Source organism: Streptomyces sp. NPDC127595, from assembly GCF_042671685.1.
GTDB lineage: Bacteria > Actinomycetota > Actinomycetes > Streptomycetales > Streptomycetaceae > Streptomyces.
Window position 1 is genome coordinate 229,730 of the sequence record NZ_JBHXWK010000004.1, and the last position, 230,095, is coordinate 459,824.

General features: G+C 69.8%; 192 protein-coding genes, 3 pseudogenes and 1 riboswitch (2 of these 196 cut by a window edge). Of the genes and pseudogenes, 74 read left to right on the plus strand and 121 right to left on the minus strand.

Annotated elements, in window-relative coordinates:
- Together pruA and ACFVKT_RS15230 are read right to left on the minus strand one after the other, a co-directional pair.
- A protein-coding gene (pruA, locus tag ACFVKT_RS15225) for an L-glutamate gamma-semialdehyde dehydrogenase (RefSeq protein WP_385731457.1) crosses the window boundary here: on the minus strand, window positions 1–782 show its 5' portion. Its footprint begins 850 nt before the window's first position; the window shows 782 of its 1,632 coding nt (coding positions 1–782); its start codon is at window positions 780–782; the stop codon falls past the left edge of the window.
- A 31-nt stretch (window positions 783–813) separates the two neighbouring features.
- Window positions 814–1,740, minus strand: a complete 927-nt coding sequence (locus ACFVKT_RS15230; RefSeq protein WP_385731460.1) for a proline dehydrogenase family protein — start codon at window positions 1,738–1,740, stop codon at window positions 814–816.
- Window positions 1,741–1,904: 164 nt separating this feature from the next.
- Here ACFVKT_RS15230 and ACFVKT_RS15235 point away from each other — a divergent pair, with 164 nt between their 5' ends.
- On the plus strand, window positions 1,905–3,092 hold the full coding sequence (locus ACFVKT_RS15235; RefSeq protein ID WP_385731462.1) for a PucR family transcriptional regulator: 1,188 nt from the start codon (window positions 1,905–1,907) through the stop codon (window positions 3,090–3,092).
- A gap of 39 nt (window positions 3,093–3,131) precedes the next feature.
- Here the strand turns inward: ACFVKT_RS15235 and ACFVKT_RS15240 are convergent, their stop codons facing one another.
- The 7 genes from ACFVKT_RS15240 to ACFVKT_RS15270 form a co-directional block, all read right to left on the minus strand.
- Window positions 3,132–4,106 (minus strand): alpha/beta hydrolase fold domain-containing protein, encoded by a 975-nt coding sequence (locus tag ACFVKT_RS15240; protein WP_385731464.1) that lies wholly within the window; start codon window positions 4,104–4,106, stop codon window positions 3,132–3,134.
- Between the two features lie 23 nt (window positions 4,107–4,129).
- Window positions 4,130–5,047, minus strand: a complete 918-nt coding sequence (locus tag ACFVKT_RS15245; RefSeq protein ID WP_385731466.1) for a carbohydrate ABC transporter permease — start codon at window positions 5,045–5,047, stop codon at window positions 4,130–4,132.
- The gene (locus tag ACFVKT_RS15250; protein WP_385731468.1) at window positions 5,044–5,976 is read right to left on the minus strand and encodes a carbohydrate ABC transporter permease; all 933 of its coding nucleotides are present in this window, start codon (window positions 5,974–5,976) and stop codon (window positions 5,044–5,046) included. The genes ACFVKT_RS15245 and ACFVKT_RS15250 overlap by 4 nt, the downstream gene beginning before the upstream one ends.
- Window positions 5,973–7,373, minus strand: a complete 1,401-nt coding sequence (locus tag ACFVKT_RS15255) for an ABC transporter substrate-binding protein (protein ID WP_385731470.1) — start codon at window positions 7,371–7,373, stop codon at window positions 5,973–5,975. Before ACFVKT_RS15255 ends, ACFVKT_RS15250 begins: the two co-directional genes overlap by 4 nt.
- 102 nt (window positions 7,374–7,475) lie before the next feature.
- On the minus strand, window positions 7,476–8,573 hold the full coding sequence (locus ACFVKT_RS15260) for an enolase C-terminal domain-like protein (protein WP_385731472.1): 1,098 nt from the start codon (window positions 8,571–8,573) through the stop codon (window positions 7,476–7,478).
- 55 nt (window positions 8,574–8,628) lie between these two features.
- Window positions 8,629–11,973 carry a discoidin domain-containing protein gene (locus ACFVKT_RS15265; RefSeq protein ID WP_385731474.1) on the minus strand — a complete coding sequence of 1,115 codons (3,345 nt, stop codon included), beginning with the start codon at window positions 11,971–11,973 and terminating at the stop codon, window positions 8,629–8,631.
- A gap of 95 nt (window positions 11,974–12,068) precedes the next feature.
- Entirely contained in the window at window positions 12,069–12,917 is an 849-nt protein-coding gene (locus tag ACFVKT_RS15270; RefSeq protein ID WP_385731476.1) for a FadR/GntR family transcriptional regulator, read from the minus strand.
- Between the two features lie 298 nt (window positions 12,918–13,215).
- Here ACFVKT_RS15270 and ACFVKT_RS15275 point away from each other — a divergent pair, with 298 nt between their 5' ends.
- The 4 genes from ACFVKT_RS15275 to ACFVKT_RS15290 are packed head-to-tail and all read left to right on the plus strand — an operon-like array spanning window position 13,216 to window position 16,196.
- The gene (locus ACFVKT_RS15275; protein WP_385731478.1) at window positions 13,216–13,980 is read left to right on the plus strand and encodes an SDR family NAD(P)-dependent oxidoreductase; all 765 of its coding nucleotides are present in this window, start codon (window positions 13,216–13,218) and stop codon (window positions 13,978–13,980) included.
- A gap of 5 nt (window positions 13,981–13,985) precedes the next feature.
- A complete protein-coding gene (locus ACFVKT_RS15280; protein ID WP_385731480.1) occupies window positions 13,986–14,309 on the plus strand; it encodes an L-rhamnose mutarotase in 324 nt (107 codons plus the stop codon).
- Between the two features lie 55 nt (window positions 14,310–14,364).
- Window positions 14,365–15,234 carry an amidohydrolase family protein gene (locus tag ACFVKT_RS15285; protein ID WP_385731482.1) on the plus strand — a complete coding sequence of 290 codons (870 nt, stop codon included), beginning with the start codon at window positions 14,365–14,367 and terminating at the stop codon, window positions 15,232–15,234.
- The gene (locus tag ACFVKT_RS15290; RefSeq protein WP_385731484.1) at window positions 15,231–16,196 is read left to right on the plus strand and encodes an aldo/keto reductase; all 966 of its coding nucleotides are present in this window, start codon (window positions 15,231–15,233) and stop codon (window positions 16,194–16,196) included. The genes ACFVKT_RS15285 and ACFVKT_RS15290 overlap by 4 nt, the downstream gene beginning before the upstream one ends.
- A gap of 9 nt (window positions 16,197–16,205) precedes the next feature.
- Here the strand turns inward: ACFVKT_RS15290 and ACFVKT_RS15295 are convergent, their stop codons facing one another.
- Window positions 16,206–16,796 carry a TetR/AcrR family transcriptional regulator gene (locus tag ACFVKT_RS15295; protein WP_385731486.1) on the minus strand — a complete coding sequence of 197 codons (591 nt, stop codon included), beginning with the start codon at window positions 16,794–16,796 and terminating at the stop codon, window positions 16,206–16,208.
- 109 nt (window positions 16,797–16,905) lie between these two features.
- Here ACFVKT_RS15295 and ACFVKT_RS15300 point away from each other — a divergent pair, with 109 nt between their 5' ends.
- A complete protein-coding gene (locus tag ACFVKT_RS15300; protein ID WP_385731488.1) occupies window positions 16,906–18,447 on the plus strand; it encodes an MFS transporter in 1,542 nt (513 codons plus the stop codon).
- A gap of 317 nt (window positions 18,448–18,764) precedes the next feature.
- The gene (locus ACFVKT_RS15305; protein ID WP_385731490.1) at window positions 18,765–21,740 is read left to right on the plus strand and encodes an AAA family ATPase; all 2,976 of its coding nucleotides are present in this window, start codon (window positions 18,765–18,767) and stop codon (window positions 21,738–21,740) included.
- 350 nt (window positions 21,741–22,090) lie between these two features.
- On the opposite strand, the gene serA is transcribed toward ACFVKT_RS15305, so the two are convergent.
- The 6 genes from serA to ACFVKT_RS15335 all read right to left on the minus strand — a co-directional run bounded on the left by serA (window position 22,091) and on the right by ACFVKT_RS15335 (window position 32,201).
- Window positions 22,091–23,689 carry a phosphoglycerate dehydrogenase gene (gene serA / locus ACFVKT_RS15310; protein WP_385731492.1) on the minus strand — a complete coding sequence of 533 codons (1,599 nt, stop codon included), beginning with the start codon at window positions 23,687–23,689 and terminating at the stop codon, window positions 22,091–22,093.
- A gap of 306 nt (window positions 23,690–23,995) precedes the next feature.
- Entirely contained in the window at window positions 23,996–24,997 is a 1,002-nt protein-coding gene (ilvC, locus tag ACFVKT_RS15315; protein WP_385731494.1) for a ketol-acid reductoisomerase, read from the minus strand.
- A gap of 115 nt (window positions 24,998–25,112) precedes the next feature.
- Entirely contained in the window at window positions 25,113–25,640 is a 528-nt protein-coding gene (gene ilvN, locus ACFVKT_RS15320; protein ID WP_384384248.1) for an acetolactate synthase small subunit, read from the minus strand.
- A gap of 20 nt (window positions 25,641–25,660) precedes the next feature.
- On the minus strand, window positions 25,661–27,517 hold the full coding sequence (locus ACFVKT_RS15325; RefSeq protein ID WP_385731496.1) for an acetolactate synthase large subunit: 1,857 nt from the start codon (window positions 27,515–27,517) through the stop codon (window positions 25,661–25,663).
- 228 nt (window positions 27,518–27,745) lie between these two features.
- On the minus strand, window positions 27,746–30,724 hold the full coding sequence (locus ACFVKT_RS15330) for a putative bifunctional diguanylate cyclase/phosphodiesterase (RefSeq protein ID WP_385731499.1): 2,979 nt from the start codon (window positions 30,722–30,724) through the stop codon (window positions 27,746–27,748).
- A gap of 526 nt (window positions 30,725–31,250) precedes the next feature.
- The gene (locus tag ACFVKT_RS15335) at window positions 31,251–32,201 is read right to left on the minus strand and encodes a 2-hydroxyacid dehydrogenase (RefSeq protein WP_385731501.1); all 951 of its coding nucleotides are present in this window, start codon (window positions 32,199–32,201) and stop codon (window positions 31,251–31,253) included.
- A 76-nt stretch (window positions 32,202–32,277) separates the two neighbouring features.
- On the opposite strand from ACFVKT_RS15335, the gene ACFVKT_RS15340 reads away from it, so the two are divergent.
- Together ACFVKT_RS15340 and ACFVKT_RS15345 are read left to right on the plus strand one after the other, a co-directional pair.
- Window positions 32,278–33,285 carry an aldo/keto reductase gene (locus ACFVKT_RS15340; RefSeq protein WP_385731503.1) on the plus strand — a complete coding sequence of 336 codons (1,008 nt, stop codon included), beginning with the start codon at window positions 32,278–32,280 and terminating at the stop codon, window positions 33,283–33,285.
- 352 nt (window positions 33,286–33,637) lie between these two features.
- A complete protein-coding gene (locus tag ACFVKT_RS15345; RefSeq protein WP_385731505.1) occupies window positions 33,638–34,822 on the plus strand; it encodes a PQQ-dependent sugar dehydrogenase in 1,185 nt (394 codons plus the stop codon).
- A 79-nt stretch (window positions 34,823–34,901) separates the two neighbouring features.
- On the opposite strand, the gene ACFVKT_RS15350 is transcribed toward ACFVKT_RS15345, so the two are convergent.
- From ACFVKT_RS15350 to ACFVKT_RS15420, 15 genes are all read right to left on the minus strand, one after another.
- Window positions 34,902–35,228, minus strand: coding sequence for a DUF6191 domain-containing protein (locus tag ACFVKT_RS15350; RefSeq protein ID WP_385732116.1), 327 nt, complete (start codon window positions 35,226–35,228; stop codon window positions 34,902–34,904).
- 47 nt (window positions 35,229–35,275) lie between these two features.
- Window positions 35,276–38,329: an AAA family ATPase gene (locus ACFVKT_RS15355; RefSeq protein ID WP_385731507.1), complete on the minus strand. Its 3,054-nt coding sequence runs from the start codon at window positions 38,327–38,329 to the stop codon at window positions 35,276–35,278.
- 356 nt (window positions 38,330–38,685) lie between these two features.
- The gene (locus tag ACFVKT_RS15360; protein WP_385731509.1) at window positions 38,686–38,880 is read right to left on the minus strand and encodes a hypothetical protein; all 195 of its coding nucleotides are present in this window, start codon (window positions 38,878–38,880) and stop codon (window positions 38,686–38,688) included.
- Window positions 38,881–39,073: 193 nt separating this feature from the next.
- On the minus strand, window positions 39,074–39,691 hold the full coding sequence (locus ACFVKT_RS15365; RefSeq protein WP_385731511.1) for a hypothetical protein: 618 nt from the start codon (window positions 39,689–39,691) through the stop codon (window positions 39,074–39,076).
- Window positions 39,692–39,755: 64 nt separating this feature from the next.
- A complete protein-coding gene (locus tag ACFVKT_RS15370; protein ID WP_385731513.1) occupies window positions 39,756–40,322 on the minus strand; it encodes a GNAT family N-acetyltransferase in 567 nt (188 codons plus the stop codon).
- Window positions 40,300–40,434 carry a hypothetical protein gene (locus ACFVKT_RS15375; RefSeq protein WP_385732155.1) on the minus strand — a complete coding sequence of 45 codons (135 nt, stop codon included), beginning with the start codon at window positions 40,432–40,434 and terminating at the stop codon, window positions 40,300–40,302. The genes ACFVKT_RS15370 and ACFVKT_RS15375 overlap by 23 nt, the downstream gene beginning before the upstream one ends.
- Before the next feature lie 160 nt (window positions 40,435–40,594).
- Window positions 40,595–42,112, minus strand: a complete 1,518-nt coding sequence (gene gatB, locus ACFVKT_RS15380) for an Asp-tRNA(Asn)/Glu-tRNA(Gln) amidotransferase subunit GatB (protein ID WP_385731515.1) — start codon at window positions 42,110–42,112, stop codon at window positions 40,595–40,597.
- Window positions 42,113–42,128: 16 nt separating this feature from the next.
- Window positions 42,129–42,362: a hypothetical protein gene (locus ACFVKT_RS15385; protein WP_384384477.1), complete on the minus strand. Its 234-nt coding sequence runs from the start codon at window positions 42,360–42,362 to the stop codon at window positions 42,129–42,131.
- Between the two features lie 5 nt (window positions 42,363–42,367).
- A complete protein-coding gene (gene gatA, locus ACFVKT_RS15390; protein ID WP_385731517.1) occupies window positions 42,368–43,873 on the minus strand; it encodes an Asp-tRNA(Asn)/Glu-tRNA(Gln) amidotransferase subunit GatA in 1,506 nt (501 codons plus the stop codon).
- A 5-nt stretch (window positions 43,874–43,878) separates the two neighbouring features.
- Window positions 43,879–44,175 carry an Asp-tRNA(Asn)/Glu-tRNA(Gln) amidotransferase subunit GatC gene (gene gatC, locus ACFVKT_RS15395; RefSeq protein ID WP_015036350.1) on the minus strand — a complete coding sequence of 99 codons (297 nt, stop codon included), beginning with the start codon at window positions 44,173–44,175 and terminating at the stop codon, window positions 43,879–43,881.
- Between the two features lie 355 nt (window positions 44,176–44,530).
- Window positions 44,531–46,747, minus strand: coding sequence for a putative bifunctional diguanylate cyclase/phosphodiesterase (locus tag ACFVKT_RS15400; RefSeq protein WP_385731519.1), 2,217 nt, complete (start codon window positions 46,745–46,747; stop codon window positions 44,531–44,533).
- A 260-nt stretch (window positions 46,748–47,007) separates the two neighbouring features.
- The gene (gene ligA, locus ACFVKT_RS15405) at window positions 47,008–49,200 is read right to left on the minus strand and encodes an NAD-dependent DNA ligase LigA (RefSeq protein WP_385731521.1); all 2,193 of its coding nucleotides are present in this window, start codon (window positions 49,198–49,200) and stop codon (window positions 47,008–47,010) included.
- Window positions 49,201–49,215: 15 nt separating this feature from the next.
- Window positions 49,216–50,223, minus strand: coding sequence for a methionine synthase (locus tag ACFVKT_RS15410; protein ID WP_385731523.1), 1,008 nt, complete (start codon window positions 50,221–50,223; stop codon window positions 49,216–49,218).
- 31 nt (window positions 50,224–50,254) lie between these two features.
- Entirely contained in the window at window positions 50,255–50,953 is a 699-nt protein-coding gene (locus tag ACFVKT_RS15415; RefSeq protein ID WP_385731525.1) for an SDR family oxidoreductase, read from the minus strand.
- Between the two features lie 7 nt (window positions 50,954–50,960).
- Window positions 50,961–51,500 carry a TIGR00730 family Rossman fold protein gene (locus ACFVKT_RS15420; RefSeq protein WP_385731527.1) on the minus strand — a complete coding sequence of 180 codons (540 nt, stop codon included), beginning with the start codon at window positions 51,498–51,500 and terminating at the stop codon, window positions 50,961–50,963.
- Between the two features lie 51 nt (window positions 51,501–51,551).
- Here ACFVKT_RS15420 and ACFVKT_RS15425 point away from each other — a divergent pair, with 51 nt between their 5' ends.
- On the plus strand, window positions 51,552–51,875 hold the full coding sequence (locus ACFVKT_RS15425; RefSeq protein ID WP_385731529.1) for a DUF427 domain-containing protein: 324 nt from the start codon (window positions 51,552–51,554) through the stop codon (window positions 51,873–51,875).
- A gap of 13 nt (window positions 51,876–51,888) precedes the next feature.
- Here ACFVKT_RS15425 and mnmA read toward each other — a convergent pair whose 3' ends face one another.
- On the minus strand, window positions 51,889–53,016 hold the full coding sequence (mnmA, locus tag ACFVKT_RS15430; RefSeq protein WP_385731531.1) for a tRNA 2-thiouridine(34) synthase MnmA: 1,128 nt from the start codon (window positions 53,014–53,016) through the stop codon (window positions 51,889–51,891).
- 60 nt (window positions 53,017–53,076) lie between these two features.
- Here mnmA and ACFVKT_RS15435 point away from each other — a divergent pair, with 60 nt between their 5' ends.
- Window positions 53,077–53,829 (plus strand): N-acetylmuramoyl-L-alanine amidase, encoded by a 753-nt coding sequence (locus ACFVKT_RS15435; protein ID WP_385731533.1) that lies wholly within the window; start codon window positions 53,077–53,079, stop codon window positions 53,827–53,829.
- On the opposite strand, the gene ACFVKT_RS15440 is transcribed toward ACFVKT_RS15435, so the two are convergent.
- The 3 genes from ACFVKT_RS15440 to ACFVKT_RS15450 form a co-directional block, all read right to left on the minus strand.
- The gene (locus tag ACFVKT_RS15440) at window positions 53,822–54,991 is read right to left on the minus strand and encodes a cysteine desulfurase family protein (RefSeq protein ID WP_385731535.1); all 1,170 of its coding nucleotides are present in this window, start codon (window positions 54,989–54,991) and stop codon (window positions 53,822–53,824) included. The two genes, ACFVKT_RS15435 and ACFVKT_RS15440, sit on opposite strands and share 8 nt — an antisense overlap.
- A gap of 102 nt (window positions 54,992–55,093) precedes the next feature.
- Window positions 55,094–55,432: a DUF4190 domain-containing protein gene (locus tag ACFVKT_RS15445; protein WP_385731537.1), complete on the minus strand. Its 339-nt coding sequence runs from the start codon at window positions 55,430–55,432 to the stop codon at window positions 55,094–55,096.
- A gap of 46 nt (window positions 55,433–55,478) precedes the next feature.
- Window positions 55,479–55,646 (minus strand): hypothetical protein, encoded by a 168-nt coding sequence (locus tag ACFVKT_RS15450; RefSeq protein WP_385731539.1) that lies wholly within the window; start codon window positions 55,644–55,646, stop codon window positions 55,479–55,481.
- Between the two features lie 138 nt (window positions 55,647–55,784).
- Between ACFVKT_RS15450 and ACFVKT_RS15455 the strand changes: the two genes are divergently transcribed.
- Window positions 55,785–56,411 carry a TetR family transcriptional regulator gene (locus ACFVKT_RS15455; RefSeq protein WP_385731541.1) on the plus strand — a complete coding sequence of 209 codons (627 nt, stop codon included), beginning with the start codon at window positions 55,785–55,787 and terminating at the stop codon, window positions 56,409–56,411.
- A 171-nt stretch (window positions 56,412–56,582) separates the two neighbouring features.
- Here ACFVKT_RS15455 and ACFVKT_RS15460 read toward each other — a convergent pair whose 3' ends face one another.
- From ACFVKT_RS15460 to ACFVKT_RS15510, 11 genes are all read right to left on the minus strand, one after another.
- Window positions 56,583–56,915 (minus strand): hypothetical protein, encoded by a 333-nt coding sequence (locus ACFVKT_RS15460; protein ID WP_385731543.1) that lies wholly within the window; start codon window positions 56,913–56,915, stop codon window positions 56,583–56,585.
- A gap of 319 nt (window positions 56,916–57,234) precedes the next feature.
- On the minus strand, window positions 57,235–58,095 hold the full coding sequence (locus tag ACFVKT_RS15465) for a thioesterase family protein (RefSeq protein ID WP_385731545.1): 861 nt from the start codon (window positions 58,093–58,095) through the stop codon (window positions 57,235–57,237).
- A gap of 157 nt (window positions 58,096–58,252) precedes the next feature.
- Window positions 58,253–58,918: a trimeric intracellular cation channel family protein gene (locus ACFVKT_RS15470; RefSeq protein WP_385731547.1), complete on the minus strand. Its 666-nt coding sequence runs from the start codon at window positions 58,916–58,918 to the stop codon at window positions 58,253–58,255.
- Window positions 58,919–58,996: 78 nt separating this feature from the next.
- Window positions 58,997–60,277: an ABC transporter ATP-binding protein gene (locus ACFVKT_RS15475; protein ID WP_385731549.1), complete on the minus strand. Its 1,281-nt coding sequence runs from the start codon at window positions 60,275–60,277 to the stop codon at window positions 58,997–58,999.
- Window positions 60,274–61,371: an ABC transporter ATP-binding protein gene (locus ACFVKT_RS15480; protein WP_385731551.1), complete on the minus strand. Its 1,098-nt coding sequence runs from the start codon at window positions 61,369–61,371 to the stop codon at window positions 60,274–60,276. The genes ACFVKT_RS15475 and ACFVKT_RS15480 overlap by 4 nt, the downstream gene beginning before the upstream one ends.
- Entirely contained in the window at window positions 61,368–62,375 is a 1,008-nt protein-coding gene (locus ACFVKT_RS15485) for an ABC transporter permease (RefSeq protein WP_385731553.1), read from the minus strand. Before ACFVKT_RS15485 ends, ACFVKT_RS15480 begins: the two co-directional genes overlap by 4 nt.
- A 69-nt stretch (window positions 62,376–62,444) precedes the next feature.
- A complete protein-coding gene (locus ACFVKT_RS15490) occupies window positions 62,445–64,193 on the minus strand; it encodes an ABC transporter substrate-binding protein (RefSeq protein ID WP_385731555.1) in 1,749 nt (582 codons plus the stop codon).
- A gap of 57 nt (window positions 64,194–64,250) precedes the next feature.
- Complete coding sequence (locus tag ACFVKT_RS15495; protein ID WP_385731557.1) at window positions 64,251–65,249, minus strand: ABC transporter permease; 999 nt, start codon at window positions 65,247–65,249, stop codon at window positions 64,251–64,253.
- A gap of 449 nt (window positions 65,250–65,698) precedes the next feature.
- Window positions 65,699–66,493 (minus strand): enhanced serine sensitivity protein SseB C-terminal domain-containing protein, encoded by a 795-nt coding sequence (locus tag ACFVKT_RS15500; RefSeq protein WP_365429258.1) that lies wholly within the window; start codon window positions 66,491–66,493, stop codon window positions 65,699–65,701.
- Between the two features lie 168 nt (window positions 66,494–66,661).
- Window positions 66,662–67,465 (minus strand): enhanced serine sensitivity protein SseB, encoded by an 804-nt coding sequence (locus tag ACFVKT_RS15505; RefSeq protein ID WP_385731559.1) that lies wholly within the window; start codon window positions 67,463–67,465, stop codon window positions 66,662–66,664.
- A gap of 348 nt (window positions 67,466–67,813) precedes the next feature.
- Window positions 67,814–68,488: an AAA family ATPase gene (locus ACFVKT_RS15510; RefSeq protein WP_385732119.1), complete on the minus strand. Its 675-nt coding sequence runs from the start codon at window positions 68,486–68,488 to the stop codon at window positions 67,814–67,816.
- A gap of 234 nt (window positions 68,489–68,722) precedes the next feature.
- Window positions 68,723–68,820: riboswitch (glycine riboswitch) on the plus strand.
- A gap of 147 nt (window positions 68,821–68,967) precedes the next feature.
- Here ACFVKT_RS15510 and gcvT point away from each other — a divergent pair.
- From gcvT to ACFVKT_RS15535, 5 genes and pseudogenes are all read left to right on the plus strand, one after another.
- Window positions 68,968–70,086, plus strand: a complete 1,119-nt coding sequence (gcvT, locus tag ACFVKT_RS15515) for a glycine cleavage system aminomethyltransferase GcvT (protein WP_385731561.1) — start codon at window positions 68,968–68,970, stop codon at window positions 70,084–70,086.
- Window positions 70,087–70,210: 124 nt separating this feature from the next.
- On the plus strand, window positions 70,211–70,588 hold the full coding sequence (gcvH, locus tag ACFVKT_RS15520; RefSeq protein WP_385731563.1) for a glycine cleavage system protein GcvH: 378 nt from the start codon (window positions 70,211–70,213) through the stop codon (window positions 70,586–70,588).
- 14 nt (window positions 70,589–70,602) lie between these two features.
- Complete coding sequence (glyA, locus tag ACFVKT_RS15525; RefSeq protein ID WP_385731566.1) at window positions 70,603–71,862, plus strand: serine hydroxymethyltransferase; 1,260 nt, start codon at window positions 70,603–70,605, stop codon at window positions 71,860–71,862.
- Window positions 71,863–72,004: 142 nt separating this feature from the next.
- Window positions 72,005–73,372 carry an L-serine ammonia-lyase gene (locus tag ACFVKT_RS15530; RefSeq protein WP_385731568.1) on the plus strand — a complete coding sequence of 456 codons (1,368 nt, stop codon included), beginning with the start codon at window positions 72,005–72,007 and terminating at the stop codon, window positions 73,370–73,372.
- A gap of 261 nt (window positions 73,373–73,633) precedes the next feature.
- Window positions 73,634–73,813: pseudogene (locus ACFVKT_RS15535) on the plus strand (DNA-binding protein); the annotation flags it as partial.
- Between the two features lie 83 nt (window positions 73,814–73,896).
- On the opposite strand, the gene ACFVKT_RS15540 reads toward ACFVKT_RS15535, so the two are convergent.
- Both ACFVKT_RS15540 and ACFVKT_RS15545 read right to left on the minus strand, forming a co-directional pair.
- Window positions 73,897–74,781, minus strand: a complete 885-nt coding sequence (locus tag ACFVKT_RS15540; protein ID WP_385731570.1) for a class I SAM-dependent methyltransferase — start codon at window positions 74,779–74,781, stop codon at window positions 73,897–73,899.
- Between the two features lie 220 nt (window positions 74,782–75,001).
- A complete protein-coding gene (locus ACFVKT_RS15545) occupies window positions 75,002–75,643 on the minus strand; it encodes a nucleotidyltransferase domain-containing protein (RefSeq protein WP_385731571.1) in 642 nt (213 codons plus the stop codon).
- A gap of 691 nt (window positions 75,644–76,334) precedes the next feature.
- On the opposite strand from ACFVKT_RS15545, the gene ACFVKT_RS15550 reads away from it, so the two are divergent.
- The 4 genes from ACFVKT_RS15550 (at window position 76,335) to ACFVKT_RS15565 (ending at window position 82,163) form a co-directional block, all read left to right on the plus strand.
- The gene (locus tag ACFVKT_RS15550) at window positions 76,335–77,318 is read left to right on the plus strand and encodes an ABC transporter permease (protein WP_385731572.1); all 984 of its coding nucleotides are present in this window, start codon (window positions 76,335–76,337) and stop codon (window positions 77,316–77,318) included.
- A 1-nt stretch (window position 77,319) separates the two neighbouring features.
- Window positions 77,320–78,273 (plus strand): ABC transporter permease, encoded by a 954-nt coding sequence (locus tag ACFVKT_RS15555; RefSeq protein WP_385731573.1) that lies wholly within the window; start codon window positions 77,320–77,322, stop codon window positions 78,271–78,273.
- Window positions 78,270–80,363, plus strand: coding sequence for a dipeptide ABC transporter ATP-binding protein (locus ACFVKT_RS15560; protein WP_385731575.1), 2,094 nt, complete (start codon window positions 78,270–78,272; stop codon window positions 80,361–80,363). The genes ACFVKT_RS15555 and ACFVKT_RS15560 overlap by 4 nt, the downstream gene beginning before the upstream one ends.
- A gap of 117 nt (window positions 80,364–80,480) precedes the next feature.
- Entirely contained in the window at window positions 80,481–82,163 is a 1,683-nt protein-coding gene (locus ACFVKT_RS15565) for an ABC transporter family substrate-binding protein (RefSeq protein ID WP_385731577.1), read from the plus strand.
- 42 nt (window positions 82,164–82,205) lie between these two features.
- Here ACFVKT_RS15565 and ACFVKT_RS15570 read toward each other — a convergent pair whose 3' ends face one another.
- From ACFVKT_RS15570 to ACFVKT_RS15600, 7 genes are all read right to left on the minus strand, one after another.
- Window positions 82,206–83,105, minus strand: a complete 900-nt coding sequence (locus tag ACFVKT_RS15570; RefSeq protein WP_385731578.1) for an NAD-dependent epimerase/dehydratase family protein — start codon at window positions 83,103–83,105, stop codon at window positions 82,206–82,208.
- Between the two features lie 4 nt (window positions 83,106–83,109).
- On the minus strand, window positions 83,110–83,823 hold the full coding sequence (locus ACFVKT_RS15575; protein ID WP_385731580.1) for an NDP-sugar synthase: 714 nt from the start codon (window positions 83,821–83,823) through the stop codon (window positions 83,110–83,112).
- Window positions 83,824–83,926: 103 nt separating this feature from the next.
- Entirely contained in the window at window positions 83,927–84,928 is a 1,002-nt protein-coding gene (locus tag ACFVKT_RS15580) for an SDR family NAD(P)-dependent oxidoreductase (RefSeq protein WP_385731582.1), read from the minus strand.
- A 155-nt stretch (window positions 84,929–85,083) separates the two neighbouring features.
- Window positions 85,084–86,433 (minus strand): hypothetical protein, encoded by a 1,350-nt coding sequence (locus tag ACFVKT_RS15585; RefSeq protein WP_385731584.1) that lies wholly within the window; start codon window positions 86,431–86,433, stop codon window positions 85,084–85,086.
- Window positions 86,430–87,998, minus strand: coding sequence for a GT4 family glycosyltransferase PelF (pelF, locus tag ACFVKT_RS15590; protein ID WP_385731586.1), 1,569 nt, complete (start codon window positions 87,996–87,998; stop codon window positions 86,430–86,432). Before pelF ends, ACFVKT_RS15585 begins: the two co-directional genes overlap by 4 nt.
- 115 nt (window positions 87,999–88,113) lie before the next feature.
- Entirely contained in the window at window positions 88,114–90,291 is a 2,178-nt protein-coding gene (locus tag ACFVKT_RS15595; protein ID WP_385731589.1) for a hypothetical protein, read from the minus strand.
- Window positions 90,292–90,820: 529 nt separating this feature from the next.
- Window positions 90,821–91,609: an MBL fold metallo-hydrolase gene (locus ACFVKT_RS15600; protein WP_385731591.1), complete on the minus strand. Its 789-nt coding sequence runs from the start codon at window positions 91,607–91,609 to the stop codon at window positions 90,821–90,823.
- A gap of 94 nt (window positions 91,610–91,703) precedes the next feature.
- On the opposite strand from ACFVKT_RS15600, the gene ACFVKT_RS15605 reads away from it, so the two are divergent.
- Window positions 91,704–92,315: an ABATE domain-containing protein gene (locus tag ACFVKT_RS15605; RefSeq protein ID WP_385731595.1), complete on the plus strand. Its 612-nt coding sequence runs from the start codon at window positions 91,704–91,706 to the stop codon at window positions 92,313–92,315.
- Between the two features lie 102 nt (window positions 92,316–92,417).
- Here the strand turns inward: ACFVKT_RS15605 and ACFVKT_RS15610 are convergent, their stop codons facing one another.
- The 15 genes from ACFVKT_RS15610 to ACFVKT_RS15680 form a co-directional block, all read right to left on the minus strand.
- Window positions 92,418–93,083, minus strand: coding sequence for a 4'-phosphopantetheinyl transferase family protein (locus ACFVKT_RS15610; RefSeq protein ID WP_385731597.1), 666 nt, complete (start codon window positions 93,081–93,083; stop codon window positions 92,418–92,420).
- Window positions 93,084–93,439: 356 nt separating this feature from the next.
- Entirely contained in the window at window positions 93,440–94,723 is a 1,284-nt protein-coding gene (locus ACFVKT_RS15615) for an MFS transporter (protein WP_385731599.1), read from the minus strand.
- Between the two features lie 34 nt (window positions 94,724–94,757).
- Window positions 94,758–95,909, minus strand: coding sequence for a polysaccharide deacetylase family protein (locus ACFVKT_RS15620; protein WP_385731601.1), 1,152 nt, complete (start codon window positions 95,907–95,909; stop codon window positions 94,758–94,760).
- Complete coding sequence (locus ACFVKT_RS15625; protein WP_385731602.1) at window positions 95,909–97,279, minus strand: condensation domain-containing protein; 1,371 nt, start codon at window positions 97,277–97,279, stop codon at window positions 95,909–95,911. Before ACFVKT_RS15625 ends, ACFVKT_RS15620 begins: the two co-directional genes overlap by 1 nt.
- A gap of 280 nt (window positions 97,280–97,559) precedes the next feature.
- Window positions 97,560–98,378: a hypothetical protein gene (locus ACFVKT_RS15630; RefSeq protein WP_385731604.1), complete on the minus strand. Its 819-nt coding sequence runs from the start codon at window positions 98,376–98,378 to the stop codon at window positions 97,560–97,562.
- Window positions 98,379–98,498: 120 nt separating this feature from the next.
- Window positions 98,499–98,765, minus strand: a complete 267-nt coding sequence (locus ACFVKT_RS15635) for an acyl carrier protein (protein ID WP_385731606.1) — start codon at window positions 98,763–98,765, stop codon at window positions 98,499–98,501.
- Complete coding sequence (locus ACFVKT_RS15640; RefSeq protein WP_385731608.1) at window positions 98,762–99,742, minus strand: 3-oxoacyl-ACP synthase III family protein; 981 nt, start codon at window positions 99,740–99,742, stop codon at window positions 98,762–98,764. Before ACFVKT_RS15640 ends, ACFVKT_RS15635 begins: the two co-directional genes overlap by 4 nt.
- Entirely contained in the window at window positions 99,742–100,566 is an 825-nt protein-coding gene (locus ACFVKT_RS15645) for a class I SAM-dependent methyltransferase (RefSeq protein WP_385731610.1), read from the minus strand. The genes ACFVKT_RS15640 and ACFVKT_RS15645 overlap by 1 nt, the downstream gene beginning before the upstream one ends.
- A gap of 21 nt (window positions 100,567–100,587) precedes the next feature.
- Window positions 100,588–100,821 (minus strand): acyl carrier protein, encoded by a 234-nt coding sequence (locus ACFVKT_RS15650; protein WP_365429316.1) that lies wholly within the window; start codon window positions 100,819–100,821, stop codon window positions 100,588–100,590.
- Between the two features lie 15 nt (window positions 100,822–100,836).
- Window positions 100,837–101,310 (minus strand): holo-ACP synthase, encoded by a 474-nt coding sequence (locus tag ACFVKT_RS15655; protein ID WP_385731612.1) that lies wholly within the window; start codon window positions 101,308–101,310, stop codon window positions 100,837–100,839.
- Window positions 101,307–102,191: a hypothetical protein gene (locus ACFVKT_RS15660; protein ID WP_385731614.1), complete on the minus strand. Its 885-nt coding sequence runs from the start codon at window positions 102,189–102,191 to the stop codon at window positions 101,307–101,309. Before ACFVKT_RS15660 ends, ACFVKT_RS15655 begins: the two co-directional genes overlap by 4 nt.
- Complete coding sequence (locus ACFVKT_RS15665) at window positions 102,188–103,072, minus strand: diiron oxygenase (RefSeq protein WP_385731616.1); 885 nt, start codon at window positions 103,070–103,072, stop codon at window positions 102,188–102,190. The genes ACFVKT_RS15660 and ACFVKT_RS15665 overlap by 4 nt, the downstream gene beginning before the upstream one ends.
- 99 nt (window positions 103,073–103,171) lie before the next feature.
- Window positions 103,172–103,822 carry a pyridoxamine 5'-phosphate oxidase family protein gene (locus ACFVKT_RS15670; protein WP_385731618.1) on the minus strand — a complete coding sequence of 217 codons (651 nt, stop codon included), beginning with the start codon at window positions 103,820–103,822 and terminating at the stop codon, window positions 103,172–103,174.
- 380 nt (window positions 103,823–104,202) lie between these two features.
- A complete protein-coding gene (locus ACFVKT_RS15675) occupies window positions 104,203–105,231 on the minus strand; it encodes a LuxR C-terminal-related transcriptional regulator (protein ID WP_385731620.1) in 1,029 nt (342 codons plus the stop codon).
- Between the two features lie 448 nt (window positions 105,232–105,679).
- A complete protein-coding gene (locus ACFVKT_RS15680) occupies window positions 105,680–110,029 on the minus strand; it encodes a BTAD domain-containing putative transcriptional regulator (RefSeq protein WP_385731622.1) in 4,350 nt (1,449 codons plus the stop codon).
- Between ACFVKT_RS15680 and ACFVKT_RS15685 the strand changes: the two genes are divergently transcribed.
- Window positions 110,028–110,603 carry an ALF repeat-containing protein gene (locus ACFVKT_RS15685; RefSeq protein ID WP_385731624.1) on the plus strand — a complete coding sequence of 192 codons (576 nt, stop codon included), beginning with the start codon at window positions 110,028–110,030 and terminating at the stop codon, window positions 110,601–110,603. The genes ACFVKT_RS15680 and ACFVKT_RS15685 overlap by 2 nt on opposite strands.
- Window positions 110,604–110,730: 127 nt before the next feature.
- Window positions 110,731–111,288: a glycoside hydrolase family 25 protein gene (locus ACFVKT_RS15690; protein ID WP_385731626.1), complete on the plus strand. Its 558-nt coding sequence runs from the start codon at window positions 110,731–110,733 to the stop codon at window positions 111,286–111,288.
- A gap of 27 nt (window positions 111,289–111,315) precedes the next feature.
- Here ACFVKT_RS15690 and ACFVKT_RS15695 read toward each other — a convergent pair whose 3' ends face one another.
- The 3 genes from ACFVKT_RS15695 to ACFVKT_RS15705 all read right to left on the minus strand — a co-directional run bounded on the left by ACFVKT_RS15695 (window position 111,316) and on the right by ACFVKT_RS15705 (window position 113,311).
- Window positions 111,316–111,978 (minus strand): NADPH-dependent F420 reductase, encoded by a 663-nt coding sequence (locus tag ACFVKT_RS15695; RefSeq protein ID WP_385731628.1) that lies wholly within the window; start codon window positions 111,976–111,978, stop codon window positions 111,316–111,318.
- Between the two features lie 157 nt (window positions 111,979–112,135).
- On the minus strand, window positions 112,136–112,348 hold the full coding sequence (locus ACFVKT_RS15700) for an EF-hand domain-containing protein (RefSeq protein ID WP_385731630.1): 213 nt from the start codon (window positions 112,346–112,348) through the stop codon (window positions 112,136–112,138).
- A gap of 48 nt (window positions 112,349–112,396) precedes the next feature.
- Complete coding sequence (locus tag ACFVKT_RS15705; RefSeq protein ID WP_385731632.1) at window positions 112,397–113,311, minus strand: MerR family transcriptional regulator; 915 nt, start codon at window positions 113,309–113,311, stop codon at window positions 112,397–112,399.
- A 57-nt stretch (window positions 113,312–113,368) separates the two neighbouring features.
- Between ACFVKT_RS15705 and ACFVKT_RS15710 the strand changes: the two genes are divergently transcribed.
- The gene (locus ACFVKT_RS15710; RefSeq protein WP_385731634.1) at window positions 113,369–114,007 is read left to right on the plus strand and encodes a GNAT family N-acetyltransferase; all 639 of its coding nucleotides are present in this window, start codon (window positions 113,369–113,371) and stop codon (window positions 114,005–114,007) included.
- A gap of 177 nt (window positions 114,008–114,184) precedes the next feature.
- Here the strand turns inward: ACFVKT_RS15710 and ACFVKT_RS15715 are convergent, their stop codons facing one another.
- The 6 genes from ACFVKT_RS15715 to ACFVKT_RS15740 form a co-directional block, all read right to left on the minus strand.
- On the minus strand, window positions 114,185–115,369 hold the full coding sequence (locus ACFVKT_RS15715; protein WP_385731635.1) for a YncE family protein: 1,185 nt from the start codon (window positions 115,367–115,369) through the stop codon (window positions 114,185–114,187).
- Window positions 115,369–116,202: a polysaccharide deacetylase family protein gene (locus ACFVKT_RS15720; RefSeq protein WP_385732121.1), complete on the minus strand. Its 834-nt coding sequence runs from the start codon at window positions 116,200–116,202 to the stop codon at window positions 115,369–115,371. The genes ACFVKT_RS15715 and ACFVKT_RS15720 overlap by 1 nt, the downstream gene beginning before the upstream one ends.
- A gap of 406 nt (window positions 116,203–116,608) precedes the next feature.
- Window positions 116,609–117,217, minus strand: a complete 609-nt coding sequence (locus ACFVKT_RS15725) for an ATP-binding protein (RefSeq protein ID WP_385732123.1) — start codon at window positions 117,215–117,217, stop codon at window positions 116,609–116,611.
- A gap of 205 nt (window positions 117,218–117,422) precedes the next feature.
- Complete coding sequence (locus ACFVKT_RS15730; RefSeq protein ID WP_385731637.1) at window positions 117,423–118,190, minus strand: enoyl-CoA hydratase/isomerase family protein; 768 nt, start codon at window positions 118,188–118,190, stop codon at window positions 117,423–117,425.
- A gap of 129 nt (window positions 118,191–118,319) precedes the next feature.
- The gene (locus ACFVKT_RS15735) at window positions 118,320–119,570 is read right to left on the minus strand and encodes an Ig-like domain-containing protein (protein WP_385731639.1); all 1,251 of its coding nucleotides are present in this window, start codon (window positions 119,568–119,570) and stop codon (window positions 118,320–118,322) included.
- Window positions 119,571–119,761: 191 nt separating this feature from the next.
- Window positions 119,762–120,994 (minus strand): Ig-like domain-containing protein, encoded by a 1,233-nt coding sequence (locus ACFVKT_RS15740; protein WP_385731641.1) that lies wholly within the window; start codon window positions 120,992–120,994, stop codon window positions 119,762–119,764.
- Window positions 120,995–121,147: 153 nt separating this feature from the next.
- Here ACFVKT_RS15740 and glgX point away from each other — a divergent pair, with 153 nt between their 5' ends.
- The gene (gene glgX, locus ACFVKT_RS15745; protein ID WP_385731643.1) at window positions 121,148–123,403 is read left to right on the plus strand and encodes a glycogen debranching protein GlgX; all 2,256 of its coding nucleotides are present in this window, start codon (window positions 121,148–121,150) and stop codon (window positions 123,401–123,403) included.
- Between the two features lie 14 nt (window positions 123,404–123,417).
- On the opposite strand, the gene ACFVKT_RS15750 is transcribed toward glgX, so the two are convergent.
- From ACFVKT_RS15750 to ACFVKT_RS15765, 4 genes are read right to left on the minus strand one after another with little or no spacing between them, the layout of a single operon-like run.
- On the minus strand, window positions 123,418–124,077 hold the full coding sequence (locus ACFVKT_RS15750) for a response regulator (protein WP_385731645.1): 660 nt from the start codon (window positions 124,075–124,077) through the stop codon (window positions 123,418–123,420).
- Window positions 124,067–125,332 carry a sensor histidine kinase gene (locus tag ACFVKT_RS15755; RefSeq protein WP_385731647.1) on the minus strand — a complete coding sequence of 422 codons (1,266 nt, stop codon included), beginning with the start codon at window positions 125,330–125,332 and terminating at the stop codon, window positions 124,067–124,069. Before ACFVKT_RS15755 ends, ACFVKT_RS15750 begins: the two co-directional genes overlap by 11 nt.
- Before the next feature lie 35 nt (window positions 125,333–125,367).
- On the minus strand, window positions 125,368–126,117 hold the full coding sequence (locus ACFVKT_RS15760) for an ABC transporter permease (RefSeq protein WP_385731649.1): 750 nt from the start codon (window positions 126,115–126,117) through the stop codon (window positions 125,368–125,370).
- Window positions 126,114–127,055, minus strand: coding sequence for an ATP-binding cassette domain-containing protein (locus tag ACFVKT_RS15765; RefSeq protein WP_385731652.1), 942 nt, complete (start codon window positions 127,053–127,055; stop codon window positions 126,114–126,116). Before ACFVKT_RS15765 ends, ACFVKT_RS15760 begins: the two co-directional genes overlap by 4 nt.
- 185 nt (window positions 127,056–127,240) lie before the next feature.
- Between ACFVKT_RS15765 and ACFVKT_RS15770 the strand changes: the two genes are divergently transcribed.
- The 4 genes from ACFVKT_RS15770 to ACFVKT_RS15785 are packed head-to-tail and all read left to right on the plus strand — an operon-like array spanning window position 127,241 to window position 134,689.
- Window positions 127,241–129,091, plus strand: coding sequence for an ABC transporter ATP-binding protein (locus ACFVKT_RS15770; protein ID WP_385731654.1), 1,851 nt, complete (start codon window positions 127,241–127,243; stop codon window positions 129,089–129,091).
- Window positions 129,088–130,980, plus strand: a complete 1,893-nt coding sequence (locus ACFVKT_RS15775) for an ABC transporter ATP-binding protein (RefSeq protein ID WP_385731656.1) — start codon at window positions 129,088–129,090, stop codon at window positions 130,978–130,980. Before ACFVKT_RS15770 ends, ACFVKT_RS15775 begins: the two co-directional genes overlap by 4 nt.
- Window positions 130,981–131,027: 47 nt before the next feature.
- Window positions 131,028–132,935, plus strand: a complete 1,908-nt coding sequence (locus ACFVKT_RS15780) for an ABC transporter ATP-binding protein (RefSeq protein ID WP_385731658.1) — start codon at window positions 131,028–131,030, stop codon at window positions 132,933–132,935.
- Window positions 132,932–134,689 (plus strand): ABC transporter ATP-binding protein, encoded by a 1,758-nt coding sequence (locus ACFVKT_RS15785; RefSeq protein WP_385731660.1) that lies wholly within the window; start codon window positions 132,932–132,934, stop codon window positions 134,687–134,689. Before ACFVKT_RS15780 ends, ACFVKT_RS15785 begins: the two co-directional genes overlap by 4 nt.
- Before the next feature lie 109 nt (window positions 134,690–134,798).
- Here the strand turns inward: ACFVKT_RS15785 and ACFVKT_RS15790 are convergent, their stop codons facing one another.
- Window positions 134,799–135,431, minus strand: a complete 633-nt coding sequence (locus tag ACFVKT_RS15790) for a TetR/AcrR family transcriptional regulator (protein ID WP_385731662.1) — start codon at window positions 135,429–135,431, stop codon at window positions 134,799–134,801.
- A gap of 91 nt (window positions 135,432–135,522) precedes the next feature.
- On the opposite strand from ACFVKT_RS15790, the gene ACFVKT_RS15795 reads away from it, so the two are divergent.
- From ACFVKT_RS15795 to ACFVKT_RS15810, 4 genes are all read left to right on the plus strand, one after another.
- Window positions 135,523–135,918, plus strand: a complete 396-nt coding sequence (locus ACFVKT_RS15795) for a Dabb family protein (RefSeq protein ID WP_385731664.1) — start codon at window positions 135,523–135,525, stop codon at window positions 135,916–135,918.
- A 502-nt stretch (window positions 135,919–136,420) separates the two neighbouring features.
- Window positions 136,421–138,484: a M4 family metallopeptidase gene (locus tag ACFVKT_RS15800; RefSeq protein ID WP_385731666.1), complete on the plus strand. Its 2,064-nt coding sequence runs from the start codon at window positions 136,421–136,423 to the stop codon at window positions 138,482–138,484.
- 285 nt (window positions 138,485–138,769) lie between these two features.
- Window positions 138,770–140,428, plus strand: a complete 1,659-nt coding sequence (locus ACFVKT_RS15805; protein WP_385731668.1) for a M4 family metallopeptidase — start codon at window positions 138,770–138,772, stop codon at window positions 140,426–140,428.
- 68 nt (window positions 140,429–140,496) lie between these two features.
- Complete coding sequence (locus ACFVKT_RS15810; RefSeq protein ID WP_385731670.1) at window positions 140,497–141,003, plus strand: DUF1990 family protein; 507 nt, start codon at window positions 140,497–140,499, stop codon at window positions 141,001–141,003.
- Between the two features lie 77 nt (window positions 141,004–141,080).
- On the opposite strand, the gene glgP is transcribed toward ACFVKT_RS15810, so the two are convergent.
- Window positions 141,081–143,705 (minus strand): alpha-glucan family phosphorylase, encoded by a 2,625-nt coding sequence (gene glgP, locus ACFVKT_RS15815; protein ID WP_385731672.1) that lies wholly within the window; start codon window positions 143,703–143,705, stop codon window positions 141,081–141,083.
- Window positions 143,706–144,088: 383 nt separating this feature from the next.
- On the opposite strand from glgP, the gene ACFVKT_RS15820 reads away from it, so the two are divergent.
- From ACFVKT_RS15820 to glgB, 5 genes are all read left to right on the plus strand, one after another.
- On the plus strand, window positions 144,089–145,312 hold the full coding sequence (locus ACFVKT_RS15820) for a S8 family peptidase (RefSeq protein WP_385731675.1): 1,224 nt from the start codon (window positions 144,089–144,091) through the stop codon (window positions 145,310–145,312).
- A gap of 195 nt (window positions 145,313–145,507) precedes the next feature.
- Window positions 145,508–147,847 (plus strand): alpha-1,4-glucan--maltose-1-phosphate maltosyltransferase, encoded by a 2,340-nt coding sequence (locus tag ACFVKT_RS15825; protein ID WP_385731677.1) that lies wholly within the window; start codon window positions 145,508–145,510, stop codon window positions 147,845–147,847.
- The gene (treS, locus tag ACFVKT_RS15830; protein WP_385731679.1) at window positions 147,844–149,544 is read left to right on the plus strand and encodes a maltose alpha-D-glucosyltransferase; all 1,701 of its coding nucleotides are present in this window, start codon (window positions 147,844–147,846) and stop codon (window positions 149,542–149,544) included. Before ACFVKT_RS15825 ends, treS begins: the two co-directional genes overlap by 4 nt.
- 148 nt (window positions 149,545–149,692) lie before the next feature.
- Window positions 149,693–151,132, plus strand: a complete 1,440-nt coding sequence (locus ACFVKT_RS15835) for a phosphotransferase (RefSeq protein WP_385731681.1) — start codon at window positions 149,693–149,695, stop codon at window positions 151,130–151,132.
- A 41-nt stretch (window positions 151,133–151,173) separates the two neighbouring features.
- The gene (glgB, locus tag ACFVKT_RS15840) at window positions 151,174–153,588 is read left to right on the plus strand and encodes a 1,4-alpha-glucan branching enzyme (RefSeq protein ID WP_385731683.1); all 2,415 of its coding nucleotides are present in this window, start codon (window positions 151,174–151,176) and stop codon (window positions 153,586–153,588) included.
- 229 nt (window positions 153,589–153,817) lie between these two features.
- Here the strand turns inward: glgB and ACFVKT_RS15845 are convergent, their stop codons facing one another.
- The 3 genes from ACFVKT_RS15845 to ACFVKT_RS15855 all read right to left on the minus strand — a co-directional run bounded on the left by ACFVKT_RS15845 (window position 153,818) and on the right by ACFVKT_RS15855 (window position 157,044).
- Complete coding sequence (locus ACFVKT_RS15845; RefSeq protein WP_385731686.1) at window positions 153,818–156,103, minus strand: HelD family protein; 2,286 nt, start codon at window positions 156,101–156,103, stop codon at window positions 153,818–153,820.
- 183 nt (window positions 156,104–156,286) lie between these two features.
- Window positions 156,287–156,619 (minus strand): thioredoxin family protein, encoded by a 333-nt coding sequence (locus tag ACFVKT_RS15850; protein ID WP_385731688.1) that lies wholly within the window; start codon window positions 156,617–156,619, stop codon window positions 156,287–156,289.
- Window positions 156,616–157,044 (minus strand): MerR family transcriptional regulator, encoded by a 429-nt coding sequence (locus tag ACFVKT_RS15855; RefSeq protein WP_385731689.1) that lies wholly within the window; start codon window positions 157,042–157,044, stop codon window positions 156,616–156,618. The genes ACFVKT_RS15850 and ACFVKT_RS15855 overlap by 4 nt, the downstream gene beginning before the upstream one ends.
- Window positions 157,045–157,238: 194 nt before the next feature.
- Here ACFVKT_RS15855 and ACFVKT_RS15860 point away from each other — a divergent pair, with 194 nt between their 5' ends.
- Window positions 157,239–157,712, plus strand: coding sequence for a carboxymuconolactone decarboxylase family protein (locus ACFVKT_RS15860; RefSeq protein WP_385731691.1), 474 nt, complete (start codon window positions 157,239–157,241; stop codon window positions 157,710–157,712).
- Window positions 157,713–157,855: 143 nt separating this feature from the next.
- The gene (locus tag ACFVKT_RS15865) at window positions 157,856–158,491 is read left to right on the plus strand and encodes a TetR/AcrR family transcriptional regulator (protein WP_385731694.1); all 636 of its coding nucleotides are present in this window, start codon (window positions 157,856–157,858) and stop codon (window positions 158,489–158,491) included.
- A gap of 542 nt (window positions 158,492–159,033) precedes the next feature.
- On the opposite strand, the gene ACFVKT_RS15870 is transcribed toward ACFVKT_RS15865, so the two are convergent.
- Window positions 159,034–160,455, minus strand: a complete 1,422-nt coding sequence (locus ACFVKT_RS15870) for a cation:dicarboxylate symporter family transporter (RefSeq protein ID WP_385732125.1) — start codon at window positions 160,453–160,455, stop codon at window positions 159,034–159,036.
- A gap of 235 nt (window positions 160,456–160,690) precedes the next feature.
- On the opposite strand from ACFVKT_RS15870, the pseudogene ACFVKT_RS15875 reads away from it, so the two are divergent.
- A pseudogene (locus tag ACFVKT_RS15875) lies at window positions 160,691–162,377 on the plus strand (ATP-binding protein); the annotation flags it as partial.
- Between the two features lie 742 nt (window positions 162,378–163,119).
- On the plus strand, window positions 163,120–163,800 hold the full coding sequence (locus ACFVKT_RS15880) for a response regulator (protein WP_385731696.1): 681 nt from the start codon (window positions 163,120–163,122) through the stop codon (window positions 163,798–163,800).
- Between the two features lie 3 nt (window positions 163,801–163,803).
- Here the strand turns inward: ACFVKT_RS15880 and ACFVKT_RS15885 are convergent, their stop codons facing one another.
- Window positions 163,804–164,160: a hypothetical protein gene (locus ACFVKT_RS15885; protein WP_385731698.1), complete on the minus strand. Its 357-nt coding sequence runs from the start codon at window positions 164,158–164,160 to the stop codon at window positions 163,804–163,806.
- 336 nt (window positions 164,161–164,496) lie between these two features.
- On the opposite strand from ACFVKT_RS15885, the gene ACFVKT_RS15890 reads away from it, so the two are divergent.
- The 3 genes and pseudogenes from ACFVKT_RS15890 (at window position 164,497) to ACFVKT_RS15900 (ending at window position 167,645) form a co-directional block, all read left to right on the plus strand.
- Window positions 164,497–165,861 (plus strand): extracellular solute-binding protein, encoded by a 1,365-nt coding sequence (locus tag ACFVKT_RS15890; protein WP_385731700.1) that lies wholly within the window; start codon window positions 164,497–164,499, stop codon window positions 165,859–165,861.
- Window positions 165,858–166,786 (plus strand): annotated as a pseudogene (locus tag ACFVKT_RS15895) (carbohydrate ABC transporter permease). The gene ACFVKT_RS15890 and the pseudogene ACFVKT_RS15895 overlap by 4 nt, the downstream one beginning before the upstream one ends.
- A gap of 1 nt (window position 166,787) precedes the next feature.
- Window positions 166,788–167,645: a carbohydrate ABC transporter permease gene (locus ACFVKT_RS15900; RefSeq protein WP_385731702.1), complete on the plus strand. Its 858-nt coding sequence runs from the start codon at window positions 166,788–166,790 to the stop codon at window positions 167,643–167,645.
- A 224-nt stretch (window positions 167,646–167,869) separates the two neighbouring features.
- Here the strand turns inward: ACFVKT_RS15900 and ACFVKT_RS15905 are convergent, their stop codons facing one another.
- A complete protein-coding gene (locus ACFVKT_RS15905) occupies window positions 167,870–168,361 on the minus strand; it encodes a CGNR zinc finger domain-containing protein (RefSeq protein WP_385731704.1) in 492 nt (163 codons plus the stop codon).
- A 64-nt stretch (window positions 168,362–168,425) separates the two neighbouring features.
- Here ACFVKT_RS15905 and ACFVKT_RS15910 point away from each other — a divergent pair, with 64 nt between their 5' ends.
- Window positions 168,426–169,106 (plus strand): hypothetical protein, encoded by a 681-nt coding sequence (locus ACFVKT_RS15910; protein WP_385731706.1) that lies wholly within the window; start codon window positions 168,426–168,428, stop codon window positions 169,104–169,106.
- Between the two features lie 144 nt (window positions 169,107–169,250).
- On the opposite strand, the gene ACFVKT_RS15915 is transcribed toward ACFVKT_RS15910, so the two are convergent.
- Window positions 169,251–169,589, minus strand: a complete 339-nt coding sequence (locus ACFVKT_RS15915; protein ID WP_384390157.1) for a PRC-barrel domain containing protein — start codon at window positions 169,587–169,589, stop codon at window positions 169,251–169,253.
- Window positions 169,590–169,815: 226 nt separating this feature from the next.
- Window positions 169,816–169,989, minus strand: a complete 174-nt coding sequence (locus ACFVKT_RS15920) for a hydrophobic protein (protein ID WP_384390141.1) — start codon at window positions 169,987–169,989, stop codon at window positions 169,816–169,818.
- A 185-nt stretch (window positions 169,990–170,174) separates the two neighbouring features.
- Between ACFVKT_RS15920 and ACFVKT_RS15925 the strand changes: the two genes are divergently transcribed.
- From ACFVKT_RS15925 to ACFVKT_RS15940, 4 genes are all read left to right on the plus strand, one after another.
- Window positions 170,175–171,359 carry a phosphatidylserine/phosphatidylglycerophosphate/cardiolipin synthase family protein gene (locus ACFVKT_RS15925; protein ID WP_385732127.1) on the plus strand — a complete coding sequence of 395 codons (1,185 nt, stop codon included), beginning with the start codon at window positions 170,175–170,177 and terminating at the stop codon, window positions 171,357–171,359.
- Between the two features lie 170 nt (window positions 171,360–171,529).
- Window positions 171,530–171,772 (plus strand): DUF6411 family protein, encoded by a 243-nt coding sequence (locus ACFVKT_RS15930; protein ID WP_385731709.1) that lies wholly within the window; start codon window positions 171,530–171,532, stop codon window positions 171,770–171,772.
- Between the two features lie 6 nt (window positions 171,773–171,778).
- A complete protein-coding gene (gene ppk2 / locus ACFVKT_RS15935; protein ID WP_385731711.1) occupies window positions 171,779–172,765 on the plus strand; it encodes a polyphosphate kinase 2 in 987 nt (328 codons plus the stop codon).
- A gap of 190 nt (window positions 172,766–172,955) precedes the next feature.
- Window positions 172,956–173,585, plus strand: a complete 630-nt coding sequence (locus ACFVKT_RS15940; protein WP_385732129.1) for a helix-turn-helix domain-containing protein — start codon at window positions 172,956–172,958, stop codon at window positions 173,583–173,585.
- 30 nt (window positions 173,586–173,615) lie between these two features.
- Here the strand turns inward: ACFVKT_RS15940 and ACFVKT_RS15945 are convergent, their stop codons facing one another.
- Window positions 173,616–174,644, minus strand: coding sequence for an ATP-dependent 6-phosphofructokinase (locus ACFVKT_RS15945; protein ID WP_385731713.1), 1,029 nt, complete (start codon window positions 174,642–174,644; stop codon window positions 173,616–173,618).
- A gap of 303 nt (window positions 174,645–174,947) precedes the next feature.
- On the opposite strand from ACFVKT_RS15945, the gene pta reads away from it, so the two are divergent.
- From pta to pyk, 3 genes are all read left to right on the plus strand, one after another.
- Entirely contained in the window at window positions 174,948–177,038 is a 2,091-nt protein-coding gene (gene pta, locus ACFVKT_RS15950) for a phosphate acetyltransferase (protein ID WP_385731716.1), read from the plus strand.
- Window positions 177,035–178,246, plus strand: coding sequence for an acetate kinase (locus ACFVKT_RS15955; RefSeq protein WP_385731718.1), 1,212 nt, complete (start codon window positions 177,035–177,037; stop codon window positions 178,244–178,246). Before pta ends, ACFVKT_RS15955 begins: the two co-directional genes overlap by 4 nt.
- Before the next feature lie 253 nt (window positions 178,247–178,499).
- Window positions 178,500–179,933: a pyruvate kinase gene (gene pyk, locus ACFVKT_RS15960; RefSeq protein ID WP_385731720.1), complete on the plus strand. Its 1,434-nt coding sequence runs from the start codon at window positions 178,500–178,502 to the stop codon at window positions 179,931–179,933.
- Between the two features lie 90 nt (window positions 179,934–180,023).
- Here the strand turns inward: pyk and ACFVKT_RS15965 are convergent, their stop codons facing one another.
- The 4 genes from ACFVKT_RS15965 to ACFVKT_RS15980 form a co-directional block, all read right to left on the minus strand.
- Window positions 180,024–181,322 (minus strand): hypothetical protein, encoded by a 1,299-nt coding sequence (locus ACFVKT_RS15965; protein ID WP_385731722.1) that lies wholly within the window; start codon window positions 181,320–181,322, stop codon window positions 180,024–180,026.
- Window positions 181,312–181,905: a DUF6114 domain-containing protein gene (locus ACFVKT_RS15970; protein WP_385731724.1), complete on the minus strand. Its 594-nt coding sequence runs from the start codon at window positions 181,903–181,905 to the stop codon at window positions 181,312–181,314. The genes ACFVKT_RS15965 and ACFVKT_RS15970 overlap by 11 nt, the downstream gene beginning before the upstream one ends.
- 188 nt (window positions 181,906–182,093) lie before the next feature.
- Complete coding sequence (locus tag ACFVKT_RS15975; RefSeq protein ID WP_385731726.1) at window positions 182,094–182,738, minus strand: DUF6230 family protein; 645 nt, start codon at window positions 182,736–182,738, stop codon at window positions 182,094–182,096.
- 646 nt (window positions 182,739–183,384) lie between these two features.
- Window positions 183,385–184,371, minus strand: a complete 987-nt coding sequence (locus tag ACFVKT_RS15980; protein ID WP_385731728.1) for a tetratricopeptide repeat protein — start codon at window positions 184,369–184,371, stop codon at window positions 183,385–183,387.
- 275 nt (window positions 184,372–184,646) lie between these two features.
- Here ACFVKT_RS15980 and ACFVKT_RS15985 point away from each other — a divergent pair, with 275 nt between their 5' ends.
- The gene (locus ACFVKT_RS15985) at window positions 184,647–185,273 is read left to right on the plus strand and encodes a TetR/AcrR family transcriptional regulator (protein WP_385731730.1); all 627 of its coding nucleotides are present in this window, start codon (window positions 184,647–184,649) and stop codon (window positions 185,271–185,273) included.
- 27 nt (window positions 185,274–185,300) lie between these two features.
- Here the strand turns inward: ACFVKT_RS15985 and ACFVKT_RS15990 are convergent, their stop codons facing one another.
- The 4 genes from ACFVKT_RS15990 to ACFVKT_RS16005 all read right to left on the minus strand — a co-directional run bounded on the left by ACFVKT_RS15990 (window position 185,301) and on the right by ACFVKT_RS16005 (window position 189,097).
- Window positions 185,301–186,083: a hypothetical protein gene (locus tag ACFVKT_RS15990; protein ID WP_385731732.1), complete on the minus strand. Its 783-nt coding sequence runs from the start codon at window positions 186,081–186,083 to the stop codon at window positions 185,301–185,303.
- Between the two features lie 281 nt (window positions 186,084–186,364).
- Window positions 186,365–188,065 (minus strand): methylmalonyl-CoA mutase, encoded by a 1,701-nt coding sequence (locus ACFVKT_RS15995; RefSeq protein WP_385731733.1) that lies wholly within the window; start codon window positions 188,063–188,065, stop codon window positions 186,365–186,367.
- An 83-nt stretch (window positions 188,066–188,148) separates the two neighbouring features.
- A complete protein-coding gene (locus ACFVKT_RS16000; protein ID WP_385731735.1) occupies window positions 188,149–188,487 on the minus strand; it encodes a DUF3817 domain-containing protein in 339 nt (112 codons plus the stop codon).
- 100 nt (window positions 188,488–188,587) lie between these two features.
- Window positions 188,588–189,097: a MarR family winged helix-turn-helix transcriptional regulator gene (locus ACFVKT_RS16005; RefSeq protein WP_385731737.1), complete on the minus strand. Its 510-nt coding sequence runs from the start codon at window positions 189,095–189,097 to the stop codon at window positions 188,588–188,590.
- 224 nt (window positions 189,098–189,321) lie between these two features.
- On the opposite strand from ACFVKT_RS16005, the gene ACFVKT_RS16010 reads away from it, so the two are divergent.
- Window positions 189,322–190,320: a glycoside hydrolase family 6 protein gene (locus ACFVKT_RS16010; protein WP_385731739.1), complete on the plus strand. Its 999-nt coding sequence runs from the start codon at window positions 189,322–189,324 to the stop codon at window positions 190,318–190,320.
- A 15-nt stretch (window positions 190,321–190,335) separates the two neighbouring features.
- Here the strand turns inward: ACFVKT_RS16010 and ACFVKT_RS16015 are convergent, their stop codons facing one another.
- From ACFVKT_RS16015 to ACFVKT_RS16030, 4 genes are all read right to left on the minus strand, one after another.
- Entirely contained in the window at window positions 190,336–192,291 is a 1,956-nt protein-coding gene (locus ACFVKT_RS16015) for a galactose oxidase-like domain-containing protein (RefSeq protein ID WP_385731741.1), read from the minus strand.
- A gap of 3 nt (window positions 192,292–192,294) precedes the next feature.
- Window positions 192,295–194,082, minus strand: a complete 1,788-nt coding sequence (locus ACFVKT_RS16020; RefSeq protein ID WP_385731743.1) for a glycosyltransferase family 2 protein — start codon at window positions 194,080–194,082, stop codon at window positions 192,295–192,297.
- 239 nt (window positions 194,083–194,321) lie between these two features.
- Window positions 194,322–194,615: an MTH1187 family thiamine-binding protein gene (locus ACFVKT_RS16025; protein WP_365440933.1), complete on the minus strand. Its 294-nt coding sequence runs from the start codon at window positions 194,613–194,615 to the stop codon at window positions 194,322–194,324.
- Entirely contained in the window at window positions 194,612–194,959 is a 348-nt protein-coding gene (locus tag ACFVKT_RS16030) for a DUF3817 domain-containing protein (RefSeq protein WP_385731745.1), read from the minus strand. The genes ACFVKT_RS16025 and ACFVKT_RS16030 overlap by 4 nt, the downstream gene beginning before the upstream one ends.
- Before the next feature lie 225 nt (window positions 194,960–195,184).
- Here ACFVKT_RS16030 and ACFVKT_RS16035 point away from each other — a divergent pair, with 225 nt between their 5' ends.
- The 4 genes from ACFVKT_RS16035 (at window position 195,185) to ACFVKT_RS16050 (ending at window position 197,831) form a co-directional block, all read left to right on the plus strand.
- Window positions 195,185–195,817, plus strand: coding sequence for an AIM24 family protein (locus ACFVKT_RS16035; protein ID WP_384390143.1), 633 nt, complete (start codon window positions 195,185–195,187; stop codon window positions 195,815–195,817).
- Window position 195,818: 1 nt separating this feature from the next.
- Entirely contained in the window at window positions 195,819–196,469 is a 651-nt protein-coding gene (locus tag ACFVKT_RS16040) for an AIM24 family protein (protein ID WP_385731747.1), read from the plus strand.
- Window positions 196,466–197,263 carry an AIM24 family protein gene (locus tag ACFVKT_RS16045; protein ID WP_385731749.1) on the plus strand — a complete coding sequence of 266 codons (798 nt, stop codon included), beginning with the start codon at window positions 196,466–196,468 and terminating at the stop codon, window positions 197,261–197,263. The genes ACFVKT_RS16040 and ACFVKT_RS16045 overlap by 4 nt, the downstream gene beginning before the upstream one ends.
- 91 nt (window positions 197,264–197,354) lie before the next feature.
- On the plus strand, window positions 197,355–197,831 hold the full coding sequence (locus ACFVKT_RS16050) for a MarR family winged helix-turn-helix transcriptional regulator (protein ID WP_385731751.1): 477 nt from the start codon (window positions 197,355–197,357) through the stop codon (window positions 197,829–197,831).
- 99 nt (window positions 197,832–197,930) lie between these two features.
- Here ACFVKT_RS16050 and ACFVKT_RS16055 read toward each other — a convergent pair whose 3' ends face one another.
- The 3 genes from ACFVKT_RS16055 to ACFVKT_RS16065 form a co-directional block, all read right to left on the minus strand.
- On the minus strand, window positions 197,931–199,190 hold the full coding sequence (locus ACFVKT_RS16055) for an MFS transporter (RefSeq protein WP_385731753.1): 1,260 nt from the start codon (window positions 199,188–199,190) through the stop codon (window positions 197,931–197,933).
- Window positions 199,191–199,601: 411 nt separating this feature from the next.
- The gene (gene meaB / locus ACFVKT_RS16060; RefSeq protein ID WP_385731755.1) at window positions 199,602–200,558 is read right to left on the minus strand and encodes a methylmalonyl Co-A mutase-associated GTPase MeaB; all 957 of its coding nucleotides are present in this window, start codon (window positions 200,556–200,558) and stop codon (window positions 199,602–199,604) included.
- Window positions 200,559–200,596: 38 nt separating this feature from the next.
- Window positions 200,597–201,799, minus strand: coding sequence for an acetyl-CoA C-acetyltransferase (locus ACFVKT_RS16065; RefSeq protein ID WP_385731757.1), 1,203 nt, complete (start codon window positions 201,797–201,799; stop codon window positions 200,597–200,599).
- 146 nt (window positions 201,800–201,945) lie between these two features.
- Here ACFVKT_RS16065 and mce point away from each other — a divergent pair, with 146 nt between their 5' ends.
- The 5 genes from mce to ACFVKT_RS16090 all read left to right on the plus strand — a co-directional run bounded on the left by mce (window position 201,946) and on the right by ACFVKT_RS16090 (window position 209,823).
- Window positions 201,946–202,386 carry a methylmalonyl-CoA epimerase gene (gene mce / locus ACFVKT_RS16070; RefSeq protein ID WP_385731759.1) on the plus strand — a complete coding sequence of 147 codons (441 nt, stop codon included), beginning with the start codon at window positions 201,946–201,948 and terminating at the stop codon, window positions 202,384–202,386.
- A gap of 242 nt (window positions 202,387–202,628) precedes the next feature.
- Window positions 202,629–206,477, plus strand: a complete 3,849-nt coding sequence (gene scy, locus ACFVKT_RS16075) for a polarized growth protein Scy (protein ID WP_385731761.1) — start codon at window positions 202,629–202,631, stop codon at window positions 206,475–206,477.
- A 382-nt stretch (window positions 206,478–206,859) separates the two neighbouring features.
- Window positions 206,860–207,795, plus strand: coding sequence for a cellulose-binding protein (locus ACFVKT_RS16080; protein WP_384390060.1), 936 nt, complete (start codon window positions 206,860–206,862; stop codon window positions 207,793–207,795).
- Window positions 207,796–208,046: 251 nt separating this feature from the next.
- Window positions 208,047–209,051: an ABC transporter ATP-binding protein gene (locus ACFVKT_RS16085; protein ID WP_385731763.1), complete on the plus strand. Its 1,005-nt coding sequence runs from the start codon at window positions 208,047–208,049 to the stop codon at window positions 209,049–209,051.
- Between the two features lies 1 nt (window position 209,052).
- Window positions 209,053–209,823 carry an ABC transporter permease gene (locus tag ACFVKT_RS16090; RefSeq protein WP_385731765.1) on the plus strand — a complete coding sequence of 257 codons (771 nt, stop codon included), beginning with the start codon at window positions 209,053–209,055 and terminating at the stop codon, window positions 209,821–209,823.
- On the opposite strand, the gene ACFVKT_RS16095 is transcribed toward ACFVKT_RS16090, so the two are convergent.
- On the minus strand, window positions 209,804–210,946 hold the full coding sequence (locus ACFVKT_RS16095) for a hypothetical protein (protein ID WP_385731767.1): 1,143 nt from the start codon (window positions 210,944–210,946) through the stop codon (window positions 209,804–209,806). The two genes, ACFVKT_RS16090 and ACFVKT_RS16095, sit on opposite strands and share 20 nt — an antisense overlap.
- Window positions 210,947–211,123: 177 nt before the next feature.
- Here ACFVKT_RS16095 and ACFVKT_RS16100 point away from each other — a divergent pair, with 177 nt between their 5' ends.
- From ACFVKT_RS16100 to ACFVKT_RS16110, 3 genes are all read left to right on the plus strand, one after another.
- Window positions 211,124–212,008: a hypothetical protein gene (locus ACFVKT_RS16100; protein WP_385732131.1), complete on the plus strand. Its 885-nt coding sequence runs from the start codon at window positions 211,124–211,126 to the stop codon at window positions 212,006–212,008.
- Between the two features lie 265 nt (window positions 212,009–212,273).
- Window positions 212,274–213,509, plus strand: a complete 1,236-nt coding sequence (locus ACFVKT_RS16105; RefSeq protein ID WP_385731769.1) for an ABC transporter ATP-binding protein — start codon at window positions 212,274–212,276, stop codon at window positions 213,507–213,509.
- Window positions 213,506–214,345: an ABC transporter permease gene (locus tag ACFVKT_RS16110; protein WP_385731771.1), complete on the plus strand. Its 840-nt coding sequence runs from the start codon at window positions 213,506–213,508 to the stop codon at window positions 214,343–214,345. Before ACFVKT_RS16105 ends, ACFVKT_RS16110 begins: the two co-directional genes overlap by 4 nt.
- 18 nt (window positions 214,346–214,363) lie before the next feature.
- On the opposite strand, the gene ACFVKT_RS16115 is transcribed toward ACFVKT_RS16110, so the two are convergent.
- Window positions 214,364–214,696, minus strand: coding sequence for an ATP/GTP-binding protein (locus ACFVKT_RS16115; protein WP_385731773.1), 333 nt, complete (start codon window positions 214,694–214,696; stop codon window positions 214,364–214,366).
- A gap of 222 nt (window positions 214,697–214,918) precedes the next feature.
- Here ACFVKT_RS16115 and ACFVKT_RS16120 point away from each other — a divergent pair, with 222 nt between their 5' ends.
- Entirely contained in the window at window positions 214,919–215,947 is a 1,029-nt protein-coding gene (locus tag ACFVKT_RS16120; RefSeq protein ID WP_385731775.1) for an LLM class flavin-dependent oxidoreductase, read from the plus strand.
- Between the two features lie 132 nt (window positions 215,948–216,079).
- On the opposite strand, the gene ACFVKT_RS16125 is transcribed toward ACFVKT_RS16120, so the two are convergent.
- On the minus strand, window positions 216,080–216,472 hold the full coding sequence (locus ACFVKT_RS16125) for an SCO5389 family protein (protein ID WP_385731777.1): 393 nt from the start codon (window positions 216,470–216,472) through the stop codon (window positions 216,080–216,082).
- Between the two features lie 243 nt (window positions 216,473–216,715).
- On the opposite strand from ACFVKT_RS16125, the gene nucS reads away from it, so the two are divergent.
- Window positions 216,716–217,387, plus strand: coding sequence for an endonuclease NucS (nucS, locus tag ACFVKT_RS16130; protein WP_385731779.1), 672 nt, complete (start codon window positions 216,716–216,718; stop codon window positions 217,385–217,387).
- Between the two features lie 67 nt (window positions 217,388–217,454).
- On the opposite strand, the gene ACFVKT_RS16135 is transcribed toward nucS, so the two are convergent.
- The 3 genes from ACFVKT_RS16135 to ACFVKT_RS16145 form a co-directional block, all read right to left on the minus strand.
- A complete protein-coding gene (locus tag ACFVKT_RS16135) occupies window positions 217,455–219,956 on the minus strand; it encodes an ATP-binding protein (protein WP_385731781.1) in 2,502 nt (833 codons plus the stop codon).
- A 250-nt stretch (window positions 219,957–220,206) separates the two neighbouring features.
- Window positions 220,207–220,530 (minus strand): STAS domain-containing protein, encoded by a 324-nt coding sequence (locus ACFVKT_RS16140; RefSeq protein WP_020136551.1) that lies wholly within the window; start codon window positions 220,528–220,530, stop codon window positions 220,207–220,209.
- Window positions 220,531–220,706: 176 nt separating this feature from the next.
- A complete protein-coding gene (locus ACFVKT_RS16145) occupies window positions 220,707–221,555 on the minus strand; it encodes a 3-hydroxyacyl-CoA dehydrogenase family protein (RefSeq protein WP_385731784.1) in 849 nt (282 codons plus the stop codon).
- A gap of 231 nt (window positions 221,556–221,786) precedes the next feature.
- On the opposite strand from ACFVKT_RS16145, the gene ACFVKT_RS16150 reads away from it, so the two are divergent.
- Entirely contained in the window at window positions 221,787–222,359 is a 573-nt protein-coding gene (locus ACFVKT_RS16150; protein ID WP_385731786.1) for a cob(I)yrinic acid a,c-diamide adenosyltransferase, read from the plus strand.
- A gap of 24 nt (window positions 222,360–222,383) precedes the next feature.
- Here ACFVKT_RS16150 and ACFVKT_RS16155 read toward each other — a convergent pair whose 3' ends face one another.
- Entirely contained in the window at window positions 222,384–222,653 is a 270-nt protein-coding gene (locus tag ACFVKT_RS16155) for a type II toxin-antitoxin system RelE/ParE family toxin (protein ID WP_385731788.1), read from the minus strand.
- On the minus strand, window positions 222,650–222,925 hold the full coding sequence (locus ACFVKT_RS16160; protein WP_385731790.1) for a type II toxin-antitoxin system Phd/YefM family antitoxin: 276 nt from the start codon (window positions 222,923–222,925) through the stop codon (window positions 222,650–222,652). Before ACFVKT_RS16160 ends, ACFVKT_RS16155 begins: the two co-directional genes overlap by 4 nt.
- 128 nt (window positions 222,926–223,053) lie before the next feature.
- On the opposite strand from ACFVKT_RS16160, the gene ACFVKT_RS16165 reads away from it, so the two are divergent.
- The 3 genes from ACFVKT_RS16165 (at window position 223,054) to ACFVKT_RS16175 (ending at window position 226,847) form a co-directional block, all read left to right on the plus strand.
- Window positions 223,054–224,259 carry a sensor histidine kinase gene (locus ACFVKT_RS16165; RefSeq protein WP_385731793.1) on the plus strand — a complete coding sequence of 402 codons (1,206 nt, stop codon included), beginning with the start codon at window positions 223,054–223,056 and terminating at the stop codon, window positions 224,257–224,259.
- Window positions 224,256–224,897: a response regulator gene (locus ACFVKT_RS16170; RefSeq protein WP_385731796.1), complete on the plus strand. Its 642-nt coding sequence runs from the start codon at window positions 224,256–224,258 to the stop codon at window positions 224,895–224,897. Before ACFVKT_RS16165 ends, ACFVKT_RS16170 begins: the two co-directional genes overlap by 4 nt.
- Window positions 224,898–225,002: 105 nt before the next feature.
- Window positions 225,003–226,847 carry a glycosyl hydrolase family 18 protein gene (locus ACFVKT_RS16175; RefSeq protein ID WP_385731798.1) on the plus strand — a complete coding sequence of 615 codons (1,845 nt, stop codon included), beginning with the start codon at window positions 225,003–225,005 and terminating at the stop codon, window positions 226,845–226,847.
- A 21-nt stretch (window positions 226,848–226,868) separates the two neighbouring features.
- Here the strand turns inward: ACFVKT_RS16175 and ACFVKT_RS16180 are convergent, their stop codons facing one another.
- From ACFVKT_RS16180 to ACFVKT_RS16195, 4 genes are all read right to left on the minus strand, one after another.
- Window positions 226,869–227,315: a DUF2550 domain-containing protein gene (locus ACFVKT_RS16180; RefSeq protein WP_384382707.1), complete on the minus strand. Its 447-nt coding sequence runs from the start codon at window positions 227,313–227,315 to the stop codon at window positions 226,869–226,871.
- Between the two features lie 138 nt (window positions 227,316–227,453).
- Entirely contained in the window at window positions 227,454–227,828 is a 375-nt protein-coding gene (locus ACFVKT_RS16185) for a F0F1 ATP synthase subunit epsilon (RefSeq protein ID WP_385731800.1), read from the minus strand.
- Between the two features lie 142 nt (window positions 227,829–227,970).
- Entirely contained in the window at window positions 227,971–229,407 is a 1,437-nt protein-coding gene (gene atpD / locus ACFVKT_RS16190; RefSeq protein WP_385731802.1) for a F0F1 ATP synthase subunit beta, read from the minus strand.
- Window positions 229,407–230,095, minus strand: the 3' portion of a protein-coding gene (locus tag ACFVKT_RS16195) for a F0F1 ATP synthase subunit gamma (protein ID WP_385731803.1). 226 nt of this gene lie beyond the right edge of the window; 689 of the gene's 915 nt are visible here — the last part of the coding sequence; its start codon lies off the right edge, out of view — the gene reads right to left on this strand; the stop codon is at window positions 229,407–229,409. The genes atpD and ACFVKT_RS16195 overlap by 1 nt, the downstream gene beginning before the upstream one ends.

A 230,095-nucleotide genomic window follows, 5' to 3' on the forward strand; every position in this document is an offset into this window, starting at 1 on the left:
CCGGCGAGGTCGCGGTGGTTGAGGGCGACCTCGGAGACCGCGATGCCGTCACCGGTGACGAGGTTGATGACGCCCTTGGGGAGACCGGCCTCCTCCAGGAGCTGCATCAGCAGCACGGCGGCGTGCGTCTGGGTCGGCGACGGCTTCCAGACGACCACATTGCCCATGAGCGCGGGCGCGGTGGGCAGGTTGCCCGCGATCGCCGAGAAGTTGAACGGCGTGATCGCGTAGACGAAGCCTTCGAGCGGGCGGTGGTCGAGGCGGTTCCAGACACCCGGGGAGTTCGCCGGGGGCTGCTCGGCGAGCAGGTCACGGGCGTACTTGACGTTGAAGCGCCAGAAGTCGACCAGCTCGCAGGGACAGTCGATCTCGGCCTGCTGGGCGGTCTTGGACTGGCCGAGCATGGTGGAGGCGGCGAGCGTCTCGCGCCAGGGGCCCGACAGCAGCTCGGCGGCGCGCAGGATGATCGCGGCGCGGTCGTCGAAGGACATCGCGCGCCAGGCCGGGGCGGCGGCGAGGGCCGCGTCGATCGCGTCCTGGGCGTCCGCCTGCGTGGCACCCCGGCCGGTGCCGAGCACGGCCTTGTGGTTGTGCGGCTGGACGACCTGGAAGACCTCGCCGCCACCGAGGCGCTTCTCGCCGCCGATGGTCATCGGGAGGTCGATCGGGTTCTCGGCCAGCTCCTTGAGCTTGGCCTCCAGGCGGGCGCGCTCGGGCGAACCGGGGGCGTAGCCGTGCACCGGCTCGTTGACGGGGGTGGGGACCTGGGTTACAGCGTCCATGGTGTCCGTGACTCCTTAACTGAGCGGTGGGTCAGCCCTTGGTGAGGATCGAGCGAGCGAAGAACAGCAGGTTGGCCGGCTTCTCCGCGAGGCGGCGCATGAAGTAGCCGTACCAGTCGGTGCCGTACGCGGTGTACACGCGCATGCGGTGGCCCTCGGCGGCGAGCCGCAGGTGCTCCTCACCGCGGATGCCGTACAGCATCTGGAACTCGTACTCGTCGAGCTTGCGGCCGGCCTTGCGGGCCAGTTCCTGGGCGATGGAGATGAGGCGCGGGTCGTGGGACCCGATCATCGGGTACCCGTCGCCCTCCATCAGGATGCGCAGGACCCGGACGTACGCCTTGTCGACCTCGGCCTTCTGCTGGTAGGCGACCTCGGCGGGCTCCTTGTAGGCGCCCTTCACGAGCCGTACCCGGCTGCCACTCCCGGCGAGGCGGCGGGCGTCGGCCTCGGTGCGGAACAGATAGGCCTGGATGACGCAGCCGGTCTGCGGGAAGTCCTTCCGGAGCTCCTCGTGGATGGCGAACATCGAGTCGAGGGTGGTGTGGTCCTCGGCGTCCAGCGTGACGGTGGTGCCGATGGCGGCGGCGGCCTCGACGACCGGGCGGACGTTGGCGAGGGCCAGCTCGTGCCCGCCCTCAAGGGCCTGCCCGAACATCGACAGCTTCACGGACATCTCGGCCCGGGTGCCGAGGTCCAGCGCCTTAAGGTGCTCGACGAGATCCAGGTACGCGTCCCGGGCGGCGTACGCCTGCTCACGGGTGGTGATGTCCTCCCCGACGACATCCAGGGTGACCGCGAGACCCTTCGCGACGGCGTCCTGGACGACCGGAATCACCTGGTCGACCGACTCGCCTGCGATGAAGCGGGCGACCACCTGCTTGGTGCCGGGGGCCGCCGACACGAAGCGGCGCATCCTGTCGCTGCGCGACGCGGCGAGAATCACGGGACCCAGCACGGGGCACCTCCACAACAAAGCCAGCAGGAGGCCGAATCCCGACGATTCGGGTACGGCACGGGGAACCACCGTGAAACCTAAGGATCCCCCCGATCGTCTGCCATCGACAGCTGTCACGCATCCGTGCCCCGGATCTCAGACAGATGTATGAAGCCCTTGGGAAAATGCGGGAGAATGCCCGAGTGACGGCTGAATACAGGGGTGACTACCAGGAGCTGGTCGACGAGATCTCGGCGCTCCTCGGCATGCCGGCGACCCTGGAGAACCGGGACTTCGAGCTGATCGCCTTCGCCGCGTACGACAGCGAGGGCGAGCTCGACCCCTCCGCCCTCGACCCCGTGCGCGCCCGCTCGATCCTCACGCGCCGCTCCACCGCCGCCGTCCGCACCTGGTTCGAGGGCTTCGGCATCACCCGGGCCACCGCCCCGGTCCGTATTCCGCCCACCCCGGAGGCGGGGGTGTACCGGGGGCGGATCTGTCTCCCCGTACGCCATCGGGGCGTCGTCCGTGGCTACGTCTGGCTGCTCGACGACGACCCGGGACCGACGGCGGACCAGCTGACCGCCGCCATGGAGGTCGCCGCCCGTATCGGCGCCCTGCTCGCCGACGAGGCGCAGGCCGGCGCCGACCTCACCCGCGAACTCCGCGCCGTCCTCACCGCCGAGCGCGGCTGGCAGCGCGACATGGCCGTCGCCGAACTGCGCACGGCCCTCGGCGCCCGCGGTGACGGCCTGCACACGGTGGTGTGCGTGGCCCCCTGGCCCTCGGCCGACCCGGACGAAGCCCCTTCGGTCCGTACGGTCCCGGGGGCGACCGCGCTGTGCACGGTGCCGTGGGGTGCGGCGGGGCAGAGCCTTGCGCTGCTCGTACGGCTGCGGTCGCCCGAGGTGATGACCCCGGCGCTGACGGCGGCGGCGCGGTTCGTGCGGGAGGCCGCGGCGGACGCGGGGGCCGGTGTCGCCGGAGCCCGTACCGGTCTGGCCGAACTGGGAGCCGCCTGGCAGGAGGCGTCGGCCGCCGCGCGGGCCGTACTGGCCGAGCCGCGTCTCGGGCCGGTCGCCGAGTGGGCGTCGATCGGGCCCTTCCGGCTCCTGACGTCCCTTCCTCCGGACGCGGCCCACGATCCCGTCGTACGCACCCTGTTGGAGCCCGCCCACCGCGAACTCGCCCGCACCGCCGAGGTGTTCCTCGACTGTGCGGGCCAGGCCGGACGCACGGCGGCCGAGTTGGGCATCCACCGCCAGACGCTGTACTACCGCCTGTCCCGCGTCGAACAGCTCACCGGCCTCGACCTGGACGACGGCGAGGACCGGCTGTTGCTGCACATGGCCTTGAAGGGGGCGCGGCTCTGACGCCGTCCGGAGCGACAGGGCTGAGGCGAGCGCGGCGATTCACGGACGCAGGTGGTGCTCCAGGAAGGCGACGCTGCGGGCGACCAGGGGGGCGACGTCGGCGTTGAGGAAGATGTGCTCGGCGTCCGGTACGGGGACGAGTTCCGCGTGGTTTCCGGCGGCCCTCAGGAGTTCCGCCAGGCGCTCGCTGTGCTCGAAGGGCACGAGTGTGTCGCGGGTGCCGTGCATCAGGAGGAACGGCGGTGCCGGTGAACCGGCGTAGCTGAGCGGGCTGGCGGCCTCGGCGAGGCGCGTGGCGTCGGCCGGGTTGCCGCCCAGGAGGGTCACGACGGGGGCCGCGGGCAGCAGCGACCCCAGGTCGGTGACGCCGTACCAGTCCACGACCGCGGTCACCGTGGTGGCGCCCTCCGCGATCCCCTCGGCGCCTTCGAGCCCGGCGTCGTCTCCGACCGCGCCTTCGAGCCCGGCGTCGTCTCCGTCCGCACCTTCGAGCCCAGCGTCGTCTCCGTCCGCACCTTCGAGCGCGCCGGTCAGCCCGGCCAGCGCGGCGAGGTGGCCGCCGGCCGACTCGCCCCACACGCCGATCCGCGTGCCGTCGATTCCGAGGGTCCCCGCGTAATGGCGCAGGTAGCGGATGGCGGCCTTGACGTCGTGCAGTTGGGCGGGGAAGGGGGCCTCGCGGGCGTGCCGGTAGTCGATGGTGGCGACGGCCAGGCCGGCCCGCAGCAGGGAGCCGAAGAGGAGGTCCGCGCTCACGGTCGGCGGTGGGTGACGCCGGTCCCCCTCCATCCAGGCGCCGCCGTGGATCCACACCACCACCGCGGGAGGTTCGGCCGCCGGGGGCACGAGGAGGTCCAACAGCCGTGCCCGGTAACCGGAGTTGGTGGCGTAGCTCAGCCCGTCGTACCGGCGGACGTCGTCGGCCCCGGTGACGGGAGGGGTCGGCGGCAGTTGGACCGCTGGTACGGCGAGCTCGGGCGGCGGCCACGTGATGTGGCCGGGTCCGGATGTCAACGCTGCTCCAGGTGTCGTCGGGTTCATTCCTTGGTCGAGCCGGCGAGCATCCCGGAGACCAGCGTGCGCTGGGAGAAGAGGAAGAGCACCAGGACGGGCAGGATCGCGACCACGATCGCCAGGGCCAGTTCCGGGATGGTGATGTTCAGGCCCGCACCGGCCACCGGGTTGAACGACGGGGTGGAGGTGAGGAGTTGGTTCAGGCCGACCTGGATCGGGAACTGCTCGCTCTTGGGCAGCACGAGGTAGGGCAGGAAGAAGTTGTTCCAGTTGCCCACGAAGCTGAAGAACGCGACGAGACCGACCACCGGCTTGGCCAGCGGCAGCGCGATGCGGGTGAACAGCTGCCATTCGTTGCAGCCGTCGATCCGCGCGGCCGACAGCAGGTCCCTGGGCAGGCTGCTGCCGAAGTAGATGTAGACCAGATACACGCCGAACGGGTAGAAGGAGAAGGGCAGGATCACCGACCAGATGGTGCCGATCAGTTGGAACTTGTTGAGCTCCAGGAAGATCGGCAGTACCAGGGTGGCATTCGGCATGATCATCGTGACCAGGGTGATGGTCAGCAGCGTCTTGCGCCCCCGGAACTCCGTCAGTGCCAGCGCGTAACCGGCCGGGATGCTGACGGCCAGCGTCAGGATCAGCGAACCCCCGGAATAGATCGCCGAGTTGCGCAGCCAGGTGAGCATCGCGCCGTCCTGGAAGCTGAACAGGTGCTGCCAGGCGGCGCCGATCTGGTGGAACGACCCGAAGGAGAGCGGGTTGTCCTGCACCACCTGGCCCGCGGTCTTCGACGGCGCGAGCAGCAGCCAGATCACCGGCAGCACGAAGAACACCAGCAGCAGGGCCAGCAGGACGCCGACGATCAGGAAGGAGACGAGCCGGGAGGGCTGAAGGCGTCGGCCCGCGGCTGTCGGCGAGGAGAGAGTGGATTGCGTCATTTCTCATCCAACTTGAACAGGTTCGAGCGGGCGACCAGCAGTCCGGCGGCCAGGAGTCCCAGCGCCAGCAGGAAGACGGAGATGGCGGCGGCACCGTTGAAGTCGCCCTGCTGGAAGGCGTAGACGTAGGCCAGCTGGTTGGGCGACCAGGTGGGGCTCACCCGGCCGAGGCTGGCGGTCTGGAGCAGCTGGGGCTCGACGAAGAGCTGGGTGCCGGTCGCGAACGCCATGATGGTCATGTAGACGATCCACTGCCGGATCATCGGGATCTGGATGTGCCAGGCAGTGCGCCAGGGCCCCGCGCCGTCCATCCGGGCGGCTTCCAGCACCTCGTCGGGGATGTTGTTGAGGGCCCCGTACATCACGACCATCCAGCCGCCGGCGCCGGTCCAGAAGGCGATCAGCATGAGGATCAGCGGCAGGTTGCCGGGCGTGAGGACGGCCGCGAAGCTGTGCATGCCCATGCTGTTGAGCAGCCAGGACACCGGGCTGACGTCCGGGTCCAGCATGAACAGCCAGACCAGGACGCTGGCGACCCCGGCGAGGGCGCCGGGGATGTAGTAGAGGAAGCGGAAGAGCGCCGACGTACCGGGCCGCACCCGGCTGCGCAGGACCACCGCGACCAGCACGACCAGGACGACCAGGGTCACCAGCCACAGCAGCAGGTAGATCAGCATGTGGGTGAAGGCCGGGACGAAACGGTAGTCCTGGGCGACCTTCACGAACTGGTTGAGCCCGGTGAACTGGCCCTGGTCGTTGGTGAGCGCCAGGTAGAACGAATAGCCGGTGGGGAAGACGCCGAAGGCGAGCAGCAGCACCGCGTATCCGGCGACGAAGAAGTAACCCGTGAGGCCGGGGCCCCTCCGCCGCGGCTTGGCGCCGCGGCGGAGGGGGGAGACGGCTACACGCTCGGTCTCCAGCAAGGTCATTGGTTGGTCACCTTGTAACCTTCGGCCTTCGCCTCGTTACTGATCTCCGTCTGCCAGGCCTCCAGGGTCGAGGTCAGGCTCTTGCCGGCGGTCAGGGCAGGCAGGACGATGCTGGACCAGGCGGTGGCGTCCGAGAACTTGGTGTTCGACCAGCCGGTCCACACCTCGTTCGCGGCCTCCTTGAAGGGCCCGCTCACGTCGTTGGCGAAGTACTCGCTGTTGGTCGGGTTGGCCAGCCACGCCTCGGCGGCCTTGGTGTAGGCCGGGTAGGTGGGCGCGGATGCCTGGTTCTCGTCGGAGGTGGTCAGCCAGGTGACCAGATCCGTGGACGCCTTGAGGTTGGCGCTGTGCGAGGACACCATCCACACACCGCCGCCGACGTTGCCGGTCGCGGTGGTGGTCTCGCCGTCCCACTTCAGCGGGGGCGCCGCCGCGATCTGCTTGGCCGGGGTCTCGAAGGCGGTCTTGAACAGGTACTGGCCGTACCAGGACGGGCCGTACGCCATCAGGACCTTGCTGCCGCTGTCCTTGGCGAAGCCCTGGCTGAAGAAGCCCTTGGTGGTGACGGCCTTGGCGTCGATCAGCCCGTCGAGCAGGCTCGCCATCTTGGTGCAGTTCGGGTCCTGGAGGTCGGTGCGCAGGGTGTCGGGCTTCGTCAGCTCGAACGCCGGGCACTGGCCGGACCAGAAGTACGACTCATGGGAGTTGGTGTCGCCGACCGAGCCGACGAGGTAACCGGGGTGGTCCTTGGCGACCTGCTTGCCGAGGGCCTCGTACTGCTCCCAGGTGGTGGGGACGTCGTAACCCCACTTGTCCATGAGGTCCTTGTTGTACCAGAGGACGACCTGCGCGATGTCGTTGCGCAGGCAGTAGGTGTGGTCGTTGAACTGGCAGGGGCTGAGGGAGCCCTTGGCGAAGCCGTCCAGCGTGCTCTGCGGGACGAGGTCGCTGTCCAGGGGCGCGGCGAACGGCTGTGCGTCGGCCGTCGTGGGCTCGGAGGCCCAGGTCACGTCGGTGGGCGAGCCGAACACCACGTCCGGCCAGCCGCTGCCGGTCCGGTCGAAGAGCTGCACCTTCGACTGGAGGTAGGTGGAGCCGTCGGCGCCGCCGTCGTACGTGACGATGTCCATCTTCACGTCCGGGTGCGCCTTCTGGTACGCCTCCACCGACGGCAGCCGGGTCGAGTCGGCCCACACGGTGATCTGCGAACCCTCCTTCTGGGTGGCCGGCTTGAAGGCCGCCGCCGAGGGGGAGGAACCGGTGGACGTGTCGGCGCTCGCGCAGCCGGTCAGGACGGCCGCGGTGGCCAGGGAGAGCACGGCAGCGGCGGTGCGCAGCACGGGGCGGCGTCGGCCGGCTGTGGAAGATCCGACTCTCGGAGATCCGGAAGACCTCATTGTCTTGCCTTTCTGGTTTCTTGCATGGGACGGGTAACGCGCCTGATGGGGGGCGCCGGCTGCGGTGACGGCCTCCATGGAGGGGGGACCGTCACCGCCCGGTCAGCGCGGCTGCTCGACGAAGGGCAGCAGTTCGCTGCCGTAGCCGAAGTCGAGCGGAAGGGCTATGCCAGGCCCCGTGGGGGCGTGCACCAGGCCCTGTTCATCCACATGGCGCTCGCGGACGACGGTCGTCGCGGTCACCAGGGACTCGTAGTAGGTGGTGTTGGAGATGGCCATGCACAGGTGGTGGTTCGGGATGTCCGAACCGTGCACCTCGGCCCGCAGCCGGTAGGCGTCGGCGAGGTGTGCGGTGCGCATGGCACCGGTGATACCGCCCCGGAGGGTGGTACCGGCCCGTACGCCGAAGGTGGCGGCACCGGCCTTGATGAAGTCCGCGGAGTTCATATGGGCTCCGTCGGAGGTCTCTGCCACCAGCAGCGGTACGTCCACGGCCGCCGCCAGCGCCTGGTACGCGGAGATGCTGAACTCGCGCATCGGCTCCTCGTACCAGAGGTAGTCGGCTTCCGAGAGCGCCCGCCCCAGGCGGATCGCGTCGGGCAGGTCGAATCCGGCCGACCCGTCGTACATGAGGGGGACGGAAGGTCCGACGTGGTCGCGCAGTGCCAGGCACAGCTCGGCGTCACGGCGGGCGTCGCCCCAGGCGTGCAGCTTGATGCCGACGTAACCCAGTTCCAGGCACTGGTCCGCCACGTCGAGGAACTCCGCGATGGTGGAGAACGTCGAGGTGGAGGCGTACGCCGGGATGGACTCCCGGAAACCGCCGAGCAGTTGCCAGACCGGCTGGCCGTAGTACCGGCCGGCGAGGTCCCACAGAGCGGTGTCGATGAGGCCCAGGGTGGGGAGCGGGAGTTCGTGGATACGGTCCAGCTCCCACACCCGGTGCCACAGCCACTCCCGCTGGAACGGGTCGGCTCCGACCAGTTCGTCGCGGAAGACGATGTCGACCAGGTTCCGCAGGGTGTCGAAGGCGCCTGGCCGCTGGAACACGGCCACTCCCTCGGCTCCCTCGTCGGTGCCGATGTGCAGGACCGCGCCGTCGCCCACCGGAGCGCTGCCGCTCAGTCCGTCCCGCCACTTGAAGGGAGGGCTGGCCGCCGGAACGTCGATCCGGTGTACTTCGACATGGGTGATCTTCATCGTGGCTTTCGTTTTCTGTGGGAACGCGGAGTCCCGGGGAGGGGGGCTCGTACGGTCAGAACTCGCCGTACGCCTGGAGCTCGTAGATGGAGCCGCCGTTGCCGCTGGATCCGGTGACGGTCAGCCGCAGGTAGCGGGCGGTGACGGGCTGGTCGGTGAAGGAGTAGTTGGTCGCCGAGGTGGTGTTCTCGGCGGTGTGGTCGTCGAGCGTCGACCAGGTGGTGGCGTCGGTCGAGTACTCCAGGCGGTACTTGTAGCCGCGGGGCAGCTCGAAGGTGGTCACCACGCTGGAGATGCTGGTGTCCTTGCCCAGGTCCACCTGGATCCAGGACGGGTCGGGCAGGCCGAGACCCTGCGCCCAGCGGGTGGACAGGTCACCGTCCACCGCCTTCTGCGGGAAGTTCTGCTCCGAGTCGGACGAAGCGGTGACCGTCTTGTTCAGCGCCAGGTCGTTGTCGGCCGGAGTGGTGACGACGGCCGCCTCACTCGGCTCCGAGGTGTTGAGTACGGCGTCACGGGCGACGACGGTGAAGGAGTACTCCTTCTCCGGGGTCAGGCCGGAGACCCGCAGGGTGGTGTCACCGGTGACGGCGATCCGCTTGCCGTCCTGGTAGACGACATAGCTGGTCACGCCGGTGTCATCGGTCGCGGCCGGCCAGCTCAGGTCGACCGCGCTGGGCAGCAGCGGTGTGACCTGGGGCTGTCCGGGGGCGGCGGGCGCCGTGTGGTCGGAGCTGGTGGCGGGTGTGCCGTAGACCTGGAAGTCGTAGACGCTGCCGCCGTTGCCGCTGGTCCCGGTGACCGTCAGTCGCACGAAGCGGCCGGTGACCGGCTGGTCGGTGTGCGAGTAGTTGGTCGACGCCGTGGTGTTCGCGGAGGTGTGGTCCTCCAGCGTCTTCCAGTTGACCTCGTCCGAGGAGACCTCGACGCGGTACTTGTAGCCGCTGGCCTTCTCGAAGGTGGTGATCGCGCCGCTCACGTCGTACTGGGCACCGAGGTCCACCTGGATCCAGGACGGGTCGGGCAGGCCGAGACCCTGCGCCCAGCGGGTGGACAGGTCACCGTCCACCGCCTTCTCGGGGAAGTTCTGCTCCGAGTCCGACGACGCGGTGACCGGCTTCTTCAGCGCCAGGTCGCTGCCGGAGGGCATGGTGACCTGTCGCTCCGCGCTCGCCGCGGACTGGTTGCCGGCCGCGTCACGGGCGGTGATCTTGAAGGTGTAGGTCTGTCCCGCGGTCAGGCCGGAGAGCCGCACCGAGGTCTTGCCGGTGGCGCTGACGAGCTTGCCGTCGCGGTAGACCGAGTAGCCGGTGACGCCCGTGTTGTCGGTGGACGCCGTCCAGTTGAGGTCCGCCACCGTCGGGAAGTCGGTGGTCGCGGCCGGGGTGCCGGGGGCGGTGGGCGCCTGGGTGTCGGTGACGGCCGGGCCCGGGTCGAGGTGCTTGTAGGCCGGCTGGAGACCGGCGTTGTTCACGATCGAGGCCGGCAGCTGGGCGCAGGAGTCGACGGTGACATTGCCGCTGATGTTGCTGTTCGTGCTGTTGAACTGGGCGCTGTAGTTGGGCTGGGTGGTGAAGTTGCCGGTGGCGTTGATGTCGATGCCGTGGTTCAGCAGTAGCCACTGGTACGCCACGTCGCAGAAGGCGTTGCCCGTGTTCTGCCAGTAGCGGCTGCCCTCGTCGTGGTAGACGGCACCGTAGGCGTGCGTCGGAACGCCGTGGATGTAGTTGCCGGACACCGTGCCACCGGGGTTGGCGCTGAGGGTGTAGATGGCGCCACCGTCGGCCTGCGACTTCATGATGTCGTAGATCTCGTTGTCGGTGACGATGTTGTCGCGGCTGGTCGTCGGGGTGTCCCAGACCGGCACGCCCAGGTTGTCGTCCGGGTAGTTGGTGTCGCCGCCCGCGTCGGTCAGACCCCAGCCCCAGCCCACGGAGATACCGCTGTAGGGCAGGTCGTAGACCTTGTTGTGGGTGATCACCGTGTGGTCGGTGTAGCCAGCCAGGATGCCGAGGGAGCCGTTGTACTGGTCGGCGACCTTGGTGACAACGTTATTGTCCACCAGGGTGTCCTTGGTGATGTCCCGGGTGTCGTCGGGGTGGGCGTCGATCACCTCGACTCCGCCGATCTGGATACCGGTGGCGGCGATCTGCCGGAACACGTTGCCCGTGATGTCGGTGCCCTGGGTGCCTGTGTTCAGATTCAGGCCGACCGCGCCGAGGTGGGTGAAGGTGTTGCCCTCGAAGCTGACGTCGTGGCCGTAGCTCACGTTGACCGCACCGGGCGTCTTCTGCCACTCCAGGCGGGTGGAGTTGAAGTCGGGGTTGTCGTCACCAACCATCCGGAAGCCCGCCTGGCCCTCGATCAGGCCGTCGGAGGAACTCGGGGCGAGCCAGGTGGAGTAGGAGAAGGTGATGCCTTCGAAGGACACGCCGGTGACGGGCTTGGCCCTGGTGCCGTTCAGGTCGACCAGGTCCTGTACGACCGGGACCGTGACGGTCGCCTTGGACAGGTTCTGGCCGTCCTTGGGCATGTAGTAGATCTCGTCCGTGCTCTGGTCGAGGTACCACTCACCCGGGGTGTCGAGCAGCTCGCGGGCGTTCTCCAGCCAGGTGGGGTTCTGGATCTCCTGGCCCTGCTGCAGGTTGGCGTTGTGCCAGCAGGGCTGCTCCATCGTCATCGTGTTGCCGGAGATCGACTCCACACCGCAGCGCTGCAGCTTCCAGCCCCAGCTGCTCACGACCTCCAGGTCCTTGGGCTGCTTGTAGGCGCTGATGGCGCTGTCGGTGAACGTGTAGCCGGTGGACGTCTTGCTGAAGCCCGACGGGTCCTTGGTGCTGCGCGCCCGGGTCTCCAGCTCCCCGTTCACATAGAGCTGGCGGGTGTCGAGGTCGCCCACCTTGGCCTTGTAGACCTTGCCGGTCGAGTCGGCCGGGGTCCAGCCGGTGATCTGCTTGCCTCCGCTGATCACGGGCGTGGCGCCGGGGGCGGCCTCGTAGATGATCCGGGAGCCGTCCTTGCCCGAGTCCTGGGCGGTGAGGCTGAAGGTGCGGCTCAGCTGGTACGTGCCGGACTTCAGCAGCACATGGACATCGCCGCTGACCTTCTTCTTGGCCTCACGCACATAGTCCCGTGCGTGTTCCAGTGTCTTGAACGGGTGCGCGGAGGTGCCGGTTCCGGAGTCCTTCCCGGTCGGCGAGACATAGACGTTCAGGTCCTTCGAAGGGGCTGCCTGGGCCGACCCGGCGGCCAGCGGCGCCGTGATCGTGGCCAGGGACAGGGCGGCTACCAGCACTCTTCGGAGCGGCACAATTATTCTTCCGCGGGCAGCCGGTGAAGGCTGCCCTGGCAGTGCAGACGGTGCAGACACGGAAATCCAATCGCCTGAATGAGATGACATCTGGGGAGACCCGGTCGTCCTCCGGGTCCCTCCGGCGTTGGCGGCTCGCGAGAGCGGGTCGCCCCGCTCACGAACCGTGACGGCGTGATGCGGCCTTACGACGCGGACGCGTCCGGCGACCGCGGTGCGTCCGCGGTACCGGTGCTCCTCGACGGCTGCACCGGCGTACCGGAGGTGCCTCGGCTGTCCAGGTTGAACAGCCGGTCGCGGATCTTTCTTTCGAACTGGCTCTGCGTGGTGGCGATGTGCGCCACCATCAGCTCCGCCGCGAGATCGGCCTCCCCCGCGGCGACCGCCTCAGCAATGGCGAGGTGCTGTCCGGCCGCCACTTCCAGCGACCCCGGTGCGTCGCCGTGGAACAGCAGGACGTCTGACTGTGAGGCGAGGCGCCGTACGCCGGCGACACTCGACCTCAGGAACACGTTGTGCGAGGCGACACCGACCGCGTCATGGAACGCGGTGTCGGCCTCGGCGAAGGCGTAACCGTCGTTGGCCTTGCCCGCCACCATCGACTTCTCGGCGCACTCCCGGATGGTCCGGACCTCGATCGGCGTGGCGAGGGAGGCGGCACGGCGCGCCGTCTCCGACTCGATCACCGTCCGGTAGTCCAGGAGCATCAGGACGTCTTCCATGCTCGTCGGCCGGAAGTGCGAGAGCTGGTCGTCCACCAGCCCGCCGGCCGAGTCGGCGACGAAGATTCCCGCGCCACGGCGGACACTCAGCCGGCCGATGGCGGCCAGGACCTTCACCGCCTCGCGGGTGACATTGCGGGTGGCGCCAAGGATCTGCGCCAGGCCCTGCTCGGTGGGCAGCCGGTCCCCTGAGCGCAGGTTCTGCTCGGCGATGTAGTTCAGCAGCTGCTCGGCGACCAGTTCGTAACCGGGCCGGTAGCGGCCTGACGAATCGTCATTTCCGTCACCAGGCACCTGCGTTGGAACTCCCACTGCCTTGTCCCCCTCCAGCACGTTCGGATTAATCAGGTTCATCGGTGGGGGCAACTATGACATCGGTGTTACGCGTTGAGAAGAGTGAGGGAGAAGTTCGTTCAATCGTCCTAAACAAAGCGGACTTAACGCCTCAATTGCCGCATCTCTTGGGAAGTATTGCGTAACAAGGGATCGCATCCTTATGGTCCTGGATGCCAGATGAAGCAGATCCTTCTTCGTGGGGAACGTTCCTTCTTCGCGGGGATCGTTCTCTCCTCGCGGGGATCGTTCTTTACGCACAGCACGAGAGGTCACGATGAGACTGGGCGCTTTCGCAGGACTCGGTGCCCTGGTCACCGGCGGTGCCTCCGGCATCGGCCTGGCCACCGCCCGGCTGCTCGCCGCCGAGGGTGCGCGGGTGGCCGTACTCGATCTGACCGAGGCGACGACGCCCCGCTTCGCCGCACACGTCCGGGCCGACATCGGCGACGACGCGTCGGTCGTGACCGCCGTCCAGGAGGCCGTCTCGGTCCTCGGCGGCCTTGACGTGCTGGTCAACAACGCCGGCATCGGCGCACAGGGCGGCATCGAGGACAACACCGACGCCGAGTGGCACCGCGTGCTGGACATCAACGTCCTCGGTCTTGTGCGGGTCACCCGGGCCGCGCTGCCCGCCCTGCGCGCGTCCGCCCACGGGTCGATCGTCAACATCAGCTCGATCGCGGCGACCGCCGGCCTGCCCCAACGGGCCCTGTACTCGGCGAGCAAGGGCGCGGTGCTCTCGCTGACCCGGGCGATGGCCGCCGACCTGCTGCCGGAGGGCATCCGGGTCAACGCCGTCAACCCCGGCACCGCCGACACCCCCTGGGTCAACCGGCTGCTGGACCGGGCGGAGGACCCGGAGGCCGAACACGCGGCGCTCGCGGCCAGGCAGCCGCACGGCCGTCTGGTCAGCGCCGACGAAGTCGCCGCCGCCGTGGCCTACTTGGCGTCCCCGGCGGCCGGCTCCACCACGGGCAGCTCGCTGGCCGTGGACGGCGGAATGGACGGACTGCGGCTCCGGCCGCGGAAGGAGGACTGATCGCCATGCAGCGCTTCGCCGCCGTGGTCCGGCTGCGGCCCGAGAAGGAGTCGGAGTACCGCGCCCTGCACGCCGCCGCGTGGCCGGGCGTACTCGCGGCCCTCAAGCAGGCCAACATCGGCAACTACTCCATCTTCCTGCGGGACGGCCTGCTGTTCAGCTACCTGGAGTACACGGGGACCGACTACGCCGCCGACACCGCGCTGATCGCCGCCGACCCGGTCACCCGCGAGTGGTGGACACGGACCGACCCGTGCCAACAGCCGGTGGACAGCGCGGCCGAGGGGCAGTTGTGGGCCCCGGCCGAGGAGATCTTCCACCTCGACTGAGGGCGCCTCGGCCCATTTCACCCTCCGTCCGTCCACCGACCCAAGGAACCGAACGGTGCGCATCGACGCCCATCACCACCTGTGGGACCTCGCGGTACGCGACCAGCCCTGGACCCGCGAACTGCCCACCCTGCGCCGGACCTTCACCGCCGCGGACCTGCGACCCGCTCTCGACCGGAACGGCGTGGACGCCACGGTCGTCGTCCAGACCATCGCCGTACCGGAGGAGACCCCGGAACTCCTCGCGCTGGCAGCGCGGGACCCGCACATCCGGGCGGTCGTGGGCTGGACGAGCCTCACCGAGCCGGGGATCGCCGACCGCCTCGCGGAACTGCGCGAGGGACCCGGCGGCTCCGCGCTCGTCGGCATCCGGCACGGCATCCAGGACGAGGCCGACCCGGACTGGGCGGCGCGTCCCGAGGTCCGTCGCGGGATCGAGGCGGTCGGCGCCTCGGGCCTGGTGTACGACCTGCTCGTACGCCCGGACCAACTCGCCGCGGCCGTGCGGACCGTACGCGAACTGCCCGACGTCCGCTTCGTCCTGGACCATGCGGGCAACCCGGTCATCGGCACGGACACCCTGGAGCCGTGGACCGCCCTGCTCACCGAGCTGGCCGACTGCCCGAACGTCGCCGTGAAGCTGTCGGGCCTGGTCACCCGTACCGGCCCCGCTCCCGCCGACGACCTGCGCCCCTACGCGGACGTCCTGCTCCACACCATCGGCCCCCACCACCTCATGTACGGCTCGGACTGGCCGGTCTGCCTGCTCGCGGCCGGCTACGACGACGTCCTGGCCGTCGCCGAGACGCTCACCGACCAACTGAGCCCCGCCGAACGGGAGTCGGTCTTCGGTACGACGGCCGCGCGCTGGTACGGCATCGAGACCACGCCCGTTGCCGAAACCCCGGCCGGGACCACGGCATGACGGACGCCGGCCGACTCGGTCGTACGAGTGTCCGCGTCAGCCCGCTGGGGTTCGGCGCCGCCCCCATCGGCAACCTCTACACCCCTCTCGACGAGAACCAGGCACTGGCCGCAGTAGACGCCGCCTGGGACGCCGGCGTGCGCTACTACGACACGGCCCCGCACTACGGCCTCGGCCTCTCCGAACGACGGCTCGGCGCGGCTCTCGCCCATCGGCCGCGCGCGGAGTTCACGGTCTCCACCAAGGTCGGCCGCCTCCTGGAACCGCACCCCACGCCCACCGGTTCCGACCTGGCCGCCGGGGGCTTCGCCGTACCTGACACGCTGATCCGGCGCCCCGACTACTCGCGCTACGGCGTGCTGCGCAGCCTGGAGAGCAGCCTGACCCGGCTCGGCCTCGACCGGGTGGACATCGTGTACGTCCATGACCCCGACGACCACTTGGACGCCGCCCTCGGCCAGGCGCTGCCCGCCCTGGCCGACTTGCGCGACCAGGGCGTCATCGGCGCGGTCGGCGTCGGCATGAACGCGGTCGCCCCGCTGCTGCGGGTCGTCGCCGAGGCCGACGTGGACGCCGTGATGGTGGCCGGCCGGTGGACGCTGGCCGACCGCACCGCCCGCCCGCTGCTGGACGCGTGCGCGGAGCGCGGGGTCTCGGTGGTCTCGGCGGCGCCGTTCAACTCGGGTCTGCTCAGCCGCCCCAGCCCGCCCGACGACGCCTTCTTCGACTACGGCCCCGCGCCGGAGGCGATGCTGCGGCGCGCCCGGCACCTCGCCGAGGTCTGCGCCCGCCACGGCACGGTCCTGCCGCACGCCGCCGTCCGCTTCCCGCTCCGGGACCCGGTCGTGGCCGGTGTGGTGGCGGGCTTCCGCTCCCCCGCGGAGGTCGCGTCCGCCGCACGGTGGGCCGCCACGGACCTGAGCGAGGCCGCGTGGCGGGACCTCGACGCGGTCACCGGCTGAAGTTCCGCCCTAGGGACTGGACTTCGCCGACGCCTCGATGACTCGGCGGAGCCCCGTGGTGAGCCGCTCGGCATCGGTGGCCGTGTCCGGGTCGAAGGTCCACTGCGCGATGAGCCCCATCATCAGGGTCGTATAGAACTGCCCGACCGTGTCGACCTCCTCCTCGGTGACGTCCTCCTCCCGCCCGCCAATGAACAGCGGGACGAGCCCCCGTGACCCCTCACGCTGGGCACGCGCCAAGTGGTCGCGGACCTCGGGCAGTTGGTCACCCATGGCCACGATTTCCATGCTCAGTCGCCACATCGAGTGGGGCTCACGCATAGTGCTGATGATGTTCGACCAGACCTCCTGGAACCGTTCGAGGGAGCCCGGTTTTGAACTCTCGCTGACGCCCGCGCCTGGGTCGAAGGCGTCGGACAGCCCCTCCACCAGGGAGACATACGCGTCCGCCAGGAGCTTGTCCTTCGATCCGTAGTGGTAGCCGATCGAGGCGAGGTTCGTCCCCGATTCCTTCACGATGTCGCGCGCGGTCGTCCGCACGAAGCCCTTCTCCAGCAGGCAGCGCTTGGCGCCTTCGAGCAGATCCTCACGGTGTCCCATGCGGGCCAGCGTACCCCGATCCATACATTCGTCCCATACACCCGTCCCATACTGTCGTCTTACACATCCGTACTAGACAAGCGTTTAAGACGCTCGTACAGTCCCTGTCATGACGAACCCCAAGTGCACGACCAACACGCCCGCTTCCCGTGCGGGACGCCGCGAATGGACCGCCCTCGGCGTGCTGATGCTTCCGCTGCTCCTGGTCTCGATGGACGTCTCGGTCCTCTACTTCGCGATCCCGTCGATCAGCGCGGACCTGGAGCCGAGCGGCACCCAGCAACTGTGGATCTTCGACATCTACGCGTTCGTGCTGGCCGGGCTGCTGATGACGATGGGTTCGCTCGGCGACCGCATCGGCAGCCGCAGGCTCCTTCTGTTCGGCGCCGCCGCCTTCGGCACGGCCTCGCTCGTGGCCGCGTACGCGAACAGTGCCGAGACCCTGATCGCGGCCCGCGCGGTCCTCGGCATCGGCGGTGCGACGCTGATGCCGTCCACGATGGCGCTGGTCCGCACCATGTTCACGGACCCCGGCCAGCGGGCGAAGGCGATCGGCCTGTGGTCCGGCGTCATGACCGGCGGTATCGCGCTGGGCTCGGTGATGAGCGGCGTCCTCGTCGAGTACTTCTGGTGGGGCTCGGTCTTCCTGGTCAACCTGCCCGCGATGGCGCTGCTGCTGGTCCTCGGCCCGATCCTGCTGCCCGAGTCCAGGAACCCGGAGCCGGGCCGCTTCGACCTCCTCAGCGTCCCCCTCTCCCTGGCCGCCGTACTGCCCGTGATCTACGGCCTGAAGGAACTGACGGCCGAGGGCTGGCACACCGAGTACGTCCTCTCGGTCACCGTCGGCCTGTTCTTCGGCTACCTCTTCGTCCAGCGCCAGCGCACCGCGAAGTCCCCGCTGATCTCCCCGGCCCTCTTCCGCGGGCGCGGATTCACCCCCGCTGTCGTCCTCAACCTCATCTCGGCGTTCGGGATCATGGGGTCGGCGTACTTCACGACCCAGTACATCCAGTCGGTGCTCGACAAGAGCGCGCTGGAGGCCGCGCTCTGGGCCCTGCTCCCCTCGGTGCTCATCGGCGTCGCGGCACCGGTCACGACACAGCTCGTGCAGAACGGCGTCGACCGTGCCTACGTCGTCACCGCCGGCTTCGTCGTCGCCGCCTGCGGCTACGGTCTGCTCGCCCTCGCCGGGACCGACTCGATGTGGCTGGTCCTCGCCGGCGCCGGCGTCCTCGCATCCGGGATCGTCACCGTGATGTCCCAGATGATGGACCTCGCCCTCGGCACCGTCCCCGCCGGCAACGCGGGCGCCGCCTCCTCCCTGCTGGAAACCGGCACGGAGTTCGGCGGCGCCCTGGGCATGGCCGTCCTGGGCTCCATCGGCACGGCCTTCTACCGCGACAAGATCCCGTCCGACGCACCGGCCGCGGCCCACGAGACCCTGGGGGGCGCGCTGGCGGTGGCCCAGCAGCTGCCGGGTGACACAGGCCAGGCCCTGGCTGCCTCCGCCCGGGAGGCGTTCACCGGCGGCATGCAGGCGGCGGCGATCGCCGGGGCGGTGCTGCTGCTCGGGGCGGCGGGGCTGGCCGCGGCGACGCTGCGGCGGGTGCGGGTGCGGGTGCGGGAGCCGGAGGAGGCGCTGGCCGCCTGAGGTGGTGGTGTTTTTTCGCCCCCTCCGCCCCTACCCGTCCCTTTTCCCTGGGGCTCCGCCCCAGACCCCGCCAGGGGGCGCCGCCCCCTGGACCCCCGCTCCTCAAACGCCCGCTCCTCAAACGCCGGAGGGGCTGATTCTTTCCCCGGCAGGAGCTAGAAATCTTCAGCCCGTCCGGCGTTTGAGGACGAGCGCGTTCAGCGCGACAGCGGGGGTCTGGGGGCGGCAGCCCCCAGGAAGCAAGGGACGGGTAGGGGCGGAGGGGGCGAAGAAAACCCGAAAGCCCCCTGTCAGTCCCCCATGCCAGGATGGGTCCCGTGGCACAGACATTCGGTACGCCGTTCATCGGCCGGGCAGACGAACTCGCCCGGCTCACCGACGTGCTGACCCGCGCCAGGAACGGCGACCCCCACGCCGTACTGGTAGCGGGCGACGCAGGCGTCGGCAAAACCCGCACGGTGACAGAAGCCGCCACCCACGCCGCCGAAACCGGCATGACCGTCCTCACCGGCCACTGCGTGGACCTCGGCGACGTCGGCCTGCCGTACCTCCCGTTCACGGAGATCCTCGGCGTACTGGCCGCGGACGACCGGTTCACCGAGGCGCTCGCGGCCCACCCCGCGGTCAACCCCCTCCTGGGCACCGGAGGCGACGACGCCCACGACAGCGGCAACCGTCTCCGCCTCTTCGAGGGCATGGCCTCCCTGCTCTCCGCCGCCGCCGACATCAGCCCCCTCCTGCTGATCCTCGAAGACCTCCACTGGGCGGACCAGTCCTCGCGCGACCTGCTGCGCTTCCTGCTCAGCCGCGGCCTCCTGCAGAGCCCGGCCTCCGGCGCCCCACCGCACCCCCTGGCGATCTTCGCCTCGTACCGCGCGGACGACCTGCACCGCCGCCACCCCCTGCGTCCGCTGCTCGCCGAGCTGGTCCGGCTGCCCGCCGTCGACCGGCTGGAACTGCGGCCGCTGGCCGACGCCGAAGTGGCCCGGCTCGTACGAGGACTGCGGGCGGCCCCGCTGTCCGACACGACCGTCCGCCGTATCGTCGACCGCGCCGAGGGCAACGCCTTCTACGCGGAGGAACTGCTCGCCGCCACCGCCGACCCGCTCCCCGGCGACACCGGCCCGGCGTCCGGCGCCATGCCCAGCGGCCTGGCCGACCTCCTCCTGATCCGTATCGAGCAACTCTCCGACACCGCACAGCAGGTGCTGCGCACGGCGGCCGTCGCCGGGCGCCGCGTCGAGCACGAGCTGCTGCGTGACGCCGTACAACTGCCTGAGGAAGAGCTGGAGTCGGCGCTCCGCGAGGCCGTCGGCCGGCAACTGCTGGTCCCCGGCGAGGACGCCACGTACTCCTTCCGGCATGCGTTGACCCGCGAGGCGGTGTACGCCGATCTGCTGCCAGGGGAGCGGGTCCGGCTGCACCGTACGTTCGCCAAACTCCTTGCGGGCCAAGGGCATTCGGCCAAGAGCGCGGCGGAGCGCGCCCATCACTCGCGGGAGAGCCACGACCTCGCCGACGCGCTCGTCGCCTCGCTCGAAGCCGCCGACCACGCCCAGCGGGTCGGCGCGCCCGCCGAGGAGCTGCGCCATCTGGAGACAGCGCTCGAACTGTGGCCGGCGGTGGACTCCGCCGCCCGCCCCGAGGCCGTCGCCGGACCGGTGACCCTCACCCTGCGCGCCTCCGCGGCCGCCGCGCACGCCGGGGAGTCGCACCGCGCGGTCTCCCTCACCCGCTCCGCTCTCGCCAGAGCCGGTTCGGACGCGGATTCCGAACTCGCCGCGCGCGTCCGCTACACCCTGGCGGGCAATCTGATGCGCGTCGACAGCCTGAAGGCCGCGTTCACGTACAGCAGCGAGGCGCTGGCCATGATCCCGGCCGAGCCTCCGTCGCACACCTGGGTGTGGGCGGCGGCCACCCATGTCATGGCGGCGCGCTATATGGGGCAGGACCAGGACGCCGAGCGCGTCGGACGGCAGGCGCTGCGCATCGCGGAGGAGCTCCGACTGCCGGACGCCCAGGCCGACTTGATGATCTCCCTGGTCGGTCTGGAAGGGCACAACCGGCGCACCGCCGAGAGCCGGGACCGGCTGCGCCTGGCGCGCGACCTCGCCCACCGCGCGGGCAACGTCACCATCGAGATGCGCGCGCATTTCAACCTCGCCATCGGCGCCTACGAATCCGGCGACCTGGACGAATGCCTCGGCCGGCTCTCCGAGGGACTGGAGCGCGCGAACCGCTCCGGCCTCATCTCCGCGCCGTACGCCCTGGAGCTGCGCTACCTCCAGTCGCTCGTCCTCTATACCCTTGGCCGCTGGGACGAGTGCGCCCGAGCGGCCGCCGCCGACTCCGAACGGCTGCCCGCGGCGGGCGGGTTCGCGACCGGTCCCGCGCTGTACGTCGCTCTCGCCCGCGGCGACGAGCACGCCACCGAGCGTGCCCTCGCCCTGCTCGACGGACCGTTCGACTGGATGGCCACGCTCGTCGCGGGCATCGTGCTGACCGATGCCGCGGCCCTGCGGGGTGACGCCGAGGGAGCCGTCGCGAGCGTGCGCGAGAACCTCGTCAGGCTCGCCGACGGCTCGGGCTCCGAGCGGCCCGACATCGGTGTGCGGCTCGCCGCACTGGCCCTGTCCGCCGTCGCGGACGCGGCCGTCGAGCTGCGCCTCACCGGCGACGAGGCGGGGGCCCGCCGCTGGACCGACACCGCCACCGAGCTGGTGGAGGTGGCCAGGACCACGGCCGCGAAGGGTGAGGACGGCTCCGAGCAGGGGCCCGAGGGGCTGGCCTGGCTGGCCCGCGCCGAGGCGGAGTGGCTGCGCGCGCACTCCGGTCCCGACGTCGCCGTGTGGGAGAAGGCGGTCGCCGCGTTCGGCTACGGCGACCCGTACGAACTGGCCCGCTGCGAGCGGCGCCTCGCCGAGGCCCTGCTGTCGGCGGACCGCCGCGAGGAAGCCGCCGAGCACGCACGCGCGGCCCGCGACACCGCCGTCAGCCTCGGCGCCCTGCCGCTCCTCGATGCGGTGGACACCCTCATCCGGCGCGGTCGCCTCGCCGATTCACCGTCCGCCGCCGACCGCATCGCCGTACTGACCGCCCGCGAGAGCGACGTCCTGCGCCTCCTCGCCCTCGGCCGCACCAACCGCCAGATCGGCGAGGAACTGTTCATCAGCGGCAAGACGGCGAGCGTCCACGTCTCCAACATCCTCGCCAAACTTGGCGCCGCCGGCCGCACGGAGGCGGTGGCGATCGCCTACCGAGAGGGCCTGATCGTGTCCGAGCCGACCGGCTGAGGTGCGGTTGGGCAGCGCCCCAAAGGGGCGCGGGGAACGGCGCGACCAGCCACGACGCACCCGCAGACGACACCGGAATTCCAGCGGACCCCATACGCGAAACGCCGGACGGGCTGAGCCACTCAGCCCGTCCGGCGTCTGGGTTTTCAGCCCGCCCGGCGTTCGGGTTCTCAGCCCGCCCGGCGTTCGGGTTCTCAGCCCGCCCGGCGTCTGGGTTTTCAGCCCGTCCGGCGTTCGGGTTCTCAGCCCGTCCGGCGTCTGGGTTCTCAGCCCGTCCGGCGTTTGAGGACGAGGCCGTCCAGGCCGAAGCGGGGGCCTGGGGGCGGCAGCCCCCAGAGGGACGGGCAGCCTCAGACGAGGTTGACCGACCGAGCCGACGTCGCCCCGATCTCGTCCGCGACCTCCGTCAGCACGTTCAGCGGAACCGTGTCGTCCACGGTGAGGACCGCGAGGGCCTCCCCGCCGGCGGCCGCGCGCGCCACCTGCATGCCGGCGATGTTGATGCCCGCCTCGCCGAAGATCCGGCCGACGGTGCCGACGACACCGGGACGGTCCTCGTAGCCAAGCACGACCATGTGGTCGGCGAGCGCGAGGTCCACGTCGTACTCACCGACGGCGACGATCTTCTGGAGGTGCTTGGGACCGGCCAGCGTGCCGGAGACCGAGACCTCCTGGCCGTCGCTGAGCGTGCCGCGCACGGTGACGACATTGCGGTGGTCCGGGGACTCCGAGCTGGTGGTCAGCCGGACCTCGACGCCGCGCTCCTGCGCGAACAGCGGGGCGTTGACGTACGACACGGTCTCGTCGACCACGTCCTCGAACACGCCCTTCAGAGCGCTGAGTTCGAGCACCTTGACGTCATGCTGGGTGATCTCGCCGTACACCTCGACGTCGAGACGGACCGCGACCTCGCCCGCGAGGGCGGTGAAGATGCGGCCGAGGTTCTCGGCGAGCGGCAGGCCCGGCTTGACGTCCTCGGCGATGACGCCGCCCTGGACGTTCACCGCGTCCGGGACGAGTTCACCGGCGAGCGCGAGGCGCACCGAGCGGGCGACGGAGACGCCGGCCTTCTCCTGCGCCTCGTCGGTGGAGGCGCCGAGGTGCGGGGTGCAGACGACCTCGTCGAGCTCGAAGAGCGGGGAGTCCGTGCAGGGCTCCTTCGAGTACACGTCGAGGCCGGCGCCCGCGACGCGGCCCTCCTTGAGTGCGGAGTACAGCGCGACCTCGTCGACGATCCCGCCACGGGCGGCGTTGACGATGCGCACCGACGGCTTGACCTTGTGCAGCGCCTCGTCGCCGATGAGACCGAGGGTCTCGGGGGTCTTGGGCAGGTGCACGGTGATGAAGTCGGAGACTTCGAGGAGCTCGTCCAGCGTCAGGACCTTCACGCCCATCTGCGCGGCCCGGGCAGGCTGGACGTAGGGGTCGTAGGCGACGACCTTCATGCCGAACGCCGACATGCGCTGGGCGACGAGGGCACCGATGCGGCCGAGGCCGACGACACCGAGGGTCTTCTCGGCGAGCTCGACGCCCGTGTACTTGCTGCGCTTCCACTCGCCGTTCTTCAGCGCCGTGTTGGCCTGCGGAATGTGGCGCGCGGTGGCCAGGAGCAGACCGCAGGCGAGCTCGGCGGCGGTCACGATGTTCGAGGTGGGGGCGTTGACGACCATCACGCCGGCCTTGGTGGCGGCGGAGACGTCGACGTTGTCCAGGCCGACGCCGGCTCGTGCGACGACCTTCAGCTTCTTCGCGGCCGCGACGGCCTCCGCGTCGACCTTCGTGGCCGAGCGGATCAGGATCGCGTCGACATCGGCGATGGCGGGCAGCAGCTCGGCGCGGTCCGCACCGTTGCACTGCCGGATCTCGAAGTCGGGGCCCAGCGCGTCGACGGTCGCGGGCGACAGCTCTTCAGCGATGAGTACGACGGGTTTCGATGACGCAGTGCTCACGTGAGTCCTCACAGGTCCAATGCGGACGGCCGTCCCGACGGCCGCAGGCGGTGGAGGGTTGTCAGCGGATCCGGAGAAGTGCACTTCCCCGGCGTCGCTTAGCCGCGTGGAAGACGCACGACGCTGTGGGCCTGACGCGTTGTTGATGTGCAGCAGTGTAGTGGCGCCGACCGGGCCGCCTTACGCCTCTGCGGAAGGATCACCCGTCCGTGGCTGGACGGGATGGACAAGGCCGTGTTTCCAAGCGTTACCGGGGGTTCACGGAAGGGGTCGGGGCGGTTCGCCCCGACCCCTTCCGCGTACGGCTTACGCCTCGTCGTCGTTGACCCACGACATGAGCTTGCGGAGCTCCTTGCCGGTGGTCTCCAGGAGCGACTTCTCGTCCTGGCTCTTGTACTCGCTGTACTTCTTCAGACCGCCGTGGTACTCGGCCATCCACTCACGGGCGAAGGTCCCGTCCTGGATCTCGGCGAGGACCTTCTTCATCTCGGCCTTGGTGGCGTCCGTGATGATGCGCGGGCCGGTGACGTAGTCGCCCCACTCCGCGGTCTCGGAGACGGACCAGCGCATCTTCTCCAGGCCGCCCTCGTACATCAGGTCGACGATGAGCTTCAGCTCGTGGAGGCACTCGAAGTACGCGATCTCCGGCTGGTAGCCGGCCTCGGTCAGCGTCTCGAAGCCCGCCTTGACCAGCGCCGCGGTGCCACCGCAGAGGACGGCCTGCTCACCGAACAGGTCGGTCTCGGTCTCCTCGGTGAAGGTCGTCTTGATGACGCCGGCGCGGGTGCCGCCGATGCCCTTCGCGTACGACAGCGTCAGCGGGAAGGCCTTGCCGGTGGCGTCCTGCTCGACGGCCGCGATACACGGAACGCCGCGGCCCTCCTCGTACTGGCGGCGGACCAGGTGGCCCGGGCCCTTGGGGGCGACCATGCAGACGTCGATGCCGGCCGGCGGCTTGATGAAGTCGAAGCGGATGTTCAGGCCGTGGCCGAAGAACAGCGCGTCGCCCTCCTTGAGGTTGTCCTTGATGGACTCCTCGTAGACCTGCGCCTGGATCGGGTCCGGCACCAGGATCATGATGACGTCGGCCTCGGCGGCGGCCTCGGCGGGGGTCACCACGCGCAGGCCCTGCTCCTCGGCCTTGGCCTTGGACTTGGAGCCCTCGTGCAGACCGACGCGGACGTCGACACCCGAGTCGCGCAGCGACAGCGCGTGGGCGTGGCCCTGGCTGCCGTAGCCGATGACCGCGACCTTGCGGCCCTGGATGATGGACAGGTCGGCGTCGTCGTCGTAGAACAGCTCGGCCACTGGGGTTCTCCTTGGTGTGCGGTGTTGCGTCCCACCGTACGGCGGGCGGGGGAAGGGAAGTTTTCGGGTCTCGGTATACGGGCGGCCGACGACCGTCGGCCGCCCGTTTCAAGCCTCAGGCAGATCGGTCGAGGGCGCGCAGCGACCGGTCGGTGATCGAGCGCGCGCCGCGGCCGATCGCGATCGTGCCGGACTGGACGAGCTCCTTGATGCCGAACGGCTCCAGCATCTTGAGCATGGCCTCCAGCTTGTCGCTGCCGCCGGTGGCCTCGATGGTGACGGCCTCCGGGGAGACGTCGACGGTCTTGGCGCGGAAGAGCTGGACGATCTCGACGATCTGGGAGCGCGTCTCGTTGTCGGCGCGCACCTTCACCAGAACGAGTTCGCGCCCCACGGCGGAGGCGGGCTCCAGCTCGACGATCTTCAGGACGTTGACGAGCTTGTTGAGCTGCTTGGTGACCTGTTCGAGGGGCAGTGCCTCGATCACGTTCACCACGATCGTGATGCGGGAGATCTCCGGGTGCTCGGTGACGCCGACGGCGAGCGAGTCGATGTTGAAGCCGCGGCGCGAGAACAGGGCGGTGATCCTGGCGAGGACACCGGGCTTGTTCTCGACGAGGACGGAGAGGGTGTGCTTGCTCATGGGTCTGACTCGGCTCTCTCTCAGTCGTCTTCGTTGTCGCCGAAGTCGGGGCGGACGTCCCGGGCGAACATGACCTCGTCGTTGGACGTGCCGGCGGCGACCATCGGCCACACCATCGCGTCCTCGTGGACGATGAAGTCGACCACGACCGGACGGTCGTTGATCGAGTTCGCCTCCTCGATCACCTTGTCGAGGTCGTCCGGGGACTCGCAGCGGATCGCGTAACAGCCCATGGCCTCCGACAGTTTGACGAAGTCGGGGACGCGGGTGCCGGCGCTCGGCTGCTTGCCGTCCGCGTCCGGGCCGCTGTGCAGCACGGTGTTGGAGTAGCGCTGGTTGTAGAAGAGGGTCTGCCACTGGCGGACCATCCCGAGAGCGCCGTTGTTGATGATGGCGACCTTGATCGGGATGTTGTTCAGGGCGCAGGTGGTGAGCTCCTGGTTGGTCATCTGGAAGCAGCCGTCGCCGTCGATCGCCCAGACCGTACGGTCCGGCCGGCCGGCCTTGGCGCCCATCGCGGCCGGGACCGCGTAGCCCATCGTTCCGGCGCCGCCGGAGTTCAGCCAGGTCGCGGGCTTCTCGTACTGGACGTAGTGCGCTGCCCACATCTGGTGCTGGCCGACGCCCGCCGCGAAGATCGTGCCCTCCGGGGCGAGTTGGCCGATGCGCTCGATGACCTGCTGCGGGGCGAGCGAGCCGTTGTCGGGCTGCTCGTAGCCGAGCGGGTATGTCTCGCGCCAGCGGTTGAGGTCCTTCCACCAGGCGCTGTAGTCGCCGGTGTGGCCCTCGCTGTGTTCCTTCTGCACGGCCTGGATCAGGTCGGCGATGACCTCGCGGGCGTCACCGACGATCGGCACGTCGGCGGCGCGGTTCTTGCCGATCTCCGCGGGGTCGATATCGGCGTGGACGATCTTGGCGTACGGGGCGAAGCTGTCCAGCTTGCCGGTGACGCGGTCGTCGAAGCGGGCTCCGAGGGCGACGATCAGGTCGGCCTTCTGCAGCGCGGTGACGGCGGTGACCGCACCGTGCATGCCCGGCATTCCCACGTGCAGCTCGTGACTGTCGGGGAATGCGCCGAGCGCCATCAGTGTGGTGGTGACGGGCGCTCCGGTGAGTTCTGCGAGGACCTTCAGTTCGGCGGTGGCGTTCGCCTTGAGGACGCCGCCGCCGACGTAGAGGACGGGCCGCTTCGCGGCAATGACCAGCTTCGCGGCCTCGCGGATCTGCTTGGCGTGCGGCTTGGTCACCGGGCGGTAGCCGGGCAGATCGCTCTGCGGCGGCCACGAGAACGTCGTCTGTGCCTGCAGCACGTCCTTCGGGATGTCGACGAGGACCGGGCCCGGGCGGCCGGTGGAGGCGATGTGGAACGCCTCGGCGATCGCCTTCGGGATGTCCTCGGGCCTGGTGACCAGGAAGCTGTGCTTGGTGATCGGCATCGTGATGCCGACGATGTCCGCCTCCTGGAAGGCGTCCGTGCCGATGGCCTTGGTGACGACCTGGCCGGTGATGGCGACCAGCGGGACGGAGTCCATCATGGCGTCCGCGATCGGCGTCACCAGGTTCGTCGCGCCCGGACCCGACGTGGCCATGCAGACACCGACCTTGCCGGTGGCCTGCGCGTAACCGGTGGCAGCGTGACCTGCGCCCTGCTCGTGACGGACGAGCACGTGGCGCACGCGCTTGGAGTCCATCAGCGGGTCGTAGGCCGGAAGGATGGTCCCGCCGGGAATGCCGAATACCGTGTCGGCCCCGACTTCCTCAAGAGAACGGATGAGGGACTTCGCACCCGTCACCTGCTCGGGCGCGGACTGCTGTCCTCCGGATCGGGGCCGCGGCTGCGGATGGTGGGCCCCGGTGGCCTGCTCGGTCATCGGCATTCTCTTCTCGATGCTGAGGGTTTTTGCGAAGTTTGTACGGTGTACGACTGGTGTCTGTGCAACAAAAAACCCCTCGTGCCGTGAGGCAAGCGAGGGGAGCGCGCCGGTGCGGTCGCTGGGTATTCCGGTTCAATCGATCCGGTGGGTCCCAGCTCAGCCGACGCGCTTTCCAAGTACGAGAATTCGGGTGCGCATGGCATTGACCCTCCCCCTGGCACGCACCGACTGTCAAGTGGGTGGGACGGGAGTCTCATTATGTGAGCGCAGGACCGTACCGCCTCCATAGACAGCGGGCACCCCACCGGCGTACACCCCGCCCGCGAACACGGGCTCCACGGGTCCGTGCGGTACGGGGTAGTGGCCCATGGTCAGCGCTCTGCGCAGCCGGTACTCGTCCAGCGGCGCGGAGAACGCCATGCCCTGCCCATGGGTGCAGCCCATCGCGCGCAGGGCGATGACCTGCTCCGGAAGGTCCACGCCGTCGGCCACGGACTGCAGCCCGAGGTCGGTGGCGATCCGCAGCAGCCCACTGGTGATCTTGTGCAGCCGCGCGGACTCGACGACGCCCTCGACCAGGTCCCTGTCCAGCTTCAGTACGTCCACAGGGAGCCGTCTCAGCGCCGTGATGGCGGCATGACCGCTGCCGAAGGCGTCCAGGGCGATCCGGACGCCCAGCCGCCGCAGCGCGTTCAGCCGGCGCTCCAGCTCGTCCAGGGAGACCCGGGGGTCGGTGTCGGCCAGCTCGATGATCAGGGCGCCGGAGGGGAGCCCATACCGGGTCAGCAGGGCCTCCACGGAGCCGAGAGGCCCGGAGCGGTCCAGCAGCCGTCGGGCGTTCATCCGGACGGTGACCGGCAGCATGACGCCGGTGCCGGCGCGCTCGGCGGCCTGCTCGACGGCCTCCTGCAGCATCCAGCGGCCAAGCTCGGCGGTCCTGTCGCTGTCCTCGGCGACGCGCAGGAACTCCGCGGGCGTGAACAGGACGCCCTGGGAGGAGCGCCAGCGCGCCTGGGCGGTGACCGCCGCGATCCGGCCGTTGTCGAGCGAGACCACCGGCTGGTGCAGCAGTGTGAACTCGCCCTCCTGGAGGGCGGAGCGCAGCCTTGTCGCCAGCTCCGCCTTGCGTACGACGTCCTGCTGCATCTGGGGCGCGTACAGCTCGACGCGGCCCTTGCCCGTCGCCTTGGCCCGGTACATGGCGAGGTCGGCGTTTCTCAGCAGTTCGCCCGCGCCCAGACCCGGTTCGGCGAAGCCGACGCCGATGGACGCGGCGACCCGGACATCGTTGCCGTCGATGGTGTACGGCTGCGAGAGCGTGAGCCTCAGGCGGTCGGCGAGCTCGAGGATCTGGTGCTCGCGGGCGGTGCGGTCACGGGTGCCGTCGCCGACGATCAGCGCCGCGAACTCGTCGCCGCCTAGGCGGGCGGCGGTGTCGCCTTGCCGCACGGAGTCCTGGAGCCTGCGGGCGGCGTGGACGAGGAGTTCGTCGCCGGCCTGGTGCCCGATCGTGTCGTTGACCGCCTTGAAGCCGTCTAGGTCGATGAACAGGACGGCGGTGCCGCGGTCGGAGGAGCGACGGCCGGAGAGCGCCTGCTGGACGCGCCGGGTGAACAGGGCGCGGTTGGGCAGGTCGGTGAGCGGGTCGTGCTCGGCGTTGTGCTGTAACTGCGCCTGCAGACGCACCCGTTCGGTCACGTCACGGCTGTTGAAGATGAGGCCGCCGTGGTGCCGGTTGACCGTCGACTCCACGTTCAGCCAGCCGCCGTCGCCCGACCTGAAGCGGCACTCGATACGGGTCGTGGGCTCCTCGATGTGACTCGCGGCAAGGAAGCGGCGCACTTCGTGGACCACACAGCCGAGGTCCTCGGGGTGGATGAGCGAGGCGAGTTCGGAACCGACAAGATCGTCGGCGTCCCGTCCGTAGACCCCGGCGGCGGCCGGACTGACGTATCTCAGAATGCCGTTCGGAGCTGCGATCATGATGACGTCGCTGGAGCCCTGCACCAGGGAGCGGAAGTGGTTCTCCTTCTGGGCCAGTTCCTGGGTGAGGGTGATGTTGTCGAGGAGCATGATGCCCTGGCGGACGACGAGGGCGAGCACGACGAGACCGGCGGTGATGAGCACCACACGATCCACGTTGTGACCGTTCAGAACGTTGTAGAGGATCCCCAAGGTGCAGACGGCGGCCGCCAGATAGGGCGTGAGCGCGGCCAGGGATCCGGCGATGGGACGGGTGGCCTGATATCGACTGTGCTCCACGCTCTGCCCCGCGCTGTGGACTGCGCCGTGGAGGGGCCCGTGCACCTGTCCTCCCATATGCCCCTGCCGCCCCTCCTGCCGCTGTCCCGGGATGTGTTCGTGCACCACGCGCGTGTGCCCGTCGGTGTCGTACCGGTCGGCGCCCGGCTGACCGTGCCGGGGACCGACCCAGGGGGCGTACGCCAGGAGCAGCGAGCCGGCGAACCAGCCCGCGTCGAGGAGCTGACCCGAGCGGTAGTCGTTGTGCAGCAGGGGTGAGGTGAACAGGGCGTCGCACATCACGGTCAGGGCGAGCGCGCCGACCGCGGTGTTCACCGCGGAGCGGTTCACCGACGAGCGCCGGAAGTGCAGCGCCAGCACCATGCTGACCAGCGCGATGTCCAGCAGCGGATACGCCAGTGACAGCGCGGTGTGCGCGACGCTCGGCCCGTCGAACTTCGCCGCCTGGGCGAGCGCGAGACTCCAGGACAGCGTGAGCAACGAGCCGCCGATCAGCCAGGAGTCGAGTGCCAGGCAGACCCAACCCGCCTTGGTCACAGGCCTCTTGGCGAGCACGAGCAGTCCCACGATGGCGGGCGGCGCGAAGCAGAGGAAGAACACGTCGGCGAAACTGGGGCTGGGCATGGGGCGGTCGAGGATGACCTCGTACCATCCCCAGACGGCGTTGCCCAGGCAGGCCATGGCGGAGGAGAGGGCGAACAGCAGCCAGGCGGGTCGAAAACGGCTGCGGCGGCTCTGGGCGTAGCGGAAGCAGGAGACCGCGGCGGCGCCCGCGGCGGCGCTCAGACCGAAGTCGCCCATGAACAGTGCGAGGCTCGCGGAGCCCCAGCCGAGCGCGGAACCGACGGCGTATCCCGCGCACACCAGGGCCAGTACGAGTTGTGAGACCAGGCCTGTCCCACCACCGAGCACCGGCCGACGAGTCAGCAGCGCTCCGGGGGAACTCACCGGGCCCACCCGGTCCGCACCCCGGGGTCCCGCTGGTCCGCGTGCGCATGCCTCCGGCGGCCGCTCGGCCTGTGGTGGTGATGGCCACCCCGGCAACTGTGGCCGCACTGCCCGCGTCTCCGCGTGGCCGCGCGCCAGGGTCGTCGGCGGCGGCCCCGCCGCGTCGGATCGTTGGTCCATAGGCCGTGCATCGCCCGTCGCCCCCCTCGCTGTCCGAATGTCCATCCCCGGCGCCGAACGGTGCACGGCGCAGCCCCAGTCGGGACGATACACCAGTCTCGTCACTCAGGGACATAGTTCCTCTACGCTCCGTGACGACCAGGGAGTTTGTCGGCACTGCCCGCATTCGGAGAACTGCGGAGGGTGTCAAAAGCGGACGGGGAGCGAACGGGACATGGCCCGCACGCCCGTGGTGAGCCGTCCTACGCGCCCGTCGTCGTGCGGTCTGCGCGCCCGTCGTCATACGGACTGCGCGCCCGTCGTCACGTTGCTTGCGCGCCTGCCGTCACTGCTTGGCCGCCCGTCTTCACGTGGCCTGCGCGCCCGTCGTAAGCACCACGTTCGCCAGCGGCTCCCGGTTCACAAAACGGTTCAACTGCGCGACCAGGAGCCGCTTGGCGCGCGGCAGGAACGCGGAGGTGGGCCCACCGACGTGGGGGCTGATGAGCACGCCCGGCGCGTGCCACAACGGGTGCCCATGGGGCAGCGGTTCGGGGTCGGTGACATCGAGGGCGGCGGTGATGCGGCCGTTCTCCAGCTCGGCGAGGAGCGCCTTGGTGTCGACGACGGGGCCGCGGGCGACGTTCACCAGGAGGGCGCCGTCCTTCATGTGGGAGAGGAAGTCGGCGTTCACCAGGCCGCGGGTGCTGTCGTCGAGGGGCGTGGACAGGACGACGACATCGGCCTCGGGCAGAAGTGCGGGCAGTTCGGCGAGTGCGTGCACCGGACCGCGCTCCGTGGTGCGCGCGGAGCGCGCGACGCGCGCCACCCGCGCGAGCTCGAAGGGCGTGAGCCGGTCCTCGATGGCGGACCCGATCGACCCGTAGCCCACGATGAGTACGGACTTGTCGGCCAGCGCCGGGTGGAACCCCGACTTCCACTCCCCCTTGTCCTGTGCACGTACGAAGTCGGGGATACCCCTGAGGGAGGCGAGGATCAGCGCCAGGGCCAGCTCGCCGGTGCTCGCCTCGTGCACTCCTCGCGCGTTGCACAACTGCACACCGGCGGGCAGGACTTCGAGGTTCGGCAGGACGTGATCGACGCCGGCGGAGAGCGTCTGCAGGACCCGTACCGAGGTCATCGAGGGCATCGGCCGCTGCGAGACGGCGGGCGGCTTCATATAGGGCACGACATAGAACTCGCAGTCGGCCGGATCCGCGGGAAACTCCTGTTCACCATTCCAGTAGCGGTAGTTGAGACCCGCTGGAAGCCCGTCGATGTCCTCGGCACGAAAGGGAAGCCATACGTCTGAAGTCATGCTCAGGAGGCTATGTCAGGCACCGTGGCGTGCAGAGGTTAGGTTGGGGAGCCGAAAGAGGGAGGGTTACGGCCAGGTGGAGCGCAGGACGGTCGGGGCGGCGGCGCTCGGCGTGGGAGCGGTCGGGCTCGGGTGCATGCCGATGAGCTGGGCGTACACCGGTTCGCGGCAGCGCGGCGAGGAGTCGCTCCGCGCGGTGCACGCGGCGCTCGACCTGGGTTCGACACTGCTCGACACGGCCGACATGTACGGCCCCTTCACCAACGAGCTCCTGGTGGGGCGGGTGCTGAAGGAGCGGCGATCCGAGGCCTTCGTGTCCACCAAGGTCGGCCTGCTGGTGGGCGAGCAGCACATCGTGGCCAACGGCCGCCCGGGCTATGTGAAGCGGGCGTGCGACGCGTCGCTGCGCCGGCTCCAGACGGACGTGATCGATCTCTACCAGCTGCACCGCGCGGACCCGGAGGTTCCCGTCGAGGAGACCTGGGGTGCGATGGCGGAGCTGGTGACGGCCGGGAAGGTGCGTTCACTCGGACTGTGCGCGGTGGGCGCCCGCTCCGCCCGCCGTTCGGGGGCACGGCTGCACGACGGAACGATCAGGCAGTTGGAGCGGGTGCAGCAGGTCTTCCCGGTGAGCGCCGTGGAGGCCGAGCTGTCGGTGTGGTCCACGGAGGCGCTCGACGCGCTGCTGCCGTGGTGCGCGGCCCGCGGGGTCGGCTTCCTGGCGGCGATGCCCCTCGGCAACGGCTTCCTGACCGGCACGCTGACCCCCGGCGAGGGCTTCGAGCCCGACGACGTACGTGCCCGGCACCCCCGCTTCACCGCCGAGATGATGGCCGCGAACCAGCCGATCGTCGTCGGCCTGCGACGCGTCGCCCGCCGGCACGGCTCTGACGAGAACGCCGTCACGCCCGCGCAGGTGGCGCTGGCCTGGGTGCTGGCCCAGGGCCGGCACGTGGTGCCGGTGCCCGGCGCCAAGCGGGAGCGATGGGTCGCGGAGAACGCGGAGGCGGCCGCGCTGGCACTGACGGCGGAGGACCTGGCGGAGGTGGCGGGGTTGCCGGGGGCGCAGGGATCCTGGGATTGAAGTTCTCTCCCTCGCGAACGGGGGAGATTCCTGCCTACCTTGCGGTGGCGGGTTTGACGCCGTGTGAAGCGCGCCTGACGACTGCCCTCCCGGCAGCCGGGGCGAGCGGATCGGCCACACCCCCGCCGCAAACAACGAAGCACTGCCGATGAACCTGGTAGACCGCGCCGCCGCAGCACCTGCCGGACAGCCGGAGTACCAGGCGGACAGCCGAAGTACCTGGCGATCAGTACGCGGCCGGCCGAGAGCACGTGGCCAGGAGTCACGTGGCCCGATTTGTTTGTCCGTGATCGGGAACTCGTGGGACGCGAGCGGTGTATGAACAGTAGGACCGCCGCGTCGAAGGGACCCCATGATCGTGCAACGACGAGTGGTGACGGCCGTGTTGGCCACGGCCGCGCTTCTGGTGACGGCCGGCTGTTCCTCCGACGACGGATGGGCAGGGGGCGGCGGGAGCGCGGCGCCGAGCAGCAACAGTGACAGCGGCGGTACGGAGCCAGGGGCCTCGTCCTCCGAGCAGGCCACCGAGGAGACACCGCCCGCCAAGGGCTCGGTGAAGGTCGTGCGCACCGTCACCGAGGACCTCGACTCCCCCTGGGGCCTGGCACCGCTGCCCGAGGGCGACCTGCTGGTGTCCTCGCGCGACGAGGGGACGATCACGCGGGTCGACGGGGAGAGCGGCAAGAAGACGGAGCTGGGCGAGGTGCCGGGGGTGGCCCCCGAGGGCGAGGGCGGCCTCCTGGGGATCGCCCTCTCCCCCGACTACGCCTCGGACCATCTGGTCTACGCGTACTTCACCACGGTCTCGGACAACCGCATCGTCCGCATGCTGTACGACGAGAGCAAGCCGTCCGGGGACCAGCTCGGCTCGCCGGACACGATCTTCAGGGGCATCCCCAAGGGATACATCCACAACGGCGGCCGGATCGCCTTCGGCCCGGACGGGATGCTCTACGCGGGGGCGGGTGAGACGGGTCAGACAGGACTGGCCCAGGACACCAAGTCGCTGGGCGGCAAGATCCTGCGGATGACTCCGGAGGGCGAGCCGGCGCCGGGCAATCCCTTCGACGACTCGGTCGTCTATTCGTACGGGCATCGTAATGTCCAGGGTCTCGCCTGGGACGACAAACAGCGGCTGTGGGCCGCCGAGTTCGGCCAGGACACCTGGGACGAGCTCAACCAGATCAAGCCGGGCGGGAATTACGGCTGGCCGGTGGTCGAGGGCGAGAGCGACAACTCCAAGTATCTGAACCCGGTCGCCCAGTGGCACACGGACGATGCCTCCCCGAGCGGCATCGCCTACGCGCAGGGCTCCATCTGGATGGCCGGCCTCAAGGGCGAACGCCTGTGGCGCATCCCGTTGGCCGGCACCAAGGCCTCCGCGGACCCCCAGGCCTTCCTGGAGGGTGACTACGGCCGGCTGCGGACGGTGGTGTCGGCGGGTGGCGACAAGCTCTGGCTGGTGACAAGCGAGACGGACGGGCGGGGCAGCCCTGAGGAGGGGGACGACAGAATTCTGGAGCTTCAGGTGACGTGACGGTGGGGCACTGGAGATGACGTGACGGTGGAGCCGGAGGTGACGTGACGATGGGGCTGATGGTGACGTGGTGGGCTGCTCAGTCCCCGTCCGGCTCCTCGACCTCCGTGGGCTCCTCGACCTCCGTCGGGTCCGCGGCCTTCGTCGGGTCCGCGGCCTCCGTCGGGTCCGCGGCCTCCGTCGGCTCCTCGGCCTCCGTCGGGTCCCCGGCCTCCGTCGGCTCCTCGGCCGGGCTCTGCTGAGTCGCCGGTTCGGGCGCCGGTGCTCGTACGACCACCTTGCCCGACGTCAGGTCTATGGGGCCGCGGCCGGGGTCACCGTCGTTCAGGTCGACCCGGCTCAGTTCCAGGCGCTTGCGTTCGTCGTTGGTGTGCTTGCGGCCTGGTGAGAACAGCTCCTCGAACATGTTGAACACGGCGCCTCCCTCGGCCCGGGTCCTCTACAGCGTAAACCTCAGCCCACGGCTTGGGCGGCGGGGGTCTCGGGCGGGAACAACCGCAGGCGGTGGGCCATCGCCGCCGCCTCGCCACGGCCGGAGACGCCGAGCTTCGCGAGGATGTTCGACACATGGACGCTGGCCGTCTTGGGAGAGATGAAGAGTTCCTCGGCGATCTGGCGGTTGCTGCGGCCGACGGCGACGAGGCGGAGGACATCGCGCTCGCGGCTGGTGAGACCGAGGGCGACCGCGGGGTCGACGGGGGCGAGGGCCGACGGCTGGGGGGCTCGGCCCAGGACGAGACGGGCCCGCTGGGCGAGCAGTACGACGGCGTCGACGAGCGGGCGGGCGCCGAGGTGGTCGGCGGCGGCCCGGGCCAGGCGGAGCAGTTCCGTGGCGCGGACACGGTCGTCGTCGTCCGCGCCCGAGGCCAGCAGGGCGTCGGCGAGGCGGTGGCGGACGCGGGCGAGGTCGTAGGGGCGCTCCAGGGGTTCGAAGGCGGCGACCACCTCGCACCAGTCGCCCGGGGTGGTCGCGCCCTCGGCGCGGCGGAGTTCGGCGCGCACCCATTTCTCGTACGCGAGCCAGAGGGGCGCGCCGGTTGCCAGGGACTTGACGGCGGAGCGGAGGTGTTCGACGGTCTCGGCTCGGCCCGCTTCGGCGACCGGCAGCCCACGGGCGTCGGCCTCCGCGCTGGCGGCGGCGAGCAGCAGTGGCCAGCCGTAGCGGTGGGTGCCGGGCGGGAAGCCCACGCTCAGGGCCTCGTCCAGGGCGGCGCGGGCGTCGAGGAGGCGGCCCTCGGCGGCGGCGATACCGATGGCGGTGCTCAGCAACGGGAGGGCGTGCTGGGGCATGGGGTCGTGGGTGCCGAAGTGGGCGCTGGCTGCGACCAGTTGGCGCCCGGACTCGGCGAGGTCACCGCGGGCCAGAGCGAGTTGGGACAGCCGGATGCCGGCGATGCCGGACGCCTTGCCGTTGAGCCCGATGCGCAGCGCCTTCTCCGCGGCCTCGACGGCCTCGTCCCACTGCCCGAGCGAGTTGAGCGACTCCGAGAAGTTGCCCCAGACGTAGGCCTCGGTGTCCAACAGGCCCTTTCGCTTCGCGAGTTCGACACCTTCCCCGAGGACCGAGACGGCCTCGCGAGAGCGGCCGAGCGACTCCAGGTGGGAGGGCAGGTTGATGTGGACGCGGCCCACGACGAGGGAGGCGCCGTGCCGGTTCACCAGATCCTTGACCTCGTACAGCTCCGTGAGGCCCGCCTCGATGTCGCCAGCGTCGACCATGAGGCCGCCGAGCGTCAGCCGGGCGTTCAGCTCGATGTCCCGGGCGCCGACCATGCGCGCGTACTCCACGGCGCGCTCGGCGGCGGAGAAGGCACTGGGGCCGGGTTCGTGCAGCATGCACCAGGCGGCGACGTTGGACAGGACGTCGGCGTGCACCTCCGACGGCGGCAGGCCGCGGACCAGTTCCTGGGCGGTGCCCAGTTCCTGCCAGCCGTCGCCGCGGGCCTGTGCCTGGACCAGGCGGGAGCGCTGGCACCAGAACCAGGCGGCACGCAGCGGATCGCCGTCGTCCTCCAGGAGGTGCAGCGCCCGCTTGGTGATCTTCAGGGCGCGCTCGCGCTCTCCGCACAGCCGGCCCGCGACGGCGGCCTCCGCCATCAGGTCGAGATAGCTCAGCGGCTTGGTCGCCGGATCGCAGCTGCAGGGCGGATAGACCTCCACGTAGTCGACGGGGCGCAGCTCGGCCCGTACGGCCTCGGAGGCGACGTCCCACAGCTCCATCGCCCGCTCCAGGAGCCGCAGTTGCTCGGAGTGGGCGTGCCGGCGGCGCGCCTCGACGGAGGCGTCGAGTACGGCGGGGAGGGCCTTGGCCGCGTCATGCGCGTGGTACCAGTAGCTGGCCAGCCGGGTGAGGCGCTCGTCGGCCGGTACGAGCGTCGGGTCGGACTCCAGGGCTTCGGCGTAGCGCCGGTTGAAGCGGGAGCGCTCGCCGGGCAGCAGGTCGTCGCTGACGGCCTCGCGGACCAGGGAGTGGCGGAAGCGGTAGCCGTCGCCGCCGGGTGAGGCCAGCAGGATGTTGGCGCCGACGGCGGCCCGCAGCGCCTCGATGAGGTCGTCCTCGGCGAGCCCGGCCACGGCGGCGAGCAACGGGTACTCGACGGTGGAGCCGCCCTCGGCGGCGATCCGGGCGACCCGCTGGGCGCTCTCGGGCAGGCCTTCGACGCGGACGAGGAGCAGGTCGCGGAGGGTGTCCGTGAGCGCGGTGCGGCAGCCCTGGTCGGAGGCGACGGCGAGTTCCTCGACGAAGAACGCGTTGCCGTCGGAGCGTTCGAAGATCTCGTCGACCTGGGCCGGGTCGGGTTCGTGGGCGAGGATTCCGGCGATCTGACGGCCGACCTCGGCTCGGCTGAATCGGCCCAGTTCGATACGGCGGACTGTGCGGAGGCGGTCCAGCTCGGCCAGCAGGGGGCGCAGCGGGTGACGGCGGTGGATGTCGTCGGCGCGGTAGCTGGCGAGGACGACGAGCCGGCCGCTGCGCAGGGTGCGGAAGAGGTAGGCGAGGAGGTGGCGGGTGGAGGCGTCGGCCCAGTGCAGGTCTTCGAGGGCGACGACGACCGTGCGGTTCGCGGCGACGCGCTCCAGGAGGCGGGCGGTGAGCTCGAAGAGGCGGGCCATGCCCTCCTCCTCGTACCGCCGCCCGTGGGTGGCCTCGCCCAGTTCGGGCAGCAGCCGGGCCAGTTCGTCCTCCTGTCCGGCGGCAGCGGCGGTGAGCTCGTCCGGGAGGAGGCGGCGCAGGGCGCGCAGAGCTGTGGAGAAGGGGGCGAAGGGCAGTCCGTCGGCGCCGATCTCGACGCAGCCGCCGCACACGACGACGGCGCCCTCGTGTCCTGCCGCGGTGGCGAACTCCTCGATCAGGCGGGTCTTTCCGACCCCGGCCTCGCCGCCGAGCAGCAACGCCTGTGGCTCGCCCGCGGCGGCGCGGGCGAGTGCGTCGTGCAGCACGCCCAGTTCCTCGGCGCGTCCGACGAACACCGGGCTGACGGACCTGGTCTCCATTGGCCCGAGCATCGCACAGCGGTCCGACAGTGCGGCACCGGTTATCCGGAGCGCGGCCGTTGATCCGGCTGCGGGGACGAGGGCCTTCGACCGGGTTGTGACGACGGCGGCCGTTGATCCGGTTGCTACGGCGGCGGCCGTCGACCCGGTTGGCACGGCGCCGGCCGTCAACCCGGTTGTCACGACAGCCGCCGTCGACCCGGTAGGGCCGGCGGCGGCCGTCGACGCACTTTCTGGGACGGCCGCCGCCGTCGACGCACTAGGCGGGACGGCCGCCGTCGTTGACCCACTTGCCAGGACGGCGGCCCGTGGTCCGGAAGAGCGGCCGACCCCCGTGCGGCCGTCCTCCCGTGGCCCGGCGCCGGCGTTCACGCGGCGCGGGCGAACCGGTGCCGGCGGGGACGGCGGCTATGCGCCTGCCCCTCCGTGTCCTTCTGTGCCGAATCACGCGCGGCGCGGCGGGCGGCACGGCGGCCGCGGAGGGCCTCGCGAGCCAGCCGGTGGTTCTGGGCCTCGCGGATCAGCTCTGCGGTGCGGATCTGCTGGAGCTCGTACTCGAACATCTTGTACCCCTGGTGAAGAGTCGGTTTCAGGCTTCGCTTGTTGCGATGCCTCAACCTTCGTCTCCAAGGGGGGTGCGCCACATCGGGAGAGTTCCGCATCTTGAGCGCACGAAGGACCTTAGAGCCGCCGTACGTGACGTAGGGCGGGCCTAAGGCCCCTCAGGAAAGGCCGGGTGGCTCGGGGAGCGAGTGCTCAGCCGGCCGGCGCGGTCGGCGTGGTCAGAAGGAGGATGTCGGTGTACTTGAGCACGGCCAGCAGCAGGCCGATGACCGCGACCGTGACACCCGCCCAGGCGACGGAGGTGACCCACGTGGGCTGCAGCACCCGGGCGGGGTCCCCGAACGCCGGGCGGACCAGTACGACGACACCGATGATCAGGGCGATCAGGGCGAAGATGCCCGCGACCAGCGCGGTGGCCTCCCACGAGTTGCCGTAGACCTGGTCGATCTGGGTCTGGACGGTCGCGGTCGACGCGGTCTCCAGCTGCCCTTGCAGCGAGTCGCGTGCCTGGGCGACGGTACCGACCCAGCCGCCGGTCAGCGAGACGAGAGCCAGTACGGCCGAGACCACGGCGGCGGCACCCAGGCCGACCCCTGAGGGTGCCTTTTCGGCGACCGGCTCGGCCGGCTCCTCGGCGTCCTCGAAGCCGTCCTCGTCCTCGTCCGGGGTGCCGGCCGTGGCCTCCCCGTCGGTGTCCGTGGCCTCGTCGGCCTCCGGGGCGTCGCTCTTGGTGACGTCCACCTTTTTCTCTTCGCTCTTCGCCTCGGCGCCGGTCTCGGCCCCGGCCTCGTCAACAGTCTTGGTTCCCATACCTCGCACCGTACGGATCCTGTCTGAGAGGTCTCTTAATGTTCGCGGGAATGGAAGTCGATCGTTATCGTCCGTGACGTGCGCGTGCCTCCCGCCACTCGGGGGCGAGTACCGACCAGACCTCCATGTCGCTCCGTACGCCCCGGTACAGGTAGCTTTCGCGAAGTACGCCCTCCCGCGTCATGCCTAGCCGCCGTGCCACGTTCACGCTCGGTTCGTTCGCGGGTGAGGCGATCCACTCGACCCGGTGCATACCGCGCTCCTCGACCGCCCAGTCGATGATGGTCCGCGCCCCCCGGGTGACGAGTCCGTGCCCGGCGGCCGCGGGTTCCAGCCAGCACCCGGCCTCGCAGGTCCCCTGCGCGGTGTCGAAGATCCTGAAGAGCACCCCTCCGACGAGCTTCCCCTCCAGCCAGATCCCGTACAGGTAGCCCGCGTCGGCGGCGCGCTTGTCGGCGTACGCCTGGAGGAAGGCCCGCGCCGACGGGAGGTCCTTCACTCCGTCGGCCAGGGCGATGTGCCGGCCGATGAACTCGCGTCCCCGCTCGATGTTCGCCAGGAGCTCTTCGGCGTGCCAGGGCTCCAGGGGCCGCAGTTCCGCTCCGTCGTCACCCAGGGATATCGCGTACATCCTGCCGCCGCTCCTTCTCCAGTACGTCCGCCACCTCGGCGTCCGTCGCGCCGGCAAGCCTCTCATGGGCGGCGCGGCACTCGGGCGGCTCCAGCCGGAAGTGATCGTTCATCGCATTCGTAGGCTTATTCACAGGAGTGGGACCCAACTCACAGGACATTCCAGGGGACTCTGTCGTCCCGGGCCATGTGACGTACTTAAGGCCATGTGACGCACTTAGGGGGATGCATCGGAATCGATGCATCCCCCTAAGGCGTAGGAAAACTCGGACCTCAGCCCTCGCTGACGCCCAGCCTCTCCAGGATCAGTTCCTTGACGCGGGCCGCGTCGGCCTGGCCGCGGGTGGCCTTCATGACCGCGCCGACCAGCGCGCCGACGGCCTGGAGCTTGCCGCCACGGATCTTGTCGGCGATGCCCGGGTTGCCGGCGATGGCCTCGTCGACGGCGGTGGTGAGCGCGCCCTCGTCGGAGACGACCTTCAGGCCGCGCTTGTCGACGACCTCGTCCGGGGTGCCTTCTCCCGCGAGGACGCCTTCGATGACCTGGCGGGCCAGCTTGTCGTTGAGCGAGCCCTCGGCCACCAGGGCGGTGACGCGGGCGACCTGCGCCGGGGTGATGGGCAGGTCATCGAGGGACTTGCCCGACTCGTTGGCGCTGCGGGCGAGTTCACCCATCCACCACTTGCGGGCGGAGGCCGAGTCGGCGCCCTCCTCGGTGGTGGCGACGATCAGGTCGATGGCACCGGCGTTGAGGATCGACTGCATGTCGTGGGCGCCGACGCCCCACTCCTCACGCAGCCGGTTGCGGCGGGCCAGCGGCTGCTCGGGCAGACCGGCACGCAGCTCCTCGACCCACTCACGGGACGGCGCGACGGGGACGAGGTCGGGCTCCGGGAAGTACCGGTAGTCCTCGGCCTCCTCCTTCACGCGGCCCGAGGTGGTGGACCCGGTGTCCTCGTGGAAGTGGCGGGTCTCCTGGATGATCGTGCCGCCGCTGTTGAGCACGGCGGCGTGCCGCTGGATCTCGAAGCGGGCCGCACGCTCCACGGAGCGAAGGGAGTTGACGTTCTTCGTCTCGCTCCGGGTGCCGAACTTCTCCCGGCCGTACGGGCGCAGCGACAGGTTCACGTCGCAGCGCATCTGACCCTGCTCCATACGGGCCTCGGAGACACCGAGCGCCTTGATGAGCTCGCGCAGCTCGGCGACGTACGCCTTGGCGACCTCGGGAGCGCGCTCGCCCGCACCCTCGATCGGCTTGGTGACGATCTCGATGAGCGGGATGCCCGCGCGGTTGTAGTCGAGGAGCGAGTGCGAGGCGCCGTGGATACGGCCGGTGGCGCCGCCGACGTGCAGCGACTTACCGGTGTCCTCCTCCATGTGGGCGCGCTCGATCTCCACGCGGAAGACCTCGCCGTCCTCCAGCTGGACGTCCAGATAGCCGTTGAAGGCGATCGGCTCGTCGTACTGGGAGGTCTGGAAGTTCTTCGGCATGTCCGGATAGAAGTAGTTCTTCCGGGCGAAGCGGCACCACTCGGCGATCTCGCAGTGCAGCGCGAGTCCGATCTTGATGGCGGACTCGATGCCGATCGCGTTGACGACCGGGAGCGCGCCGGGCATGCCGAGGCAGGTCGGGCAGGTCTGCGAGTTGGGCTCGGCGCCCAGCTCGGTGGAACACCCGCAGAACATCTTGGTCTTGGTGCCGAGTTCGACATGGACTTCGAGGCCCATGACGGGGTCGTACGTCGCCAGGGCGTCCTCGTACGACACCAGTTCGTCGGTCGTGGTGGTCACGGTGAAAACTTCCCTCTCAGCCCAGCAGGACGTCGTCGTCGCCCAGGCGCTTGAGCTCCCGGTAGAGGATGGCGAGGCCGGTGACGATGGCGGCGGCGGATACGGCGGCGTCGACGAGCCGCAGGAAGTCGCCGTCCTCGCGGGCGAGCCTGGCCTGCTTGGCGACGCTGAGCGCACCGAAGGCGGTGCTGGCGAGCGACACGTACACGCCCGTCTTGGACTTCTTGAAGTTCTTGGCCTTCTTTGCCATGGCACTCACAGCGACGGAGCCTCCTCGATCAGCGGGTGCCCCCACCTTTCCACGAAGGCGGCCTCGACGGCGGCGCCGACCTTGTACAGCCGGTCGTCCTTCATCGCGGGGGCGATGATCTGCAGGCCGACCGGAAGGTTGTCCTCCGGCGCGAGACCGCAGGGCAGCGACATGGCGGCGTTGCCCGCCAGGTTGGTCGGGATGGTGCACAGGTCCGCGAGGTACATCGCCATCGGGTCGTCGGCGCGCTCGCCGATCGGGAAGGCGGTGGTCGGCGTCGTGGGCGACACGATCACGTCGACCTGCTCGAACGCCTTCTCGAAGTCGCGCGTGATGAGCGTACGGACCTTCTGGGCGCTGCCGTAGTACGCGTCGTAGTAGCCGCTGGACAGGGCGTACGTGCCGAGCATGATGCGGCGCTTGACCTCGTCGCCGAAGCCCTCCTCACGGGTGAGGGCGGTGACCTGCTCGGCGGAGTGCGTGCCGTCGTCGCCGACGCGCAGGCCGTAGCGCATGGCGTCGAAGCGGGCGAGGTTCGAGGAACACTCGGACGGCGCGATGAGGTAGTACGCGGAGAGCGCCAGATCGAAGGACGGGCAGTCCAGCTCGACGATCTCGGCGCCCAGCTCCTTGAGGAGGGCGACGGACTCGTTGAAACGCTGGACGACTCCGGCCTGGTAGCCCTCGCCGGCGAACTGCTTGACGACGCCGACGCGCATCCCGGCGACCGAGCCGTTGCGCGCGGCTTCGACGACCGGCGGGACCGGGGCGTCGACGGAGGTCGAGTCGAGCGGGTCGTGCCCTGCGATGACCTCGTGGAGGAGGGCCGCGTCCAGGACCGTACGGGCGCAGGGGCCGCCCTGGTCGAGGGAGGACGAGAACGCCACCATGCCGTAGCGGGAGACGCCGCCGTATGTCGGCTTGACGCCGACCGTGCCGGTGACGGCCGCGGGCTGGCGGATCGAGCCGCCGGTGTCCGTGCCGATGGCGAGGGGTGCCTGGAAGGAGGCGAGCGCGGCGCTCGAACCGCCGCCGGAGCCGCCGGGGATCCTGGACAGGTCCCAGGGGTTGCCGGTGGGCCCGTACGCGCTGTTCTCGGTGCTGGACCCCATGGCGAACTCGTCCATGTTGGTCTTGCCGAGGATGACGACGTCGGCGGCCTTCAGCCTCTTGGTGACCGTCGCGTCGTACGGCGGGATCCACCCTTCGAGGATCTTCGACCCGACGGTGGTCGGGATGCCCTCGGTGGTGAAGATGTCCTTGAGCGCGAGCGGTACGCCGGCCAGCGGGCCCAGCTTCTCGCCGCGCTCCCGCTTCCCGTCGACGGCGCGAGCCTGGGCGAGCGCACCCTCCCGGTCGACGTGCAGGAAGGCGTGCACCTTCTCGTCGACGGCCTCGATACGGGCCAGGTGCGCCTCGGTGACCTCGACTGCGGTGAGTTCGCCGGACGCGATCTTGGCAGCGGTCTCCGCTGCCGTCAGCCTGATGATGTTGACGTTGGTGTCCGTCATGGTGATTAGTCCTCCCCCAGGATCTGCGGCACCTTGAAACGCTGCTGCTCCTGGGCCGGGGCGCCGGAGAGCGCCTGCTCGGGGGTGAGCGACGGACGGACCTCGTCCGCGCGCATGACGTTCGTCAGCGGCAGCGGATGTGAGGTCGGCGGTACGTCTTGGTCGGCGACCTCGCTGACGCGGGCGACCGCGCCGATGATGTCGTCGAGCTGGCCGGCGAAGTGATCGAGCTCTTCGCCCTTCAGCTCCAGACGCGCCAGCCGTGCGAGGTGGGCGACCTCCTCGCGCGTGATGCCAGGCATGCGGCGTTCCTCTGGGGGTGAGTGTGTGTGGTTTGGCCCAATCCTATGGGTCGGGGGACGGTGCCTGCGCCCGGGTTTCTCCGGCGGCCCTTGCCCGCCCGCGCCCGCCTCCCCACTAGCGAGGCTCTCCTGTGGGGGTTCCGCGCCGTCGGCGGGCGTCTGTTCGAGGGCCGCGCCATCGTCCACAAGCTGCGGACCGTGTGTGGCTGGGCGCGCAGTTCCCCGCGCCCCTGAAAGTCCCGTTCCTCTACCGGCAGACGCCGACGGCGCTCAACCCCCACAGGAGACGGGCACCATTCAACGAACCGTAAACGGGCGGTGCGCGGGCGGGAGAACCAAACGCCGGCCGGCGGGACTACTCCGCCGCCGGCAACGCGGCACGCGGCCGCTGCCACCCCCGCGACCCGCGGGCCAGCAGCCACGCCGTGGTGTCCTCCGGAGGCATCGCCGCGGCGACCAGCCACCCCTGCACCGCGTCACACCCGAGATCGCGCAACCGCTCCCACGTCTCGTCGTCCTCGACACCCTCGGCGACGACGAGCAGTCCGAGCGAATGCGCGAGATCGATGGTGCAGCGCACGATCTCCGCGTCCTCGTTGTCCACGGCGAGCCTCGCGACGAAGGACCGGTCGATCTTCAGCTCGCTGACCGGCAGCCGGCGCAGATGAACGAGCGAGGAGTACCCCGTACCGAAGTCGTCGAGGGACATCTTCACCCCGTGCCCGGTCAGCCCGGCCAGCGTGTCCGCGGCCCGCTGCGGATCCTCGAGCAGCACATGCTCCGTTATCTCCAACTGGAGCGACCCGGCGGGAACCCCGTGCCGGGCGAGCCGCGCGGCCACCGAGCCCGCGAACCCGGGGGTGTGGACATCGCGCGGCGAGACGTTCACCGCGACCGGCACGTACAGCCCCTGCGCCCGCCAGCGCGCGACCTGCGCGAGTGCCGTCTCCAGGACGTACTCCGTGAGGTGCGGCATCAGCCCGGACGACTCGGCGATGGCGATGAACTCGTCGGGCGCCACCCTCCCCCGCTCGGGGTGCACCCACCGTACGAGTGCCTCGAGTCCGGCGACCTGACCGTCGAAGCGGACCTTCGGCTGGTAGTGCAGTTCGACGTCCCCGGCGTCCAGGGCCCGGCGCAGATCCCCCAGCAGCCCCAGCCGGTCCGGTGTGTTCGAGTCCCGCTTGGACTCGTACACCTCCACCCCCGTCCGGTCCCGCTTCGCCTGGTACATGGCGACGTCCGCCCGCCGGAGCAAGCCCTCGGCGTCGAGCGCGTGGTCGGGGAAGACGGCGAGCCCGGCGCTGGCCTCCAGGACGAGCGAGAGCCCGTCCAGGTCGAGCGAGGAACCGAGCGCGGCGACGAGATTGCGGGCGACCCGCGTGGCCGATGTCGTGGAGTCGGCTATGGGCAGCAGTACGGCGAACTCGTCGCCGCCCAGCCGCGCGGCCTCCGCCCCGCGCGGCAGGTTGAGCCGCAGCCGGTCGGCTATCTGAAGGAGCAGCCGGTCTCCGGCGAGATGCCCGAGCGTGTCATTCACCGAACGGAAACGGTCCAGGTCGATCAGCATCAGGGCAGAACGTGCACCTATGCGCTCGGCTTCGTCCAAAGCCGTCCACGTACGTTCAAGCAGCCACTGCCGGTTGGGCAGTCCGGTCAGCGGGTCACGCAACTGCTCCTCGGCCCGCGCCCGGGCTATCCACAGCGTGGAGTCGAGAGCGATGAGCGGGATCGAGAACAGCGGCAGCAGCATCGGCTGCGCGATGGCGACCACGCAGATCAGCGGTGTGATGCCGAGCAGCGCGACCGCGACGAGCCCCTGTCTGACCAGGGCCGTACGCGCGACGGTCGGCAGGCCGCCGGTGCGCGGCGCGTGGACGTACCAGAGCAGGGTGCGGGTGGCCGCGAGATACGCGGCGGCGACCAGGACCACTTCGGGTACGGCGGAGACGGTCCAGCTCTCCGGGCTCCAGGGCGTCTCGACGGACGGGAACCGCCCGCAGGCCGCCAGGACCAGCGCCCCGGCGCCGATGCCGAGGATGTCGACCGCGCCGTGCACGATGCCCTGGCGCCAGCGGTTGCGGCGCGCGATACCGACCAGGACGACGACGGTCAGGCTGACCATTCCGGCGGGCACCCAGCCGTACAGCAGCAGGACCGCGAGGGTGAGGGCGGCGCCGGAGCCCGTGCCGCCCCACCAGCGGGAGCGGCCGAGGGCGACGAGGTGGCCGACGATGATGCCGGTCAGCACGGCGAGCGACCAGCCGACGGCACCGGAGGGGAAGAGCGCGTGATCATCGCTGAACGCCCGGTAGAAACCGGCGCCCAGGACGAACCCGGACGCCGCGACGACCGCCGCCGGAAGTGCGGGCCAGGATATGGGCCGTTCGGGTTCGTGCCCGGCCATGCCGGGGCCGGGAGCGAGACTGCCGACCCCCGCGCCGCCACCGGACGTGCGGGGCGGGACGCCGGGGCGCTCCGAGGTCCGCACCGGCCCGCGACCGCCCCCGAACCATGCGCCGGCCATCCGGCGCAGCCGTGAGTCAGGGGCGGCGCTCTCGGTCGGTTCCATTCCCGTCCCTCTCACAGCCGGCGGTGCCCACGCCACGCGGCCCGAGCCGAAGACAACCGGCCACGGCCGCCGCGTCCTAAAACCAATCCCCGCACTCCCGATGAGCAGGGGATGCCCCGACCGCAGCTGGGCACGGCAGGCGCACATCTCAACAGTAGGCCGCAGAAGGCTTCCACGGGCAGCGGTCGTAGACGGTTGCCCGAATGCGACCCGGCCACCCGTATGCATCTGATATGCGCCGAACGGGTGGCCTTCAACCGCTACTCCTCGATCGGAAGCGCGACTTCCGCCGCCGCGTCCGATCCCTGTTCGAGCAGGACGGCGAAGCCGTCCTCGTTCAGAACCGGGACTTTCAGCTGCATGGCCTTGTCGTACTTGGAACCGGGATTGTCTCCCACAACGACGAAAGATGTCTTCTTCGAAACAGAACCGGTCACTTTCGCTCCGCGGCTCTGCAGGGCCTCTTTCGCGCCATCCCGCGTGTGGTGTTCGAGCGTTCCGGTGACGACAACGGTGAGCCCTTCGAGCGGACGCGGCCCCTCGTCCTCGCCGGAGCTCTCCTCCTCCATCCGGACCCCGGCCGCCCGCCACTTGCGCAGGATCTCGCGGTGCCAGTCCTCCGCGAACCACTGCTTGAGGGAGGTGGCGATGATCGCGCCGACGCCCTCGGTGGCGGCGAGCTCCTCCTCGGTGGCCGCCTCGATCCGGTCGATCGAGCGGAACTCGCGCGCCAGCGCCTCGGCCGCGACCGGCCCGACATGACGGATCGACAGCCCCGTCAGCACGCGGGCCAGCGGACGCTCCTTGGCCGCCGCGATGGTGTCCAGCATCGCGATCGCGTTCTTCTTCGGCTCGCCCTGCTGGTTGGCGAAGACCGTGGCGATCTTCTCCTCGCCCGTCTTCGGGTCACGCTTGGGCAGTCCGCTGTCCTGGTCGAGGACGTACGCCTTGATGGGCAGCAGTCGCTCGATGGTGAGGTCGAAGAGGTCGCCCTCGTCCACGAGCGGCGGCTCGGCGGGCTCCAGCGGCCTGGTGAGCGCCGCGGCGGCGACGTACCCGAAGTGCTCGATGTCCAGCGCCTTGCGGCCTCCCAGATAGAAGAGGCGCTCCCGCAACTGGGCCGGACAGGTGCGGGCGTTCGGGCAGCGCAGGTCGATGTCGCCCTCCTTCATCGGGCGCAGCGGCGTCCCGCACTCCGGGCACTCGGCGGGCATCACGAACTCCCGCTCGCTGCCGTCACGCAGGTCGACCACCGGTCCGAGGATCTCCGGGATGACGTCACCGGCCTTGCGCAGCACCACCGTGTCCCCGATGAGGACGCCCTTGGCCTTGACCACGTCCTGGTTGTGCAGGGTCGCGAACTCGACCTCGGAGCCGGCCACCGTGACCGGTTCGACCTGCGCGTACGGCGTGACGCGGCCCGTACGTCCGACGCCCACCCGGATGTTGATCAGCTTGGTGTTGACCTCCTCGGGCGCGTACTTCCAGGCGATCGCCCAGCGCGGGGCTCGGGCCGTGGAGCCGAGGCGGCCCTGGAGGCGGATCTCGTCGAGCTTGACGACCACGCCGTCGATCTCGTGCTGCACGGAGTGGCGGTTCTCTCCGTAGTACGCGATGAACTCCCGTACGCCGTCGAGGTCGTCGACCACCTTCGCGTACGGAGTGGTCGGCAGGCCCCACTCGTGAAGCAGCTCGTAGGCCTGGGAGAGGCGGTCGATGTCGAAGCCCTCGCGGGCGCCGATGCCGTGCACCACCATGTGCAGGGGGCGGCTCGCGGTGACGCGCGGGTCCTTCTGGCGCAGTGAACCCGCCGCCGCGTTGCGCGGGTTGGCGAAGGGCTTGTCGCCGGCCTCCACCAGGCGGGCGTTGAGCTCCTCGAACTTCTCCATCGGGAAGTAGACCTCGCCGCGGATCTCCACGAGGTCCGGGACGCGGTCGCCCTTCAGCCGGTCGGGGATCTCCGCGATCGTACGGACGTTGGGCGTGATGTCCTCGCCCGTGCGGCCGTCGCCGCGGGTCGCCGCGCGCGTGAGGCGGCCGTGCTCGTAGGTGAGGTTGACCGCGAGGCCGTCGACCTTCAGCTCGCACAGCAGGTGGTAGTCGGTCGTGCCCACGTCTCGGGCGACGCGCTCGGCCCAGGCCGCGAGCTCCAGGTCGTCGAAGGCGTTGTCGAGCGAGAGCATGCGCTCCCGGTGCTGGACCGACGTGAACTCGGTCTCGTACGCGCCCGCGACCTTCTGGGTCGGGGAGTCGGGGGTGCGCAGCTCGGGGTACTCGTCCTCCAGGGCCTCCACGGAGCGCAGGAGCTTGTCGAAGTCCGCGTCGCTGATGACCGGCTGGTCCTTCACGTAGTACCGGAAGCGGTGCTCCTCGATCTGCTCAGCGAGCAGCGCGTGCTTCTCCCGTGCCTCGGCGGGTACCGATGTGGGCTCTGCGTGCTTTTCGCCGGCCACCGTGTTGTCCTCCCGTTACTCAGGGTTGTCCGCGAGGGATCTCGCCGCCCGGACGCAATGGGCGAGCGCCCTGCGCGCATGATCGGGGGAAGCCCCCGCGAGCCCGCACGACGGAGTGACTGTGACCGCCTCCGTGAGAAGCCCCGGATGCAGCCCCAGCCTGCGCCACAGCGTCCTGACACCCATGACGCTACCGGCAGGGTCTGACAATGGACCGTCCACGCCGGGCACAACACCGACGAGGAGCTGCGTCCCGCCTTCCACTGCTTCCCCGATCACGTCGTCGTCACGCTCGGTGAGGAGGGAGAAGTCGAAGGAGACCGCAGCGGCGCCCGCCCTGCGCAGCAGCGCGAACGGCACGTCGGGTGCGCACGAGTGCACCACGACCGGGCCGTCGCCATGCACCCCGATGACGTCACGCAGCGTCGACTCGATCAGCTGCCGGTCCACGGCCCGGTGGGTCCGGTAGCCGCTCGCGCTCTTCACGTGCCCGCGCAGTACGGCGATGAGGGACGGTTCGTCGAGCTGGAGGACGAGCTGTGCTCCCGGGATGCGCCGCTGTACGTCTTCGAGGTGGACGCGCAGTCCCTCGGCGAGCGAACCAGCGAGATCCCGGCAGGCGCCGAGGTCGGACAGCGCCACCTCGCCGTTCCTCAGCTCCAGCGCGGCGGCCAGCGTCCACGGACCCACCGCCTGCACCTTCAGCGGCCCTTCGAACCCCTGCAGGAACTCCTCGGTCGCGTCGAGGTCCTCCCCCAGCCACGACCGTGCCCTCCTGGTGTCCCGCCCGGGCCGGTCCCCGAGCCGCCACCCGCTGGGCTCCACGCGCGCGTACAGCTCGACGAGCATCCCGGCGGTCCGCCCGATCATGTCGGCGCCGGGTCCCCGCGCGGGCAGTTCGGGCAGATAGGGGAACTCGTCGACGGATCCGGTGACGGTCTTCGCGGCTTCCCGCGCGTCCCCTCCGGGCATGGATCCGATCCCTGTCGCGGGACCGAACCTGAACCTGCTGTTTTCGCTCACGCGGGAAGCCTACGGAATGGTTCGCGCGAGGTCAGCGGCCCGGTCGTACCGTCAGGTTGCTGACCTCCGCGTCACTCGGCAGGTCGAGGGCCATCAGGATCGTCGTCGCGACGGACTCGGGGTCGATCCACTGCGACGCGTCGTACTCCTTGCCCTCCTGCTGGTGGACCTTGACCTGCATGGGCCCGGCTGTGCGGCCGGGGTAGACGGAGGTGACCCGGACGCCGTTCCCGTGCTCCTCTTGGCGCAGGGAGTCCGCGAGGGCCTTCAGACCGTGCTTGGAGGCGGCGTACGCGGACCAGTTCGCGTGGGCGTTGAGGCCGGCGCCGGAGTTGACGAACAGCACGTGCCCTTGGGACAGGCGCAGTTGGGGCAGGAAGTGGCGGGTCAGCTCGGCGGGGGCGATCAGGTTGACGTTGAGCTGGTGGTGCCAGGTCTTGGGCGTCAGCTCGCCGACCGGGCCGAGGTCGATCACGCCCGCGATGTGCAGCAGCGAGTCGACCCGGTCGGGCAGCGTCTGGTGCGAGAACGCCCAGGAGAGTTTGTCCGGATCCGCGAGGTCACCGACCAGGGTCCGCGCTCCGGGGTACTCGGCGGCGAGTTCCTTCGCGCGGCCGGCGTCGCGCGCGTGCAGCACGATGTCGTCCCCGCGCGCGTGGAGGCGGCGGGCGACGGCCGCGCCGATACCGGAACCCGCTCCGGTGATCACATGGGTAGCCATGCCCGCCATGCTCGCATCACTGCTGACCCTGGCTCTCCTCCAGGTAGGCCAGGGCGCCGACGGCCTCCTCGGCGAAGAACACCAGATCGGTGAGCGGAATCGGCAGGAACCCCTCGTCCTCCATGCGCCGGAACTGCTTCTTGAGGCCGTCGTAGAAGCCCGCCGTGTTGAGCAGCACCACCGGCTTCTGCGTCTTCCCGTGCTTCTTCAGCTCCAGGATCTCGGTCGCCTCGTCCAGCGTCCCCGTTCCCCCGACCATGATCACCACGGCGTCGGCCTTCTCCAGGAGCAGCGCCTTTCGCTCGGCCAGGTCACGCGCGATGACCATCTCGTCGGCGTCCGGCCTGGCCATCGCCGCCAGGAAGTCCACGGAGACGCCCAACAGCCGCCCGCCCGCCTCCTGCACGCCGTCGGCGACGACCTTCATGAGACCGACGTCCGAACCGCCCCACACCAGTGTGTGCCCGCCCTTGCCGAGCAGTTCGGCGAACTCCCGCGCGGGGCGCGTGTACCGGTCGTCGAGGTCGGCGGCGGAGAGAAAGACGCAGATATTCATGCGCTCAACGGTACGAGGGAAGAACCACGGCGCTCCCGGTGCTCTCCAGATATGGCTGAAGGACACACGATCACCATCGAGCAGGGCACGCAGCGCGTACGCGTCGTGCACGGCGACCAGATCCTGGCGGAGAGCGACCGCCCCCTGTTGCTGCGCGAGACGGGCTGTCCCGTGCGCTACTACATCCCCCCGGAGGACGTCCGCCTCGATCTGCTGGCGGCTTCGCCGACCCACACGTTCTGCCCCTTCAAGGGCACCGCGTCCTACTGGTCCCTCCCCGACGCGGCCGACCTGGTCTGGGCGTACCCCGACCCCAACCCCGAAGTCACCCAGATCAAGGACCACCTGTGCTTCTACGAGGTGGAAGTGGTGTGACCCGCAAGCTCGGTCAGACCGACGCCGTCGCGCGCGTGGTCGTCGCGATCGTCGCCGAGCCCACCACGCGCGTGCCGTCGTACAGGACGACCGCCTGGCCGGGGGCGACACCGCGGACCGGCTCGGCGAAGGCGACTTCGAGGGTGCCGTCGACGAGCTCCGCGGTGACCGTCGTCTCGCCGCCGTGGGCGCGGAGCTGGGCGGTGTAGGTGCCGGGCCCGGTCGGGGCGGTGCCGCACCAGCGGGGCTTGATGGCCGTCAGGCCGTTGACGTCCAGGGCGGCCGCCGGGCCGACCGTCACGGTGTTGTCGACGGGCGAGATGTCCAGGACGTAGCGCGGCTTGCCGTCGGGGGCCGGGGTGCCGATACGGAGCCCCTTGCGCTGGCCGATGGTGAAGCCGTACGCGCCCTCGTGCGAGCCGATGACGGAGCCGGACTCGTCGACGATGTCGCCCTCTGCCTTGCCGAGACGGTTCGCCAGGAAGCCCTGGGTGTCGCCGTCGGCGATGAAGCAGATGTCGTGGGAGTCCGGCTTCTTGGCGACGGCGAGGCCCCGGCGCTCGGCCTCCGCGCGGATCTCGTCCTTCGTGGTGAGGGTGTCGCCGAGCGGGAACAGGGCGTGCGCGAGCTGGCGGTCGTCGAGCACTCCGAGGACGTACGACTGGTCCTTGGCCATGTCGGAGGCGCGGTGCAGCTCGCGCGTGCCGTCCTCGGCGACGATCACCTTGGCGTAATGGCCCGTGCAGACCGCGTCGAAGCCGAGCGCGAGCGCCTTGTCGAGCAGCGCGGCGAACTTGATCTTCTCGTTGCAGCGCAGGCATGGGTTCGGGGTGCGCCCCGCCTCGTACTCGGCGACGAAGTCCTCGACCACGTCCTCGCGGAAGCGCTCGGCGAGGTCCCACACGTAGAAGGGGATGCCGATGACGTCGGCGGCGCGGCGGGCGTCGCGCGAGTCCTCGATGGTGCAACAGCCACGCGCGCCCGTGCGGAACGATTGCGGGTTGGCGGAGAGCGCGAGATGCACGCCCGTCACGTCGTGTCCGGCTTCCGCCGCGCGGGCGGCGGCTACGGCGGAGTCCACTCCGCCCGACATGGCGGCGAGTACGCGGAGGGTACGGGGGCGCTGCGAGGTCTCAGTCATAACCCCTCCAGGGTACGGGGCCGTGGGAACCGAAGCCCGCGAGTATCCGTTGAAGATCGCATGGGGGAGAAAAAGGCGGACGCGGCGGCCCGGGTGAAGGGCCGCAGGGCCAAGGACGGCGACCGGCGGATCGGGCGCCGGGCCCTGCTCATCGGCGGTGCGGCGGCGGCCGTGGGAAGCGTCGTGCTGGCGCGGGACGAGCTCGGGCGCCTGTGGTGGCGGCTGCCGAGCGTGGAGAAGCCGCGCAAGGAGGGCGAGGTCGACTTCACGGGCGCCCAGTGGGTGGCGGCGTCGTCGGCGAACTGGCGGCGTGCGGACCGGCCCGACGACTACGGGATAGACCGGGTGATCATCCATGTCACCCAGGGCAGTTTCGACAGCGCGGTGAAGGTCTTCCAGGACCCCGGACACGGCGCCGCCGCGCACTACATCGTCGGCCAGGACGGCCGCATCACCCAGATGATCCGCGAGCTGGACGTGGCGTACCACGCGGGGAACCGCGAGTACAACGAGCGCAGTGTCGGCATCGAGCACGAGGGTTTCGTGGACCGCCCCGAGGACCTCACGGACGCGATGTACGAGGCCTCGGCGCGGCTGACTGCCCGGATATGCGCGCGGTACGACATCCCCGTCGACCGGGAGCACATCATCGGGCACGTCGAGGTGCCGGGCACGGATCACACGGACCCGGGTCCGCACTGGGACTGGGACCGGTACATACCGCTCGCACGGCAGGCGCTGACCGCCCTGGAAAAGGCCCAGGCGGCCGGGACGGGCAGGACGTCCCAGCCGTCCGAGGCGTCCGCTAGCTGAGCCCCGCCGTCCGCGCCCGTTCCACCGCCGGGCCGATCGCGCGGGCCACCGCCTGGACGTCCGCCTCCGTGGAGGTGTGGCCGAGGGAGAAGCGGAGGGTGCCGCGGGCCAGGTCGGGGTCGGTGCCGGTGGCGAGGAGGACGTGGCTCGGCTGGGCCACGCCCGCCGTGCACGCGGAGCCGGTGGAGCACTCGATGCCCTGCGCGTCCAGGAGGAGGAGCAGGGAATCGCCTTCGCAGCCGGGGAAGGTGAAGTGCGCGTTGGCCGGCAGCCGCCCCCCGTCGGCCGGATCGCCGCCGAGGATCGCATCGGGCACGGCCTTGCGTACGGCGTCGACCAGGTCGTCGCGCAGGGCGCCGATCTCGCGGGCGAACCACTCGTGCTGCTCGGCGGCGAGCCGCCCGGCGACGGCGAACGACGCGATCGCGGGCACGTCGAGGGTGCCGGAGCGGACGTGGCGTTCCTGGCCGCCGCCGTGCAGGACGGGTACGGGGCTGTATTCGCGGCCCAGGAGCAGCGCGCCGATGCCGTAGGGGCCGCCGATCTTGTGGCCGGACACCGTCATGGCGGCAAGTCCCGAGGCGCCGAAGTCGACGGGGATCTGACCGAAGGCCTGCACGGCGTCGGCGTGCAGCGGGATGCCGAACTCGGCGGCCGCGTCGGCCAGTTCACGGACCGGCATGACGGTGCCGATCTCGTTGTTGGCCCACATGACCGTGGCGAGGGCGACGTCGTCGGGGTTGCGGGCGATGGCCTCGCGCAGGGCGTCCGGGTGCACACGGCCGTACGAGTCCACCTGGAGGTACTCGACGGTGGCGCCCTCGTGTTCGCCGAGCCAGTGCACCGCGTCGAGGACCGCGTGGTGTTCGACGGGGCTCGCGAGGATGCGGGTGCGGGCGGGGTCGGCGTCGCGGCGGGCCCAGTACAGGCCCTTCACCGCGAGGTTGTCGGCCTCGGTGCCGCCGGAGGTGAAGACCACCTCGCTGGGGCGTGCGGCGAGGGCGTCCGCCAGGGTCTCGCGGGCTTCCTCGACGGTACGTCTGGCGCGGCGGCCGGCGGCATGGAGGGAGGAGGCGTTGCCCGTGACGCTCAGTTGGGCGGTCAGTGCCTCTACCGCCTCGGGAAGCATCGGGGTGGTCGCGGCGTGGTCGAGGTAAGCCATGGTGGGCCCGATTCTACGGGCCCGCTCCCCGCTGCCTCCGCCCCCACCCGGGGTGGAACCGGCCCGACGGCCACCCGGGGTCGTATCGCGCCCTGGAAAGCCCTAGAAACTCCAGGACACCGTGCTGTCGAACTGCATGAGTGCCACCAGCACGACCAGGTCGGCGACGCCCAGGCCGAGTCCCAGGAAGGCGCGACCCCGGCGGTCCGTGCCGCGGTACAGGGCGATGGACGCGAGGACGATGGCGATGGGGCCCAGGAAGACGTTGAGGACCAGGAGGCCGACGAGGCCGAGGATGAAGGAGGCGACGGCCATACCGTCGGCGTCCCGCCCGGCGGTGCTGCGGGCCGGTGCGGCCGTGGGCTCGGCGGGTTCCGTGTGGTCGGAGCGTTCGGTGCGTTCGGTGAGTTCGGTGAGTTCGGTGAGTTCGGTGAGTTCCATGGTGTAAGTCCGCTCCCAACGTTCAGTTGGTGGAGGTGTGGCGCGGTCAGTTGAGGGAGGTGTGGCGCCGGCGTGCGTGCCGCTCGCGTAGCGCGAAGACGGCCAGCCAGATGCCGATGACGACGGCGGCGACCAGGCTGACGGGCACCGGCGCGTGGGCAACGGAGCCCATGACCACGCCCATCAGCAGGAGGGCGGCGACGAGGAACAGCATGAGATGCCTCTCGTGGAAGTCCAGCGACGGGAAGTCCGACGACTCAGTGAACGGATGTAGTAACAGTTGTTCACTGACTCTTGAGTCTAGCGCGTCACCCGCTTTCCAATCACGGAGAACAGTTGTTAACTGCATGGCATGAGTCACACTCTCGGCATCCGACAGGCCCAGAAGCAGAAGACCCGACAGGCCCTCCTGGACGCGGCGTTGGGGCTGCTGGAGGAGCAGAGCCTGAGCAGCCTGGGTCTGCGTGAGGTCACCCGTGCCGTCGGTGTCGCTCCGACCGCCTTCTACCGGCACTTCCGCTCTACGGCGGATCTCGGTGTGGCGCTTGTCGAGGAGGCGCTGGGCAGCCTGCACCCGATGATCGCGGAGACCGTGTCCGCGGCCGACGACAGCGGCGAACGCATCACGCGCGCCGTCGATCTGATCGCCCGCCACGTGGCGACCCACCCCGCGCACGTCCGTTTCATCGCGCGAGAGCGGCACGGCGGCGTCCAGCCGGTGCGGGAGGAGATCCGCGAGCAACTGGCCCGGTTCGCCGAGGAAGTGAAGACCGAGCTGGCCAAGCAGCCCGAGTCGCAGGGGTGGAGCGACGACGACCTGCTGATGCTGGCGGGCCTGTACGTCGACCAGATGCTGATGACGGCCTCACTCCTCCTGGAGGCGCTGGAGGCCTCGGAGGAGGAGCGGGACCGGGTGGCTCGCGTGGCGGGCCGCCAGATGCGGCTGATCAGCATCGGCCGCCGCAACTGGCTGGGATGACGCAACCCGACTCCGGCGACAGAACTGGCTGGAACGACGCAACCCGACTCCGGCGACAGAACCGGCTGGGGTGACACAGCCCGACTCCGGCGACAGAACCGGCTGGGGTGACGCACCCGTTCACCGAGTACGTCACCCCACAGAGCCATCAAACCGACGCGAGGAAAACGGTCAGCCCGTCTGCTGCGCCTGAGCCCCCTGGCCGCCCCCGCCGCCGAAGCCGCCACAGCCGCCGCCACCCGCCCCACCGCCCGGCATACCGGACGGCCGCCCGGAGCGTGCCGCCCCCGAGGGCATCCCGGACGGGGCGCCGGAGGGCCTGCCGGAAAACGCCCCGCTGGGCCGCCCGGACGGGCCGCCGCTCGGCATCCCCGAGGGCCGGGCACACTCCGTCTGGCCGGTGGTGCCGCTGCCCGAGGACGAGTCGCCCGAGCCACAGGCCGCCAGCAGCGGCGCGAGTGCGAGCAGTGCGACGGCGGGGACGAGTCGTACACGACGGTTCATGAGGCTAACTCCCAGTCAGGTCCCGAGCCCGGTTTATGAGTACCGGATGAGTGCGGGATGAGTGGGGGCCAGAGCACCAGATCCAGGTAGGACCGCGCTGTGCCGAAGCTATGGCTTGCTGTGGATCACTTGAAGCCCTGGGAAAGAGGACAGGTCCAGGTGGGAGCGCTGTTCCCGAACCGTGACATCGGGACATCGGGACCGCCGACGATTCCGCCGGCTGCCGCCCCGCCCCACAACACCTGCCGGGCGTCGACGAGTTCGGCGCCCGGCAGACGGACCGGCCGGCCGGCGGAGGACCGACCGGGCAGCCGGCCGTTCAGCCGATCCGTGCCCGTGCGAGCTGCCGGGACTGCGCGACCAGCCGGTCGGCGCTGTCCCACACCTCGGCGTCCTCCTCCAGGAAGCCGCCGGCGAGGTTGCGCGTGGTGATGGACACCCGGAGCGGGCCGGGGGCAGGGCGGGAGCGGACGTGCACGGTCAGCTCGACGGTCGGCACCCAGCCGGACAGGCCGAGTTCGAAGGCGGTCGGGGGCAGCGCGTCGACGGCGAGGAGCAGCGAGAGCGGGTCGGCGTCGCGGCCGTCGGCCAGGCCGAACCAGGACCGCATCTCGCCCTTCCCGGAGGGCGCTCCGAGCGCCCAGCCCAGGGTCGCCGGGTCGACCTTGAGCATCAGCCGGTCGGTGATCGCCGAACTGCCGGGCAGCGGGGCGGGTGCGTCGTCGGGGCCGAAACACTGGTCCATGGGCGGAATCGCGGGCGGTTTCGCCGTCGTACGGACGTCTTCGGGCAGGGTGTCGAGATCGCCGTACGAGGCGAGGACGCGGATGCGTTCGACCTCGCGGCCCTCGTCGTCGTACTGGACGAGGGAGGCCTGGCCGGTGGAGAGGGTCCGGCCGGTGCGGACGACCTCCGTGCGGACGACCGCCGGTCCCGGCTGGGACGCGGTCAGGTAGTGCGCGGAGATCGTGAACGGGTCGGCGTGCGGCAGGGCGTCCGCGAGGGCGCGGCCCAGGACGGCGAGCAGATAGCCGCCGTTGACCGCGCTGATGATCGTCCAACCGGCGGACAGATCGATGTCGTAGACGCCGGGTTCGCGAAGGGTGACCGCCGTGTCGCGGTCGAACTCGCTGTCACCGATCGTGGCCCGTACGGCCTGTACCGAAGCTGCATCTGGCATGCCTGAACGGTACAACAGGCAATTACTAAGCGGTAGCTTTTACTGTTGCGGACGCATGACATCGCCTATTGCGGGCGCATGACGTCCGACTGTCGCGGACGCATGACGTCCGACTGTCGCGGGCGCCTGACGTCCGACTGTGGCGGCCGGTGAGGCATCACTGAGCCTCCTGCTCGGTCGCCGTTGAGCGGCGGTGCCACGCGCGCGGCGCCCGCCAGTGGTACCGCATCGCCAGCAGCCGGAGCACGAAGGCGGTGACGACCGCGAGCCCGCTGGTGAACGTGGTGAGCATGTCGTAGCGGATGCAGACGACGACCATCGCGGCGCCGACCATCGCCGGCACCGCGTACAGGTCGCGGTCCCAACGCAGCAGCGAGGGCACCTCGTTGGCGAGGACGTCGCGCAGCACGCCGCCGCCGACCGCCGTGGCGAGGCCGAGGGCCGCTGACTGGGTCAGGCCGAGCCCGTACTCGTACGCCTTCGTCGTGCCCGCGACGCAGAAGAGGCCGAGCCCGGCGGCGTCGAAGACGTTGACGGCGACCTGGGTGCGTTCCACCTCCGGGTGGAGGAAGAAGACGAGCAGGGCGGCGAGCAGCGGGGTGCTGAAGTAGCCGAGGTCGGTGAACGCGGCCGGCGGCACCGCCCCGATGATCAAGTCGCGGAACAGGCCCCCGCCCAGCGCGGTGACCTCGGCGAGTACGGCGATGCCGAAGACGTCGAAGTTCTTGCGGACGGCCAGCAGAGCGCCGGAGATCGCGAAGACGAAGATCCCCACGAGGTCGAGGACATGCTGGACGGAGGGGGTGAACAGTTCCTGGAGCACCCGCCATTTTTACCTACGCGAACGGGAGAGCGCGCGTGCGCTCTCCCGTTCGCGATGGTTTGGGCCGTGCTTCGGTGCCTAGTCCTTGGAGTCCTTGGAGTCCTTGGAATCTTTGGACTCCTTGGAGACGCTCGGCTCGGAGGTCTCGGAAGGAGCCTCCTCCGGAGTTTCGGCTTCGGCTTCGGCCTCGGCCGACACCTCGGCCGGAGCCTCCCCCGACACCTCGGCGGCTTCCACCGCGGGCACCAGCTCGACCGTCTCGATGGCCACCTTGGCTGCCGCCAGCAGCACCGTGTCCTGCGGCGCCTGGTCGTCCGCGTTCTCCGGGTGGTGGCAGGCCACCTGCTGGCCGGGCTTCAGCTCGATGAGCGGCGGCTCGGTCGTCTTGCAGATCTCCGTGGCCTTCCAGCACCGCGTGTGGAAGCGGCAGCCGCTCGGCGGCGAGATCGGCGAGGGCACGTCGCCCTTGAGCAGGATGCGCTCGCTCTTGGCGCCCCGGCGCTTGGGGTCCGGAACCGGCACCGCGGACATCAGGGCCTTGGTGTACGGGTGCATCGGCGTCTCGTACAGCGAGGTGCGGTCGGCGAGTTCGACGATCTTGCCGAGGTACATCACCGCGATGCGGTCCGAGACATGGCGTACGACGGAGAGGTCGTGCGCGATGATCACGTACGTCAGGCCCAGCTCGGTCTGCAGGTCGTCCATCAGGTTCACGACCTGCGCCTGGATCGACACGTCGAGGGCCGAGACCGGCTCGTCCGCCACGACCAGCTTCGGCTTGAGAGCCAGTGCGCGGGCGATGCCGATGCGCTGGCGCTGACCGCCGGAGAACTCGTGCGGGTAGCGGTTGAAGTGCTCGGGGCTCAGGCCCACCAGCTCGAGAAGGCGCTGGACCTCCTTCTTCACACCGCCCTCGGGCTCCACGCCCTGGAGCCGGAAGGGCGCCGAGACGATCGAACCGATGGTGTGCCGCGGGTTCAGCGAACCGTACGGGTCCTGGAAGATCATCTGGATGTCCCGGCGCAGCGGGCGCATCCCTCCCGCGCCGAGCCGGGTGATGTCCTTGCCCTCGAACTCGATGGTGCCGGAGGTCGGGTCCTGGAGCCGGGTGATGACCCGGCCCATGGTCGACTTGCCGCAGCCGGACTCGCCGACCACGCCCAGCGTCTCGCCCTTGCGCACCTCGAAGTCGATGCCGTCGACCGCCTTGACGGCCGCGACCTGGCGCTGGAGGACGCCCTTCCGGATGGGGAAGTGCTTCTTCAGCCCCTGGACCCTGAGCAGCACCTCGCGGTCGTCGGAGGCCGCCGCCTGCTGCGGGACCGCGTCGGCGGCGTCGCTTTTCTTCGTCTCACTCACAGCTTCGGCGCAATCTCTTCGGTCCAGATCCGCGTGCGGTCCTCCTGCGAGAGATGACAGGCGGAGTAGTGCCCGCTGCCGACCAGTTGCAGTTCGGGGCGCACGGTACGGGTGACATCGCCCTTGGGGAGGTCCGCGTACGGGCAGCGCGGGTGGAAGGCGCAGCCCGAGGGGACGTTGATGAGGCTCGGCGGCTGGCCCTTGACGGGGATGAGCCGCTCGGACGTCTCCCGGTCGATACGCGGCATCGAGCCGAGCAGACCCCAGGTGTAGGGGTGCTGCGGCCGCTCGAAGATCGTGTCGACGGGACCGCGCTCCGCGCACCGGCCGCCGTACATCACCAGGACGTCGTCGGCGATCTCGGCGACCACACCCAGGTCGTGGGTGATGAGGACGACCGCGGAGCCGAACTCCTTCTGCAGATCGCGGATGAGGTCGAGGATCTGCGCCTGGACGGTCACGTCCAGGGCGGTCGTCGGCTCGTCCGCGATGAGCAGTTCCGGGTTGTTGACGAGCGCCATGGCGATCATCGCGCGCTGGCGCATACCGCCGGAGAACTCGTGCGGGTAGCTGTCGACACGCTTGCCTGGCTCGGGGATACCGACCCGGTCGAGCATCTCGATGGCCCGCGTGCGCGCTGTCTTCTTGTTGACCTTGTGGTGGACGCGGTACGCCTCCACGATCTGGTTGCCGATCGTGTAGTACGGGTGCATCGCGGAGAGCGGGTCCTGGAAGATCATCGACATCTCGCGGCCGCGGAGCTTGCGCACCTCGTCCGGGTCGGCGCCGACCAGTTCCTTGCCGTCGAGCCAGATCTCGCCGGACATCCGGACGTGCTTGCCGCCCGCGCCCAGCCGGTGCAGGCCCATGATCGCCAGCGAGGTGACGGACTTCCCGGAGCCGGACTCGCCCACGATGGAGAGGGTCTTGCCCTTCTCCAGCGAGAAGCTGAGCCCGTCGACGGACTTGACCACGCCGTCGTCGGTCGGGAAGTGCACCTTGAGGTCGCGTACTTCGAGGAAGGCGCTCGGTGCGTCCGAGCGCGCGGTGACGGGTTCGCCTACCGCGGCGCCGGTCTTGGACAGTTCGGTCACGAGAGCCTCACCCGCGGGTCGGCGGCGGCGTACAGCAGGTCCACCAGAAGATTTGCGATCACGACGAAGAGGGCGGCGATGAGGGTGACACCGAGGATCTTGGGCAGGTCGTTGTCGGTGATGCCCTGTACCGCGTACTGGCCGATGCCGGGCAGCGAGAACACGTACTCGGTGATCACGGCTCCACCGAGCAGCAGACCGAGGTCCATGCCGAAGATGGTGATGATCGGCGTCAGCGCGGCCCGCAGCCCGTGCCGCACCACGACCTTGCTCTCACGCAGGCCCTTGGCGCGGGCCGTACGGATGTAGTCCTCGTTCATCGTCTCCAGCATGCCCGAGCGGGTGAGCCGCGCGTAGATGGCGGAGTAGAGGAGTGCGAGCGAGCACCACGCGGGGAAGAGCGTGTTGGCCCACTGCGCGGGATTCTGGGTGAACGGGACGTACGTCTGGCCGAAGATCGGCCACTGGAAGGTGAAGAGCAGCAGCGCCAGGTTGCCCGTGAAGAACATGGGCAGCGAGACACCGGCGAGGGCGATGCCCATGAAGGTGCGGTCGAGGAACGAGCGCGGCTTGAGCGCGGAGACCACACCGGCCGTGACACCGGACACCAGCCAGAGCACGGCGGCACCGGCGGCCAGCGAGGCTGTCACCGGAATGCGGGAGGTCAGCTCCGGCCAGACCGCCTGGTGGGTCTTGAAGGAGTAGCCGAAGCAGGGCGCGTCGCAGTGCGCGGTGGTGGGGCCGAGGTCATAGGTGGCCCCGACCACGATCCCCTTGATGAAATGCCAGAACTGGACGTAGAGGGGCTGGTCCAGTCCGAGGTTTTGCTTGACCGCGGCGATGTCGGCCGCCGTCGGGCTCTTCCCGATGTACTGCTGGGCCAGCGAGTCGGCGGTCTGGCCGGCGAACCGCGGCAGTACGAAGAAGATGGCGAAGGTGACCGCGGTGACGACCAGCAGCAGGATCACTGCGGCGGCCATCCGGCGGAGGATGTACGAGATCACGGGGATCGGCGCTGGTGCCCGCGGGCCGCTAAGCCCGCGGGCACCAATGCCTTCACCTGCCTTCCGGGGCTACTTCTTGGTCGTACCGATGTTGAGGTAGTCGTACTGGCCGCTGAAGGCCGCCGTGGAGACCAGGTTGGTGAAGTTGGCCGGGCGGTACAGCAGGACCTTGAAGTAGGTCAGCGGAACGAGGGCCGCCTCTTCCATGGTCTTCTTGTCGACCTCGGTGTACAGGGCGTCACGAGCCGCCTTGTCCTCCGTGCCGATCGCCTTCACCAGCAGCGCGTTGACGTCCGCGTTGTCGAGCTGCGACAGGTTGGTGTTACCCGACTGGCTGATCGCCTTGCCGTTCAGGATCTGCTGCAGGAAGCCGTAGCCGGACGGCCAGTCGGCACCCCACTGCATCATCATCAGACCGATGTTGTTCTTCTTGTCGAACTCGGGGACGCCCGCGTTGTCGGTGAAGTACTTGCCCGACGGGTACTGCTTCAGGCTGGCGTTGATCCCGACGGCCTTGAGCGAGTTGATGATCGCGGTGGCCGCGTCGATCTCCTGCGGACGGTCGCTGCGCGCGGAGATGTTCGTGTTGATCGTCGTCTTGCCGCAGGCCGTCAGCTGCTCCTTGGCCTTGGCCGCGTCGCCCTTGTTGCCGGCGGAGGCGTAGATGTCCGACTTCTCGTAGCCCGGGATGTCGGGCGGGAGGACGGTGGTGGCGATGTCACCGCGGATCGGGCCGCCCTCGGCGGTCTGCACCGAGACCTTGTCGATCGCGTACTCGACGGCCTTGCGGCAGGCGACGTTGTCGAACGGCGCGAGCTTGGTGTTGATCGCCATGTAGACGAGACGGCCACCGTAGGTGTTGTCCGTGTTGGCCAACAGGTCGGGGTCGTTGACCACCTTCGCCTGCGTCGCGGCCTGGACACCCGTACCACCGAGGTCGATGGCGGTACCGGCCTGGACGTCCTGGTCGATCGTCTCGGGGTTGACCTTCAGCTTGACGACGATCTTGTCCGGGTACTGCTTGCGCAGCGGGTCGGTCGACGCGTCCCAGTTCTCGTTGCGGACGAGGGTCGCCTGCTTGCCGTCCTCGTAGCTCTCGAACTTGTACGAGCCCGAGGACACGATGTTCTTGACGTAGTCGACGCCGGTGTCCTTGGCCTGCGGCACCGGAGCCGTCTGCGGCGTCGCGACCAGGTAGTCGAACTCCTGGAAGGCGGTGTTCAGGTGGAAGACGACCGTGGTGTCGTCCGGCGTCTCGATCGACGACAGACCCTCGGCACTCTTGTCCTTGTAGGGACCCTTGTACTTGTCGCCGCCCTCGAGGAACTGCTGGAAGTAGTTCGGGCCGAGGGAGAGTACGTCACGCGCGAAGTTGGAGCGCTCCACGGCGTACTTCACGTCCTTGGACGTGATCGCCGTGCCGTCCTGGTACTTCAGGCCCGAACGCAGCTTGTACGTCCAGGTCTTGCCGCCGTCGCTCGGCACGCCCGCGCTTTCGGCGAGGTCCGGGACCAGCTCGTTGCCCTTGTCGCCCGCGGCGGGCTTGAAGGTCATCAGCGGGCGGGCGTACAGCCGGCTGAGGTTGTACATGTACGCGTAGTACGTGTTGCCCGGGTCGAACGAGTCCGGGACGTCGGAGTACTCGTACGTGACCGTCCCACCCTTCTGGGTGGAGGCGTTGACGACGTCCTTGGTCGCTGCGTTGGCCCCAGCTGATTTCGTGGCGTCGTTCGTGTTGTCATCGGCCTTGCTGCAGCCTGCGAGAAGCAGACTCACACTGCCGATGGCCGCAACTGCGGCCAGCGCTGACCTTCGCATGATGTTCGGGTCCCCTCCATTGTTGGAAACTTGATGGACGCTAGGCGCTGCCACAGGTCAGCGGCTGCGCGGGTCGAGAGCGTCACGCAGACCGTCACCCAGCAGGTTGAACGCCAGCACGGTGACGAAGATCGCGAGGCCGGGCACGATCAGGAACTCCGGGTCGACCTGGTAGTAGGTGACCGCCTCGCTGATCATCCCGCCCCATGACGCCTGCGGGGGCTGGATGCCGACGCCGAGGAAGCTCAGGCTCGCCTCGAAAAGGATGTTGGTCGGGATGAGCAGCGTCGAGTAGACGATGATCGGGCCGACCAGGTTCGGGAGCAGCTCTCGGAAGAGGATGTACGGCCCCCTCGCGCCCATCCCTCGGGACGCGTCGACGAACTCGCGCTCCCGCAGGGCCAGGGTCTGGCCGCGGACGATGCGTCCCAGGTAGGGCCAGTTGAAGAAGCCGATGATGAAGATCAGCACGCTGATGTGCAGCGGGAGTCCTTCGAGGCCGAACGCGCCGCCCTGCAGCGTCGCGGAGATCGCGATGGCGAAGAGCAACAGCGGGAAGGCCAGGAAGGTGTCCATCAGCCGGCTGATGATCGTGTCGACCCGGCCGCCGTAGTACCCGGCGACCACTCCGAGGACCGTGCCGATCACGTTCGAGAGGATCGTGGCACCGAAGGCGACGACCAGCGAGACCCAGGAGCCTTCCAGGATGCGGGTGGCGATGTCGCGCCCGAACTTCGGCTCCACGCCGAGCGGGTGCGCCCAGCTCATGCCGCCGAAGTCACCCAGGGGCAGCGAGGTGTTGGGGTCGATCAGGTCCTGGTTGAAGGCGTTCGGGTCGAGTCCGAACACCGCCTGGATGGGGCGCGAGAGCGCCGCCAGCAGGATGAGCAGTACGACGATGACACCGCCGGCGACCGCCACCTTGTCGCGCTTGAAGCGCGTCCAGGCGATCTGCCCCAGGGAACGGCCCTCGATCTGCCCCTTGTCGACTCCGGCCAGCACAGCCTCCGGCTGCACTTCCGTCTCCGACCCGGTGGTCTCGATCGGTGCGGTCACAATTGACCCGACCCCTCTGACCGGTGGTGACCGGCCTACGCCTGCCGCTGTCTGCGGCTTGGTTCACTTGCATGCCGGGACCGGCCGCAGATGATGCGGCCTGGAGACCCGGGCTGTTACGACGACTTGCACTCACTCACAGGGTCGAGGACCCCATGTCTGACACGGGAGTCTTCATGCCCGCCACGATCACGTGCCAGGTCTGACGGCGAAAGTATGCGCAACCGTGATGCGGTTAAGTGGATTCCGTTATCCGAACAGTGGGTAACGCGGGGCGGACAGGGGGCAGTTGGGGTGGAAGGGGCCATGGGAGGCCCTTTCGGCCGGTGTCAGCCCCAAAGGGGACATCCAACCCTTACGCCTGCCGACCCGCAGGTCAGACACTAGGTCACGGCACGCGGAGATCAGGACATGGCGGGGCCAGGACGGGTTTCGCAATGGAACAGAGATCAGTATGACCGGGACTGCGGATAGCCGTAGCCACCGGCCACCGGTGCCTGCGCCGGAGCCGCGTGCGCCTCACGGTCGTAGAAGGGCCGCGCGTTGGACCGCAGCCACATCGCCACCGGGTCGTACTCGTCGGACATCGCGACCGTCGAGACGGGCAGTCCGTCCGGCACCGCACCGATGGACTGCTGCATCATCGCCCGCACCGAGTCGACGGCCGGCGGCGAGGTGTCGTACACATCGAGGCCGATAGCCAGATAGGGCGCGCCCAGCGCGGGCTGTACCCAGGCGCGGCGCAGGGAGCGCACGGCGGAGGTGCGGTGCGCGTTCTGCGTGAGCAGGGCGTAGAACTGGGGGATCTCGATGCCCGGCTCGGAGAGCCTGAGGGGGCCGGCGGGCTGGCGCTCCAGGCCCGTGGCGATACGGCGCAGATCGAGCCAGGGGATGCCGACGCCGCCGCCGGGGGCGTGCGGGTTCAGCCAGAGACCGAACTGGTCGGGGTACAGGGTGCGGGCGACGTCCAGGCCGTCGACCACCTCGTACGAACGGTTCCAGCCGCTGGCCGAGAGCTCCTGGGCGGAGGTCACACAGGGCGCGTACCCGAAGCCGTCCACCTGCATGTTTCCGTACTGCGCGTCCGGGGAGCCGGACTGGCCGTGCCAGAGCAGCATCCAGACCTGGCCTGCCGACGGGGCCGCGAGCGCGCGCAGCAGCGCCTCGTAGGCGTCGTAACGCCCGGGCGTCACCTGGCGCAGCATGTGCTCGACCTGCCCGGCCGCGGTGCCGCTGGCGCTCACCTGTACCGCCCCTTCGCGAAGTTGCCCCGGATATGAAACCAGCTTAAGCGGCGACCCTGACACCGGCGCGGGACGCTCCGCCGGAAAGCCGCGTGAGAGCTGGGGACTTGCTGCCGTCCTGCGACCGCGGACCGGTCATGATCGCCCGGTCGCCCCTTGGCGGCGCGCTCAGAGCCCGTGCTGGTAGAACGGCCGCACCCGCTCGCGCATCCAGTCGCCCACCGGGTCCTGGGTGATGTCCAGGAGGACGAGGTTCACCGGGCGGTCGACGGGGACCCGGCCCAGCGCACGGCCCAGCGCGTCCAGCGGAAGCGTGCGGGCCTCGCCCTCCCACAGGGAGAGTTCGACGCCGATGAACATCACGGGCGAGCCGCCCTCGATGCTGGCCAGGCAGCGGCGGGCGGTCAGCACCACGCCCGTTCCGGCGAACTCTGCGGAGGCCGCGGACAGGAAGTCCACCGGGTCGTCCTGCCAGTCGGGCTCGAAGAGCCGCACCCGGCCGCCGCCGGCGGATCCGTCCAGCGGTGTGTGCCCGGCGCGGCAGAGTTCGGCGACCGCGAGGGGCGGCAGCGGTACGCCGACCACACCCTCCGGGTTGATCACGATGCCGGCCTGCGGGGGCAGCCCGCGGGCGAACTCGACGGCGGGCGCGATCGTGTACGACATGTGCCCGCCGGTGACCTGGCGGAACTGCTCCTCGGAGCTGAAGACAGGGACGTACGCCTGACCCGCGATCTCCAGGGTGGGCAGGTCGAGCGGGCCGCTGTGCGGGCCGCCGCCGTTCGGCAGCGGGACCCAGACGAAGCTGCGGCCCAGCACCTCGACGATGCGGGCACCCGACGAGGGTCCGGCGGGCACGCCGAGGGACGCGGCGAGCACCTCCTCCAGCTCGTTGCCCGGCCATCCGCCGTGCGAATGGGGGTGGGCCTGCGCCGGGAGGCCGGGAAAGTCGGGGAATTGCGGGAAGTCCATCTGTCTACCGCCTGCTGTGACCACTGTTCGGTGTCCGGGTGTTCCGGCTGGCTAGGTTAGTGGGCTTGTACGCAATCTCAGCCGCTTCGCCGGTTCCCGGCCCCGCCGGGCCGCCTGCTTCGGCCGTTCCTGGCCGCTCCGGACCACCCGCTTCAACCGCTCCCAGCCCCTCCGGGCCGCCTGCTTCGACCGCTCCCGGCCGCTCCGGGCCGCCTGCTTCGACCGTTCCTGCCCCTCCGGACCACCCGCTTCAACCGCTCCCGGCCGCTCCGGGCCGCCTGCTTCCGCCGTTCCCAGCGCGTTCCGGACCACCCGCTTCGACCGCTCCGGACCACCCTCCGGCCGGTCTCAGCCCCCGAAGTCGATCCGGCGCAGCACGTCCGCCGCGTCCCGGTCGATGAGCACGGCGGAACCGCAGCCCTCCGGCAGGTCGCCCTTCTCGACGGAGCGGAGCAGCCGGGCGACCGCGCCGCGGTGGCGGGTGAACGCGTACCGCGAGACACCGCGGCCGCGCTCGCGCTGGCCGTCGAGCGCAGTGCCCGGTGTGACGTCGAGCAGCAGCAGGTGCAGCGCGCCGCCGCGGCGGCGGGCCTCGCGGGAGAGCCAGCGGCGGACCCAGGCCTGCGTTCCGCAGTCGTGTACGACGACTCCGGTGCCGGAGCGCAACGCGCGGTGCAGGCCCGTGTAGTGGGCGAGGCGGACGAGGGGGCGGTAGACCGCGTACGGGAGCCAGCGGGACATCCGGCCGTCCCAACGGTCGCGGGTGTCCTGCGAGTCGACGCGCGGGCCCGAGACAGCACGGCGCATCAGGGTCGACTTGCCGCTGCCGGGGAGTCCGGTGACCACAACGACGTCGGAGCTGCCGAAGTGCAGGCCGTGCGGGCTGTGCCCGGCGCGGTCCCTGAGGTCGCGGACGACAGCCGTCGGGAGCGGGCCGCACGCCTCCCGGGCCGGGGCGCCGGGCTGCTTGGGCAGCGCGAGGCCTGCCGTCGTCGCGTACGCCGTGGTCCTGTTCACCGTGATCGTCCTCCCCATGGGTCTGGAGTCCCATCCCCGCCGAGTGTAAAGAGAAGGTAATGCGCGGTGCTTCCTGTTTCCGTAATCGGACTGCCACAGGCTGGTTACAGGTCGCTGTAGGACGTCACTGTAAGGCGCCGCGGGTCACTGTGGGTCGCTGCGAGGGGGCGTACGAAGGTGCCCCTCCCGTGTCCCCGGGATGCGTGCAATGATGTGCGCGCCAACTGCATACCGGCCGCTTGAATCCGCGCGGGAGAGTCCCGGGGGCATGTCGCCCCGGGCGCCGAAGGAGCAAGTCCCTCCCTTGAATCTCTCAGGCCCCGTACCGCGCGGGCGAGGCACATCTGAAAAGCGGGCCGCCGACCAGTGGCCCCACCCAAGGTGCAAGTCATGACCACCGTTTCGCGGGGTCGTGATGAACCTCTCAGGTTCCGATGACAGATGGGGAGGAACGACCTCGCCGTCATGCCTTGGGAGCCCCACCGATGAGCAGTAACGCACCCCGTCACACCGCGCTCGATGCCCTGCATCGCTCGCTCGGCGCGACGATGACCGACTTCGCGGGCTGGGACATGCCCCTGCGCTACGGCTCCGAACGCGACGAGCACCTCGCCGTCCGTACGAAGGCCGGTCTCTTCGACCTCTCCCACATGGGGGAGATCACGGTCAGCGGGCCCCAGGCCGCCGCGCTCCTCAACTACTCGCTGGTCGGCAACATCGGCTCGGTCGGTGTCGGCCGCGCCCGCTACACGATGATCTGCCGGGCGGACGGCGGCATCCTCGACGACCTGATCGTGTACCGCCTCCAGGAACACGAGTACATGGTCGTCGCCAACGCCTCCAACGCCCAGGTGGTCCTTGACGCGCTCGTGGAGCGTGCGGCGGGCTTCGACGCCGTCGTGCGGGACGACCGGGACGCGTACGCGCTGATCGCCGTCCAGGGCCCGGAGTCCCCCGGCATCCTCAAGTCCCTCACCGACGCCGACCTCGACGGCCTGAAGTACTACGCGGGCCTGCCCGGCACCGTCGCGGGCGTCCCCGCGCTCATCGCCCGCACCGGCTACACCGGTGAGGACGGCTTCGAGCTGTTCGTCTCCCCCGGCGACGCCGAGAAGGTGTGGCAGGCGCTGACCGAGGCGGGTGCCCCGTACGGGCTCATCCCCTGCGGTCTGTCCTGCCGCGACACCCTGCGCCTGGAGGCGGGCATGCCGCTGTACGGGCATGAGCTGAGCACCTCGCTCACCCCCTTCGACGCCGGCCTCGGCCGGGTCGTGAAGTTCGAGAAGGAGGGCGACTTCGTGGGGCGCGAGGCGCTCACCGAGGCCGCCGCGGCGGCGCTCGAGAACCCCCCGCGGGTGCTCGTCGGCCTGATCGCCGAGGGCCGTCGCGTCCCGCGCGCCGGGTACGCCGTCCTCGCCGACGGCAAGGTCGTCGGCGAGGTCACCTCGGGCACCCCTTCCCCGACGCTGGGCAAGCCGATCGCGATGGCCTACGTCGACGCCGCGCACTCCGCTCCGGGTACCGCCGGAGTCGGTGTGGACATCCGGGGCAGCCACGAGCCGTACGAGGTCGTGGCGCTGCCGTTCTACAAGCGCCAGAAGTGACACTGACCCACAAGCCGGGCTTCGGGCTCCACGGTCGTCAGACGTGCCACCGGGCCCACATCCGGCCAGCTCACCACCCCTCCCCCGTCATCAGCACTCCCCCGCGTACAGGAGAATTCAGGCCATGAGCAACCCCCAGCAGCTGCGCTACAGCAAGGAGCACGAGTGGCTGTCGGTCGCCGAGGACGGCGTCTCGACGGTCGGCATCACCGAGTTCGCGGCCAACGCGCTCGGCGATGTCGTCTACGCCCAGCTTCCGGAGGTCGGTGACACGGTCACCGCGGGTGAGTCCTGCGGTGAGCTGGAGTCGACCAAGTCGGTGAGCGACCTGTACGCGCCGGTCACCGGCGAGATCGTGGAGTTCAACCAGGACGTGGTGGACGACCCCGCGCTGGTCAACTCGGCCCCCTTCGAGGGCGGCTGGCTGTTCAAGGTGCGCATCGCGGAGGAGCCGGACGACCTGCTCTCCGCCGACGAGTACACCGCTTTCACCGCCGGCTGAGGAGTCGTACGAACATGTCTGTGCTGAACACCTCTCTCCACGAGCTCGACCCCGACGTCGCCGCCGCCGTCGACGCCGAACTGCACCGCCAGCAGTCCACCCTCGAAATGATCGCCTCGGAGAACTTCGCTCCGGTCGCGGTCATGGAGGCCCAGGGCTCGGTCCTGACCAACAAGTACGCCGAGGGCTACCCCGGTCGCCGCTACTACGGCGGCTGTGAGCACGTCGACGTCATCGAGCAGATCGCCATCGACCGCGTGAAGGCGCTCTTCGGCGCCGAGCACGCCAACGTGCAGCCCCACTCGGGCGCGCAGGCCAACGCGGCCGCGATGTTCGCGCTGCTCAAGCCGGGCGACACGATCATGGGCCTGAACCTCGCGCACGGCGGGCACCTGACCCACGGCATGAAGATCAACTTCTCCGGCAAGCTCTACAACGTGGTCGCCTACCACGTGGACGACGCCACCGGCCAGGTCGACATGGCCGAGGTCGAGAAGCTCGCCCGGGAGTCCCAGCCCAAGCTCATCGTGGCGGGCTGGTCGGCGTACCCGCGTCAGCTGGACTTCGCCGAGTTCCGCCGGATCGCGGACGAGGTCGGCGCGTACCTGATGGTCGACATGGCGCACTTCGCCGGTCTGGTGGCGGCGGGCCTGCACCCCAACCCCGTACCGCACGCCCATGTCGTCACGACCACCACCCACAAGACGCTGGGCGGCCCGCGCGGTGGCGTGATCCTGTCCACGGCCGAGCTCGCCAAGAAGATCAACTCGGCGGTCTTCCCCGGCCAGCAGGGTGGTCCGCTGGAGCATGTGATCGCGGCCAAGGCCGTCTCCTTCAAGGTCGCCGCGACGGACGACTTCAAGGAGCGCCAGCAGCGGACGCTCGACGGCGCACGGATCCTGGCGGAGCGGCTCGTCCAGGACGACGTGACCTCGGTCGGTGTCTCGGTGCTCTCCGGCGGCACGGACGTCCACCTCGTCCTGGTCGACCTGCGCAACTCCGAGCTGGACGGACAGCAGGCCGAGGACCGTCTCCACGAGGTCGGCATCACGGTCAACCGCAACGCCGTCCCGAACGACCCGCGCCCGCCGATGGTGACCTCGGGTCTCCGCATCGGTACACCGGCCCTGGCGACCCGCGGCTTCACGACCGAGGACTTCACCGAGGTAGCGGACATCATCGCGGAAGCGCTGAAGCCGTCCTACGACGCGGACTCGCTCAGGACCCGGGTGGCAGCCCTGACCGACAAGCACCCGCTCTATCCCGGTCTGTAGAAATTCGTACGTTACGAGCCTTTCCTGGGCTTCCTCAATGGATCCGCCCGGAACGTACGTTTCCTTGGGGCGCCGCGCACACTGGACATCAGCCGTGTGCGGCGCCCGCACCCTTGCACCACCCTTGTTCTGAGGAGTTCCCGTGGCCATCTCGGTCTTCGACCTGTTCTCGATCGGCATCGGCCCGTCCAGCTCCCACACGGTGGGTCCGATGCGCGCGGCACGTATGTTCGCCCGGCGCCTGCGCAACGAGGCCGTGCTGGACTCGGCGGTGTCGATACGCGCCGAGCTGTACGGCTCCCTGGGCGCGACCGGCCACGGGCACGGCACCCCCAAGGCGGTGCTGCTCGGCCTGGAGGGCGCCTCACCGCGGACGGTGGACGTGGAGGGGGCCGACGCCCGGGTCGAGGAGATCAAGTCGGCGGGCCGCATCAGACTGCTCGGCGAGCACGAGATCGACTTCTCCTTCTCCGACGACCTGATCCTGCACCGCCGCAAGACGCTGCCGTACCACGCGAACGGCATGACGGTCTTCGCGTACGGCGCCTCGGGCGAACTCGTGCTGGAGAAGACGTACTACTCGGTCGGCGGCGGCTTCGTGGTCGACGACGACGCGGTGGGCGAGGACCGCATCAAGCTGGACGACACCGCCCTCAAGTACCCCTTCCGCACGGGCGACGAGCTGCTGCGGCTGACCCGCGAGACGGGTCTGTCGATCTCCGCGCTGATGCTGGAGAACGAACGCGCGTGGCGGACGGAGGAGGAGATCCGCGAAGGCCTCCTCGCGATCTGGCGCGTCATGCAGGCCTGCACCTCACGCGGCATGTCCCGCGAGGGCATCCTGCCCGGCGGCCTCAAGGTCCGCCGCCGCGCCGCCGTCTCGGCGCGCCAGCTCCGCGCCGAGGGCGACCCGTTGGCCCACGCGATGGAGTGGATCACCCTCTACGCGATGGCGGTGAACGAGGAGAACGCGGCGGGCGGCCGGGTCGTCACGGCCCCGACGAACGGCGCGGCCGGCATCATCCCGGCGGTCCTGCACTACTACATCAACTTCGTTCCGGGCGCCGACGAGGAGGGAGTCGTACGATTCCTGCTCGCGGCCGGAGCCATCGGCATGCTCTTCAAGGAGAACGCGTCCATCTCCGGCGCCGAGGTCGGATGCCAGGGCGAGGTCGGCTCGGCCTGCTCGATGGCCGCCGGCGCCTTCGCCGAGGTCCTCGGCGGCAGCCCCGAACAGGTCGAGAACGCCGCCGAGATCGGCATGGAGCACAACCTCGGCCTCACCTGCGACCCGGTCGGCGGCCTCGTCCAGATCCCCTGCATCGAGCGCAACGGCATGGCCGCGGTCAAGGCCGTGACCGCCGCGAAAATGGCCATGCGCGGCGACGGCTCCCACAAGGTCTCCCTCGACAAGGTCATCAAGACCATGAAGGAGACGGGCGCGGACATGAGCGTCAAGTACAAGGAGACGGCGCGGGGCGGGCTCGCGGTGAACATCATCGAGTGCTGAGGAAACGGGGCCGGAGCAGCGCGTTCGTGTTCCCCGCTTGGCGAGCTCGTGCCCCGTGGTCCGGCTGAGGGACAGCGCGCGGTTCGCCGCCTCCACGGCCGCGGGCAGCGCGAGCAGTTCCTCGCGCGGCAGCCGACGGCACACATCGTCACGCTTGGTGATCAGAGAGGGTCTGTATCCCGCGAGGCAATCCGCCACCTGCCTCCGCCTCCGGTCAAGCCGCAACGCCTCAGAAACACCCTGCCCGATAACAAGAGTTTTATTGCCCGCCACGCGAGGAAACTGCTCCCCGCAGCCGGCCTGCATGGCCACGAGCACGCCCTCGACGCCATCGTGGCCGCCACCGCACTCGCCTCACCCGCCCCCGTGACCGTCCTGACGTCAGACCCCGAAGACCTCCGCATGCTGTGTGGCTCCCGCATCGGCGTGATCAAAGTCTGACTGTCTCCACCACGCTTCCGAAACAGGGGATCTGCGAACGGGTTTACGACCGCCTGCCTCGGAGTGCACGCCCCTCTCGGGAGTCAATCCGGGTGATCCGTTCCATCTTGCGTCGCCGGCCGTTCGGCGATGACGAGCAGATGGCCGGCCATGCCGTGAATGGATGGATCTCCTGCGGTGGCATACGCGACATCGAGCAGTCGCTGATAGGCGGCGGGGTCTCGTTGGGCCAGAGCGGCGACTTCGGACTGGGCCCAGGCCAGGATTCCTTGGGATGCGAGCAGGCGCCGCACACGGAAGCCGTGCTCTTCGAAGAGCGGAGTGACGTCTTCGGGGCGGGTGAGGTAGCCGCCGGTGAAGCGTCCGGGGCGCGGGTCGTCGTAGCGGCCCTCGTCCAGGATGAGATCGACCGTACCTGTCGTGAAGGCCGCGGACCCGTGCTCCAGGACGGCGGAGACCAATCGCATGTACGGCGGCATCACGCTCGCGATCAGCAGCCCACCTGGTCTCAAGACCCGATGAGCTTCTTGCAGAGCGCGACGACGGTCGGTGCTGGTGGTCAGATGGTAGAAGGGCCCCAGGCACAGCAGGGCGTCGAAGGAATCGTCGGAGAAGGCACTCAGATCACGTGCGTCTGCCTCCGTGACTGTCTCCACGCCCGCGGCATGCTGCCGGGGAGCCTGCGCGATGCGGTCACGGGCGAGGTCCAGCAGCGCCGGCGACAGATCGGTGAGTGTCACCCGGTAGCCGCGCTGTGCGAGCCACAGGGTCCACGTGCCAGGGCCCCCGCCGTTGTCGAGAATTCGCGCGGGTGCAGGGGGCAGGTACTCCTCCAGCGCCCGCGCATGCAACTCCCGCTCGATGGCTCCGTCGGCGGGCCTGCTCAGTCTCTCGGCCTCACGTTTCGCCGACTGCTGGTAGTAGTCGCGCACAGCGGCCACCGGGTCGGATGCAGGCACTCTCGTCATAACCCTCATGATCGGGACCTGCCGGTGCGGCCGTCACGGTTCCCGGCCGGCCTTCATCCCATGTACATCTTGCTCTCGCCGATCCGACGAAACTGTCTGGACCGCGCCTTTCGGCACCACACTTCATGCCACCCTGCGAACGGACACCTCGACGCCCGTCACGCCCTCGGCCACCCCTCTTCGAACCTGTGCGTTTCAGGAAACCCACTCAAGCGAGGGGCTACAGGTCCGCGAGCCAGGGATGCCCCGGGTGTACGCGGGCGAGCAGCTCGGCCAGCGTCTCGCGCTGAGCCTGGGTCATGTGCGGGACGGTCGCGTCGAAGTCTGTCTGATCCTTTCGGCGGGCGTGCTGGGCCTTGAACAGCAGGACCAGTTCGGGCGCCAGATACGGGATGCCGTCTTGGGTGTGGTGGATGATGTCGCCGTAAGGAAACCGGATCCTCTCATCGCGCCGGCAGATCCAGATGTCGCCGTCGTGCGGTTCACGGAACACGTCGAGCAGGTAGTTTCCGGTGGCCGGATCGCGGAGCCAAGTCTGATGTACCGCGGCCAGCACCTCCGGTGTGGCGTCCTCCCAGATCCGGCCGCTGCCTGCCGCGTCGAAGACGTATCCGGGAAAGCGGCGGCGGACCTCGGGAAGGCTCGCGGCCGGAATCGCGATCTCGATGTCCCCATGAGCGCGCGTCTGCCTGCCGCGGAACAGGTCCAGCGCCCAGCCCGCGGCCACGTACCAGGGTGTGCCGATCCCGGCCAACCGCTGCGCGACCTCGCTCGGGGTCCAGCAGGATGACCACCTGGCGTCCAGGGCTTCGATCTCGTCGGGTGACAGTTCAGTGCCGCCGCTGGGCAGTTGCTCGCTCACCGCGGGAATTTATCAGCGGACTCAAAGGGCCCTTGGCCGTGGGCGATGAAGGAGACCAGCGGGACCTGGCGCCGTACACCGCCGGCGACCGCACAAGGTCACCAGTGGATGCAAAGCGACTGACCGGACCGAGGAGTGTCGCGAATCCTGAAACGATCCCACGCATTCTGCGCCAAACAGTCCAGGGATTGTGAAGGGGAAAGAAATGGACTTCCACACCCTGACCGCGGTTTGGTTCGGTGTCATAGGAATCGGTTTCGGCGGCCTCGGTCGCCGGTCGCAAAAGCCACCAGTGATCGGTAGAGGGGCTACGCGAGGCACCGCCTCGACTCAGCGCACGGCAGGGGCCTCGGGGTCGACCACAGGCCGCAGCCCTATCCCTGTGACACCGTCCATGAACCCCCGGCCAGGAGGCAGTGGCACTGTTGCGGGGCCGTGGAGAATATAACGGACAGGGTATGTCAAGATCGTGCACATTACCTCGAATTACGGACTGTCTGCTACGGCGGTATTTCGACCTCATGGCGGGACCGGCTAAAGGCTGGCGTCGGATCCAGAATGCGGATCAAACTGACGGCTACGCGTTTGCGGCAACGCTCCACCCCCAGAAAGTTTCACCACGCATGCATACGTCCCGCATATCCGGTTCTCCCGAGGTGCCCCTCTCACAGGCCGTGAGGAGGTGCCGCGCGTGGTGCGCTATGTGACGCGCAAGGCGGCGGGCTGGCTTCTGATGATCGTGATCGCGACCAACGCGACATATTTCCTGGCCAGTTGGTTCCTGGACCCGCGGTCGAACTTCAGGCAGTTGCAGCCCGCCCGCAGCGAGGCACAGATCGACCGGGCTCTCGCGCCGTACAACCTGGACCCGCGGGTGCCGGTGGTGCAGCGGTGGTGGGACTGGTTCACGTCAGTGGGCCTCCACTTCGACTGGGGGAGGTCACCCACCGGCGTCTCCGTCAACGGTGAGATCGGCTACCGGTCGCTTGTCAGCGCGGAGTTGGTCGTCATCGCCACCGTCCTGTCCGTCGTGATCGGCGTCGCACTGGGTGTGTACACCGCGTCGAGGCAGTACGGCTGGGCCGACCGGGTCGCGCAGACGGTGTCCATCGTGGTGTTCAACATTCCTACGTCCGTCGCCGCGCTCGCCGTGGTCTTCGTCGCCATCTGGCTGAACCAGCACGCCGGGCTGCACTTCCTCTACGTCGCCGGAGAGAACTCACCGGACGTCGAAGGGCTGCTGCCGACGATCGGCGACCGCTTGCTGCACCTGATCCTGCCGACCCTGACACTGACCCTGATGGGTTATGTCGGCTATCACCTGACGCAGCGCTCGCTGCTCCTCGACATGATCAATGCCGACTTCGTGCGCACTGCCCAGGCCACCGGGCTCACCCGAACCCAGGCCGTCCGCAGGCACGCCCTGCGGGCCGCGCTCATCCCGACTGCGACATCCGTGGCATTCAGTGTCCCGGCCATCTTCACCGGGGCCATCATCACCGAGACGATCTTCGGCTGGAACGGCATGGGCCGTTACTTCATCCAGACCATCAGCAAGAACGACGTGCACGGCACGGTCGCGACGGCCGCTTTCGCGGCGGCTCTGACGGCGATCGGCGCGATCCTCGCGGACATCGCCACGGTTTTCCTCGACCCGAGAGTGAGGGTGAGCTGACGTGGCCACGGACGTGACCTCTGGCCTCTCATCCCCTTCGGCGGCGGACCAGGTACCGGAAGCGACGCTTCCCGCGCGGAAGGACGGCCGGCACCTCGGCCTCGGCCGGCTCTACCTGCGCCGCTTCCTGCGCAACCGCCTCGCCGTCGTCGGTGTGGTGATCTTCGTGCTGCTGGTGCTGTTCAGTGCGTTCGGCGGTCTGTTCACCTCCTACACGTACTCCGACGCCGACTTCGCCGCCCTCACCCAGCCGCCGAGCGCCACCCACTGGTTCGGCACCAACCAGGGCGGGAACGACATGTACGCCTCCGCCGTGCACGGACTCCAGCGCTCCCTGGCGATCGCCGTGAGTGTCTCCGTCCTGACCGTCGTCGTCGCCGCGATCGTCGGCTCCGGAGCCGCGTACTTCGGAGGCCGGGTCGAGAAGGCGGCACTCGCCGTCATCCATTTCCTGCTGGTCGTCCCCTCGTTCCTCATCCTCGCCCTGGTCTCCCACCGCCTCGCCGGCGACTGGAGGGTCCTCATCGTCGTGCTGACGGTGTTCGGCTGGATGTCCACCGCGCGGGTGATCTGGTCCGTCTCCACCTCACTGCGCGAACGGGACTACGTGACGGCGGCCGAGTTCATGGGCGTCAGCCCGCCGCGCATCATCCTGCGGCACATCATTCCCAACCTCGGCTCGCTGCTGATCGTCAACCTGACGCTCGGTGTCGTCGCGACCGTACTCAGCGAAACGGCCCTGTCCTTCCTCGGATTCGGCGTCCAGACCCCGGACGTCTCCCTCGGCACGATGCTCGCGGACGGTGCGACCACCATCACCAGCGCCCCCTGGCTCTTCGCTTTCCCCGCGGCCCTGGTCGTCCTGCTCACCGTGTCGATGTCCTTCGTCGGCGACGGACTGCGCGACGCCCTCGACCCCACATCCGTGACCGGTACGGCAGGAGGCCGACGATGACCCTCACGACGGTCCTGTCCGACCCCTCACCGTCCACCGACGCCACCCCCGTGCTCTCGGTACGGGACCTGCGGATCTCCTTTCCCTCCGAGGCCGGCCCCGTCGAGGCGGTACGCGGCGTCAGCTTCGACCTCCTGCCGGGCCGGACCCTCGGCATCGTCGGCGAGTCCGGCTCGGGCAAGTCGGCCACCGCCATGGGAATCATGGGCCTGCTGCCGCCCTCCGCCGACCTGCGGGGGCAAGTGCTGCTCGGCGGACGCGACTTGATCGGCCTCGGCGACAAGGCACTGTCCGAGCTGCGGGGCAACTCCATCGGCATGGTCTTCCAGGACCCGCTCTCCGCGCTCACCCCGATCTTCTCCGTGGGCAGACTGCTCTCCGACGCCCTGCGCGTCCACCAGGACCTGACGAAGCGGGCCGCCTGGGACCAGGCCGTCGAGCTGCTCGATCTCGTCGGCATTCCCGACCCGCGCAACCGGGCCAGGTCCTTCCCCCACGAGTTCTCCGGCGGCATGCGGCAGCGCGTCGTCATCGCCATGGCGATCGCCAACAAGCCGTCCGTCCTCGTCGCCGACGAGCCCACCACCGCCCTCGACGTCACCGTGCAGGCACAGATACTCGACGTCCTGCGACTGGCGCAGAACGAGACCGGTGCCGGCCTCGTCCTCATCACCCACGACCTCGGGGTGGTCGCCGGCCACGCGGACGACGTCGCCGTCATGTACGCGGGCCGGTTCGTGGAACGGGCGGGCGTCGAGGAACTGTTCCGGCGGCCGACGATGCCGTACACCGCGCGGCTGCTCGCGGCCGTGCCGACCGTGGACGGTGGGGTCCACCGGCCCCTGGTCCCGATCGGCGGGGAGCCGCCGACCCTGGTGGGTCTCCCGGGCGGCTGCCCTTTCGCGAGCCGCTGCGCCGTCGCCCTCGAAGCGTGCCGCACCGACGAACCCGAGCTGCGTGAGATCACCGGGCACGGGCACGTGGCCTGCCTGCGCGCCGACGAGACAGCCGACGGATCGCTGGACCCCGCCGCCTACGCCGACGACGTCGCGCCCGTCGACCCGCGGACCGGCTCCGACCGCGCCGAGGTCGGCGATGTGGTGCTCCGTGTCGAGGACCTCGTCAAGACCTTCCCGGTCACCAAGGGCGCCCTCCTCAAACGCCGGGTCGGCACACTGCACGCCGTCAACCGGGTGAGCTTCGAGCTGCGTGCCGGGGAGACCCTGGGACTGGTGGGCGAGTCGGGCAGCGGCAAGACCACGACGCTGTTGGAGATTCTCCGGCTCAGGCGGCCCGAAGGCGGGCGGATCGAGATCGCCGGTACCGATGTCGGCACGGTCGGTTCCGCCGCGCGGCTACGCGAGTTGCGGCAGGACGTACAGATCGTCATGCAGGACCCGTTGGAGGCCCTGGACCCGCGGCTGCCCGTCTTCCAGCTGCTCGCCGAACCCTTGCAGGCCATCGGGCGGGATCGCGAGTCGATCCGCTCCCGTGTCCACGAACTCCTGACGCTGGTCGGTCTGGACGCCTTGGTGAGTGACCGTTTCCCGGCCGCTCTCTCCGGCGGTCAGCGCCAGCGGGTCGGCATCGCCCGCGCCCTGGCGACCGAGCCGAAGCTGCTGGCTCTCGACGAACCGCTCTCGGCCCTGGACGTGTCGGTGCAGGCCGGGGTGATCAGACTGCTGGCGCGGCTCAAGCGCGAACTCGGGCTCGCCTACCTCGTGGTCGCCCATGACCTCGCCGTCGTCCGGTACATCTCCGATCACATCGCGGTGATGTATCTGGGGCACATCGTCGAGAGCGGGGACACCGAGACGATCTTCTCCGATCCGAGACACCCGTACACCCGGGCGCTGCTGTCGGCGATTCCGGTGCCCGACCCACAGCGGGAACGCACCCGTGAACGCGTCGTGCTGGAGGGTGAGCAGCCGAGCGCCGCCCGGCCACCCGCGGGCTGTGTCTTCGTCGACCGCTGCCCTCTGTACCGCATCACCGACGAGGCCGTGCGTCAGCGCTGTCGCACAGAACGCCCCGGGCCGACCCAGGTGGACGGGCACCCCGGCCACCGGTACGCCTGCCACGCCGTCTGAGCACCCGGCCCGAAGTTCCCCCAGCACCGCCGGCCGGCCCGCGACCAGGATCCCCCGCTCACGACGCACCGCCCACGTTCACTCCACCGAACCAGAAACCAGAAGGAACCATTCGCCATGCGCGCAAGACTGGCTCTGCCTCTCGCCCTCATCGCAGCCATCTCCGTCACCGCCACCGCGTGCGAGTCCTCCTCGACGAACAACGCGGCTGGCTCGGACACGAAGAACACCCCCAAGGCGGCATCGAGCGCAGCCGATTACGACCCCCAGCCGTACGACAATCTCAAGGACGGCGGCACCTACACCACCGTCGGAACCTTCGACGACCAGGGCAACCCGTTCAACGTCAATTCCACGTTGACCGCAGCCCGGGTCTGGGCCTGGTACAACGCTGACGCGATCACGTACTCCCCGACCGGTGAGGTGCAGTACAACCCGGACTACTACAGCGACGTGAAGGTCTCCGTCGAGGGCGGCAACCAGAAGGTCACTCTGACGATCAACCCGAAGGCCGTCTTCAACGACGGCACACCGATCGACTGGACCGCGATCGAGGCCACGTGGAAGGCCAACAACGGCTCGAACAAGGACTACGCCACCGCCTCCACGAACGGATACGACCAGATCACCTCGGTCGAGCAGGGCACAAACGCCAAGCAGGCCGTCATCAACTTCAAGGGCGCCAACGCCGCCTGGTCGGCCCTGTTCAAGACCTTCCTCAACCCCAAGGCCGCCACGGTCGACAACTTCAACAACGCGTACGTCAAGACGGCACACCCGGAGTGGGGTGCGGGTCCGTACACGGTCGGCACATGGGACACCCACTCGGGCAACATCACCTTCGTCCGCAACCCGAAGTGGTGGGGCAAGAAGGGCAAACTCGACAAGCGCATCTACGTCAACCTGGAGTCGACCGCCGCGGTCAACGCCTTCAAGAACGGTCAGCTCGACTACGTCTCCGCCGTTGACGCGGAGAGCCTCAAGCAGGTCAAGGGGCTCGCGGGCACGGAGATCCGCAGCGGCGGCAGCCCCTTCGAGTACTCGCTCTACTTCAACACGAAGTCCTCGGTCCTCTCGGAGCCGGCCGTCCGCAAGGCCATCGAGGAGACCGTCGACCGCACGCAGATCGCGAAGATCCAGTTCCAGGGCCTCGACTACAAGGAGCCGCTGCCCGGTTCGGCCGTGCTGTACAGCTTCCAGAAGGGCTATCAGGACAATGTCTCGGCCGTGCTGAAGTACGCGCCGGACGAGGCCAAGGAGGCGCTCGACGCAGCGGGTTGGAAGCCCGGGGAGGACGGCATCCGCGTCAAGGACGGCAAGAAGCTCGAAGTCGGCTACACGCTCATCGGCGACGATCCGCTGGACAAGGCCATCGCCAACGCGTTCGCCGCGATGCTGAAGCCTGCCGGTGTCCATCTCGTCATCAAGAAGGCCGACGAGGCGGACTTCTCCAAGATCCTCAGCGACCGCAGCTTCGACCTCTTCCTGTCCGGGAACCGCTCCATGGACCCGTTCGGTGCCCGCTACCTGTGCGACTTCTACTGCTCGGACCGTGACTCCAACATCACCGGGTCGGGTACGCCAGCCCTGGACAAGGAGATCATCGCCACCACCGAGATCGCCGACCTCGACGAGCAGGCCGCGGCGGTCGACAAGGTCGAGCAGAAGGCGCTCCAGGAGTACGCCTTCCTCCCGCTGTTCAGCGGCCCCTCGACCTACGCCGTGAAGAAGGGCCTCGCCAACGTCGGCGCGACCATCTTCTACAGCCCGCTCCCGGAGACGGTCGGCTGGGAGAAGTAACCGACGCCCGCACCGCTACAGCGGAACGAGCAGTCGGCCGTGTCATGCCCGGGCCTGGGGTGCGCCGGTGCGTGCGGTCCACAGGTCGGCGAGCGAGGTGGCGAGGGTACGTTCGGGGTGCCAGCCCAGAGCCTTGGCGGCGGCTGTGATGTCCGCCTGCTGCCAGGAGATGGCTGACGAGCGCTGAGAACCGGTACCGTTCTCGTCGATTCGGCCGCGGAATCCGCTGATCCCGGCCAGGCCTTCCGCGACCTTGCGGACCCGGGTGGCGCTGCCGCCGGCGATGTTGAGGATGCGGGGCAGCGGGCCGGGCGCGGTGGTGGCGAGGGCAGCGGCACGGGCCACATCCCGTACGTCGACGAAGTCGCGGTACGCAGCCAGGTCACCGACCCGCACCGCGCCGTCCGGCCCGACGCGCAGCAGTTCGTCGGCGAGCCGCCCGGGCAGGCTGGTGCCGGGCGAGCCCGGCCCGACCGGGTTGAATACCCGCAGGACGACGGCGTCCAGCGCCGCCTCGACGACGGTCAGCGAACCCGCCAGTTTGGTGGCCCCGTACGCGCCCTGCGGACAGGTGGCGGAGTCCTCGCCGAGCGGCTGCCCTGCGGTCGTCCCGTACTCGCCTGCGGATCCGAGATGGACCAGGCGTACCGGGATGCCGGCCGCGGTCAGGGCCTCGCACAGCACGGCTGGCCCTCGGGCGTTGGTCTCCGCCAGCAGAAGCGGGCCGCCTCCGACGGCGCCGGCGCAGTTGACGACGGCGTCCGGGGCCAGCGCGTGCAGGTCGGCGGCGAGAGCGGGGACCGCGGCGGTGGTGAGGTCGACCCGCAGGTCGGCGACCGGGGAGCGGCCGGCGCGGAGCACCTGGACGCCGGACAGCGCGCGTAGGTGCTCTGTGATGTGCCGGCCCAGGAACCCCGTGGAGCCCAGGACGAGGATGCGCATCAGGTCACGCTCCCTTCAGCAGCAGGTCGCGGTAGGTGGAGAACTCGGCGTTCGCCCGGTCGTAGTCGTCCGGGCGGCCGATGTCCAGCCAGTAGCCGTCGAACTCGTAGGCGGCGGGCGGGGTTTCGGCGCGCAGCAGGTCAAGGACCAGTTCGTCGAAGCCGAGCGGCAGTCCAGGGATGTAGCCGTCCAGGGTGGACCGGGAGAGCCCGTAGACGCCCATGGACACCCGGTAGTCCAGGGTCGGCTTCTCGGTGAAACCGACGACCTGCCTGCTGTCGGTGGTGAGAACGCCGAAGTCGATCCTGACCTTGCGGCAGTACGTGGCGATGGTGAGCGGCGCGCCGTCGTCCTGGTGACCGCGCAGTACGGCGCCGAAGTCGAGGTCGGTGAGGATGTCGCCGTTCATGACGAGGAAGTGTTCGGGCAGCCGGTCGAGCATGGTCAGCAGCGGGCCCATGGTGCCCAACGGGCTGTCCTCGGTCGAGTAGTCGACGCGCATACCCCACTGGGAGCCGTCGCCGACGTAGGCCCGGATGATGTGGCCGAGGTGCCCGATGGCGATGGTGCAACTGGTGAATCCCGAGTTGGCGAGCTGTCGCATCACGATCTCCAGGATCGCGTGCTGGTCGCCGATGGGTACGAGCGGCTTGGGCAGGGCGGTGGTGTACGGCCGCAGCCGGACACCCTTGCCTCCGGCCAGGATGACTGCGTGCATGGCGGACTCCTTTGTCGGTCGGTCGGTCGGTTGGTTGGTTGGTTGGTCGAGTGGTCGGTCGACGGTCGGCCGGTCGGCCGTCGGCGCGGCATGGGACGAGTCGTCAGATGTTGTAGACGTTCGTCTTGTAGCGGGCGAGGTTCGCCGGGTCGCGGAAGAAGCCGATGGTCGCCTCCAGACCCTCTTCGAGGCTGTGGGCGGGCGCCCAGCCGGTGGCGGCGCGCAGCCGGGAGGCGTCGCAGACCAGCCGCATCACCTCCGATCCGGCGGGGCGGATGCGCTGCGCGTCCTCGCGGACCTCCAGGTCGGCTGCCATCAGCTTGCCGATCAGGGTGACCAGGTCACCGACCGAGATCTCGCCGCCCGTACCGGCGTTGAACGTCCTGCCCACGACGGCCTCGGCGGGCGCGGTGCCCACCGCGAGGAACGCCTGCGCGGTGTCCTTGGCGAAGGTGAAGTCCCGGGTGGGCCGCAGATCGCCCAGGGTGGGGGTCCGTTCCCCGGCCGCGACCTGCCCGATCACGGTCGGGATCACCGCCCGCATGGACTGGCGCGGCCCGAAGGTGTTGAACGGCCGCAGGGTGACCACCTGGGTGCCGAAGCTCGCGTGGTAGCTGTCGGCCAGCCGGTCACCGCCCGCCTTCGAAGCCGCGTACGGGGACTGGGTGTTGATCGGGTGGTCCTCGGTGATCGGCACCGTCTGGGCCGTGCCGTACGTCTCGCTGGTGGAGGTGTGCACCAGGCGCGGGATGTCGAGACGGCGGACCGTCTCCAGGATGTTGAGGGTGCCGGTGACGTTGGTGTCCACGTAACTGTGCGGGGCCTGGTAGGAGTACGGGATCGCGATCAGCGCCGCCAGGTGGTAGACGGCCTCCGTGCCGGTCAGCAGCCGGTCCACCGAGCCGGGGTCGCGTACGTCGCCGAGGACGACCTCGACACTGTCCATCACGTCCTGCGGCAGGGTCTCCAGCCAGCCGTAGGAGGAGAAGGAGTTGTACTGGGCCATCGCGCGCACCCGGTGCCCGGCGGCGACGAGCGCCTCGACCAGGTGCGAGCCGATGAAGCCCTCCGCTCCGGTGACGGCTACGGGTCCGGATTCGGTCACGGGTCTGTCTCCTCTGATGAGATCTGAATCTGAATCGGTCGGCCTGATGAATCTGGATCGGTCGGGCCCGCATGGGGTCACGGCGTTACCGGGGTTACTGCCTGTGCCGGATGTAGGGCCAGGGCGTCGCAGGACTACCGGTTGCCGGGGTCTGGTCAGCGGTGGGCCGTGATGCTGCCCATCCGGGTGTACGCGACCGCCAGGAGCACCGCAGTCGCGCAGCCGCAGGCCGCCAATTCGGCGGTCGCCGGGCTGAGCAGAGCCGGGGTCCGGTATGCCCCGCCCGACAGGGCCGTCTCGGCCACGGCGGCGGCGAGGCAGGCCACGGCGGACGGCCAGGCGATTCCGGCCGCCTGGAGCAGCAGGGCGACCCAGAGCGCCGCGCCGAGGGACAGCAGCGGCAGCGTCGGCACCCCGGTGACCAGTGCCGGGGCGGCGAGCACCGCGAGGTACGCGGTCAGGCACAGGGCGAGCACGCCGGCCGCCCGGAGCCGGAAACCCCGGGGGGTCCGGCTGTGCCGCAGAGCGGTGAGTGTCAGGCTCCGGTAGCGGTAGAGCAGCCACTCGGCCACGCCCATGCTCAGCGTCAGCACGACGGCGGCGGGCCTGCCCGCCGCCGGGGCCATCAGCGTCAGCGCCCCGCCGGCCAGGCCGAACAGGCCGTACGGGACGGAGGCGGTGAGCCGGGCGGTGCTCAGCGCCGCGGAGCCTGTGGTGCGCAGCGACCGTACGATCTCCCGTACCGCCGACAGTGCCGCCGCTGCGACGGTGGCCAGCAGCAGTACGGCGACCGTCGCCGGGCCGGGGCGCCACAGCGGTATGCAGGCCGCCCCGGCCGCCGTCGGCAGGAGCGCGATCAGCAGGTGCTGTTCGCGTCCCAGAACGAGCAGCGCCGTGGCCGCCGCCAGGTAGAGCGCCTCTCCCGCCGCGAAGGCCGAGACGGCGCCCGCCCCCGAGACGGCCAGTGCGGCCGCCGTCGCTGCCGTCACTCCGGCCGGAGCCCCGAGCAGCAGGCACCGCGCGGCCGCCCGCGGGCCGCCCGAGGCGAGCCGTACATAGGCGCGGTGGGCCAGTGCCTGGTTCCAGGCCCAGGCCACGAGTGCCGAGGCGGCGAGCCCGGCGACCCGGCCGGGCAGCAGCCCCGCGCCCAGGAGGTAGGCCAGCCCCGGCAGGCCGAAGAGCATCCCGCGCAGCAGGCACCGCCGCGGGCCGGCCCGCCACGGGTCGGACCCCGGTCCGGGGTCCGGGAAACGGCGCGGCACCCTGGCGTACAGCTCCTCGGCGACAGCGAACAGGTCTCGTCGCGAGTAGCGGGTGGTGATCTGTTCGTGCGTCAGTCCGTCGGCCTCCAGCACCGCCGCTATCTCGTCCGGGTGGACGGCGGCCCCGCACACGTCCGACAGCCGTTCGGCGAGCTCGTCGAGCGGGTCGTCGGCCCAGGCCGGCCGCTGCGGCGGGGTCGGCAGGCGCAGCAATACGGTTCGGTCGTCGCCGTACCGGGTCACCACTCACCTCCGGCCAGTCGGGCGCGCGGCGCCGGGTCCTCGGCCGGGCGCGTCCGGTACTCGCCCGCTGCCAGCGCGCCGTAGATCTCCCGGAAGGAGTCGATGGTGTGCCGGAGCGTGAACTGTTCGATGACCCTCAGCCGTGCGGCCTCGCCCATCCGGGCCCGGCGGGCCGGCGCGCGCAGCAGTTCCAGGGCTGCCCGTGCCATCGCCTCAGGTTCGCGCGGTGGTACGACGAGTCCGGCGTCGCCCACCGCCTCGCGAACCCCGCCGACGTCGGTGGAGACGGTGGCCCGGCCGCAGGACATGGCCTCGATGAGAGTGAAGGGGAAGCCCTCACTGATGCTGGAGAGCATGACCACGGTGCCCGCCGCGTAGGCGTCGCGGATGTCCTCCACCCGGCCCTCGAAGACCACCGCCTCGGCGATGCCCAGCTCCCGGCTGAGAGCCTGGCAGCGTTCTCGGTAGGCCTGGCCGCCACTGGGTGTGCCGCCGAACAGCCGCAACCGCGCCTGGGGAATCTCCCGGCGTACCAGGGCGAAGGCCCGGATCAGCGTTTCCAGGTCCTTGATGGGATCGACCCGCCCCGCCCAGGCCAGCGTGGGGGTCTCCGGTTCCGGACCGGCGGGAGGAAAGGCCCCGGGGTCCACGCCGTTGTAGACGGTACGGATCTTGTCGGGTGCGGTGCCGCCACGTTCCTCCCAGCGTCGGTTGTAGTGGTTTCCCGGCGTGACGAGCGCGGCGCGGGCGTAGGTCTCCTGTGCCAGCAGCCGGAAGAAGCCGAGCAGCAGTGCCTTCACCGGCCAGCGGTAGCCGCCGGCGACGTAACCGAGGTAGCGCTCACGCAGGTAGACGCCGTGTTCGGTGAGCAGCAGGGGCGTGCCGTGCAGGTGCCGGGCCAGCAGTCCGGGGAGGGCCGCGAGTCCGCCGCTGACGGCGTGGGTGATGCCGTGCCCTGGTGGGTCGGCCGCCAGCGGGCGCAGGGCGTGTTCCAGCAGGTCGGTCGCGGTCAGTACGTCGTGCATGGTCGGCCGGGCGGCACGGGTGGGTATGCCCCGACGGTTCCAGACGGCGGCCAGGGTGCGTAGCGCCTCCTCGGTGCGCAGTGCCGCCGTCAGTTCCCCGTACCGGGCCCGTGCCGCGAGGGCGTACAGCCCTGCGGAGAAGCGCTCCAGGGTGCTGGGGCCGATGTAGGAGCCGGGACCGGGACCAGGATCGAGGAGGGCCAGCAGGAACATCTCGTAGGTGTCGAGGAAGCCCCGCAGCCGTCGGCCACGCGGTGCGCGGCCGGTCGGCGTCGGTCCCCAAGTGGGTATGGAGACCACCTTGCTGACGTGCGCGGGCGTCTCCCAGGTGAGGGGCTCGCGGCCGTCACTCGTGACCGCGAGTACCTGGAAGTCCACGTCGGGCATGCCGTGGATGAGCTGGTCGCACCAGACGCTCACTCCGCCGTGGCTGTGCGGGTAGGTGCCCTCGGTGAGCATGGTGACGCGGGTCGCGCCGGTGTCGATGGCCGCGCCGGCCCTGGCGATGCCGAACGGCGGTGTGTCCCTGAATGCCGACATGGTGCGTTCTGTCCCTGCCAAGGTCCCGTATCCCTGTGTCCCCGTGTCCTGTTGTGCCTGTTCGGCCCGCTGGGACGGTGGTGCCCGCCGTGCTGGTCGCGCCCGCTGGTCACGGTCAGCGCTTGCGACGGACGGTGTCGCCGGGACCTGCCGGGACGGGGTCGGCCACACCGCTGGGCACACGCAGCGCGGGCGCCGGTGCGGCTGCCTTCGCGGTGCCGGTGACGGCGGGAACCGCGGGCGTGGCCTGCGTGGTCAGTTGCAGGGTGACCGAGGCCTGCAGCAGGCCGGGGGTGGTCCAGCCGGACAGCTGACCGGCGTATTCCGTGCCGAAGGCGGTGCTGCCGATCAGCTGCTTCTGGACGGTGCCGGCGGGCATCGTCGCGCCGGTCTGGGTACCGCTCGGCGAGCTGATGGTGACCGTGTTGCCGATCCGATAGGCGGTGACCTGGTTGTTCTTCACTGCGGCGGTCCAGGCGGCGCGGTACTTGAGCTCGGTCCCGATGTCCTTCAGCCGCAGATTGACCAGCGGGGTGTTGGCGGCGTAGAGGCTGGTGTAGTCGCCCAGGATCTTGTCCAGCACCGGGTAGGCGATGCGGTCCTCGGCGAGGTTCGACTGATGCATGTACACCGGCCGGGGGTCGTTGGAGAGCGCGTGCCCGAGGGCGATGCGGCTCTCCAGGGGGACGATGTACGACGTGTAGCCGGTCTGGGGGTCCAGCGGAGCGCTCAGGCAGGTGGTGGTCGAGGAGCCCTCGCAGACGCCGCTGCCGCCGTCGGCCCTGCTGGTGTAGATGAAGTTGTACTCGTCCACTTCCTCGGTCGCGCGGCCCACGTTGTAGTAGACGTTCATCGGGAAGCGCGGCGCGGTGAGGGCGGAGCCGATCTGGCGCTGCTGCGGGTCCCGGGAGTTGTCGCTGGCCAGCCACTTCACCCCGGTGGCGGTCAGGGACGGGCCCAGGTTGGGGTTGTCAGCGGGCTGCTGTGGCAGCACCTTCATCCCGGAGTGCTCACCGGTGACCAGTTCCGTGTTGTCGAGGGCGAGGCCCTTGCCGCTCGCCCAGGTACGGTTCTGGGTGATCTGCGAGGTGATGTCGGCCTGGCTGACCCACTGGATCTTTCCGCTCGCGTCGGTGGAGCACTTCCACGGCACCACGCTGACGTCCTGGACGCAGCCCAGGAACGGGTGCAGGTAGGTGTGGTTGACCCAGCGGAAGGCGCTCTTGTCGGCGATGAGCTGGGCCGCCGTCGGGTCGGCGCCGCCGTGTTCCGCCTTGTAGTCCTCGCTGCCGCCGCCGTTGAACACCATGTCCAGGGTGAGCCCGTGGGCGGCGGACCACTGCTTGACGTACTGGGCGTCCGCGGCCGTCATCCGGATCGGGTCGGGGGTGGCACCCCCGCCCGGGGCGCAGTCCACGTCTCCCGGGGTGCAGTTGAGCGAGGTGTTCCACCGGTCGTCGCCGAGGAGGACGTCGTCGACGTGGACCGCGAAGTAGTTGCGGTCGGCGCCCAGGTGGATGCCTTGGGTCAGCCACTCGACGATGCCCCGGCTGAGCAGCCGGTACTGCTCCTGGTACTGGTTGTAGACGAAGTTGACGACCAGTTCCCGGCGCCCGTCGTGGGCGTACTCGCCGACGAGCGAGCCGCGCGCGGAGCTGCCCGGGATCGGGGCGTCCACATAACTGGTGAACGTGGCCCCGGCCTGCTGTTGGGCGAGCGGCACGGCCAGATAGCCGTAACTCTCGGACACGTCGGGCGCGTTGTCCTCGAAGGGGACGTTCCCGTCGAGGTAGCCGAAGGGGCCGGCCTTTCCGGCGGACGTCACCTGGGCGGTGGCGCCGTCGAGCGAGCCGATGTACCCGGGCGCCTGCGCGTAGTTCAGGCCGACCTCGGGCCTGGCGTAGGTGTAGGCGTCGGCCTGCCGGATGCCGAAGGTCCGCTCGAAGGTCGCGAGGGCCGTCATCTCGGCGGAGCCGGCTCCGAACGGGTTGTCGTTCGGCAGTACGACGGCCTGGTACTTGGCCCTGGGCCGGCCGCTGACGGTGTCGCTGAGGAAGGTGGCGTTGATCTGCGGCCGCCCGCTGTCGGCGAGGTCGACCCTGGTGTACGGGGTACCCGCCGAGTCGAGTTCGGCGGTGATGGCCCCGGTGGCGGGACCTCCGTCATCGACGACGAGCACCTTCAGGTCGATCCTCGGCTCCAGCGTGGCCGCTCTCGCCGCTATGGGCGAGGTGACGAGTGTGAGCGCGGCAGCGCTGCCGCACACACCGGCTTTCCACAGCATGCGACGCATGATGAACTCCCCCCGGCGCCGCAGTTCGGTGCGGCACGGTATAGCAGTGGATCAGATTTCGATCAGATAGTGATAGAAATTGCGCAGAATTGCCTACTTGCGGACACGACCGTGCCAGAAGTGAATGCAACCGCGTATACGCGGATCCCCCGATTCCCGCGCCCCCATCGCCCAGAGGTATATCACCCCCTGATCCAACGACGAGGCTTACAGTCTGTTTAACAAGAGGCCCACGTGGGCCCATCCGACGGAATCAGGAGCATGGCATCACCCCCCACCACCGGGGCGAATGATCAAGAATATGCGCAGCTCAGAGCATATGCATTACGTAAGCGAAGGGCCGGGGAGAGCGTCGGAATCCCGCCCGCGATCTCGCCTACCGGCAACTAATCAGATCACCCGATGGTGCGATTCTGACGAGATGGCCGTGCGAATTGTTCCCGCATCCGCTAAACGACCCCGCACCCCCGGAATCCCCGGATCTGCCGGGGATCCCCGGATCCCCCGGATCCCCGGCAGATCCCTCAGCTCAGGCTCGCTGGATCCAGTCACGGTCCAGACGGTCGGTCAGACCGGCGGCGGCGAAAGCGGCCTCCAGCTCGTCGCGGCCCTCGGTGAAGTGGGCCCAGCTGTCGTGATGGACGGGAACGACTCGGCGGGCGCCGAGAATCCGGGTGGCCCGGGCGGCCTGGGCGCTGTCCAGAACGAGCAGTCCGCCGTCGAAAAGCACGGGGAATCGGGGGGCTCCGGCGAAGAGGAGGGCGGTGTCCACCGGGGAGAACCGCTCGGCGATCTCCCCGACCGCTTCGAGGGAGGCATTGTCACCACTGACGTAGACCGTGGGCAGACCCTCGCCGGCCAGGACGAAACCGACGACCTGTCCGGTGAGCGGCTCGACCTCCTCGCGCGGACCCGGCCCGTGGACGGCGGGGACGCCGGTGACGGTGATCGTGCCGCCGCCGGGCCGGTCCAGCTCGACGGACTCCCAGTCGGCCAGGCCCTTGGCCTTCGCACCAAGGCGCTTGCCACCGCCAGGCGTGGTGAGGACGAGCGGGACGTCGGCAAGCAGGGCGCGACCGGAGGTGTCGAGGTTGTCGGCGTGCTGATCGTGCGAGAGCAGGACCACGTCGAGGGGGCCCAGGTCAGCGGGGGTGGCGATGGAGGGGGCGGTCTTGGTCAGCGTCGGGCCGGGCGCGTGGTAGTCACCGGGGCCGTCGAAGGTCGGGTCGGTCAGGAAGTGCAGGCCGCCGTACTCGAAGAGGGCGGTGGGGCCTCCGAGGACGCGGACCGGGAACTGAGCGGCGCCGTGCTGGGACATGCCAAAACCTCGTTTCTCACGGACAAGTTCCGTATTTTCCGTGACGTCAGACTAGGTGGGCATCACGGAAAAATGCAAGCGATACCATGAGGACGTGAAAGAGACCGCCGCCGCTGCCGACATCACACGGACCGTCCTCCCCCCGGCTCCGGGTGCCGACCGCTACCGCTCCCTGGACTTCGCCGACACCGCCTCGACCCTGGCCGCCGGCCAGAGCTACGACCTGCTCGACACCCCGGAATCCGCGATGCGCTGGCTCGCCACCCACGACCTGACCTCGCCCGACGTGCGGCTGTACGAGGTGTGCGCACAGCGGATGCGGACCCTCCGCGGCCATGTGCGGGCCCTGTTCGCGGCCCGCGTCGACGGCACCGCCCCACCTCAGGAATCTCTCGCGGCAGCGAACGAGGCACTCAAGGCCGCCCCCACCGCGCCCCTCCTCGCCTGGGACGGAGCACAGGGGCTGCACCGAATCCAGGCCCACCCCACCGACCAGGCCGTCAACCATGCCCTGGCGACCCTCGCCGCCGACGCCGCCGACCTGCTCACCGGCCCCGACGCCGAACTCCTCGCCGCCTGCGGGTCCGCACCCTGCGACCGGTTCCTCCTGCGCACCCACGGACGGCGCCACTGGTGCTCCACCCGCTGCGGCGACCGCGCCCGCGCCGCCCGCGCCTACGCCCGGCGCAGCAGCACCTCGGCCTGACACGCACGGTGAGCCAGGGCCTTGCCGGTGGGGGGGACGGTCACGCCCTGGTCACCCTCGTCATCAAGGCAACCCACTGCCTGATGCCGGCCGGCGCAGGCTTCAGGCTTCGCTTTCTCCGTCCCGGGCCGGCCGCTCCGTCCAGGCGCAGCTGAGCGGTACCGGCCGGCGGTGGCGAGGGGCGGACCAGTGGACGTGCTCCCAGTGGCCGGTCCGCTGTCCGAGGGTCACCGGGACGATCCAGGGGCGGCCGGAGAGGCCCGTGCCGACGGCCTTCACGCAGGCCTCCTTGGCGGTGAAGATCCAGGCGAACTCACGCCGGCGCCTGTCCTCGGGCAGGAGGGCCAGGGTTTCGGCGTCTTCGGGCGAGCAGCAGAACCGCAGCATCCGGTCGCTGACGCGGGACGGGATCTGTACGTCGATACCGACGTCGCGGTCCCGGCCGACGGCCGCGGCGGCCCAGCCGGAGGAGTGCGAGAGGCTCACGCCCAGGCCGGGACGGTCGGGCAGGTACGGCCGGCCACTCCGGCGTGCGGCGACGGGCCCGGCCCGGATGTCCTCGCCGATCTCCCGGAGCAGGGCCCGCAGCAGGGTCCGTGAAGCGGCGTGCTCCACGGCGCGCCACGGCGGCAGGTCCGAAGCCGCCGCCTGGTCCATCGCTGCGACGGGCAGCGTCTCCAGGATCTCCTCGTTCCGGGCGACCAGGTAGTGCACGCCCTCGGCTGCCGTGCGCAGCCGTGTTTCCCACCGCACCGTCGACGCGCTCATCGGGACACCTCGGCGGGCAGTGGTGGCGGTCGGTCGCGCACGGATGGCCAGGGTGCGGACGGCCGGGTGCGCTCGGGCAAGGCCGACCTCCGGATCGACGAGACCGAGAGCATCCAGGGCCGGCCGTCGGCTTGCCGAAGGGTCGGCCCCGGCCCGGACCGAGGAGACCGAGAGCATCCAGGGCCGGCCGTCGGCTTGCCCAAAGGCCGGCCCCCGCCCGGACCGAGGAGACCGAGAGCATCCAGGACCAGCCGTCGGCTTGCCCAAAGGCCGGCCCCGGCCCGGACCGAGGAGCGAGGGCATCCGGGGCCGACCATCGGTTTCTGCGGGTCGGCCCCGGTCCGGTCCGGTGTCATTCAGGCGCGCTCCGGTGCCCGGCGCAGGCTGCGGATCGGACGGGCGGCCAGGAGGGCGGCGGCGGTGAGGAAGGCGACGACGACTCCCACCATGAGCACCTCGTCGGTGCCGAACGCGTCGACGGCGGGGCCGGCCAGCGCGCTGCCGATCGGATACATACCGACGGAGCCCGCGACCTCGTAGGCGTGGACGCGGTTGAGTACCTCGCCCGGCACCTGGGTCTGGACGCTCGTGGCCCACATGACGCCCCAGACGCCGATCCCGACCCCGACCGCGACCTGGGCGGCGGCGAGCATCCAGACCGGCCAGCCGAGCACGATGCCCAGCGGGTAGAGCGGGTAGGCCATCATCGCCACGGCCCCGGCGGCGAGCGGCCGTTCGGGCTTGTAGCGGATCGCCAGCAGACCACCGGCGACGGTGCCGGCGCCCAACGCGGCATTGACCAGGCCGAAGGCGCTCGCGCCGTGCTCCGGCACGATGACGCCGGCGGCCACCGAGAGCTGCGGGCCCCAGGAGAGCACCGCGTAGAACATCCAGATCAGGATGACGCCCCAGAGCCAGCTGCGGGAGCGGAACTCCTGCCAGCCGACCACGAGGTTGCGCCACAGGCTCTCGCCGGCGGGCGGGGCGGGCACCACTCCGAGCCGGAGCGCGAACAGGCAGATCGCACTGGTCCCGTAGGCGACGGCGGAGATCACCATCACCCAGCCGGTGGACCCGAACCCGACCAGGGTGCCGGCCAGTGCCGGGCCGCCGAGGCCGGTGATCGCCTCGGACGTGCGCAGCACCCCGTTGGCGCCCTGCACGTCCCGGGACACCAGCGGGACGGTGGAGGAGGCGCCCGGCTGGAACAGCGCGTTGGCGGTACCGGCCACCACCAACAGCCCGTAGAGCTGCCAGAGATGGTCGATGCCATGGATGAAGAGGAGGGCGAGCAGCACGTGGGCGGTGAGGTTGGCCAGATCCGCGATGATCATCATCCGGCGGGCGGTGAACCGGTCGGCGAGCACCCCGCCGAACAGGACCAGGCCGGCGAACGGGGCGACCAGGAAGGCCATCGAGTATCCCGCGGTGCTCAGGCCGTACCCGCCGCTGAGCAGACCCGCCGCGACCGCGACCGGCAGCATGGCCCAGCTGAGCAGACCCGCGCTGCGGGCGACGAAGTAGTACCGGAAGTTACGGGACCAGATCGCCGGCTCCCCCGGCGAGGGCGCCCCGCCGGGCCCGTCCTTCGTCTGCGGGGACGCCACCGCCGCCGGGTGATCCGCCAAGCGTTCTTCCATAGTCCTTCAGTCCTTCGGTCGTTGATCGTGATCGTCATCGGTCGAGCGACCGCGTGCCGTCCGTTCCGTCCGTTCCGTCGGTCCCGTCCGCGCCGTCGGTGCCGTCGGTGCCGTCGGTGCCGTCGGTGCCGTCGGTGCCGTCGGTGCCGTCGGTGCCGGTGGGTGCGGGCAGTTCCGCCACGGGGACCAGTTCCAGGCCGCGTTCGAGCAGGCCCTCGACGATCGACGGAAGGGCCTGCACGGTCTGGCCGCGATCGCCGGCGCCCTCGTGCATCAGCACCACCGAGCCGGGTCCGGCGGCCTCCAGGACGGTCGCGGCGATCCGCTCCGGCCCCGGCCTCGACCAGTCGCGGGTGTCCACGTCCCACATCGTCAGGCTGGTCGCATGGCCCTCAAGGGCGTCCAGCACCTCGGGGCTCAGGGCGCCGTACGGCGGCCGGAACCGGGTCGGAGCCGTGCCGGTCACCCGGTCCACCACCTCCGCCGTACGGTCGATCTGCTCGCGCAGTTGGTCCGGCGTCAGGTCGAACAGGAAGGGGTGCGACCAGGAGTGGTTGCCCACCTCGTGGCCGGCCGCGGCGATCCGGCGTACCAGGTCGGGCAGTGCGGCGACATGGTGACCCACGCAGAAAAAGGTGGCCCGGGCTCCGTAGCGGTCCAGGATCTCCAGCACCTGGCGGGTGTGCACCGGGTCGGGTCCGTCGTCGAAGGTGAGCGCGACCCGTGGGGTGTCCCGGCGGCCGTGCTCGAAGCAGCGGCCCGCCGCTGTCAGCGCCGCCAGGATCGGCTCGCCGCGCCGCACGCCTTCGAAGTACTCCTCGGCGCGGCCGGTGAGGGTGCCTCCCTCGGCGGTCACCCGGGCCAGCGCGCCGGGCGCGGCCCGGGCCTGCTCCGCCAGCTGTCCGGCCGGGACGGAGCCGAACCGTGGCCGCGGCGGCAGCAGCCAGGGATCCGCGCGGTACACCTCCAGACCGGCCGCGGTCATCGGGCCGTCGAGGAGGCCGTTGGTACTGTCCAGGACCACGGCCGGCGCCCCGTCTTCCAAGTCCCGTAGCCAGGCGATGAGTTCGGCGACCTGGGCGCCGCCCCAGCCGCTCGGCTCCACCACCCGGTGCCCCACGCCGTCCAGTATCTCGACCCGGTAGCCCTCGCCCGTCCAGGCGATTCCCGCGTATCGCTTGCTCATCAGTCCCCCAGAGCGATCGCCTCGGCGACGACCAGCCGCTCGACCCCGCGAAGGAACTGCTCCATCCCCTCGCGGCTGATGACCGCCGGGTCGGCGGTCATGGCGAGGTCCAGGGCGCCCGGGGCGGTCAGCGCGTCCACCGCCATCGAGACGTTCTTACGGGCCGGGAACTGCGTCGGCCAGGTCAGCTCGGTCCGGCCGATCAGCTCGCCCAGCGCGGCCCGTGGTTTCTCGACGGTGTCGAACGGCCCGACGCCGGGGTCGCGGGTGTCGTTCCACCAGTACGAGTGGTCGGCCGCCTCGCCCTTCTCGACCAGTTGCGCCACCTCACGGTCGAGCGCCCACTTGTCGTACGCGGCGTGCCGGAACGCGCTGAACGCGACGGACCGGGTCCGCCGTACCGCGTCCGCGAAGTCCCGGTCCGCGTCCGTGAGTCGGAACAGGGCCTCCTGTGCCACAGTGCTCACCGCCGCGGCGGCGGCCGGCTGGAAGCGGTTGCCCACCACCACCTGGAACAGCACGTCGCTGCTCCCGGACATCCTGGCCAACTGGTGGGAGACCGCGCCCAGCAGCACCGCGGCGTCGCTCACCTCGAGTTCCGCCGCCACCTTCCCGACGGCGATCGCGAGCGCGGGCGAGCGGAGCAGCGCGTTGGGGAACAGCCGGTTCGGATCGGCCGCGAGTTCCGGCGCCGCGGGGCGGAGGAATATCTGCCGGGGTCCCGAGGTCAGTTGCTCGATCCAGTAGCGGCGGGCCGCCTCGTCCCGGCGCCGGCCGAGCGGCGATGCCTGGAGCTCGGCACCCTCCAGGGGCTGAAGTGCGGGGCGTGCCAGGCGCAGCGACTCGGCGGTCTCCCCCGCTTCGATCGACTCCAGGTCGCGGAGCAGCCGGCCAAGACCCCAGTAGTCCATACCGGTGTGCGCCCCGGCCAGCACCAGCCGGTGGACCAAGCCTTCGCTCTCCACCAGGCCGACCCTCAGGGGCCACTCCCGTGTGTGGTCGAAGGAGCGCCCGGCCAGCTCCTTGAGCAGACCGGCGCTGACTTCCGGAGCCTGCTCGGCCGAGCACGTCCGGATCTCGACCGGAAGCTCGCCGCTGCCGTCGACGACCTGCTCCAGACCGTCCTCGCCGGTCGGCAGGAACCTGGTGTGCAGGCTGTCGTGGAGCAGCAGCAGCTCCGTCAGGTCCGCCAGTACGCGGGACACCGGGCGGGGTGGCGATACGGGGAGGTCGACCGGCAGGTTGTACCGGGGGGCGTCGTCTCCGAGCCGGGTGACGACCCCCCAGATCGCCCGCTGCCCCCAGGTCGCCGGGCCGGTCCCGGCCCTCGCGGAGTCCAGCCTGATGGTCCGCGCCTCAGCCGTGGTCATCGTCTTCCCACCTTCCCTTCGATTACCTCGTCCGATGTCTGTCGCAGCGGGACCGAACGCGGCGAACCGGCTGGCCGCCCGGGCCCAGTGCGTACGGCCGGCCCGCATGCGTCTCCGACCGGGCGCCCGCGCGGGGGCGGACGTGCGGTGGAGGTCACGCGGAGGCGCCCGCGCGGTAGCGGTCACGCGGTGGCGGTCGTGGTCGTGGTCGTGGTCGGCTGAGAACGCCTCGGCCCTCGGGGCGAGTTCGGCCCGCCCGCCGCGACCGGCCCCCGCGGAGTTACCCCTCCCCGTTCGCGAAGAGCGCCGCGTGACTGCGGCCGGAGAGCGGGTCGGTGTCGCACAGCACGATCCGCCGGTAGGTCTGCTGCCACTCCTGCCAGTGGTCGGCCAGCTCCAGCCAGAGGCTGGTGCAGTAGCTGCCCGGGGCCACCCGGTGCACCGCGGTGCGCTCCGGGATGTCCTCGGTGACCCAGGGGCCGAGCACCAGCAGCGTGCCGTCCTCCCCGAGGTCCCGGCCCGCAGCGCCCTCGCCGAGGACGGCTGCCGTCGAACCGGCCGAGTGCGCCCGGACGAACCGCAGGCCGGCCTCGGCCGAGTCCCCGAGGACCAGCGCCGCGGCCGAGTCGACCAGCGGGGTCTCCTGGACCAGCGGGAAGGCCGTCGGCAGCGTGGTCTGTTCCAGCACCGCCAGCACGACCTCCGCGGCCCGCCCAGCCCGGTGGTACGCCGAGGCGATCCGCAGCGCGGTGAAAGGTGCGGCCAGGCCCTGTTGGCCGATCGCGAAGTTGGCCGCACGGCCGCCGAGGCGGTCGGTCAGGTAGGGCGAGACGGCGGTGAACGGCACCACGTCCGGAAGGGCGTGGGTGACGATCAGCAGCTCCGGCCGGCTCCCGCCGACACCGTCGTCGGCCACGAGCAGGTCCGCGAGGTCCCGGTGGTGGACGTGCGAGCCGCGGCTCAGCAGCTCCTCGTCCGGCTTCTCACCGAAGGGAGTGAGCAGGTCGCGGTAGTAGTCGAGCGCGGCCGGGCTGCCGCCCGGTGCCCGGCCCTGCGGCGAGCGCACCGCCGCCGCGGCCCGGACGGCGAGTCCGCTCATGACGTCCCCTCTTCTGCGGCCCGGACTGCAAGTCCGTTCATGACGTCTCCTCTTCTGCGGCCCGGACTGCGAGCCCGCTCATGACGTCTCCTTCGTCTTCGCCGAGCACGGCGAGCCCGCTCATGACGGCCCCTCTTCCTCGCGGAGCGCGGCCTCGACGTAGTCCGCGAAGGACCCCATCGTCCGCAGATGGTCGATGTCGAGCTCCTCCGGATCGACCGAGATCCCGGTCGCCTCCTCGACGGTCATCAGCAACCCCAGCACGGCGAGGGAGGTGAGCTGCAGTTCGTCGAAGAGTGCGGTCTCCTCCTTGAGCCCGGTGATCGGCCGCTCCAGGACCTCGCTGAGCGCCTTCTCGATGGTGACCAGCAGTTCCTGACGGTTCATCCGGCATCACCCGCCGCCGCACGGTGGGTGATCACCATCGCGCCGAAGGTGGCGCCGAGACCGACGGAGACCAGCAGGTAGTGCGCGCCGTCCACCAGGCGGCCGGCGTCGCGCAGGGTCGTGTAGTTGACGAAGACGTCGGAGGCGAAAGTGTGGCTGTAGCGCGGGACGTTGTCCAGGAAGACCTTCTCCGGCGCCACCTCCAGCTCCTTGATGGTCTGCCGCCAGGCCAGCTTGTTGACGTTGTGCGGGATCACCAGGTCGACCTCGTCGAGCGTCAACCCGGCCTCTGTCAGGGCCTGGTGGATGACCTCGGCGATCCTGCTGCCGTACTGCTCCCCGAACTCGGTGTTCTGCTCGGGGGTCAGCTCCAGCCACTGGGCGTACTCGCCGAGCGTCCGGGTGGCGAAGGACCTGACCACGTCGCCGTCACCGTCCAGGGTGATCAGGCAGGACGCCGAGGCGTCGGCCATGATCGCGGTGTTGGGCACGTGCTGGACGATCGGCGAGTACGCCCGCTCTCCGGTGACCATCAGGGCGTACGAGCCCTCGGCACCCTCCGCGCGGAGCAGTTCGCCGAGTACTTCGATGGCGCCCAGGCTGCTGACGCAGGCCTGGTGGCTGAGGCCGAACGCCTCGGTGCGGGTGAGACCGAGGTCGTCGCGGACCACCTGGGCGATGTCCACGTCGGCCGGGGCCACCGCCTGGGTGGTGTGGGCGTAGGCCAGGTAGTCGACCTGGCCGCCCTCAGGCAGGGTGGCCAGGGCCTCGCGGGCGGCGGGCCGCAGCAGGTCGAGCAGCGAGAGCTCGGGGTCGAAGCGGAGCGTGTCCAGGCCGTAGAACTTGCGGAACACGCCGAGTTCGGCCCGGCGCAGGCCAAGAAGCTCGCCCAGCTCCTCGATCCGCACGCTCCGCTCGGGCAGGTACGACTCGATCCGCTCCAGGGTGATCCGGCGTTCGGCGGTCGGACTGCTCATCAGGACGTCGCTATCTCGGCGCGGATCAGCCACAGCCGGTTGGCGCCACGGCGGTTCCTCGGCTGAACCTCGTACGGCCAGCGGCCCTCACCGGCGCCTGGCTGGCCGGGCTCGCGCAGGTCGGTGGTCTTCCAGCCGTTCGCCGTCAGGAACTCCTCGGGCTCGTCGGAGCCGAAGATCCACGGTGTGCCGTCGGCGGCGAGGGTGTCCAGGAATGCCTTCGAGAACGGGCTGCGCAGCAGGGCGCGTCCCAGGATGTCGAAGGCCAGGTGGCTGCCGGGGGCCGAGGCGGAGGCGAGCAGGCGCAGTAGTCCGGCGGCCTGCTCCTCGGTGAGGAAGAAGGTGAGCGCCTCGGCCACCCACAGGGTCGGGCGTTCGCGGTCGAAGCCCGCTGCCTCCAGGAAGGGCAGCCAGTCCTGGGTGAGGTCGGCGGAAACCTCGCGCCGGTCGACGCGCGGCTCGGCCCCGAGCGCATCCAGCCGGCGGCGCTTCTCGGCGATCAGCAGGGCGTGGTCGACCTCGTAGACCTCGGTGCCGTCCGGCCAGTCGAGCCGGAACGCCCGGGTGTCCATGCCCGCCGCTATCAGCACCACCTGCTGGATCCCGCTCTCGGCGAGGACGTCCCGGATGGCATCGTCAAGGAACCTGGTCCTGATGGAGATGAACGGCAGCAGGCCGCCGCCGGCGTAGCGCTCGATCAGCTCGAAGCCCCTGGGCGCGGCCAGTTCGCGGGCGAGCGGGTCGACGAACAGCGCGTCCTCCCGCTCGGACTCCTGGGCGCGGGCCGCGGCCATCCACTGTGCGGTGTACGAGACTGCATCCATGGTGAAGATCCCCCCTCGGGATCAGGCGAAGAACGCCTTCTCGATGGTCGCCAGGGTCTGGAAGTCCTCGATGTCGATGTTGTCGAAGTCGACCTCGATGCCTGCGGCGTCCTCGATGGTGTAGACGAGTTCGACGAAGGCGAGCGAGTCGACCAGCCGGCTCTCGATGAGGTCGACGTCGGCGGCGAGCTCGGTGCGTTCGGGGTGACGGCCGAGGATCCAGTCCCGGACCTTGTCGATACCTGCGGCGCTCACGGCATTCCCTTCGGATCAGAGGTGGTGATCGAGCGAGGCGGTGGGGTCGAGCGAGGCGGAGTGATTCGGCGAGCTGGTGTGGTCGGGCAAGCTGGTGTGGTCGAGCGAGCTGGTGGCGGCCGCGACGGCGATCGCGAAGTCACCGTCGTGGCTGATGCTGACGTCGATCGGGCCGAGACCGGCGTCGCGTGCCAACTCGGCGACTCCACCGGAGAGTCGGACCCCGGGCCGGCCGCCGGGACCGCGCAGGACCTCGATGCCCTGCCAGGGCACCGGCCTTCCGACGGCGCCGAGAAGTTTGAAGACGGCCTCCTTGGCGGCCAGCCGTCCGGCGATCCCGGCCTGGTCGGGTGCGCCGTCCGGCGTCCGGGACACGGTCAGTTCCTCGGCGGAGAGGAACCGGCTGAGCACCGGCCCGATGCCGGGGTCCAGCAGCTCGCGGACCCGGGAGAGCGGCACGAGGTCGACGCCGATCCGCGGCTGCGTCACGGCACTTCGGCGGCAGCGGCGCGTACGGCGGCCTGCGCGGCGTCGAGATCTTCGTCGAAGTGCTCGGTCAGGACGGCGAGCCAGCGCTCAAGACCGAAGGCCACACAGGATGTGTAGGCATGCTCGCCGGACGCCAGCCGGATACCGCACCGCTCGCCGAAGAAGTTGCGGTGGGTGTTGACCGAGGCGATCGCCAACTCCCCGTACTGGAACTCGTACTTGACCGGGCTGAGCTTCTGCAGCAGCGCGCGGCCGTTGTCGTTGCGGAAGAACGGGTCGCCGGCCGGTACCTTGCCGAGGCCGATCCCGAGCCCGGCGGCGAAGGACTGGATCCGCTCGGTGAAGCCGGCCAGCACCTGCTGGGTGTGCTCGTAGGAGCCGAGTGCGACGATCTCGCGCATCTGGAAGCTGGCGAGGCGGCGCAGCCCGTCGTAGTGGTCCTCGTTCCGGAAGCAGCGGTTGACCAGGGTCACCAGGGTGTCGTCGGCGACCTGGCCGCCCTCGTGGAAGAGGTACGCGCCATAGCAGGTGGCGTGCGGCAGTCCGTATCGTGCCTCGGTCACCGCGCCGGGGCCGAACCGGCCCTCCACCGGCTTGAACTGATCGCCCGTCAGGTCCAGTGAACCGGCCACCCAGGCGAGGTGCGGGAAGTTGGTGTAGACGTCGAACTTCTCCAGGTCTGTCACCGGGAAGAGCGGTGGGGCGCTGATCTCCTCGGCGCCGGCCGCGAGGCCCCAGTCGGTGAAGACCCGGTCGAGCTCCCTGACGAGCCGGGTGGCCTGCGGCCCGAGGATGGCCAGTGCGGGTGAACCGTCGCTTCCGGTGAGGCGGTTCGTCGTTGCGAGATTCGCCGTAGGGCGGTTCGTCGTCGGGCGGCTCATCGGATGAGTCCCGTCCTCTCGAGGAACTTGGCGGTCTTGCGGAAGGTGCGCAGCTCGGCCGCGGCCCGGGCCGGCGAGTCCAGCAGGGCGCGGCGCAGCTCGTGCGGGCGCTCCAGGCCGGCGTCGCGGTAGACCTGCGGGTTGTAGAGGGAGTCGAAGCTGTGCTTCAGGTACCGGCGCAGGTAGGTGGAGATGTCGGCAAGCTCCTGCTCGGTGGCGGTCTCCTTCAGGTCCTGGTACAGCAGGTCGACCAGTTCGCGGCCGAAGGCGATGTGCCGGGACTCGTCCTGGTGGTGGATCCGGTTGATGCCGCGGATCGTCTCGTGCAGCCGCTCGTCCTCGCCCATCTGCGAGTTGAAGTGGTCGACCAGCTCCTCGAAGATCAGGATGCGGGCGAACACCAGCAGGCTCTGGATCTTGGCCGCGGAACCGGACGCACCCGGGCCCGTCGTCTCCGCACCGGCCGGCTGCCGGTAGATCTTCTTGCCGTAACGGAGGCAGAATTCGGCGAAGAACCACATGTGCTCATTCTCCTCACCGATGAAATGGTGGAAGAATTCCGACGGTGTTTCAAAACCGGCGGTGTGGATCCGGCCGACCACCTCGATGAGCAGCTCCCGGATACCGTGCACATTCAGGCTGTAGAAATTGATGCTCTCATGTTTGGAAAGCGTGTGGAGCTGTTGCGGAGTGAGCTTCTCGGCCCATTCCGTCCCGTACGTGGTGGTGAGCTCGGGGCTCATCCACCACATATCCTCGGGGAGTTGATCCGGCCACTCGAAGAGCCGGTACGGGTTGTAGTAGTCGTCGATCGCTTTGCTGGCGAGTCGGTCCAGGATTCCCCGGAACCGGTCGTTTCGGTCGATTACATCGCTGACCATCGCGCGATGTCTCCGTTCGCTTCGGGGTCTCTTTGCGGTTCCCACAGTAGGGATTCCCGCACAGGTTTCTCAACGCCCGAAACCGGCTGCCGAATTCGGTCAGTGCGCAGCCCTGCCGGATGCTTCGTGGCGCGCAGCGAGTTCCGCGCGCAGGGCGGCGTTCTCCTGCTCCAGCCGCGCCATGCGGTCGCGGACCGGGGCCAGGGCGTCGTCGACTTCGCGTTGGCTGAAGCGGGGGGTGATGTGGTTGGGGCAGTTCCAGGCGTACGCCTCGACCTGGATGGTGATGAGGTGTTCGACCGTGCCCTCGCTGCGGGGCGAGTTCAGCCGCTCGGCGAGCGCGGGGTCGTCGCCGGCCGGCACGGCGGTCGCGTGGCCGAACACCTTGAGGCGGGTCTGGCGGGCGTGGTCGATGAAGAAGAGCGCGACCCGGTCGTCGCCGCGCAGGTTGCCGGTGGTGATGTACTGACGGTTGCCCCGGACGGACAGATAGCCGAGGGTGCGCTCGTCCAGGACGTGCACGAAGCCCGCCGGGCCGCCCCGGAACTGGATGTACGGCCAGCCGGTCTCGCTCACACTGGCGAACAGGAAGCCGTCGAGGCCGCCGATGAAGTCGGCCTCGGCGCCGGTGAGCGGATCGGCCCCCTCGCTCGGCGCCCGCAGTTGGCGGTCGGCCGCCGTGGCACTGCCCATCTCTTGCTGGACCTCGCGCACCGCGGAGGTGTACGCGAGGTGGACGAAACGGCTCATGCGGGGCTCCCCACGGGTTGGTGGAGGCGGCTCATCGGGCGCTCCCCACGGTTTGGTTGAAGCGGCTCATCAGGCGCTCCCCACGAGTTGGTTGAAGCAGCCCATTGGACGCTCCCCCACGGGTGGGTCGAAGCGGCTCATCAGACGCTCCCCACGCGTTGGTTGACGCGGCCCATTGGACGCTCCCCCACAGGTGGGCCGAAGCGGCTCATCAGACGCTCCCCACGCGTTGGTTGACGCGGCCCATTGGACGCTTCCCAAGGGTTGGTCGAAGCAGCCCATTGGACGCTCCCCTCGGGCTGGCCGAACCGGCTCATGCGCGCGAACCGCGAGTGGCCGGACAGGCTCATGCGCGCGACCCGTTAGTTGGTCGGACCGGCTCATGCGGCGCTCCTCAGGGCAAGGTCGACCAGGCCGGTGCGGGCGGCCAGTACGCCGGCCTGGAAGCGGCTGGTGGCCGACAGGTCCTGCATGATCGTGGCCACATGGCGGCGGAAGGTCCGCTCGGACATGCCGACCCGCCGTGCGATCACCTCGTCCTTGGCCCCGGAGGCCAGCAGGTCGAGCAGGGTCGCCTTCAGGTCCTCCAGGGTCCCGGCATAACCGGCCGCGCCGGAGTCGACGTCGAACGCCGACTCCCAGACCCGGGCGTGCAGCCCGGCCAGGAAGGCGGCGACCGCCTCCTCGTAGACGACGGCGATCGCCTCGCCCTCACCGGCCGGGATGAAAGCTGTCTTCCGGTCGAAGACCAGGAAGCGGTCGCGCACCTCCTTGGTGGTGCGCACCTGCCCACCGGCCGGCAGGAGTTCACCGATGTGCGCGCGGGTGTCGGAGTCGCCGCGGGCGGTGTGGGGGTAGAGGATCCGCCCCCGGGCGCCGCGCCGCAGCGCCTCAAGCACCAGTGGACGGGCCAGCCGCAGCTCGCGGGTCTCGTGGGCCACACAGGGCTGCATCACCAGGACCTCGGTGGTGCAGCCCTGTGCGGCCTCCAGCAGCCGTAGTTCGATCTCCTGCCGGTCGTCGGTGATCACCACCGGCTCGGCGCGGGTCCTGGCCTGCTTCTGGAACGCGGCCACGAAGGAGCTCAACTGCCCCTTGAATCCGGCGAGTCGGCGACGACTGTCGAAGATCTCCCGTTCCAGGGGGACCAGCAGTTCCACCTGGGCGACCTCCGGGCTGACCGCGACCAGCCGGTCCGTGCCGCCGTCCGCCGGCTTGACCAGGCGCAGTTCGCGCAGCACGTCGACCGCCTGGTCGGCGCGCCGCTGCGGGACGCCGAGCTCCTCGGCGATCCCGGACGGGCTGAAGTCCGCACGTCCGATGGTGCGTTCGTAGAAGGTGACGACGAACTCGTCCACCTCGGCGGACCGTTGGGCTTCCTGACCTGAGGTCTGTGCCGCGGATTCCATCGTCACCTCACTCTGAGCGCGTGGATGATGTTGGCGGGACCGAAGGAGAGGGGCCCGGAACGCCCCGCACGGTCGGCGGCGAACGGCACCGTGAGCTGTTGCAACGTGTCACCTCATGAATCGGCACGGGGAACGGCCTTGCGGTGCGACCAGCCTACGGAGGCGGCCTGGTCGGGCCCCTACAGCCGGACCAGAGGGCGGGGAGGCCACCGGGATGCCTATCCCGGCCGAACGCACCGGCGCTGACCTGTGGTTCTGCCGGTCGCCGCCGATCCGCCCACTGGAACCGGCAGAACTGGTGCAATTGCCGGAGCAGTTGTCGTGCCGCCCGGTCGGGTCGGGGGCACGACAAAGCTCGAGTTCATCCGTGCGCGGGCAAGGTACCTCGAGCCCACGGCCTTCGAGCGTCCCGAACCTCCGCCTCGCGCGCGCACGACTGCCCGCGGGCTCAGGTGGAGCGGCAGGCTCTCGTCGAGCTCCCGGATCGCGTCCCCGGGACGTCCCGGCGTACGGTCGTCGCTCCCCAGGCCGGTGGGCGAGTTCGTTTCCCACCAGCCGAGTTGAGGTCGCGGAAGAGCTGGGCCACGTGGGAGAAGTGCTCGGCGGCCTCGTTCAGCCGGCCGAGCTTCCAGCAGATCAGCCCCAGGTTGGTGACATCGGCGGCGGTCTCCGAACCGTTGCCGCGCCGGGTGAGTTCACGAGCCTGGGAGAGGTGGTCGTAAGCAGACCGCATCGCGCCGTTCTTCTGGTGCGCCGCGGCGATGCGACGCAGCGCCAGTACCTGCCCGTCGAGCCAGCCGGCCTGCCGCGCGAGCTCCAGCGCACTGCCGAACAGCTCAAGGGCCTCCGCGTTGTTCGCCAGCGCCCAGTGGCATTCGGCGCGGCGCAACTGAGCGGCGGCCTGGGCCTCCGGCTCGCCGTCGGCAACGGCGGCGAACAGGCCGGCGGTCGCGACCTTGAGGCAGTCGCCGGTGTACTTCCCCACCGAGAGATGGCCGTGCAGGGTCTCCGCCAGCCGCCAGGCGACGGTGGTGAAGCCCGCGCCGGACGCCTGGAGGACCGCGCCGACCAGGTTCTCCCGCTCGCTGTCCAGCCACTCCGAGGCCTGGCCGTGGCCCGCGAGGACCAGCGCGGCCGAGGGCACCGTACCGGCGGACGGGGCCGCCGCGGGCTGCGGCCGGTGGAGCAGTCGGGCCGCTGCATCGGCGTGGTAGAGGTACCAGTCGAAGAGCCGCTGCCGGGCGGCGTACGCCTCCTGTCGGCTGACCAGCTCGCGGGCGTAGGAGCGCAACAGGTCGTGCGGCCCGAACCGGCCGGCCGCCCGTTCCTGCACCAGATCCGCGTCCGTCAGGCTCACCAGCAGTCGGGCTGCTTCGGCCGAGGTCGAGTCCGCCAGCGCCGCGGCGCCGTCCGCGGTGACGTCCGGGCCGGGCATCAGGCTGAGGAGCCGGAACATCCGCTGGGCCGCGGCCGGGAGCGCGCGGTAGGAGAGGCCGAGGGCGGCCCGCACCGGCGAGCGCCGGTCCCCTTCGATGTGCGGTCGGCCGAGCATGTCGTCACCCGCCAACTCGGCGCAGTACTCGGCGATTTCGGCCTTGCGGGTCAGCAGGTCGGCACCGGCGATCCGGATGGCCGACGGCAGGCCACCGCACAGCCGTACGAGTCTGCGGGCCGCCTCTTCCTCGGCCGCGACCCGGCTCTCGCCGACGATGCTGCCCAGCAGTTGGCGGGCCTCGTCCGGATCGAGCACGTCCAGCCGGAGCTGGTGGGCGCCGTCGCTCGCGACCAGCCCGGCGAGCTGGCTGCGACTGGTGATCACCACCGCGCAGCCCCGGGCGCCCGGGATGAGCGGCCTGACCTGCTCGGCGTCGCGCGCGTTGTCCAGCACGATCAGCATCCGCTTGTCGGCGAGCAGCGTGCGGTACAGCGCCGCGGCCTCGTCCTCGTCCGTGGGCAGTTGGTCGGGCGGAGCGCCCAGTGCCCGGAGGAACTGCGCCAGGACGTCACGGGGGCGCAGCGTCGGCAGCGGGGAGTGACCACGCAGGTCGACGAAGAGCTGCCCGTCCACGAAGTGCACGCGCCGCGCCTGCGCCCAGTGCGCGGCGAGCGCGGTCTTGCCGACGCCGGGCGCGCCCACCACGGCCACCACATGCGACCGGCGCGCCGGGTCGGACGAGACGAGGACGTCCAGCTCCCGCATCTGGCACCGCCGTCCGACGTAGAAGGCGGACCTGGCGGGGAGTTGGACGGGGTGGGGGCCGGGGGGCGCCGTGCGGGCGGTCGGCGCGGGGTGGACGGCCGGCTCCGTGGGGCCGGCCGACGCCATGCCGGCCGACGCCATGCCGGCCGACGCCATGCCGGCCGACGGCATGCCGGACGGCTCCATGCCGTCGGCCAGCTTCGTACGGGCGGCCGGCTTCGTCGGGGCGGCGGGCTCCGCACGGTCGACCAGCCTCACGCGGTCGACCAGCTCCGTCGGGACGGCACGTTCCGCGGGACCGGACGGCTCCAAGCCGTCGGCCAGCACCGTGCGGGCGGCCGGCATCGTCGGGGCGGCGGGCTCCGCACGGTCGACCAGCCTCACGCGGTCGACCAGCTCCGTCGGGACGGCACGCTCCGCAGGGCCGGACGGCTCCAAGCCGTCGGCCAGCACCGTACGGGCGGCCGGCATCGTCGGGGCGGCGGGCTCCACAGGGTCGACCGGCCTCACGCGGTCGACCAGCTCCATGGGGACAGCACGCTCCGCGGGACCGGACGGCTCCAAGCCGTCGGCCAGCACCGTACGGGCGGCCGGCATCGTCGGGGCAGCGGGCTCCACACGGTCGACCAGCCTCACGCCATCGACCAGCTCCATCGGGACGGCACGCTCCGCGGGACCGGACGGCTCCAAACCGTCGGCCAGCACCGCGCGGGCGGCCGGCATCGTCGGGGCAGCGGGCTCCACACGGTCGACCAGCCTCACGCCATCGACCAGCTCCATCGGGACGGCACGCTCCGCGGGACCGGACGGCTCCAAACCGTCGGCCAGCTTCGTACGGGCGGCGGGCATCATCGGGGCGGACGGCCCCCTGCGATCGACCGGCTCCATCGCGACCGCGCGCTCCGCGAGGCCGGACGGCTTCACGCCATCGACCGGCTCCGTCCGGTCGGCGGGCGCGGAGTGGCCGCCCTGAGCGGCATGACCGGCCGACGCGGGATAGCCGACCGATACGGGGTATCCGACCGGCGCGGAATAACTGGCCGGCGCAGAGTAGCCACCCTGCGCGGCGTGACCGGCCGACGCGGGATAGCCGCCCCGCGCCGGGTAGTCGGCCGACGCGTAGTAGTCGGCCGACGCAAGATGCTCGGGCCGCCCCGCACCAGGGAGTTGCTGGCGCAGCACCCGCAGGTGGGCGTCGCGGACCTCCGCGCTGGGTGCGATGCCCAGTTCCTCGTCGAGCCGGTCGCGCAGGCGGCTGAACACGTTGAGCGCGGCGGCCTGCTCCCCGCGGCTGGCGAGGGTGAGGATCAGCCGGGCGTGCAGACCCTCGTGCAGCGGCTCGGTGTTCACCATGTCCCACAGCACCGGGACGGCCTCCTCGGGCCGGCGCAGTAGCAACGCCGCGTCGGCGTGCAGCAGCACCGCCTTGACCCGCCGCTCGTTGGCCGCCACCGCGGCCGGATGCCGGCGGAGCACCGGTTCCGCGTCCGCGAGCACCGGCCCCCGCCACCACTGCAGGGCCTGCGTCAACGACTCGTACGCGGCCCCCGGGTCCGGCGCGCGGTGCACGCGCTTCGCCTGGGCCAGCAGTTCGTCGAAGTGGCCGAGGTCGATCTGGTTCCGTGAGGCCTGCAACAGGTAGCCGGTGGGCGTCCGGACGACGGTCGGCGGCGGGACGGTGCGCGGGCCGCCCGGATCAAGCAACTGGCGGACCTGGCTGACGTAGGTGTGGATCAGGCTCTGGTGGGAGCTGGGCGGCCCCGACGGCCAGAGGGTGTCGGCGATCTCCTGCTGGGGGGAGGGTTCGGGGTGTCTGAGCGCAAGCAGCCCGAGCAGGCGGCGCAGCATCGGGCTGGTGACCGGGACGGGGGTCCGGCCGCGCTGGAGGGAGAGCGGGCCGAGGATCAGCAGGCGCGGCCGGCCGACACCGCGCGGTGGCCCGGTGCGGGCGGCGGCCCGCAGTTCCGCAAGCTCGCCGCCCGTCAGCCCCAGCACGTCGGCCAGGCACCGGAGGGTGTGCGACTGGGGCCGCTGGACCCGGCCCCGCTCGATGTCGCGCAGCGCCCTGGTGCTGATCCCGGCCCGGGAGGCGGTCACCTCCTGGCTCAGCCCGGCCCGTCTGCGAAACGACCGGAGCCGTGCGCCCAACGGGCCCGGCTCGCACGCCGGACCCCCTCGGACAAGCCCCGCGACCGACGTCATCTCCGACATGGCATCCCCCTGGTCCGATGACCGCGACCCGTCGATGCTGACCGGCGGCGGCCTTACGATCGGTGCGCGGCCGACTCCGCGGAGGCTTCGGCCGACGCCAGTGTGGAATAGACCAATGCGCCAGGCAAGGGAGAGCCGCCTTGTGCCCCGGACCGGCGGCGTGCCTCGGAACTCCTTGGCCGGTCGCTCGGGCAGCCGTGCTCCGTCGTCCGCGGGCCGGAGCAGGTTCCGGTGCGCGGGGCGGGCCGGATTCGCGCCGGTGAGTTCGGTGAACTGCTCGTGAAAGATGCCGGTTCCGGGCCTGTGGAGCGGGGTAGTCCCCTGAAATGATCTCGTCGCTGACGAAGAACAGTCGGCGACTCTCGACCCATGGGGGGACAAGAACATGAGACTGACCCGTACGGCACTGGTCGTGGCCGCGAGCGCGCTGGCCCCGGCCCTGCTGCTCTCCACGCCGTCCTTCGCCACGGCCACCGCATCGGCGTCCGCACCCGTCACCTCGTCGGCCGCGACGGAACCGACCGACGAGGACAACGCTGTCGCGATAGCCAGAATCCTGGCCGATCCCGCCACCGGCCAGGCCGTGCGCAGGGAGGCCGGGAAGGCTCTCGACGGCACCGCCGCGGACAGGAGCTACTTCCTGCAGACCGGCCGCTGGATCGCTCAGGACGAGGACAACTCCGTCGCCATCGCCACGATCCTGGCCGACCCCGCCACCGGCAAGGCCGTACGCAGGGAAGCCGGGAAGGCTCTCGACGGCACCGCCGCGGACAGGACCTACTTCCTGGAGACCGGCCGTCGGCTCGCCCAGGCCGAGGACGATCGCGTGGCCGTCGCGGCGATCCTCGCCCGTCCCGGCATCAGCGACGCCCTGCGCGCGGCGGCGGAGCAGGCACTGGACGGCACCCCGGAGGAGTTGCGCTACTTCCTGGAGGTCGGGCAGTACGAGGTGGACGGCTGAGACCTCACCGCCGGGTTGGCGCCGTAGGGGCCGGCAGACCGGCGCGACGGTGTGAACAGGGGTGACGGGCCGCCCAGGGGGAACGCTGGAGTTGCCCCTCCAGTCCCCCACCGCCCGGAGGCCCCACATGCTGCGAGGCATCGACGTCAGCGCCTACCAGACGTCGGCGTACGACACCGACGGTCTCTCCTTCGTCTTCATCAAGGCGACGGAAGGCCGTTCGTACGTCAATCCCAAGCTCACCGCGCAGGTGAAGACGGCCCGCGACGCCGAATGCGTAGTCGGCTTCTACCACTTCCTGTGGCCCGGCAACATCACCGCCCAGGCCGAGTACTTCCTCAGCAAGGCCCCGGAGAAGGCGGGCGACCTCCTCGTCGTCGACTGGGAGACGACCGGCGACGGCACCCACGCGAGCAACGCCGAGAAGGACCGCTTCATCCGCAAGGTGAAGGAACTCCGCCCGAACCACCGGGTCCTGCTCTACTGCAACCGCAATTTCTGGCTCAACGTCGACAGCACCTCGTACGCGGGGGACGGCCTGTGGATCGCCGACTACGTGACGGCCGGCAAGCCCCGTATCAAGGCGAAGTGGCGCTTCCACCAGTACACCGACGATCCTCTGGACAAGAACGTCGCCGACTTCAGCACCAAGACGGCGCTACGGACTTGGGCCAAGGCCGGCTGACCTCCCCGTCCCCCCTCCCAGGCCCCGTCAGCCGCGGAAGTCCGCCTGGCGTTCCGGTGACGCGTCGGCCAGGGCCTTCGTGACCGCGGCGGTGTCCTCCGCGAGGCCATACACGGGGGTGCCGGGCTGCTGGCGCCAGGAGTCGTCGAGGCCGCCGGCGTCCACGGTGTCGAAGCCGAGTTCGTCGATGAGGGCGCGGACGACGCGCTTGGCGGTCTCGTCGTCGCCGGCGACCGGGAGGGCGATGCGGTCGGCGGCGCCCGCCGGGCGGGGGAGGTCCAGGAGGTTCTGGGCGTAGATGCCGTTGAAGGCCTTGATGACGGGGTGGCCGATCTGCTGGGCCGTCCAGCGGCTCTCGGTGAGGCCGTCGTCCTCGATGGCGGCGATCCTGCCGTCGCGCTGCTGCGGGTAGTAGTTCCCGGTGTCGATGACCGTGACCCCGTCCGCCGCCTCGTCGAGCAGACCGGACGGCAGGTCCGGCACCGCCTTCACGGGGATCGTGATCACGACGATCTCGGCTCCGCGCGCCGCGTCCTCGACCTTCACGGCTGTCGCGCCGGTCTCCTCCGCCAGGGCGGCGAGGGTCTCCGGGCCGCGGGAGTTCGCGACGGAGACGTCGTGGCCGAGGGTGGTGAGACGCCGGGTGAGGTTGCCGCCGATGTTGCCCGCGCCGATGATGCCGATCTTCATGAGACAGACCCTTCTGGGGTGGATGCTCCTGACACAGATCATCAACCGCAGGGGCCGGACCCGCTATTCCGCCGGCTACGGCGAACGAGTGGCCCGGCTCGGCAGCGCATGCAGGAGGGGCGCCCCCGCAACACGGCGACGCCCCTCTGCGCATGGCTCACTTGTTGAGGTGGGCCCAGAACTCCTCGAACGACAGGAGCTTGTCGCCGTTGAGGTCACGGCTGGCGATCACGGCCTCCGCGACCGTCTCGGTGACGTTCCAGTCCCCGCCCTGGGCGAGGGCCGTCTTGAACTCGGCAGCGGTGATGAACCCGTCCCCGTCCGTGTCGATCCGCTCGAAATGCTTGCGTGCTTCCTCGATGTCCGCCACCGGTCCGCCCCTTCGTAGTGCATTACCGCCATGTGTACGGAGGTCAGATTAACCGGCCGTCCGGGCGCGCAGTGCGGCGACCACCCAGGCGAACTCCTCACGGTGCGCGGACAGCGGCTCCGTACCCCGGACCAGCGCGTTCAGCTCCCGGAAGCGGGCCACTTCCAGCTGCGCGGCAGACTCCATGCGTTCCAGTACGACGGCCCGGTCGGCGTTGCCCAGCAGCGCGGCCAGCACCTCCTCGGCCTCGGGCGACTCGGGGGCGACGCCCCGTTCCCGTGCCTCGACGGCGAGCTGCACCAGTCGGCTCATGAACCACAGGGAGGTGCCGGCCCGCTCCATCGTCCCCCGGTCCGCCGCGTTGAACTCGATCATCTGCCGCATACGCGCGCGGAAGCCCAGGTCCTGCAACATTTCCGCCAGTTCGACCCAGGCGTCCACCTGCGCGGGCGTGGGGTCCTCGGGCAGCTCGGCGATGCCGAACCGCATCCGGGTACGGATGTCGGGGTCGGCGGTGTCGAGGCCCGCGAAGGTCTCCTCCATGAAGTCGTCGGTGATCCGCCGCCGTTCGGCGGCCGACAGCCGCGCCAGCTTGTTCATCAGGGTCATCTCCTCCGCGGTCGAGCCGCGTCGCGCCACGGTCGACAGCACCGCCCGGGTCACCTTCAGGGATCGGATCTGCGCGTCCAGTGCGGCGACGTGTGTGGCCGCGACCTCCGCGACCGTGGTCTCGCCCGCCAGGACACGGCGTACGTCGTTCAGTCCGAGGCCCAACTCCCGCAACGTACGGATGAGTTGGAGGCGGGCCACGGAGGCGGCGTCGTACAGCCGGTAGCCACCCGCCGAACGGGCCACCGGGGGCAGCGCGCCCTCGTCCGACCAGTAGCGGATGGTGCGCACCGACAGACCCGTGCTCCGGGCGAGCTCTCCGATGGTGAACAGTCCGGTGCCGTCTTCGATCATGTCTGGGAGTCTGGGCCTTCCAGTGGGTGGAGACTCAAGTGAGAGGGACGGGGCGTCGTGGCTGACACTCTGCGGGACATTCTGGACGCGGCGGCGCGGGGCGTCTTCCCGCCGGCCGACGGCGGCACGACCGTCGTACGCCAGCACTCCCACCGCGACGCCGGGGTCCTCGCCTTCACCGCGCACTCCGTCGTCTTCACCGACGAGGACGAGGAGTGGGTGCGCGACACCTTGGCCCGGACCGACTGTGACGCGCTCGCCGCGACGATGAACCCGCGGTTCCTCGCCGCGTTCATGGACCGGACGGCGCGCTCGAACGACACGATCGACCTGCTCGCCGTCGCCGCGCCGCTCCCGGGTGACCCGCCGCTCGCGCTGACCGAGGTCGCCGATCCCGAGCATCACCGGGTGGCCCGCGCCCTCAAGCACCGCGACGAGGTACGGGTCTGGGCCGCCGACGGTGGGGTGGTCATCCTGGGGCGCGGGGTCGCCGGGCGGCTGGAGGCCGCGGTGGAGGTGGACGAGGGCGCCCGGCATCGGGGGCTGGGGCGTGCGCTGGCCGCGGCGGCGCGACAACTCGGCGGGGGCGAGCCGGTGTGGGCCCAGTTGTCACCGGGGAACGCCCGCAGTCTGCGGGCGTTCCAGGCGGCCGGTTACGTCCCGGTGGGCGCGGAGGCGCTGCTCACCGCGCACTGAACCCAGCGCGGGATCACCGCGCACTGAACCCAGCGCGGGGCCACCGCGCACCGAACTCCAGCGCCGGACCACCGCACACCGAACCTCGGCCTCGGACCACCGCGCACCGAACCTCGGCCTCGGCCTCGGCCTCGGACCACCGCACACCGAACCTCGTACGACTGCCGCTTGGTCGGGTCAGCGGAAGATGCCGGTGTGGCCGAGCGAGTAGCGGCCCGGCTGCGGGTATACCGCGAGGCCGTGCGGGCCGCTGCCGACCGGGATGCGGGCGAGCTGGACGCCGGTGCGGGTGTCGATGGCGTACACCTCGGCGTTGTAACGCCCGGACAGCCAAAGGACCTTGCCGTCGGCCGAGACGCCGCCCATGTCGGGGCTGCCGCCGTCGGGCAGGTGCCACTTCTTGGTCAGCTTGTTCCGGGTGAAGTCGAAGACGGAGACGGAGCCCTCGCCGCGGTTGGAGATGTACATCTCGCGCGAGTCGCGGCTGACGTATAGGCCGTGGCAGCCCTTGCCGGTGGGCAGGAGGGTGGGCTCGGTGAACTTGTCGCCGTCCAGGACCCACATGCCGTGGGCCATCATGTCGGCGATGTAGAACTTCTTGCCGTCCGGCGAGATCTTGACGTCCTGCGGCATCGCGCCGTCGAAGGGGAGCTTTTGCTGCCCGATCACCTTCATCCTCTCGGTGTCGACCTTGAGCAGTTCGCCGCTGAACTCGCAGGAGACGATGAAGTAGCGCCCGTCGGCGGAGAAGTCGGCGTGGTTGACGCCGTAGCAGCCGACCGGTTCGGTCTTGATCCGCTTCATGGTGTGCGCGTCGCGGAAGACCAGTTCGCGGTCGAGGGAGGCCATGACGACGGAGTACTTGCCGTTCGGCGTGAAGTAGAGGTTGTACGGGTCGTGCACCTCGACCTCCTTGCCCACCTTCCCCGTCCTCGGGTCGATGGGGGTGAGCGTGTGGCCGCGGTTGTTGTTGACCCAGAGCGTCTTCATGTCCCAGGAGGGGACGACGTGTTGGGGCTGGCGGCCGACATGGAGGGTGTCGATGACCTTGTACGTCTTCGGGTCGATGACCGAGACGGTGTCGGACCCGGTGTTGGGGACGTAGACGCGGGACGGGAAGTCCTTGACCACCGGGGAGAGCTTGCCGGGGCGGTCGGCGGCGTAGACGTCCTTCGGGTCGAGCACGGGCGGCATGCCGGGCAGGCCCTGGGCGGCCGGCGGTTTCCTGGGCGGGACGGGCTCGGCGGCGCCCTTGGTGCCGAGGGCCTCGTTCGCGTGGTGCCTGGACTGGGTGCCGCAGGCGGCGAGGACGGCAAGGGCGGCGCCCGCGACCAGGACGCGCTTCGTAAGGTTCCGGTGCATCAGCTCAGCAACTCCGTGGTGGTGACCGCGCGAAAGCCGCGGCGGTTCAGGTCTTCGAGGACGGCGGGCAGCGCGGCGACGGTGTCCGCGTACCCGAAGTGCAGGCTCACCACGGATCCGTTGCGGATCTCGCCGGTGATCCTGCGAGTGACGGTGGCTGCGCCCGGCGAGGTGAAGTCGAGCGGGTCGACGTCGTAGGAGAGGACATGCGGGTAGCCCGCGCCGCGGGCGAGGCGTGCGACCAGCGGGGAGGCGTGGGCGGTACGGGACGGTCTGAACCAGGTGCCGATGGAGCCGGTCAGCCGGCGCAGCCGCTCCGCGCAGCCCCGGATCTCCGCGTCCGCCTCCGCCTCGGACAGCGCGTTGATGTCGAGGTGCCGGAGGGTGTGGTTGCCGAGGTCGTGGCCGCCGTCGAGGATGCGCCGCGCCATGTCGGGATGCTCGTCGAGCCAGCTCCCCACGGCGAGCACGGTGACATGGGCACCGCCCTTCTCGGCCTCGTCGAGGACCGCCCTGGCGATGGCGGGGTCGCCCTGGCCGTGGAAGGTGAGGGCGACTCGGGGGTGGGTGCGGGGGCCGTGGACGATCTCCACGGGCCGGCCGGGGAAGCGGCGGGGCGCGGGCGCGGCGGCCGGGAGTGCGCTGCGGGCCGGGGCGCCCGAGGGTGCACTGTGCGTGGGCGCAACTGGGGACGCGCTGCGAGTGCGATCGGTCGGGGATGCACCGCGAGTGCGCGTCGCTGCCGCCGGGTGCGCGACGGCCCCGGTCGCGGAGCATCCGGCGACGACCGCCCCGACGACTCCGACCGCCCCGGCAACCCCGACCGTCCCGATCGTCCCGGCCGCGAGTGCGAGGCCCGAACGCAGCACCACCCGCCGGTCCGGCGCCGCGCGTGCGGAGCTTGCTTCCGGGGGCTGCTGTGGAGGGTGATCGGGCGTGGTCACCCGCACTATTTAAGGCGAGTTGCAGGGAAAAGAGGCGATTGCACCTATTGGGGGGCGGGTCGCAGGGCGGGAGATGAGGGGCGTGCGGGGCGCGAGGGGCCTTTGGATCAGTCACCCACGTCTGCGATAGTCGGCGGTGCGACCTCCACCCATTGACCCGGGCCACGGTTGTCGCCGGTGTCGCGGTTCACACCCCGATTCGTTCCGCGGCACTCCGGGAGCCCCGGTCGCCGAGCGGCCGGGGCTCTCGCACGGCCGGGGCGGGGGGAGTGATCAGCGGTCAGGGCGGGCGGGATCAGCGGTCGGCGACGCGCATTTCGAACCAGGTGGTCTTGCCGCGGGGCAGCAGATCGACGCCCCAGCGGTCGGAGAGCTTGTCGACGAGGAAGAGACCACGGCCGCTCAGGTCCATCTCGTGGACCGGCATCAGACAGGGAAGGCCGCGCGAGGGATCGCGGATCTCGATACGGATCCATCCCCGGCGGCGGCGCATACGGAGCCCGAAGACACGGGCGCCGGTGTGCCGTACGGCGTTGCCGACGAGTTCGGAGACCAATAAAACGGCGTCTTCCGTCATCTTCGGCGAGAGCCCCCAGTGCCTCAGGACGACGACCTGGGTGAGCCGCCGCGCGGTGGCCGCGGACTCCGGGCGGGACGGCAGCGGCACCTCCGCCTCGACCGGGTTGCCGAACAACTCGACGGCCTTGAGCGCCTGTTCGTCCTCGACCGCAGGCGTCCAGCGCGCCGCGGTCGCACTCCCGTGCCGCCGCGGCGGTTCGATACCTTCCAGCCCCGCCATGCCCCCATCATGGCGGCCCAGAGCCCCCTTCGGGGCCGTTCCGAAGGAATACGCCCCGCGGAACCACCTGTTCCGCAGGATCTGATCGGCATATGCCACGGGCAGTTCGGTGCTCGCCACAGCCCATCTGACCTGCCAGAACTGCCCGCTTGAGGGCAATGTCCGACCTCCCCCGACAAGGCAGCCTTAAGGTTGCCTTAAGGTTCGCATAATCCAGCCCTTCGGGGGACACCGGGTAAGACACCCTGTCAACTGCAAGTGGATCAGCCGAAGTTGTTCCGCGAGTTCTGGCGAACTCGCGGTGGCGGATCTAGCGGAACTTCGCCTTCCCCGGCCCGTCCTCCACGAAGCTCCGCATCCCCCGCTCCCGGTCCTCCGTCGCGAACAGCCCGGCGAACCAGTTGCGTTCGATCGCGAGCCCGGTGTCGATGTCGGTCTCAAGACCCGCGTCGATGGACTCCTTCGCGGCACGCAGCGCGATCGCGGGTCCCTGCGCCAGCCGCGCGGCCCACGCGTGCGCCTGGGCGTACACCTCCTCGGCGGGGACCACCCGGTCCACCAGGCCCAGCGACAGCGCCTCGTCGGCCTTCACCATCCGCCCGGTGAAGATCAGGTCCTTCGCCCGCGAGGGGCCGATCAGCCGGGACAGCCGCTGGGTGCCGCCCGCCCCGGGGATCACGCCGAGCAGGATCTCCGGCTGGCCGAGCTTCGCGTTCTCGCCGGCGATGCGGTAGTCCGCGCACAGCGCCAACTCGCAGCCCCCGCCCAGCGCGTACCCGGTGACCGCCGCGACGACCGGCTTGGGGATGCGGGCGACGGCGGTGAAGGAGTCCTGGAGGGCCCGGGACCGTACGACCATCGCCGCGTGGTCCATGGCCTGCATCTCCTTGATGTCCGCGCCCGCCGCGAACACCTTCTCTCCGCCGTACAGCACCACCGTGCGCACGTCGTCCCGGGCGGTGGCCTCCTCGGCGAGTTCCTTGAGGCGGTCCTGCGTGGCGACGTCCAGCGCGTTCATCGGCGGACGGTCGAGCCGGATGGTGCCGACGCCCTCGGCAACTTCAAGATGCACAGTCATGGCAGCAGGTTAGCGGCGGTTAACGACAATGGGCCCGGTGTGCTGAGTCACAGCACACCGGGCCCGTACGCCGGAAGAAGACCCGGGAGCAAATCTGGGAGGAAACCCCGAGGGAAACCCGGAAGGAACCTACGCCTTCCACTTCTCCCAGGACATGTTCCAGCCGTTGAGGCCGTTGTCCGGGTCGACGGTCCTGTCGTTGGAGTTCTTCACGACCACCACGTCACCGGTCATCGACTGGTTGAAGAACCAGGCCGCGGCCACCTTGCCGTCGTAGCCACCGCGGACGTCCTTCAGGCCGATGCAGCCGTGGCTGGCGTTGTAGTTGCCGAAGGCGTCGCCGCCCCAGTAGTTGCCGTGGATGAAGGTGCCGGAGGTGGTCAGACGCTGGGCGTGCGGTACGTCCTTGATGTCGTACTCGCCGGCGTAGCCGACCGTCTCACCGTTCATACGGGTCACTTCGAGACGGTCGGTGATGACCATCTGGCCGTTCCAGGTGTCGTAGCCGGGCTTGCCGGTGGTCACCGGGATGGTCTTGATGGTCTTGCCGTCCCGCTTGACCGTCATCGTCTTGGTCTTGACGTCGACGGTGGAGACCTGGCTGCGGCCGATCGTGAACGACACGGTCTTGGCCTGGCTGCCGTAGACACCGGGCCGCCCCTCGACACCGTCGAGGTTGAGCTCCACCGTCACCTTCGTACCGGCCTTCCAGTACTCCTCGGGACGGAAGTCGAGGCGGTCGTTGCCGAACCAGTGGCCTTCCACGTCGACCGCCGGCTCGGTCTTGACGGTGATCGCCTTCTCGACGTCCTCCGGGTGCGTGATGCCCCGGGTGAAGTTGACCGAGAAGGGCATTCCCACGCCGACCTTGGAGCCGTCCTCGGGCGTGAAGATGCCGACGAAGGTGTTCTTCGGGGTCAGCGTGGTGAACGCGGACTCCTCGGCCGCCTCACGGCCGCCGGAGTCCTCGGCCACCGCGTGGACCTTGTACTTGGTGGCGGAGGCGAGGTGCGTCGAGGGCGTCCAGGTGGTGCCCCCGCCCGTTATCTCACCTTCGACATCGTTGCCCTTGGTGTCCTCGACGGTGACCTCGGTCAGCTTGCCCTTGGCCGCGCTCACCTTGAGCGCGCCGCTGGTGGCCACATCGCCCGCACCGTCCTTCGGGGCGATGGTCACGACGGCCTGCGAGATCTTCGTGTCCGCCGTCGCCGAACTCCCGGTGCTCTTGCCCTTTCCGTCCCCGGACCCGGAGTCCGAGTCCCCTCCCCCGCCGCACGCGGTCACGGCGAGCAACAGCACCACCGGCAGCAGTGCCAGGATCCCCTTGCGTCTGTGTGTCCGCGGTCCAACCGACGGCCCCGATATCGGTCGCCCGTTCAAGTTCTTTCTCCCCTCGCACGGCCTGGTCAGGCCCGCACCCCAGCGCGTCCCACGCGCGTATCGCGCTAATTAATCACACGGCCGGAAGCGATGGCTGCCCCGGAGTGTCACCGTTCAGTCCCAACTTGGGCCGTGTGGGGGGCGAGCCGGGGGCCGGGCCGGGGGTCCGTACGCGTACCCCCTTTGTCGTCCTACTTCACCGCGCCGCCCGCCTTCCACTGATTCCAGTTCAGGTTCCACCCGCCGAGCCCGTTGTCGGGAGCGACCTGTTTGTCCTTGCTGTTGACGACCTCGACGACGTCTCCGATGAGGCTGCGGTCGAAGAACCAGCCCGCCGGGGTGTCCGAGCCGCCGCCCTTCACGTCCTTCAGACCGACGCAGCCGTGACTGACGTTGGTGTTGCCGAAGACGCCGTCCGCCCAGTAGTTGCCGTGCAGGAAGGTCCCGGAGTCGGTGAGGCGCATGGCGTGCGGGACGTCCGGGATGTCGTACTCGCCCTTGCCGTTGGCCTTCTTGAAGCCGACCGTGGCGCCGTTCATCCGGGTCACCTCGAGCATCTCGGTGACCACCATCTTCCCGTTGTACGTCGTGCTCTTGGGGGCGCCCGCGGTGATGGGCACGGTGGCGAGGAGCTCGCCGTCGCGGCGTACGTCCATGGTGTGGGCGGCGGCGTCGACAAGGCTGACCTGGCTGCGGCCGACCGTGAACGAGAAGGTCTTGTACTGGAGCCCGTACACGCCCGGGGCCGCCTCGACGTCCCGCAGCCCCAGGGTGACCGTGACCTCCGTGCCCGGCTTCCAGTACCTCTCGGGCCGGAAGTCCAGGCGGTCCTTGCCGAACCAGTGCGGACGGATCTCCACCGCCGGCTTCGCGTTCACCTGGACCGCGCGTTCGACGGCGGCCCGGTTCTCGATCTCCCGGTTGAACTCCAGGGAGATGATCATTCCGGTGCCGACGGTGGAGCGGTTCTCCGGGGTGACGTATCCGATGAACCGCTCTTCGGGGACGTACGTCGTGAACGTCGTGTGCCGGGCCGAGCGGCGCCCGTACCCGTCGACGGCCACCACGTCGACGGTGTACCTGGCGGCGAGCGCGAGCCCCTCGTCGTGGGGCAGCCAGCGCAGTCCGTCCTCGGAGATGCGGCCCGGCACCGAGGCCTCCTGCGCGTCCTGCTCCTTGACGACCCGCACGGACTCCAGGCGTCCGCTGTCCACCCGGACCTGGAGTGTCTCGTCGGGGCGGACGGCTTTGCTGTTGTCGTCGGGCGAGACGCGGATGACATCTTCGGGTGACGGCGGTTTGCCGAGTACCTCGTCCATCCCGTTCGAGGTGCAGGCGGAGGCTCCCGCCAGCAGTCCGGCCCAGGTCAGTGCGGCGGCCAGCGCGGCCCCTGCGCGCCGCGCGCGTGTCTTTACGTGCTTCACAGGGGGCCCAACGACTGCGCCCCTCCGGGGAAACGTGAGTGCGAGCCAAGCGCTGGGCAGAACAGTGGGGAGGACGACACGACGGGGGGACGGTGGCCGGGACGCCACACGCCCCTTTTCGCTGCGTTCCATCGAGCCGCGGGAGGCTGACCGGTGTCGAGCGCACCCGAGCAGGAGGCAGTACAGGAGGGGCATGCCACGGGCCACATCGTGCCCGCGCAGCCCGCCCCTGTGGTGAACGGCGCTGCGCGGGCGGCGCCCGCCGTGTCCGTGTGGCCGGGCGCCCCGACCCCGCTGGGAGCGCGCTTCCGCGTCGGCCCGGACGGCGTCACGGGCACCAACTTCGCGCTGTGGGCGGGCGGCGCGGAGGCCGTCGAGCTGTGCCTCTTCGACGAGGAGGGCGCCGAGATCCGGGCCCCGCTGACCGAGCTCACCCACGAGATCTGGCACGGCTTCGTGCCCGGAGTGCTCCCCGGCCGCCGTTACGGCTTTCGCGTGCACGGCCGCTGGGACCCCTGGACGGGCGCCCGCTGGAACCCGGCGAAACTCCTCCTTGACCCGTACGCCCGCGCGGTGGACGGCGACTTCAGCCTGCCGCCCGAGGTGTACGGGCACGTCCGCGACTGGCCCCAGCAGCATGTCGCGGACACCGTGCGCGACGACCGGGACTCGGCTCCGTACGTCCCCAAGGGCGTCGTCGTCCACGACGACGAGGACTGGTCGGACGACCACCGTCCGAAGACCCCGTGGGCGGACTCGGTGATCTACGAGCTGCATGTGCGCGGGTTCACCCGGCTGCACCCCGGGATTCCGGAGGAACTCCGGGGCACGTACGCCGGCCTTGCACACCCCGCCGCCATCGACCATTTGGTGCGGCTGGGCGTGACGGCCGTGGAGCTGCTGCCGGTGCACCAGTTCGCGCACGAGGACCATCTGCTGCGCAAGGGTCTGAAGAACTACTGGGGCTACAACTCGATCGGCTATTTCGCCCCGCACGCCGGTTACGCCGCCTTCGGCACCACCGGCCAGCAGGTCGGCGAGTTCAAACGGATGGTACGGGCGCTGCACACCGCCGGAATCGAGGTGATCCTCGACGTCGTCTACAACCACACGGCGGAAGCGGGCGAGTTGGGGCCCATGCTGTCGCTGCGCGGTATCGACAACCGCGGGTACTACCGGCTTCAGTCCGACGCCCGGCGCTACACGGACTACACGGGCTGCGGCAACACGCTCCATGTGGTGCAGCCGCATGTGCTGCGGCTGATCACGGACTCGCTGCGCTACTGGGTGACCGAAATGGGGATCGACGGCTTCCGTTTCGATCTCGCCGCGGCCCTCGCCCGGTCCATGCACGACGTCGACATGCTGTCGCCCTTCCTCGCGGTCATCGCGCAGGATCCGGTGCTGCGCCGGGTGAAGCTGATCGCGGAGCCCTGGGATGTGGGTTCCGGCGGATACCAGGTGGGCGCCTTCCCACCCCTGTGGACGGAGTGGAACGACCGCTATCGCAACGCCGTACGGGACTTCTGGCGGGGAGCGCTGCCGGATGTGCGGGATCTCGGATACCGCCTCTCGGGATCGAGTGACCTTTACGCCTGGGGCGGGCGCCGTCCGTACGCCTCGGTGAACTTCGTGACCGCGCACGACGGTTTCACCCTGCGGGACCTCGTCTCGTACGAGCGCAAGCACAACGAGGCGAACGGCGAGGGGAACCGGGACGGCACAGACGACAACCGCGCCTGGAACTGCGGGGTCGAGGGAGAGACGGACGACGAGCGCGTACGGGCCCTGCGGCGCCGGCAGTTGCGCAACCTGCTGACGAGTCTGCTGCTGTCGACCGGAGTCCCGATGCTGGTCGCCGGGGACGAGTTCGGGCGCACCCAGCGGGGGAGCAACAACGCCTACTGCCAGGACAACGAGGTCAGTTGGGTCGACTGGTCGAATCTCGACGATCCGCACTGGCGGGCGCTGTTCGAGCTGACGTCACGGCTGATCGCGTTGCGGCACGAGCATCCGGTGCTGCGGCGACGGGCGTTCTTCTCCGGGCGGGCGCACTCCGTGGACGGCCTGCGGGACCTCGCGTGGTTCACCGCGCGCGGCACGGAGATGACCGAGCGAGACTGGTACGCGCCCGCCGCGACGCTGGGGATGTATCTGTCCGGGCGGGACATCCCCGGCCGCGACGCGCGCGGGGTACCCGTCGTCGACGACAGCTTCCTCGCCGTGCTGCACGCCGGGGACCGGCCGGTGAGCTTCGTCCTCCCGGGGCCGCCCTGGGCCTCGCGGTACGAGGTGGTGGTCGATACGTCGGTCGAGGAACAGGGGGAGGCGCCGGGGGTGGTGCATCGGGCGGGGGTTGAGATTACTGTGCCGGCCCGGGCGGTGTTGTTGCTGCGGGTGGTCGGGTGAGGGGCCATGGGGCCCTAGCCGAGGATCCCCCGGTCGTACGCCACCGCCACCGCTGCTGCCCGGTCCTTGACGCCGAGTTTGGCGTACAGGTGGGTGAGGTGGGTCTTGACCGTGGCCTCGCTGATGAACAGGACGCGGGCGATCTCGTGGTTGGAGGTGCCCTTGGCGACCAGGGCCAGCACCTCGCGCTCGCGCGAGGAGAGCGGCTCCTGGCCGGGTGTCCTGGGATTGCGGACCGCGGAGACCAGGCGGGAGGCGACGGCCGGGGAGAGGACGGTGCGGCCCTGCGCCGCCGCACGGACGGCGTTGAAGAGTTCGTCGCGCGGGGCGTCCTTCAGCAGATAGCCCGTCGCGCCCGCCTCGATCGCCGGCAAGGTGTCGGAGTCGGTGTCGTACGTGGTCAGGACGAGGACCTTGGCGCGGGCGCCGGAGTGGGTGAGCCGGGCGATCGCCTCGACACCGCCGCCCCCCGGCATGCGCAGGTCCATCAGAATCACGTCGGGGTCCAGGGAGGCGGCGAGTTCGAGGGCCTCGACCCCGTCGGCGGCCTCGCCGAGCACGGTGAACCCGGGTACCGACTCGAACATGCCGCGCAGGCCGTCCCGTACGACGGGATGGTCGTCGACGATCAGGAGTGAGATCGGTGCGGCATGGGGCGGCGTGTCATGGGTCATGGCGGACCAAAGGTACGCGAGCCGACAAGGCGGTGCCGAGGCCCGGCTCCGACTCGACGGTGAGGTGGCCCGCGATGCGTTCCGCGCGGGCGCGCATGCCGTCGAGGCCGAAGCCGCCGGTGCCGGTGCGCTCCCGGCCGGTGAGGGGGTCGAAGCCGCGGCCGTCGTCGCGGATGTCGAGGATGACCTCGTCGCCCAGGAAGGTCAGGGTGACGCCGACGCGGGCGGCGCGGGCGTGCCGGGCGGTGTTGGACAGGGCTTCCTGGGCGATGCGCAGGAGGGTCGCGGAGACCTCGTCGTGGAGCTGCTCGGCCGGGCCGGTGACGGTGAACTCGGCGCGTACGCCGGTGCGTTCGCCCCATTCGGCGACCGTGTTCTTCAGTGCGTCGGGCAATCCGTCGTTCTCCAGCGCCACGGGGGCGAGGTTCTGCACGGAGCGGCGGGCCTCGCCGAGACTGTGCCGGGCCAGGTCGGCTGCACGGTCGAGGTGGGTGCGCGCGATGTCCAGGCCGGGTGCGTTCGCGACGACCTGGAGCTGGGCGATGATGCCGGTCAGGCCCTGCGCGATGGTGTCGTGGATCTCGGCGGCCAGCCGCCGGCGTTCGTCGGCGACCCCGGCCTCCCTTGCCTGGACGAGGAGCTGGGCGTGCAGGGCGGCGTTCTCGTCGAGGGCTTGTTGGAGTGCCGTGTTGGTGCGTTCGAGTTCGGAGATGGTCTCGGCCCGCTGGTGGGAGCGCTGCTCCTCCTGCTCGGTGAGATGGGCGACCACCGTCTGCAGGGCGGAGTTGGCGACCAGGAGCCCGGCGAACCCGATCCACTGGGGCACGCTCTTCGGCGGCAGCCCGCCGGACTGCGCGCCGGCCACGGTGATCGCGCTGGCGAACAGCCCGAGCCGTCGCCACATGCCCGGGATCAGCTCATCGGCGTCCATGTAGCCGGTGGCCGCGTAGAACGCGAAGAACGGGTTGATCCAGGTGAGCGCGAAGGCGATCGCCCAGCGGACGACGTAGTACGCCGTCCCGGCCCGGGACGGGATCCGGCCGCGCCCGGCCCTGCGGGAGCGGGTACCGTTCCACCAGAGCTGGAGCACGATCGCGGCGAGGACCAGGCCCCCGGCCGCGTACCACTCGCCGGGGGAACCGATCAGTTCGCTGCTGACGGCCGCGAGGAGGGCACCGATGCCGAGCAGCCCGTACGGCCCCCAGGTGTGCACCTGCTCCCAGCGCCGCTCGATCCGTGTGTCCGCCGCGGTCATGCACCCAGTCTGCACGGCGCTCCTACCCCCCTCTCCTACTCCCAGCGGAACCAGCGCCCGGCGCCGGCCGTGAGCAGGACGGTCCAGGCCGCCAGCACGCCGAGGTGGTCCCACCCCGGCCAGTCCCCCGCCGCCGCCTGGTTCAGCGCCTGCGCCGCCGCGCCGAACGGCGTGTAACCGACGACGCGGGCCAGCACGTCCGGCATGGCCTGCACCGGCATCCACACACCGGCGCAGAACATCGCCGGGAAGAACACGGCGGACCCGACGGCACCCGCGATCTTCGTCGTCCGGGACAGCGCGGAGATCACCGCGCCCAGTGCGAGGGCGGCCAGGACGGTCAGGACGAGCGCGAGGACGTATCCGAAGGGCTGCTCGGGCAGCGTCACGTCGAAGGCGAGCCGGCCGACCGCGAGGGCGAGCAGCGCGGACGCCAGCGCGGCACCGCCGTAGACCAGCATCTGGGCGGAGAGCAGGGCGACGGGCCGGACCGGTGTCGTGGACATCCGGCGCGGGATGCCGCGCTCACGGTAGCCGGTGAGGGTCTGGGGCATGGCCTGGATCCCGCCGACGATCAGGCCGAGCAGGACGGCCACCGGGACGTAGGCGTCGACGGTCCGCAGCCCGCCCAGACCGGTCTCGGGTTCGCGGAAGGACGGGATGGAGCCAAGGATCACCAGCAGCAGGGTCGGGAACAGCAGGATCCAGAAGAGGCTGCCGGGCTCCCGGCGCAGGAGCCGGACCTCGGTCTTCAGTACGGCGGTGTCGACGAGGGCTGTGCTCATGCGGCTGCCTCCTTCGTGGCGTCCTGCGCGGAGCCCGTCGTGACGCCTTTGGTGAGATCGAGGAACGCGTCGTCCAAGGTGGCGTCGGTGACACGGAGTTGGCGGGCCGTGATGCGGTGCTGGGCTAGGAGGGTGATGACGGCGTTGACGGTCTCGTCAGTGCCGGAGAGCGTGATACGCCCGTCCTTGTGCTCGACCGACGCGAGCGCGGGCAGCGCGTCGAGGTCACCGTCGTCCAGCGGCAGGGACGGTGTGAAGGAGATGACGGTCGCGCCCGCCGAGCGGCGGATCAGACCGGACGGGGTGTCCAGGGCGGCCACCCGCCCCTGGTCGATCACGGCGATCCGGTCGCACAGGCGTTGCGCCTCCTCCATGAAATGCGTGACCAGCAGGACGGTGACGCCGTTCGCTCGGATGTCCTCGATGAGTTCCCAGGTGTCCCGGCGGGCACGCGGGTCGAGGCCGGTGGTCAGTTCGTCGAGCACCACGATCCGGGGGTTGCCGATCAGGGCGAGCGCGATGAACAGGCGCTGCTTCTGGCCACCGGAGAGTCTGCCGAACCGGGAGTTCAGCCTGTCGGTCAGACCGAGGCGCTCGGCCAGTGGTCGCCAGTCGGCCGGCTTCTCGTGGAACGCGGCGTACAGCTCCAGCGCCTCGCGGACGGTCAGCTTGGCCTGGAGCTCGCTCTCCTGAAGCTGCGCGCCGAGTACCCGCGCCACACGCGCGTGGTCGGCGACGGGGTCGAGGCCGGTGACACGGACGCGGCCGGCGTCGGGGACACGCAGGCCCTCGACACACTCGACGGTGGTGGTCTTGCCCGCGCCGTTCGGGCCGAGGATTCCGAAGATCTCGCCCTCCTCGACGGCGAAGGAGACCCCGTCGACCACGGGCCGGCCGCCGTAGGACTTACACAGGTCGGTGACTTCGATGACGGTCATGACACCCAGGGTTCCGGCGAGCGGGCGCCCCGGGTATCGGCCAAGGCGCTCGAAGAGGCATCAACCGATCGGTTGACCGCGTGCTACGACCCCTCGAACAGCGCAGGTCGTAAGACCTGCGACCGATCCCGGTACGGCCAAAACTCGGTGGGCTCTGTCAGTGCCGAACCGTAGGCTCCCCACTGATGTCCACAACAGATGCAGTGACCAAGGATCAGGCCGGTACCGAGGACCGTGCCGAGCCCCATGAACGCGCCGACCGTTCGACCGTACGCAGCCTGCTGCGCCTGTGGCCGTACGTGCGGCCGGTGCGGGCGCGGCTGTTCACCGCGGCGTTCGTCGCGGTCCTCGCGTCCCTCACGGGGCTCGTGTTCCCGCTCGTCATGAAGTGGATGGTGGACGGTCCCGTGGCCGGCCACGACACCCGGGGTGTCTGGCTCGGCGCGCTGTATCTGCTGCTGCTCGGAATCGCCGAGGCCGGGCTGTTCGGGCTGCGGCGGTGGCTGGTGGCGCGGCCGCTGGCCGGGGTCGAGGCGGCGATGCGGGCGGATCTGTACCGGCATCTGCAGCGGCTGCCGATCGCGTTCCACGACCGCTGGGCCTCCGGGCAGCTGCTGTCCCGGGGCACCACCGACCTGATGCTGCTGCGCATGTTCCTGGCCTTCCCGCTGACCTTCCTGCTGGTCAACTCCGTGACGATCCTCGCGGGCGTGGCCATCATGCTGGCCCAGGAGTGGACGCTGGGACTGGTGCTGCTCGCTCCCGCAGTCCCGGTGATCATCGTCTGCTGGCTCTTCGAGCGGCGGTACTCGGAGATCGCCCGGCGGTCGCAGGACCAGGTCGGTGACCTGACGACGGTCGTCGAGGAGAGCGTGCTCGGCATCCGCATCATCAAGGGCTTCGGGCGCCATCGCAGTCAGGCCCGCGCCTTCCGCGAGCTGTCCCGCACCCTGCGCGGCACGGAACTCGCCAAGGCCCGGCTCCTCGCCTCCATCTGGGCCGTCATCGTCACTCTCCCCGAACTCGCCATCGGCGCCGCCCTCGTCCTTGGCACCATCCAGGTCGCCGACGGCCACCTCTCCGCGGGCACGCTGGTGGCTTTCCTCTCCACCGCCCTCGCCCTGCGCTGGCCCGTCGACTCGATCGGCTTCCTCCTCGCCATGAGCCAGGAGGCGGCGACAGCCACGGAACGGTACTTCGAGGTGATGGACGAGGAAGCGGAGACAGAGACCGCCACACACCGCGAACAGGCGGAAGGGGGCACCGGCGGCCTCCAGTTCCACAGCGTCCGCTTCCGCTACCCCGACGCCCCCTCCGACACCCCACCCATCCTCGACCGCATCGACCTGCACATCCGCCCCGGCGAGAGCATGGCCCTGGTAGGAGCGACCGGCACCGGAAAGACCACGCTCACCGCTCTCATCCCCCGTCTCCACGAGGTGACCTCGGGCAGGATCACGCTGGACGGCGAGGACATCGCGACGATGCCGCGCGAGGAACTCCGCACACGCGTGGCCATGGCCTTCGAGGAACCCACCCTCTTCTCGGCGAGCGTCGGGGAGAACGTACTGATGGGGGCCGAGGACACGGCGGGCGCGGCGGAGTTGGACCGGGCGCTCGCCGTCGCGCAGGCGGACTTCACGCACGCGCTGCCGCAGGGCACGGACACCCAGGTCGGCGAGCAGGGCCTGAGCCTGTCCGGCGGCCAGCGGCAGCGGCTCGCCCTCGCGAGAGCGGTCGTCGGCAACCCCCGCTTCCTCGTCCTCGACGACCCCCTGTCGGCCCTGGACGTCCACACGGAGGCCGCGGTCGAGGCGGCACTGCGCCGCGTACTCGCGGAGACGACCGCGCTGATCGTGGCGCACCGCCCGTCCACCGTCCTGCTCGCGGACCGGGTCGCCCTGCTCTCCGGCGGCCGTATCACCGCGGTCGGCACCCACCACGAACTGCTGCGCACGAACGCCGAGTACGCCCACCTGATGTCAGGAACCGAGGGCGCCGAAGGCACCGAAGGCACCCAGGAGGACGACCGATGACGGCGCAGACGACGACCGCGCCGGGCAAGGACGGGCGACGCAAGGACGGGCGACGCAAGGGCAGGCCCGCGGAGGACGCGGAAGAGCCCTCGCAGTCCACGGATCCCTTCGACCGCGACACCCTCCCCACACCCCCGGGCGCGACGGCCGCGCTCCTGCGCTCCCTGCTCGCCCCGCTCAGAGCCCGCGTGATCCTGACCTCCGTACTGCTTCTGCTCCAGCAGGCCGCGGTCCAGGCGGGCCCGTTGCTCGTCGCGTACGCCATCGACCGTGCCGTACCGGCGTTCCGGAGCGACGACAACGGCCCGCTGATCGCGGTGGCCGTCGCCTACCTGCTCTGTTCGGTGGCCTCCGGCGCGCTCCAGTACGCCTTCATCCTGGCCTCCGCCCGCGTCAACCAGGACGTGCTGCTGGACCTGCGCGGCCGTATCTTCCGGCACGCCCAGGCGCTCAGCGTCGACTTCCACGAGCGCTACACCTCGGGCCGGCTGATCTCCCGTTCCACGACGGACGTCGAGTCACTGCGCGAACTGCTCAGCGAGGGTCTGCAGGAGCTCGTCACGGTCATCCTGTCCTTCGTCTACATCGCGGCGATGCTGCTCTGGCTCGACCTGGGCCTGGGCGCGCTGGCGGTGGCGTCCTTCGTGCCGCTGTATCTGCTGATCCGTCTCTACCAGCACCGCGCGGGCCGTATTTTCGCGATCCGTTCGACGGCGATCGCCGCCGTGATCGTGAAGTTCGCGGAGACGATGAACGGCATCCGCCCGGTGCGCGCGTTCCGCCGGGAGGCCGGCAACGACGCGGAGTTCAGGACACTCAACCGGCACCACGAGCGGACGAACGGCAACGCCATTCTGGAGATGGCGCGCTATGTCATCGGCTCCCGGCTGGTCGCCAACACGGCGGTCGCGGGCATGGTGCTGTGGGGCGCCTACCGAGTGGCCTCTGGCTCGCTCGCGCTGGGTGTGCTGGCCGCGGCGGTGCTGTATCTGCGCCGGCTGTACGACCCGATCGACCGCCTGGGCATGTTCCTCAACTCCTACCAGTCGGCGGCGGCCTCCCTGGAGAAGATCGCGGGCCTGCTGGCCCAGGTCCCCTCCGTGCCGGAGCCTGCCGAGCCGAAGGAGCTGCCCGCTCTCGCGTCCGAACACCCGGGCCGCGAGGTCGTCTTCGACGGCGTCCGCTTCGCGTACCGCACCGGCGGGGAGATCCTGCCCACCTTCGACCTCACCCTGCCGGCCGGTCAGACAGTGGCGGTGGTCGGCTCGACGGGAGCGGGCAAATCGACGCTCGCCAAGCTGCTGGCCCGCTTCTACGACCCTTCGGACGGCCGGGTCCTGCTGGACGGCGTCGACCTGCGAGAGCTGTCCGTGCCCGAACTGCGGCGCGGGGTGGTGATGGTGACGCAGGAGGCGTTCCTGTTCTCCGGCACGGTCGCCGAGAACATCGCCATCGGCCGCCCGGACGCGAGCCGTGAGGACATCGAGCGCGCCGCGAAGGCGATCGGCGCCCACGACTTCATCAGCTCCCTGCCCGAGGGCTACGACACGGATGTACGCAAGCGCGGCGGCCGTATCTCGGCGGGACAGCGCCAACTGGTCGCCTTCGCACGGGCGTTGCTCGCCGACCCGGCGGTCCTCATCCTCGACGAGGCGACCAGCTCGCTGGACGTGCCGGGTGAACGCGCGGTCCAGCGCGCCATGTTGACGGTCCTGCGCGGCCGCACCGCGGTGGTCATCGCGCACCGGCTCTCCACGGTGGCGATCGCCGACCGGGTGCTGGTGATGGAACAGGGGCGGGTGGTCGAGGACGGCACACCGGACCGGCTCGTCGCCGACACCGGCAGGTTCGCGGATCTGCACCGGGCATGGCGGGACAGCCTCGTATAGCCCGTCAGACAGCCCGTCGCAGGACCTGAGCCGGAGAGTGGGAGCGGATGATCGACGCGTACGAGGATCCAGGCACGCCCGACCGTCGTAGCGGCGGCCGGTACCTGTGGTGGCTGTGCACCAGACAGGCGGGCCGGTCGGTGGCGGGAGCGCTGCTGGCCAGTGTGTGGATGGGACTCCTCGCGCTGACGCCGTATCTGCTGTCGCGCGCGATCGACGACGGTCTGGAGCCGGGTGACCGGGCAGCGCTACTGGGCTGGGCCGCCGCGCTGCTGGGGGCGGGGGTGTTCAACGCCCTGCTGGCCGTGCTGCGGCACCGCACGATGACCCAGCTCCGGATGGACGCCAACTTCCGTACGGTCAAGGTCGTGCTGGCGCAGGCGACCCGGCTGGGTGGCGCGCTGTCGCGACAGGTGGGGGCGGGGGAGGTCGTCACGATCGGGGTCGGCGACGTCCAGACGATCGCCGTGTCCCTGACCGCCGTCGGTCCCGGCGTCGCCGCTGTCATCACCTACGGCGTGGTGGCCGCGCTGCTGCTGTCGGTCTCGGTGCAACTGTCCGCGGTCATCCTGCTCGGGATGCCGCTCATCGCCGTACTCCTCGGACCGATGATGGGGCGGCTGCAGGGCGCGGAGACCGAGTACCGCGAGCGACAGGCTGTGCTGACCGCCCGGATCGGCGACCTGGCGGGCGGCTTGCGCGTCCTCAACGGCCTTGGTGGCAAAGGGCTGTTCGCCGACTCCTTCCGCCGCGACTCGCAGGACCTGCGGGCGCAGGGGTACCGGGTCGGGGCGGTGACCAGCTGGATCCAGGCGCTCGGCCTCGGGCTGCCGACGGTGTTCCTCGCCGTGGTGACCTGGCTGGCGGCCCGGCTGGCCGCTCAGGGGTCCATCAGCATCGGCGAGTTGGTGTCCGTGTACGGCTATGTCGCGGTCCTGGTGATGCCGGTGGCGTTCTTCATCGAGTGCGGTTATCAGTTGAGCCGGGGGCTGGTGGCGGCCCGGCGGGTCGTACGGTTCCTGGCGCTGGAGCCGCTGGCCGATACCGGCGACACCCGGGACGCTCCGGCGGACCCGGCCACGCTCCGCGATCCGGAGTCGGGCGTTCAGGTGGCGCCGGGAAAGCTGACGGCGCTGGTCGGCGCCCGCCCCGGGGACTCTGCCGTCGTGGTCGACCGGCTCGGCCGGTACGCGGATTCGGCGGCGACCTGGGGCGGCGTACGCCTCGACGAGATCCCCCTGGCGCAGGTGCGGGCGCGGATCCTGGTCGCGGACAACGAGGCCGACCTCTTCGCGGGCACGCTGCGCGAGTTGGTCTCCGGCCGTCGTGACCACGACGCGGCGGCCGTCTCGGGGGCCGTCCACGCCGCCGCGGCGGACGACATCGTCCTCGGGCTGCCGGACGGGCTGGACTCGTTGGTCGACGCGCAGGGCCGCAGCCTCTCCGGGGGCCAGCGGCAGCGGATACGCCTGGTGCGGGCGCTCCTGGCCGAACCCGAGGTGCTGCTCGCGGTCGAACCCACCTCGGCTCTCGACGCCCACACCGAGGCGACCGTCGCCGCCCGGCTGCGGGCCGCGCGGCAGGGCCGTACGACAGTGGTGACCAGCACGTCACCCCTCGTGCTCGACCAGGTGGACACCGTGTCCTACCTGGTGGACGGCAAGGTCGCCGCCACGGGCAGCCACCGTCAACTCCTCGACGACGAGCCGGAGTACCGGGCGCTCGTGGCCCGCGACGCGGACGATCTCGCGGCCCGCGACGCGGACGTAGAGGATCTCGCGGCCCGCGACGCCGACGCAGACGTAGACGTAGACGTAGACGTAGACGACCTTGCGGCCCGCGACCCCGACCCCGACGACCTCGTGGCCCGCGACCCCGACGCCGACCCCGACGCCGACGCCGACGATCTCGCGGCCCGCGACCCCGACGTACAGGATGAGGAGGCCGTGCGATGAGCGCGCATCTGCCCGTGGCCGAGCAGGCCGACGTACGCCGGGCCTCGGTCCGGCTGGTCCGGGCGGACGGGCGCGCCTTCACCGTCGTACTCGCGCTCAACGCACTGGCCGCGGCTGCCGGTCTGGTCGGGCCCTGGCTGCTCGGCCGGATCATCGACGACGTGCGGGCCGGTGGCGGGGTCGACGTCGTGGACCGGCTGGCGCTCGTCATCCTGGTGTGCGCGCTGGCGCAGTTGCTGCTGGCGCGGACTGCCCGCTATGTGGGACACCGTTTCGGGGAGCGGACGCTGGCGCGGGTGCGCGAGGAGTTCGTCGAACGGGCGCTGGCGCTGCCCGCGTCGGTGGTGGAGCGGGCCGGTACGGGCGATCTGACGGCCCGTGGCACCTCGGATGTCGCCATGGTGGGCACCACCTTGCGCGACGCCGGGCCCGAGCTGCTCATCTGCTCGGTCCAGTCGCTGTTCATCCTGGGCGCGGTCTTCTTCCTGGACCCGCTGCTCGGCTGCTGCGGGGTGCTGGGCCTTACCGGCATCTGGTTCGCCACGCGCTGGTATCTGCGCCGGGCGCGTACCGCCTATCTCGCCGAGGGCGCCGCGACGTCGGAGGTCGCGGAGATCCTCGCGGCCACCGCCGAGGGCGCCCGCACGGTCGAGGCCTTCGGGCTGCAGCGGCGCCGGACCGCCGCGAGCCGGGACGCGATCGAGACTCTGCGCGTGACCCGGATGCGGACGCTGTTCCTGCGCAACGTGTTCTTCCCGCTGGTGGAGATCTCGTACATCGTCCCGGTGGTCGGCGTGCTGCTGATGGGCGGCGCGCTGCACGCGCGGGGTGCGATGAGCCTGGGTGCGGTGGTGTCGGCTGCGCTGTATCTGATGCAGCTCGTCGACCCGCTGGACACGATCCTGAACCGGGTTGAGCAGTTGCAGAGCAGCAGTGCGTCCTTCGCCCGGGTGGAGGGCCTTGCCCGGGCCCCGCGGGCCGGCTCGTCGGCCGGCTCGCCCCTGCCGCTGGACGACCGGATCGACGTGACGGACGTGCGCTACTCGTACGACCGCGGAGGCGAGGTGCTGCGCGGGGTGAACCTGACCGTGCGGCCCGGGGAGCGACTGGCCGTGGTCGGCCCGTCCGGCGCCGGGAAAACCACCCTGAGCAGGCTGCTCGCGGGGGTCGACGCGCCGCGCTCCGGCTCGGTGACGGTGGGACGGGTGCCGATCGTCGGCCTCGACCCCGAGCAGCTGCGGCGGCAGGTCGTCCTCGTCACCCAGGAGCACCACGTGTTCCTGGGCACGGTCCGCGACAATCTGCTGATCGCCGAACCGGCGGCCACCGACGCGCAGTTGTGGGCGGCCCTCGCGGCGGTCGGCGCCGACGACTGGGCCGGGGAGCTGCCGGAGGGCCTGGCCACCGAACTGGGCGCCGACCGGCATCCCACGGACGGCTCGCGGGCCCAGCAACTCGCCCTCGCCCGCGTCGTGTTGGCGGACCCGCACACCCTCATCCTCGACGAGGCCACGGCGCTCCTCGACCCGGCGACCGCCCGCCACACGGAGCGCGCGCTGGCCGCCGTACTCGAAGGGCGCACGGTCATCGCCATCGCGCACCGGCTGCACACCGCGCACGACGCGGACCGGGTGGCGGTGATGGAGGACGGCCGGCTGACCGAACTCGGCACGCACGACGACCTCGTGGCGGCCGACGGCGCGTACGCGGCGCTGTGGCACTCGTGGCACGGCGAGCACCCCTCCCCCACTTGACCGCGCAAGCCTTACCTGACCGCAAAGGCCTTACCCGACCGCGCAGGCCTTACCCGACGGCACAAGCCCTACTTGACCGCGCGGGCCATACCTACTAGCCGCACAGGCCCTACCTGACCGCATAGGCCCGCAGGAAGGTGTCCACCGCCGCGCGCGCCACCGCGCGCGTCTCGGCGGCGGAGGCCTTGCGGGTGCCGAGCCGGGTGCGAGCCTCCATGGGACCGGTAAGCAGCGCGAGGAGCTGTTCCGCGGCCTGCGCCGGGTCGCACGTGCGCAGCCGCCCGGCGAGGGAGAGCCGGGCCAGCCGGTCCGCGAGGGCCTCGGCGACACGCTGCGAGGTGCGGCCCTGGACCGCCTCGATCAGGTCGGGGAAGCCGCCGACCTGTGAGTACGTCAGCCAGCGCAGCGCACGGGCCCGTTCGCCGCAGCACACCTGGAGCAGCCGGTACGACGCGTCCTCCAGGGCCGCGGGCAGGTCGTCGCCGGGGTCGCGCAGCCGCTCGACGACGGCGAGGTTCTCGGCCGACACCGCATCCGCCGCGGCCTCCATCGCATGCCGGAACAGGTTCTCCTTGTCGCTGAGGTGGTTGTAGACGGTCGGCTTGGCGACGCCCGCCTCCTCGGCGATCTCCTGCACGCAGGTGTTCGCGTAACCCCGACGCGCGAAGACGGCGAAGGCGGCGTCCAGGATCGCCTTCCGCTTGTCGATTCGCCCTCGCGGGGCCCGAGTTGTCGTTGTCACCTGCGCAGGATACCGCCTTGTACTGAACCACTCAGACCGTTAAATTGAACTAGCCGGTTCAGATTTGTCGAGCATCCCCAAGGGAGTTCCAGTGATCGTCAACATCCTGCGGTTCAGCTTCAGGGACGGCACGACCGAGGAGGAGAAGGCCGAGGTACTGGCAGCGATGAGGCGGACCTCGACCGTCGAGTCGGCCTCGTTCGGGGTGGTGGGCCAGGATCTCGGCGATCCGGCGAGCGGTTACACGCACACGTACTGCGTGGGGGTGGAGGACCTCGCCGCGCTGGAGCGGTACATGCACGACCAAGTACACCTGGACGGCGACTGGTTGATTCTCCCCCGGATCGCGAAGCTGTCGGCCGTCCGCCTCTCCGACGACTCGGACCCCGGCCTCGGCGAGAAGATCATGGCGATGCATCTGGCGAAGGTCGCCAAGTACCCGCAGTGGGGGCAGGCATTGGAGGCCATTCCCGAAACCAGCCTCTGAACCCCCCGCGAGACCAGCCCCTTCGCTCACCGCGGCAGAGCTCCGAACTCGCCGCCGACTCCGAACACTCCGCTTCGGAGACCACCGGCTCCCGAGCGACCGGCTTCCGCGCTCCCGGCCCGCCCCGAACGCCCCGCTTCAGAAACCACCGGTTTTCGTGCTCGCGGCCGGCTCCGAACGACCGACTCCTGAACGGCCGGCACGGCGTCCGCCCGGCTCGACCAACGATCCGTATACCGAACATGACCATCCGGACAACGAACCATTTCCAGCCAATTCCTTGACGCGGTCCTGACAGACAGGGCATTCGCCTGCAACTCTTCCCACGGCCACTTCACAGCAACCCCACAGCACCACGGGCAACACCGCTGTGTCGTGCCACAGCACCTCCGCACCTGCACCCGCACCTGGTTCCGCGTACAGCCCTGTTCTGCCCGGACGGTCACCCTGCGTCCGGTCTCCCCTGGCCGTGCGACCCGCGGCCACGCAGAAGGAGTCAGTGTTGAGAAGCAGCTCCCCTCACAGACGCACCTCCCACAGCTCCACCTCCCGCACCACGCGGCGCCGAGCCGCAGCCGTCGCCCTCGCGGGCGTCGCCGCCCTGATCGCCACGGCCGTCCAGTCGGGCGCCGCCACCGCCGCCCCGGAGAAGGCACCGTCGGCTGCGGGCAAGGTCAACCCGGGCGCCCTCAGCGTGAAACTCTCCCCCGCACAGCGCGCCGCGCTGATCCGCGACGCCGAGGCGGTCAAGGCGGAGACCGCCGACGGCCTGGGCCTCGGTGCCAAGGAGAAGCTCGTCGTCCGTGACGTCGTCAAGGACGCGGACGGCACGGTCCACACGCGCTACGAGCGCACGTACGACGGACTCCCGGTCCTCGGCGGCGACCTGGTCGTCGACACCGCCAAGTCCGGCGCGACCGAGGGCGTCACCAAGGCCACCCGGTCCACCATCAAGCCGGCGACGACGGCCGCCGCGCTGCCCGCCGCCAAGGCCGAGAAGCAGGCGCTGGCGGCCGCCAAGGCGGAGAAGGCCAAGAGCCCCGACGTCAACCGAGCGCCCCGCAAGGTCGTCTGGGCCGCGAGCGGCACGCCCACGGTGGCCTGGGAGACGGTCATCGGCGGCTTCCAGCACGACGGCACCCCGCAGGAGCTGCACGTCGTCACGGACGCCACCACCGGCGCGAAGCTGTACGAGTGGGAGGCCATCGAGACCGGCACCGGCAACACGGTGTACTCCGGCACGGTCACGCTCGGCACCACGCAGTCCGGCACGACGTACAACCTCACCGACGGGGCACGCGGCGCCCACAAGACGTACAACCTGAACCGCGCCACCTCCGGCACCGGCACGCTCTTCTCGGGCCCCGACGACATCTGGGGCAACGGCCTCGCGTCCAACCTGGAGTCGGCCGGCGCCGACGCCCACTACGGCGCCGCGCTGACCTGGGACTACTACAAGAACGTGCAGGGCCGCACCGGCATCAAGGGCGACGGCGTGGGCGCTTACTCGCGCGTCCACTACGGCAACAACTACGTCAACGCCTTCTGGTCCGACAGCTGCTTCTGCATGACGTACGGCGACGGGTCCAACAACGCCAACCCGCTCACCTCGATCGACGTGGCCGCCCACGAGATGACGCACGGCGTCACCGCGAACACGGCGGGCCTCGTCTACAGCGGCGAGTCCGGCGGCCTGAACGAGGCCACCTCTGACATCTTCGGCAGCGCGGTCGAGTTCTACGCGGCCAACTCCTCCGACGTCGGTGACTACCTCATCGGCGAAGAGATCAACATCAACGGCAACGGCACCCCGCTGCGCTACCAGGACCAGCCGAGCAAGGACGGCGCGTCCAAGGACAGTTGGTACTCGGGGATCGGTTCGATCGACGTCCACTACTCCTCGGGCCCGGCGAACCACTTCTTCTATCTGCTGAGCGAGGGCAGCGGCGCCAAGACCATCAACGGCGTCTCGTACAACTCGCCGACCGCCGACGGGCTCCCGGTCACCGGAATAGGCCGGGCGAAGGCCGAGCAGATCTGGTTCAAGGCGCTCACCACGAAGTTCACGACGACCACCAACTACGCTGCGGCGCGCACCGGCACGCTCGCGGTGGCGGGTGAGCTGTACGGCACCACGAGCGCCGAGTACCTGGCGGTGCAGAACGCCTGGGCGGGCGTCGCGGTCGGCGCGCGGCCCGGCGGTGGCGGCGGTGGCGGTACCTCGTTCGAGAACACGGCCGACGTATCGATTCCGGACAACGGAGCGGCCGTCACCTCGCCGATCTCCGTCACCGGGCGTACCGGCAACGCGCCGGCGAACCTCGCGGTGGCCGTCGACATCGTGCACACCTACATCGGTGACCTCCAGGTCCAGTTGGTCGCCCCCGACGGAACGGCGTACACGCTCAAGGCGTACGGCACCGGCGGGAGCACGGACAACCTGAACACCACGTACACGGTGAACGCTTCCTCCGAAGTCGCCAACGGCACCTGGCAGTTGAGGGTCCAGGACAACGCGGCCATCGACACCGGCTACATCAACAGCTGGAAACTGACGTTCCCGTAAAGGGTCCGCCACAGACAGGGCGCCGTCCCGGAGGTTCAACTCCCCGGGGCGGCGCCCTCTTTTGCCTGGTCCGGAGTTTGCTTTGACGCCTCCTTTACGGAGACCGCGCCCCCATCGCGCACGGTGATCTTCATCCAATGGACGCTTTCCGGCCAAGATTTATGAGACCTCCTGACATGTACGCGCCCTGGATGCCACTCTTCCACCGCACGGCTCACCCGTACCGCAACTTCACCTTCCGTTCGGACACCCCATGCCGTCCGGTCGCCCCACAAAGGAGTTCGCGTGACCCCCCTCTACGCGCGTCACAAGCGCACCACTCTGGCCATCGCCACCGCTGTCGCGGCCGGAGCCCTGCTCGCCACCGGTATGACCACCGGTGCCTCCGCCGACACGTCGGCGGCCCCCGCGGCCAAGCCGACCCTCCCCGGCGCCCAGATCCAGCTGTCCAACGCGGCCCGCACCTCGCTCATCCAGGAGGCGCAGGCGGCGACTCCGGAGACCGCCGACGAGATAGGCCTCGGCGCCAAGGAGAAGCTGGTCGTCAGAGACGTCAGCCAGGACGCGGACGGCACGGTCCACACGCGCTACGAGCGCACGTACGACGGACTCCCGGTCCTCGGCGGCGACCTGGTCGTCCACGAGAGCGCGTCCGGCAAGACCGAGAGCGTCACCAAGGCGACGAAGGCGACCATCAAGGTGGCCTCCCTCACGCCGGCCGTCACCGCCTCGAAGGCCGAGACGCAGGCCGTGACCGCCGCCCAGGCGGCCGGCTCGGAGAAGACCGAGGCCTCCCAGGCCCCCCGCAAGGTGATCTGGGCGGCGGACGGCACCCCCGTCCTCGCGTACGAGACGGTCGTCGGCGGCCTCCAGGAGGACGGCACCCCGAACGAGCTGCACGTCATCACCGACGCGGCCACCGGCAAGAAGCTCTACGAGTACCAGGGCATCGAGACCGGCACCGGCAAGAGCCTGTACTCGGGCACGGTCACCCTCGGCACCACGCTGTCGGGCTCGACCTACCAGCTGACCGACACCTCGCGCGGCAGCCACAAGACGTACAACCTGAACCGCGCCACCTCGGGCACCGGCACCCTGTTCACCGACGCGGACGACACCTGGGGCACCGGCGTGGCCTCCAGCTCGGGCACCGACCAGACCGCGGCCGTCGACGCCGCGTACGGCGCCCAGACGACCTGGGACTTCTACAAGAACACCTTCAACCGCCTCGGCATCAAGAACAACGGCGTCGCCGCGTACTCGCGCGTCCACTACGGCAACGCGTACGTCAACGCCTTCTGGTCCGACAGCTGCTTCTGCATGACGTACGGCGACGGTTCCGGCAACACCAAGCCGCTGACCTCGCTGGACGTCGCGGGCCACGAGATGACCCACGGCGTCACCGCCAACACCGCGGGCCTCACCTACAGCGGCGAGTCCGGCGGTCTGAACGAGGCCACCTCCGACATCTTCGGCACGGCGGTCGAGTTCTACGCGAACAACTCCTCGGACGTCGGTGACTACCTCATCGGCGAGAAGATCAACATCAACGGCAACGGCACCCCGCTGCGCTACCAGGACCAGCCGAGCAAGGACGGCGCGTCGGCCAACTACTGGTCCTCGACGCTGAAGAACCTGGACGTCCACTACTCGTCCGGTCCGGCGAACCACTTCTTCTACCTGCTGAGCGAGGGCAGCGGCGCGAAGACGATCAACGGGGTGAGCTACAACTCCCCGACGTACAACGGCTCCACGATCACCGGCATCGGCCGGGCCAAGGCCGTACAGATCTGGTACAAGGCCCTGACCCAGTACATGACGTCGTCGACCAACTACGCGGGCGCCCGCACGGCGACCCTGTCCGCGGCCTCGGCGCTGTACGGCTCCACGAGCACCGAGTACGCGACGGTGGCGGCGGCGTGGACCGCGGTCAACGTAGCCTGATGACGTAAAGCGGACTGGGCGGTACCCGGAGAGAAGGCAACTCCGGGTACCGCCCTACGCTGTGCCCCATGCCCTACACGTACGAGGACGTGGGCGCGACCCGCGAGGACCGCTGCCCCCCGGGCTTCCACCGGCTGCACGTCCGCACCAGGATCGGCGAGGGCGAAGCCGTCTTCCGGCGTGCCTCCGAGGCCCTCATGACCTGGGAGATGCACCGCGAGCTGAGCGGCGTCACCATCACCTCCGACGCGGCGAAAGCGGCCCCCGGCGTCGACGTGATCGTCGGCATCGGCCCGATCAAGGCCCCCTGCCGCGTCGTCTGGACGGTCGAGGAGTACCGCCGCACCGCCTGGGCGTACGGCACCCTCCCCGGCCACCCGGAGTCCGGCGAGGAAGCCTTCATCATCACCCGCACCGGCGACGGCACCGTCTGGCTCACCATCACCGCCTTCAGCCGCGCCGCCACGTGGTACGCCCGAGCCGGCGGCCCGGCGACACGAGGGTTCCAGCACGCGTACGCCAAGCGGTGCGGAAAGGTGCTGCGGAGGCTCTGCGCCCCGTTCGAACAGATCTGAGGCGCACCGGCTGAGCACCTCCGTTCGAGCAGATCTGAGCCGCACCCGGTTAGCACCCCCGGCCGGGGGCCGGCCGCTCACCTCATCAACACCCCCGCCCCCTCCACCAGTTCCTCCGAAGGAACCGCCACAAGCCCCAACTCCGCGCCCGAGGCGAGGAGTCGATGCGTGGGCAGGATCCGCACCGTATAGCCGAAAGGCCCCGTCCGGTCCAGGGACAGTGGGCCCTCGTACGACCAGCGCCCCTCCCCGTCCGGGCCGCCCGCCGGTTTCAGGGGTACGGACACCGCGTCGGCGATGCGGTCGTCGGAGTCGACGCGGCCCGCGACGGCCTGGACCTCGACGTCGTCGGGGGTGAGGTCGCCGAGGGCGACGCGGACGTGGAGGGAGAGGGTGGTGCCGAGTTCGGCGGTGGTCGTGGCGGAGGCGGCCTCGACGTGGTCGACGGTGACGTGGGGCCAGGCCGAGCGGACGCGGGACTTCCAGCCGGCCAGTTCGCGGGCGGTGTCCGGGGTGAGGGAGCGGTGGGCGCGGGCGGCGGGGGCGTACAGCCGTTCCACGTACTCGCGGACCATCCGGCCCGCGAGGACCTTCGGGCCGAGGTGGGTCAGCGTCTGGCGGACCATCTCGATCCAGCGGTCGGGCAGGCCGCCCTGGCCGCGCTCGTAGAAGCGCGGGGTGACGCGCTGCTCCAGCAGGTCGTAGAGCGCCGCGGCCTCCAGGTCGTCACGGCGGTCGTCATCCGTCGCCGTGCCGTCGGCCGTCGGGATCGCCCAGCCGAAGTCGGGCTGGAACCACTCGTCCCACCAGCCGTCCAGGACGGACAGGTTGAGGCAGCCGTTGAGCGCGGCCTTCATGCCGCTCGTCCCGCACGCCTCCAGCGGACGCAGCGGATTGTTGAGCCAGATGTCGCAGCCCGGGTACAGCTTCTGCGCCATCGCCATTCCGTAGTCGGGCAGGAACACGATGCGGTGGCGCACCCGCGGGTCGTCCGCGAACCGGACGAGTTCCTGGATCAGGCGTTTACCACCGTCGTCTGCCGGGTGCGCCTTGCCCGCGATGACGATCTGGATCGGCCGCTCGGGGTGCAGCAGCAGGTCCATCAGCCGGTCGCGGTCGCGCAGCATCAGGGTCAGGCGTTTGTACGAGGGGACGCGCCGCGCGAAGCCGATGGTGAGGACGTCGGGGTCCAACACGCCGTCGATCCAGCCCAGTTCGGCACTGCCGGCGCCGCGCTGCCGCCAGGACGCGTGCAGCCGCTCACGTACCTCCACCACCAGTTGCTCGCGCAGGACGCGCCGCAGATCGAAGATCTCCTGGTCCGCGATGTCGGCCACGGCGTCCCAGCGCTCCGAGCCGCCGACCGTCATCGCGTCCTCGGCGCGCTGGGCGCCGATCTGCCGGGCACCGAGCCGGAAGACCTCCGGCGCCACCCAGGTCGGCGCGTGCACGCCGTTGGTCACCGAGGTGATCGGCACCTCGTCCGGGTCGAAGCCCGGCCACAGGCCCGAGAACATCTCCCGGCTGACGTGTCCGTGCAACAGCGAGACGCCATTGGCGCGTTGGCCGAGGCGCAGCCCCATCACCGCCATGTTGAAGAGGTTCGGCTCGCCTCCGGGGTAGGTCTCCATGCCCAGGCCCAGGACGCGTTCCACGTCGATGCGCGGGAGTTCGGCGTCCGGGCCGAAGTGGCGGGCGACCAGCTCGCGGTCGAAGCGGTCGATCCCGGCGGGCACGGGGGTGTGGGTCGTGAAGACCGTGCCGGCCCTGACCGCCTCAAGGGATGCCTCGAAGTCCATTCCCTCGTCGGCGAGTTCGGCGATCCGCTCCAGACCGAGGAACCCCGCGTGCCCCTCGTTCGTATGGAACACCTCGGGCCGCGCATGGCCCGTCAGCCGGCAGTACGTCCGTACCGCGCGCACCCCTCCTATGCCGAGCAGCATCTCCTGCAGCAGCCGGTGCTCGCTGCCGCCGCCGTACAGCCGGTCGGTCACCCCGCGTTCCCCGAGGTCGTTCTCCTCCACGTCGGAGTCGAGCAGCAGCAGCGGCACCCGGCCGACCTGCGCCAGCCAGATCCGGGCCCGCAGCGCGCGCCCGCCGGGGAGGGCCAGCGAGACCTGGGCCGGCGAGCCGTCGCCCTCGCGCAGCGGCGCCACCGGCAGTTCGTTCGGGTCCAGGACCGGATAGTGCTCCTGCTGCCAGCCGTCCCGGGAGAGGGACTGCCGGAAATAGCCGTGCCGGTAGAGCAGTCCCACGCCGATCAGCGGAACACCCAGGTCACTGGCAGCCTTCAGGTGATCGCCCGCGAGGATGCCGAGACCCCCTGAGTACTGCGGCAGCGCGGCCGTGATGCCGAACTCGGGCGAGAAGTAGGCGATGGCGGCCGGCAGTTCGGGGGTCGCCGTCTGGGTCTGGTACCAGCGGTCACCGGTCACGTAGTCGCGCAGATCGTCGGCGACCGCGGCGAGCCGGCGCAGAAAACGCCGGTCCTCGGTGAGCTCTGCGAGACGCCCGGGCGACACACTGCCGAGCAGCCGTACGGGGTCGCCGTCGGAGGCGGCCCAGCGCTCGGGGTCGACGGACTGGAAGAGATCACGGGTCTCGGCATGCCAGGACCAGCGCAGGTTACGCGCCAGGTCACTGAGCGGGTGAAGGGCTTCGGGGAGTACGGGCCGGACGGTGAACCTACGGATTGCCTTCACTGATGCCACCTTCACTTCACAAAGGACGTAACGGAGGACGGAAGCGGCAGGAGAACGGAAGCAGGACGTGCGCCAACAGGGGACGCACGTCCTTGTGCGCCCTTCGTCACCCACGACGGTAGCGGCGAGGGTGCCTCCGCAACTACGGCGCATCGAGGTCCGCGGGAACCGGGCCGTCGGCGATCACTCCCCTGGTTACTTCGGCGGAAATTCGCCGCAACTTTCACGTGTCTCTCATGGCCGGTATGGCCGATTCCGCCCACCTGTGCGGCCTTGTGGTGCTTCACACCGCACGAGAGGCTGCCAAGGGCGTACCCGCCGACCTCGGTCCGCGTCGGACCGGTACCGGCCGGAGTGCGCCGTCGAGGAGGGGAATTCAAGGCATGGCACAGACGAGACACAGGCGTCTGCGCTGGGCGGGAGGTCTCACCGCGGTCGCGACGGCCGCGGTGCTTTCGGCCATCACCCTGCCCGCGCACGCCGCCCCGGAGGGGCAGATAGTCGGCGCCGGTGCTCCCGGTTCCGTCGGCGGAAGCTACATAGTGACGCTCAAGGAAAGACCCGGGGGCGGAATCGAGGGGGGAACGAGCGCTCGGTCCGCGACGGGCAAGGGCATCGCCGAGAAGTACGGGGCGAGAATCAGCCACACGTACGGCACGGCGCTCAACGGCTACGCGGTGGAGGCCGACGAGAAGCAGGCCCGGCGGCTCGCGGCGGACTCCCGCGTGGCCTCGGTCGTCCAGGACACCAGAGTGATGGCCGACGGCCAGGCGAACCCGCCTTCCTGGGGCCTCGACCGTATCGACCAGCCGAGCCTGCCGCTCGACGGCGACTACACCTGGCCCGGATCGGCGGGCAAGGGCGTGACGGCGTACGTGATCGACACCGGAATCCGGATCACGCACAAGGACTTCGGCGGCCGGGCGAGCTACGGCTGGGACTTCGTCGGAAACGACAGGACCGCCAAGGACGGCAACGGACACGGCACGCATGTCGCCGGCACCCTCGCGGGCACCAAGTACGGCGTCGCCAAGAAGGCCAAGGTCGTCGCCGTCCGCGTCCTGGACAACGAAGGCTCGGGCACGACCGCGCAGGTCATCGCGGGCATTGACTGGGTGACCAGGCACGCGAAGAAACCGGCGGTCGCCAACATCAGCCTCGGCGGATACGCCAACGCGCAGCTCGATGCCGCCGTACGCAACTCCATCGCCTCCGGAGTGACGTACGCGATCGCGGCCGGCAACGACGGGCTGCCGGCCGGTCTCTACTCCCCCGCCCGGGTCGAGCAGGCCCTCACCGTGGGCGCCGGCGACAGGACGGACGCACGGGCGGGCTTCTCGAACACCGGGGCCTCGCTCGACCTGTTCGCACCGGGCGTGGCGATCACCTCGGCGTCGTACGCCAGTGACACGGGGAAGGCGACCTTCTCCGGTACGTCGATGGCGAGCCCGCACGTCGCGGGCGCGGCCGCGCTCTATCTCGCCGACCACGTCAGGGCCACCCCGGCGCAGGTGGGCAAAGCCCTGGTTAAAAAAGCGGTTCCGGGGAAGATCTCGGGCGCGGGTCCGGGTTCCCCGAACAGGTTGCTCCAGGTCGGTACCTCCTAGCACGCTGCAGGAACAGGCACCGGCCTCGCCCCCTCCGGACGAGGCCGGACTTGTGTGTAGACATACGCGTGAGTAGTTAACAAAGTGCCGGTTGCCCACCCGAATAGGGTGGGAAGGCTCCCCCGGTACACCTCGCAGACCTCACCCCTCCACACCCTCATCCGCCCACCCACGTTGACGCGGACAGGAGCGGTCATGCCCGCCACGCACCACACGTCGCCACCCCCGACGACCACCTCCGACACACCCTCGATAGGCAGGGCCGACGCCGGTCGCCGCACGCCGGAGAAACCCTCCGCGGAGACCGGGACCGAGGCCGGGACCCAGGTTCGGACCGGCACGGGCAGCAGGACCGCCGCGACTCCGGAGACGGAAGAGACGACGGTGCCGACGGCGCCCGTGGCACCTGCGGCACCGGCCAGGACCACGGAAACCGTCGTCGCCTCGGTCCCGCCCTCCACCACGCCCGTCGCACCACCTGCCGGAATCACCGCGGCCTCCACGGCCCCCGCGCCCGGCACAGCCATCGGCCGCATCCCCCTCCTCGACGTCCACCCGATCGTCGACCACGGCCGATGGCCCGCCAAGGCCGTGGTCGGTGAGGCCTTCGAGGTCTCGGCCACGGTCTTCCGCGAGGGGCATGACGCGGTCGCCGCGAACGTCGTGCTGCGTGACCCGGAGGGCCGCACAGGCCCCTGGACCCCGATGCGCGAGCTGGCCCCCGGCACCGACCGCTGGGGCGCCAAGGTGGCCGCCGGGAAAGAGGGCCACTGGACGTACACGGTGGAGGCCTGGGGCGACCCCGTCTCCACCTGGCGCCGGCACGCGGGGATCAAGATCCCGGCCGGTATCGACACCGAACTGGTCCTGGAGGAGGGCGCGCGCCTGTACGAGCGGGCGGCCACCGGGGTGCCGAAGAGCAAGGGACGCCGGGACACCCTCCGCACGGCAGCCGCCGCGCTGCGCGACGTGGAACGCCCCGCCTCGGCCCGCCTCGCCGCCGCCCTCACCCCCGAGGTGGACCGGATCCTCGCCCGTCATCCGCTGCGCGAACTCGTCACGTCCTCCGAGCCGTTGCCCCTGAAGGTGGAGCGCGAGCGGGCCCTGTACGGCTCCTGGTACGAGTTCTTCCCGCGCTCCGAGGGCACGCCCGAGCGACCGCACGGCACGTTCCGTACCGCCGCCGAACGCCTGCCCGCCATCGCGGAGATGGGCTTCGACGTCGTCTACCTGCCGCCGATCCACCCCATCGGCGACACCTTCCGCAAGGGTCCCAACAACACGCTGTCCGCGACCTCGGAGGACGTCGGCGTGCCCTGGGCGATCGGCTCCCCGGCGGGCGGGCACGACGCCGTCCATCCGGACCTCGGCACGATCGAAGACTTCGACGCGTTCGTACGCCGGGCGGCGGACCTGCGTCTCGAAGTGGCCCTCGACTTCGCCCTCCAGTGCTCACCGGACCATCCGTGGGTGCAGAAGCATCCGGAGTGGTTCCACCACCGCCCGGACGGCACGATCGCGTACGCCGAGAACCCTCCGAAGAAGTACCAGGACATCTACCCGATCGCCTTCGACAAGGACATGCCGGGCCTGGTCCAGGAGACGCTGCGGGTGCTGCGTTACTGGATGAGCCATGGCGTACGGATCTTCCGCGTCGACAACCCGCACACGAAACCGGTGGTGTTCTGGGAACAGGTGATCGCGGACATCAACCGCACCGACCCGGACGTGATCTTCCTGGCGGAGGCGTTCACCCGGCCCGCGATGATGCACACGCTGGCGAAGACCGGTTTCCAGCAGTCGTACACCTACTTCACCTGGCGCAACACCAAGCAGGAGCTGACCGAATACCTGACCGAGCTGTCGGGCGAGGCGGCCGCGTACATGCGGCCCAACTTCTTCGTCAACACCCCGGACATCCTGCATGAGTTCCTCCAGCACGGCGGACGCCCGGCCTTCGAGCTGCGGGCCGTGCTCGCCGCGACGCTGTCGCCGACGTGGGGCGTGTACAGCGGTTTCGAACTCTGCGAGAACACCCCGCTGCGCGACGGAAGCGAGGAGTATCTGAACTCCGAGAAGTACCAACTCCGGCCGCGTGACTGGGAGTCGGCGGAGCGTGAGGGTCGTAGCATCGCGCCTTTGCTGGGCAGGCTCAACGCGATCAGGCGGCGCAGTCCGGCCCTTCGTCAGTTGCGCGACCTCCACTTCCACCACACGGACCAGGAGTCGGTGATCGCGTACTCGAAGTCCTTCTCGGACCCCAAGGACGCCACGGACACAGGCGGTTCGAACACGGTTGTGGTTGTGGTCAACCTCGACCCCCACCACACCCAGGAGGCGACGGTCTCGTTGGACATGCCACAGCTCGGCCTGGACTGGCACGAGTCCGTGCCGGTGCGCGACGAGCTCACCGGCGAGACCTACTACTGGGGCAGGGCGAATTATGTGCGTCTTGAGCCAGGGCATAGTCCCGCGCACATACTCACCGTCCTGCGACCGTCCTCACCGCAGATCGGAGGGTCACCCACCACATGATCGTCAACGAGCCCGTCCCGGACACGTTCGAGGACACCCCGGCCAAGGACCGCGATCCCGAGTGGTTCAAACGCGCCGTCTTCTACGAGGTCCTGGTCCGCTCCTTCCAGGACAGCAACGGCGACGGAATCGGCGACCTCAAAGGCCTCACCGCGAAGCTGGACTACCTCCAATGGCTGGGCGTGGACTGCCTCTGGCTTCCCCCCTTCTTCAAATCCCCGCTGCGCGACGGCGGCTACGACGTCTCCGACTACACCGCCGTCCTGCCCGAATTCGGTGACCTCGCCGACTTCGTGGAGTTCGTCGACGCCGCCCACCAGCGCGGCATGCGCGTGATCATCGACTTCGTCATGAACCACACCAGCGACCAGCACCCCTGGTTCCAGGAGTCACGCGCCAACCCCGACGGCCCCTACGGCGACTACTACGTCTGGGCCGACGACGACAAGCAGTACCAGGACGCCCGCATCATCTTCGTCGACACCGAAGCCTCCAACTGGACCTTCGACCCCGTCCGCAAGCAGTACTACTGGCACCGCTTCTTCTCCCACCAACCGGATCTGAACTACGAGAACCCGGCCGTGCAGGAGGAGATCACCAGCGCGCTGCGTTTCTGGCTGGACCTGGGTATCGACGGCTTCCGGCTCGACGCGGTGCCCTACCTGTACCAGGTCGAGGGAACGAACTGCGAAAACCTTCCGGCAACGCACGAGTTCCTCAAGCGGGTCCGCAAGGACATCGACACGCACTACCCGGACACGGTGCTGTTGGCGGAGGCGAACCAGTGGCCCGAGGACGTCGTCGACTACTTCGGCGACTACTCCGCCGGCGGCGACGAATGCCACATGGCCTTCCACTTCCCCGTCATGCCCCGCATCTTCATGGCCGTACGCCGCGAATCGCGCTACCCCGTCTCCGAAATCCTCGCGAAGACCCCCGCCATCCCGTCGGGCTGCCAATGGGGCATCTTCCTGCGCAACCACGACGAGCTCACCCTCGAAATGGTCACCGACGAGGAACGCGACTACATGTACGCGGAATACGCCAAAGACCCCCGCATGCGCGCCAACATCGGCATCCGCCGCCGCCTCGCGACACTGCTCGACAACGACCGCAACCAGATCGAACTCTTCACCGCCCTGCTGCTCTCCCTCCCCGGCAGCCCGATCCTCTACTACGGCGACGAGATCGGCATGGGCGACAACATCTGGCTCGGCGACCGCGACGCCGTCCGCACCCCCATGCAATGGACCCCCGACCGCAACGCAGGCTTCTCCTCCTGCGACCCCGGCCGCCTCTTCCTCCCCACGATCATGGACCCCGTCTACGGCTACCAGGTCACCAACGTCGAAGCCGCCATGTCCTCCCCCTCGTCACTGCTGCACTGGACCCGCCGCATGATCGAGATCCGCAAACAGAACATGGCCTTCGGCCTCGGCTCCTACACAGAACTCCCCTCCTCCAACCCCGCCGTCATCGCCTTCCTCCGCGAATACAAGGACGATCTCGTCCTGTGCGTCCACAACTTCTCCCGCTTCGCACAACCAACGGAACTGGACCTGAGCACGTTCAACGGGAGGCATCCCGTCGAGCTGATCGGCGGGGTACGCTTCCCAGCCATCGGTGACCTGCCGTATCTGCTCACGCTCGCAGGTCATGGCTTCTACTGGTTCCGGCTCCGCAAGGACGCGGTCTAGAACTGAGGCGGGGCGGTTTCCTCCGCCCCGCCCTGGGCACGCATGAGTAACACCCCGACTCCCCCGGCCTCACAGGGTCTCCGGGTCCAGGGTCTCCGGACCTCCGGATCCCACGGTCCCTCGGTATCCGGGGAAAGGACGCGACGCCATGTCGGAAGCAGCAACCCACTCTGCCTCGGCCCCGGTCGCCCACTCCGCCCCGGCCGCACGCCCCGAGCTGCTCGCGTCCCTCGATCCGCTCCTGCGGGAGTGGCTGCCGCGGCAGCGCTGGTTCGCGGGCAAGGGCCGTCCGGTGACCGGGTTCTCGCTGGTGTCGGCCACGGAACTGCTGCCGACGACCGGTCCCCTCGGCCTGCTCCACCTCCTGGTGCGCGCCCATCAGCCGCTCACCCCGGCACAGGGCGCGCTCCCGCACCCGAGCGACTGCTACCAGCTCCTGATAGGCGTCCGCGAGGCACTGCCACCGAGGCTCGCACCCGCACTGATCGGGCACCTGGAGGAAGGGCCACTGGCCGGCTTCACGGTGTACGAGGCGCTGCACGACGCGCGCCCCGCCGACGTACTCCTGGAGGCCCTGCGCACCCGGGCCCAGATCGGTGACCTGCGCTTCGAGCGCGACGGCCGCGGGGAGAGCCGGGGCCAGCTTCTCCGGGACGGCCTGGTGCCGCGGCTGATCACGTCCGAGCAGTCGAACTCGTCCGTCGTCTACGGAGATACGTTCATTCTCAAGCTGTTGCGCCGGATCGTGCCCGGCACCAACCCGGACCTGGAGCTGCCGCTGCTGCTGTCCCGGGAGGGCTGCGCGCGGGTGCCGGCGCCGGTGGCGTGGATGCTCGCGGAACTGGGTGAGGAGACGTACACGCTGGGTGTTCTGCAGCCCTTCGTGCGCGGTGCGAGTGACGGCTGGGAGCTGGCGCTGCGCGAACTGGCCAAGGGCACGGACTTCGGCGCCGAGGCACGGGCACTGGGCCGCGCCACCGCCGAGGTGCACACGGCGCTGGCCCGGGCGCTGCCCACCGTCACGCTGGGCCACGCGCAGATGAAGCCGCTCGTCGACGGAATGACCCAGCGCCTGGACGCGGCCGCGCAGGCGGTACCGGCGCTGCGGCCGTACGCTCCCGGGCTTCGCACCGCCTTCGAGGCGCTGGCCGACCTGGCCGCCGAGGGCGCCGCCTGGACCGCGCAGCGCATCCACGGCGATCTGCACCTCGGACAGTGCCTGCGTTCGCCGTCCGGGGAGTGGTCGCTGATCGACTTCGAGGGCGAGCCGTCGAAGCCGCTCGCCGAACGCCGGATGCCGCAGCCCCCGGCGCGTGACATCGCGGGCATGCTCCGCTCCTTCGACTATGCGGCCCACTCGCACCATCCCCTGACACCCGGCTGGGCCGACACCTGCCGGGCCGCGTACTGCACCGGTTACGCCGAGGTCACCGGAGCCGACCCGCGCACCGACCCCGTACTGCTGCGCGCCTACGAGACGGACAAGGCGGTGTACGAAGTCGTGTACGAGGCCCGGCACCGTCCCGACTGGCTCCCCGTACCGCTGGCGGCGGTGCGCCGACTCGCGGCGGACGCCACCGCCCCCTGACCGTTCCCCCCGCCCCTCATCGTTTCCAGGAGGCCCTGCCCGTGACGCCCCGTCCCTCGTCCGACGACAGTCCGAAGAAGACCGGCGCGAAGAAGAAGGCCGCGGCCGAGGGGGAGGCGACGGCCAAAACGCCCAAGACGACCGATGCCGCGACGGTTGATGCCAAGAAGGCCGATGACAAGAAGGCCGCCAAGGCCGGCAAGACCGGCAAGGGTTCGAAGAAGTCTCGGGAGGCGGATCCGCTGCCCGCCGCCGACAGCGCTCCCGTGTTCGCGGGTGTGCACCCCGGCGACCGCGAGCGGCTGCTCAACGGCACGCACCACGATCCGCACGGGGTGCTCGGGGCCCATCCCGTGCCAGGTGGCGTGGCCTTCCGGACCTTCCGCCCGTACGCGCTGGCGGTGACCGTCGTGACGGACGAGCTGCGGGCAGAGCTCCAGGACGACGGGGACGGTTTTTTCTCGGGCCTGCTGCCATTGCGCGGCGTGCCGTCGTCGTACCGCCTGCTCGTCTCGTACGAGGGGACGGTCCAGGACACTGAGGACGCGTACCGTTTCCTGCCCGCGATCGGCGAGCTCGACCTGCATCTGTTCGGCGAGGGACGCCACGAGCAGCTGTGGCGGGCGCTCGGCGCGGAGCCGATGGTCCACCAGGGCGTGACCGGCACGCGCTTCACGGTCTGGGCGCCGAACGCGCGTGGTGTCCGGGTGGCCGGCACCTTCAACTTCTGGGACGGCACGGCGTATCCGATGCGGTCGCTCGGGTCCTCCGGGGTGTGGGAACTGTTCGTGCCCGCGATCGGCGACGGCGAGCTCTACAAGTTCGACATCACGCGAGCCGACGGTTCACACACGCTCCGCGCGGACCCGATGGCCCGGCGTGCCGAGGTGCCGCCCAAGACGTCCTCGATCGTGACGTCCTCGTCGTACGTGTGGGACGACTCCGCATGGATGGCGACCCGTGCCTCACGTCCCGTGCACGAGGCGCCGTTCTCCGTCTACGAGATCCACCTGGCTTCCTGGCGCCCGGGACTCACCTACCGCCAGCTCGCCGAGCAACTCCCCGCCTACGTCGCCGACCTGGGCTTCACACATGTGGAGCTGATGCCGGTGGCGGAGCATCCCTTCGGGGGCTCCTGGGGCTACCAGGTCACCGGCTTCTACGCCCCCACCGCCCGCCTGGGCACCCCCGACGACTTCAAACACCTCGTCGACGCCCTCCACCGGGCCGGCATCGGCGTCCTCATGGACTGGGTCCCCGCCCACTTCCCCCGCGACGACTGGGCCCTGGCCGAATTCGACGGCCGCCCCCTCTACGAGCACGAGGATCCGCTGCGCGCGGCCCATCCCGACTGGGGCACCCTGGAGTTCGACTACGGACGACGCGAGGTCCGCAACTTCCTCGTCGCCAACGCCGTCTACTGGTGCGAGGAATTCCACATCGACGGCCTCCGCGTCGACGCCGTCGCCTCCATGCTCTACCTCGACTACTCCCGCGAACCCGGCCAGTGGACCCCCAACGAACACGGCGGCCGCGAAAACCCCGACGCCGTCGCCTTCCTCCAGGAAATGAACGCCACCGTCTACCGCCGCAACCCCGGCGTCATCACCATCGCCGAGGAGTCGACGGCCTGGGACGGCGTGACACGGGCCACGCACCACATCGGACCCGGCGGCTTCGGCGGGCTCGGCTTCGGCCTCAAATGGAACATGGGCTGGATGCACGACTCGCTGGACTACGTGAAACACAAGCCGGTGCACCGCCGTTACCACCATCACGAGATGACCTTCTCCATGGTGTACGCCTACAGCGAGAACTACGTCCTGCCCATCTCGCACGACGAAGTCGTCCACGGCAAACGGTCACTGGTATCCAAGATGCCGGGCGACTGGTGGCAACAACGCGCCACCCTCCGCGCCTACCTCGGCTTCATGTGGGCCCACCCCGGCAAACAACTCCTCTTCATGGGCCAGGAATTCGCCCAGGGCGCCGAATGGTCCGAAACCCACGGACCCGACTGGTGGCTCCTCGACCCCGCCTACAGCGCCGAACCCGACCACCGCGGCGTCCGCGACCTCGTCCGCGACCTCAACACCACCTACCAGCGCGAACCCGCGCTGTGGCAGCTGGACACCGACCCGGCGGGCTTCGCCTGGGTCGCCGGCGACGCCGCCGACGACAACGTCTTCGCCTTCCTCCGCTACGACACCGACGGCACCCCCCTCCTGGCCGTCTCCCACTTCTCCCCCGTCGTCCGCCACAACTACCGCCTCGGCATCCCCGACGACATCCCCGCCTGGCACGAAATCCTCAACACCGACACCGCCCACTACGGCGGCAGCAACGTCACCAACCCCGACCCCGTCAAACCCGAACCCCACCCCGCCCACGGCCGCCCCGCCAGCATCCAACTCACCCTCCCCCCACTGGCAACCATCTGGCTCCGACCCGCCTAAAGCCTTCTTCGCCCCCTCCGCCCCTGCCCATTCCCGTCCCTTGGGGGCTCCGCCCCCAAACCCCCGCTCCTCAAACGCCGGAGGGGCTGAAGATTTCCCCGGCCGGCGCTAGAGATCTTTTAGCCCGTCCGGCGTTTGAGGACGAGGCCGTCCAGGCCGAGAGCGGGGGTCTGGGGGCGGCAGCCCCCAGGAACAAGGGACGGGCAGGGGCGGAGGGGGCGAAATACTCTTACGCCACCCCCACCCCTCGCACCAACCCCTCAGGCAGCTCCCCGCTATAAAGCACCCCCAACGCCTGCGTGGCCCGAGTCAGCGCCACATACAGATCGCTCGTTCCGAACGCCCCAGGCTCCACCACCAACACCGAGTCGAACTCCAGCCCCTTGGCCTGCCGAGGGTCGAGAAGCACCACCGCACGGGTCAGATCGGGCGACTCCCCCGCCGTCACCCCGTCCAGCCGCCCGGCAAGGGCACCGTGCAGCCCCCGAGGCGCAATCACCGCAAGCCGCCCCTCCGCAGGCTCCAACTCGGCGACGGCCTTGGCAACAGCGCCGGGCAGGTCGTCGGACACAGCCCGCACCCACGGCCGTACGCCAGTACTCCGCACGGACCGCGGCGGCTCGAACCCAGAATGCTCCGCCCGCAGCACCCCCGCCGCAAGGTCCATGATCTCGGACGGAGTCCGGTAGTTGACCGCGAGGCGGGCGTGGTCCCACCGGTCCTCGACATAGGGGGAGAGGATCTCCTCCCAGGATCCGACCCCGCCCGCCTCGGAGGTCTGCGCGGGGTCGCCGACGAGCGTCATCGACCGCGTGGGACTCCGCCGCATGAGCAGCCGCCAGGCCATGGGTGACAACTCCTGCGCCTCGTCCACGATGATGTGCCCGAACGCCCAGGTACGGTCGCCCGCCGCCCGCTCGGCGGCACTGCGGTGGTCGTCCTCCTCGTGCCGCTCGGCCATCCGCTCGGCGTCGATGATGTTGTGCGCGGAGAGGACTTCGGAATCCTCTTCGTCCATGTCCTCGAACTCGTATGTACGGGAGGCGTAGGACACGTCCAACACACCCTGCGCGTAGGCGACTTGACTGCGTCGCTCCTGGTCGGCGAGGGCCCGGGCCACCCGGTCGTCCTCGCCGAGCAGTTCGGCGGCCTCGTCGAGGAGCGGCACGTCCGCGGTGGTCCACTCGCGGGTGATCTCCCGCCGGACGGCGTTCGCGTCGTCGGCCGGCAGATACCCGTCGGGCTCGGCGAGGAAGTCCGCGACCAGCCGCTGCGGGGTCAGCCGGGGCCACAACTGCTCGATGGCGCCCCAGACTTCGGGGTTCTCGGCCAGGTCGTCACGGATCTGCGTGATGTCGCTGGCGTCGAGGAGGTTCGACCCGTCGAAGGGATCCGTGCCGATGCGCTCGGCCAGCATGTCGGTGAGCGTGTTGAGGATGTGGCCCTCGAAGTACTCGCGCGCCACGTTGTGCGGCAGCTGCGCCTCGCGGGTGCGTTCACGGGCGACCCGCACGAGCCCGGCGTCGAGCATCAGGATGTCGCGGTCGTGCTCGATGGCGATGACGGGGTCGGGAAGGCCCTGCCGATCGCGTGCGACGGCGGCGAGTACGTCGGCCATGTCGGCGCGCCCCTTCACGGCGGCCGCTTCGGGCAGGTCGGTGGCGGTCGCCTTCACGCCGGGGAACAGTTCCCCGACGGTCGCGAGCAGCACACCGGTCTCGCCCAGCGCGGGCAGCACCTCGCCGATGTAGCCGAGGAAGGCGGGGTTGGGCCCGACGATCAGGACGGCTCGCTTGGCGAGCAACTCCCGGTACTCGTACAGCAGATAGGCGGCCCGGTGCAGCGCGACCGCCGTCTTGCCGGTGCCGGGGCCGCCCTCGACCACCAGCACACCCTGGTGGGGCGCGCGGATGATCTGGTCCTGCTCGGCCTGGATGGTCTGCACGATGTCGCTCATGCGGCCGGTGCGCGCCGAGTTCAGTGCGGCGAGGAGCACCGCGTCGCCGCTCGGGTCCTCGTGACCGGTGCGTTCGTGGTCGCCGAGGTCGAGGATCTCGTCGTGCAGGTCGGTGACCTGCCGGCCGTCGGTGGTGATGTGCCGGCGCCGCCGCAGGCCCATCGATGTATGACCGGTGGCCAGGTAGAAGGGGCGGGCGACGGGGGCCCGCCAGTCGATGAGGATCGGGGTGCGCTCGGTGTCGTCGGCGCGGATGCCGATACGGCCGATGTGGTGGCTGATGCCGGAGGTGAGGTCGATACGGCCGAAGCAGAGCGAACCGTCCACGGCGTTCAGCGCGGCCAGCAGCCCCGAGCGCTCGGCGACGAGCACGTCCCGCTCCAGCCGCGCCTGCATGGGGGTGTTGCCCTGCCCGAGGGCGTCCACGACGGCGGCCTCCGTGACACCGCGCAGCGCGTCCACGCGTGTGTACACCCCGTCGATGAATTCCTGCTCAATGCGCAATTCATCGTCGATAAAACCTGTGGTGGATTCTGTGTTTGAGCCCCTGTTTGACAATTCCACTCCCGGCCGGATACACTGTGCTCAGTGAACTTCTCCGCGACTCAACGCCCTTGAAGTCGCGAACCATTAAATATACGCAAGGAAATCCCCCGAGCGCAATTGCTCGGGGGATTTCTTGTGTGGGGTGACTGGTTGTCGGGTGGCCGGTCGTCGTGTGGCCGATTCCGCGGTGCGGGGCTACATCACCTCGGAGAGCTCCTCCAGAAGCCGTCGCTTGGGCCGGGACCCCACCATCGACTTCACCGGCTCACCGCCACGGAACACCATGAAGGTGGGCATCGACAGCACCCCGTACGCAAGCGTGGTGTGCGGGTTGGTGTCCACATCCAGCTGTACGACCTTGAGCCGGTCGCCCTCCTCGGCGGCGAGGGCGGTCAGCACCGGCGCCATCTGCCGGCACGGCGGGCACCAGTCGGCGGTGAACTCCACCGGCACGGGCAGCTCCGCCCCGATCACCTCCGCCTCGAAGTCCTCGTCCGTCACCTCGGCCACACCCGCTGCCTTGCTCACCGTGTCCGCCCTCCCAGTTCGCACACGGGTTCCGGGCCACCCGGAACCCCTGCGTCGGCCGCCAGCTCGTCCCGCGCCCGCTCCGCCCGCGCCAGCTGCTCGCCGACCGTCGCCCGCACCGCGACCAACTCGTCGATCACCGCGTCGAGTTCACCGAGCTTGCGCCGGTAGACCGCGAGGGACGCGGGGCACGAGTCGCCCTCCGGGTGCCCGGCCCGCAGACACTCCACGAAGGGCCGCGTCTCCTCCAGGTCGAACCCGAAGTCCTGCAAGGTCCTGATCTGCTGCAGCAGCCGCAGATCGTCCTCGTCGTAGGTCCGGTACCCGTTCTCACCCCGCCGCGCGGGCAACAGCCCCCGGGACTCGTAGTACCGCAGAGTCCGCGTGGTCGTCCCGGCGCGCACGGCCAGCTCGCCGATTCGCATACCGCGACGGTAATCCTTGACGCCGACGTCAAGGCAAGGACGTTCAGAGGTTCACACGCGCATGGGCGGAATCCGGGGGCCGTTCCGGGGTCGGCGGCGGCTTTCGGGAGACCCACGTCACATCCACGCATGTCACAACCGGCCGGGCCGTCTCGTCAAAGGGGTGTATCCGCAAACGACGGCAGGAGCACACCATGGAAGCTCGGTTGAACGTCTTCACCAACCCGGTCGCGGCCAAGTTCGGGAAGCACCTCGTCGCCGCCGGCAGGGTGCTCGCGGACTCGACGGTGCCGGCCTCGACACAGGAACTCGTGAAGCTCCGCGCCAGTCAGATCAACGGCTGCGGCTTCTGCACCGACATGCACAGCAAGGACGCCGTGCACGCCGGAGAGACCTGGACGCGCCTGAACCTGGTCGCCGCCTGGCGCGAGGCCACGGTGTTCACCGATGCCGAGCGCGCCGCCCTGGAGCTGGCGGAGCAGGGCACCCGGATCGCCGACGCGGCCGGCGGCGTCACGGACGAGGCCTGGGCGAACGCCGCCAAGCACTACGACGAGGAGCAGCTCGCCGCCCTGGTGTGCACCATCTCCCTCATCAACGCCTTCAACCGCGGGAATGTCATGATCCAGCAGCCCGCCGGCGACTACCAGCCCGGACAGTTCGGATAAAGCCGGGGACGGCTGCCTGGCCGTATTCGCGCAATTCACGAGCCATGGGCACCAGGGGCGCGAGCTATGCGCCGTTGCGCTGACCAGGGCAATTGGTGGAGCCCTTGTGGAGGGGGCAAGGGCTTTCCCCATGGCCAGGCACAATGGCCGTCATGACCACGGAAATCTCCGGCCACGCGGAGGCCCCCAGCCGCGCAGACGTGAACCGCCGCCGCATTCTCGATGTCGCGCTCACGGAGCTGTTGCGTGATCCCGACGCGTCCATCGACCAGATCGCGCGAGCCGCGGGTGTCGTACGGCGCACGGTGTACGGGCATTTCCCGAGCCGTGAGGCGCTGATCTACACGCTGTTCGACGCCGCCGTGGACGCGGTGGAGGCAGCGCACATGGCCGGGCGCGAAGGCGTCGAGGATCCGCTGGAGTCGCTGGTCCGTTCGACGCTCGCCTGCTGGGAGGTCGCCGACCGCTACCGGCTGCTCGTCGGGCTCGCGCAGCGCAGTGTCACGGTGCAGGGCATCCGTGACCGGCTCGCGCCCGTCCGCGGGGCCGCCGTGGAGGTGCTCCGATGCGGCCTGGAACAGGGGGTGTTCGAGTCCCCGCTGCCCGCGACCGTGCTCGCCCACGTACACGAGCAGATGCTGTTCGCCCTCATGGAGGCGGTGAACCACGGCCTGCTGGCACCGGAAGAGGCGGGCCCCTCCGCCGCGGTCACGTTGCTGACCTCGGCGGGCGTACCAGCCTCACACGCCACCGAGCTGGTGGCGAAGCTGAGCGACTGAGGTCGCGGCTTCCGGCCTACGGCATCCCGCTCACGGCTTCCGGCCTACGGCTTCCCACTCACGGCCTGCGGCTCACGGCTTCCGGCCTACGGCATCCCGCTCACGGCCTGCGGCTCACGGCTTCCGGCCTGCGGCATCCCGCTCACGGCCTGCGGCATCCCGCTCACGGCCTGCGGCTCAAGGCTGCCGCCCTACGGCATCCCGCTCACGGCCTGCGGCTCAAGGCTGCCGCCCTACGGCTTCCCACTCACGGCCTGCGGCTCAAGGCTGCCGCCCTACGGCATCCCGCTCACGGCCTGCGGCTCAAGGCTGCCGCCCTACGGCATCCCGCTCACGGCCTGCGGCTCAAGGCTGCCGCCCTACGGCATCCCGCTCACGGCTGCCGGCCTACGGCTTCCCACTCACGGCCTGCGGCTCACGGCGTCCGTGGACGCACCGAGCGGCCAGGCTACGGGGGATGGCCTGGCCGCTCGGCGTTCTGGGGAGGGGATGTCCCGGTCCCCGGTTCGCGGGCGCCCCGTTCAGGAGGGCACCCGCGAGGCTTATGCCTTGGCGAGTTCCTTCTCGCCGCCCTGCTCCGGGACCTCCGCGTCGGCCGGAGCCGCGCCGTTCTCGTCGTCGTCCAGCAGGGTCGTCTCGTCGAACGGGAACTCACCGGCGAGGACGCGGTTCACGCGGTCCGTGTCGATCTCCTTCGTCCAGGTGCCGATCAGGACGGTGGCGACCGAGTTGCCCGCGAAGTTCGTCAGGGCGCGCGCCTCGCTCATGAAGCGGTCGATGCCGACGATGAGGCCGACGCCGTCCACGAGGGCGGGCTTGTGCGACTGCAGACCGCCGGCCAGCGTGGCGAGACCGGCGCCGCTGACACCCGCCGCGCCCTTCGAGGCGACGAGCAGGAAGAGCAGCAGCGGGATCTGCTCCCCGAGCGACATCGGGGTGCCCATCGCGTCGGCGATGTAGAGCGAGGCCATGGTCATGTAGATCATGGTGCCGTCGAGGTTGAAGGAGTAGCCGGTCGGGATGGTGATGCCGACCACCGACTTGCTCACGCCCAGGTGCTCCATCTTCGCGATGACCCGCGGGAGGGCGGACTCGGAGGAGGAGGTGGACAGGATCAGCAGGAACTCACGGCCCAGGTACTTGAAGAGCGTGAGGATGTTCAGACCCGCGACGACGCGCAGCAGCGTGCCGAGCACGATGAAGACGAAGAGGAAGCAGGTGGCGTAGAAGCCCAGCATCAGGACGGCCAGGCTCTTGAGCGCGTCCACCCCGGCGGAACCGACGACGGCGGCGATCGCGCCGAAGGCGCCGAGCGGGGCCGCCCACATCACCATGCCGAGGATGCGGAAGACGAGCCGCTGGATGTGCTCGACACCGCGCAGCACGGGCTGGCCGGCCGATCCCATGGCCTGCAGCGCGAACCCGGCGAGCAGCGCCACGAGGAGGGTCTGCAGGACCTGGCCCTCGGTGAAGGCGGAGACCATCGTGGTCGGGATGATCGACAGCACGAAGTCGACCGGCGGCAGCGCCTCGGCCGACACCTGGCCCTGACCGGCTTCCTTGACCGCGTCGGTCACCTGGAGGCCCGTGCCCGGGTCCAGGATGTTGCCGACGACCAGGCCGATGCTGAGTGCCACCAGCGACATGACCAGGAAGTATCCGAGTGCGATACCGCCGACGGCGCCGACCTTGGCGGCCTTGCGTACGGAACCGATGCCCAGCACGATCGTGCAGAAGATGATGGGGGAGATCATCATCTTGATGAGGTTCACGAAGCCGGTGCCGATGGGCTTGAGCTCGACCGCGAAGTCGGGAGCGAGCAGCCCGACGGCGATACCGACGATCACGGCGCCGATCACGGCGATGTAGAGATAGTGGGTGCGGTCCCGCTTTACGGCGGGTGCGGCAGGTGCGGTTTGCGGGGTGCTGGCCACGGCTGCCCTCCTTGACGACGTCGTCGGCATCATCCGGCGTGCGGCTCACGACCGGCGGAACCCGGCGTGCGGCTCACGACCGGGGATCCGGAAGTCGCGCCTCCAGAACCGGGAGGCGGATTCCCGGGTGGATCCGGGAGACGGACTCCCGGCCTGCCCTGGAGGCGCACTCCCAGGGGATGCGGTGACTATCTCCCGCCTTGTGAGGGCGGTCACCCTTCCGTTCATTTAGTTCACACTTATACGTGGAGGGAGACTGTTAGCCATGCGCCTGCCCCGCGTCCCCAAACCCCGCAGCCTCGCCGGTCAGCTCTTCGGCATGCAGGCCGTGCTGATCGCGGTGCTCGTCGTCGGGTACGCGCTGTTCAGCTACGTCAGCGACCGCGGCCAGGCCGAGGAGGCCGCGGGACGCCAGGCCATGGCCGTGGCCGGCTCGGTCGCGGACTCCCCTTCGGTACGCGAGGCGATCCACACCACCGACCCGACGAAGACCCTCCAGCCGTACGCCCTCCATGTGCAGGAGGACACGGACGTCGACTTCGTCACCATCATGAACACGGACGGCATCCGCTGGACCCACCCCGACGAGACGCTGATAGGCAAGCACTTCCTCGGCAACATCGGCCCCGCTCTGAAGGGCAAGGCCTTCACGGAGACGTACACGGGCACGCTGGGTCCGTCCGTCCGCGCGGTGGTACCCATCTGGGACAACGGCAGGATCATCGGCCTGGTCAGCGCCGGCATCAAGGTCGAGGTGATCACCGCCCGCGTGCAGGACCAGGTGACGGCGCTCCTCGGGGTCGCGGCGGGCGCCCTGGCCCTGGGCGGTCTCGGGACGTACGTCATCAACGCCCGGCTGCGCCGCTCCACCCACGGGATGAACGCGGCCGAGCTGAGCCACATGCACGACTACCACCAGGCCGCGCTGCACGCCGTACGCGAGGGTCTGCTGATGCTGGACGGACAGTTCAAGGTGGCGCTGATCAACGACGGCGGGCGAGAGCTGCTGGGCGTGGACGGCGATGTGGTCGGCCTTTCGGTGGCCGAGCTCGGGCTGCCCGCACCGCTGACGGGTGCGCTGCTGTCGGCCGAGCCACGGGTGGACGAGGTGCACCTGACCGCGAACCGCGTCCTCGTGATGAACACCTCCCCCGTCTCCGGCGGCGACCGCCGCGGCACCGTCGTGACCCTGCGCGACGTGACCGAACTCCAGTCCCTGATGGGCGAGCTGGACTCGGAGCGCGGCTTCACCCTGGCGCTGCGCTCACAGGCGCACGAGGCCGCGAACCGCCTCCACACGGTGGTGTCCCTCATCGAGCTGGGCCGCGCCGAGGAGGCCGTCGACTTCGCCACGGCGGAACTGGAGCTGGCCCAGACCCTCACCGACCAGGTGGTCGCGGCGGTCAGCGAACCGGTGCTCGCCGCCCTGCTGCTCGGCAAGGCCGCGCAGGCCAACGAGCGGGGTGTGGAGCTGGTGGTCTCCCAGGACAGCGCCATCGACGACGGACTCCTGCCGGACTCGCTGTCCGCCCGCGACCTGGTCACGGTCCTGGGAAATCTCATCGACAACGCGGTGGACGCGGCACAGGGGACGGTGGGCGCGCGGGTCACGGTAACGGCGTTCACGGACGACGACGGGCTGGTGCTGCGGGTCGCCGACACCGGTGCGGGGGTCGACCCCGCCCACGCGGAGGCGGTCTTCCAGCGCGGCTGGTCGACCAAGCCGTCGGGGCCCGGCGGCCGGGGCCTGGGCCTGGCTCTCGTACGCCAGGCCGTGAGCAGGCACGACGGCACCTTGACAGTGGCGGCGGCCGCCGGGGGCGGGGCAGAGTTCGAGGCCCGGCTGCCGTTGCCTACGGTGTCCTCGACGCCGGTGTCCTCGACCCGGGGGGCCGCGACGCCGGGGGCCGGGGCATCCACCGGTGCGTCGGGGGCCGGGGCATCCGCCACGGCGCCGGGGGCCGGGTCACCTGCCTCGGCATCCGGAGCTGGGGCACCCATCACGGCGCCCGAAGTTGAGGCATCGACCGCGACACCCGGGACTGAGGCATCCACCGCGGCGTCGGGGGCCGCGGCACCCGCCACGACACCTGCGGCTTGGGCACCCGCCACGACACCCGGGGCCGAAGCACCCGCCACAGCACCCGACGTTGAGGCACCCGCCGCAGCACCCGAGGTTGAGACATCGGCCGCGACACCCGGAGCTGGGGCACCCGCCACGACACCCGAGGTTGAGACATCGACCGCGACACCCGGGACTGAGACATCCACCGCGGTGCCGGGGGCCGCGGCACCCGCCACGACACCTGCGGCTTGGGCACCCGCCACGACACCCGGGTCCGAAGCACCCGCCACAGCACCCGAGGTTGAGACATCGGCCGCGACACCCGCCCCGAGCAACGCACCGACCGCGACGTCCGGGGTCGAGGTACCGACCGCGGCATTCGCCCGTGCCGACGCGTCGACCGCGCCGACCCGACACCAGGACGACCAGCCCAAGCCCGCCAAGACCGCCCCGACCCGCCACCAGGACGACCAACCCGAGCCCGCCCAGACCGCCCCGACCGCCCAGTTCGCCAAGACCACCCCAACCACCCCGTCCGCCTCAACCACCCAATCCACCCAGACCGTCCAGCCCACCCAGACCGTCCAGACCGTCCACCCCGCCCAGCCCGCCTTGCCTGGAGGCGACGTATGACGACCGACCCCATCCGCGTACTCGTCGTCGAGGACGACCCGGTCGCCGCCGACGCCCACGTCATGTACGTCGGCCGTGTGCCCGGCTTCGTCGCCGTCGGCAAGGCGCACACGGGCGCGGAGGCGCGGCGCGCGCTGGACCGTACGCCGGTGGATCTGCTGCTGCTCGATCTGCACCTGCCGGACGCGCACGGCCTGCAGCTCGCCCGTTCGCTGCGCGCCGCCGGCTATCACGCGGACGTGATAGCGGTGACGTCGGCGAGGGACCTGGCGGTCGTACGGGAGGGTGTGTCGCTCGGGGTCGTCCAGTACGTCCTGAAGCCCTTCACCTTCGCCACGCTGCGTGACCGGCTGATCCGGTACGCGGAGTTCCACGCGGCGGCGGGCGAGGCGAGCGGCCAGGACGAGGTGGACCGCGCCCTGGCCACCCTGCGCGCCCCGGGCCCGGCCGCGCTCCCAAAGGGTCTGAGCGCCCCGACCCTCGAACGCGTCACCGTCACCCTGCGGGACTGCGGCGAGGGCCTCACCGCCGCCGGGATCGCCGAGCTGGTCGGCATCTCCCGGATCACCGCCCGGCGCTACCTCGAACACCTGGTGGAGTCGGGGCGGGCGGCACGGGCCCCGCAGTACGGCCAGGTGGGACGGCCGGAGCTGCAGTACCGCTGGGTGAAGGGTTAGGGCCTAGCCGGGTGGACGGCCTTCGGAACGGCTTCCGCGACGAGGTCGTACGTGCGTGATCGCGGCGAACACCACGAGGGCTGCCAGGCTCCCGCACACGAGGGCGGGGTAGTCGGCCCAGTCGGGGTCGGCCGGTGCGGGCGTTCCCCGGCGCACCAGCCTGCCGACGGACCAGAGGACCAGCAGAGCGGTCGTGAAGGCCGGCCAGCGGTTCCGCACACCTTTGGTGACGTCGTCGACCATCGCCAACACGGTCCAGAGAACGATGAGGTCCACGAACTCCGTCCAACCGACGGCCACGATCCCCGCCCCCGCTGCCGCGAAGAAGAACCAGCTCCAGACAAGGGGCCGGATCGGCACGGCCTCTCGCAACTCCCCTCGTGGAAACCAGAAGAACCGGCGCACACGCTCGACAAACCCGCGATCCCCGTCGTACGACGTCATGCGCCCCCCAGCGTGGCCCGTCCACCTCGTACGAGGTGGACCCACGGCGGGGGACGAAGGTTGCGCGTACGACTCGACCCGTATCGCGAGCCCGGCCGCCGCCGGCGCCCCCGCAGTGGACAACACCAGGAGCCCTGTCGCGACTTGACCAGCCAGTGCAAGGTCATTGACCTGACATACTCCCGCCTCTTACGTTCGCCGGGCAGACAAGTCGTGGCCGACAACGATGTCGGTCAGTAGGAGGTCGTGCCCGTGCGCCCCACCGCCGCCCCACTTCTCCTCGTCGCGTTGCTCACCGCGACCACACTCACGGCCTGCGGATCAGGGTCCGGCAGCGACCCCGACACCGTGAAGATCTCGTTCAAACAGTCCACGGACAACTCGATCAAGGTGATGGACACCTATCTGGGCGAGATGAAGAAGGAGTTCGAGAAGGCCAACCCCGGCAAGAAGGTCGAGCTGGTTCCGATCAAGGCACCGGACTCCGAGTACTACACCAAGGTCCAGCAGATGCTGCGGTCCCCGAAGACCGCTCCCGACCTGGTCTACGAGGACACCTTCCTCATCAACTCGGACATCACCAGCGGCTACTTGAAGCCCCTGGACGCCTACCTCGACAAGTGGCCGGACTGGGACCAGTTCATCGACACGGCCAAGACGGCGGCCAAGGCCGAGGACGGGAAGACGTACGGCGTTCCGGACGGGACGGACACCCGGGGGCTCTGGTTCGACAAGGCGATCTTCAAGAAGGCGGGCCTGCCGAGCGACTGGCAGCCGAAGAACTGGGACGAGGTTCTCGACGCGGCCCGCACGATCAAGGAGAAGGTCCCCGGCGTCACGCCCCTGAACGTCTACACGGGCAAGCCCGCCGGAGAGGCCGCCACCATGCAGGGCTTCGAGATGCTGCTGTACGGGACGGGGGACGGAACGACTGACCCCCTGTACGACACGGCGTCCAAGAAGTGGATCGCCGGCAGCCAGCCCTTCAAGGACTCCCTCGCCTTCGTGGAGACGGTCTTCAAGGAGAAGCTGGGCCCGGAGGTCTCCGACGCCCTCGACCCCAACTTCCCCACCCGGGTCCGCGGTGAACTGCTGCCCGAGGGCAAGCTCGGCATCAACCTCGACGGAAGCTGGCTCCCGCAGGACTGGCTGGCGGGGTCGGGCCACGAATGGCCCGAGTGGTCCGACAAACTCGGTCTCGCGTACATGCCGACGCAGAACGGCCAGGCTCCCGGCAAGGTGAGCATGTCCGGCGGCTGGACCTGGTCGATCCCGTCGAAGGCGTCCAACCCGGACCTGGCCTTCAAGTTCATCGAGACCATGCAGACCAAGGCGAACGCCCAGAAGTGGTACATCGCCAATTCCGGTATCGCGGTGCGCAAGGACGTCGCCGCCGACCCCGCGTACGTGGACGCGCAGCCCGGCATCAAGTTCTTCACGGACCTGGTCGCGAGCACGCACTACCGGCCCGCGTACCCGGCGTACCCGAAGGTCTCGACCGCCATCCAGGAGGCCATGGAGGGCGTGACGACGGGCGACAGTTCGGTTCAGGACGCGGCGAAGGGGTACGACGAGGAACTCAAGACGGCCACCGACGACCAAGTGATCACGAAGTGAGCGTGAGTACGCCGGTGGCACCCCAGGTCCGACCCCCGGGCGCGGGTACGAAGGTCGTCTCCCCCCGCCGGGGAGGCCTCCGCCGCTCCCTCGTCCGGGCGCTCCCGGTCTCCCCCGCCCTCATCCTGCTCGTCCTCTTCCTCGCGGGCCCGATCGGCTACTGCGCCTACATCGCCTTCACGGACCTGCAGTTGACGGGCCAGGCCCACTCGTCGTTCGTCGGCTTCGACAACTTCCGGGCGGCGTTCCAGGACGACGCGTTCCTGAACGCGGTATGGCTCACGCTGGTGTTCACGGTGCTGTCGTCGCTGGTCGGGCAGAACACGCTGGGGCTGGCACTGGCCGCACTGATGCAACGGGCGTCGAAGCCGGTACGGACGGTGGTGGGCGGGATCGTCATCACGGCGTGGGTGCTGCCGGAGGTGGTCGCGGGGTTCCTGCTGTACGCCTTCTTCCGGCGGGAGGGCACATTGAACGCCATCCTCGACTGGCTCCATCTGCCCAGCCAGAACTGGCTGTTCACCCTCCCCATCCTGGCGGTGTCGTTCGCGAACGTGTGGCGGGGCACGGCCTTCTCGATGCTCGTCTACTCCGCCGCGCTGAACGAGATCCCGAAGGAGATCACGGAGGCGGCGGAGGTGGACGGGGCGGGAGGCTGGCGGCGGATGTGGCACATCACGCTCCCGATGATCCGCCGCTCCATCGGCACGAATCTCATGCTCAACACCTTGCAGACGCTCTCCGTCTTCGGGCTGATCTGGGTGATGACCCGAGCGGAAAGAGCCAGACCCTCCCCCTGTTCATGTACGAACAGGCCTTCCAGAAAAGCATGATCGGGTACGGGACGGCGGTGGCGTTGCTGCTCCTGGTCGTCGGCTCACTGTTCTCGCTCGTGTACATGCGCCTGCTGCGGACGGAGGTCTGAAATGGCGATTCAACTTGCGCGTACGCCCCTCAGGTCGCGGCGTCGGTCCACCCGGCGGCTGGCTGCGGACGCCGGACTCCTCGCCCTGGCCGCCGCGTTCGCACTGCCGCTGGCGTGGGTGGTCCTCTCCGCGCTCGACCCGGACGCCGGCCTGCGGGTGCAGGTCCCCGACAGCCTCACGCTGGACAACTTCGACGCGGTCCTGAAACCGGACATCACCTTCACCCCGCTGCTCAACAGCCTGATCCTCTGCGGGGGCGGAACGCTGCTGACGGTGATCTGCTCGACGCTCGCCGCCTATCCGCTGTCCCGTTTCCGGTCGCGGCTGAACCGGCCTTTCCTGCTGACCATCCTGTTCGCGACGAGTCTGCCGATCACGGCCATCATGGTGCCGGTGTACGCCCTGTTCGTCCAGGTGAACCTGATCGACACCATGCAGGGCACCATCTTCTTCTTCGCGGCCTCCCAACTGCCCTTCGCCATCTGGCTGATGAAGAACTTCATGGACGGGGTCCCGAAGGAGCTGGAGGAGGCCGCGTGGACGGACGGGGCGTCGTCATTCCAGTCCCTGCTCCGGATCGTGCTGCCGCTGATGGGTCCGGGCGTCGCCGTGGTCACGGTGTTCTCGTTCGTGATGATGTGGGGCAACTTCTTCGTCCCCTTCATGCTGCTGCTCACCCCGGACCAGATGCCCGCGTCGGTGAGCATCAACGAATTCTTCGGGAACCGAGGGACCGTGGTCTACGGCCAGTTGGCGGCGTTCTCAATCATCTACTCGACGCCGGTGATCTTGCTGTATGTGCTGGTGGCCAAGCGGTTGGGCGGGGGGTTCGCTCTGGGCGGGGCGGTCAAGGGGTGAGGACGCCAGCTCCTCCTGCCCCCGAATACTCCCGAGCCCCCCGCCAGGGCAACACCGCCCACATCCGCGTCCCACCCCCGGGCTCCCGGGCCTCCCCGAACCCCCAGCCATCGCCGGCCAGGAAGACCACTGCCTCACCGACGCCCGCGAAGCCCTCCGCACCCTCATCCGGGACATCAAGGCCGGAAAGGCCGACCACCTCCTCTAAGGGGGCGGGAACTCTGCTAGGAGTTTTTCGCCGCCCGGGCCCGATAGGCCGCGACCGTCGTCCGGCTCGCGCACGCGTTGGAGCAGAACCGGCGCGTTCGGTTCCGTGACTGGTCCGCGAAGAAGTTCCCGCACCCGGCCGCGGCGCACCGGCCCAGTGTCACCGCCGGATCCCCGGCGGCGACCAGGGCGAGCTTGGCGGCGATCAGCTGGCCGAGCCAGCGCTTGGCCGGGCTGCCGTTGCGGCTGAAGTGGATGTGCCAGCCGCCGAGGCCGTCATGGTCGGACAGGTGCATTTCCGGCGGATAGTCGCGCAGCAGCCGGTGCACGGCGTCAGGGGCAGCGCAGTCGACGGACTGCGCCAGCGCCATGCGCACGAGGTCCGGCAGCTCGCCGTAGTCGCCGCCCGGCGGCGGAGTGATCTCGTGCTCCGCGAAGAACGCGCCGACCAGTTCGCCCTGTTGGTCGAGGGTCCCGGTATTGGCCAGCTCCACGGCCAACCGCGTCACGTTCCCAATGTAGTCACCGTATTGCACTTGACCACCTACCTCGCCGCTTCTTAACGTAGGCGCCATGCTATCTGATGACACCTACGTGGCCCGCCGCCTGCAGCTGCTCGGGGAGTGGGACGCCGCGCTCGCCGCCTTGGACCCGGACGCCGAGCCCGAACTGCGCGCGGAGATCGCCGTCGACCGCTGGTTCTTCCGGATCGAGGGTCACGAGGAGGCCGAGAAGGCGGTCGCGGCACTCGATCCCGCATCGCCGACCCGGCACCTGCTCACCGGCCGACTGGCCTACAGCCGCCTGCTGTTCCGGCGCGACCCGCGCGCCGACGACCGCGCCACGGCCGAGGCCGGCTACCGCGCGGCCGCCGAGAGCGGCGACGAGAAGCAGCGTGCCTGGGCCGAGTACCACTGGGCCGTCCTGCTGGACAACATCGACGAGGACCCAGCCGGCGCCCTCCCACGCTACGAGACGGCTCTCGAGATCGCGACGAGGACCGGCGACGGCTACTTCGAGTCCTACATCATCCGGCACCTCGCACCGCACAAGGAGCCCGCGGAGCGGATCGCGATGCTGCGCCGCTCACTCCATCTGCGCGCCGCGCTCGGCGCCCGGCCCCAGACAGTCGCCTCGCAGGCCCTCCTCGCCGACAACCTGCCCGAGAACGATCCCGAGCGTGCAGAGTTGATGCGGACATTCCGTCCGGGTGCGGAAGAACTGCGTATCGGCTGGCTCCTGTCCGCGGCCTGATCCGCCGAGCGCCCCTGCGCCTGCTCCGAGCGATGCGCGAGGGGGCCGGCCACTCCGGACAGGAACCAAGAAAGGAAACGCGGCGTCGGCCGACCCCCTGAGGAGCCGGCCGACGCCGCGTGCTGGTGGCGTCTGAATCGGATGTCAGTCGCGCGGGGTGCCGTAGTAGCCACCGACCTGCTCGTGGTAGCCCGCATCCCCGATGTGCTTGTCCTTGTCGAACTCCGGGGAGTTCTTGATCTCTTCCTTGGTACGGCCGACGAAGACCTTCTTGTCGGTCGTGTCCACGCTGGTGATGGTGCCGGCCGGCAGCAGCACGTGCTTGCCGAAGATCCACACACCGGTGTCGACGACGATGTAGGCGGAGCCGACCTCCTCGGAGTACTTGTCGACCTTGCCGATGTGGCCGTCGGTCGCCTCCACCTTGAAGCCCGTCAGATCCAGGCCCGCCTGGTAACCCGACGTCGGCTGGTAACCCCACATGTCCGTCACGATAAGTCCCTTCGTTCAGCTGTACAGAATTACTCCGGACGCTGGTGAGCGCCGGTGTCTTTGCTGACGGGAGGCGGGTTCCCGATCCGGTCCCCGCCATGCACAGGAAATCTGGTTGAAATCCGTGCGGTCCGTCGGGAGCGGCGCACTACCCGGGCTTTTCAGCCACGGTCATTTGCGCGCCGAGCCCTCGTCCTGCTGCGCGTGAAACCGCCGTCTACCAGCGGTACCAGCGGCTGCGCTTACCTCCGCCGCCGGCCGCGGGCCTGAGGACGAACCCCAACACCCACACCACGAGAACAATCACTGCTATCCACCACAGTGCTTTCAGTGCGAAGCCCGCACCGAAAAGGATGAGAGCGAGAAGAAGAACAAGAAGCAGGGGAACCATGATTATCAACCTCCGGACAATCATGTGCCCTACCCCTGAACGATCATGCATACCGATTTCCGGGTTTGATTCTGCTGTTCGGGGTTATAGGGTCCGCCGCCACCGTTCTACTTCTACCGGCAGGGAGCGCCGTGACCAGCACACTCAGTGAGACGGAAGGGCCCGGGGTCACCGCCACCCCGCGGCTGTCCCCGGCGGAGAACAAGCTGTCCTCCGCCGAGAACAAACAGCGGCTGCGGCGTCGCCTGGAGCGGCTGATCGGCATCGCCGCCACGGAGGGCAACTCCCTGACGGTGCTGCGCAACGGGGACGAGATCTTCGCGGCGATGCTGGAGAGCATCCGCGGCGCCCGGTACACCGTGGACATGATGACGTTCGTGTACTGGCGCGGGGAGATAGCCCGCCAGTTCGCGACCGCGCTGGCCGAGCGGGCCCGCGACGGTGTGCGGGTGCGCCTGCTCCTCGACGGCTTCGGCAGCCGGCTGATCGAGCAGGACCTGCTGGAGATGATGGAAGAGGCCGGGGCCGAAGTGGCCTGGTTCCGCAAGCCCTTGTATCTCTCGCCCTTCAAGCAGAACCACCGCTGCCATCGCAAGGTGCTGGTCGTGGACGAGGAGACCGCGTTCACCGGCGGGGTGGGCATCGCCGAGGAGTGGTGCGGTGACGCCCGTAACGAACACGAGTGGCGCGACACCCACGCCCGGGTGCGCGGACCCGCCGTGGACGGCATCGCCGCCGCCTTCGCGCAGAACTGGGCGGAGTGCCACGACACCCTCTTCGACACCCGCGACCGCTTCGCCGAGCACGCCTCCGAAGGCGACGCCGTGGTCCAGGTCATCCGCGGTTCGGCCAGCATCGGCTGGCAGGACATGCAGACCCTCCTGCGGGTCGTGATCGAGTCCGCCCAGGAGCGACTGCGCCTGGCCACCGCCTACTTCGCCCCCGACGCCCACTTCGTCGACCTGCTGTGCTCGGCCGCCCGGCGCGGTGTCGAGGTGGAGATCCTGCTGCCCGGCCCCCATACCGACAAGCGCGTCTGCCAGTTGGCCGGCCAGCACCACTACGAGGACCTGCTCGCCTGCGGGGTGCGCATCTTCCAGTACCAGCCGACGATGATGCACGCCAAGGTCATCACCATCGACAGGGTCGCGGCCCTGGTCGGCTCCACCAACCTCAACCGCCGCTCCCTCGACCACGACGAGGAAGTCATGCTCGCCGTCATGGACGAGGAGTTCACCGCCACCCTCGACGGACACTTCGACGAGGACCTGCGCGTCAGCGAGCGGATCGAGAAGGACCGCTGGAAACGCCGCTCCGCAGCGCAGCGGCTGTGGGAGGCGTCCGTGGCCCCCATCCGCCGGTTCCTGTAGCCCGCGTCCGGATCATGCCGGTTCACGTCCGGATCACATCCGGATCACATAGGGACGGCACAACAGGGCACCCGTCTCAGGTCGGAACAACCGGCGGAACAACCCATCGGGCCAACCCGTCGGGCCATCCCATCGGGCCAACCCGTCCCACCAACCGAAGGAGTCCACTGATGCTGATCGTCGCCATCGTCGCCGTATGTGTGGTCTTGGCCGTACTGGCCTTCCTCGTCCCCCGTTTCTCCCGCCACCCCGAGCGCGGCACGCAGCGTTCGCTCGGCGCCGGAGCCCGGGCCGGCGGCAAGGCGCCCGGTTTCCTGGGCCGGCTGCTCAGCAAGCCCTTCCAGAGCAGTTCGCGTGCCGTCGGCCGCAGCGGCTCGGCCGGCCGCCGCACCCGCGGCCGCATGCCCTTCTGACCGCGAATGAACGGCACCACGAGGGACAGCCCCGAGGGGGACGGCATCGACGGGGAGCGGCTGCTGGACGGTCTCACCATCGACGCCACCCGACGCGAGCAGCCGATCGTCCTGGACGAGACCGGGCGGCCCATCAAGACCTGGCGGGAGAACCATCCCTATGACCGCAAGGTCAGCCGCAAAAGGTACGAGCGGGAAAAACGCGTTTTGCAGATAGAGATGCTCAAGCTCCAGCGCTGGGTCAAGGACACCGGCGCACGCGTGGTCGTCGTATGCGAGGGGCGTGACGCGGCCGGCAAGGGCGGCACCATCCAGCGCTTCACCGAGCGGCTCAACCCCCGCGGCGCACGGGTGGTCGCCCTGGACAAACCCAACGACCGGGAGAGCGGTCAGTGGTACTTCCAGCGGTACATCGCGCATCTGCCGACGGCGGGAGAGATCGTCTTCTTCGACCGCTCCTGGTACAACCGCGTCGGCGTGGAGCGGGTGATGGGCTACTGCTCGAAGGAGGAGTGGGAACTGTTCTTCAGGCAGTGCCCGGCCTTCGAGCGGATGCTCGTCGACGACGGGATCCTGCTGGTGAAGTTCTGGTTCTCCGTGTCACGCTCCGAGCAGCGCACCCGCTTCGCCATCCGGCAGGTCGACCCGGTGCGCCGGTGGAAGCTCTCCCCCACCGACCTCGCGTCGCTGGACCTGTGGGACGACTACACCGAGGCGAAGGTCGACATGTTCCGCGCCACGGACACGGAACACGCCCCGTGGACGGTCGTCAAAAGCAACGACAAACGGCGCGCCCGGCTGGAAGCCATGCGCGGTCTGCTCTCGCGCGTCGACTACGCCGACAAGGACCCCGAGGCGGTCGGTGTCACCGACCCGCTCATCGTCGGCCCCGCCGACACCCTCCTGGAACCCGGCGAGGAGGACACCGCGCTGTCCCCCACTCCGCTGTCCCACGGCACCACGGGTCCCGGCAACCACCCTGAAACCGCCTGACACATAAACGGCCACCCACGGGGTCGACGGCCGAAACCGTATGTTCCTACAATCTGTGATTGTGGCCGAACAGACCGTAGTCACCGCCGCCTCCGGCCCATACTTTGACCGCGTGCACCGACCGCAGGCCCATCAGCCCACTCCGCCCTTCAACGCCCCGGCGGCCCGCAGACTGCGGGCCGCGCTAGGAATGGGGCCCGAGCATGTCGCGTACGGGATGAGAGCGTCGTACGGACTTCCCTACGTCACCCCGGATCTGGTCGCCGCCTGGGAGCGCGGGCTGGCCGAGCCGAGCGCTCCCGAACTCACCGCGCTCGCGGGCGTGTTGTGGTGCTCGCAGGGTGAACTCATCGGCGCGCCAAGGACATTGCGCGAGCACCGCGTCGCACGCGGCCTCGCCACCGAAGACCTCGCGCGCTCTGTCGGCCTCGAACTCCTCGCGTACCAGCGGATGGAGGAGTCCGGCGAGTGGCGCGGCAACGAGCGGCAGTCGGCCACGCTCGCCGAGGTTCTCGACCTCTCGCTGCGCGACTTCGTCACGGTGACGGGGCGCGACGACAAGCTCGCCGAACTCCTGCGCAGAGCGGTGACGACGCGCTGGCAGGCGTACGCACGTCCGGTCGGCAAGATGGTGCCCCTGGACCGGCGCCTCCTGGAGGACGTCCTCCAGGAGATGCACACCGACTACCAGGGGCAGATGGTCGCTTCGCTGAGCTGGGGTGACGGCTCGGCCGCCACCGACGCCGGCGAATCGGGCCAGGAATTCCTGGACCGGATCGTCGACCACTTCTGGGCGATGGTCCAGAGAACCACGTACTGAAGCGCAAGTCGCGAAGGGCGAGGGTGACCTCTAGAACACCGACTCCGCCTCGTCCATCCGGTCCTTCGGCACCGTCTTCAGCTCGGCGGTCGCGTCCGCCAGCGGCACCATCTCGATCTCGGTGCCGCGCAGGGCCGTCATCCGGCCGAACTCGCCGCGGTGGGCGGCCTCGACGGCGTGCCAGCCGAAGCGGGTGGCGAGTACGCGGTCGTACGCGGTCGGTGTTCCGCCGCGCTGGATGTGGCCGAGGATGACCGGCTTGGCCTCCTTGCCGAGGCGCCGCTCCAGCTCGTACGCGAGGGCCGTGCCGATGCCCTGGAAGCGCTCGTGGCCGAACTTGTCGATCGCGCCGTGGCCGTAGTCCATGGTGCCCTCGGCGGGGTGCGCGCCCTCGGCGACGCAGACGACGGCGAACTTCTTGCCGCGTGCGAAGCGTTCCTCGACCATCGCGACCAGGTCGGCCGGGTCGAAGGGGCGCTCGGGCAGGCAGATGCCGTGGGCGCCGGCCGCCATGCCGGACTCCAGGGCGATCCAGCCGGCGTGCCTGCCCATGACCTCGACGACCATCACGCGCTGGTGGGACTCGGCGGTGGTCTTCAGCCGGTCCATCGCCTCGGTGGCGACGCCCACCGCCGTGTCGAAGCCGAAGGTCCGGTCCGTGCCCGAGATGTCGTTGTCGATGGTCTTCGGGACGCCGACGACGGGGAGGCCTCCGGAGTCCGAGAGCATCCGGGCGGCGGTCAGCGTGCCCTCGCCGCCGATCGGGATGAGCACGTCGATGCCGAACTCACGGGCCATGTCCTGCGCGTTCTCGCAGGCCTCCCGGAGCCGGTCGCGCTGCAGACGGGAGGAGCCGAGGATGGTGCCGCCGCGGGCGAGGATGCCGCTGACCGCGTCGAGGTCGAGGGGGCGGTAGCGGCCCTCGAGCAGGCCTGCGTAGCCGTCCTCGAAGCCGATGACCTCGTCGCCGAAGTTGGTGACCGCTCGGTGCACGACCGATCGGATCACTGCGTTCAGGCCAGGACAGTCGCCGCCTGCGGTGAGAACTCCGATGCGCATCGTGCTGTTTCTCCTGCTCGCTGCCGGTACGTGTGAGCCGGTTCGATTCTTTCACGGCGCGAAGGGCATCGTCGCTTCCGCACGCCCCACCAGGACGTTCTTCCTGGCGGGCGCCTTAGCCACCCACAGAGGTATTGTCAAGAGGCTCCTGCCCACCTTAGTGGGCCATTCGCCGAGCCCCAAAAAACACTGCGGGAACCGCTGAGGAACACCGCGAGAACCGCTGAGATACACCGCCGGAACCGCTGAGAACCGTCTCCCGAAAAGGAGACGACAACGAGACGAACGGGATGGAGAGCACGCGTGACGCGCAGCGTGTACGTGACCGGGATCGACCGCGGCGACGGCCGCCAGGTCGTCGAGCTGGGAGTCATGGAACTCCTGACCCGCCAGGTCGACCGGGTGGGGGTGTTCCGTCCGCTCGTGCACGACGGTCCGGACCGGCTCTTCGAACTGCTGCGTGCCCGCTACCGCCTCGCCCAGGACCCGGCGACGGTCTACGGCATGGACTACCACGAGGCGTCCGCGCTCCAGGCCGAGCGAGGCACGGACGAGCTGGTGTCCACCCTGGTCGACCGTTTTCACCTCGTCGCCCGTGACTACGACGTCGTCCTCGTCCTCGGTACCGACTTCGCCGACACACAGTTCCCGGACGAGCTGGCGCTCAACGCCCGCCTGGCGAACGAGTTCGGCGCGTCCGTCATCCCGGTCGTCGGCGGCCGGGGCCAGACCTCGGAGTCGGTGCGCGCCGAGACACGCAACGCCTATCGCGCGTACGACGGACTCGGCTGCGACGTCCTCGCGATGATCGTGAACCGGGTCGCCCCCGCCGACCGCGCCGGGATACACGAGCGGCTCGACAGCCGTCTTCCGGTGCCCAGTTACGTACTCCCGGACGAGCCCGCGCTCTCCGCGCCCACCGTCGCGCAGATCACCCAGTTCCTCGGCGGCACGGTGCTCCTCGGCGACAGCGCGGGCCTCGCGCGTGACGCGCTCGACTTCGTCTTCGGCGGCGCGATGCTGCCGAACTTCCTCAACGCCCTGACCCCCGGCTGTCTGGTCGTCACCCCCGGCGACCGCGCCGACCTTGTCATCGGCTCGCTCGCCGCGCACAGCGCGGGCACCCCGCCCATCGCCGGCGTACTGCTCACCCTGAACGAGCGGCCCACCGACGAGATCCTCACCCTCGCGGCCCGCCTCGCGCCCGGCACCCCGGTCGTCTCGGTGGCCGGCAACTCCTTCCCCACCGCGACCGAACTCTTCGGTCTGGAAGGCAAGTTGAACGCCGCCACGCCGAGGAAGGCGGAGACCGCGCTCGGCCTCTTCGAGCGGTACGTGGACACCGGCGACCTCCTCAAGCGCGTCTCCGCGCCGAGCAGCGACCGCCTCACGCCCATGATGTTCGAGCACAAACTCCTGGAGCAGGCCCGCTCCGACAAGCGCCGTGTCGTGCTGCCGGAGGGCACCGAGGAGCGCGTCCTGCACGCCGCCGAGGTGCTGCTGCGCCGGGGTGTGTGCGACCTGACGCTGCTCGGCCCCCTCGACCAGATCCGCAAGAAGGCCGCCGACCTCGGCATCGACCTCGGTTCCACCCAGCTCATCGACCCGGCGACCTCCGAACTGCGCGACCGCTTCGCGGAGAAGTACGCCCAACTCCGCGCCCACCGGGGCGTGAGCGTCGAGCTCGCGTACGACGTCGTCGCCGACGTGAACTACTTCGGGACGCTGATGGTGCAGGAGGGCCTCGCCGACGGCATGGTGTCGGGCTGCGTGCACTCCACCGCCGCCACCATCCGGCCCGCCTTCGAGATCATCAAGACCAAGCCGGACACGAAGATCGTGTCCTCCGTCTTCTTCATGTGCCTCGCCGACAAGGTCCTCGTCTACGGCGACTGCGCGGTCAACCCGGACCCGAACGCCGAGCAGCTCTGCGACATCGCCATCCAGTCGGCCGCCACCGCCGAGCAGTTCGGCGTCGAACCGCGGATCGCGATGCTGTCGTACTCGACGGGTACGTCCGGTACGGGCGCCGATGTCGACAAGGTGCGCGAGGCCACCGAGCTGGTGCGGCTGCGCCGCCCCGAGCTGCGGATCGAGGGGCCGATCCAGTATGACGCGGCCGTCGAACCGACCGTCGCGGCCACCAAGCTGCCGGAGTCGGAGGTCGCCGGGCAGGCGTCCGTGCTGATCTTCCCGGACCTCAACACCGGCAACAACACCTATAAGGCCGTGCAGCGTTCGGCCGGAGCGATCGCGGTAGGCCCGGTCCTCCAGGGCCTGCGCAAGCCCGTCAACGACCTGTCACGCGGCGCGCTCGTCCAGGACATCGTGAACACCGTCGCCATCACGGCGATCCAGGCCCAGAGCCCGAGCGAGAAGGCAACCGCCCAGTGAGCGCCACCCGCGTCCTCGTCCTCAACTCCGGCTCCTCGTCGGTGAAGTACCAGCTGCTCGACATGCGGGACAGCAGCCGGCTGGCGGTGGGACTCGTCGAGCGCATCGGCGAGGAGACAAGCCGCCTCAAGCACACCCCGCTGCTCGGCGGGGAGACCCGCGAGACCGTCACGCCGATCCCCGACCACGCCGCCGCGCTCAAGGCGGTCGCCGACGAGCTGGCCCGGGACGGGCTCGGACTCGACTCCCCCGAGCTGCTCGCGATCGGGCACCGGGTCGTGCACGGCGGGAAGCTGTTCACCGATCCCACCGTCATCGACGAGGCCGTGCTCGCCGAGATCGAGCGGCTGATCCCGGTGGCCCCGCTGCACAACCCGGCCAACCTCACCGGCATCCGTACCGCCAGGGCACTGCGTCCCGACCTCCCCCAGGTCGCCGTCTTCGACACCGCGTTCCACACGACGATGCCGGAGTCAGCGGCGCGCTACGCGATCGACGTGAAGACCGCCGACGATTACCGCATCCGCCGCTACGGCTTCCACGGCACCTCGCACGCGTACGTGTCCCGGGAGACCGCGAAGCTCCTGGGCAGAGCGCCGGAGGAGGTGAACGTCATCGTGCTGCACCTCGGCAACGGGGCGTCCGCCTCCGCGGTGCGGGGCGGCCGGTGCGTGGACACCTCGATGGGGCTCACGCCTCTGGAGGGACTGGTGATGGGTACACGCTCCGGAGACATGGATCCGGCGGTCATCTTCCATTTGATGCGCGTTGGGGGTTTGTCCACCGACGAGATCGACACTTTGCTCAACAAGAAGAGCGGCCTGATCGGCCTGTGCGGCGACAACGACATGCGCGAGATCCGCCGTCGTGTCGACGAGGGTGACGAGCAGGCCCAGCTCGCCTTCGACATCTACATCCACCGCTTGAAGAAGTACATCGGCGCCTACTACGCGGTCCTCGGCCGGGTGGACGCCATCGCCTTCACCGCCGGAGTGGGGGAGAACGCCGCCCCGGTGCGCGAGGCGGCGATCGCCGGCCTGGAGGAGCTGGGCCTGGCGGTCGACGGCGACCTGAACGCCGTACGAGCGGATGGGCCCAGGCTCATCTCGCCGCAGTACGCGCGCGTCGCGGTCGCCGTGGTGCCGACGGACGAGGAAATGGAGATTGCGACACAGACGTACGCGCTGGTCGGAGAGAGCAATGCGTGAGCCCGAGAGAGATATGTCTGAGTCAGCGAGAGAGTCAGCGAGAGATACGACTGCGACCGCAGGAGAGATGCCTGCGCCCGTGAGAGACACGACTGCGACCGCAAGACAGATGTCCGCGCCCGTGAGAGATATGTCTGCGTCCGCGAGAGATTGCCTGCGTCCGGCAAGAGATACGCCTGAGCGCCCGTCCGCCCATTTGTATCTTCCGCCAGACGGAATATTCCGCAGCGAAACAAACCGATAGGATCGCCCTATGCGCCGTTCGAAAATCGTCTGTACTCTCGGCCCCGCGGTCGACTCCCACGAGCAGCTCGTCGCGCTGATCGAGGCCGGCATGAACGTGGCCCGCTTCAACTTCAGCCACGGCACGCACGCCGATCACCAGGGCCGGTACGACCGTGTCCGGGCCGCCTCGGAAGAGACCGGCAAGGCCATCGGTGTGCTCGCCGACCTCCAGGGGCCCAAGATCCGCCTGGAGACCTTCGCCGAGGGACCCGTCGAGCTGGTGCGTGGTGACGAGTTCACCATCACCACCGAGGACGTTCCGGGTGACAAGTCGATCTGCGGCACGACCTACAAGGGTCTGCCCGGCGACGTCTCCAAGGGCGACCAGATCCTCATCAACGACGGCAACGTCGAGCTGAGGGTCGTCGAGGTCGACGGCCCCCGGGTCAAGACGATCGTCGTCGAAGGCGGCGTGATCTCCGACCACAAGGGCATCAACCTGCCGGGTACGGCCGTGAACGTGCCCGCGCTGTCCGAGAAGGACGTCGAGGACCTGCGCTTCGCCCTGCGGATGGGCTGCGACATGGTCGCCCTGTCCTTCGTGCGTGACGCCCACGACGTGAACGACGTCCACAAGGTGATGGACGAGGAGGGTCGCCGGGTCCCCGTCATCGCCAAGGTGGAGAAGCCGCAGGCGGTCGAGAACATGGAGGGCGTCGTCGCGGCGTTCGACTCCGTCATGGTGGCCCGTGGCGACCTGGCCGTCGAGTACCCGCTGGAGAAGGTCCCGATGGTGCAGAAGCGCCTCGTGGAGCTCTGCCGCCGTAACGCCAAGCCGGTGATCGTCGCGACCCAGATGATGGAGTCGATGATCACCAACTCCCGCCCGACGCGCGCCGAGGCGTCCGACGTCGCCAACGCGATCCTCGACGGCGCCGACGCGGTCATGCTGTCCGCCGAGTCGTCGGTGGGCGCGTACCCGATCGAGACGGTCAAGACGATGTCGAGGATCGTCGTGGCGGCCGAGGAGGAGCTCCTCTCCAAGGGTCTCCAGCCCCTGGTCCCCGGCAAGAAGCCGCGCACGCAGGGCGGTTCGGTCGCCCGCGCCGCCTGCGAGATCGCCGACTTCCTCGGCGGCAAGGGCCTGGTCGCCTTCACCAAGTCCGGCGACACCGCCCGCCGCCTCTCGCGCTACCGCGCCTCCCAGCCGATCCTCGCCTTCACCACGGACGAGGGCACTCGCAACCAGCTCACCCTGAGCTGGGGCGTCGAGTCCTACGTCGTCCCCTTCATCCACACCACCGACGAAATGGTCGACCTCGTCGACCAGGAACTCCAGAAGCTCAACGTCTTCAACGACGGCGACGTCGTCATCATGACCGCGGGCTCGCCTCCTGGCGTCCCGGGTACGACGAACATGGTCCGGGTGCACCACTTGGGCGAGAGCGCCCGCACGGTCTGACGTTGCTGGTGACTGTACGACGCTGAGGGCGCCCCCTGTTGCAGGGGGCGCCCTCAGCGTGTTGCGGCTCCCGGATGGGCCTGGGCGTGCTCAGTCCTGGTACGTATGCATGCTGGGTATGGTCAGCGTGCCGCCGAACTGGCCGGCCTGCGTGACCTTCACGTCGGTGAAGTAGATCAGGGGAATGTTCAGCGGCGGAGGGTGCTCCGGGTCGAACGTGATCGGTATCAGCCCGAACAGCTTGCCGGAGATGCTCTCGGTGTACATGACCGTGTCACCATCGGTGATGGTGGACGTCGTACCCTTGCCCGCCTGCACGTGGTAGGTCTTGCCGGCGCGCTTGTCGATCACCGTCTGGTGCAGATCGCCGATGTCGGTGCCGCCGGAGATCACGTACTTCAGAACCTTCTTGACCGTGCCGTTGGCGGTCTTCACCTCCACGACGCCCTGGTAGTCGGCACCCTTGAGCAGCAGCGAGCTGGCGTTGAGGTACCAGGGGTCGTCGGGCAGGATGACCGGGTTGTCGACATTGCCCTCTGCGTCGGTGGAGACCGGGCAGTCCGCCGCGTCCGTGCTTGCGCTCGCGGACGGGCTGGGGCTGGAGCTGGGGCTGGCGGATGAAGTGGCCTCGTCGGCGGGCTCCTTGGACGCCTCCGCGCTGTCCTCGGCCGTCTTGGAGGCCGAAGTGTCGGTGGTGTCCTTCGTCGGCTCGTCGGGCTTCTCGGCCGTGTCCGGGGCGGTGTCGGAGCTGCCCGAGGTGTCCTCAGTCGCGGTCGCCGAGGGCGTGGCGGACGGCGCGGGCGTCGCGCTCTCCGGCTCGTCGGGCGTGAGGATGTCCTTGATGGCATCGCCGATGCCCAGCGGGTCCAGCGGGTTGCTGCTGCTCTCGGACTCCGAGGGTGTGGGCGTGGCCGCGCCGGCCTCACTGCCGTTGCTCTCGGCCGTCTTGCTCGCGGACGCCGAAGGCGTGGGCGCGACCTCGTCGTCGGAACCTGAATCCGACGAAGGGGTCTCGCCCGCATCCGAGGACGGTGTGGCCGAAGGGCTCGGCTCGGTCTCGTCAGCGGACTCGGAGGCGCTCGCCGAAGCGGAGGCGGAGGGCGTCGGGCTGGCAGACGCGTCCTCGCCGTCCAGGAGCTCGACGCAAGCCTGGTACTCCTCGGCCGTCAGACTCTTCGAGGTGCTCGGCTGGTCGTCGGCGTTCGCGAGAGTCGGCGTGAAACCTATGCCCATGAGGACCGCGGTCGGCATCGCCGCGAAGGCCACGGCCTTGCCCGCCGGCACGTGGAACCTGGTGGACAGCGGCTTCTTCGGGGCGGCGTGCCGCGGCCCCGTTCTCGTACGGGGCTTGGCCGCGGAGTCGTCCTGGGACACCTCGTCAGTCGGCACGGTACCCCCCGCCGTTGCCGCTGCCGTTGTCGGCTCCGGCGCTCTCGGTCAGCTGGTGACCCGGCTCCGGCGCGCCCGCGTCGGCCGGAACACCGGGGTCGCTGTCGGCGGGAGCGGTTCCGTCGTTCGGGCTCCCCGCCGGGCCGTGCTTCCCCGACCGCTTGGTCTTCGCGCCGTCGGCCGACCCGTCACTGGGCATCCAGGACACGGAGAGCGCGCCGCCGATCAGCGAGAGCACGAAGCCGACAATGAATCCGCCGATGTTGGAGACCACCAGGGACACGAGGCCAAGGACGATCGCGGCAACACCGGCGAAGACACGTGTAGCCGACTGGAACCACATGGTCAGGCCCAGCGTGACCAGCAGAACACCGATGATCAGTGAGCCGGCACCCGCGGTGGTCGCCATGGCGAGCGACATGCTGCCCAGCTTGAAGGTGGCGTACGGGAAGTAGGCGATCGGCACCCCGCCGAGCAGGGTGAACAGACCGGCCCAGAACGGCCGGTTACCCCGCCAGTCACGGAATCGCAGACGCGCGCGGGTGAAAGTCCCGGCGCTCTGGACCGGAGTCTCGGCACTCATGGAAAAAAGCTCCCTGGGTCCGGTGGAAGTACGTACCGGCTCGGCCGTGGGGTGGTGAAGCCGGAAAGTATGGGCGAAAGCTCCCGGTGCGAGGCATCGGGCGGGTGTGCGCGGGGCGGGGAAGCGACAACTCCCCCGCCCCCCTTGAGCGGCTCAGCCGCTCAACGACACCACTGCGACGGAAACCGTCAGAAGCACTCCATCGAGGCGCTCGTACCGAGACGCATCTTCAGGCCGCTGAGCTTGAAGGTGCCGGCCGTGGTCGCCCACGCCGTCTGCTCGACGCCCGTGAGGTCGGCCGAGTCCGCCTGCTGGGCGAAGCCGCCCGGCAGCACGCCGTCACCCTTCCTCACAGCAGGACCCTTGCTCTGGTCCTGCACCGCGACGCCGATCTCCATACCCTTGAAGGTCGCGTCGGCGTCGAGCTGGGCAACATCGATGTAGAGATTCTCGGCTTCGACCTTGTGGTCAGCGTCCGGGCCCGCTTCGAGACGGAGGTAGATCGTCTTCCCTATGAGGGGAATCTCCGTCTTGACCGACTGGCACATGTTCGTGATCTGGGCGGTCTTGAACGACGAGACAGCCACGGCGCGGGTCGTCTTGGTCTTGCCGTCGGTCGACGTGTAGCCGGTGTCGATCGCGCCGTACTGGGAAAAGCCCTGGCCCTCGAGATGCCCGGCCTTGACCTTGAACTCCTGGCCGGAAACGCTGAACGACGCGGCGAGCGCACCCTGCGCGAGCCCGACGCCGATCGCGGCGGCCGCGGCGACGCTGGGCACCATGACCACAGCAAACCGCTTCCATCTTGTCCCGCCACGCACCTGGGACTCCATATTTCCTCCTTCTCGGACGTACATCTCCTGGCCCTGACTGCCCCGTGATAGCGGCTCAGCCGGGCAGGGATGGGAGAAGTGCTACGTCCTCGGGAAGGAGAGCGCCCGTACTTTCAGGCGCTTACCGTGCCCGAATCACTGACGATCACCCCCGAGCGACAACCACTGGTCGCGCCTGACGCACATCACGCACAACCTGCTGGACAGGCTCCGCCGATGGGCAAAGACCCCCCTGTCCAAGGGCCGGCGCCACTGCCGTCGGCCCTACTCGGTGGGGACCCAGAAAACCCCTTGACCCGATTGGCTGTCGAGGTAGGGGGGAATGGACCGAGCGTCGCCGATGTTGGTGCATTCTCGCCGCCCCCGCAAGGGGGTTCGTTACTGGCTAGTAACGGGCGGATAACCGAACAACGACCCGCGGGTATCGGTCAACAACACAGGGTGGCGTCAAGGCAGGTGGCACACCGGTTGATCCTCGGACAGAATCCGACAGATCAACGCCCCTGGCTTACTCCAAGTAACAGCGGCCGCGTTTACCAAGATTTGGTAAAGCGCGGCCACTTCTCTCCCCACCGGCACATGTTTCACCCGGGCATCACGTGTCCGGACGTTTAGCAACAGGTCAGCGAACCCGCCGCGGTACTGGTCAGAACAGCGCCCGCGCCAGCGCCCTGCGCGCCGCGATCACCCGAGGGTCGTCGGCGCCGACCACCTCGAAGAGCTCCAGCAGCCGCAGCCGTACGGCATCCCGGTCGTCGCCCGCCGTGCGTGCCACCGTGTCGGTGAGGCGGCCGAAGGCGTCCTCGACATGCCCGCCCACGAGGTCCAGGTCGGCGGCGGCGATCTGCGCCTGCACGTCGCCCGGCTTCTCCGCGGCGTCCTTGCGGACCTGCTGGGGGTCGGCGCCCGCGACGCGGTGGAGCAACTCGGCCTGGGCGAGACCCAGTTTGGCCTCCGTGTTACCCGGGTCGTCACTCAGCACGTTCTTGTAGGCCTGTACCGCGCCGCCGAAGTCGCCCGCGTCCAGGGCCTGCACGGCGGCTTCGAGGAGCGCGTCGTGCGGTCCGGCCGGAATCTCGGGGGCCGCCGCGGGGGCACTGCCGGGCTCGGCGTCCGGGTCGACGACCAGGCCGGTCAGCCCGAAGCGCTCCTCGGCGACCTGCACGAGCTGATCGAGGGTCCCGCGGATCTGGGCCTCGCCCGCCGCGCCCTGGAAGAGCGGCAGCGCCTGGCCGGCGACCACCGCGAAGACGGCCGGGATCCCCTGGATCCCGAACTGCTGCATCAGCATCTGATTGGCGTCGACGTCGATCTTGGCGAGAACGAAGCGTCCGTTGTACTCGACGGCCAGCCGCTCGAGCACCGGGCTGAGCTGCTTGCACGGCTCGCACCACTCGGCCCAGAAGTCGAGGACGACCGGGACCTCGGTGGAGCGCTGCAGGACATCGCGCTCGAACCCCGCCTCGTCGACATCGATGACAAGGCTGGCGGGGGAAACGCCCCCGCTCCCACCCCCGCCACCCTGCCTGGCCGCTTCGGCGCGCGCCTGCTCCGCCTTGGCCTTGGCCTCCTGGGCCGCCTTCACCGCGGCGAGGTCGACGACTCCGCTCATGGACATGTTCCGTGGCTGCATGAGTACATCTTCCCCCCTCCGCGCACGCGTGTGAAAAGCGTTGTGAAAGCCAGCCTGATTGCGTCCTGACCGGTCCTGCCGGGCGCCGGGTCCCCACCTGGCACCAGTGCGGTTGTCGCCGCGTTCGAGCTTTCGCTACAGGTCGTAGCGTAACTGCCGGAAGGCCCTGGTGTACGCCCTTCTCCGGTGATCTCCCTCACGGCTTTCGGATAAACGCCGGATACGGCCACAGCGGGCACCTGGACTCCAGAGGTCGGCCGGATATGGTCGCTGACATGCAGAGTCGCATTTCCGCCTCCCGTACGGGACGTCCGCGCAGCGCCGCCGCGGACGCCGCGATCCTGGCCGCGACGCGGGCGGTACTGGTCGAACTGGGCTGGTCCAAGCTCACGTTGGGGGACGTCGCCACCCGGGCGGGCGTCGCCAAAACGACCCTCTACCGCCGCTGGGCGGGCAAGAACGAGCTCGTGGTCGACGCGGTCGCCGAACTCTTCGACGAACTCGAACTCCCCGACCGCGGCAGCCTGGCCGCCGACATCGAGGGTGTGGTCCTCCAGTTCGCGGCGATCCTGTCCCGCCCGGAGGCCAAGACCGCCCTCATGGCAGTGGTGGCGGAATCAACCCGCGACGAGCCCCTGCGCGAACGCATCCGCGCCTCCATCGTCGACCGCCAGAAGTGCCTGGTCCTGGAAGGCCGCGCCCGCGCCCAGCTCCGCGGCGAACTCCCCCCGGAGCCCGACCCCGAATCAGCCGCCCGCACCGTCGACCTCATCTTCGACATGGTCGCGGGTGCGGTGGTCCACCGCACCCTGGTGAGCGCGGAACCCGCGGACGAGGAGTGGGTACGCGGCTTCACCCGGGTACTGCTGCTGGGCCTCGCCGGCGCGGCGGAACCGGAGTAGCCAGACCCTGACAGGGAGGCCCTTATGTCAGAGGGCCCCCTTTGCCGACCGGCCGCCCGCCGCTTCCACCACATCCCCCGCCCGCAGCAGCCGCAGAAACGCCTTCAGCCCCGTGATGATCTCCTCGTTGTTGGTGAGCCGGTTCACCGTGGCCTCGAACTCCCGGCCCAGCGCGGTGATCTTGCGGTCGGCGTCGTCGGCGCGTTCGTACACCGAGACGCCCAACGCATCGACCGTGCGCCGCAGTTCGGCGAGAGAGCGGTACTGCTCCTCGGTCTTCTCCTCCAGCGACCGGACGCCCGCCAACAGCCGCGTGACATTCCGCCGCAGCTCCACCACGTCGTCGCGGGGGTACTTCACGTCCTTGAGCAGGGTGCCGAGGCGTCGCCGCAGTTGTGCGAAGTAGGCGCCCGCGGGCCGGAAGACCGTGCTCAGCAGGAAGAACCCGGCGATCCAGTAGCCGGTGGCGTTGCCCGTGGCGGCGGTGACCGCGACGACGAGCCCCGCCGTCACCAAGTGCCCGGCGATGGCGACCCGCAGCATCACACGTGCGATCCTCTCGGCCTCGGCGTCCCGCTCCTGCGAGACCTCCAGCCCCTTCTCCCGGCTCACCGCGATCTCGCCGAGCACCGAGTGGGCGCGGAAGTAGAGATTCCACGGCACCGTCAGCAGAACGAGCAGCCAGAGCAGGCTCACCACCCCCGCCGCGGCCCCCAGCACCACGGACAGCGGCGCCCCCACCGCGTACGCGAGCACGAGTGCTCCGACCGTCGCGAACACAGCGCACACGCTCACCAGAAACTTCCCCATGCCGTCCCCCCAGTTGCCCCGCCGGCACCATCCCGGCCCGCGGTTCCGGTCCATGGTCCCGCCCGCGTGGCGCCGGGTCATGAGTACGACTACCTACGGCCGCTCTCCGCACCGGTGACCGGCGCCGGGGAGCGGCCGTGGCTGTACTTGGTCGAGTGGGCTGTGCTTGGTCGAGTGGGCTGTGCTTGGTCGTGTGGGCTGTACTTGGTCGTGTGGGCTGCCCCTCGTCACGTGGCTGCTGCACGTCGCGTCGCAGTTCCCGTCGCGTTGTGCGACGAGGGTCAGAAGCCCGGCGGCTCCGTGTACACACCCCACTCGTCCCGAAGCACTCCGCAGATCTCTCCGAGCGTGGCCTCCGCCCGTACCGCGTCCAGCATGGGCGCGATCATGTTGGACCCGTCGCGCGCCGCGGCGAGCATGGTCTCCAGCGCGCCGCGCACCGCCGCGTCGTCCCGCCCGGCCTTCCGCCCCGCGAGCTCCCGTACCTGATCCCGTTCCACCTCGTGGCTGACCCGGAGGATCTCCAGGTCTCCGGTGACGGAGCCGTGGTGGACGTTCACGCCGACGACGCGCTTGTCGCCCTTCTCCAGGGACCGCTGGTACTGGAAGGCGGACTCGGCGATCTCGCCGGTGAACCAGCCGTCCTCGATGCCGCGGAGGATGCCGGAGGTGATCGGACCGATCGGGTGCTGTCCGTCCGGGTGGGCGCGCAGCCCCCGCTCCCTGATCTGCTCGAAGATCTTCTCGGCGTCCGCCTCGATCCGGTCCGTGAGCTGCTCGACGTACCAGGAACCGCCCAGCGGGTCGGCCACGTTGGCGACGCCCGTCTCCTCCATCAGCACCTGCTGCGTACGCAGGGCGATCTCCGCGGCCTGCTCCGACGGCAGCGCGAGGGTCTCGTCCAGGGCGTTCGTGTGCAGCGAGTTGGTGCCGCCCAGGATCGCCGACAGCGCCTCCACCGCCGTACGCACCACGTTGTTGTACGGCTGCTGAGCGGTCAGCGAGACCCCGGCCGTCTGCGTGTGGAAGCGCAGCCACTGCGCCTTGTCGGAGGTGGCGCCGTACACATCGCGCATCCAGCGTGCCCAGATCCGGCGCGCCGCCCGGAACTTGGCGATCTCCTCGAAGAAGTCGAGGTGCGCGTCGAAGAAGAAGCTCAGGCCGGGTGCGAAGACGTCCACGTCGAGGCCGCGGGAGAGGCCCAGTTCGACGTACCCGAATCCGTCGGCGAGCGTGTAGGCGAGCTCCTGTGCGGCCGTGGAGCCGGCCTCGCGGATGTGGTAGCCGGAGACGGACAGGGGCTTGTACGCGGGGATGCTCGCCGCGCAGTGCTCCATCAGGTCGCCGATGAGGCGCAGGTGCGGCTCGGGCTGGAAGAGCCACTCCTTCTGCGCGATGTACTCCTTGAAGATGTCGGTCTGGAGCGTGCCGTTGAGCAGCGCCGGATCGACTCCCTGCCGCTCGGCCGCGACCAGGTACATGCAGAAGACCGGGACCGCGGGACCGCTGATCGTCATCGATGTCGTGACGTCACCGAGCGGGATGTCCTGGAAGAGGACCTCCATGTCGGCCGCCGAGTCGATCGCGACCCCGCAGTGCCCGACCTCGCCGAGCGCGCGCGGGTCGTCGGAGTCGCGCCCCATGAGCGTGGGCATGTCGAAGGCCACGGACAGGCCCCCGCCACCGTTGGCGAGGATCTTCTTGTAGCGCTCGTTGGTCTGCTCGGCGTTCCCGAAACCGGCGAACTGCCGGATGGTCCACGTACGCCCTCGGTAGCCGGTCGCGTGGAGGCCGCGAGTGAAGGGGTACTCCCCCGGCCACCCGATCCGCTCGAAGCCCTCGTACGTGTCTCCCGGCCGGGGCCCGTACACCGGCCCCACCGGATCACCGGAGAGCGTGGTGAAGTCTGCGTCGCGCTTACGCGCGGTGTCGTACCGGGCCTGCCAGCGTCGGCGGCCCTCTTCGATGGCGTCAGCGTCCATACCTTCGAATTTACTAGGACGTCCTAGTAAATGTCGATGGCTGACCGCCGCAGGTTGCCCGTACGGCGGCAGGGATGACGCGATTACGCCTTGGCGACCACAGGAGAGTCGTCCGCGACCTTGTCCGCGAGCTCACGCGAGATCCGGCGCTCCACGAAGAACGCGGCCGTCGGAACGGTCCCGGCCAGCAGCACCCACAGCTGCTTGGCGACCGGCCACTTCGCCTTGGAGCCCAGGTCGAAGGCGAAGATCAGGTACACGACGTACAGCCAGCCGTGCGCGATGGACACGACGCGGGTGGCGTCGGTCGCTCCGTCGATGTCGAGGACATACTTGCCGATCATGCACAGGCACAGCAGGACCAGCAGCACACCGGTGACGTAGGCCATGACGCGATAGCGGGTCAGCACGCTTTTCTTCATGGAGACGAGCGTAACCACCGGTTTCGGGCGATCTTCGGGCGCCCCCGGCTCGTAACGGAGGGGGCCCTTCCGCACCTACGACCGCGTCCTGCTCCTCGCCCTACTCGTCGTCGAAGTCACGCGCGGCGACCCGCAGCGGCCTCAGCATCGCGAAGATCTCCGCGCACTCCTCGGCGTCGTACGCGCCGAGCCCGAAGTCCATCGCCATCAGGTCCTCGGTGGCCGCGTCGCAGACCTCGCGCCCCTTCTCGGTGATGGAGGCGAGCGTGCCGCGCCCGTCGTTCGGATTGGGGCGCTTGTCGACGAGCCCCGACCTCACCAGCCGGTCCACGGTGTTCGTCACGGACGTCGGATGCACCATGAGCCGCTCGCCGATCTTGGACATCGGCAGCTCGCCCGCCTTGGAGAACGTGAGCAGCACCAGCGCCTCGTACCGCGCGAACGTCAGCCCGTACGGCTTGACCACCGCGTCCACCTCGGCGAGCAGGATCTGGTGCGCGCGCATGATCGAGGTGATCGCCGACATGGACGGCACCGAGCCCCACCGCTGCTTCCAGTGCTCGTCGGCACGGGCGATGGGATCAAAGGCAAGGCTGAGCGGCTTCGACACGCCAAAGACCTTACCGGCCGGTCACATCGTGGTCAGCCCTGTCTCGCCTTTCGGTCCGCGACCCTGAACGCCCGGCGGAACAGCGCCCGGACATCGCGCCGGACCACCTGCCGGCCGGCCGCCGAACCCCGCCGCCCCGGTGTCGTATCCATGTCGACTAAGCGCCCTATGCAACGATTGCTGACGAATCGTCACCGATAGTCACCTTCGCCCAAGGGGGCAGGATGTCCCGGCTGATCCGTACCTTCGCGGCACTCGCGGTGCTCGGGCTCGCGGCGGGCTGCTCGTCCGCGCCGGGCGTCGACGAGGCGTCCGTCGCCGGCGCCGCCACCAAGAAGGCGAGCCCCGCGCCGGCCTCGCCCTTCTGGGTCGATCCGGCCGGTTCCGCCGCCGAGCAGATCCAGCTGTGGGAGCGGCAGGGCCGCACCGCGGACGCCGAACTGCTGGAGCGGATCGCCGGGCAGCCCGTCGCGCTGTGGCCGGCCGGCGAGATCGACCCGGCCCCCGCGGTCACGTCCGCGGCCACGTCGGCATCCCAGGAGGGGCGGACGGCGCTGTTCGTCGCGTACAACATCCCGCACCGGGACTGCGGCCAGCACTCGGCGGGCGGGGCCCCCGACGCGGACGCCTACCGGGCCTGGATCGGGAAGTTCGCGGACGCGCTCGGCGACAGCAAGGCCCTGGTGGTGCTGGAGCCCGACGCGGTCGCGCACATCGTGGACGGCTGCACTCCGGGCGAATACCACGCCGAGCGCGAGCAGTTGCTCGGCGAGGCGATCGTCCGGCTGAAACAGCAGCCGCACACCCAGGTGTACCTGGACGCGGGCAACCCGTCCTGGATCCAGGAGCCGTGGAAGCTGGTGGACCCCTTGAAGCGGGCCGGCATCGAGAACGCGGACGGCTTCGCGCTGAACGTCTCCAACTTCCAGACGGACGCTGTGACGAAGGCGTACGGCCTCCATCTCTCCCAGGACCTCGGCGGCAAGCACTTCGTCATCGACTCCAGCCGCAACGGCAACGGGCCGCTGCCCGGTGTCTGGTGCAACCCGTCGGGCCGGGCACTGGGCACCCGGCCGACCACCGAGACGGGCGAGCCCGCCCTGGACGCCTATCTGTGGATCAAACGGCCCGGGGAGTCGGACGGCACCTGCGAGGGCGGCCCGGACGCCGGTCAGTGGTGGCCGGAGTACGCGCTGAGCCTGGCCCGCAACTCCAAGTCGTAGGCACGGCAGGGCGGTTCACCGCACCTGGATCCACTTCGCCTCCGACGGCGTCCCCTCCCCGTCCGTCACGAACAGCATGTACCAGCCCGGCGGCACCAGCGCCCGGTCACTCGGTACGTCCACGGTGACCGAGTTCTTGGTCTTGGTGAGGCCGAGTTCGATGGAGCGCTGCTCGACGTCCGTCGTGTGGGTGACCGCGCTCGGGCGCATCAGCCGGGCGTTCACCACGCGCTCCGGGTGCTCGGTCGCGAAGGTCGCGCGCCGCTTGCTGTCGAGAACGTCCGGGCCCTCTCCCAGCACCGGGCGGTTCTTGCCGTTCTTGTGCAGGGCGGGCGGGGTGAAGATCTCCATGCGCTGCTCGAAGTGGCCCAGCTTGGTGTTCTGCTGGTCGTCGAAGAGCGGGTCGGAGCCGAAGGTGGCGACGCGGCCGTCGGGCAGCAGCAGGGCCTCGGAGTGGTAGTTGCGGCCGACCTTCGGGGAGGCGGCCTCACGGAAGGCGTTGCCCTTGGGGTCGTAGAACTGCGCCTTGAGGATGTTGCTGGCACTGCGGCCGCGGTAGTCCTCGGAGCCGTTGGTGGTGAAGACGGAGTCGTCCGGCATGATCACGCTGTTCAAGTACCGGGTGCCCTGGGGGAGGTTGGGGCCGTCCTCGAAGGACGGGCTGCCCTTCTTGAGGTCGACGACGGCGGTGCGCGGGGTCGACTTCTTGGACTCGCCGACGCCTCCGCCGCCGAGGATCATCACCTTCTGGTCCTGCGCGGGCGGCAGCAGCAGCGAGGCGGAGGTCTCCGTCTCGTCCGGGTCGCGCAGTCCGGGGACCTTCTCGAACTTGTTGGTCTTCAGGTCCCAGATGCCGGGCTCGCGGCCCATCTCGGCAGGTCCGTAACCGGCGTTGGACGCCGGGTAGAAGAGCTTGCCGCCCTTGGTGAGGAACAGCGCGGGGTAGGTGGGGAAGTAACGCTTGGGGCCTGGCGTCCACTTCTTCGTCTTCGGGTCGTAGATCTCGTTGTCGCCGGGATCGATCACACCGACGTCGTCGAGGCCTGAGACGGCGAGCACCCGCCCGTCGTCGAGCCCGACGAGCGTCGGGTACCAGCGGGCCTTCTGCATGGGGTCGACGGGGATGTACTTCTCGGCCGTCGGGTCGAACTCATAGGCGGCTCTGATCCCTTGGAAGTCCTGCTTCTCAAGGGTGATCTTCTCGGAGAGGCCGTACGTGTTGTCCGCGTCCTTGCCCTTCAGGCCGACGATCTCGTACTGGGCCTGCCTGTCGGTGGCCGAGGTCGGGCCTTCCTCGGTGGCCTCCACGAAGACGCGGGTCTCGCTCGCGACGATCTTGGTCTTCCAGGGCTGCATGACGCCCGCGCGGTTGTACGTGACCTTCTGCGTGCGCTTGGCCTTGGGGATCGTGACGTCGACCTTGCTGACGTACTCGACGCCGGCGGGTGAGCGGAAGCGGGTGCCCTTCTTCAGGAGGACCGCCTTGTCGGGGTTCTCGTTCTTCACCCGCATACCGCCGCCGGCCCGCTCGACCTCGCCTTCGAGCAGTTCGTAGCGGGCGGTGCCACCGGCCACCAGCATTCTGCCGCTGGGGAGTTGGGCGTGCCCCGAGCAGAAGAAGTCGTCGGGGGTCGGGATCTTCTTGAAGGTGTCCGTCGTCGGGTCCCACAGGACGGTGTCGAACGAGCCCTTGTCGAATTTCCGCTTCTCGTTCCCCGAACCGGCGACGATCAGCACCTTGCCGGTGTGCAGCAGTGCGGCGTGGATGGCGTTGGTGCGGTAGTCGTCGGGGATGTCGAGGTGGCTCCAGGAGCCGTACTTCGCCTTGTAGCCGGGCTGCGCGATCTTGTACTCGTAGTACTTCTCGCTGGCGAAACCGAGCGCGGCGGGGGCGTTGAGGCCGGCGAGCACGACTATGCCGCCGATGCCCAGCACGGTCTTCTTCGTCTTCTGCGAGGGCTGGTAGGCCATGGCCTAGTTGCCTCCTGTCGTCGAGCTGGTGACCGCGGCCGTACTGCCGCTGGTCGCGAGGGCGGGTTCGACGGCCTCGGTGATCCGTGCGGTCGTCACGTGGGGCAGCGGCCGGGCCCTGCGTTCCTTGAGCAGCGTGGAGACCCACACCCCGACCGGGGCGAGTGAGATCCCCATGGCCAGCACCGCCCAGGTGCGCATGGCCGCGTGGGTGTGGTCGAGCACGACCGACGCGGCGAGTGAGATGCCGAGGAGCGCCGCCCACGTGAGGTGAATACGGAAGGTCAGCAGCCGGTCGGGGTTCGTCTCGCCGCCCTTGGGGGTGACCACGAAGCGGCTGGGACGGCGGATCAGGGCCTCGCCCAGCGACTTCAGGTAGATGGGCGCGGAGAGCGCCGACATCGCCATCCCCGCGAGGCCGCCGGAGCCTTCGGGTTCGTGCGGGGAGACGTTGTGCCGCCGGTTCCAGAGGTAGAGGCCGATCTGGAGGGCGGCCGCGTCGCTGTAGAGCATCAGCCAGACCGACGCGGCGACCTGCGTACCGGATGCGCCGAACCACAGGAAGAGGAAGCAACTCATGATGCCCAGCAGCCAGTTGACGGCCGTCATCGGGTAGTAGACGAGCATCATGGTGTACGAGAACAGGCGGCCGGGAGGCATCGTGAACGGCGCCTTCCAGTACTGCTTGAACAGCGTCTCGTACGTCCCCCGCGACCAGCGCAGCTGCTGGGTGAAGAAGTCCGTCCAGGAGGCGGGCCCCTCACCGACGGCGAGCACGTCCGGGGTGTAGACGGACCGCCAGTGCCTGCCGGTCTTCGGGTTCTTGTGGCGGTGCAGCTCGAACCCGGTGGCCATGTCCTCGGTGATGGAGTCGTACAGGCCGCCGATCTGACGGACGGCCGCGACGCGTACGACGTTGTTGGTGCCGACGAACATGGGCGCGCGGTAGCAGTTGCCGGCGCGCTGGATCAGCGCGTGGAAGAGGAACTGCTGCGACTCCGCCGCCTTGGTGACGGGGTTCTCGTAGTTGCCGTAGACCTGCGGTCCGACGACGAAGGCGACGTTCGGGTCCCGGAAGTAACCCATCATCCGCTCAAGGAAGTTGGGGAGCGGGACGTGGTCGGTGTCGACGGAGGCGAAGAAGTCGTACTCCTTGCCGTGCATCGCGATCCACGCGTTGTAGTTGCCGTGTTTGGTACGGGCCTTGTGGACGCCCTTGTCGCGGTTCCACTCCGGGACACCGAACCGGGTGAAGTGCCGGACGCCGAGTTCCGCGCAGAGCGCCTTGGCCTGCTCGTCGTTGCCCTCGTCGAGGAGCCAGACGTCCACGGGTCCGGTGTGGGTGACCGCGACCGCGCCTTCGAGGGTCGCGCGGACCATGGCGAGGGGTTCCTTGCCGGGCACGTACGTGGTGAGGAAGGCGACCCGGGTCCCTTCCTGGGCCTCGACGGGTATCGGGTCCCGCGCCACCATCGTGGCGTGCGCGATGCTGATCACGTTGACGACCATGAACAGCTCGATCAGGCCGATGGCTATGAGCATCGCGATGTCGAGCCCGACCAGCCAGCGTGCGCCGCCTTCGCGCTCCACCCAGTGGCTCGGCCAGACCAGGTAGACGAGGAGTACACCCGTGAGGATCGGCGCGAAGGTCATCAGCAGGACGGCGCGTATTCGGTGCGGCTCTCGCGAGAGGAGCTTGGTGTACTGCACCTGGTACGCCGAGGCGGACGGCTGCGTGAGCGGTCCGGCGAGACGGCTGTAGGTGTCGTAGTCGTAGCCCTCGGGCCGCACAGCGCCCTCCAGTGATTGAACTTGTCCGGTGATCGAACGAGCCGATACCCATACACAAGTGGAGATTTGGTGGCGTGTCGAACTGGGCGCGTCCGAAGGGGTAATCGACCCGGCCGGACCGGACACGACAGAACCCCGGCCCAGAAGGACCGGGGTTCGGCTGCGTGAGGCCCACGCGGACAACCGGGGTTCGGCTGCGTGAGGTCTAGGCGGACAAGTGGGGTTCGGCTGCGTGAGGTCTACGCGGACAAGTGGCGTTCCACCGTCTCGACCTTGGACGTCAGACCGTCCGTCACACCGGGACGGATGTCCGCCTTCAGAACGACTGAGACGCGCGGGGCGCGCTCCTCGACGACGGCGACGGCGCGCTTGACCACGGCCATCACCTCGTCCCACTCGCCCTCGATCGAGGTGAACATCGCGTCGGTGTGGTTGGGCAGCCCCGATTCGCGTACGACCCGGACGGCGTCGGCGACGTACTCCCCCACGTCCTCGCCGACACCCAGCGGTGTCACGGAGAAGGCGACGATCATGACGTCTTCACCACGCCCTCGCGCCGGGCGCGGGAGGCGATCACCGCGTTCTCGGCCTCGTGCCGCAGCTTGCGCTCGGCGAAGAAGCCACCGGTGGGCAGGACGGACAGGACGAAGTAGAGGGCCGCGGTCCCCGGGCCCCACTTGGTGCGGTTCCAGGCGTCCGCCCAGAAGATCACGTACAGGATGAAGAGGATGCCGTGGACCGCGCCCATGACGGGCACCGCGTTGAAGTCCGTGGTCCGCTTCAGCACCGAGCAGACGAGCAGGAGGAGGAAGGAGATCGCCTCGGGGGCCGAGACCAGACGGAGGCGGCGGAGGGCGCTGGCGGTCTTAATGTCCACGGGTCACCTTCGGTGGGAGTCGCGCTTTCGGCAGGAACGTCGCTTTGTGAACCCAGGCACAAGCGTCCGGGCCATTGTGGCACCCGGGTTCCGGCCGTCCCGGCGGGGGGTGCGGGGCGGCTCACTCCCGGAACCCCCGGACCCCTAGGGGTCCGATCAGGGACGAGATCCACCCGTAGGCCCTTTTGGCGGACCGCACCCGGCGGATACCTTCACAGCGTGGCGATGTTCCGACTTCAAGGCAGCAAGGTGCTCGCCGTCGACATGACCGGGGATGCCGTAAAGGCGAAGAACGGCTCGATGGTGGCGTACGACGGCCAGATGGCCTTCAAGAAGATGAGCGGCGGCGGTGAGGGCGTACGGGGGATGGTGACCCGGCGGCTCACCGGTGAGCAGATGACGGTGATGGAGGTGAAGGGGCACGGGACCTGCTGGTTCGCGGACCGGGCTTCCGAGATCAACCTCGTGAATCTCCAGGGGGACAAGCTGTACGTCGAGTCGAGCAATCTGCTGGTGACGGATGCCGGGCTGCGTACCGGCACCTCGTTCACGGGCATGCGCGGGGCCACTCAGGGCAACGGTCTGTTCACGACGACCGTCGAGGGCCACGGCCAGGCGGCGATCATGTCGGACGGCCCGGCGGTGGTGCTGCGGGTGAGCGCGCAGTACCCCCTGACCGTCGACCCGGGCGCGTACATCGCGCACCAGGGCAATGTGCGGCAGTCCTTCCAGTCGGGTGTGACGTTCCGCACCTTCCTGGGCGAGGGCGGCGGCGAGGCCTTCCAGATCCGCTTCGAGGGCGACGGCCTGGTGTACGTACAGCCCAGCGAGCGGAACACGATCGCGGGGGATGTGTGACATGCCCTTCCGTGAGATCAACTCGAAGATGGTCGAGGCCACCGTGCTGCCCGGCCAGCGGATGTTCAGCCAGCGCGGGGCGATGCTCGCCTACAAGGGCGACGTGTCCTTCACGCCCAATATCCAGGGCGGCCAGGGCGGGGTGATGTCGATGCTCGGCCGCCGCCTGGCGAACGAAGCGACCCCGCTGATGACCGTCGAGGGCTCCGGCACGGTGCTCTTCGGGCACGGCGGCCACCACATCCAGGTGATCGGCCTCACCGGCGACACCCTGTATGTGGAGGCGGACCGGCTGCTCGCCTTCGACGGCGCACTCCAGCAGGGCACGATGTTCATGGGCTCGCAGGGCGGGGTGATGGGCATGGTGCGCGGTCAGGTGACCGGCCAGGGGCTCTTCACGACCACCCTGAAGGGGCACGGCGCGGTGGCCGTCATGGCGCACGGCGGCGTGTTCGAGATCCCGATCACCCCGCAGCGCCCGGTCCACGTCGACCCGCAGGCGTACGTCGCGCACCACGGCGACGTACGCAACAAGTTGTCCACCGCGCTGGGCTGGCGCGACATGGTGGGCCGCGGCTCGGGCGAGGCGTTCCAGCTGGAGCTGAGCGGCAACGGCGCGGTGTACGTCCAGGCCTCGGAGGAGAAGCTGTGAGCGGATACGGAGCTTCGGGGCCGACCGTGTACGACCCGATGACACTGCCGGTCGACGACAACGTGAACAACTACACCTTCTGCGTGGAGCTCAAGGGGAGCCAGTGGTTCCTGCAGAAGGGCAAGATGATCGCCTACTACGGGACGATCGACTTCAACGGCATCGGACACGGCCGGCTGGACCGACTTGTCCGTACGTCATTCCATTCGCCTCTGCACGCGAGCGACTGGGTCGTGGCGGAGGGCTCGGGCAAGATGCTGCTCGCCGACCGGGCCTTCGACGTGAATTCGTACGATCTGGAAGACGGCAACCTGACCATTCGCTCCGGCAATCTGCTCGCTTTTCAGCCAACTCTCGCTCTCAAGCAGTCGATCGTGCCGGGTTTCCTGACCCTTATCGGAACGGGCAAGTTTGTGGCCGCCTCGAACGGTCCGGTGGTGTTCATGGAACCCCCGATCCGGGTCGACCCACAGGCCCTGGTCGGCTGGGCGGACTGCCCCTCCCCGTGCCACCACTACGACCACGGGTACATGACAGGTGTAATGGGCGGCCTACGTGCGATGACGGGCATCGGCGGAGCCTCGGGAGAAGAGCACCAGTTCGAGTTCGTGGGGGCCGGCACGGTGCTGCTCCAGTCCACCGAAACCCTCATGGCCGAGCAGGCCACGGGAGCGGTCCCGCAGCAGGCGGGAGTACCGGGCGCGAGCGGGGTACCCGGCCAGCACGGACAGCAGGCAGGCGCACCGCGCCTTCCCGGACAGCTGGGAGACCTCCAGCGTCGCTTCGGGCTGTGAGCGGTAGTCTGCGGAGTGTGACATCGAACGCGTGCGCGTAGTCACACACCCTCACTAGTTCGCCTTTCAACATTTTAGGTAGACTTCACTTATGGAGACCGAGACGGCCACGCGCTGGCTGACCAATGCGGAGCAGTGTGCCTGGCGCACCCACCTGGAGGTCAACAGGCTGTTGACCTACCAGCTCGAGAGGGACCTGCAACCGTTCGGCCTGACCATGAACGACTACGAGATCCTCGTGAACCTCTCCGAGTCGGAGGGCGTTCGGATGCGGATGAGCGACCTCGCGTCCGCCACCCTCCAGTCCAAGAGCCGCCTCTCGCACCAGATCACGCGCATGGAGAACGCGGATCTGGTGCGCCGGGAGAACTGCGAGTCCGACCGCCGGGGGCTGTTCGCGGTCCTCACCGACCACGGCCTGGAGACGATGCGGAAGGTCGCCCCGCACCATGTGGCGTCCGTCCGGCGCCACTTCATGGACCTGCTGTCGCCGGAGGCGCTGGAGGAACTCCACAAGACACTGACGCCGATCGCGGAACATCTGCGGGGACAGCGGGGCAAGCCGTAACGCTCGGGCGGGAGATCCGTCCTCGACCGTGGGCCGAGCTGGTCCGAGGGCGAGCTGGTCCGAGGGCCCCCCGCGCCCCTCGCGGGGCGCGGGGGCCGATCAGACGGGGTCGGCCTTCGCCGAATCCATGTGCACGCCCTGGGGGCACGGGACGGCGGACGCGGCGCCCGCACCTCGTACCGAGGCCAGACCGGCCACCATGGCCATGCCGCCCGCGACCGCGAAGCACCATGCCAGGGACAGCCGGCCGACCAGCAGGCCCACGCCCGCCGCACCGGCCGAACTGCCCGCGTTCACGGCGGTGTTGACCCAGGCGCCCGCCTGAGTGCGGAAACCGGGCGGCGCGGCCTCGTCCGCGATCAGGTACGACGTGGTCAGCGCCGGGGCCACGAAGAAGCCGGCGCAGGCCACCGCGACGGTCAGGGTGCCCAGGCCCGGCGCCAGTCCGGCGGCCAGCAGGGCGAGTCCCACGCCGCCGGCCATCAGCGGCAGCCGCGTCTTCGCGGACGTACGCCAGTCGACGGCGCCGTTCAACAGCCCGCCCAGCGCGCTGCCCGCCGACAAGGCGGCGAGCACCCAGGCCACCACGTCGTCCCCGTGGTGACGCTGCCCGGCGAAGGCCATGACCAGCAGGTCGAGGGCGCCGAGCGCCAGCCCGACGCCCGCCGCGACGACGACGGGCTGTGCGAGGGCACGGCCGCCGCGCAACCGGGCCGCCCGGGACCGCTCGGCCTTCACCGCAGCGGGCCGTACGCCCGCCACCACCGGCGACAGGACGAACCCGAGCGTCCCCGTCCACACCAGCACGGCACTGAGCGCGACGGCGGCGGCCGGCGGTGCGAGCTGCACCACCCCGCCCACCAGCAGTGGCCCCGAGACGAAGAGGATCTCCTCCGCCACGCCGTCCAGGCTGTACGCCCGTTGCAGCAGCCGCCGGTCCTCGACGACTTCGCCCCAGACTGCGCGCATCGTGGGGCCGAGCGGGGGCGTGCAGGCGCCCGCCGCCACGGCCAGCGCGCCGAGTACCGCCGGCGGTGCATCCGGGCGCCAGGCGGTCGCCGCGAAGGCTCCGAGCAGCGTCGCGTAGAGCGAGGCCATGGGGATGAGGGCACGGCGGGGGCCGTATTGGTCGATCAGGGCCGCTCTCGCGGGCGACAGGAACACGCTCATGGCACCGAACAGCGCCAGGACCGTGCCGGCCACGGCGTACGACCCGGTCGCCCGGGTCACCGTCAGCAGCATGGCCACGGAGACCATGCCGTACGACAGTCTGCCGATCAGGACGGTGGTGAAGGTGCGGCGGGTGTGGGGGATGCGGAGGACTGCGGCGTACGAGGGCCGCGGGGTGGGCGCAGACATGCGAAATGTTCCTCAACGGGAGGCAGCGGGGCCGCTGCTGCTTGTAGGTCGCGGGTGTCTGCGGGCCCTACGCCATGAAGAGGAACATGCGGCTTAACTTAACAGCGGGTGCGGGGGGTTGACCAGGAGTGTTTTCGCCCCCTCCGCCCCTACCCGTCCCTTGTTCCTGGGGCTCCGCCCCAGACCCCGCCAGGGGGCGCTGCCCCCTGGACCCCCTCTCCTCAAACGCCGGAGGGGCTGAATCTTTCCCCGGCCGGAGCTAGAAATCTTCAGCCCGTCCCGCGCTAGAGCGTTTCAGCCCGTCCGGCGTTTGAGGACGAGCGCGTTCAGCGCGACAGCGGGGGTCTGGGGGCAGCAGCTCCCAGGAAGCAAGGGACGGGAAGGGGCGGAGGGGGCGAAAAACGCCGAACCTCAGCCCTCCCTCAGACCCTCCACCAGGGAATCCGCCGCCCGATAGGGATCGAGCTCGCCCGCCACGATGCGCTCCGCGAGGGCGCTGAGGCGGCGGTCGCCGTGAAGGTCGCCGATGCGTTGGCGGAGAGTGGTGACGGCGATCGTCTCGACCTCCTTGGAGGCCCGGGCGCGGCGGCGTTCGAGGAGTACTCCGTGCTCCTCCATCCACGCCCGGTGCTTCTCCAGCGCCTCGACGACCTCGTCGATGCCCTCCCCCCGCGCGGCGACGGTCTTGACAATCGGCGGGCGCCAGTCACCGGGCCCGCGGGACTCACCGAGGCCGAGCATGTGGTTCAGCTCGCGGGCGGTGGCGTCGGCCCCGTCCCGGTCGGCCTTGTTGACGACGTACACGTCGCCGATCTCCAGGATTCCGGCCTTGGCCGCCTGGATGCCGTCGCCCATGCCGGGGGCGAGGAGGACGACCGAGGTATCGGCCTGGGACGCGATCTCGACCTCGGACTGGCCGACGCCGACCGTCTCGACAAGGATCACGTCGCAGCCGGCGGCGTCCAGGACACGGATCGCCTGGGGCGCCGACCAGGCGAGTCCGCCGAGGTGGCCCCGGGTCGCCATGGAGCGGATGTACACCCCGGGGTCGGAGGCGTGCTCGGACATCCGCACGCGGTCACCGAGCAGCGCGCCTCCGGAGAACGGCGAGGAGGGGTCGACGGCGAGGACGCCGACCCGCCTGCCCTGCTTCCGGTAGGCCGTCACGAGCGCCGACGTGGCCGTCGACTTGCCCACGCCCGGCGACCCCGTGAGGCCGACGACGTACGCGTTGCCGGCGAGCGGTGCCAGCGCCGCCATCACCTCGCGGAGCTGCTCGGACGCCCCCTCCACCAGGGAGATCAGCCTGGCCACGGCCCGCGGCCGGCCTTCTCTGGCCTGGGCCACCAGCGAGGCGACGTCCTCCATCACAGCTCCGTTCACTAGGCGTAGGCGAAAAGCGTGTGTCAGCCCTTGGGTACCCGCACGATCAGCGCGTCACCCTGCCCGCCGCCACCGCACAGCGCGGCGGCGCCGACACCGCCGCCCCGCCGCTTCAGTTCGAGGGCGAGGTGCAGGACGAGCCGTGCGCCGGACATCCCGATCGGGTGACCCAGGGCAATGGCTCCGCCGTTGACGTTCACCTTGTCGGTGGACACCCCGAGGTCCTTCATTGACTGCACGGCGACGGCCGCGAAGGCCTCGTTGATCTCGATCAGGTCGAGGTCCGAGACGTCCAGGCCCTCCTTCTTCAGGGCGTGCAGGATGGCGTTGGAGGGCTGTGACTGGAGGGAGTTGTCCGGCCCCGCGACGTTCCCGTGGGCGCCGATCTCGGCGATCCAGTCGAGGCCCAGCTCCAGTGCCTTCGCCTTGCTCATGACCACGACGGCGGCGGCGCCGTCCGAGATCTGGGACGAGGTGCCGGCCGTGATCGTGCCGTCCTTGGTGAAGGCCGGGCGCAGCTTGCCCAGCGACTCCGCCGTGGTCTCGGCGCGGATGCCCTCGTCCTCGCTGAAGACGACGGGCTCGCCCTTGCGCTGCGGAATCTCCACCGGCGTGATCTCCGCCGCGAAGACGCCGTCCTTCTGGGCGGCGGCGGCGCGCTGGTGCGAGAGGGCCGCCACCGCGTCCTGCTCGGGGCGCACGATGCCGAGCCGGGTGTTGTGCCGCTCCGTCGACTCGCCCATGGCGACGTTCTCGAAGGCGTCGGTGAGGCCGTCGTACGCCATGGCGTCGAGCATCTCGATCGCGCCGTACTTGTAGCCCTCACGGGACTTCGGGAGGAGGTGGGGCGCGTTCGTCATGGATTCCTGGCCGCCCGCGACGACGATCTCGAACTCACCTGCACGGATGAGCTGGTCGGCGAGTGCGATGGCGTCGAGGCCCGAGAGACAGACCTTGTTGATGGTGAGCGCCGGGACGCTCATCGGAATGCCCGCCTTGACCGCGGCCTGGCGTGCCGGGATCTGCCCTGCCCCGGCCTGGAGCACCTGGCCCATGATCACGTACTGCACCTGGTCGCCGCCGATACCCGCACGGTCGAGGGCGGCCTTGATCGCGAAGCCGCCGAGGTCTGCCCCGGAGAAGGACTTCAGCGAGCCCAGCAACCGTCCCATGGGCGTACGGGCGCCCGCGACGATCACCGAGGTACTGCTGTTCGTTCCTGACATGAGGTGCGATCCCCTTCCAGCTGCACAGCTGAGGAGTGAACGAGGGTTTACTTTGAATGTACTGAGCGGTAGGCCACCCGTCATCCGGCGTGGAGTGTGATCGCGCGCACGTTGCGTAACCACCTCAGGAGCGCTGCACTGACTCCATGCTGACGCGAATCGACCACATCGGGATCGCCTGTTTCGACCTCGACAAGACCGTCGAGTTCTACCGGGCCACATACGGCTTCGAGGTCTTCCACTCCGAGATCAACGAGGAGCAGGGTGTCCGGGAGGCCATGATCAGGATCAACGGCACCTCCGACGGCGGTGCTTCCTACCTCCAGCTCCTCGAACCCACCCGCGAGGACTCCACCGTCGCGAAGTGGCTCGCGAAGAACGGCGAGGGCGTCCATCACATCGCTTTCGGCACCGCGGACGTGGACGCCGACGCCGCCGACATCAAGGACAAGGGCGTACGGGTGCTGTACGACGAGCCCCGGATCGGGTCGATGGGATCCCGGATCACGTTCCTGCATCCAAAGGATTGCCATGGCGTGCTGACAGAACTGGTGACTTCGGCGCCTGTTGAGTCACCTGAGCACTGACCCTCGTACATATGGGCCGGTAGGGTTGGGGACGGCCGCCGCCTCAGCGGGGCGGTCCGGGTCCTTACTCATTGGGATTCGAGGGCCGGGGTCCAGGTTTTCGGGGGACAGGCGGGACGAGCGTCCGGGCAGCGGCCCATGCTCCGCCGGTGATCTGACACCATTCCCCGGGGGCCCCGTTCGGCGGATGGACGGAGCTCGTTTGGAGAGACTTGCGACCAGGGGACGGATGGGACCGCGCAGTGCGGGGCTACGAACGCCAGGAGCGAGAGCCGGCGGCTGACGTCGACCACCTCTCTCGGTTCGAGGCCGAGATGGAGCGGCTGAAGACCGAGCGGGAGAAGGCCGTCCAGCACGCCGAGGACCTCGGCTATCAAGTCGAGGTGCTGCGCGCCAAGCTGCACGAGGCGCGCCGCAGTCTGGCGACCCGGCCTGCCTACGACGGCGGTGACCTCGGCTACCAGGCCGAGCAGCTCCTTCGTAATGCGCAGATCCAGGCCGACCAGTTGCGCGCCGACGCCGAGCGCGAGATGAGTCAGGCCCGCGCGCAGACCCAGCGCATCCTCCAGGAGCACGCCGAGCAGGCCGCCCGTCTCCAGGCGGAGCTGCACCAGGAGGCGGTCACCCGTCGCCAGCAGCTGGACCAGGAGCTGGGCGAGCGCCGGCAGACCGTCGAGTCGCATGTCAACGAGAACGTGGCGTGGGCGGAGCAGCTGCGCGCCCGCACCGAGCAGCAGGCCCGCCGGCTCCTGGAGGAGTCGCGCGCCGAGGCCGACCAGGCGCTGGCCGCCGCCCGCGCGGAGGCCGAGCGGGTCGCCGCCGAGGCCCGCCAGCGGCTGAACGCCGACGCCGAGTCGGCCCGCGCCGAGGCCGAGGCGCTGCTGCGCCGGGCCCGCACGGACGCCGAGCGGCTGCTGAACGCGGCGTCCACCCAGGCCCAGGAGGCCACCGACCACGCCGAGCAGCTCCGCAGCTCCACGGCGACCGAGTCGGACTCCGCCCGCCGTCAGGCCACCGAGCTGAACCGGACCGCCGAGCAGCGCGCGGCCGAGGCCGAGGCGGCGCTGCGGGAGGCGCGGGCCGAGGCGGAGAAGACCCTCGCCGAGGCGAAGGAGGCCGCGGCCAAGGCCCTGGCCACCGCCGAGTCGACGAACGAGCAGCGCACGCGGACTGCGAAGGAGCAGGTCGCCCGGCTGGTCAACGAGGCCAGTCAGGAGGCCGAGACCACCAAGGCCGACGCCGAGCAGGTCGTCGCGGAGGCCAAGGCCAAGGCCGAGAAGATCGTCGCGGAGGCCGAGGAGAACGCGCGCAGTCTCACCGCCGAGGAGACCGCGTCCCAGCTCGCCAAGGCGGCCCGTACCGCCGAGGAGGTCCTGAACAGGGCGTCCGAGGAAGCCCAGTCGACCACCAAGGCCGCCACCGAGGAGGCCGAGCGGATCCGCAGCAAGGCCGAGGCCGAGGCGGACCGGCTGCGTGCCGAGGCGCACGACATCGCCGAGCAGCTCAAGGGCACGGCGAAGGACGACACCAAGGAGTACCGCGCCAAGACGGTCGAGCTCCAGGAGGAGGCGCGCCGGCTGCGCGGCGAGGCCGAGCAGCTGCGCGGCGACGCCAACGCCGAGGGCGAGCGGATCCGCAGCGAGGCCAGGCGCGAGGCCGTCCAGCAGATCGAGGAGGCGGCCAAGACCGCCGAGGAACTGCTCTCCAAGGCCAAGGCGGACGCCGACGAGCAGCGGTCGGTCGCCACGACCGACAGCCAGCGGGTCCGCACCGAGGCCATCGAGCGCGCCACAACCTTGCGCCGGCAGGCCGAGGACACCCTGGAGCGCACCCGCACGGAAGCCGAGCGGCACCGCACGGAGGCCGAGGAGCAGGCCGAGAGCGTCAGGGCGGACGCCGAGCGGGCCGCCGAGGCGCTGCGCGAGGAGACCGAGCGGGCCATAGCGGCCCGCCGCGAGGAGGCCGCCGAGGGGCTGGCCCGGCTGCACACCGAGGCCGAACAGCGGGTCGCCTCCGCTGAGCAGGCGCTCGGCGAGGCCCGCGCGGAGGCCGAGCGGCTGCGCCGTGAGGCCGCCGAGGAGACGGACCGGCTGCGTTCGGAGTCCGCCGAGCGGATCCGTACGCTCCAGGCGCAGGCCGAGGCGGAGGCCGAGCGGCTGCGCGACGAGGCCGCGGCGGACGCGTCCGCGTCCCGGGCCGAGGGCGAGAACATCGCCGTACGCCTGCGTTCGGATGCCGCGGCGGAGGCCGAGCGGCTGAAGTCGGAGGCGCAGGACAGCGCGGACCGGGTACGGGCGGAGGCACAGGCCGCGGCCGAGCGTCTTGCGGTCGAGGCCGCCGAGGCGCTGGCCGCCGCGCAGGAGGAGGCCGCACGGCGCCGCCGCGAGGCCGAGGAGCTTCTCGGTTCGGCGCGCCAGGAGGCCGACCAGGAGCGTGAGCGGGCCCGCGAGCAGAGCGAGGAGCTGCTGGCTTCCGCGCGCAAGCGGGTGGAGGAGGCCCAGGCCGAGGCCGTACGGCTGGTCGAGGAGGCCGACCGGCGGGCGACCGAGATGGTCTCGAACGCCGAGCAGACCGCGCAGCAGGTGCGCGACTCGGTGGCCGGGCTGCACGAGCAGGCTCAGGAGGAGATCACCGGTCTCAGGTCCGCCGCCGAGCACGCGGCGGACCGGGTGCGGACCGAGGCGCAGGCGGAGGCCGACCGGGTCCGCGCCGACGCGTACGCGGAGCGGGAGCGGGCCAGCGAGGACGCGGGCCGGGTCCGGCGGGAGGCGTCCGAGTCGTCGGAGGCCGCCAAGGCACTGGCGGAGCGCACGGTTTCGGATGCGATCGCCGAGTCCGAGCGGCTGCGTTCGGAGGCCGCCGAGCACGCCCAGCGCGTCCGCACCGAGTCGTCGGACGTCATCGCCAACGCCGAGCAGGACGCTTCACGTACCCGGGGCGAGGCCCGCGAGGACGCGAACCGGATCCGTTCGGACGCCGCCACGCAGGCGGACACGCTGATCAACGAGGCCCGGTCCGAGGCGGAGCGGCTCACGGTGGAGACGAACGCCGAGGCCGAGCGGGTCCGTACGGAATCGGTGGACAAGGCCGAGCGCCTCATCTCGGACGCGACCGGCGACGCGGAGCGGCTGCGCGCCGAGGCCGCGGCGACGGTCGGCTCCGCGCAGCAGCACAGCGAGCGGATCCGCGCCGAGGCGGAGCGCCTCAAGTCCGAGGCCGAGGCGGAGGCCGAGCGGGTCACGTCGGCCGCGCGCGAAGAGGCGGAGCGGACGACGGACGAGGCGCGCAAAGAGGCCAACAAGCGGCGCTCCGAGGCGGCCGAGCAGGTCGACACCCTCATCTCGGAGACGGCGTCGGAGGTCGACAAGCTGCTCTCGGAGTCCCAGCAGACCGCGCAGAAGACCACGGCGGACGCCGAGGAACAGGCCGACAGCATGGTCGGCGCGGCCCGCAACGAAGCGGAGCGGCTCATCTCCGAGGCAACGGTCGAGGGCAACTCCCGGGTGGAGCGGGCCCGCAGGGACGCCGACGAGCTGCTGGTCGGCGCGCGTCGGGACGCGACCGCGATAAGGGAGCGCGCGGAGGAGCTGCGCGACCGGATCACCACCGAGATCGAGTCGCTGCACGCGCGGGCCCGCCGCGAGTCGGCGGAGACGATGCGGGCGGCGGGCGACCGGTGCGACGCGCTCATCAAGGCCGCCGAGGAGTCGCTCGCCAAGGCCGAGGCGAAGGCCAAGGACCTGGTGTCGGAGGCCAATTCGGAGGCGAGCAAGGTGCGGATCGCCGCCGTACGCAAGGCGGAGGGGCTCCTCAAGGAGGCCGAGCAGAAGAAGAACTCGCTCGTCGCCGAGGCTCAGAAGATCAAGGCCGACGCCGAGCAGGAGGCGAAGCGCACGGTCGACGAGGGCAAGCGCGAGCTCGAGGTCCTGGTGCGGCGGCGTGAGGACATCAATGCGGAGATCTCCCGTGTCCAGGACGTGCTTGAGGCGTTGGAATCCTTTGAGGCCCCGTCGGGCAACAAGGACGGTGCCGTCAAGGCCGGCGCTGCCGCGGGTGCGACTCGTTCGGGTGGCAAGGTGTCAGAGGGCTAGGTCCTGTCGTCAAAGTCCCGTCGTCGCCCGGAGGGCGGCCTCGCGCCCGCTGCGGTAGCAGCTTGTGTCGCAGTAGGTGCGTGCTCTCGGCGTGCCGGGCGTGGACCCTCGTACTGGACGTACTCGGGTTTGCGCCCGGTGCGGCGAGAGGGCGAGCATGGCGTCGCGGGGCAGACGGGAATTTGACGACAGGGCCTGGCGATAGGCGTTGATTCCATGCTTTGTAGGGACCTTTGACACAGGCTCTGGCAAGCGCTCCGACAGGTAGCCACCCAAAAGGAGTGTCATTCTCCAGATCAAACACGTATCCGCTCGATGACACACCGCTTTGACCCCTAGGATTCCCCCTATCACCTCACCGGTCTCATTCGACAGGAACCCCATGAGCGACACTTCCCCCTACGGCTTCGAGCTTGTGCGGCGTGGGTACGACCGCGCTCAGGTGGACGAACGCATTTCGAAGCTCGTCTCCGACCGTGACAGCGCTCTGGCCCGTATCACTGCTCTTGAAAAGCGCATCGAGGAGCTCCACCTCGAAACGCAGAACGCCCAGGCCCAGGTCAGCGACGCAGAGCCGTCGTACGCCGGTCTCGGCGCGCGTGTCGAGAAGATCCTCCGCCTCGCCGAGGAGGAGGCGAAGGACCTGCGAGAGGAGGCCCGGCGCGCTTCCGAGCAGCACCGCGAGCTCGCCGAGTCGGCGGCCCAGCAGGTCCGCAACGACGCAGAATCGTTCGCTGCGGACCGCAAGGCCAAGGCGGAGGACGAGGGCGTCCGGATCCTCGAGAAGGCCAAGGGCGACGCTTCCCAGCTTCGCCAGGAGGCGACGAAGGACGCGCAGTCCAAGCGCGAGGAGGCGGACGCCCTCTTCGAGGAGACCCGCGCGAAGGCCGCGCAGGCCGCCGCCGACTTCGAGACGAACCTCGCCAAGCGGCGTGAGCAGTCCGAGCGTGACCTGGCTTCCCGTCAGGCCAAGGCCGAGAAGCGTCTCGCGGAGATCGAGCACCGCGCGGAGCAGCTCCGCCTGGAGGCCGAGAAGCTGCGCACGGATGCCGAGCGCCGCGCCCGTCAGACGGTGGAGACGGCTCAGCGCCAGGCCGAGGACATCGTGGCCGACGCGAACGCCAAGGCCGACCGCATCCGCTCGGAATCCGAGCGCGAGCTGGCGGCTCTGACGAACCGCCGCGACTCGATCAACGCCCAGCTCACGAACGTCCGCGAGATGCTCGCGACGCTCACGGGCGCCGCGGTGGCCGCCGCCACCTCGCCGGCCGACGACGAGCCGATCTCGCGTGGGGTACCGGCTCAGCAGTCCCGGTAGTTCCTGACGTCCCGGCAGTTGCTCGTATCGACGACGGCCCGCATCTCCTCTTCCGGGGAGTGCGGGCCGTCGTCGTACTCGCGCCCACTTGCTGGAGAGTGCGGGCCGTCGTCATACCCGCGCCCGATTTCTGGGGAGTAGGGGGCCGTCGTCGAACCCACGCCGACGCGCCGGCCGGGGATCGGTGAACAAGCGGCAAAAACCCGCTCGCCCAAGTGGCACCGCGGCAACCCCCGTCTTAGCGTGGCCGCATGATCGAGCTCGAGGGGCTGACCAAGCGGTACGGCGACAAGGTGGCGGTCAACAACCTCACGTTCGCCGTCAGACCGGGGATCGTGACGGGCTTCCTCGGCCCCAACGGCGCCGGCAAGTCCACGACCATGCGGATGATGCTCGGGCTCGACCGGCCCACCGCGGGCGACGTGCGGATCGACGGTCAGCACTACGACGGTCTCAGGGAACCGCTGAAGTACATCGGCGCCCTCCTCGACGCCAAGGCCATGCACGGCGGCCGCAGCGCCTTCAACCACCTTCTCTGTCTCGCGCAGAGCAACGGCATCCCCAAGGCGCGGGTCCACGAGGTCCTTGACACGGTCGGGCTGACCGCGGTCGCGAAGAAGAAGGCCAAAGGGTTCTCGCTCGGCATGGGCCAGCGGCTCGGTATCGCGGGCGCGCTGCTCGGCGATCCGCGGATCCTGATGTTCGACGAGCCGGTCAACGGGCTCGACCCCGAGGGCATCCACTGGATCCGCAATCTCATGAAGTCCCTCGCGGCGCAGGGCCGTACGGTCTTCGTGTCGAGTCACCTGATGAGCGAGATGGCGCTTACCGCGGACCACCTAGTCGTCATCGGCCAGGGCCGGCTGCTCGCCGACACCTCCATGGCGGACTTCATCCAGCAGAACTCACGGTCGTACGTCCGGATCCGCACTCCCCAGCGCGAGCGCTTCCTCGACGTGCTGCACGGCGCCGGGATCACCGTCGTCGAGACGGGCGGCGGCACGCTGGAGGTGGACGGCTCCAAGTCGGAGCACATCGGGGAGCTGGCCGCGCGGCACCAGCTCGTGCTGCACGAACTCAGTCCCCAACAGGCCTCCCTGGAGGAAGCGTTCATGCAGCTCACCGCCGAGTCGGTGGAGTACCACGCGCACTCGGACACCCCGAGCCCGGACGCCGGTGTACTCGACCCGGCGCACCCGGGGACCCCGCCACCACCGCCCCAGCAGCAATGGGGCAGCGACTGGAAGAGGGGCTGACATGGCGGCGACGCAGGTCCTGCAGTCGGAGTGGACCAAGATCCGCTCTGTCGCGTCCACCATCTGGACGCTCGGTCTCGCCGCGGTCGTCACGGTCGCCCTCGGCATTCTGATCTCGCTCCTGTCGAAGAACGACTTCGACAATCTGAGCGAGAACGACAAGCTGTCCTTCGACCCGACGTTCATCAGCTTCGCGGGTATGAGTCTCGGTCAGCTCGCGATGATCGTGTTCGGGGTGCTGGTCGTCTCGAACGAGTACAGCACCGGCATGATCCGCACCTCGCTCGCGGCCGTCCCGCAGCGCGGCACGTTCCTCTTCAGCAAGATCGCGGTGGCGACGGTCCTCTCCTTCGTCGTCGGCATCATCACCAGCTTCGTCGCCTTCTTCCTGGGCCAGGCGATGCTCGGCTCGCACAAGGCGTCGATCGGCGACCCCGGTGTGCTGCGCGCGGTCATCGGCGGCGGCCTCTACATGACCCTCATCGCCGTCTTCTCGATGGGCGTCGCGACGATGCTGCGCAGCCCGATGCTCTCCCTCGGCATCCTGATGCCGTTCTTCTTCCTGATCTCCAACATCCTCGGCAACGTCTCCGCCACCAAGAAGATCGGCCAGTACCTCCCCGACCAGGCCGGCAGCAAGATCATGCAGGTCGTGACCCCGATCGACGACGACACTCCGTACGGCCCCTGGGGCGGCCTCGCGATCATGGTGGCGTGGGTGGCGGTGGCCGTGATCGGGGGGTACGTGCTGCTCAAGAAGCGGGACGCGTAGGGGTCCCGCCGTCCGGACGGGAGGGACCCACGGGGTCGTCGGCGTCCGTGCGGGAGGGACCCACGGGGTCGTCGGCGTCCGTGCGGGAGGGACGCACCCTGTCCGGGTCCTCGGCGTCCGGACGGGAGAGCTGCCCAGGGCCCGCGCTCCCCGGCCGGGCCTCCAGCACCCCGTCGAAGTCCGTCCACCCCTCCCAGCGCCATACGTCCTTGTCCAGGTCCGGCTGGAGCGGCACGAAACGGCCGAGCTCGAAGTCGCCGCCCGCCAGGTCGAACCACCGCTCGTCGGCGACCTCGGTGCCCAGGCCCACGGTCCGCGCCGTCAGCCGCACGAGCAGCTTCACGCCGTACGACCCGGACAGGTCCTTGCCCTGGATGTGCCGGAACGGCAGCTCGGACACCGGCGCGTCCACCGGTATCCACACGGTGAAGGGCGCCCCGCGCTCGACCGCCAGCCAGGACCGCTCATCGGCCAGCTCCCCGTTCGCGTCCAGTACCTTCAGCCACTGCTTGTAGATGACCAGACTGCCGTCGTGCGGTGACCGCTCCAGGTAGCGCAGATGGACACGGGCCCGCAGGTCCACCACCGAGAGGTTGTCGAAGCGGTTGTAGAAGCGGACGGCGATGATCGCGTCGTCGCTGTCCGCGTGGTCCCGTGAGTAGCCGGGAAAGTCGGCGGTCCAGGCGTGCGAGACGCTGGCCCGGCGCCGCCAGACGAACGGCCGCAGCGCGAACAGCTTGATGAGCACGATCCCGAGGAGCACCGCGGGCACCATGGCCCCGGTGACCGAGGAGAGTGTGGCGAGTAACTGGTGCGCGGTGCTGTCCACCTCGGGTTCGAGGTTGTCGGTCCCGACGCAGGCGCGCAGCACCGTGAGGCTGAGGTCGAAGAGCCGCTCCTTGTCCGAGAAGCGATCCGCCATGGACCTGGGCGAGTGCTCCGTCACCGTCCACAGCGCCGCGACGGCGACGGAGAGGCCGGCCAGCGCACCGAGCGTCATCAGGAGCAGGGCGTGGACGGTGCGTCCGGCGATCCACCAGCGAACAGACGTACGGAAGCGCGGATGCGGCCGGTCCCGCCCCGGCTGCCCCCAGCGGCCCGGCCCACTTCTCAGCAAGCTCAACTCACATACCCCGTAACAGACTTCGTTCCCACTCGTACAATGGGACGGCATGATTCCCGGTGTCCGTTCCGGCCAACCCCATTCCGGTGGGCAAGACCTGGGCCCGTCCCGGGTAGACCTCGCGTGGAAAGCTGTGTCTGTATCGCGCGACCACCCCCGAAGGGCGTCACCGTGACGATGAAGGACCGAAGCCTCCAGGCGCTGGGCCTGGACGACGTGCCGGCCAAGCAGCCGCTCACGTATCCGGGCCGCCCCACCACCGAGCCGTCCCTGCTGACCGGGGGCGAGCTGCTCCATCTCGGCGTACGGCCGCTGCGGCTCGGCGAGTGGTACGTGGAGGAGCGGGAGGAGTCGCAGCGCCTCGACGAGGCCCTCGCCGGCCTCGGCCAGGTCGCCGCCGGGCGCCGCCACCCGGTCATCGCCGTCGGTTCGAACGCCTCCCCCGGCCAGGTCGCCCACAAGCTCACCCGGCTGGGCATTCCGGCGACCGTGCCGATGGTGCCGGTCGGGGTGCGCGGCATCGGCGTCGGCTGCTCGGGGCACATCAGCCCCGCGGGCTACGTGGCGGGGACGCCGTACGTCGACCGGGACGCGTCGACCACGCTCGTCGTCACCTGGCTCGACTCGACGCAGCTCAAGGCGGTCGACGACACCGAGTTCCCGGACTACCGGCGGGCGATACTCCCGGGCGACGCCTTCGAGATGACCATGCCGTCCGGGGAGCGGCTCGGCGCCGCGTACATCTACTTCAGTGCGCACGGCGTGCTCGCCGACCCAGCGACCGGCCGGCCGCGCCCCGGCGGCGGTGACCAGTCCGCGCTGCTCGCGGCGCTGCTCGCCGACTCCCCCCGGCTGCGCGAGCTGCTCGGGCCCGACCCGGCGACCTGGGTGCGGCGCGCCGGAGCCGACCGCTCCCTGCGCGAGCAGGGCACGTTGCTCTTCGGCAAGGAGGGCTGGGTGCTGCCGCAGACCGACTTCCTGCCGTACGTCGACGAATCGGCCGAGCTGCGCCTGTACGACGACCTGCCGCCGCTGCACGACTCGCTTCCGTACCGGGCGTGAGCATTCGGTGAGGCGGGCCCGGCGCTTCCTTCGCACGACGGAATGGTCCCTTCCGCATCCGGCCCGCTCCTCCCGTTCCAGCAGGGGAAGATTCCGTTTCCGCCTCTGACCAGGCCAGACGCGTACCTGCCAAGGAACCGGCTTGACCTGCAGTGTTTTACTTTCTTTTGATGGGAACCGTCAGCGCACCGATATCCTCCTAACCCTTACGGGGGCGTGTGCCCCGACGTCCGAGACGTCCAGAACCTTTCGATGGGTGCGGAGCATGATCGAGGCAGTCGGCCTGACGAAGCGCTATGGCGCCAAGACAGCCGTGTACAACCTTTCCTTCCAGGTGAGGCCGGGTGCCGTCACCGGCTTCCTCGGGCCCAACGGCTCGGGCAAGTCGACGACGATGCGGATGATCCTCGGCCTCGACAACCCCAGCTCCGGGCAGGTGACGATCGGCGGCTTCCCCTACCGCAAGCTGCCGAACGCACCCCGACAGGTCGGTGCGCTCCTCGACGCCAAGGCCGTGCACGGCGGCCGGCACGCCCGCAACCACCTCCTCTGCCTCGCCCAGCTGTCCGGTATCCCGGCCCGCCGGGTGGACGAGGTCCTGGGCGTGGTGGGCCTCCAGGAGGTGGCCAGAAAGCGCTCCAAGGGCTTCTCGCTCGGCATGGGCCAGCGCCTCGGTATCGCGGCCGCACTGCTCGGCGACCCGCAGGTGCTGCTCTTCGACGAGCCGGTCAACGGCCTCGACCCCGAGGGCATCCTCTGGGTCCGCAACCTGATGAAGTCCCTCGCGGCGGAAGGCCGTACGGTCTTCGTCTCCTCGCACCTGATGAGCGAGATGGCGCTGACCGCCGACCACTTGATCGTGATCGGCCGCGGGCAACTGCTCGCGGACAGCAACATCAAGGACTTCATCTCGCACAACTCCGCCGACTTCGCCCGGGTCCGCACCCCGGACACCGAGCCGCAGCAGCGCGAGAAGCTGACCGCCGCACTGACCGAGGCGGGCGGCCAGGTGCTGCCCGAGCAGGACGGCGCGCTGCGCGTGATGGGCCTGCGGCTGCCGCAGATCAGCGACCTCGCGCACTCCGCCGACGTACGGCTGTGGGAGCTCTCGCCGCACCAGGCCTCCCTGGAGGAGGCGTACATGCGGATGACGCAGGGCGCCGTCGACTACCGCTCGACCATCGACCAGAAGGCCGGGCTCCAGCAGCAGTTGCCGCCGGGAGCGATGCCGCCGCCGCAGATGCCGGTGCCCGGTCAGGGCCAGCCGGGCTGGTACGCGCCGCCGCCGCCCCAGCAGGGCGGGCAGCCGTTCGCCATGCCGCAGGGCGCGCCGGGACCGTACGCCGCCCCTGCCGCTCCCGGTGCGCCTCAGCCGGGCCCGTACGGCGCTCCTGGCGCCCCCGGTGCCCCGGCCGCCAACCCTTATGCCCAGGCCGCGCCCCAGGCTCCCCCTGCGCCGGCCGCCGCCCCCGACCTGACCAAGCCCGAGGACGCCCGATGAGCACGCCCCAGCCCCCGATGCCGCAGCAGGCCGCACCCGACTGGCAGGCGGCGCAAGGCAGTTCGTACACCTCGCCGATCCCGGTCACGCCCACTCACCTGGGGCACGCGCTCGCCTCCGAGTGGACGAAGATCAAGTCGGTGCGCTCCACGATGTGGACGCTCGGTGTCTTCCTGCTCCTGGTCGTCGGCATCGGCTTCCTGGTCGCCATCCAGACCACCGACGAGGACTTCGGCGATGTCCCGTACACGATCCCGGCCTTCTTCGGGCTGATCCTCGGGCAGATCTGCCTGATCACCCTGGGCGTCCTGGTGGTCTCGTCCGAGTACGGCACGGGCATGATCCGTACGACGTTCACGGCCTCGCCGCAGCGCCACCGGGTGCTCACCGCGAAGCTGATCATCTTCTTCGCCGTGGCGTTCGCCGTGTCGGCCTTCGCGATCGGCATCGTCGGCCTGTTCACCTCCGGGGTGCACGGCGGCTCCTCGGAGGTCTCCTGGGGCGGCACGGTGGTGATGGGCGCGCTGTACGTCTCGCTGCTCGGCACCCTCGCCCTCGCGGTCGGCTCGATGCTCCGTCACTCGGCCGGCGCGATCACCGCGATGCTCGGCCTCGTACTGGTGCCCGCGATCATGCCCGCGTTCCTGCTGATGTCCGAGAGCCTGCGGACGATCGGCGAGAAGATGCTGGACTACAACGCTCCCAACGCCCTCGCCAAGATCTTCCACCTGGACAACGAGAACGGCACGGGCGGCCCGCAGCTCGGCCTGCTCGCCGTGGTGACGGCGGCGGCGATCGCCGGAGCGTTCGTGCTCCTGGAGCGCCGGGACGTCTGACCGGGGTGGTGAAGTCGCCTAGAACCTGGGCGCGTTACGGGACCGCTGCACCCGCGAGGTGCGGCGGTCCTTCGCGTTCCAGCAGGACTTGTGCCAGTGGCGGCGGTCGTCGACGCCCGAGTGCTCGGGCCAGGCCACCACGTGCGGGATGCCGGAGGGGATCATCTGGTCGCAGCCCGGGCAGCGGTAGGTCTTGCCCTCGGCACTCGCGCCCGCGACATGGCGCACGCTCCATTCCTCGCCCTGCCAGCTCTCCGTGGACTGGAAGCCGCCGTAGCGGCCGCCGTCGTCCGGGGACGGGCTCGGGCCGGACGAGCCGGCGTCCTTCGGACGGTTGCGACGCGGGGACACAGGACACCTCACGGAGCTATACAGGGAGCAGGGCCAAGTCCAGCCTACGCGGCACACACAGGGGTACACGTACTCCACCAACCCACACAGATCGCCCTCCGTTCGGCCGATTTTGCAGACAATCCGCAAATCTCTCCGAGAGGCCGTGTCTTCGGCACGTGTCGGACGGTTATGCCGAGTGGGGGAGCTCCGCGTCGGAGCCAAGGAAGCAGGAAAAGTACGATGCGCGTTGGAAGTTTTGTACTGGCCGCCCAGTTCCCGGGGCAGGGCCAGGGGGAGGCCTTGCACCGCGCGGTGCGGTCGGCCGAGGTCGCCGAGGAGGCCGGACTCGACTCGGTCTGGCTGGCCGAGCACCACTTCGTGCCGTACGGCACCTGCCCGTCGGCGATCACCCTGGCGGCGCTGCTGCTCGGCCGTACGCAGCGGATCCGTGTCGGCACCGCGGTGAGTGTGCTGCCGACCGTGCACCCCGTGGCCCTCGGCGAGCAGGCGGCGCTGCTGCATGTGACGTCCGGGGGACGGTTCTCGCTGGGCGTGGGGCGCGGCGGCCCCTGGGTCGACCTGGAGGTCTTCGGCTCGGGTCTCGCGGCGTACGAGCAGGGGTTCCCGGAATCGCTCGAACTGCTGATGCGCTGGTTGCGCGAGCCGTCCGTCGCGGGCACCGGGGAGCGGTTCGATTTCCGTGAAGTCGCCGTCGTACCCAGGCCGTCGGAGGCGCTGGACTGCGCGCCGGGCCCCGAGGTGGTCGTCGCCTGTACGTCACCTTCGAGCGTGCGGCTCGCCGCCGAGCGCGGGCTGCCGATGCTCCTCGGGATGCATGTCGGGGACGAGGAGAAGGCCGAAATGGTGGCCCTTTGGCGGCAGTTCGCGCGAGTCGCCGGACGGCCCGCCGACGAGATCGCCGCGGCGGCGCATGTGTCGGCCGGGGTCTGTCAGATCGCGGACCGCCGCACCGACGCCACCGAGACGCTCCTCAAGTCGATGCCGGGCTGGCTGAAGCAGGGGCTTGACGCCCATGTGACGGTCGACGACCGCGCCCGCTCGATGCGGGACCCCCTGGCGTACACCGAACTGCTCTGCGGGCTGCACCCGGTGGGCACCCCCAGGCTGTGCGCCGACCGGCTGGCGGCGACTTCGGAACGCACCGGCATCTCACGCTTCGCCCTGCTCGTGGAGGGTTCGGGAGATCTGGCGGCCACCGAGGAGAACGTACGACGGCTCGGCGCCGAGGTACTCCCCCAGCTCCGGTGACCACCCGAAGGCCGGCGCCCCCGGGTCAACAGGCCCGGTACAGGCCGGTCGACGAACCGGATGCGCGGGAGCTCGCCGCCCCGTACAGAAACACCTCCCGCGTACGGAGCGGCAAGCAATGCGGCTACCGCGTCAGCAGTCCCGGAACTCCGGTGACTGGTTCAGCAGTTGGCTGCGGACCGAGGTGAAACGTGCCAGCGTGTCGTCCACCGAGTTGTCCAGTGGGAACACCGCCACCCGGTGGCAGTTCTGGAAGGCAAGCCGCACTCCGAAGTGCCGCTGCAGCGCGCCGCGTATCGCGTCACTCGCGAGCGCACGCAGCAGCTGGCCACGCGCCTGCTCGTCCGGCGGCGGCGTCTGGTTGTCGGCGAAGTTCCCGCCGTCCACCTTCAGCTGGGCCACCAGGGAGCTGATCATCTCCCATGCGTAGGGCAGGGAGGTCCGGACGCAGTCGACGAATTCCGCTTCGTCGACCTCGCCTCGCTCGGCCCGTTCGAGTAGGGCCGGTGAGACGTCGAGCGACATGAGTTCTCCTCTCGCACCCCCATACCTCGGGGGTTGCCGGACAGGGAAGGGAGTTCGCGATATCGAACACGCTGAGTACACGCATCGCGACCTCCTGTTTATACGGTAAGCAACGTACGGTGACGGCACCAGGAGAATGCGCACATAGCGAACTCTCACTAGGCACACAATCAGCCACGACCGAACAGGCGTCTTCCAGGGCGAATCGCGTGGACCACTGCCCGTCGAGTAGCGTTGCGGACCATGCGTCTCGTCATTGCCCGCTGCTCCGTCGACTACGCGGGCCGGCTCACCGCCCATCTCCCGTCAGCCCCTCGCCTCATCCTCGTGAAGGCGGACGGCAGCGTCTCGATCCACGCGGACGACCGGGCCTACAAGCCCCTCAACTGGATGTCGCCGCCCTGCACTCTGAAGGAGGGTTCCGGGGAGGAGGAGGGCGTCTGGACCGTCATCAACAAAGCGGGCGAGAAGCTCATCATCACGATGGAGGAGATCCTCCACGATTCCTCGCACGAACTCGGTGTAGACCCCGGTCTGATCAAGGACGGCGTGGAAGCGCACCTTCAGGAGCTCCTCGCGGACCGCATCGAGACCCTCGGCGAGGGCTACTCGCTGATCCGGCGCGAGTACATGACGGCCATCGGCCCCGTCGACATCCTCTGCCGGGACGCCGAGGGCGGGACCGTCGCCATCGAGATCAAGCGGCGCGGCGAGATCGACGGTGTGGAGCAACTGACGCGCTATCTGGAGCTGTTGAACCGCGACCCGCACCTCGCGCCGGTCCGCGGCATCTTCGCCGCCCAGGAGATCAAGCCGCAGGCCCGCGTCCTCGCCACCGACCGCGGCATCGGCTGCACGGTCCTGGACTACAACGCGCTGCGCGGCATCGAGGACGACAAACTGCGCCTGTTCTGACCGCACGACGGCAAGCAGAGAGGGCCGGGTCCGAAGACGGACCCGGCCCTCTCGCGTACTCCGTACCTCAGATCACCGGGCCACTGGGCGACCCGGCTTCACTGCTGCTCGCGGGAGCGCTGCTGATGACGGTCTCGGGGGCGCTGGAGGCGGGGCCGCTGGCGGAGTCCGAGGTGGTCGGCGACGGCGACGTGCTGGAACTTGGGGGCGTCGTCGGAGTTTCCGACGGCGACGGTGGCTCGGAAGTCGTGCTGCCTGACGGCGTCGGAGTCGTCGGCGGCTTGCTCGTCGGCGGCTTCGTGGACGGCTTGGGCGGCGACGTCGACGGGCTGCCGGTGCCCTGCGTGCCGCTCGGCCCGTCCGACGGCTCCGCCGTCTCCGGCGGCGTCGGATCGTCCGAAGTCCCGTACGTCCCGTCGGGCCCCGGATCCGTCGGCGTGCTCACGGATCCCGTACCGGAGTCGCTGTCGCCCTTCTTCGCCTTGTCCGCGCCCAGGCTGTCGTCGTCGGCGCCCTGACTGGCCGACGGATTGACGCCGACCTGCTCGGCCGGGGCTCCGGTGCTGCCGTCCGAGGTCGCGCCGAGTGTCACCACGGTGCCCAGGACGGCGACGAGCAGTACGCCCGAGCCCGCGGCCACCAGATTGCGCCGGGTGCCGCTCACGAGGCGGCTCGCGATGCCGGCGCGCTTGTGATCGGGGCCCGGCCCGGAGCGGTGGGTGACCAACGTCGAGGGCTCGCCCGACCGTTCGGCGAGGAAGGCGGCCGGTACGCCACCCGGAGGCGACGCAGACTCCTCGTACCGCGACTCGGACACCTCCTCACCGGCGGCCGTACCGGTGAGTGCCAGGACACCTCCGGAGCGGTCGGTGACCAGAGCGAGGGCGCGGCGGCCCGCGACCGTACCGCGCTTGTCGGCGAGGGCGCCGCGCAGCCCGATGGAGGCCTCCAGCTCCGCGCGGGCCCGGTCCAACTGGCCGCCGCAGAGTGCGAGGATGCCCAACTCGTGGTGGAAGTAGGCCTGTTCGGACACCTCGCCGGAGAGCCGGGATGCCTCGGCGCCGGAGCGCAGCGCGCGCTCCCAGGCGCTCCAGTGCAGGCCGCCGGCGAAAGCGGGCGCGGCCGTACGCGCGAGCTGTACGGCGATGCTCTCGTCCTGCTCGTCGAGCGGGGGCGTGGTGAGCGGGACCAGGACGGTGAGCGCGGCGAGCAGGGCGTCGGCCTCGGCGCAGACCCGCTCCGGGGTCACCGAGGGATGACCGGCCCACCAGGTGTAGTGCCGGGCTGCCGCGAGCGCCTGTTCCTCGGCGTGGTCCGCGTATCCGGCGGCCTCGAGCTGGGCCTGCACACCGGCCGCGAGGCGGTAGCGGGGGCCGACCGGGGAGACCAGCGCGCAGCCCGCCAGTTCGGCGAGGGCGGCGTCGGCGTGGGTGTCTCCCACGAGCGCGGGCAGATGCGCCTGGTGCGGCACCTCGCCGCCCAGCGCGATCGCGAACCGCAGGGTGGCGCGGGCCGACTCGCTGAGCCGGGAGGCGAGCAGCGAGGCGGGCGCGGCGCCCTCGGCGAGCGACGGAAGCGGCACCTGGTCGTGGTCGGCCGCCTCGAAGGGGGCGTCGACCGGCACGTCCTGGAAGACGCCGAACTCGTCGACGGCGCCCGCGCTGGCGCTGAGCTGGTCACGCTGCCGCAGCAGTGCCCCTGCCTGCATGAAGCGCAGCGGCAGGCCTTCGGACTCGAACCAGAGGTCGCCCGCCCAGTTCGACTCCTCCTCGGTCAGCACGCGTCCGACGGCCCGCTCCAGGAGTTCGAGGCTGCCACTGCGGTCGAAGCCGCCGAGGAACACCTCTTCCAGGAGGGCGTCGGCGCTCGGCGCGGGTACGTCGGGCGTCGCGGCGATCACGAAGGCGCACTCGGGGGTGGCATCGAGCAGCTCGTCGAGCGCGGCGCCGCCGAACTCCACGTCGTCGAGGACGACGACCGCGCCGATCTCGTTGACGAGCCGGAGCAGTTCATCCCGTTCCGGCCGGTACAGGGGTGCTTCGTAGACGGCTGTGAAGAGGTCGTGGAGCAGATCGCTCGCCGTGCGCCGGTACCCGGAGAGGCGTACGACACCGTCCGGTGCGAGGTCCGCACAGTCGTCGGCAACGGCGTCGAGCAGGCTGCTGCGGCCCGAGCCGGGGGCTCCGGTGAGCCGTACGGAGCGACCGCGCGCGAGGAGGCGTACGAGCCGCTCGCGCTCCTCCTGGCGCTCCAGGAGCGGCAGGCGTGGCTGGGCGGGGCCGGGCGGGATGGGCGGCTGGGTCGCGCGGCTCAGTTCGGCGCGGTCCGTGGCGCCGTACTTCACCGGTCGCGGTGGCCGCTCCCCCGGCGGGCAGGCTTCTATCTCGCTGCCGTCGACGGGGTTGACCGTGAGCAGGAAGTCGCCCGAGACGAGCTGAACCGTGCGGGCGAGCGTGGGTGAGTGCTGGCCGAAGTCGGTCGTGAGCGGCTCGCGGGCCGGGCGCGAGCGAGGCGCCTGGCCGTCGTCGTCATGGCCGTACTCTTCGGGTCCGCGGTTGTTCGGGTCCATGTTCCAAGCCCCCCAAAAGCGTCGTGTGCGGGTGGTGTCGCCGGACTTCCGGCGCACTCGGGCCCCTCCCGGCCTTGCTGCACACTGCGCTGTCGCTTCTGGTCCGGTGCCTGCTCCAGGGTTTCAGTCAGCAGGCAGGCGAACCCTAAACCTTCGCACAGTATCTACGAACGGCCGGGGTACCGCGCCGTCCGAGACGTCACAGCTTCGTGAGGATTGTGCGCGTGATGCCGTACGCACCGTCCGCGGCTCACACCCGGGGCAGTGACTCCACGCCGATGCCGCCCTCGATTGCCAGGATCCGGTGCAGTCTGGTGGCGACGAGGAGGCGCTGCATCTGCGGTGGCACGTCGCGCAGTACGAGCCGCCGGCCGCACCGCCCGGCGCGCCGGTGGGCTCCCATGATGACACCGAGTCCGGTGGCGTCCCAGGAGTCCAGCTCGGACAGGTCGAGCACCAGGTCGCCGGCTCCGTCGTCGACGGCCGAGTGCAGGACCGTGCGGGCGTCCGCCGCGCTGCGTACGTCGAGGCGGCCCCCGACGACCAGCTCGGCGTGGTCGCCCCTGATGTACATATGCGCTCCCCGAGAGTGCTTCTCGTACTCCGCGTCTGTCTGTGCCCCGTCTGACTGCCCGAAGGGCAGTGTGGTTGCTGCTTGTAAGCGAACCGATACCGAATTCACCTCAAGGGGTGACACCCCAGAGGAACGTGCGGTTTCGGTGCCGGCTGACGACGGGTGGTACTTGATCTTCAGTGCTTGTAGAAGCCCTGCCCGCTCTTGCGCCCGATGTCACCGGCGTCAACCATCCGGCGCATCAGCTCGGGCGGCGCGAACTTCTCGTCCTGGGTCTCGGTGTAGATGTTGCTCGTGGCGTGCAGCAGGATGTCGACGCCCGTGAGGTCGGCGGTGGCCAGGGGTCCCATGGCGTGGCCGAAGCCCAGCTTGCAGGCGAGGTCGATGTCCTCGGCGCTGGCCACGCCCGACTCGTACAGCTTCGTCGCCTCGACGACGAGCGCCGAGATGAGACGGGTCGTCACGAAGCCGGCCACGTCGCGGTTGACGACGATGCAGGTCTTGCCGACGGACTCGGCGAACTCCCGCGCGGTGGCGAGGGTTTCGTCGCTCGTCTTGTAGCCGCGGACCAGCTCGACGAGCTGCATCATCGGCACCGGCGAGAAGAAGTGCACGCCGACGACCCGCTCCGGGTGGTCGGTCGCCGCCGCGATCTTCGTGATCGGGATCGCGGAGGTGTTGGAGGCGAGCACGGTGTCGTCCCGGACGATCCTGTCGAGCGTCCGGAAGATCTCGTGCTTGACCTCCAGCTTCTCGAAGACCGCCTCCACGACGATGTCCGCGTCGGCGGCGGCGTCCAGGTCGGTGGTGGCCGTGATGCGGGCCAGCGCGGCGTCCGCGTCCGCGCCTTCCAGCTTGCCCTTGCTCACGAACTTGTCGTACGAGGCCCTGATGCCGTCGGTGCCACGCTTCAGCGCCTCGTCGGTGACATCGCGCAGGACGACGTCCCAGCCCGCCTGCGCGGAGACCTGGGCGATACCGGACCCCATGAGTCCGGCCCCGATGACGGCCAGCTTCCGTGCCACTCCGACTCCCCTTAACACGCTGTTCAAGTTGCCTCTCCGGCGGACCTTAGCGCTCGTGAGGGCCCGTGTGACCGCTTAGTAATGCGCGTCACGTCTCAACAGACGGACATCACACCGGATGGCTCACCCAGCGTCCCGCGGCGCGTAGTTGAGCGCCTTCCGGCTGCCCTGTCGGGCGCGCGTGGAGCACACCTGGCCGCCGGAACGCCGGGGCGTAACTACGCTGGTCCCATGGTCAATCTGACGCGCATCTACACCAGGACCGGCGACCAGGGCACCACCGCTCTCGGCGACATGAGCCGGGTCGCCAAGACCGACCTGCGGATCTCGGCGTACGCGGACGCCAATGAGGCGAATGCTGCAGTCGGGACGGCGATCGCGCTCGGCGGGCTCGACGAGGAGGTCGTCGCGGTTCTCGTCCGTGTGCAGAACGACCTGTTCGACGTGGGCGCGGATCTGGCGACGCCCGTGGTCGAAAAGCCCGAGTTCCCGCCGCTGCGGGTCGAGCAGTTCTACATCGACAAGCTGGAGGCGGACTGCGACCGCTTCAACGGCGAGCTGGAGAAGCTCCGCTCATTCATCCTGCCCGGCGGCACGCCCGGCGCGGCTCTGCTGCACCAGGCGTGCACGGTCGTACGACGGGCCGAGCGGTCCACGTGGACAGCGCTTGAGGTCCACGGGGAGGTCATGAACCCGCTCACCGCGACCTACCTCAACCGGCTGTCGGACCTGCTCTTCATCCTTGCCAGGACGGCGAACAAGGAGGTCGGGGACGTGCTCTGGGTCCCGGGCGGGGAGCGCTGACGGAGTACTCGGCACGGTCGGCGGTCAGAGCCGCCGGTAGATGTCCCTGCGGTGCCCGACCTCGACGACGAGGATGATCAACTTTCCGTCGTCGATGGTGTAGGCGATCCGGTACATGCCGACGCGCAGGCGGTACAGATCGTCGTGCCCGGACAGCTTCTTGACGTCCGCGTCATCGCGATAGGGATCGTCACCGAGGCGACTGAGCGCGTGGAGGATGCGCAGGGCGGTCGTCTGGTCGATGGTGCGGAGTTGGCGGCGCGCGGCGGCGGTGAACTCGAAGGCGTACTTCACGCCACGCCCTGGCCGGTGGGGCCAAAGATGTCGGCGAGCACGTCAGCCATGGTTGCGCGCGGCTCGGCGCCCTCCCCGGCCAGAGTCCGCAGGGCCTTGCGGGCAAGGAGCTCGTCGGCGGCTTCCTCCAGCGCCTCGTACTCCTCTATGGGCACGATCGCAGCGACCGGCGTACCACCGCGGGTGATGACAGTGGGCTCCCCCTCCTGGGCCTGGTCCAGGAGCTTCGCGAGACTGGCACGGGCTTCGCGCACGGATACGGACTCATCCATGCCGCGAGTGTACCGCCTCTCGTGTACACAGTGCCGGCTGTGACGAAGTCGGACTGCACCCTTCGATGTAGCCGTGGACCGTCCCGCAGGATCAGGCGACGGGGCCACGGTCCGTGTTGGATGGAGTCATGGCCGTGACACTCCCCCGCCCGCACCGCGACGACATCCGCATCGCCGCCGGGGGCCTGCTCGGCGGACTCCTCCTGTGGGGCGTAGGTCTCTACAGCCGCACGCGGGACGACCCGATCGTCCTCGTCGACCGGACGTGGGCGGTCCTCCTTCCGCTCGTCGTCACCGCCGGCTGTGAGCTGCTGCGCCGGACCCGCCCGCGCACCGCCCTGATCACCGGCACCCTCGCCATCGCCGCCGACCTGGTGACCCGTGGCAGCCTGGCCACCCTCGTGATGTTCACGGACCTGATGTACGCGGCGGTGCTGTACGGCTCGCTCGGCATGGCGCGGCGCCTTCCGCGGATCACCGGTCTGTTCACGGTGGTTCTCACCGTGTGGCCCGTCGCGGCCTGGCGAAAGCCGGAGGCCCTGCTGATCGGGGTGTTCACCGGGCTGGTGACCTTCACCCCGGCCGTAACCGGCTGGATCGTCCGCAACCACCGTGACACCGCCGTCGCGGAGCGCCTGCGCGCCGAACAGACGGCCCTGCTCGCGGAGATCGACCGGACCCAGGCGGTCACGGCCGAACGGGCGCGGATGGCACGGGAGTTGCACGACATGGTCGCCAACCACCTCTCCGCGATCGCCATCCACTCCACGGCCGCGCTCTCCCTCGACGACCCGAAGACCTCGAAGGACGCCCTCGCCGTGATCCGCGAGAACAGCGTCGAGGGCCTCGCCGAGATGCGCCGGCTGATCGGGATCCTGCGCGACGAGAGCGGCGACCTGGAGCCCTCAGCCGCTCCCACCCTCGACGGCCTCGAAGCCCTGACGGAGGGGGCCCGCACCAACGGGCTCGACGTCACCCTCGACGCGACCCACGAGGCCAGGCTCCCCGCCCCGGTCGAGCTCGCCGCGTACCGAATCGTCCAGGAGTCGCTGACCAACGCACTCAAGCATGCCGCCGCCGGCCGCGTCACCGTCACCGTGGCCCAGCTCGACGGCTCCCTCACCGTGCGGGTGACCAGCCCGTACGGTGACCGGGACGGGCCCCGCGCGCCCGGCTCGGGGGCCGGTCTGGTCGGCATGGAGGAGCGGGTCGCCCTGCTGGACGGCACGTTCGAGGCGGGCCCCGAGGGCAGCGGCGCGGTCAAGGTCTGGACCGTGCGCGTCACCCTGCCGCTCGCCCACAGAACCCGGCAAACCCATGGAGGAAGCGAATGATCCGCGTGCTCGTCGCCGAGGACCAGTCCGCCGTACGGGCCGGACTCGTCCTCATCCTGCGCAGCGCGCCCGACATCGAGGTGGTCGGCGAGGCCGCGGACGGCGAGCAGGCGGTCGCGCTCGCCCGTCAACTCCGGCCGGATCTGGTCCTGATGGACGTCCAGATGCCCCGGCTCGACGGCGTCTCGGCCACCCGTCAGGTCGTCGACGGGCAGCTGGCCGACGTACTCGTCCTCACCACCTTCGACCTCGACGAGTACGTCTTCGGGGCGCTGCGCGCGGGTGCCTCCGGGTTCCTGCTGAAGAACACCGAGGCGCGCGCCCTCATCGAAGCGGTCCGCACGGTCGCGCGCGGCGAGGGGCTCATCTCCCCCGCGGTCACCCGCCGGCTGATCGCCGAGTTCGCCGCGAAGCCCGTACGGGGTCCAGGACCCGACCCGGCGGTCCTCGAAGCCCTCACCCGGCGGGAACGCGAGGTGCTCTCCTGCCTCGGCGAGGGGATGTCCAACGCGGAGATCGCCACCCGTCTCGACATGGCGGAGGCGACGGTGAAGACGCACGTCAGCCGCCTCCTGGCTAAGCTGCAACTACGCAGCCGGATCCAAGCGGCGGTGCTGGCTCAGGAGTTGGGCGTGTAACAAGTAACCGCGCGCATCCGCTTCAGTGGTCTGGACCTATTGACCTATGGTCCAGACCTTTCTATTGTCCTGCGCACCTCATCAAAATCCCCCGGAGGACCGCGGATGCGCTTCAGACACCGAGCCAGACAGAGAGCCGTGGCAGGACTCACCACCCTGCTGCTCCCGTTCGCCGCCATGGTCGGCCTCGCGAGCCCCGCCCAGGCAGCCACCAGCGCCACCGCCACGTACGCCAAGACCCAGGACTGGGGCACCGGCTTCGAAGGCAAGTGGACCGTCAAGAACACCGGGACCACGAGCATCAGTTCGTGGACGGTCGAGTGGGACTTCCCCTCCGGTACGTCCGTGACCTCAGCCTGGGAGGCCGACGTCACCTCCTCCGGCACCCACTGGACCGCGAAGAACAAGTCCTACAACGGCACCCTCGCGGCCGGCGCCTCCGTCTCCTTCGGCTTCAACGGAGCCGGCACCGGCGCCCCCTCCAACTGCCTCATCAACGGCGGCTCCTGTGACGGCGGCACCACGCCGCCGCCGGTCCCCGGCGACGCGCTGCCCTCCGCGCCCGGCACCCCGACCGCGTCCGCCATCACCAACACCTCGGTGAACCTGTCCTGGTCCGCGGCCACCGACGACAAGGGCATCAAGAACTACGACGTCCTGCGCGACGGCGCCACGGTCGCGACGGTGACCGGCACCTCGTACTCGAACACCGGCCTGACCGCCGGCACCACCTACTCGTACACGGTCAAGGCCCGTGACACCGCCGACCAGACCGGTCCGGCGAGCGGCGCGGTCTCCGTGACCACCACCGGCGGCACCACCACCCCGCCGACCGGCGGCAAGGTCAACCTCGGCTACTTCACCGAGTGGGGCATCTACGGCCGCAACTACCAGGTCAAGAACCTGGACACGTCCGGCTCCGCGTCGAAGATCACGCACATCAACTACTCGTTCGGGAACGTCACGAACGGGCAGTGCGTGATGAGCGACTCCTACGCCGCCACCGACAAGGCGTTCACCGCCGCCGACTCCGTCAGCGGCGTGGCCGACACCTGGGACCAGGCGCTGCGCGGCAACTTCAACCAGCTGCGCGAGCTGAAGGCCAAGTACCCGAACATCAAGGTGCTCTGGTCGTTCGGCGGCTGGACCTACTCGGGCGGCTTCGCCCAGGCCGCGGCCAACCCCACCGCCTTCGCCCAGTCCTGCAAGGCCCTGGTCGAGGACCCGCGCTGGGCCGATGTCTTCGACGGCATCGACATCGACTGGGAGTACCCCAACGCCTGCGGCCTGACCTGTGACACCTCCGGCTTCAGCTCCTTCAAGACGCTGACCTCGGCGCTGCGCACGGAGTTCGGCAGCAACTACCTGGTGACCGCGGCCATCACCGCCGACGGCTCCTCCGGCGGCAAGATCGACGCGGCCGACTACGGCGGCGCCGCGCAGTACCTCAACTGGTACAACGTGATGACGTACGACTACTTCGGCGCCTTCAACCCCACGGGCCCGACCGCTCCGCACTCCCCGCTGACCTCGTACACCGGCATCCCGACGGCCGGCTTCAACTCGGCCGACGCGATCGCCAAGCTCAAGTCGAAGGGCGTGCCGTCCAACAAGCTGCTGCTCGGCATCGGCTTCTACGGCCGCGGCTGGACGGGGGTCACCCAGTCCACTCCGGGTGGCACGGCGACCGGCGCGGCACCGGGCACGTACGAGGCGGGCATCGAGGACTACAAGGTCCTCAAGACGTCCTGCCCGTCCACCGGCACCATCGCCGGCACGGCGTACGCGTTCTGCGGCAACAACTGGTGGAGCTACGACACCCCGGCGACCATCGGTACGAAGATGGCCTGGGCCAACTCCCAGGGCCTGGGTGGCGCGTTCTTCTGGGAGTTCAGCGGTGACACCGCGAACGGCGAACTCGTGACCGCCATCAAGAACGGTCTCGGCTAAGCAAGTTGAGTAAGCAGTAAGTCAGGCGACATTGACGCGCTGACCGGGCGGGGCTGCTTCCAGCCACGCGAGAAAACCGGTCAGCGCGTCTTCGCTCATCGCCAGTTCGAGACGCGTACCCCTGTGCAGACAGGCGAGGATGATCGCGTCGGAGAGCAGCGCCATCTCCTCCTCGCCCTCCGGGGCACGCCGTCCGGCCACCTCGATCGCCGAGCGTTCCAGGACGCGGCGCGGGCGGGGGGCGTAGGAGAAGACGCGATACCACTCGATGCGGTCGCTGTTGTAGCGGGCGACGCCGTAGCCCCAGCCCTTGCCGTTGGTGTCGGGTTTCTCGGGGACGTCCCAGCGCAGGCTGCAGTCGAAGGTTCCGCCGGAACGCTGGATCAGCCGACGGCGGAGGCCGAAGACGAACAGCCCGATCACCACGAACGCGACTACCAACCCGCACACAGTCAGAGCGAGGACCATCGACACCGACCTCCTCGTCTCCTAGGTAAAGCAGGTAATGAAACGGAAAAAAGCACCCGCATCGCCTCAGCCGCGACCCGGTCCGGAGCAAGCTCCGGTCCTGGCCGCGGCTGAGTCACTTCTTGTCGCGCGCTGGTTTCAGCTCGTCGACACCGCTCGCAGACGGACGTCCGCGCGACGCTCGGCGGAAGCGTCGCCCTCCGCCTTCGCGCGCTCGAGCTCGCGCTCCACGCGCTGGACGTCGATCTCGTCCGACAGCTCGGCGATCTCGGCCAGCAGCGAGAGCTTGTTGTCCGCGAACGAGATGAAACCGCCGTGCACCGCTGCGACGACCGTTCCACCATCACTCGTACGGATGGTCACCGGGCCCGACTCCAGCACACCGAGCAGCGGCTGGTGACCGGGCATGACGCCGATGTCGCCGGACGTGGTACGCGCGACGACCAGGGTGGCCTCGCCGGACCAGACACTGCGGTCCGCGGCGACGAGCTCGACATGCAGCTCAGCAGCCAAGGTGGGCTCCTCGGGTCACCACCCGGCTTTGCCGCCGGGTGTTGGGTCAAAGTCTAGTAGGCGTACATGAGGGGACGGGACGCACCCCGCGAGGTGCGACCCCGCCCCCTCACCAAGAAGCAGTACTCGGTTAAGAGACCGTTCAGGAGACGCCGAGCTCCTTGGCGTTCTTCTTGAGGTCCTCAATGCCACCGCAGAGGAAGAACGCCTGCTCCGGGAAGTGGTCGTACTCGCCGTCGATGATCGCGTTGAAGGCCGTGATCGACTCCTCCAGCGGTACGTCCGAACCGTCGACGCCGGTGAACTGCTTGGCGACGTGGGTGTTCTGGGACAGGAAGCGCTCCACGCGACGGGCGCGGTGGACGGTGAGCTTGTCCTCCTCGCCCAGCTCGTCGATACCGAGGATCGCGATGATGTCCTGAAGGTCCTTGTACTTCTGCAGAACCGACTTGACGCGCATCGCGGCCGCGTAGTGGTCCGCCGCGATGTAGCGGGGGTCCAGGATGCGGGACGTGGAGTCCAGCGGGTCCACGGCCGGGTAGATGCCCTTCTCGGAGATCGGACGGGAGAGAACCGTCGTCGCGTCGAGGTGGGCGAAGGTGGTGGCCGGGGCCGGGTCGGTCAGGTCGTCCGCGGGGACGTAGATCGCCTGCATCGAGGTGATCGAGTGACCACGGGTCGAGGTGATGCGCTCCTGGAGGAGACCCATCTCGTCGGCCAGGTTCGGCTGGTAACCCACCGCGGAGGGCATACGGCCGAGCAGGGTCGAGACCTCGGAACCGGCCTGCGTGAAGCGGAAGATGTTGTCGATGAAGAACAGCACGTCCTGCTTCTGCACATCGCGGAAGTACTCCGCCATGGTCAGACCGGCAAGGGCGACACGGAGACGGGTGCCCGGGGGCTCGTCCATCTGACCGAAGACAAGCGCCGTCTTGTCGATGACGCCGGACTCGGACATCTCCTCGATGAGGTCGTTGCCCTCACGGGTGCGCTCGCCGACACCGGCGAACACGGAGACACCGTCGTGGTTGTTGGCGACGCGGTAGATCATCTCCTGGATGAGCACCGTCTTGCCGACACCGGCACCGCCGAACAGACCGATCTTTCCACCCTTGACGTACGGGGTGAGAAGGTCGATGACCTTGACGCCGGTCTCGAACATCTCGGTCTTCGACTCGAGCTCGTCGAAGCGCGGGGCCTTGCGGTGGATGGTCCAGCGCTCGCCCGTGTACTTCTCGTCGGAGTTCAGCACCTCGCCGAGGGTGTTGAACACCTTGCCCTTGGTGAAGTCGCCGACCGGGACGGAGATGCCCGTGCCCGTGTCGGTGACCGCGGCCTGGCGGACCAGGCCGTCGGTGGGCTGCATGGAGATGGTGCGGACCAGGCCGTCACCCAGGTGCTGGGCGACCTCCAGGGTCAGGATCTTCTTCTCGCCGGCGTTGGCCGGGTCGGCCACCTCGACGTGAAGGGCGTTGTAGATCTCCGGCATCGCGTCGACGGGGAATTCCACGTCGACGACCGGGCCGATGACCCGGGCGACGCGGCCCGTGGCAACGGCCGTCTCAACTGTCGTCGTCATTACTTGTCACTCCCCGCGGTCGCGTCGGCCAGGGCTGCGGAGCCACCGACGATCTCGCTGATTTCCTGGGTGATTTCGGCCTGGCGGGCCGCGTTGGCAAGACGGGAGAGCGTGGTGATCAGGTCTCCCGCGTTGTCGGTCGCCGACTTCATCGCGCGGCGGGTGGCGGCGTGCTTGGAGGCAGCCGACTGGAGCAGCGCGTTGTAGATACGGCTCTCGACGTACCGCGGCAGCAGGGCGTCAAGGACGTCCTCGGCCGACGGCTCGAACTCGTACAGCGGAAGGATCTCGCCCTTGGGCGCCTCCTCCGCAACCTCTTCGAGGCGCAGCGGCAGCAGTCGGCTGTCGACCGCGTTCTGCGTCATCATCGAGACGAACTCGGTGTAGACGATGTGGAGTTCGTCCACGCCGCCGTCCGCCGTCTCCTTCTCGATGGCCTCGATCAGCGGACCCGCGACCTTCTTCGCGTCCGCGTAGGTGGGCTCGTCGGTGAAGCCCGACCACGATTCCACGACCTTGCGCTCGCGGAAGTTGTAGTGGGCCAGACCACGGCGGCCGACGATGTACGTGTCGACCTCCTTGCCCTCCGCCTCAAGGCGCGCCGTCAGCAGCTCGGCGGCCTTGATGGCGTTGGAGTTGAAGGCGCCGGCCAGTCCGCGGTCGCTCGTGAGGAGCAGCACCGCGGAGC

What these genes read in the sequence shown, in the direction of transcription:
- ACFVKT_RS15235 (WP_385731462.1), top strand. Translation starts at nt 1,905, where the DNA reads ATGCGGGAGAATGCCCGAGTGACGGCTGAATACAGGGGTGACTACCAG.
- ACFVKT_RS15245 (WP_385731466.1), bottom strand. Translation starts at nt 5,047, where the DNA reads ATGACGCAATCCACTCTCTCCTCGCCGACAGCCGCGGGCCGACGCCTT.
- ACFVKT_RS15250 (WP_385731468.1), bottom strand. Translation starts at nt 5,976, where the DNA reads ATGACCTTGCTGGAGACCGAGCGTGTAGCCGTCTCCCCCCTCCGCCGC.
- ACFVKT_RS15255 (WP_385731470.1), bottom strand. Translation starts at nt 7,373, where the DNA reads ATGAGGTCTTCCGGATCTCCGAGAGTCGGATCTTCCACAGCCGGCCGA.
- ACFVKT_RS15260 (WP_385731472.1), bottom strand. Translation starts at nt 8,573, where the DNA reads ATGAAGATCACCCATGTCGAAGTACACCGGATCGACGTTCCGGCGGCC.
- ACFVKT_RS15265 (WP_385731474.1), bottom strand. Translation starts at nt 11,973, where the DNA reads ATGTCATCTCATTCAGGCGATTGGATTTCCGTGTCTGCACCGTCTGCA.
- ACFVKT_RS15275 (WP_385731478.1), top strand. Translation starts at nt 13,216, where the DNA reads ATGAGACTGGGCGCTTTCGCAGGACTCGGTGCCCTGGTCACCGGCGGT.
- ACFVKT_RS15280 (WP_385731480.1), top strand. Translation starts at nt 13,986, where the DNA reads ATGCAGCGCTTCGCCGCCGTGGTCCGGCTGCGGCCCGAGAAGGAGTCG.
- ACFVKT_RS15290 (WP_385731484.1), top strand. Translation starts at nt 15,231, where the DNA reads ATGACGGACGCCGGCCGACTCGGTCGTACGAGTGTCCGCGTCAGCCCG.
- ACFVKT_RS15295 (WP_385731486.1), bottom strand. Translation starts at nt 16,796, where the DNA reads ATGGGACACCGTGAGGATCTGCTCGAAGGCGCCAAGCGCTGCCTGCTG.
- ACFVKT_RS15300 (WP_385731488.1), top strand. Translation starts at nt 16,906, where the DNA reads ATGACGAACCCCAAGTGCACGACCAACACGCCCGCTTCCCGTGCGGGA.
- ilvN (WP_384384248.1), bottom strand. Translation starts at nt 25,640, where the DNA reads ATGAGCAAGCACACCCTCTCCGTCCTCGTCGAGAACAAGCCCGGTGTC.
- ACFVKT_RS15325 (WP_385731496.1), bottom strand. Translation starts at nt 27,517, where the DNA reads ATGCCGATGACCGAGCAGGCCACCGGGGCCCACCATCCGCAGCCGCGG.
- ACFVKT_RS15335 (WP_385731501.1), bottom strand. Translation starts at nt 32,201, where the DNA reads ATGACTTCAGACGTATGGCTTCCCTTTCGTGCCGAGGACATCGACGGG.
- ACFVKT_RS15345 (WP_385731505.1), top strand. Translation starts at nt 33,638, where the DNA reads ATGATCGTGCAACGACGAGTGGTGACGGCCGTGTTGGCCACGGCCGCG.
- ACFVKT_RS15350 (WP_385732116.1), bottom strand. Translation starts at nt 35,228, where the DNA reads ATGTTCGAGGAGCTGTTCTCACCAGGCCGCAAGCACACCAACGACGAA.
- ACFVKT_RS15355 (WP_385731507.1), bottom strand. Translation starts at nt 38,329, where the DNA reads ATGCTCGGGCCAATGGAGACCAGGTCCGTCAGCCCGGTGTTCGTCGGA.
- ACFVKT_RS15360 (WP_385731509.1), bottom strand. Translation starts at nt 38,880, where the DNA reads ATGTTCGAGTACGAGCTCCAGCAGATCCGCACCGCAGAGCTGATCCGC.
- ACFVKT_RS15365 (WP_385731511.1), bottom strand. Translation starts at nt 39,691, where the DNA reads ATGGGAACCAAGACTGTTGACGAGGCCGGGGCCGAGACCGGCGCCGAG.
- ACFVKT_RS15370 (WP_385731513.1), bottom strand. Translation starts at nt 40,322, where the DNA reads ATGTACGCGATATCCCTGGGTGACGACGGAGCGGAACTGCGGCCCCTG.
- ACFVKT_RS15375 (WP_385732155.1), bottom strand. Translation starts at nt 40,434, where the DNA reads ATGAACGATCACTTCCGGCTGGAGCCGCCCGAGTGCCGCGCCGCCCAT.
- ACFVKT_RS15385 (WP_384384477.1), bottom strand. Translation starts at nt 42,362, where the DNA reads ATGGCAAAGAAGGCCAAGAACTTCAAGAAGTCCAAGACGGGCGTGTAC.
- gatA (WP_385731517.1), bottom strand. Translation starts at nt 43,873, where the DNA reads ATGACGGACACCAACGTCAACATCATCAGGCTGACGGCAGCGGAGACC.
- gatC (WP_015036350.1), bottom strand. Translation starts at nt 44,175, where the DNA reads ATGCCTGGCATCACGCGCGAGGAGGTCGCCCACCTCGCACGGCTGGCG.
- ACFVKT_RS15400 (WP_385731519.1), bottom strand. Translation starts at nt 46,747, where the DNA reads ATGGAACCGACCGAGAGCGCCGCCCCTGACTCACGGCTGCGCCGGATG.
- ACFVKT_RS15415 (WP_385731525.1), bottom strand. Translation starts at nt 50,953, where the DNA reads ATGGCGGGCATGGCTACCCATGTGATCACCGGAGCGGGTTCCGGTATC.
- ACFVKT_RS15420 (WP_385731527.1), bottom strand. Translation starts at nt 51,500, where the DNA reads ATGAATATCTGCGTCTTTCTCTCCGCCGCCGACCTCGACGACCGGTAC.
- ACFVKT_RS15425 (WP_385731529.1), top strand. Translation starts at nt 51,552, where the DNA reads ATGGCTGAAGGACACACGATCACCATCGAGCAGGGCACGCAGCGCGTA.
- mnmA (WP_385731531.1), bottom strand. Translation starts at nt 53,016, where the DNA reads ATGACTGAGACCTCGCAGCGCCCCCGTACCCTCCGCGTACTCGCCGCC.
- ACFVKT_RS15435 (WP_385731533.1), top strand. Translation starts at nt 53,077, where the DNA reads ATGGGGGAGAAAAAGGCGGACGCGGCGGCCCGGGTGAAGGGCCGCAGG.
- ACFVKT_RS15440 (WP_385731535.1), bottom strand. Translation starts at nt 54,991, where the DNA reads ATGGCTTACCTCGACCACGCCGCGACCACCCCGATGCTTCCCGAGGCG.
- ACFVKT_RS15445 (WP_385731537.1), bottom strand. Translation starts at nt 55,432, where the DNA reads ATGGAACTCACCGAACTCACCGAACTCACCGAACTCACCGAACGCACC.
- ACFVKT_RS15450 (WP_385731539.1), bottom strand. Translation starts at nt 55,646, where the DNA reads ATGCTGTTCCTCGTCGCCGCCCTCCTGCTGATGGGCGTGGTCATGGGC.
- ACFVKT_RS15455 (WP_385731541.1), top strand. Translation starts at nt 55,785, where the DNA reads ATGAGTCACACTCTCGGCATCCGACAGGCCCAGAAGCAGAAGACCCGA.
- ACFVKT_RS15460 (WP_385731543.1), bottom strand. Translation starts at nt 56,915, where the DNA reads ATGAACCGTCGTGTACGACTCGTCCCCGCCGTCGCACTGCTCGCACTC.
- ACFVKT_RS15465 (WP_385731545.1), bottom strand. Translation starts at nt 58,095, where the DNA reads ATGCCAGATGCAGCTTCGGTACAGGCCGTACGGGCCACGATCGGTGAC.
- ACFVKT_RS15490 (WP_385731555.1), bottom strand. Translation starts at nt 64,193, where the DNA reads ATGCGAAGGTCAGCGCTGGCCGCAGTTGCGGCCATCGGCAGTGTGAGT.
- ACFVKT_RS15505 (WP_385731559.1), bottom strand. Translation starts at nt 67,465, where the DNA reads ATGGACTTCCCGCAATTCCCCGACTTTCCCGGCCTCCCGGCGCAGGCC.
- gcvT (WP_385731561.1), top strand. Translation starts at nt 68,968, where the DNA reads ATGAGCAGTAACGCACCCCGTCACACCGCGCTCGATGCCCTGCATCGC.
- gcvH (WP_385731563.1), top strand. Translation starts at nt 70,211, where the DNA reads ATGAGCAACCCCCAGCAGCTGCGCTACAGCAAGGAGCACGAGTGGCTG.
- glyA (WP_385731566.1), top strand. Translation starts at nt 70,603, where the DNA reads ATGTCTGTGCTGAACACCTCTCTCCACGAGCTCGACCCCGACGTCGCC.
- ACFVKT_RS15540 (WP_385731570.1), bottom strand. Translation starts at nt 74,781, where the DNA reads ATGACGAGAGTGCCTGCATCCGACCCGGTGGCCGCTGTGCGCGACTAC.
- ACFVKT_RS15560 (WP_385731575.1), top strand. Translation starts at nt 78,270, where the DNA reads ATGACCCTCACGACGGTCCTGTCCGACCCCTCACCGTCCACCGACGCC.
- ACFVKT_RS15565 (WP_385731577.1), top strand. Translation starts at nt 80,481, where the DNA reads ATGCGCGCAAGACTGGCTCTGCCTCTCGCCCTCATCGCAGCCATCTCC.
- ACFVKT_RS15570 (WP_385731578.1), bottom strand. Translation starts at nt 83,105, where the DNA reads ATGCGCATCCTCGTCCTGGGCTCCACGGGGTTCCTGGGCCGGCACATC.
- ACFVKT_RS15575 (WP_385731580.1), bottom strand. Translation starts at nt 83,823, where the DNA reads ATGCACGCAGTCATCCTGGCCGGAGGCAAGGGTGTCCGGCTGCGGCCG.
- pelF (WP_385731586.1), bottom strand. Translation starts at nt 87,998, where the DNA reads ATGTCGGCATTCAGGGACACACCGCCGTTCGGCATCGCCAGGGCCGGC.
- ACFVKT_RS15595 (WP_385731589.1), bottom strand. Translation starts at nt 90,291, where the DNA reads ATGCGTCGCATGCTGTGGAAAGCCGGTGTGTGCGGCAGCGCTGCCGCG.
- ACFVKT_RS15600 (WP_385731591.1), bottom strand. Translation starts at nt 91,609, where the DNA reads ATGTCCCAGCACGGCGCCGCTCAGTTCCCGGTCCGCGTCCTCGGAGGC.
- ACFVKT_RS15610 (WP_385731597.1), bottom strand. Translation starts at nt 93,083, where the DNA reads ATGAGCGCGTCGACGGTGCGGTGGGAAACACGGCTGCGCACGGCAGCC.
- ACFVKT_RS15615 (WP_385731599.1), bottom strand. Translation starts at nt 94,723, where the DNA reads ATGGAAGAACGCTTGGCGGATCACCCGGCGGCGGTGGCGTCCCCGCAG.
- ACFVKT_RS15620 (WP_385731601.1), bottom strand. Translation starts at nt 95,909, where the DNA reads ATGAGCAAGCGATACGCGGGAATCGCCTGGACGGGCGAGGGCTACCGG.
- ACFVKT_RS15625 (WP_385731602.1), bottom strand. Translation starts at nt 97,279, where the DNA reads ATGACCACGGCTGAGGCGCGGACCATCAGGCTGGACTCCGCGAGGGCC.
- ACFVKT_RS15630 (WP_385731604.1), bottom strand. Translation starts at nt 98,378, where the DNA reads ATGAGCGGACTCGCCGTCCGGGCCGCGGCGGCGGTGCGCTCGCCGCAG.
- ACFVKT_RS15635 (WP_385731606.1), bottom strand. Translation starts at nt 98,765, where the DNA reads ATGAACCGTCAGGAACTGCTGGTCACCATCGAGAAGGCGCTCAGCGAG.
- ACFVKT_RS15640 (WP_385731608.1), bottom strand. Translation starts at nt 99,742, where the DNA reads ATGAGCAGTCCGACCGCCGAACGCCGGATCACCCTGGAGCGGATCGAG.
- ACFVKT_RS15645 (WP_385731610.1), bottom strand. Translation starts at nt 100,566, where the DNA reads ATGGATGCAGTCTCGTACACCGCACAGTGGATGGCCGCGGCCCGCGCC.
- ACFVKT_RS15660 (WP_385731614.1), bottom strand. Translation starts at nt 102,191, where the DNA reads ATGAGCCGCCCGACGACGAACCGCCCTACGGCGAATCTCGCAACGACG.
- ACFVKT_RS15665 (WP_385731616.1), bottom strand. Translation starts at nt 103,072, where the DNA reads ATGGTCAGCGATGTAATCGACCGAAACGACCGGTTCCGGGGAATCCTG.
- ACFVKT_RS15670 (WP_385731618.1), bottom strand. Translation starts at nt 103,822, where the DNA reads ATGAGCCGTTTCGTCCACCTCGCGTACACCTCCGCGGTGCGCGAGGTC.
- ACFVKT_RS15675 (WP_385731620.1), bottom strand. Translation starts at nt 105,231, where the DNA reads ATGGAATCCGCGGCACAGACCTCAGGTCAGGAAGCCCAACGGTCCGCC.
- ACFVKT_RS15685 (WP_385731624.1), top strand. Translation starts at nt 110,028, where the DNA reads ATGAGACTGACCCGTACGGCACTGGTCGTGGCCGCGAGCGCGCTGGCC.
- ACFVKT_RS15680 (WP_385731622.1), bottom strand. Translation starts at nt 110,029, where the DNA reads ATGTTCTTGTCCCCCCATGGGTCGAGAGTCGCCGACTGTTCTTCGTCA.
- ACFVKT_RS15690 (WP_385731626.1), top strand. Translation starts at nt 110,731, where the DNA reads ATGCTGCGAGGCATCGACGTCAGCGCCTACCAGACGTCGGCGTACGAC.
- ACFVKT_RS15695 (WP_385731628.1), bottom strand. Translation starts at nt 111,978, where the DNA reads ATGAAGATCGGCATCATCGGCGCGGGCAACATCGGCGGCAACCTCACC.
- ACFVKT_RS15705 (WP_385731632.1), bottom strand. Translation starts at nt 113,311, where the DNA reads ATGATCGAAGACGGCACCGGACTGTTCACCATCGGAGAGCTCGCCCGG.
- ACFVKT_RS15715 (WP_385731635.1), bottom strand. Translation starts at nt 115,369, where the DNA reads ATGCACCGGAACCTTACGAAGCGCGTCCTGGTCGCGGGCGCCGCCCTT.
- ACFVKT_RS15730 (WP_385731637.1), bottom strand. Translation starts at nt 118,190, where the DNA reads ATGACTGTGCATCTTGAAGTTGCCGAGGGCGTCGGCACCATCCGGCTC.
- ACFVKT_RS15750 (WP_385731645.1), bottom strand. Translation starts at nt 124,077, where the DNA reads ATGACCCATGACACGCCGCCCCATGCCGCACCGATCTCACTCCTGATC.
- ACFVKT_RS15755 (WP_385731647.1), bottom strand. Translation starts at nt 125,332, where the DNA reads ATGACCGCGGCGGACACACGGATCGAGCGGCGCTGGGAGCAGGTGCAC.
- ACFVKT_RS15760 (WP_385731649.1), bottom strand. Translation starts at nt 126,117, where the DNA reads ATGAGCACAGCCCTCGTCGACACCGCCGTACTGAAGACCGAGGTCCGG.
- ACFVKT_RS15765 (WP_385731652.1), bottom strand. Translation starts at nt 127,055, where the DNA reads ATGACCGTCATCGAAGTCACCGACCTGTGTAAGTCCTACGGCGGCCGG.
- ACFVKT_RS15770 (WP_385731654.1), top strand. Translation starts at nt 127,241, where the DNA reads ATGTCCACAACAGATGCAGTGACCAAGGATCAGGCCGGTACCGAGGAC.
- ACFVKT_RS15775 (WP_385731656.1), top strand. Translation starts at nt 129,088, where the DNA reads ATGACGGCGCAGACGACGACCGCGCCGGGCAAGGACGGGCGACGCAAG.
- ACFVKT_RS15780 (WP_385731658.1), top strand. Translation starts at nt 131,028, where the DNA reads ATGATCGACGCGTACGAGGATCCAGGCACGCCCGACCGTCGTAGCGGC.
- ACFVKT_RS15785 (WP_385731660.1), top strand. Translation starts at nt 132,932, where the DNA reads ATGAGCGCGCATCTGCCCGTGGCCGAGCAGGCCGACGTACGCCGGGCC.
- ACFVKT_RS15810 (WP_385731670.1), top strand. Translation starts at nt 140,497, where the DNA reads ATGCCCTACACGTACGAGGACGTGGGCGCGACCCGCGAGGACCGCTGC.
- ACFVKT_RS15820 (WP_385731675.1), top strand. Translation starts at nt 144,089, where the DNA reads ATGGCACAGACGAGACACAGGCGTCTGCGCTGGGCGGGAGGTCTCACC.
- ACFVKT_RS15825 (WP_385731677.1), top strand. Translation starts at nt 145,508, where the DNA reads ATGCCCGCCACGCACCACACGTCGCCACCCCCGACGACCACCTCCGAC.
- treS (WP_385731679.1), top strand. Translation starts at nt 147,844, where the DNA reads ATGATCGTCAACGAGCCCGTCCCGGACACGTTCGAGGACACCCCGGCC.
- ACFVKT_RS15835 (WP_385731681.1), top strand. Translation starts at nt 149,693, where the DNA reads ATGTCGGAAGCAGCAACCCACTCTGCCTCGGCCCCGGTCGCCCACTCC.
- ACFVKT_RS15855 (WP_385731689.1), bottom strand. Translation starts at nt 157,044, where the DNA reads ATGCGAATCGGCGAGCTGGCCGTGCGCGCCGGGACGACCACGCGGACT.
- ACFVKT_RS15860 (WP_385731691.1), top strand. Translation starts at nt 157,239, where the DNA reads ATGGAAGCTCGGTTGAACGTCTTCACCAACCCGGTCGCGGCCAAGTTC.
- ACFVKT_RS15865 (WP_385731694.1), top strand. Translation starts at nt 157,856, where the DNA reads ATGGCCGTCATGACCACGGAAATCTCCGGCCACGCGGAGGCCCCCAGC.
- ACFVKT_RS15870 (WP_385732125.1), bottom strand. Translation starts at nt 160,455, where the DNA reads ATGCCGACGACGTCGTCAAGGAGGGCAGCCGTGGCCAGCACCCCGCAA.
- ACFVKT_RS15880 (WP_385731696.1), top strand. Translation starts at nt 163,120, where the DNA reads ATGACGACCGACCCCATCCGCGTACTCGTCGTCGAGGACGACCCGGTC.
- ACFVKT_RS15900 (WP_385731702.1), top strand. Translation starts at nt 166,788, where the DNA reads ATGGCGATTCAACTTGCGCGTACGCCCCTCAGGTCGCGGCGTCGGTCC.
- ACFVKT_RS15910 (WP_385731706.1), top strand. Translation starts at nt 168,426, where the DNA reads ATGCTATCTGATGACACCTACGTGGCCCGCCGCCTGCAGCTGCTCGGG.
- ACFVKT_RS15915 (WP_384390157.1), bottom strand. Translation starts at nt 169,589, where the DNA reads ATGTGGGGTTACCAGCCGACGTCGGGTTACCAGGCGGGCCTGGATCTG.
- ACFVKT_RS15920 (WP_384390141.1), bottom strand. Translation starts at nt 169,989, where the DNA reads ATGGTTCCCCTGCTTCTTGTTCTTCTTCTCGCTCTCATCCTTTTCGGT.
- ACFVKT_RS15930 (WP_385731709.1), top strand. Translation starts at nt 171,530, where the DNA reads ATGCTGATCGTCGCCATCGTCGCCGTATGTGTGGTCTTGGCCGTACTG.
- ppk2 (WP_385731711.1), top strand. Translation starts at nt 171,779, where the DNA reads ATGAACGGCACCACGAGGGACAGCCCCGAGGGGGACGGCATCGACGGG.
- ACFVKT_RS15940 (WP_385732129.1), top strand. Translation starts at nt 172,956, where the DNA reads ATGGGGCCCGAGCATGTCGCGTACGGGATGAGAGCGTCGTACGGACTT.
- ACFVKT_RS15945 (WP_385731713.1), bottom strand. Translation starts at nt 174,644, where the DNA reads ATGCGCATCGGAGTTCTCACCGCAGGCGGCGACTGTCCTGGCCTGAAC.
- pyk (WP_385731720.1), top strand. Translation starts at nt 178,500, where the DNA reads ATGCGCCGTTCGAAAATCGTCTGTACTCTCGGCCCCGCGGTCGACTCC.
- ACFVKT_RS15970 (WP_385731724.1), bottom strand. Translation starts at nt 181,905, where the DNA reads ATGAGTGCCGAGACTCCGGTCCAGAGCGCCGGGACTTTCACCCGCGCG.
- ACFVKT_RS15975 (WP_385731726.1), bottom strand. Translation starts at nt 182,738, where the DNA reads ATGGAGTCCCAGGTGCGTGGCGGGACAAGATGGAAGCGGTTTGCTGTG.
- ACFVKT_RS15980 (WP_385731728.1), bottom strand. Translation starts at nt 184,371, where the DNA reads ATGCAGCCACGGAACATGTCCATGAGCGGAGTCGTCGACCTCGCCGCG.
- ACFVKT_RS15985 (WP_385731730.1), top strand. Translation starts at nt 184,647, where the DNA reads ATGCAGAGTCGCATTTCCGCCTCCCGTACGGGACGTCCGCGCAGCGCC.
- ACFVKT_RS15990 (WP_385731732.1), bottom strand. Translation starts at nt 186,083, where the DNA reads ATGGGGAAGTTTCTGGTGAGCGTGTGCGCTGTGTTCGCGACGGTCGGA.
- ACFVKT_RS15995 (WP_385731733.1), bottom strand. Translation starts at nt 188,065, where the DNA reads ATGGACGCTGACGCCATCGAAGAGGGCCGCCGACGCTGGCAGGCCCGG.
- ACFVKT_RS16000 (WP_385731735.1), bottom strand. Translation starts at nt 188,487, where the DNA reads ATGAAGAAAAGCGTGCTGACCCGCTATCGCGTCATGGCCTACGTCACC.
- ACFVKT_RS16010 (WP_385731739.1), top strand. Translation starts at nt 189,322, where the DNA reads ATGTCCCGGCTGATCCGTACCTTCGCGGCACTCGCGGTGCTCGGGCTC.
- ACFVKT_RS16015 (WP_385731741.1), bottom strand. Translation starts at nt 192,291, where the DNA reads ATGGCCTACCAGCCCTCGCAGAAGACGAAGAAGACCGTGCTGGGCATC.
- ACFVKT_RS16025 (WP_365440933.1), bottom strand. Translation starts at nt 194,615, where the DNA reads ATGATCGTCGCCTTCTCCGTGACACCGCTGGGTGTCGGCGAGGACGTG.
- ACFVKT_RS16035 (WP_384390143.1), top strand. Translation starts at nt 195,185, where the DNA reads ATGTTCCGACTTCAAGGCAGCAAGGTGCTCGCCGTCGACATGACCGGG.
- ACFVKT_RS16040 (WP_385731747.1), top strand. Translation starts at nt 195,819, where the DNA reads ATGCCCTTCCGTGAGATCAACTCGAAGATGGTCGAGGCCACCGTGCTG.
- ACFVKT_RS16050 (WP_385731751.1), top strand. Translation starts at nt 197,355, where the DNA reads ATGGAGACCGAGACGGCCACGCGCTGGCTGACCAATGCGGAGCAGTGT.
- ACFVKT_RS16055 (WP_385731753.1), bottom strand. Translation starts at nt 199,190, where the DNA reads ATGTCTGCGCCCACCCCGCGGCCCTCGTACGCCGCAGTCCTCCGCATC.
- meaB (WP_385731755.1), bottom strand. Translation starts at nt 200,558, where the DNA reads ATGGAGGACGTCGCCTCGCTGGTGGCCCAGGCCAGAGAAGGCCGGCCG.
- ACFVKT_RS16065 (WP_385731757.1), bottom strand. Translation starts at nt 201,799, where the DNA reads ATGTCAGGAACGAACAGCAGTACCTCGGTGATCGTCGCGGGCGCCCGT.
- mce (WP_385731759.1), top strand. Translation starts at nt 201,946, where the DNA reads ATGCTGACGCGAATCGACCACATCGGGATCGCCTGTTTCGACCTCGAC.
- ACFVKT_RS16080 (WP_384390060.1), top strand. Translation starts at nt 206,860, where the DNA reads ATGAGCGACACTTCCCCCTACGGCTTCGAGCTTGTGCGGCGTGGGTAC.
- ACFVKT_RS16085 (WP_385731763.1), top strand. Translation starts at nt 208,047, where the DNA reads ATGATCGAGCTCGAGGGGCTGACCAAGCGGTACGGCGACAAGGTGGCG.
- ACFVKT_RS16090 (WP_385731765.1), top strand. Translation starts at nt 209,053, where the DNA reads ATGGCGGCGACGCAGGTCCTGCAGTCGGAGTGGACCAAGATCCGCTCT.
- ACFVKT_RS16100 (WP_385732131.1), top strand. Translation starts at nt 211,124, where the DNA reads ATGAAGGACCGAAGCCTCCAGGCGCTGGGCCTGGACGACGTGCCGGCC.
- ACFVKT_RS16105 (WP_385731769.1), top strand. Translation starts at nt 212,274, where the DNA reads ATGATCGAGGCAGTCGGCCTGACGAAGCGCTATGGCGCCAAGACAGCC.
- ACFVKT_RS16110 (WP_385731771.1), top strand. Translation starts at nt 213,506, where the DNA reads ATGAGCACGCCCCAGCCCCCGATGCCGCAGCAGGCCGCACCCGACTGG.
- ACFVKT_RS16120 (WP_385731775.1), top strand. Translation starts at nt 214,919, where the DNA reads ATGCGCGTTGGAAGTTTTGTACTGGCCGCCCAGTTCCCGGGGCAGGGC.
- ACFVKT_RS16125 (WP_385731777.1), bottom strand. Translation starts at nt 216,472, where the DNA reads ATGTCGCTCGACGTCTCACCGGCCCTACTCGAACGGGCCGAGCGAGGC.
- nucS (WP_385731779.1), top strand. Translation starts at nt 216,716, where the DNA reads ATGCGTCTCGTCATTGCCCGCTGCTCCGTCGACTACGCGGGCCGGCTC.
- ACFVKT_RS16135 (WP_385731781.1), bottom strand. Translation starts at nt 219,956, where the DNA reads ATGGACCCGAACAACCGCGGACCCGAAGAGTACGGCCATGACGACGAC.
- ACFVKT_RS16140 (WP_020136551.1), bottom strand. Translation starts at nt 220,530, where the DNA reads ATGTACATCAGGGGCGACCACGCCGAGCTGGTCGTCGGGGGCCGCCTC.
- ACFVKT_RS16150 (WP_385731786.1), top strand. Translation starts at nt 221,787, where the DNA reads ATGGTCAATCTGACGCGCATCTACACCAGGACCGGCGACCAGGGCACC.
- ACFVKT_RS16160 (WP_385731790.1), bottom strand. Translation starts at nt 222,925, where the DNA reads ATGGATGAGTCCGTATCCGTGCGCGAAGCCCGTGCCAGTCTCGCGAAG.
- ACFVKT_RS16165 (WP_385731793.1), top strand. Translation starts at nt 223,054, where the DNA reads ATGGCCGTGACACTCCCCCGCCCGCACCGCGACGACATCCGCATCGCC.
- ACFVKT_RS16170 (WP_385731796.1), top strand. Translation starts at nt 224,256, where the DNA reads ATGATCCGCGTGCTCGTCGCCGAGGACCAGTCCGCCGTACGGGCCGGA.
- ACFVKT_RS16175 (WP_385731798.1), top strand. Translation starts at nt 225,003, where the DNA reads ATGCGCTTCAGACACCGAGCCAGACAGAGAGCCGTGGCAGGACTCACC.
- ACFVKT_RS16180 (WP_384382707.1), bottom strand. Translation starts at nt 227,315, where the DNA reads ATGGTCCTCGCTCTGACTGTGTGCGGGTTGGTAGTCGCGTTCGTGGTG.
- atpD (WP_385731802.1), bottom strand. Translation starts at nt 229,407, where the DNA reads ATGACGACGACAGTTGAGACGGCCGTTGCCACGGGCCGCGTCGCCCGG.